Origin of the sequence: Muricoccus nepalensis (genome assembly GCF_006438825.1) — a bacterium.
In the GTDB taxonomy this organism is placed as follows: Bacteria; Pseudomonadota; Alphaproteobacteria; order Acetobacterales; family Acetobacteraceae; genus Roseomonas; species Roseomonas nepalensis.
In genome coordinates, this window is sequence record NZ_RCZP01000002.1 from 1 (window position 1) to 224,817 (window position 224,817).

Here is a 224,817-nt window from a genome sequence, read left to right on the forward strand (position 1 = left end):
GCCGCCGCGGCGCCCGCCCCCGTGCCCGCGCCCGCGCCGGCCGAGCCCCCGCCGCCGCCCATCGGCCCCGTCACGCAGCTTCCCCTGCCGCGCTTCGCCTCGCTCCGGGCCGAGGAGGTGAACCTCCGCGCCGGCCCCGGCACGCGCTACCCCATCGAGTGGACCTACCAGCGCCGCGACCTGCCCGTGCAGATCGTCCGCGAGTTCGAGCTCTGGCGCCGCATCAAGGACATGGAGGGCACCGAGGGCTGGGTGCACCAGTCCAACCTCACGGGCCGGCGCAACCTCGTCGTCACCGGGGAGGAACGCGTCCTCCGCCGCCGCCCGGAGGAATCGGGCGCCGTCGTCGCCCGCCTCCAGCCCGGCGTCCTCGGCCGCATCCGCCTCTGCGCCACCGGCGAGACCTGGTGCGAGGTCCAGGTCGGCGAGCACCGCGGCTGGCTGCGCCGGGGCGACTTCTTCGGCGCCATGCCCGGCGAGGAGGTCAAGTAGCACACGGCGAAACGATCCGGCCCCGTCTTGCCCAGCCCCGCCGCCCCGCCGTATCCCCCGGGCGGGCGGCGCCGGAAGCGCGCCGCGCCAGGAGGGACCGCATGACCACACCGCACCGGACCGGCCGCCGGCCGCTCCTCGCCCTGCCCGCCCTCGCCCTCCTCGGCGCTTCCCCGGCCCGCGCCCAGCCGGCCGGCGGCACCCCGCTCCGCCTCGTCGTGCCCTTCCCGGCGGGCACCACGCCCGACACCCTCGCCCGCCTCTACGGCGCGGCCATCACGGGCCCGCTGGCCCAGCCCGTGGTCGTGGACAACCGCGCGGGCGGCGGCGGCATGATCGCGGCCGAGTACGCGGCCCGCGCGGCGGCCGACGGCAACACCCTCTTCGTCGGCGGCAACGGCCCGATCGCCATCAACAAGCACATCACCGACCGCATGCCCTTCGACCCCGACCGCGACTTCCGCCCGGTCGCCTTCCTCGGCATCTCCATGCAGGTCCTCGTGGTGCGCCCGGGTCTCGCTACTGACCTCGCGGGCTTCCTCGCCGCGGCGCGGGAGCGGGAGGTGAACTACGGCAGCGTCGGCGCGGGATCGGCCAGCCACATGTTCATGGCGGGCCTCGTGAACCAGGCGGGGCTGAAGGGCCAGCACATCCCCTACCGCGGCGCGCCCCAGGCCCTGCTCGAGATCGCCGCCGGGCGGGTGGACGTCATGGTCGCGGCCATCGGCTCCGCGCTGCCTCTCATCCGCGAGGGCAAGGTGGTCGCCCTCGCCGTCACCGGCCCCGCCCGCGACCCGCTGCTGCCCGAGGTGCCGAGCTTCGAGGAGGCGGGCGTGCCCGGCTTCGTCCTGCCGGTCTGGAACGCCCTCTTCGCCCAGCGCGCCGTGCCCGACGCGGCGGTGGAGCGCATCGCGGCCGCCGTCGCCGAGGCCCGGCGGGACGAGGCGGTGCGCCGCGGCGTCGTGGCCGCCGGCTTCACGATCGAGGCGCGCGACCCCGCGGGCATGGCCGCCTTCATCGCGCGGGAGAGCGACCGCTGGGGCGAGATCGCGCGCGCCACGGGCGTGCGCCTGACGGACTGACCCGCGGCCCATCGGCCACAGCCCGGCCCCGCCCGCCGCGCGGCCCCCCGCGGCCGATTCCGGCGCCGCCGCGATTGCCCTAAGACAGCGCCTCCCACCCTCGTGCCACGGAGGCCGCGGCGCCTTGCCGGACCTGCTTCACCCCCAGGAGCGCGACCGCCTTCTCGCGGCCCTGCGCCGGCGGCTGCGTCGCGCGGCGCTGGACGGCCGGCCGCTCTCGGGCCTGGCGCGGACCGAGGCGCCGGGCGCGCCGCTCGCGCTCCGCGACAACGCCCTCGCGGCGGAGGCCATGGCCATCCCCGCCCTACGCGAGGCCGATCCGGGCCTCGCCGACACCCTCCTCCACTTCCTGACCGCCGTCGCCGAGGAGCCCGGCGCCCCCTCCCGCGCCGTCCGCCCCGCCGAGGCGGAGGCCGCGGCGCGCGTCGAGATCCTGCGCGACAACCCCGCCGACCTCCGCGTCCTCACCCCCTGGCACGAGTTCACCGGCGACCTCGCCCACGGCCTGCTGCGCCAGCGGATGCGCGACGAGCCCTCCGCGTCCGGCGAGGCGGCCGGACGCCGCGGCGTCCTGCACAGCGGCAACATGGCGCGCCTGCGCGCCGTCGGCGGCGTGCCCGGCCTGCTCGGCCGCCTCTCGCTCCGCGCCCGCACGCTCGACGTGGAGGACGCGATCACCGCGGCCGGCGTCCAGCCCGAGGGCGCGGGCGCCCTTCTCTGGCACGAGAGCGCGCTGCGCCTCCGCCCGCTGCCCGGCGTCTCCCTGCCCATCGGCACCCTCCGCTACGAGTACCGCGTCTCCGCCGCCGACCCCCTCCTGCGCCTCACCGTCGTGCTCCGCGCGGGCACCCGCGCCGGCCTCGCCGCGCTTCGCCTGACTACGGCGGCCGACGCCCTCTCCGAGGCCGAGCCCCCCTTCGCCCACGCCTCCCTCGGGCGCGACGGCGGGCAGGTCCCGCGCGCCGAGGGCCCCTTCGGCGAGGACGAGCTGCTGGCCCAGGGGCCGCTCGACTCCCTCCACCTCTGGCAGTCCGGACCGGCGGAGGAGGCGCTCGCCCTCCACCTCCGCCCCCGCGCGGGGGAGGCGGTGTTCAGCGCCCGCCTACGCGGGCGGGAGGGCGCCCCCCACTGGCTCGTCCTCCGCCACGCCTTGCCCGACCTCGCCCCCGGCGGCACCGCGACGCTGCGGGAGGACCGGCTCCTCGCCCGCGGCGTCGCCCACGGCACCCCGGCGGCCGCGCTCCGCCTGCTGCGCGACCCCGCGGCGCTCGCCGGCCGCGACCCCGGCCAGGCCGGGATCGGCGCGCCGCTGGCCGCCGTCGCCGCCACCCTCCTGAACGCCCCCGCCTTCGCCCACCCCATCCCGCGCGACCGCCTGGGCGCCCTGCAGGACTGGCTCGACCGCCAGGTCGCCGCCCTGCCGGAAGAGGAGGCCGCGGCGCTTCCCCTCGAGGAAACCGCCCTCCTCGTGCTGGCGCTGGACGCCGCCTGGCGCCTCGGCGGCCTGCCGGGCGACCGGCGCCGCCTGCGCGCCCTTCTCGCGCGCCTCGTGGCGGCGGCGGGGCCGGAAGGACCGGCGGGCGCGGACCTCGCCGGGCGGGGCGCCGCCATCCTCGCCCTCGCCCGCGGCGGAAGCCTCATCCCCGAGCCCTGGGTGCTCGACGCGCTCCGCCACGCCGTGCTGGCGCTCGATCCCGCCGCGCTCTCCCCCCCACCCGCGACGCGCGCCCTCGCCGCCGTGCTGCGCGGCCTGCGCGCGGTGGAGTACCTCGCCGGGACCGGCCGCATCCCGCCCGACGCCGCCGTGCTGGCGCGCGCCGCCGCCCTGCGGGAGGCCTCGCTCGCTGCCCTCTCCGGCCGCCTCCGCGCCGAGGGCGACCGGCTCGAGGTTCTGGCGGAGGAGGGGGGCGAGGCCGATGCCCCCTCCACGGCCGCCCTCCTCCTCGCCGTCCTCTCCCCGGACGAGGCGGCGCTCTCCATGGGGATGGTGACGGCTTGAGGCGCGTTCCCGCGGCCTTGGCCCTCGCCCTCGCCCTGGGCCTCGCGGCCACCGGCTGCGCCGCGCCGCCCCCGCCGCGCGAGCCCCCGATCGCCTATCCTCCCTCCGTCCGCGAGCGCGTGATGCGCATCGCCGAGGCGGAGTGGGAGGAATGGGGCCGCCTCGCCGCCGGCCTCGGCCTGCCGCGCCCGCCCGCCGGCACGGAGGGCGCGACCAGCGCCTTCCCCCGCGTCCTCGCCTATTGGCGCGCCGTGCCGGACGGGGAGGCCGAGGCCGCCATCGCCCGCAACCGCGCCCGCTGGTCCGCGACGCTGGGCGGCCTCCTCCCGCGGGAGGGCGTCTGGTCCGAGCCCGCCTGGTCCGCCGCCTTCGTCTCCTACGTCATGCGCGCGGCCGGGGTGGACGAGCGCGAGTTCCACGCCTCCGCCGCCCACGCCTTCTACGTCGACGCCATGCTGCGCGACGCCGCCGAGTTCCCGGCCCAGGCCCCCTTCGTCCCGCACGACCCCGCCCTCCGCGCGCCCGCGCCCGGCGACCTCGTCTGCGCCGACCGCTCCCGCCGCCCGCTCGCGGCCTGGCAGGACCGCCTGGCCGAGGCCGGCCGCTTCCGCCCCATGCACTGCGACATCGTGCTGCGCACCGGCCCCGGAGCGGCGGAGGCGGTGGGCGGCAACGTCGCGGACGCGGTGACGCTCACCCTCTACGCGACCGACGAGGCGGGCCGGCTGCTGCCCCGCCCGCCCGGCGAGCCCGTGGTCTTCGCCGTCATCGAGAACCGCCTCGGCCGCCTGCCGCCGTTTCAGCAGCCGTTGGTTATCTCCGCGGGCGGCGCCGGTAACGCGGGCGCAAACCGCTAAGCGCTGCCCAGGATTGTTTGCGCGAAATTTCGCAGTTATATTCCATCCAGAAGAATGCCGCGCGCCTATCGACAATATCTTCGAAGATAATCATTATCTCCCTCGACGCGCGAACCCCGGGCCGCTTTTGCCGGCCGGGGTTCACGCCGCAGGATGATCCTACTTCGAGAGGTGCATTATGGCGGATACGCCGGAACCCACGTCCAGGCGCAAGGGCGGAATCGATCTTGATTCCATGAGCGCGCAGGAACTCACCGCGCTGATCGAGGCGGCCGAGGCCAAGCGCACCGCGAAGCAGCAGGAGGCGCGGACCGCGCTCATCGAGGAATTCCGCAGCAAGGCCGCCGAAATTGGCCTCGAGCTGAATTCGCTTATTCCGGCCGCCGCCACGCCCTCCTCCCAGGGCCCCGCCCGCCGCACCCGCCGCGATGCCGGCGGCTCGGTCGCGGTGCGCTTCCGCGGCCCGAACGGCGAGACCTGGAGCGGCCGCGGCCGCATGCCCCGCTGGCTCTCGGCCATGGAAGCCTCCGGGCGGAAACGGGAAGAGTTTCGTATCTGATCGATAATTCATTTTTTGTGATAAAATGTAGCGACTGATAACTTCCAGGGGCGGCTCCCGAAAGGAGCCGCCCCTTTTTCATGCCTTACCACCGCCCAGCGTGCATAAATGCGAGAGGGTTATTTTTTTCTACAAAAGCCGGGCGCGTGGCACGGCCAAGGCGATGCAAGGGTCCGGCCACCAAACCCCCGGTTTTCACGCGCCCGGTTTGTTCAACCGCTTTTTACGAAGCCCGCTTCCCGGGCACGCCTCCGAATGGCTTTATCCAAGCGGAGCCTTTGGGGGGCATGGCTTTCAAAAACGTGTTCTTCCCGGTTGCACTCCCGGCACACGGGAACACGAAAGCGGCCGCCCCTCAGCCCGTCGCGCCCCGCAGCGCCGCCCAGACGCGCTCGGGGGTCGCGGGCATGTCGATGTGCTCCACCCTCAGCGCGTCGCAGATCGCCGAGATCACCGCCGGCAACGCGCCGACCGTCCCCGCCTCCCCCGCCCCCTTGGCGCCGAGCGGGTTGGTCGCGGTCGGCTGCGGGTTGGACAGCACCTCGAATTCCGGCAGGTCGCCCGCGCGCGGCAGGGCGTAGTCCATGAAGGAGGCGGCGAGGAGCTGCCCGCTCTCGGCGTCGAAGCGCGCCTCCTCCATCACCGCCTGGCCGAAGCCCTGGGCCACGCCGCCGTGGATCTGCCCGTGCATCAGCAGCGGGTTCACCACCGTCCCGACGTCGTCGGCCACGGTGTAGCGGTCGAGCGTCACCCGCCCCGTCTCGGGGTCGACCTCCACCTCGCAGAAGTGGCAGCCGTTGGGGAAGGTGGCGTCGCCCGGCGCCACCATGGCCTGGGCCGTCAGCCCCGCGTCCTCGCCGGGCGGGATCGGGCCGGGCGCGTGGGCGGCGGCGGCCACCTGCGCCAGCGTCACCCCGCGGTCCGTCCCCACGACGGCGAAGCGGCCGCCGGGCAGGGGGGTGAACTCGACGTCCTCCTCGCCGCATTCCAGCAGCCGCGCCGCGATCCGCCGCCCCCGCTCCACGATGCGCGCCGTCGCGGCGGAGAGCGCGGTGCCCCCGGCCACCACGCTCCGGCTGCCGAAGGAGCCGCGCCCCTGCGAGACCGCGTCCGTGTCCCCCGCGACGATCCGCACCCGGTCCGGCGCCAGGCCGAGCAGGCTCAGCGCCATCTGCCGGAACACCGTCTCGTGCCCCTGCCCGTGGTTGTGCGTGCCGAGCAGGAAGGTCGCGCTGCCGTCCGCGTTCACCCGCACCTCCGCGGATTCCGGAGCCGGCGTCCGCGGCGGCCCCGCGCTGATCTCGATGGCGTTGGCGACGCCGAGCCCGCGCCGCATCCCCCGCGCCTCGCTCGCCGCCCGCCGCGCCGCGAAGCCCGGCACGTCCGCCGCCGCCTCGGCCATCGCCATGCCGCGCGCGAAGTCGCCGCTGTCGTAGGTGAAGACGAGGCCCGTGCGGAAGGGCATCGCCTCGCGCGGGATGAGGTTGCGCCGCCGCAGCGCGACCCGGTCCATCCCCAGCCGCGCGGCCGCGACGTCGATCGCGCGCTCCACCGCGTAGGTTGCCTCCGGCCGCCCCGCGCCGCGGTAGGGCGCCAGCGGCTGGGTGTTGGTGAAGGCCCCCCGCACCGTCGCCGCGATGACGGGCGTGCGGTAGACCCCGGCCAGCCCGCCGAGGTTGTTCGTGCTCGCGTGCGGCCCCATCAGCGCGAGGTAGGCGCCGAGGTTGGCCAGCGTCTCGATCCGCAGCGCGAGGAAATGGCCCTCGGCGTCCAGCGCCAGCTCCACCCGGTTGTGGGTGTCGCGCCCGTGCGGGTCGCTCTGCATCCCCTCCGTGCGGTCGGCCGTCCAGCGGAGCGGGCGGCCGAGCGCGCGGGCGGCGAAGAGCAGCGCCGCGTGCTCCTGCGTCGGCTGCCCGCGCAGCCCGAAGGCCCCGCCCATGTCCGGCGAGATGACGCGGAGCGAGGAGGAGGGAATGCCGAGCACCGCCGCCAGCTCGTCGCGCACGGGATGCGCGCCCTGCACGCCACTGCGCAGCGTGAAGCGCCCCTCCGCCGCGTCGTGCCAGGCCACCGCCGCGCGCGGCTCCATGAAGGCGCCAACGACGCGGCTGACTCGGAAGTCGAGGGAAACGACATGCGCCGCCCCCGCGATCGCCGCGGCCGCCGCCGCGTGGTCGCCGAGCGTCCACTCGAAGGCGAGGTTCCCGGGCGCGAGCCCCGGCCAGACCTCCGGCGCGCCGGGCGCGAGGGCGGAGGCGGCGTCGACCACGGCCGGCCGGGTCTCCCACTCCACCAGGATCGCCTCCGCCGCGTCCCGCGCCGCCGCCGCCGTCTCCGCGGCCACCAGCGCCACGGGGTCGCCAACATGCGCGACGGCGTCGAGGGCGAGCGCGCGGTAGGGCGGCCGCGGCATCGGCGCGCCGCCCGGCCGGTGGCGCGGCACGGCGCAGGGCAGGGTGCCCAGCCCCGCCAGGTCGGCGCCGGTGAAGACCCCCCGCACCCCCGGCAGGGCCCGCGCCGCCGCGGCGTCGATGGACAGGATCCGCGCCGCCGCGTGCGGGCTGCGCAGGAACACCGCGTGCAGCGCGCCCGGCGGCACCTCGTCCTCGGTGTAGCGGCCGAGGCCGCGCAGCAGCCGCCGGTCCTCGTGCCGGCGGACCGGGGCGCCGATGCCGGCCCCCGCGGGTTGAACCAGGCCGTCCATCACGCCTCCCGCCGCCGCGCTGCCCGCGGTCAAGTTCCGGCCGAGACGCCGCCCGGCCCCGAGCCGGGGCGGATCATGTCGAAGCGCCCGCGCGCGATCAATGCGGCCCCCTCAGGCGAGGGCCAGCATCGCCCGGTACACCGGCCCCTCCGCCAGCGCGTAGGCCGTGGCGAAGTGGTTCGTCCCCTCCAGCACGATGGGCTCGACGCCGAGGAGCGCCGCGAAGTCCTGGGACTGCCGGATGAACTCGGGGCTCTCCGCCGTGCCGTAGGCGATCACCACCGGCGCCGCGATGCGCGCGACGTGGTGCACGGGGCTCAGCGCCAGCGCCTCCGCCGCCTCCAGCGCCACATAGGCCCCGCGCGCCGAGAGCAGCGCGGGCTCCAGGTCGTAGAGGCCGGACAGCAGCGTGACGGAACGGAGAAGCGGCCCGACGCGCGGGTCCGTCGCGACCACCGCCGCCACATGCGCGCCCGAGGAATGCCCGGACAGGTGCAGCGGCCCCCGCGCCGCCGCCCAGAGGCAGGCCGCGACCACGTCCTCCACCATGTGCGGCAGGCGGAACTCGGGCAGCAGGCGGAAGTCCGGCACCGCCACGTCCAGCCCCGCCGCGACGAGCGCCGGCGCCGCCATCCCCGCATCCGCCCGCGTCAGGCTCCGCCAGGCGCCGCCGTGGACGTGCAGGTGGATGCCGCGCGCCGGCGGCCGGGCGCGGTAGAGGTCGAGCAGCCCCGCGCCGGTGTCGTGCACCTCCGGCGGGTGCGCCGCCCGCGCGGCCGCGGTGTCGGCGGCGTAGCGGGCGATCCATTCCGCGGCGTCGGCGGCCCAAACGCGCTGGTCATAGGCCGCGTCCAGGCCGGCCTGGTCGTAGTCGCGCCAGACCTTCATTCCCTCATTCCGGCCGGATGTTGTGCTCGCGAATGATGGCGCCCCAGCGCTGCCGGTCGGCCGCGATCTGGCGCTGAAAATCTTCCCGCGTGCCGCCGAGCATCTGCAGCCCGTTCTCGGTGAAGCGCCGCTGCACCTCGGGCGCCTGCATGGCCCGGTTCAGCTCCGCGTTCCAGCGCGCCACCATGGCGTCCGGCGTGCGCCCGGGCAGCACCACCCCGAACCAGGAGGGGATGACGAAGCCCGGCAGCCCATCCTTCGAGATGACGGGAAGGTCGGGGATCAGCGGCGACGCCTCAGCCGCGCCATAGGCCACCGCGCGCAGACCGCCGTCCCGGATCTGGCCGAGGAACTCCGGCATGTTGCCGAACATCACGTCCACCCGCCCGGTCGAGATGTCGAGGATGGCCGGCGCGCCGCCGCGATAGGGCACCTGGGTGATGGTCGTGCCCGTCAGCGCCCCGAACAGGATGCAGGAGAGCTGCTGGCTCGACCCCGCGCCCACCGTCGCGCAGCTCGTGTTCCGCCCGCGCTCCTTCGCCAGCCGCGCGAGGTCCTGCCAGCTGCGGATCGGCGCGTTCGGCCCGGTGACGAGGATGTTGTAGACGGAGGCGATGTTCGTGACGGGGATGATGTCGCGGTCCACGTCATAGGGCAGCGGCTGCATCTGCGGCGTCACCGTCAAGATGCCCATGGAGGCCAGCAGGATGGTGTGCCCGTCCGGGTTGCTGCGCGTCAGCTCCTGCGTCGCCACCACGCCGCCGCCGCCGGTGCGGTTCTCCACCACCACCTGCTGGCCGACCTGCTTGCCCAGCTGCTCCGCCAGGATGCGGCCGAGCAGGTCCGAGGTGCCGCCGGGCGCGAAGGGGTTGAGGAAGCGGATGTCCCGCGTGAAGGGCGGGTCCGCCGCGCGCGACGCGACGGGGGCCAGGAACGCGGCGGCGGCCAGCAGGGCGGCGAGGCCGCGGCGGTGAGTGGTCTTCATGGGGTCCTCCTCTTGCGTCGCGCCGCCCTCGTGCCGGGACGGTCGTCAGGGATGGGGTTCAGACGTAGCCGGGGCCCTCGATCGCGGGATGGGCCCGCAGCCAGTCCTCGTCGACCTCCACGCCGAGGCCGGGCGCCTCGTTGGGCCGCACGCAGCCGTCCGCGCCGAGCGCCCAGGGCGTGCTCACCAGCGCGTCGCGGAAGAGGTTCCCGCGCGAGACGTCCGCCTCGAAATAGCCGGGGTTGTCGATCGCGCAGAGGAAATGGATCGTCGCCGCCTGGTTCAGCCCGGTCATGGAGCTGTGCGGGTGGATCGGGATCTTGTGCGCGGAGGCGATGGCCGCGATCCGCAGCGCCTCCGTGATCCCCCCGCACTTGGAGAGGTCGGGCTGCCAGACGCCGATGCTGTCGTCCTCCAGCAGCGGCGCGAACTCGAAGCGGGTGAAGTGGTTCTCCCCCACCGCCAGCGGCGTGCGGCCGTAGCCCCGCGCCTCGCGGTAGGCGCGGCGGTCGTGGGGCGGGAAGGGCTCCTCCAGCCATCCCATCGCCAGCGCGTCCATCGCCGGCATCACCCGCCGCACGTCGGAGAGCGAGTAGGCGGTGTTGGCGTCGGCCAGGATGTCGATCCCCGCCCCGAAGGCGCGCCGCACCGCCTCCATCCGCGCGATGTCGTCGGGCACCGTGTCGCCGATCCGTAGCTTCACCGCGCGGTAGCCGGCCTCGATCATCGGCCGCGCCTCCTCCACCAGCGCCTCCGGCGGCTGGTAGCCGAGCGCGACGCCGCCGGCGTAGGCGGGCACCGCCCGCGCCGCGCCGCCCAGCAGCCGGTAGAGCGGCCAGCCCACCGCCTTCGCGCGGATGTCCCAGAGCGCCATGTCCAGCCCCGACATGGCGAGCGCGCAGCCCGCCCCCATGCCGTGGCTCGCGAGCTGCCCGCGGTAGATGCGGTTCCACACCCCCGTGGTGTCCGTCGCCTCCATGCCGACCACCAGCCGCCGCAGCGTCGTCTGCAGCAGCGCCGCAACGGCGGTGTGGGCGCGCCCGTGGTGGCTCTCGCCCCACCCCACCAGCCCGCTCTCGGTGACGACCTTCACCACCACCGCGTCCCGCTTCACCGCCCGACCGACGCCGAGCGCGACGCCGCCGCCCTCCGGCACGGGGAAGGAGGTCGGGAAGGCCTCGACCGACGCGATCCTCATGCCCGCCCCCCCTGGCCGTATTCCTGCAGGAAGGATTCCCGCACCGTGATCCCGAGCCCCGGCCGGTCGGGGATGGCGACGTGCCCGTCCTCCACCGGGAAGCTCTCCTCGATGAGGTCGTGCAGCATCGGGTTGTGGCCGAGCGAGTACTCGAGGATGAAGCCCGCGCTCTGCGTCGCCGCCAGGTGCATCCCCGCGGCAAAAGCCGGCGCGCCCGACCACAGGTGCGGCGCGAGGCGCAGGTTGAAGGCCGAGGCGAGCGCCGAGATCCGCAGCCCCTCCGTCAGCCCGCCGGCGATGGCCAGGTCCGGCTGCAGCACGTCCGCCGCGCGAAGCTCGCAGATCTCGCGGAAGTCGTGCCGCGTGAACTCGCTCTCCCCCGCGCTGATCGGCACGGAGGAGGAGCGCCGCACCTCCGCCATGCCGGCCTTGTCGTCCGCGCTCACCGGCTCCTCGAACCAGAAGAGGTCGCAATCCTCCACCATCCGCGCGAAGGCCCGCGCCTCCGCGACGGTCCAGGTGCCGTGCGCGTCGGCCATCAGCCGGATGTCGGGGCCCAGCGCCTCGCGCGCCGCCCGCACCCGCGCCGCCGAGCGCGCGGGGGATCCGTCCATCACGCCCACGCGCATCTTCACCGCGCGGAACCCGGCCTGGTCGCAGTAGCCCTGCAACTGCGCGCCGATCTTCGCCGCGTCCGCCCAGCCGCCCGAGGCATAGGCCGGCATCCGCTCCACGCGCCGCCCGCCGAGCAGCCGCCAGACCGGCACGCCCAGCGACTTGCCGAGGATGTCCCAGAGCGCGACGTCCACCCCCGCGATCGCGGAAATCGACAGCCCCCGCCGCCCCACCTGCGGCAGCGCGTAGCCGCCGGCCACCGCGTATCCCTCGCGCGGCGTGTTGTACATCACGTCCCACAGGCGGGAGATGTCGCGCGGGTCCTGCCCCACCAGCAGCGGCGCGTAGTCGTCGTTGACGATGGCCGCGAGCCCGGCGCAGGCGGCGGCGCTTCCCACCCCCGCCTTGGCCTCGCCCCAGCCGGTGATGCCGCACGCCGTCTCGACGCGGACGATGACGGAATCGAAGGTCGGCACGCGGCCGAAGTCGCTCGTGTGCTGGCGCTCGTAGGGGATGGGCACGCGGCACCAGGTGGCGTGGACGCGGGCGATCCTCATGCGGGCATCCCCTCGGGCACGGGATGGCCCAGGGCCGCGCGACGCGCGCGCGACGCCTCCCAGGCCTCGGGGTTGATGAAGGAGCGCGGGCGCTCGCCCGCCAGGATGCGCACCACCTCCTCGGCGGCGCCGACGCTCATGCGCACCATCGCCTCCCCGCTCAGCCCCGCCGCGTGCGGCGTCAGGATGACGTTGGGCAGGGCGCGCAGCGGGTGGCCGGCGTCCAGCGGCTGCACGTCGAACACGTCCAGCGCCGCGCCGCCGATGCGCCCCGCGCCGAGCGCGTCCAGCAGCGCCGCCCCGTCCACCACCGGCCCGCGCGCCAGGTTCAGCAGCCAGGCGCCGGGCTTCATCCGCGCGATCCGCGCGGCCGAGACCAGCCCGCGCGTCTCGGGCGTCAGCGGGCAGGCGAGCGCGACGAAGTCGCTTTCCGCGAACAGCGCGTCCAGCTCCGCCCGCTCCACGCCCTGGGGCATGGGGGCCTCGCCGCGCCGGTGCCCCAGCACCCGCATGCGGAACCCGGCCGAGGCGATATCCGCCAGCCGCGTGCCCACCGCGCCCATGCCGACGATGCCGAGCGTCCGCCCCCGCAGCTCGAAGGCGCCGGCCGTTCGCGCGCGGGACCGCTCCCAGCCCTCCGAGAGCAGCGCCGCGTGCATCGTCTCCACGCGCCGCGCGATGGCGAGCATCTGCCCGATGGCGAATTCCGCGACCGAATCCGCGTTGGCGCCGGGCACGTTGGCGACGAGCACCGCCTGCGCCGTGCAGTCCTCCACCGGGATCATGTCCAGCCCCACGCCCTGCCGCACCGCGGCCAGCAGGCGCGGCGCGCGGGCGGAGAGGTCGTCGGGCAGCTTCCGCCGGACCACCACGGCGTCCGCCCGCGCCAGCAGCGCGTCCAGCCCGCCCGCGCCGGGCAGCTCAATCGCGTGCCCGGCGGCGCGCAGCACGGCCTCGCCGGCGGGGTCCATGGGGTCGGTGAGGGCGACCAGCATCTCAGGCCACCTTGTACTGCGCGAGGATGGCGGGATCGACCTCGATGCCCAGGCCCGGCCCGTCGGGCACGCGCACGATGCCGCCGCGCTGCACGATGGGGTCGCGCGCCAGGTGGTCGCGCAACGGGTTCGGCGTCTGCTCGAACTCCAGCATCGGCGGCATCGGGCGGAAGGCAGGGGGCGTGTCGGGCAGGGCCGCCAGGAACTGCACGGTGGCGGCGAGCCCGATCGCCGATCCCCAGGCGTGCGGCACGCACTCCACCCCGTGCGCCGAGGCCATGGCGGCGATCTTGCGGCACTCGCTGATGCCGCCGGCCGCGCAGACGTCGGGCTGCACGATGTCCATCGCCTTGCGCGCGATCACGTCGCGGAAGCCCCAGCGCGTGAAGTCGTTCTCGCCCCCGGCCACGGCCATGTCGAGCGCGCGCGTGACCTCGACGTAGCCGTCGTGGTCCTCGGGGCTCACCGGCTCCTCGAACCAGAGGATGTCGTGCTCCTCCATCGCGCGGCCGAGCCGGATGGCCTGGGGCACGGTGAAGCAGTGGTTGGCGTCCACCGCCAGCTTCACGTCGGGCCCGATCGCCTGCCGCACCGCCGCCACGCGCCGCAGGTCGAGCTTGGGGTCGCCGAGCCCGATCTTCATCTTGATCGCGCGGAAGCCCTGCGCCGCGTAGTCCCGCGCCTCCTCCACCGCCTCCTCGACCAGCCGGTCCATGTCGATGAAGTAGAGGCCCGTGGCGTAGGCCTGCACCTCCGTCCGGTGCGCGCCACCGATCAGCTTGTGGACGGGCCGCCCCACCGCGCGGCCCATGATGTCCCACAGCGCGATGTCGATGCCCGACAGCGCGGCGATGGTCATCCCCGTCAGCCCGTAGTCCTTGATGCGGTTGTAGAGGTCCTCCCAGACCACCTCGACGTCGAAGGGGTCGCGGCCGATGACGCGGGCGCGGTACTGGGTGTCGATGATGGTCTTGTTGACCATCGCCGGCCCGTAGCACTCGCCCCAGCCGGTGATCCCCTCGTCCGTGCGGATCTCCACGATGCAGGAGGCGCGCGTCGTGTAGAGCCAGCCGCGCGCCGAGGTGAAGGGCTGCTCCACCTTCGACTGCAGCACGTGGGTGATGACGTCGGTGACTTTCATGCGCTTCTTCGTTTCCTCCGTGCGGGCCCAGGCCTCAGTCGCCGCGCGCCCGCCGTTCCAGCAGCTCGATCCAGTAGCTCTCCACGCCCCGCAGGTGCCCGCCCATGGCCGCCTCTGCGCGCTCGGCGTCGCCCGCCGCCACGGCGTCGCGCATGGCCCGGTGCTGGCTCTGCGAGAGCGGCGCGCGCGTGCCGTCCGCGAAGAAGGCGCGGCGGCGGTTGCGGGACATGAGGTAGAAGGCGTTCACCACCCGCAGGAAGACGTGGTTCCCCGTGGCCTCCACCAGCGCCAGGTGGAAGGCGGCGTCGTGGTCGGCCGGGTTCTCGCCGGCGGCGATCGCGCGGTCGGTCGCCTCCAGGATCCCGTCCAGCCGGGCGATGTCCGCCGCCTGCCGGCGCTCGGCCGCGAGCCGCACGCCCTGCATCTCGAGGATGCGGCGAAGCTCCACCACCTCCCGCACCTCCGCCTCCGTCAGCGGGATGCCGAGCTCCGCCTGCAGCACGATCGCCTCGATGGAGCCCTGCTTCTCCGCCGGGCGCAGGTAGATGCCGGAATTCGGCCGCCGCTCGATCAGCCGCAGCGTCTCGAGCACGGCCAGCGCCTCGCGCACCGCGCCGCGCCCGACGCCGAAGCGCTCCGCCAGCTCCCGCTCGGAGGGCAGCCGGTCCCCCGCCTCCAGGCGGCGATGGGCGATGAAGGGAAGCAGCCGCCCGATGAGGTTCGCCCGCTCGTCGGGGACGATCCCCCTTTGACGGCCATCCAGATTGGTCATACCAAATTGGTAGGACCAAAGAGAGCGGGGCCGCAAGGGGCTTCCGCCGGGGGAGGGGACGCATGATCGTCGAGGAGCGGATCTACACGCTGCAGGCCGGGCAGGCCGCCGCCTATGTCGCGGCCTACGAGGCTGAGGGGATGGCCATCCAGAAGCCCATCCTCGGCCGGATGGTCGGCTACTACACGACGGAGTTCGGCCCCCTGAACCAGGTGGTCCATCTCTGGGCCTATGAGAGCCTTGCCGAGCGCACGGAGCGCCGCGCCCACCTCCTCGCCGATCCCGCCTGGAAAGCCTACGCGGCGAAGGTCCGCCCGATGGTGGTGACGCAGGAGAACAAGCTTCTCACCCCCGCGCCCTTCCTGCGCGTCACCTGGCAGGACTAGGCGCGCTCCGGCCGGATCCACCAGCGGAAGGCGCGGGAGGCGCCGGGCTCCAGCAGGGTGATCCCCGGCTTGCCCGCGAAGTCCCCGTCCCAGCCGAGCGGCGGCGTGGTGCCCGACCAGGGCTCCAGGCAGAGGAAGGCCGCGCCGCCCGGCTTCGACCAGAGGCCGAGGTCCCCGTAGCCCTCCCACCCCATCTCCAGCGCCGCCCCCGGTCCCTCGTAGCGGAGGCGGCGGCCCGAAAAGTCTGGCAGCACGATCGCGTCGGCGTCAAAGAGGCCCTGGTGCAGCGGCAGGCTTCCCCCGGCGAGGGGGATGGTCTCCGTGGCGTCCAGCAGCCCGCCGCTCAGCCGCCGCGCGGAAAGGGCCGGCAGGTCCAGCCCCGGGAAGCGGACCGCGTGACCCTCCGCCGAGGCCGCGCCCGGCAGCGGCCAGGCGAAGGCGGGGTGGGCGCCGAGGCTGAAGGGCAGGGGCGCCGCGCCAGGGTTGGACACCGTGGCCGTGCAGGACAGCGTCCCGTCCGCCACCGCCCACTCGAGGTCGAGCACGAAGGGGAAGGGATAGGCCGCGCGCGTCGCCTCGTCGTCCACCAGCCGCAGCGCGCAGCCCGCCTCCCCCCGCGCGCGCCAGGTGAAAGCCCGGTCCCGCGCGAAGCCGTGCTGGGTGAGGCGGTGCTCGCGCCCCCCGTGGCGCAGCACGTCGCCCGGCAGGCGGCCGACGAGGGGGAACAGCACCGGCGCGTGCCGCGGCCAGGCCGGGCCGGCCTGCCAGAGCCACTCCCCGCCCGCGCCGTCCCGCACCGAGCTCAGCTCCGCGCCGGCGGCGGAGACGGTGGCGGCGAGGCGGGAATCGCCGAAGCGGTGCGTGTCGGTCATGCCCAGGGGATGGGATGCCGGCCCGGCCGACGCAACCCAAGAGCCCCCGCGCGCGTCCCTGTCACAAAGGGCGCCGCGCGCCCGACGGAGACGCCATGCTGCACGTCCTGCCCGCCGGCTTCGGCCGCCTCCTCTCCCGGATGCGGCCGGGCATCAACGCGCTGCTCTTCGCGGGGGTGAACGTGCCGGCGGTGATCGAGGTGAGCAGCCCCGCCTTCGTGCAGGGCGGCGCCATCCCCGCCCTCTACACGGCGGACGGCGCGGGGCTGTCGCCGCCGATCGCCTGGCGCGGCCTGCCGGTGGAGGCGGCGGCGCTGATGCTGGTGGTGGAGGACGCGGACAGCCCGACGCCGCGGCCGCTGGTCCACGCCATCGCGACGCGCCTGCCGATGGCGGCGTCTGGCCTCGCCGCCGGCGACCTGCCGGGCTTGCCGGGACTGGGAATGGGGAGGAACTCGTACCTGCGGGCCGACTGGCTACCGCCGGACCCGCCACCGGGCCACGGGCCGCACCGCTACGCGTTCCAGGTCTTCGCCCTCCGCAAGCGGCCGGAAGGGCTGGGGGAGCGCCCCGGACGCGGCGCCTTGCGGGCCGCGCTGGGGCAGGGGGTGATCGCGAAAGGGTGCCTGATCGGCACCTACGCGCGACCGGCCGCGCGGAACGGGGTCCGCGCCGGCCTTCGCCCCGGTCGTTCGCTCAGCCGAGGATCTCGCTGACGATCTGGCGGATCTCCGCCTCGGTCAGGCCCAGCGGGGCGGGGTGGGGAAGGGGGGCCGGCTGGCGCTTGGCCTGACGGTCCACAGGGGTATGCATCATCACTCTACTTGCTTCTCTTCTTGGCCCGGGCGGCGTCATGGCGTCGCCGGGGCTGTTCGTGGGCCGTGCCATCATCCCTCCCGCATGGGGCAGGGATGGGTCGGTCCGGTGACACGGCCGTGACGCAGCCCGAACTTCCCGGGAGCAGCGGCCGTGGTTGAGGGAACCTTGGGGTTGCCCTCGGTGGTTCCAGTCGAAGAATAGCGCCGGGCGGGTGAACAAACCGTGTTCAACGGCCCGGCTCTCGCGAGGAAGGGGCGCCGCCGGCCTCCCGGCCCTGCCACGCCCCGTCCGAACCGGCACGGGGTGTTGCTCCCCGCGCCCCGACCCCTTGCGTCGAGCCCTGGAGGCTCAGCCCATCTGGAGGTTGGAGGCGGACATCTTGCCCTTGGGGTCCTTCTGGACCTCGAAGGAGAGCTTGTCGCCCTCGTTCAGGCCCCGCAGGCCCGCCCGGGTGACGTCCGAGATGTGGACGAACACGTCCTTGGTGCCATCATCCGGCTGGATGAAGCCGTAGCCCTTGGTCGCGTTGAACCACTTCACGGTTCCGGTCGGCATCGATCGCGTGTCTTTCGAGTGGAGGTTGCCTCGCGGGCCGGCCCCGACGAGGAGCCAGGAACCGGCGGAGAGACGGGCCCGGTCGCCCCTTGGGAGGGCGAGGAAAGCGGTCCGAACCAGCGTGGCAAGGGGAAGGTGGGGCCCGGATGAACGGATTGCAACCACTACCGCCGGGGGGCCATCTTTTGATGGCGACAGGACCGGCCCGACATGCCGCGGGCCGCGCCCGCCCGTTCCGCCGGCCGCCGCCCCATCCCGGTCTTCTCCCGAAAACCTCCTCTTTTCCCTGGCCTTTGACGGGCGAAGCCTTCATATAGCGGCCCGCCGGGTTGGGCCGAGAAGGTCCCGCCCGCCCTCCGCGTATGCGGTGGGCTGACAGGAACGGCCACGCCGCGGCGTTTCCGGCCACATGGACCCCGTTGCGTAGCGCCCTGCGCACGGACCCCATGCCGCCCGAAGCGCCGGGGACACCCAGCCCGAAGCGCGGGCGCGGGCGCGCGCAGAGACCCTTCATCCCATCCGTGTCGCAACACCGTCCCGCCAGGCAATCCGGCCCGGCGGGGCCGACAGGATGCACGCATGTTCGACAACTACTACCGCAAGGACATCGAGTGGGGCGGCAAGACGCTGACCCTCGAGACCGGCAAGGTGGCCCGCCAGGCCGACGGCGCCGTGATGGCCCGCCTCGGCGACACCATCGTCCTCTGCACCGTGGTCGGCGCCCGCAACGTCAAGCCGGGCCAGGACTTCTTCCCCCTCACCGTCAACTACCAGGAGAAGGCCTTCGCGGCCGGCAAGATCCCGGGCGGCTTCTTCAAGCGCGAGGGCCGTCCCTCCGAGAACGAGACCCTCGTCTCCCGCCTGATCGACCGCCCGATCCGCCCGCTCTTCCCGGAGGGCTTCCGCAACGAGGTCCAGGTGGTCGCGACCGTGCTGTCGCACGACCTCGAGAACAACCCGGACGTGGTGGCCATGGTCGGCTGCTCCGCGGCACTGACCATCTCGGGCATCCCCTTCTTCGGCCCGATCGCCGGCGCCCGCGTGGGCTATGCCGGGGGTGAGTACATCCTCAACCCGACGATGGAGCAGGTGAAGACGAGCGAGCTCGACCTCTTCGTCGCCGGCACCGCCGAGGGCGTGCTGATGGTGGAGTCCGAGGCCAAGGAGCTCTCCGAGGCCGTGATGCTCGGCGCCGTCGAGTTCGGCCACAAGTCCTTCCAGCCGGTCATCCAGGGCATCATCGAGCTCGCCGAGCGCGCCGCCAAGGAGCCCTGGCCGCTGACCGAGGCCTCCGACGCCGAGCGCGCGCTGAAGGCCCGCATCGCCGAGCTCGGCACCGCCGAGATGACCGAGGCCTACAAGGAGACGGTCAAGCAGTCCCGCTACGCCAAGGTCGGCGCGGTGAAGAAGGCGATTGCCGAGAAGCTGGAGGCCGAGGGCTACGACGCCGCCGCCGCCAAGGGCCTGATGAAGGGCCTCGAGGCCGACGTGGTGCGCAACACCATCCTCGACACCGGCATCCGCATCGACGGACGCGACACCAAGACCGTGCGCCCGATCGTGGCCGAGGTCGGCGTGCTGCCCCGCGCCCACGGCTCCTCGCTCTTCACCCGCGGCGAGACGCAGGCCTTCTGCGTGGCGACGCTGGGCACCGGCCAGGACGAGCAGATCATCGACGCGCTGGCGGGCGAGTACCGCGAGAGCTTCATGCTGCACTACAACTTCCCTCCCTACTCGGTGGGCGAGACGGGCCGCATGGGCTCCCCCGGCCGCCGCGAGATCGGCCACGGCAAGCTCGCCTGGCGCGCCATCCGCCCGCTGCTGCCCGAGAAGGACAAGTTCCCCTACACCATCCGCGTGGTGTCGGAGATCACCGAGAGCAACGGCTCCTCCTCCATGGCCACCGTCTGCGGCACCTCGCTGTCGCTGATGGACGCGGGCGCGCCGCTCAAGCGCCCCTGCGCCGGCATCGCCATGGGCCTCATCAAGGAGGAGAAGGGCTTCGCCGTGCTGTCCGACATCCTCGGCGACGAGGACCACCTCGGCGACATGGACTTCAAGGTCGCGGGCTCCGAGCAGGGCATCACCGCGCTGCAGATGGACATCAAGATCACGTCCATCACCTTCGAGATCATGCGGATCGCGCTCGACCAGGCGAAGGACGGCCGCATCCACATCCTCGGCGAGATGGCCAAGGGCCTCTCGGGCTCGCGCGGCGAGGTGGCGGCCACCGCCCCCCGCATCACCGTGATCCAGGTGCCCAAGGACAAGATCCGCGAGGTCATCGGGACCGGCGGCAAGGTGATCCGCGAGATCGTCGAGCAGACCGGCACGAAGATCGACATCGAGGATGACGGCACGATCAAGATCGCGTCCAGCAGCCCCGAGGCGACCCAGGCCGCCATCGACCGGATCAAGGGCATCACGGCCGAGGCCGAGGTGGGCGCGATCTACAACGGCACCGTCGTGAAGGTCGCCGACTTCGGCGCCTTCGTGAACTTCCTCGGCGCCAAGGACGGCCTCGTCCACATCTCCGAGCTCGCCCAGGACCGCGTGGCCCGCACGGGCGACATCGTCTCGGTCGGCGACAAGGTGAAGGTGAAGGTCATCGGCTTCGACGACCGCGGCAAGGTGAAGCTGTCCATGCGGACGGTGGACCAGGCCTCGGGCGCCGACATCAGCGAGCAGGTGGGCGCCAAGCGCCCGCGCGCCGACGGCGAGCCCGAGGGCGGCGACCGCGGGGGCGAGCGCGGCCCCCGCCGCGAGCGCGAGGGCTTCCGGGGCGGCGACCGCGGTCCCCGCCGCCGCGAGGACTAGGTGAAACCAGGGGGCGGAGCCGAGGGTTCTGCCCCCTGAAAAGATCGCCCGGCGCGGCCCGGAGGACTGTTCCATTCCTCCGGGCCGCGCCATATGGGCCACTCCCCTTAACCCATGTTTCTCCCCGTTCCAGGAACACCCCGGCTGTGAAGGCGATCAACACCATCCGCATGGGCGGTGCCGACGTTCTCCCCCTCGTGGAGGGTGGCAAGGGCGTTTCGGCCTCCAACGGCGCATCGGCCGGCAACTGGGCCGCCGAGGGCGGCGTGGGCACCTTCTCCGCGGTGAACGCGGACAGCTACGACGCCGAGGGGCGGATCATCCCCCAGGAGTACCACGGCCGCACGCGGCGCGAGCGGCACGAGGAGCTGGTGGCCTACGGCATCGCCGGCGGCATCGCGCAGGCGCGCGAGGCCTATGAGCGCTCGAACGGCAAGGGCCGCGTCCACGCCAACATCCTCTGGGAGATGGGCGGCGCGGAGCGCGTCGCGCGCGGGATGCTCGAGGGGGCCCGCGGCCTCATCAGCGGCATCACCTGCGGCGCCGGCATGCCCTATCGCCTCGCCGACATCGCCCGGGAGTACCGGGTCCACATCTACCCCATCGTCTCCTCCTCCCGCGCCTTCGCGGCGCTGTGGAAGCGCGCCTACTCCAAGGCCAGCGAGTGGCTGGGCGGTGTGGTCTACGAGGACCCCTGGCTGGCCGGCGGCCACAATGGCCTGTCCAACTCCGAGAACCCGCGCGTGCCGGAGGACCCCTTCCCCCGCGTGCTGAAGCTGCGCCAGCAGATGCGCGAGTTCGGCCTCGGCGACGTGCCGATCATCATGGCCGGCGGCGTCTGGTGGCTGGAGGAGTGGCAGGACTGGCTCGACAACCCCGAGCTCGGCCCCATCGCCTTCCAGTTCGGCACCCGCCCGCTGGTGACGCGCGAGAGCCCGATCCCGGACGCCTGGAAGCAGCGCCTGCTGACGCTCAAGCCCGGCGACGTGTCGCTGCAGAACTTCTCGCCCACCGGCTTCTACTCCAGCGCGGTCCGCAACGACTTCCTGCGCGAGCTGGAGGGCCGCAGCCACCGCCAAGTGGCCTACACGGCGCAGCCGATCGGCGAGCACTCCGCGACCTACGGCGTGGGGCCGCGCAAGCGCCCCGTCTACCTCGTGCCCGCCGACCTCGAGCACGTCCGCCAGTGGGAGGCCGAGGGCCACACGGAGGCGCTGCGCACGCCCGACGACACGCTCGTCTTCGTGACGCCCGAGACCAGCCGCCAGATCGTGGCCGACCAGGTCGCCTGCATGGGCTGCCTCTCCCAGTGCCGCTTCTCCAACTGGGCGCAGCACACGGACGACCACTCCAACGGCAAGAAGGCCGACCCGCGCTCCTTCTGCATCCAGAAGACGCTGCAGGACATCGGCCACGGCGGCGACCCCGAGCACAACCTCATGTTCGCCGGCCACAACGCCTTCCGCTTCGCGCAGGACCCCTTCTACTCCAACGGGTTCATCCCGACGGTGAAGGAGCTCGTCGGCCGGATCATGACCGGCCGCTGAGCTGGTTCACTGGTCTGGCGCCCGGCCGAAGGCCCGGCCCCCGGAAGGGGGCCGGGCCTTCCTCATTCCGTGATGCCGCGCGCCCGCGCCGCCCGATGACATTCCGCCGGACGGAAGCCTAGTTTCGCCGCGACAGGGGCCCTTGGCGGGCCCGGACGGGAACAGGCGATGCTCGAACTCACCATCAACGGCCAGGCGCGGCAGGTGGACGCCGAGGGCGACACCCCGCTGCTCTGGGTGCTGCGCGACACGCTCGGCATGACCGGCACGAAGTACGGCTGCGGCATCGCGCAGTGCGGCGCCTGCACGGTGCTGGTGGACGGCAACGCCACCCGCTCCTGCGTCACCCCCGCCGAGAGCGTGGTCGGCGCGCAGGTCACGACCATCGAGGCGATGGAGACCGACCCCGTCGGCACGAAGGTCGTCGAGGCCTGGCTGGCCGGCCAGGTCGCCCAGTGCGGCTACTGCCAGTCCGGCCAGGTCATGGCCGCGACCGCCCTGCTGAAGGCGACGCCGAAGCCGACCGACGAGGACATCGCGGCGGCCATGACAAATCTCTGCCGCTGCGGCACCTACAACGCCATCGCCGCCGCCGTGCGGCAGGCCGCGACGGCCTGAGCGGGGACCGCACCATGGACGGCATGATCCCCCCGACCGACGCCCGGCCCGGCACCCCCGTCTCCATCGCCGAGGGCCGCGTCGCGAACCTCTCCCGCCGCGGGCTCCTCGGCGCCGGCGCGGGCGCGCTGCTGCTCGGCACGCTGGCGAGCGCCCGCCCGGCCCGCGCGCAGGGCGAGGGCCTGGCCGCCGCCGCGCCGCGCCCCGGCACCCAGGTCGCGGCCTTCCTCGAGATCCGCGGCGACGGCACGGTGCGGCTCCTCTCGCCCTTCGTGGAGGGCGGGCAGGGCATCGCGACCGCCATGGCGCAGATCGTCGGCGAGGAGCTGGACGTCGAGCCCGCGAACTTCATCGTGGACTGCGCGCCGCCCGGCGCGGACTACCTCGTGGTGAACGGCAAGCGCCTGACCGGCGGCAGCCTCTCCGTCCGCTCGAGCTACGACACCATGCGCCAGCTCGGCGCCACCGCGCGCAACATGCTCGTGCGCGCCGCCGCCGCGCGGCTCGACGTGCCCGAGGGCGAGCTGGCGACCGAGCCCGGCCGCGTGGTCCACAAGGCCTCCGGCCGCGCCCTCGCCTATGGCGAGCTGGCCGAGGCCGCGATGAAGCTCCGCCCGAGCGAGGTCGCAGCCCTGCGCGACCCCGCCACCTTCCGCTGGATCGGCAAGCCGGTCCCGCGGTTGGACGCGCGGGACAAGTCCACGGGGCGCGCGAAGTACGGCATCGACCTGACGGTGGAGGGCATGCTCCAGGCCTCCGTCGTCCACGCCCCGCGCCTCGGCCAGGAGCCGGACGTGCTGGCGAACGAGGCCGAGGTGCGGGCCATGCCCGGCGTGCACTCCGTCCACCGCCTGCCCGGCGCCGTCGCCGTGCTGGCCGATAGCTGGTGGCGCGCGCGCAAGGCCTCCGAGGCGCTGGACGTGACCTGGAAGGAGGGGCGGCACGACCGCGCGCTGCCCGCCGACTTCTCCTCGGCCGGCATGCTCGCGGCGCTCCGGGCGGAGAAGGGGGCCGGCAGCCCGGCGGAGGAGAGCGGCGACCTCGCCGCCGCCTTCGCGGGCGCGGCCAGGACCATCGAGGCCGAGTACGACGCCCCCTACCTCGCCCACGCGCAGCTCGAGCCCCCCTCGACCATCGCGCGCTTCAACGGCGACGGCACGCTCGAGCTCTGGATGCCCAACCAGGCGCCCGAAATGTTCCAGGCGGTCATCGCCCGGATCAGCGGCCTCGACGCGGCAAAGGTGAAGATCCACTCGCCCATCCTCGGCGGCTTCTTCGGCCGCCACTTCCTCTACGACGCGGCCGCGCCCTACCCGCAGGCGATCGCGCTGGCGAAGGCCACGGGCCGCCCCGTGAAGGTGATCTGGAAGCGCGAGGAGGAGTTCCTGCGCGACGGCCTCCGCCCCATGGGCTTCGTGCGCTTCAAGGGCGCGGTGGGCGCGGACGGCATGCCCGTGGCGCTGCAGGCCGCGGCCGTGGGGGAGGGGCCCATCGGCCGCTACTTCACCCCCAACGAGGCCGTCGATTCCTCGATGGTGGAGGGCATCGCCGGCAAGCCCTACGCGATCGGCGCGAAGCGGGTGGACTGCGTGAAGGTGGCCCAGCCGCCGGTCATCGCCTTCTGGCGCTCGGTCGGCCACTCGATGAACGACTTCTTCTACGAGTCCTTCCTCGACGAGCTGGCCGCGGCCGGCGGCAAGGACCCCTACGAGATGCGCCTCGCGATGCTCAAGGACAGCCCGCGCCACGCGACGCTGCTGCGGGCGGTGGCCGAGCTCTCGGGCGGCTGGAAGCGCGGACCCTTCGAGGCCGAGGGCGTCCGTCGCGCGCGCGGCGTCGCCATGGCCTCCCCCTTCGGCTCGGAGGTGGCGACCATCGCCGAGGTCTCGATCACGGACGGCGAGATCCAGGTCCACGACCTCTGGATCGCGATCGACCCCGGCCGCGCGGTGAACCCCGCGATGATCGAGGCCCAGGTGCGCTCCGCCGCCGCCATCGGCCTCTCCTCCTCGCTGCTGGAGGAGGTGGTCTACGAGAACGGGGAGCCGCAGGCGCGGAACTTCGACGCCTACACCATCCTGCCTCATGCCCGGATGCCCCGGGTGCACGTGCGGGTGGTGGAGAGCGGGGCGGCGCTCGGCGGCGTGGGGGAGCCGGGCGTTCCCGGCGTGCCGCCGGCCGTCGCCAACGCGGTCGCGGCCCTGACGGGGCAGCGGATCCGCAGCCTGCCCATGGCCAAGACCCGGCTCGGCTCCGCTTAGCTAACGATCCGGTTATTCTTTCTAACTGCTTGCCGGCCGGGGGAGGATTACTCCCCCGGCCGGTCCGTCAGCACGGCCTCGACCGCGCGGGCGACGGCGAGCAGCCGGCGGTCCCCGCCGTGCTCGCCGGTCAGCATCAGCCCGACCGGTTCCTCGCCCTCGGCGTGGCAGGGAAGGCTGATCGAGCAGCGGTCGAGGAAGTTCGCGACCGCGGTGTTCCGCAGCAGCAGCAGGTTGACGCGGTTGAAAGCCTCCGCCGCTGCCAGCTCCGCGATGGCGGGGGGCGTGAGGGGGCAGGTGGGGGCGACGATGGCGTCGAAGGGCGCGGTGCGGGGCGCCGTCGCCGCGATGATGCGCGCGCGCTCCGCCATCAGCGCGATGAGGTCGGCCGCGGACATGGCGGCGCCACGCTCGATGCGGGCGAGGATCAGCGGGTCGTAGAGGTCGCGCGCGCGGCCGATGAGGTCGCGGTGCAGCGCCCAGGCCTCGGCCGCCGCGAAGCCGCCGGTCGCGTTGGCGGCCGGGATCTCCGCGATCTCGGGCAGCGCCACGTCGATCAGCCGCGCGCCCGCCGCCTCCAGCCGCCGCAGCGCGCGCTGGAAGGCCGCGGTGACGGGCGGCGCGACGCCGTCGAAGAGGTAGGTCGCGCTCGGCACGCCGAGGCGGAGCCCGTCCAGCGCGGCGGCGGGGGGAGGGGAGGCGTCCTCCTCGCCGGCCATCACCGCGTCGAGCACCGCGCAGCAGGCGGCGCTGGGCGCCAGCGGCCCGATGCTGTCGAGGGTGGAGGAGAGCGGGAAGGCGCCCGCCAGCGGCACGCGGCGCGCGGTGGGCTTGAAGCCCGCGATGCCGCAGAGCGCCGCCGGCACGCGGCACGACCCACCCGTGTCGGAGCCGATCGCCCCGAGCCCCATGCCATCAGCGACGGCGACGGCGGCGCCCGAGGAGGAGCCGCCGGGCGCGCGGCCCGTGGCGCGGTCGTGCGGCGCGCGCGGGGTGCCGTGGTGCGGGTTCAGCCCCGTGCCGGAGAAGGCGAACTCGACCATGTTCGTGCGGCCGAGCACGACGAAGCCCGCGCGCTCCAGCCGCGCGATGGCCGGCGCGGTGGCCGCGGCCGGCGGCGCGTCCCGGCGCGCGACCGAGCCGGCGCGGGTCGTGACGCCCGCCTGGTCGAAGAGGTCCTTGATGCTGATCGGGATGCCCGCGTAGGGCCCGGGCGCGCGGCCCACCCGGCGCAGCGCGTCCATCGCGCCCGCCGCCGCCCGCGCCGCCTCCGCCTGCACGGCGACGAAGGCGCGCGCGCCCTCCCCGGCGGGGTCGGAAATCCGCGCGAGCGCGTCCTCCACGAGGCGCGCGGCGGTGGTCGTGCCCGCCGCCAGGGCGCGGGCGGCGGCGTCGATTGTCATCATTCCCCGATGATGCGGCGTGCATGCGGGGGCCGCAATGCCGGCGGCGTTGACAGGAACGGGTTGCCCGAAGCAGGTTGGTGATAACCAGAGGGTTACCCGCGAGGAACCCGCGCGCTATCGGGAGATTGTCCATGACCATCCACACGCCGCTGCGGGTCCCCTTCGGGGCGCCGCGCCGCGCCGTCCTCCTCGGCGCGCTGGCGGCTCCCTTCCTCGGCGGCCGCGCCTCCGCGCAGACGGTCACGCTCCGCTCGGCCGACGTCCACCCGGACGGCTACCCGACCGTCGAGGCCGTGAAGTTCATGAGCAAGCAGGTCGAGGAGCGCTCGGGCGGGCGGCTGCGCATCCAGGTCTTCGGCTCGCGCCAGCTCGGCGAGGAGAAGGACACGCTGGAGCAGACGCGCTTCGGGGTGATCGACCTCAACCGCGTGAACTCGGCCAGCCTCAACTCCCTCATCCCCGAGACGGTGATCCCCGGCCTGCCCTTCCTGTTCCGGGACGAGGCGCACATGCACCGGGTGCTGGACGGCGCGATCGGCGACGACATCCTGTCCGGCGCCGCGCGGCACAACCTGATTCCGCTCGGCTACTACGACAGCGGCGCGCGCAGCTTCTACACGCGGGCGAAGGCGATCCACGAGCCCGGCGACCTGCGCGGCCAGAAGATCCGCGTCCAGGCCTCGGACATGTGGGTGGCGATGATGCGCGCCTTCGGGGCGAACCCCACCCCGCTGCCGACCGGCGAGGTCTACTCGGCGCTGCAGACGGGCGTGGTGGACGGGGCGGAGAACAACTACCCCTCCTACCAGTCCTTCCGGCACTTCGAGGTGGCGAAGTTCTACTCCGTCTCCGAGCACTCGATGGCGCCGGAGGTGCTGGTCATGGCCAAGCGCTCCTACGACCGGCTGCCGAAGGAGCTGCAGGACATCCTGCGCCAGGCCGCGAAGGACAGCGTGCCCGAGATGCGGCGGATGTGGCAGGCCCGCAGCGAGGAGGCCAAGGCGGCCGTCATCGCGGCCGGCGCCCAGATCAACACGATGGACAAGGGCCCCTTCGAGCGCGCCATGGGCCCGGTCTACGACCGCTTCGTGAGCGACGCCCGCATGAAGGGCATCGTCTCCCGCATCCGCGAGTCGGCCTGACCGTGCTCGCCAGCACGCAGCGCGGCCTCTCCGCCGCGCTGGACGCCGTCTGCCGCGTCACCCTCTTCGTCGCGGCCTTTGCCCTGCTGGCGATGGTCGCGGTGGTGGCCTACGCCGTCTTCGGGCGCTTCGTGCTGAACGACACGCCGTCCTGGGCGGAATCGGCGGCCATGATGCTCATGGCCTGGACCATCATGGGGGCGGCGGCCGTCGGCGTGCGCGAGGGCTTCCACATGGGCTTCGACACGCTCAAGGCCCTGCTGCCCGCGCCGCTCGAGCGGGCCTGCGACATCGTCTCCGACCTCTGCATCACCGCCTTCGGCGTCGGCATGGCCTGGTTCACCGGGGAGCTGGCGCTGGAGGTGTCCGACACGACGCTGCCGACGATCGGGCTGAGCGGCGCGGTGGAGTACCTGCCGCTGATCCTCGGCGGGGTGCTGATCACTCTCTTCGGCGTCGAGCGCCTTCTCGCCCACGCGGCGGGGCTGCGGGCGCCGGCGGACATGCACCCCAAACCCATCCTGACCGACGCCTGACGCCGCCCGCGGCGCGGAAGAGAGCACCCCCATGGATATCGCGGTCCTGCTCGGCAGCTTCACGCTGCTGCTGCTGATCGGCACGCCCGTCGCCTTCGCGCTCGGCATCGCCGCCTTCGTCACGGTGCTCTGGATGGACCTGCCGGCCATCGTGGTGTTCCAGCAGATCGCCTCCGGCATGAACATCTTCTCGATGCTGGCGATCCCCTTCTTCATCTTCGCCGGCGACCTGATGATGCGCGGGCAGATCGCGGACCGGCTGGTGGCGCTGGCCTCGGCCATGGTCGGGCACCTGCGGGGTGGGCTTGGCCAAGTGAACGTGGTGGCGGCGACGCTCTTCGGCGGCGTCTCGGGCTCGGCGGTGGCGGACGCCTCGGCGATCGGCGGCGTGATGATCCCGCAGATGCGCGCCCGCGGCTACGCGCCGGACTACGCGGTGAACGTGACCGCCAACGCGGCGCTGATCGACCTGCTGATCCCGCCCTCGCACAACATGATCCTCTACGTCATCGCGGCGGGCGGCGCGATCTCGGTGGCGGACCTCTTCACGGCCGGGCTCATCCCGGGCCTGCTGCTGATGCTGGCGATCATGTTCGTCGCCTGGCTGGTCGCGGTGCGCCGGGGCTACCCGCGGGAGGCCTTCCCGGGCTGGTGGGCGCTGCTGCGCCTCGCGGTCGGCGCCATCCCGGGGCTGATGCTCATCGTCATCATCTTCGCCGGCGTCCGCTCGGGCATCTTCACCGCGACCGAGAGCGCCTGCGTCGCGGTCATCTACGCCCTGCTGATCATCGGCTTCGTCTATCGCAGCCTCACCTGGGAGGCCTTCAAGGAGGCGGTGCTGGGCGCCTGCCGGACCACGGGCATGGTGCTGCTGATCATCGGCACGGCCTCCGCCTTCGGCTGGCTGATGGCGCTGATGCAGGTGCCGGTGGCCGCGGTCGCGATGATGAAGAGCATCACCTCCGACCCGCTGGCCATGCTGCTGCTGATCAACGTCGTGCTGCTCGTCCTCGGCACCTTCATGGACATGGCGCCGCTGATCATGATCGGCACGCCGGTCTTCCTGCCGGTGGCCGTCGCGGCCGGGATGGACCCGGTGCAGTTCGGGATCGTGCTCATCCTCAACCTCGGGATCGGGCTGATCACCCCGCCCGTGGGCCCGCTGCTCTTCGTCGCCTGCGCGGTGGGCAAGGTCTCGATGTGGGAGGCGACGCGGACGAGCGCCCCCTTCTACATCGCCAGCTTTGTGGTTCTGATGGCCGTGACCTACATTCCCTGGATCTCCCTCTGGCTCCCGTCCGTCTTCCACTGAGGCCCTCATGACCGACAAGACACGCCCCGTCCTGCTGACCGGGGCGTCCGGCAACCTTGGCCGCGCCCTCGCCCCCGCGCTGGCGGCGGCCGGCTACCGGCTTCGCCTGACCGACATCTCCCCCTTCCCAGACGCGCTGCCGGAGGGCGCCGCCTTCACGAAGGCCGACCTGAACGACGGCCCGACGATCCTGCGCCTGGCGGAGGGCTGCCAGGCGATCCTCCATTTCGGCGGCATCAGCACGGAGCAGCCCTTCGAGGTCGTGCTCGGCCCGAACATCCGCGGCCTCTACCACGTCTACGAGGCGGCGCGACGGGAGCGGGCGCGGGTGCTCTTCGCGAGCAGCAACCACGCGATCGGCTTCCACGAGCGGCCCGCCGGCAACGGCGAGCTCCTGGACGCCGACTGCGCCTTCCGGCCCGACAGCTTCTACGGCCTCTCCAAGGCCTATGGGGAGCTGATGGGGCGGCTCTACTGGGACAAGCACGGGGTGGAGAACCTCAACCTGCGCATCGGCTCCTCCTTCCCCGAGCCGGCCGACGCGCGGATGCTGTCCACCTGGCTGTCCTACGCGGACCTCGCTCGGCTGATGGAGCGGTTCCTGGCGGCACCGCGGATCGGCCACGCGGTGGTCTGGGGCGCCTCGAAGAACCCCGCGACCTACTGGGGCGCGGACCACCGCGACCGCATCGGCTGGGAGCCCGAGGACACGGCCGAGAGCTTCCGCGGGAAGGTCGGCGGCAAGGTCTCGGGCGACCCCGTGACCGAGCGCTACCAGGGCGGCGGCTACACGGCCATGGACTACACGCGCGACAAGCCCTCGCCGAAGGACGCCTTCTCGCTGGACTGAGGGGATGCTCGGGATCGAGGGCGGCGGCTGGCGCGCCACGCTGCTCCCGTCGCGCGGCGGGGCCCTCGCGAGCCTGAGCCACGCGGGGAGCGACGTGCTTCTCCCGCTGCCCGAGGGCGCCGATCCCAACGACACCTGGGCCGGCGCCTTCGTCATGCTGCCCTGGACGAACCGGATCGACGAGGGGCGGCTGCCGCACCCGGGCGGCGTCGCGCGCTTCCCCTGCAACCGCGTGGCCGAGCGCACCGCGCTGCACGGCCTTTCGCGCGAGCACGGCTGGGAGGTGGAGGACGCCTCGGCGGGCCGCGCGGTGCTCGTGCAGCGGCTCGACCTCGCGCCCTTCCGCTACGTCGCCCGGCTGGAGGTGCGGCTGGGGGAGGCCTTCTCCCTCGTGCTCACGGTCACGAACGACGGGGCGGAGGGCATGCCCTTCGGCACGGGGTGGCACCCCTTCTTCGTGCGGCCCGAGGGCACGCGGCTCGCCTTCCGCGCGACGGGCGCGATCGAGCGCGACGCGCGGAACCTTCCCGTCGGCCTCGCGCCCTCGGCGGGGCTGGAGGGCGGGGAGGAGGCCTTCGCCGGGCAGGACACCCACTTCACGGGCTGGGACGGGACGGTGCGGCTCGACCTCGGCGCGCGGGCCTTCGCGCTGCGCGGCGAGGGCGCCTGGTCGCGCAACCTGCAGGTCTTCGCGCCGAGGGGCGCGGGCGTGATCTGCGCGGAGCCCGTAAGCCACGTGCCGGACGTGGTGAACCGCCCCGCCTTCGCGCCGCTCGGCGACATGCGCCGCCTCGCGCGTGGCGCGGCGATCACGGGGGGCGTCGCGCTGCTGCCGCTGGTGTGATGCAACCGGCAACCTTTGGGATTCGCGCCGCGTTCGGCAGCGGATTGCGGAGAGGTGGAACATGGCTTCCGGCACGGCGCGAAAGACGGATCCGAAGCTCTGGGAGAAGGTAAAGGCGCGCGTCACGCGCGGCACCAAGGGCGGCGACGCCGGGGAATGGTCCGCGCGCAAGGCGCAGCTCGCCGTGGCCGAGTACAAGAAGGCCGGCGGCGGCTACGAGGGCGGCAAGAAGGCCGACAACCATCTCTCGCAGTGGACGAAGGAGGAGTGGGGCACGAAGTCGGGCCGCGAGAGCGGCAAGACCGGCGAGCGCTACCTTCCGAAGAAGGCGCGCGAGGGGCTGAGCGACGACGAGTACGCGCGCACGACGGCGGCGAAGCGGCGCGACACCGCGAAGGGCAAGCAGTTCTCCGCCCAGCCCGCGGACGTCGCGCGCAAGACCGCGACGGCGCGGGACACGGGCAAGCCCGCGGCGAAGCGGGCGGCGACGAAGGACGCGCCCGCCAAGGCGGCGCCGCGGCGTGCCCCGGCCGCGCGGAAGACGGCCACCAAGGCGGCGGCCAAGGCGCCTGGGCGCGCCGCCCCCGGCACGGCCGGCAAGACGGCGGCGCGCAAGCCCGCCGCCGCGAAGCGGGCCGCCCCGGCCCGCAAGGCCGCCGCGGAGAAGGCGCCCGCCCGCAAGGCGCCGGCCCGGAAGACGCCCGCCCGGAAGACGGCGGCGAAGGCCGCGCCGAAGGCGCCCGCCAAGCGCGCGCCCGCCTCCCGCGCCGCGAAGGCGCCCGCCAAGGCTCCGGCGCGCCGGGCCGCCCCCTCACCTCGTCCAGCGAAGGGAAAGACCAAGTGAGCGACGACACTCCCGATCCGCAGGAGGTCCTGCGCGCCTTCCGCGAGGCGGTGAACATGGAGCCCGGCGCGCTGCGCGACTGGCTCGGCACGGAGGAGAGCCGCGCGGTCGGCTTCGTGCACGAGGGCGAGGCTGAATCGGTCGGGCACGAGATGGGCGAGCACATCGTCCGCCTTCTCGAGAACCCGCCGGAGGATCCCTCGGAGGAGGACCTCGCGCGGATGCGGAAGGTGGTGGGCTACGTGCACCGCCACATGGCGCAGGGCCCGCAGGACGACGTCGAGCACTCGCGCTGGCGCTACAGCCTGATGAACTGGGGGCACGATCCCCTGAAGGGCGGCGCGTCCGGGAAGGCCGCGCCGCGCCGCCGGGCCGCCGCGCGCAAGCCGGCCGTGCGCAAGCCCGTCGCGCGCGAGACGGCGGCGCGGAAGACCGCTTCCCGATCGACTGCCGCGCGCCCGGCGCCCGCGCGCAAGGCCGCCGCGCCGGAACCGGCCGAGCGCCCCGCCGGCCGTGGCACGGCGCGGAAGGCGGCCAGGGCCAAGGCGACGGCTGGCAAGACGACGGCGGGCAAGGCAGCGACCGGCCGCGCCGCCGGGACCAAGGCGGCCCCCGCCAAGGCGCCGACCAGGCGGGCGACGGGCGCCAAGGCCGCGCCCGCGCGCGCCTCGGCGGCGCGGGGTTCCACGGCCAAGGCGGCGGGCACGAAGGCCCCTGCCGCGCGCGCGAAGGCGCCGGCGGGGAAGGCCGCGGCGGAGTCGCGGGCCGCGTCCTCCGCGCGCGGGGCGGCGAAGCCGGCGGCGCGCCGCGCGGCGGCCAAGCCCGCCGCGAAGACGGCGCCGCGCGGCGCCTCGGCCAAGGCGCCGGCCCGGTCCAAGGCCGCCGCGCCCAAGGCGACGGCATCCAAGGCAGCYGCGTCCAGGGCGACCGCGCCCAAGGCGCGCGGTACCGCGAAGGCGCCCGCCGCCCGGCCGCGCGCGGGGGCCGCGCCGCGCCGGACGCCGCCGCGCAAGCCGCCCACCCGCCGCTCCTGAGGCGCGCGCCCGGGTTCCAACCGGGCGCGGCGCGGCGCAGGATGGGGCGATGCAACGCGCGCTTGTCCTCGGGGCCGGGATCATGGGCCTCTCCGCCGCCTGGGCGCTGGAGGCGGCGGGCCACGCGGTGACGGTCGTCGAGGCGGAGGCGGTGCCCAACCCGCGCGGCGCCTCGGTGGACGACCACCGCCTCATCCGCCACGCCTACGGGGCCGCGGCCGGCTACACGCGCATGGTGGACGAGGCCTACGCGGTCTGGGAGGACCTCTTCGACGCCCTTGGCGAGCGGCCCTATGTCGAGACGGGGGTGCTCGCCCTCGCCGGCGGCGCCGCGGCGGAAGGGGACTGGTTCGGCGCCAGCCGGCACGCCCTGCTCGGGCGGGGGATGGCCGCCGAGGACCTCCAGCCGGGCGCGCTGGAGGTGCGGTTTCCTTGGTTGCGCGGGGAGGGGCTGGCGGAGGGCTTCCACGCCCCGCGGGGCGGCGTGCTGCTCGCGCGCCGGATCGTCGCGTCGCTGGCCCGGCACCTCGAGGGGCGCGGCGTCGCCTTCCGGCGGGCGCGGGCGACCGGCGTCGATCCCACCCGCGCGCGCCTAGCCCTCTCCGACGGCGCGGCGGTCGAGGGCGACCTCCTGGTCGTGGCCGCGGGACCCTGGGCGCCGCGGCTGCTGCCCGGCCTCGCCGGCCGCGTCACGCCCTCGCGCCAGGTGGTGGTCTACTTGGAGCCACCCCCGGCGCATCGCGAGGCCTGGGCGCGGGCGCCGATGGTGCTCGACCTTTCGGAGACCGGGGGCTTCTACGCCGTGCCGCCGGTCGCGGGCACGGGGCTCAAGATCGGCGACCACCGCTTCTCGCTCCGGGGCGACGCGGAGGACCCGCGGGAGGTCACCCCGGCGGAGCGCGACGCCATCCTCGCCCTCGCCCTGCCGCGGCTGCGCGACGCCGCCTCCTACCGGGTGACGGCGGCGCGGGCCTGCTACTACGACGTGGCGGAGGGGGAGCGCTTCGTGGTGGAGCCCTTGTCGCCGCGCTGCGTGGTGATGAGCGGCTTCTCCGGCCACGGCTTCAAGTTCGGCCCGCTGCTCGGCCGCGCCGTGGCGGCCGCGCTCGGCGACCCCGCCCGCATGGCGGCGCTGCCGGGCTGGGCGGCGGGCGGCCCCGACGAGATCCGATTCCCGCAGCGATCACAGGAGGACGTCAGCGCATGATGATGCCGCCCGCCGAGGCCCTGGCCTTCGCCCTCACCCGCCTGCACGACCTGCCGGCGCTCTCGGCCCGGCTCGGCACGCCGCTCGAGGCCGGGGACATCGCGGCGATCCTGGAGGAGGCCGCGCGCTTCGCCGAGGAGCGCATCGCGCCCGGCCGCGTCGAGGCCGACCGCACGGGCTGCGCGCTGGAGAACGGGGTGGTGCGCACGCCCCCCGGCTACGCGGCGCTGCTGGAGGAGTGGCGCGCCGCGGGCTGGCAGGGAGTGGCCGCGCCCGAGGCGCATGGCGGACAGGGCCTGCCCCACGCCATGCTGACCTCGGTCTTCGAGCTCGCGACCTCCGCCGACATGTCCTTCGCGCTGATGCCCATGCTGACCGCGGGCGCGATCGAGCTGCTGGTGCACCACGCGAGCGAGGACCAGGCGGCGCGGCTGCTGCCGCCGCTCGTCTCCGCCGCCTGGAACGGCACCATGTGCCTGACCGAGCCGCAGGCGGGGAGCGACCTCTCCTCCATCCGCACGCGCGCCGTGCCGGACGGGGCGGGCGGCTACCGGATCAGCGGGCAGAAGATCTACATCACCTGGGGCGAGAACGACCTCGCGGAGAACACGCTCCACTTCGTCCTCGCGCGGCTGCCGGACGCGCCGGCGGGGTCGCGCGGGATCTCGCTCTTTGCCTGCCCGAAGGTGCTGCCCGACGGGCGGCGCAACGCGCTCCGCTGCGGGGGGATCGAGCGCAAGCCGGGCATCCACGCCTGCCCGACCTGCACGATGATCTTCGAGGAGGCCGAGGGGGAGCTGGTGGGCGAGCCGCACCGGGGCCTGGCCGCCATGTTCTCGATGATGAACGCGGCGCGCCTCGCGGTGGGGGTCGAGGGGGTGGGCCAGTGCGCCCGCGCGACGCTGCTGGCCGAGGCCTACGCGGCGGACCGCGTGCAGGGCGGGCGGCCGATCGCGGAATACCCGGACGTGGCCCGGATGCTGTCGGAGATGCGGGCCGTGACCCACGCGGCGCGCCTCCTCTCGCTCGACGCCGCCGTCTGCATCGACCGAGCGCGGGCGGGGGAGGCGGGGGCCGAGGGGCGGCTCGCGCTGCTGACCCCTATCGTGAAGGCCTGGTGCACCGAGCGCGGCGTGGAGGTCGCGAGCCTCGGCATCCAGGTCCATGGCGGCGCCGGCTACGTCGAGGATTCCGGGGCGGCGCAGCTCTGGCGGGACGCGCGGATCGCGCCGATCTACGAGGGGACGAACGGCATCCAGGCGATGGACCTGCTGGTGCGGAAGCTGCCGCGGGCCCTGCCGGAGTTCCTCGCGCTGGTGGAGGAGGCGGGGGCCTCCGATCCAGCCCTGCGCGGCCCGGCGGAGGCGCTGGCGCGCGCGGCCCGGCACCTGGCCGCGGCCTCCCCGGAGGAGGCCGGCGCGGCGGCCGCGCCCTTCCTTGACGCCGCGGGCTGGGTGCTCGGCGGCGGCTGGCTGGCTCGCGCGGCGGCGATCGAGCCGGCGCTGGCGGCGGACGGCGCCTTCTTCCTCCGGCGCCTGCTGCCCCGGGCCGGCGCGCGGCTGGAGGAGGCGCTCGCCGGGGAGATGGCGCCCGCTTGAACGGCCCCTCCCTTCGCAACTGGCGCGCAACCTGCTCCAACGGCATCTTGCGCGCGCGCCTTCCGCGCAAACATCCCCTTTCCCAGCCCCCCTGGCTAAACGGAGTCCGATGAACGCCCTCAGCCGCCCCTCCTTGCGACCTGAGAGGCCGCACGCTGTCATCATCGGGGCCGGGCCCGGCGGCCTCGCCTCCGCCATGCTCCTCGCCGCCCGGGGGCTTCGCGTCACGGTGCTGGAGAAGGACCGCGTCGTCGGCGGCCGCAGCCGGACGCTCGAGACGGCCGAGGGCTACCGCTTCGACCTCGGCCCCACCTTCTTCCTCTACCCCCGCATCCTCGGCGAGATCTTCGCGGAATGCGGCACGAAGCTGGAGGAGGAGGTGGAGCTCATCCGCCTCGACCCGCAGTACCGGCTCGTCTTCGAGGCGGCGGCGGGGAACGTCACCGTGGACGCGACGCCCGACCTTGCCCGGATGGAGCGGGAGATCGCCAAGATCGACCCGCGGGACGCGGCGGGGGTGCGCCCCTTCATGGAGGAGAACCGCCGCAAGCTCGCGGCCTTCCGCCCCGTGCTGGAGCGCGCCTTCACCAAGGCGACCGACCTGATGGCGCCGGACATGCTGCGCGCGCTGCCGTTGCTCAAGCCCGGCCGCTCCGTCGACCAGGACCTGCGCCGGCACTTCCGCGACCCGCGCACGCGCCTCGCCTTCTCCTTCCAGTCGAAGTACCTGGGGATGAGCCCGTTCCGCTGCCCCAGCCTCTTCACCATCCTCTCCTTCCTCGAGTACGAGCACGGCGTGTTCCACCCGCGCGGCGGCTGCGGCACGGTGGCGACCGCCATGGCGCGGGTCGCGGCCGACCTCGGCGTCGAGTTCCGGCTGGGCACCTCGGCCGAGCGCATCACCTTCGACGGCGACCGCGCGACGGGCGTCGAGGCGGGAGGCGCTCATATCCCCGCCGACTCCGTGGTGCTGAACGGCGACTTCGCCCATGCCATGCCGCGCCTCGTGCCCGACGCCATCCGGCGGAAGTGGTCGGACAAGCGGATCGAGCGCGCGCGCTACTCCTGCTCCACCTTCATGCTCTACCTCGGCGTGGAGGGGGAGTTCCCGGGCCTCTCGCACCACTCGATCCTTCTCTCGGAAGGCTACCAGCGGAACATCCAGGACATCGAGGAAGGCATCATCCCGGAGACGCCCTCGCTCTACCTGCAGAACCCGAGCGCGACCGACGCGACCATGGCGCCGCCGGGGCACTCGAGCCTCTACGTCCTCGTCCCCGTGCCGAACCTGACGCACGGGCACGAGTGGACCGAGGCGGACACGGCGCGCTACCGCAAGCTGGCGCTCGACCGCCTGCGGGGCCTGGGCGTGCCCGATATCGAGGCGCGCATCCGCTACGAGCGCATCGTGACCCCCCGCGACTGGCGGGACGACTATGCCGTGGGTTATGGCGCGACCTTCAACCTCGCGCATGATCTCCGCCAGATGCTGACCTTCCGGCCCGGCAACCGGTTCGGCGACACGAAGGGGCTCTACCTCGTCGGCGGCGGCACGCATCCGGGCTCCGGGCTTCCCGTCATCTACGAGGGCGCGCGGATCAGCGCCGACCTCCTGCTGCGCGACCTCGGCCGCGCGCCCGTCTCCACGAGGATCTGACCATGGCAAAGGTTGCCGTCATCGGCGGGGGCCTGGGCGGCCTGGCCGCCGCCTGCGTGGCCCAGGCCCGCGGGCACCAGGTGACGCTGTTCGACAAGAACGAGTGGCTGGGCGGCAAGGCCGCCGTGCTGCACCTCGACGCGCCGGCCACGCCCGCCGGGCGCAACGGCGGCAGCTTCCGCTTCGACATGGGGCCGACCATCCTGACGGTGCCGCGCGTGCTGCGCCGCATCTTCGCGGAAGCGGGCCGCGACCAGGCGCGCGACCTGCCGCTGATCCGCCTCGACCCGCAGTGGCGCTGCTTCTTCGAGGACGGCACGCGGATCGACCTCTCCGAGAACGTCGACGAGATGGCGGCGAAGATGGACGCCTTCGCGCCCGGCAACGGCGAGGGCTACCGCGCCTTCCAGCGCGAGTCCGAGAACCTGCACCGCATCTCCGAGGGCTTCTTCTTCTGGAAGTCCGTCGAGGACCTGACGGACACGATGGACTTCCGGTCAAACATGCAGGCCGACACGCTCAAGGACGTGATGGCGCTGCGGATGGGCAAGACGGTGGCCAAGGTCATCCGCGGGCACGTGCCGGACGCGCGGCTGGCGCAGATGCTGGACCACTACACGCAGTATGTCGGCTCCTCGCCCTACCTCGCGCCCGCGGTCATCTGCGGCATCGGCGACATGCAGGCGAGCGAGGGGATCTGGTACCCGGTCGGCGGCACGCGCGCGGTCGCGGAGGGGCTGGCGAAGCTCGCGGAATCGCTCGGCGCGGAGCTGCGGCCCGCGACGGAGGTGACGGGGCTCGACCTCCGCGACAACGGCACGCGGGTGGCCGGCGTGGTCGCCAAGGGGGAGACGATCCCCTTCGACGCCGTGATCTCGAACATGGACGCGATCCGCACCTACAAGGAGCTGGTCGGCGGCAAGACGGGGCGCAAGTACGAGAAGAAGGGCTTCAAGCCGGCCTGCTCGGGCGTCGTGCTCTATCTCGGGCTGAACAAGCGCTACGAGCATCTCGGCCACCACGACTTCGTCTTCTCGCGCGACGCGGAGGAGGAGTTCGACGCCATCTACAAGAAGGGCATCCCCGCGCCCGACCCCACCGCCTACCTCGCGGCGCCGTCCGGCACGGATCCCTCCGTCGCGCCCGATGGCGGGGAGGCGCTCTACGTCCTCGTGCACACGCCGCATCTCCGCCCCGGGCAGGACTGGTCGAAGATGCTGCCGGAGTACCGGCAGGTGATCCTCGACAAGCTGAAGCGCACGGCCGGCATGGAGGACATCGAGGAGCGCATCGTGGTGGAGCGGGCGCTGACGCCGCAGGACATCCACGAGCGCTACAAGGTGCTCGACGGCGCCATCTACGGCCTCGCCTCGCACGGGGCCTTCCTCGGCGCCTTCAAGCCGGGCAACCGCTCGCGCCGGGTGAAGGGGCTCTACCTCGCGGGCGGGGCGGCGCATCCGGGCCCGGGGATGCCGATGGTGATGATGTCGGGCTGGATCGCGGCCGACGCGCTCGACCAGGACATGGGCGGGCCCGGCATGTCGCCGGAGGCCCGGCGCGCCGGGACGCGGGACGCGCTGCTCGCGCGGATGGAGGCCTCGATGGCCCCGGCGGCGGAATAGGGGATGCCTGGGCCGTCCCCCGTCACGCTGCGGGACGCGCGGCTCTTCGCCTTCTTCCACGTCGTCTTCTCCCGCCACTTCCGGCGCGGCATGGGGGCGCTGCGGGTGCCGGCCTGGGGCCTCCCGCAGGAGCACCGCGGGCGGCCGCTGATCGTGCTGGCGAACCACCCCTCCTGGTGGGACGGGGTGGCCTTCATGCTCCTCTCGGCCCGGCTGTTCCCGTCGCGCCATGTCTTCATCCCCATGGCGGCGGAGGCGCTGCGCAAGTACCGCTTCATGCGGCGCCTCGGCGTCTTCGGGATCGAGCCGGGGGCGCGCGGGGCGGCGGCCTTCCTCCGCACGGCGACCGAGGTGCTGGCCGCGCCGCGCGCGATGCTCTGGATGAACGTGCCCGGGCGGTTCCAGGACGTGCGGGAGCGGCCGGTGGCCATCGTGCCCGGGGTGACGCGGCTGGCCGAGATCGCGCCCGGCGCCATCGTCCTGCCGCTGGCGCTCGACTACGTCTTCTGGACCGAGAGCCGGCCGGAGATGCTGGCCGCCTTCGGCCCGCCCATCGAGGCGGCGGCGCTGCTGGCGCTGGACCGCGACGCGCGGGAGGAGGCGCTGCGGGAGGCGCTGACGGCCACGATGGACCGGCTGGCCGAGGAGGCGATCACGCGCGACGCCGCCCGCTTCGAGGTGGTGGCCGAGGGCGCGGAGGGCATGGGGGGCCTCTACGACCTCTGGCGCCGCGCCCGCGCCCTGGCCCGTGGGCAGCGCTTCGACCCCCGGCATGTGCGCGACGCCAAATCCGGCTAGACTGCGCGGCGTGACGCCAGAAGAAGCCAGTCGGGGGGATGCGCGGTGATCGACGTCCTCTCCCTCCTCATCGCGACCTTTCCCGCGAGCATGACGGCCGCGAACCTCGTCCTGCTCGGCCGCGCGGCGGGGGCGCCCGCGCCCGGGGCACTCGTCTCGGTTCTTATTCCCGCGCGCGACGAGGCCGCGAACATCGGCGCCTGCCTGGACGCCGCGCTGGCCAGCGCCGGGGTGCCGATCGAGGTGCTGGTGATGGACGACGGCTCCACCGACGGCACCGCGCGGATCGTCGAGGCACGGGCCGCGGCCGACCCGCGGCTGCGCCTCCTCCAGGCGCCGCCGCTGCCGCCGGGCTGGACGGGCAAGGTGCACGCCTGCGCCCGCCTGGCCGAGGCCGCGCGGGGCACGCATTTCCTCTTCATCGACGCCGACGTGCGCCTGGCGCCCGACGCCGCGGCGCGCATGGCGGGGCACGCGGCGGCGAACGGCCTCGCCCTCGTCTCCGGCGTGCCGCGCCAGCGGATCGGCAGCCTCGGTGAGGGGGTCACGGTGCCCGCCATCAACCTCATGATGCTCGGCTACCTTCCCGGCGCCGGGCGGGCCTTCACCAACCATCCCGCCATGGCCGCGGCCTGCGGGCAGCTCCTGATGGCGGAGCGCGGCGCCTACGAGGCCGTGGGCGGGCACGCCGCCTTCCCGCGGCGGCTGCACGACGCGCTGGCGCTGTCGCGCAACCTCCGCGAGGCCGGGCACCGGACCGAGGTGGTGGACGGCAGCCCGCTCGCCGATTGCCGGATGTATTCGGGCTTCGCCGAGGCCTGGGCCGGCTTCGCCAAGAACGCGCGGGAGGGCATGGCGACGCCGCTCGGCCTGCCGGTCTGGACGGTGCTGCTGGGCGCGCCGCACCTGCTGCCCTGGCTGCTGCTGCCGAGCCCCTGGGCGATCGCCGCCCTGATCCTCTCCTTCCTCACCCGCGCCGCCATCACGCTCCGCGTGCGCGAACCGCTCTGGACCATTCCCTTGCATCCCGTGACCGTCGCCGTGGCCCTGGCCATCCAGTGGACCGCCCTCATCCGCTCCGCCCTCGGCCGCCCCGCGGGGTGGAAGGGCCGCGCCTACCAGCCCGTGGACGTCCCGTGAGCGGCGACGTCGTGGAGGCGGGCGTCGCCGCGGGCGCGCCGACGCGCGGGCCGGATTCCGAGAACTTCCCCGTTGCCTCGCGCCTGCTGGCGCCGGCGGTGCGGGGGCGGGTTCTGGCCTTCTACCGGGTCGTGCGCCTGTCGGACGACATCGCGGACAGCCCGGACCTCGACCCCGCGGAGAAGCTGCGGCGCCTGGACGCGATCGACGCCGCGCTGGACGGGGCTCCGGGCGTGCCCGAGGCGGCGGCGCTGCGCGCGAGCGGCGCGGGGGTGGAGGAGGCGCGGGCCATGCTGACCGCCTTCCGCCGCGACGCCCGCAACGAGGGCTGCGAGGACTGGGCGGCGCTGGTGGACTACTGCGCGCATTCCGCCGTGCCCGTGGGCCGCATCCTGCTCCGCCTGCACGGCGAGGATGCCGGGCCGGTGCCGGCGGCGGACGCGCTCTGCACCGCGCTGCAGGTGCTGAACCACCTGCAGGACATGGGCGAGGACCGCGACGCCATCGGCCGGATCTACCTGCCCCGCACCTGGATGGACGAGGTGGGCGGGGAGAGGGCGGTCTTCACCGAGGCCGCGCCGCGCCGCGCGCTGCTGGACGCGCTGCTCGACCGCTGCGAGGCGCTGCTGGACGTGGCCTCCGCCCTGCCGCATCGGCTCCGCAGCCGCCGCCTGGCGCTGGAATCGGCGACGACCATCGGCTGCGCCCGCCGCCTGCTGGCGCGGCTGCGCGCGGCGGACCCGATGGCCGGGCGCGTGGCGCTGAGCAAGGCCGACACGCTGGCGGCGCTGCTGGCCTCGCCGCGCCCGGCCTCGGACGCGGCGGTCGTGCGGGCGGCGGTGGCGCGGGCGGGGTCCTCCTTCTCGCGCGGCATGGCCTCGCTGCGGGGGGAGCGGCGGCGGGCGCTCTACGCCGTCTACGCCTTCTGCCGCGCGGTGGACGACATCGCCGACGGCGCCGCGCCCTTCGGGGAGAAGCGCGGCTTCCTGGCCGAGTGGCGCGCGAAGCTGGACGCGCCGGACTGCGCCCTCTCGCGCGAGCTGGCCTGGGCGCGGGCGCGCTTCGGGCTGCCGCGCGAGGAGTGCGTCGCCATGATCGAGGGCATGGAGACCGACGCCGCGCCGCGGCTGCGCCTGCCGGACGAGGCGGCGCTGGAGCTCTACTGCCGGCGCGTGGCGGGCAGCGTCGGCGCCATGTCGGTGCGCATCTTCGGCGCGCCGGAGGCGGTGGAGTTCGGGCTCGCGCTCGGCCGCACGCTGCAGCTCGTGAACATCCTCCGCGACATCGACGAGGACGCGGCGCGGGACCGGGTCTACATCCCCCTCTCCTGGCTCGGCCCGGACGCGGAGCCGGCGGCGCTGCTGGAGCGCCCCGACCTGCACGAGGCCTGCCACCGGCTGCTGGGACGCGCGGAGGCGGGCTTCGCGGCGGCGGAGGCGGAGCTGGCGCGCGCCGGGGCCGGCGCGGGGCCGCTCCGCCCGGCGCGGGTGATGATGTGGGCCTACCGACGCATCCTGGACCGGCTCATCGCCCGCGGCTTCCACCCGCCGCGCCTCCGCCCGCGCCTGGGCACGGCCGAGCGCGCGCGGCTGGCGGCCATGGCGCTCGGCTGGGGGTAGGGCGGGGCCGTCAGGCGGCCTCGCGCAGGGCGGCGCGGATGGCGGCGGCCATGGCCTCGGATTGCTCGGCGCCGGAGACGATCACCTGCCGGCCGAGGACGACGGCCGGCACGCCCCCGAGCCCCGCGGCGCGGGCGGCGTCCTCCGCCACCTCCGCCGCGCCCTCGTCGCCCGCCAGCATCGCGGCGGCGCGGCCGGGGGGCAGGCCGGCCGCGTCCCCGATCGCCGCCAGCACCGCGGGGTCGCCGATGTCGCGGCCCTCCGCGAAGTAGGCGGCAAAGACGGCCTCGGCCACGGCGTCGGCCAGGGCCGGCCCGCCCTCCCGCGCGGCGAGGCGGATCAGGCGGTGGCTGTCGAGGGAGTTCGGCGTGCGCTCGATCCGCTCGAAGTCGAAGGGCAGGCCGTCCTTCGCCCCCTCCGCCGCCAGGCGCGCGTCCAGCGCGCGGCCGCGCTCCACGCTGCCGAACTTGCGGGCGCGGTACTCGGCGCGCGGCATGCCGCCCGGGGGCATGGCGGGGTTGAGCTGGAAGGGGTGCCACTGGCGCGCGAGGCGGGCGCCCTCGCCGGCCAGGACCGCCAGCGCCGCGTCCAACCGGCGCTTGCCGACCCAGCACCAGGGGCAGACCGTGTCCACCACGACGAGCAGCGTCGTCCCCTCTTCCGGCATGGCGCGGCCCTTCCTTTCCCGGTGCCCGGGGATGCAACCACGCGGCGCGCGCGGCGGCCACGGGGCCGGTTTCACCGCTTGGCGAGCCGCGGGCCCGCTTCACCGGTTCTTGAGAGAAAGCTCCCCCTTATTGCCGCGTTGTGGCTGCGGACGGATTTTCGGGTGGAACGACGTGTGGCGTAACGGATTGATCCTCGCCGGGCTCCTGGCGCTGGGCGGGTGCTGGGAGGAGGCCCCGCCGAAGGGCCAGGCCGCCGCGGCGCCGCGCGGGGGCGACGTGGTGGCGCAGGTGAAGGTGGCGGCGGAGGAGCGCGTGCGGGCGGTGGCGCGCGAGGCCGACACGCTCCGCTTCCGCGCCGTCGAGGCGCATCGCCAGGCCATGCCCGACACCTACGCCGTCTGCGGGCAGGCGAACGTCTCGGGCGGGGCCGTGTTCATCCCCTTCGTCTCCGTGGTGAAGACCGCGGGCGGGGTGACGGAGGTGGAGCAGCACATCGGCCGCACGAACATCGAGGCGACGCGCGTCTACGTGGAGCTCGTCAGCCGCTGCTTCGACGGCGGCGGGCCGGTGCAGCGGGCGGGCGGGGGCACGGTGTCCTCGCCGACGCCGCCGCTGCCCAACGGGCTGCCGATCCTCGAGCAGGTGGGCGAGGGACCGGCCCCTGCCACGGCCCCGGCCGTGGCCCCGCCGGGCCCGACCGCCTCGGCGCCGGCCGTGCCGGTGCAGCCGAGCGGCGGCACGCTCGTCATGCGGCAGAACGGCAACCTCCGGGCCTCGCCCGGCGGGGGCGGGGCGGTGCTGCGGGTGGCGCGCCCGGGCGCCGTGCTGACGATCTTCGGCACCGCGCCGGGCGGCTGGTACCAGGTGGGCGAGGGCGCGCCCGAGGGCTGGATCCATGGCAGCGTGGCGACCGTGCAGCCCTACGGGCCGGAAGGGGCGGCGCGGCGCCCGCTCCCGCTCGGATCCTTCGCCTCGACGCAGTAGCGGGCGCCCTTCGGGGCCATCGCCCGCCCGGGGGGCGGGGTGCCGCGGGGTGACCCTCCGCGGCCCGGGGCGCCGGCCGGGAGGCCCCTCCGGCGGCGTTTCGAAACCGGGTTAGGGGTTGCTTAGGGTCGCCGCCGGATGATGCCGACCGAGCATCTCCGGGGCCACGACCTTGCGAAACCGTCTCCCGATCCTGTCGGCCGGCCTGGCCGCCCTGCTGGCCCTGTCGGCGCTGCCGGCCCGGGCGGCCGACGTGCTGCGGGTCGGCGGGACGGGTGGGGCCACGGCCCTGCTGGCGCATCTGGGCAAGCCCTTCACCCGGCAGACCGGCATCGTCGTCGAGGTGATCCCGAGCCTGGGCAGCGGCGGGGGCATCGCCGCCACCGCGGACGGCGTGCTCGACCTTGCCGTCTCCGGCCGCCCCCTCTCCGCCGCCGAGAAGGCGCGCGGCCTGGTCCAGGCGGCCGCGGTGCGCACCCCTTACGTGCTCGCCACCTCCCACCGCGCACCGCCCGCCATGACCGAGTCGGAGGTCGTCGGCGCCTATGCGTCGGAGACGGCGAGCTGGCCGGACGGGTCGCCGATCAAGCTCGTCCTGCGGCCGCGCGCGGAGAGCGACAACCAGGTGCTGGCGGCCCTCTTCCCCGGCATGGGCGCGGCGCTGGACGGGGCGCGCCGGCGGCCCGAGCTGCCGGTCGCGGCCACGGACCAGGACAACGCCGACGCGGCCGAGGGCCTGAGGGGTTCGCTCATCGGCACGACCTACACCCAGGTCGTCATGGAGGAGCGCAACCTCCGCATGATCGCGATTGGCGGAGTCGCGCCCTCGATCGAGTCCTTCGAGAGCGGGGCCTACCGCCACACGAAGGTGTTCCACGTCATCCACGCGCAGCGGCCGGGGGGCGTGGCCGAGCGGTTCGTGCGGTTCCTGCGGAGCGAGGAGGGCGTGCGCGCGCTGCGCGAGGCCGGCTGCCTGCCGGCCGCCGACTAGGCCCCGCCCGTGCGCCTGCCCCATATCCGGAACCTCGTCAGCGGGATCGGCCTGCTCGTCGCCCTGGTGACGGCGCTCGCGGTGCCGGTGGGGTACTTCGCGGTCCGCTCCTCCGACGCCGCCGCGGCGCTCGGCTTCAAGGCAAGCCTGAGCGCGGGCCGCGCCGCGAAGTACATCTTCACCTACGAGCGCCTGTGGCAGTACCAGCAGGTGCGCCTGGCCGAGATGATCGAGCTGCCCGACGAGCGGGGCGAGCGGGTGCGCCAGCGCATCGTCGATCTCACGGGAAAGGTGGTCCTGCAGGAGGCGGGCGACCTGCCGTTCCCGGTGCAGATGGTCCGGCAGCCGATCGTGGTCCGCGGCGAGACCGTCGCCTGGCTGGAGGCGGAGACGACCCAGCGCCCCCTGCTGGTCAGCACGGGCCTCGTGGCCGTGGTCAGCTCCGTCCTGGGCCTGCTGGCCTGGCTGACGGTGCGCCTGCTGCCGCTCCGCGTGCTGGACCAGACCCTGCTCAGGCTGTCCACCGAGAGCGCGCGCTTCCAGGCCGCGCTCGACAACATGACGCAGGGGCTGTGCCTGTTCGACGCCCGGCACCGGCTGGTGGTGCACAACCGGCGCTTCGTCGCGATGTTCGGCGCGCCCGCCGCGGGCGCGGCCGCGTCCGGGCTGCTGCCGGGCCACCACCTGGGCCGGCTGTTCGTGCCGCCCGACCCGCAGCGGCCCGACGAGCAGGACGGCGGCACGCACGAGCTGGCGGACGGGCGCGTGATCCAGATCTCGCGTCAGGCCGTCGCTGGCGAGGGCTGGGTCGCCACCTTCGAGGACGTTACGGAGCGCAAGCGGTCCGGCGAGCGGCTGTCGCACATGGCGCGGCACGATGCGCTCACCGGCCTGCCCAACCGCGTGCTGTTCCGCGAGCACATGGAGCGCGTCCTGCCGCGCCTGCGCCGCGGGGAACCTCTGGCCGTGCTCTGCCTCGACCTGGACGGCTTCAAGGGGGTGAACGACACGCTCGGCCACCCCGCGGGGGACGAGCTGCTCCGCGCCGTCTCCCGGCGCCTGCGCGACAGCACGCGCGAGACCGACCTCGTCGCGCGGCTCGGGGGCGACGAGTTCGCCATCGTCCAGGTGGGGGCGGAGCAGCCGCAGAGCGCGGCGGCGCTGGCCGATCGCCTGGTGGAGGCGCTGCGGGAGCCCTTCGACCTGCAGGGCCAATGGGTCGAGATCGGCACCAGCATCGGCGTCGTGCTGGCCGACGAGGGGATGGGCACGGCGGACGAGCTGCTGCGGAACGGCGACATCGCCCTCTACCGCGCCAAGGCCGCGGGGCGGGGGACGTGGCGCCTCTTCGAGCCGGAGATGGACACCGAGATCCAGAAGCGGCGGCAGGCGGAGATCGACCTGCGCCGCGCCATCGCGGAGGAGCAGTTCGAGGTCCATTACCAGCCGCTGATCGAGGCGCGCGGGGGGGTGCTGACGGGCTTCGAGGCGTTGCTGCGCTGGCACCACCCCGAGCGCGGGATGATCTCGCCGGCCGAGTTCATCCCGCTCGCGGAGGAGATCGGCCTCATCCGGGCCATCGGCGCCTGGGTCCTGCGCAAGGCCTGCGCCGACGCGGCCGGATGGCCCGGGCACGTCCGGATCGCGATCAACCTCTCGCCCGTGCAGTTCGTCAACGGCCACCTGGTGCAGGAGGTCGAGCAGGCGCTGGCCTCGGCCGGGCTGGCGGCGAGCCGCCTCGAGCTGGAGATCACGGAGTCCGTGCTGCTGCAGGACAACGACGCGACGCTCGGCGTGCTGCACCGGCTGCACGACCTCGGCGTCCGCATCTCCATGGACGACTTCGGCACCGGCTATTCCAGCCTCAGCTACCTGCGCCGCTTCCCCTTCGACAAGATCAAGATCGACCAGAGCTTCGTGCGCAACCTCGGCGGGGAGAAGGGCAGCATCGAGATCATCCGCGCGGTGGTGGGGCTGGGGAAGGCGCTGGGCATGAACGTCCTCGCCGAAGGGGTGGAGACGGCGGAGCAGCGCGGCATCCTGGAGGTCGAGGGATGCGACGAGCTGCAGGGCTACCTGTTCAGCCAGCCCCGGCCGGTGCGGGACGTGCCGGCCATCATCGCGGCCCATCCCATGGCAAGGGACGCGGCGGCGCGCGGCCCCCTGCTGGTCGTCGACAACGCCGGGGAAGGGCGGGCCGAGGCGGCACCGTCCGGCGGGGCGGCGGCTCGCGCGTGACGCGCTTCGCCCCGGAATGGTCCCCCCTGCCGGATTCGAACCGGCACACCCCTGCGGGTGAGCGATTTTAAGTCGCCTGCGTCTACCGTTCCGCCAAGGGGGGCCGCCGCATCATAGCGCGCCCAGCCGGTCCGTCACGCCGCCGGGCGGGCCGCCACGCGCGCGGCGCCCCCGGCGCCGGAGACCGCCTCGATCAGCATCCGCTCCGTCAGGATCTGCGGCAGCACCACGGGGGCGCCGCCGCCCGCGGGGTAGAGGAGGTAGAGCGGCACCCCGTCGCGCCCGCTCTCCCGCAGGAGGGCGGAGATGGCGGGGTCGCCGCGGGTCCAGTCCCCGGTCAGCAGGGCCACGCCCTCCCGCGCGAAGGCGGCGCGGGTGGCGGCGGTGTCGAGGGCCACGCGCTCGTTCACGCGGCAGGTGATGCACCAGGCCGCCGTCAGGTTCACGAAGACCGGGCGGCCCTCCGCCCGCAGCGCCGCGACGCGCGCGGCGGACCAGGCCTCGCCGCCCGCCTCGGCCACGGGCGGCGCCCCGCGCGAGACCTGGGGAAGGAGGGCGAGCGCCGCCAGCAGCGCCAGCGCCGCCGCGCCGCGCCCGACCCGTGCCCCCTTGGCCGAGGCCGCCTGAGCGGCGCCGAGGGCCCAGGCCGCGAAGCCCACCAGCACGGCACCGGCCAGCACCCAGGCGGCGCCCTCCGGCCCCGCCTGCACCATGACCACCCAGGCGAGCCAGGCCGCCGCCGCGTACATCGGGAAGGCGAGGACGCCGCGCAGCCGCTCCATCCAGGCGCCGGGGCGGGGCAGGAGGCGGGCGAGGCTGGGGAAGGCCGCGAGCAGCGCGTGGGGCGCGGCCATGCCGAGGCCCATGGCGCCGAAGACGGCCAGCGACGCGGCCGGCGGCAGGGCCAGCGCCGCGCCCAGGGCCGCGGCCATGAAGGGGGCCGTGCAGGGCGTCGCCACCACCACGGCCAGCGCGCCGGCGCCGAAGCTGCCCGTCCGCCCGCCGCCGGAGGGGCCGCCCACCGCGAAGACGCCGGACAGGTTCAGCCCCACCGCCAGCATCAGCCAGGCGAGGCCGGCGACGAAGGCGGGCGCCGTGAACTGGAAGCCCCAGCCCGCCGCCGAGCCCGCCAGCCGCGCGGCCACGAGGGCGCCGCCGATGGCGAGGAAGGCCGCGACCACGCCCGCCACATAGGCCAGCGCCTCCGCCCGCACCGCCGCGCGCGGGGCGCCGGAGAGGCGCGCGAGGCCCATCGCCTTCATCGCCAGCACGGGGAAGACGCAGGGCATGAGGTTGAGGATGAGCCCGCCGAGCGCGGCCCAGAACACCACCCGCAGGAGGCCCGCGCCGGCCTCCGGCACCGGGCCGGGCGCGGCGGAGACCGTGTAGGCGCTACGCACCCCGGCCGCGTCGGTGAGGGCGACCACGCCCGAGACCGCCGCCGGCACCGCCGCCGCCCCGCGCTTGAGCGAGAGCACGAGCGCGCCGTCCCGCAGCGAGAGAGGCTGGGGGGCGGCGTTGTCGATCAGGCCGGGCTCGTCGGGGAAGAAGAAGGCGTTGCGCACCGAGGCCGGGGCGAGGCCGGGGCCGGAGAGCTCGACGGCGCCGCGCCCGCCGTCGAAGCCCGCGCGGACCGCGAAGGGGGAGGGGCGGGGCAGGGCGCCCTCGGCGGCGCGGAAGAGGCTCGCTGCCGCCGGGTCAGGCCGCGGCGCGGCCTCCACGGGCAGGTCGAGGCGGAAGGAGCCCTCCTCGGGGATGCAGAGGTCGGCGCAGACGAGCCAGCGCGCGGTGCCCTCGATCGTGAGGAGGCGCCCGGGCGCGATGCCCTCGGGCGGGGTGACCGTGAGAGGGAAGACGGCCTCGCCGAGGTAGCCGAAGTTCACCAGCGGACCGTAGGGAATGCGGGTGGGCGCGGGGAAGGCCAGGGGGCCGGCCGTGCCGCCGTCGGGCAGGGAGAGCTCGAGCGAGGGCGCCTCCCCGGCGTCGCCCGGGTTGGTCCAGTAGGTGTGCCAGCCCGGCGCCAGCACCTGGCGCAGCGCGAGGCGGAAGGGCTGGCCGGGCGCGACCGCCGCCGCCTCGGTCACCAGCGTCACGCGCGCGCGGGGGGAGGCCACGGCGGCGCTCTCGGCCGCGCGGGCGGCGCCGGGCAGCAGCAGGGCCGCCAGCAGCAGGAGGAGGGCGCGCATCAGCACGGCATAGGGCCGATGCGGCGCCCGCCGCAACGCCCGGCGCGGACCGGGCGGGGCATCAGCCGCTCGCCGCGTCCAGCGCCGCGATGTCCTCGGGCGGCAGGGCGAGGTGCACGGCGCGGACGAGGCTCTCGAGCTGCGGCCGGCTCGTCGCGCTCGCGATGGGGGCGGTCACGCCCTCCCGCGCGATGACCCAGGCGAGGGCTACCTCGGCCGGCTTGGCGCCGCGGCGCCCGGCCACCTCGTCCAGCGCGGCGAGGATCCGCATGCCCCGGTCGTTGAGGTACTTCTCCACCCGCCCGCCGCGGGCGCGACCCTCGATATCGGCCTTCGAGCGGTACTTTCCGGAGAGGAAGCCGGAAGCCAGGCTGAAGTAGGTGATCACGCCGATCCCCTCGCGGATCGCGAGGTCGCGGAGCGGGCCGTCGAAGCCCGCGCGGTCGTAGAGGTTGTACTGCGGCTGCAGGCTCTCGTAGCGGGGCAGGCCCTTCGCGCGCGCGGTCTCCAGCGCCTGCGAGAGCTGGGCCGCGTCGAAGTTCGAGCAGCCGATGGCGCGGACCTTGCCGGCCTGGATCAGCGCCTCGTAGGCCCGCAGCGTCTCCTCCTGCGGCGTGGCCGCGTCGAAGGCGTGGGACTGGTAAAGGTCGATGCGGTCCGTGCCGAGGCGGCGGAGCGAATCCTCCACCGCGCGCTCGATCCAGCGGGGCGAGAGGCCCTTGCGGTCTTCCCCCATGTCCATGCCGACCTTGGTGAGGAGGAGGACCTTCTCGCGCTTGCCGGGGTTAGCGCGCAGCCAGCGGCCGATGATCGCCTCGGACTCGCCGCCTTGGTGGCCCGGCGCCCAGCGGGAATAGACGTCCGCCGTGTCGATGGCGTTCAGCCCGGCGTCCACGAAGCCGTCCAGCAGGGAGAAGCTGGTCGCCTCATCCGCGGTCCAGCCGAAGACGTTGCCGCCGAAGACGAGGGGGGCGATCTCCAGGCCGGTCCGGCCGAGCGCGCGCAACTGCATGGGATGGTCCTTCGTGGTGCAGGCCCCAAGGTGGGCGGCGGGCCCCGCCCTGCCCAGGGGCGATGGGGTGGCGGGGCGGCGTTTGACAAGCCGTGCCGCTCCGCCGAGACCGCGGGCACGATGCAGCTTCCCGAACTTCCCGTCGCCGAGGCCCTTCCCGCCCTGCTCGCGGCGCTGCGGGCGGGCTCCAACGCCGTGCTCGTCGCCCCGCCCGGCGCGGGCAAGACGACCATCGTGCCGCTCACCCTGCTGGACGAGCCCTGGGCCACCGGGAAGATCCTCGTGCTCGAGCCCCGGCGCGTCGCGGCGCGGGCGGCGGCGCGGCGCATGGCGGAGCTGGCGGGGGAGGGGGCGCCGGGCGGCCTGGTCGGGCTCTCCACGCGCCTCGACCGCGCGGTGTCCGACCGCACGCGGATCGAGGTGGTGACGGAGGGGCTGCTCGTGCGGCGCCTGCAATCGGACCCGGATCTCGCGGGCGTCTCGGCCGTGCTGTTCGACGAGGCGCACGAGCGGCACATCGACACCGATCTCGGCCTCGCGCTCTGCCTCGACATGCAGCGGGCGCTGCGGCCGGAGATCCGGCTGGTCGCGATGTCCGCCACGCTCGACGCCGCGGGCTTCGGGGCGCTGCTCGACGCGCCGCTGATCGAGAGCGCGGGGCGGGCCTTCCCGGTCGTTGTCCACCACCGCCCGCGCGACATCAAGGAACCGCGCGACCTGCCCGAGGCCATGGCGGGCGCCATCCGCGAGGCGCTGCGGGCGCACCCGGGAGACGTCCTCGCCTTCCTGCCGGGCTGGGGCGAGATCCGGCGCACGGCCGAGCGGCTGTCCGGCATCGAGGCGGAGGTGCTGCCGCTGCACGGCGAGATGCCGCCGGCCGAGCAGGACCGGGCGCTGAACCCCTCCGCGCGCCGGAAGGTGGTGCTGGCGACCTCCATCGCCGAGACCTCGCTGACCGTGCCGGGGGTGCGGATCGTCGTCGACGGCGGCTTCCGGCGCGCGCCGCGGCTGGACGCGGCCACGGGGCTGACCCGGCTGGCCACCGTCCGCATCTCCCGCGCCGCCGCCGAGCAGCGGGCGGGTCGCGCGGGGCGGACCGAGCCGGGCGTCGCCATCCGCCTCTGGACGGAGGCGCTGCACCGCGGCCTGCCGATCGCGAACCGGCCGGAGATGCTGGAGGCGGAGCTCTCGGGCCTCGCCCTCGACTGCGCGGCCTGGGGCGCCGATCCCCGCGCGCTGTCCTTCCTCGACCCCCCGCCCGAGGGGGCGCTGGCGGCGGCGCGCGCCCTGCTGCACGACCTCGACGCGCTGGACGGGGAGGGGCGGATCACCGCGACCGGGCGGCGCATGGCCCGCCTCGGCGCCCATCCCCGGCTCGCCCGCGTGATGGTGGAGACCCGCACGCCCGGCGAGGGCGCGCTGGCCGCGGACCTCGCCGCGCTGCTGGAGGAGCGCGACCCCATCCGCAACCGCGAGGCGCCGACCGACCTGCACCTGCGGCTCGACCTGCTGCGCGGGGGCGACCACCCGGAGGCCGACCGCGGCGCCGTCCAGCGCATCCGCCGCACCGCGCAGCTTCATCGGCGCCGCCTCTCCGTGCCCGAGCGGACGGAGCCGGAGGGCGATCCCGCGGCGCTGCTGGCGGCGGGCTTCCCGGACCGCATCGCGGCGCGGCGGGGCACGATGGAGGGGGCCTACCGCCTCGCCTCCGGCCAGGGGGCACGGCTGGCCGCGACCGACCCGCTGCGCAAGTCCGCGCTGCTGGCCGTCGCGGCGCTCGAGCTGCAGGGAACGGAGTCCCGCATCCGCATGGCGGCGCCGCTCGACCGCGCGGTGCTGGAGGCGCGCTTCCCCGAGCGCTTCGTGCGCGAGGAGGTGACGGAGTTCGACGCGCGGGCGAACGCCGTCGTCGCCCGCCGGCGGCTGCGCTTCGGGCCGCTGGTGCTGGAGGAGGCGACGCTTCCCCACGCCGACCCCGCCCTCGTCGCGGGGGCGCTGGCCCGCGCCGCGGCGTCGCGCGGCTTCCGCGACCTCGACTGGACGAAGGCGGCGGTGGCGCTCCGCGCGCGCCTGCGCTGGGCCCGCGCGACGGAGGGCGCGCCCTGGCCGGAGGTGTCCGACGCGGCGCTGGCCGCGACGGCCGAGGAATGGCTGGCGCCGCACCTGCACGGGAAGTCCCGCCTGGCGGAGCTGCGCGGGCTGGACGCGGCGGCGGTGCTGCAATCCTTGGTGCCCTGGGAGCTGCGCCGGCGGCTGGACGCCGAGCTGCCGCCCCGGGTGGATCTGCCGGAGGGCCGCAGCGCCGCCATCGACTACGACCGCGAGGTGCCGGCGATCGAGGCGCGGGCGCAGCACCTCTTCGGCCTCGCCGCCGCGCCGCGGCTGATGGGCGGGCGCGTGCCGCTGCAGGTCTCGCTCCTCTCGCCGGCCGGGCGGCCCATCGCGGTCACCTCGGACCTGCCGGGTTTCTGGCGGGGCGGCTGGGCGGAGGTGCGGCGGGAGATGCGGGGGCGCTACCCGCGCCACGCCTGGCCGGAGGATCCCTCCGCGGGCGGGTGAGGCGCCTCGCGAGACCTTGAACACCCCCTTATCCTTCCCCCTCTATGGGAAGACCGTCCCCGCCGACTCGCCGGAGAGCCGATAGACCGCATGCCCGAGCCCACCACCACGTTCCCCGCGCCGCCGGCGATTCACTCCTCGCGCCTCGCCCGCCGCGGCGCCCTGCTCGGGCTCGCCGCCCTGGCGGCCGCGCCCGGCTGCACGCCGCTGGACGCGCGGGCCCAGTCCGTCCCCGCCACTCCGCGCATGACCGTGCTGCCGGACTTCGCCGACCTCGCCCAGGCCGTGCTGCCGGCGGTGGTGAACATCGCGGTGACGGGGGAGCAGACGACCCAGATCCCGCCGGAGCTGCGCGGCACGCCCTTCGAGCGCTACTTCCGGGAGCGGCGCGGGCGCCAGCAAGTGCAGGGCGCGGGCTCGGGCTTCGTCATCGACCCCTCCGGCTTCGTGGTGACGAACAACCACGTCGTCGGCTCGGCGGCGCGCGTCGTCGTCTCGCTGCAGGACGGAACGGAGCACCCGGCGCGCGTGGTGGGCACGGACGAGCTGACGGACCTCGCCCTGCTGCGCATCGAGACGCGGGCGCCGCTGACGGCCGTGCCCTGGGGCAGCTCGCCCGTGCGGGTCGGGCAGTGGGTGATGGCCGCCGGCAATCCCTTCGGCCTCGGCGGCACGGTCACCACGGGCATCGTCTCGGCCCGCGGGCGCGAGATCGGCGCGGGGCCCTTCGACGACTTCATCCAGACCGACGCCGCCATCAACCCCGGCAATTCCGGCGGGCCGCTGTTCAACACGGCCGGCGAGGTGATCGGCATCAACACCGCCATCTACTCCCCATCCGGCGCCAGCGCGGGCATCGGCTTCGCGACGCCGTCCGACCTCGCGCGCGGGGTGATCGACCAGCTCCGGCGGGACGGGCGGGTGGAGCGCGGCTGGCTCGGCGTCGCCGTGCAGGACGTGAACCCGGACGCGCCGCGGGGCCGGCGCGGCGTGCAGATCCAGGGGGTGGAGCGCAACTCCCCCGCCGCTCGGGCCGGGCTGCGGGCAGGCGACCTCGTCACGGGGCTGAACGGGGAGCGGATCGAGAGCTCCCGCGCCCTCATCCGCAGCATCGCGGGCGTGGCCCCCGGGCAGAGCGTGCGGCTGACGCTGACGCGCGAGGGGCGCGGGCAGGACGTGAACGTGCAGGTCGGGCGGCGCCCGCCGGGGACCGCGGCGGCGGTCCAGCCGCAGTAGGGCGGGGCGGGGCCGATGCCCCGGTGCTGGACAGTCCTGCCGCGGTCTTCCAAGAAAGGCGGGAATCTCCGGCGGGAAGCCGTCCCGGGCCGATCACGCCCGGGATAGAACAAGGACCACCATGCGTATCCTCCTCGTCGAGGACGACCCCGAGGTCGCCCGCTTCGTCCGCCGCGGCCTGACCGAGGCCGGCCACGCCGTCGAGCACCGCGACAACGGGCGCGACGGCCTCTTCGCCGCCGCCGGCGAGCCCTTCGACCTGCTGGTGATCGACCGCATGCTGCCGGGGGGCGTCGACGGGCTGCGCCTGGTGGAGACGCTGCGGGGGCAGGAGAACCGCACCCCCGTGCTGTTCCTGACGGCCCTTTCCTCGGTCGACGAGCGGGTGCGCGGGCTGAAGGCGGGGGGCGACGACTACCTCACCAAGCCCTTCGCCTTCGCCGAGCTCCTCGCCCGCGTGGAGGCGCTGGGGCGGCGCCCCGCCGCCGAGGTGCCGGCGACGCGGCTTCGGGTGGCGGACCTGGAGCTGGACCTGCTGTCGCGCTCCGTCACGCGGGGCGGCAAGCGGATCGACGTGCAGCCCCGCGAGTTCCGGCTGCTCGAGCACCTGATGCGCCACGCGGGGCAGGTGGTGACGCGCACGATGCTGCTCGAGAAGGTTTGGGACTACCACTTCGACCCACAGACGAACGTCATCGACGTGCACGTCTCGCGGCTGCGCCAGAAGCTCGACCGCGGCTTTGACAAGCCGCTCATCCACACCATCCGCAACGCCGGCTACATGATCCGGGCGGAGGACGCCGCCTAAGGGGCGCGCGGCCGTGGTCGCCGGGCAGATCCGCCGCGCTCCCGTCCCCCGCCTGGTGGACAGCGCGGGGTTCCGCTTCGCGGTCTTCTTCGCCGTCATGTTCCTCCTCGGCGGCGTCGCCTTCGCGGGCATCGTCTGGTGGAACACGGCGGGCGGGCTGGACCGGCAGACGGACGCGGCCATCCGCGCCGACGTCGCGGCCCTCGTGCAGCGCTTCCGCCAGGCCGGGCGCGAGGGGGTGGAGGAGGCGATCGCCTTCCGCCTGCTGCGCGACGGCGACGCGCAGGACCTCTACCGCCTGACTGATTCCACGGGCCGCCAGATCGCGGGCAACCTCGACGCGACGCCGGACGAGCTCGACGGGCCGCCGCCGGAGGGGGAGCCGCTGCGCTGGCTGCGCGCGCCGCTGGTGCGGGAGGGCTCGCTGACGGAGGCGCGGCTCTACCGCGCGGACCTGCCCAACGGGGACCGGCTGATCGTCGGGCGCGACGTGGAGGAGCGGCTGCGGCTGCGCGAGCTGCTCGGGCGGGGCCTCGGCTGGGCGGCCAGCGCCTCCTGCCTCATCGCCCTCATCGGCGCGCTGCTGCTGCGGCGGGCGCTGCAGTCCCGCCTCCGCCCGGCCGCCGAGACGGTGACGTCCATCGCCCAGGGCGACCTCACCCAGCGCGTGCCGCTCTCGGGCCGCGAGGACGAGTTCGACCGGCTGGGGCGGGCGCTGAACGCCATGCTGGACCGCATCGGCACGCTGATGGCCGGCGTCCGCGGCGTGTCCGACGCCATCGCGCACGACCTGCGCACCCCCGTGGCGCGGGCGCGCGGGCGCCTGGAGGAGGCGCTGGACGGCGATGCCGAGACGATGCGGCGCGCCATCGAGACGGGGCTGGCCGACCTCGACGGGATGACGCGGATCTTCCAGGCGGTGCTGCGCATCACGGAGGCCGAGGCGGGGGCGCGGCGCGCGGCCTTCGCCGCCCTCGACCTCACGCCGCTGCTGGCCGACGCCGCCGAGCTCTACGAGGTGCTCGCCGAGGCGCGCGGGGCGGCGCTGGCGGCCGAGCTGCCGGAGGCGCTGCCGATGACGGGCGACCGCGACCTGCTGCTCCAGGCGGTCGCCAACCTCCTCGACAACGCCGTGAAGTTCTCCCCGGCCGGAAGCACCATCCGGCTCCTGGCGGGCGTGTCGGAGGGGTCTCTCCGGATCACCGTGGCGGACGAGGGGCCGGGGCTCTCCCCGGCGGACCGGGCGCGGGCCGGGGAGCGGTTCTTCCGGGCCGACAGCGCGCGGGCGACGCCGGGCTACGGGCTCGGCCTCTCGCTCGTCCGCGCGGTGGCGGGGCTGCACGGGGGGGAGCTGGTGCTGGAGGACACCCATCCGGGCGCGGTGCCGCCGGGCCTCTCGGCCACCCTCGTCCTGCCGGCCGACGTCGCGCCCGCGGCCGAGGCCTGAGGGGGTGGGGAAGCGCAACCCGTCCCTTTCCGCGGCGCTGGCCGGGGCGGCCGCGCTCTGCGCCGTCATCGGCCTCGCGCGCTTCGGCTACGTGCCCCTCTTCCCCGCCCTCGTCGCTGCCGGCTGGGTGGGGGGCGGGGAGGCGGGGGCGCTGGGGGCGGTGAACTTCACGGGCTACCTCGCGGGCGCGCTGATCGGGCCGCGGGTGGGGGCGCGGCTCGGCACGCGGCGGGCGCTGGACGCGGGGATGGGGCTGGCGGCGCTGTCCTTCCTCGCCTGCGCGCTGCATCTCGGCTTCCCCTGGCTGGCCCTCTGGCGCGCGGCGGCGGGGCTGGCGGGGGGCGTCACCATGGCGCTGATCGGCCCCGCGGTGCAGGCGGTGACCGAGCCCTCCCGCCGCGGGCGCGCGGGCGGGCTGGTGCTCGGCGGGGTGGGCTCGGGGGTGATGCTGGCCTCCCTCCTCGTGCCCGTGCTGGTGGGCGCCGGGGGGCTCGCGGCGACCTGGGCGGGGCTCGGCCTCGCGGTCGCGGCGCTCTGGGCCTTCGCGCATCCGCGCTGGCCGGACCCGCCGGCCCTGCCGCGGCCCGTCGCCGGGGAGGCCCCGGTGGCGGCGCCGGCGGGGGTGGGGATGCTCGTCCTCGCCTATACCCTCTCGGCGGCCGGCATGGCGGCGCCGATGGTCTATCTCGGCGACCTCGCCGCGCGGGGGCACGGGCTCGGCGTGGCGGCGGCCGGGCTGGTCTGGGGGCTCTTCGGCCTCGGCGCCCTCGGCGGGACGCTCGCCGGCGGGCTCGCGACCGATCGGCTGGGGCCGCGGGCCATGCCGCTCTGGCTGGGGGTGCAGGTCGCGGCGCTCGCCGCGGCGCTGCTGCCGCACCCGGCGGCGGTGCCGCTGGCCTCGCTCCTCTCGGGCTTCTCGGGGGTCGGGATCTCCGCGGTCGCCCTGGCGCGGCTCCGCTCCATGACGGGGCCGGCGACGCCGCGGCACTGGTCGCGCGCGACGGCGCTCTACGCGGGCGCGCAGGCCGCCACGGGCTACGGCCTGGCCTGGCTCTTCGCCCTCGCCGGCGACGCCCACGCGCCGGTCTTCCTGGCGGGGCTGCTGCTCAGCCTCGCCGGGCTGCTCGTCGCGCTCCGGCGGGGGTGAGGGCGCGCCTCAGACCGCCGCGGAGTGCCGCTGCGGCGAGGGCGCGAGATGGGCGTCGAAGCAGGCCGCGACCTGGCGCACGAAGCGGCGGCCGGCGGGCGTCACGGTCAGGCGGCCGGGCCGGATCTCGACCAAGCCCTGCGCCTCCAGCGGCGCCATGGCCGCGATCGCCTCGCGCAGGATCGGCTCGAGCGGCACGGCCGCCGTGGCCGGGGCGGCGAGGTCGAGGGCGAAGTCGCACATCAGGCGCTCGATGAGGGCGCCGCGGGCGCGGTCCTCCGGCGTGATCGCGACGCCGCGGGCGATGGGCAGGCGGCCCTCCGCCACGGCATCGGCGTGATTGCGCTCGTCGAGGATGTTGCCCGCGAGGCCGCCGGGCAGGCTGCCGATAGCCGAGGGGCCGAGGCCGAGCAGCACGGGCGCGTCGTCCGTGGTGTAGCCCTGGAAGTTCCGCCGCAGCCGGCCCTCGGCCGCGGCGCGGGCCAGGGGGTCGCCGGGGGCGGCGAAGTGGTCGAGGCCCAGCGCCGCGTAGCCGGCGCGGGTGAGCACCCTCTCGGCGGCCTCGGCCTGCTCCATCCGCGCCTCGGCGCCCGGCAGGGCGGTGGCGTCGAGGGCGCGCTGGTTCGGCTTCATCCAGGCGACGTGCGCGTAGCCGAAGACCGCGATCCGGTCGACGCCGAGCCAGGCGGCGAAGCGCGCGCTCCGCTCCACGTGGTCCACGGTCTGGCCGGGCAGTCCGTACATGAGGTCGAGGTTCACGCCGGAGAAGCCCGCCCGGCGGAGGCGCTCCACGGCGATGGCGACCATCTCGGAGGGCTGCGTCCGGCCGATCCGCGCCTGGACCTCGGGCGAGATGTCCTGCACGCCGAGGCTCGCCCGGGTGAAGCCGAGCTCGGCCAGGGTCGTGACCATGTCGTCGTCGAGCAGGCGGGGGTCGAGCTCGATCGCCAGCTCCGCGCCGGGGCGGAGGCCGAAGCGCGCGAAGAGGCCGTTCACGAGGGTGCGCATCCGCACGGGGCCGAGGATGGAGGGGGTGCCGCCGCCGAGATGCAGGTGCGCGACGCCGCCGTGCTCGGGCAGCGCTGCCGCCAGGAGGTCCGCCTCGCCCTCCAGGGCCGCGGCGAAGGCGTCGATCCGCGCCTCGGAGCGGGTCGGCTTGGCGTGGCAGGCGCAGTACCAGCAGAGGTCCCGGCAGTAGGGGACGTGAAGGTAGATCGAGAGCGGGTCGCCGGCGCGGACGCCGTCGCGCAGCCAGCCGCGGTAGGTGGCCTCGTCCAGCGGGCCGAACTGCGCGGCCGTGGGGTAGCTCGTGTAGCGCGGCACCTTGGCCTCGGCGAGGGCGAGCAGCGCGCGGGAGGGGGCGGGGGCGGCGGTCATGGCCATGGGCGTAGCCGCGCGCGGCTCCCGCAACCTTGATCTAGCGCAAAGGGCCGGCGGGCCCCGCCGCGCGGGTCCGCGCCCGCGCCCCCTTGCCAGCGCCCCCGCGCCGGGGAACATCCCCGCCGATCAGGGAGAGACGCCGATGCCGGACGAGGCCAAGCCCGGGACGCCCCCGCCCGAGGCGCCGAGGGAGGATCCGCGCCTGCCGCTGACGGGGCTGCGGGTGGTGGAGCTCGGCCACTACATCGCGGCGCCCTTCGCGACCCGGCTGCTGGCCGATCTCGGCGCCGAGGTGATCAAGGTGGAGCCGCCGGGCGGCGACCCGCACCGCGACTGGGGCGCGCGGGTGAACGGGCACGCCGTGTGGTTCTCCATCCACGGGCGCAACAAGCTTTCGGTCACGCTCGACCTCAGGACGGCCGAGGGGAAGGAGAAGCTGCGCGCCCTGCTCGCCCGCGCCGACGCGCTGGTGGAGAACCTGCGGCCGGGCGCGATCGAGCGGATGGGGCTCGGCCCCGAAGCGCTGCACGCGATGAACCCGCGCCTCGTCATCGCGCGGGTCTCGGGCTACGGGCAGGACGGGCCCTACCGCGACAAGCCGGCCTTCGGCGCCATCGGCGAGGCGATGGGCGGCCTGCGCCACTTGACCGCCAATCCCGGCCAGGCGGACCTGCCGCCGCCCCGCTGCGGCGTCTCGATCAGCGACGACCTCGCGGGCATGTACGCGGCGATGGCGCTCGTCTCCGCCTGCTGGGGGCGGGACCGGAGCCCGGAGGGGAAGGGGACGGTGATCGACCTCGACCTCGTCTCCTCCGTCTTCTCGCTGATGGAGGGGATGCTGCCGGAATACGGGCTGCTCGGCCGCGTGCGACAGCCGATGGGGGCGGCCCTGCCGAGCGCGGCGCCGACGAACACCTATCCCTGCGCGGACGGGAAGTGGCTGGCGGTCGCGGGCAACTCCGACCCTATCTTCCGCCGGCTGATGACGCGGATCGGGCGCGAGGACTTGGCCGACGACCCGCGCATGGCCGGCAACTCCGGGCGCTGCGCCAACGCGGCCGAGCTGGACGAGGCGATCGCGGCCTGGACGCGCACCCTGCCGGCCAAGGAGGCGCAGGACGCGCTGGAGGCGGTGGAGGTGCCGTGCTCGCGCCTCTTCGACATGAAGGACTGCGTCGAGGACCCGCACTTCCAGGCGCGCGACATGCTGCTGCCGGTGGAGGACCCGCTGATCGGCGCCACGGTGCCGCACCCGGCCGCGCCCTTCCGCTTCCAGGGCATCGCGCCGCGCGACATGGTGCGCTGGCCCGGCCCCGCGGTCGGCGCGCACAACGAGCACGTCTTCGAATCGCTGCTGAAGCAGGAGGCCAAGCCATGACCAACCCGCGCGCCATCATCAGCGACGTCGCCCCGCGCGACGGGCTGCAGTCCATCGGGCCCTTCGTGCCGACGGCGACGAAGATCGCCCTCGTGCGCGCGATCTATGACGCCGGCATCCGGCGGATGGAGATCGGCTCCTTCGTCTCGCCCAAGGCCGTGCCGCAGATGGCCGACACGGCGGAGGTGCTGCGCGCGGCGCTCGCGATGCCCGGCCTCGAGTGCACGGTGCTGGTGCCCAACCGGCGCGGCTTCGACCTGGCGGCGGCCTCGGGCGCGCAGCGGCTCGGCCTCTTCATGTCGGTGACGGAGAGCCACAACAAGGCGAACCTGAACCGCACGCGCGAGGAATCCTTCGCCGACCTCGCGGCCATCGTGCGCGATGCCAAGGCCGCCGGGCTGGAGCTTCGCTTCAACCTCTCCACCGTCTTCCATTGCCCCTTCGAGGGCGTGGTGCCCGACGGCGAGGCGCTGGACTGGATCGAGCGCGTGGTCGCGCTGGACCCCGCCATGGAGGTCGCGCTGGCCGACACCACCGGCAACGCGGCCCCCGACCAGGTGCGGCGGATTTTCGAGCGCGCGCACCGCTCCTGGGGCCTGCGCTTCGCCTTCCACGGGCACGACACCTACGGGATGGGGGTGGCCAACGTCTCCGCGGCCTGGGCGGCGGGGGTGCGGATCTTCGATTCCGCGGCGGGCGGGCTGGGCGGCTGCCCCTTCGCGCCGGGCGCCACGGGCAACGTCGCGACCGAGGACGTGGCCTGGCTGTTCCGCCGCATGGGGGTGGAGACGGGCGTCGACTGGAACCGGCTGCTGGCGGCCGCCGACCTTGCCGCGCAGATCCCGGGCGGCACGCCGGGCGGGCGGCTTCGCGGCGTGCCCTCGGTGCGCCAGGCGGCCTGAGGCGCGCCGCCCGGGCCTGGACGGACGGGCGCGGAACGACGGGCGCGCGCCCTGCCCGGGGCGGCGGGGACGCCGCATAATGCGGGCCCTCGCCCCACCCAAGGAACCGCCCCGGCATGTCGTTCTTCCCCCGCTGGCCGCTCGCCCGCGGCGCCACCGTCCAGCCCGACGAGCGCCTGCCCTGGGGGACCACCGGCCTGCTCGGCGTGCAGCACTTGGTGGCCATGTCCGGCTCGACCATCCTCGGGCCGCTGCTGATGGGCTTCGACCCGAACCTCGCCATCCTGTTCTCGGGCATCGGCACGTTGATCTTCTTCGTGCTCGTCGGCGGGCGGGTGCCGAGCTACCTCGGCTCCTCCTTCTCCTTCATCGCGGTCGTCATCGCGGTGACGGGCTACGCGGGCACGGGGCCGAACCCCGACATCGGGCCGGCGCTGGGCGGCATCATCGCGGCGGGGGCGCTCTACGCCGCCATCGGGGGGCTCGTCATGGTCACGGGCTCGGGCTGGGTGGAGCGGCTGATGCCGCCGGCGGTCACCGGCGCGGTGGGGGCGGCGATCGGGCTCAACCTCGCGCCCGTGGCGGTGAAGGGGATCGAGGGGAGCGGGGCGCATGTCCTGGTGGCGCTCGGGACGCTGGTGGCGACGGCGCTGATCGCGGTCTACGCGCCGCTCGCGCTCCGCCGCGTCTCCATCCTGGCGGGGATCGCCGCCGGCTACGCGCTCTACCTTCTCGTCGGCAACGTCATGGGGCTGCTGCCGCCGGTCTCCTTCGCGGAGCTCTCGGCCGCGCCCTGGTTCGGCCTGCCCGCCTTCCGCGCGCCGCGCTTCGGGGCGGGGGCCATGGCGCTGGTCGCGCCCGTGGCCTTCATCCTCGTCGCGGAGAACCTCGGGCACATCAAGGCGATCGGTGCGATGACCGGGCGCAACCTCGACCCCTATATCGGCCGCGGCTTCCTCGGCGACGGCATCGCCACCATGGTCTCGGGCTTCGGCGGGGGCACGGGGGTGACGACCTATGTCGAGAACATGGGGGTCATGGCCGTGACCCGCGTCTTCTCGACGCTTCTCTTCATCGTGGCGGCGGTGGCGGCGATCGCCCTCGGCTTCTCGCCGAAGTTCGGGGCGCTCTTGCGGACCATCCCGGGGCCCGTGCTCGGCGGGCTTGCGGTCATCGTCTTCGGGCTGATCGCGGCGGCCATGATCCGGCTCTGGGTCGACAACCGCGTGGACTTCTCCGACCCGCGCAACCTGCTGACGGTCGGCACCGCGCTCGTGCTCGGCTCGGGCAACTTCACGGTGACGGTCGGCGGTTTCTCGGTCGCGGGGATCGGCACGGCGACGATCGCGGCGATCGGGCTCTACCAGCTTCTTGGCCTCGGGCGGCGGGAGCCGGTGGGGGTGGCGCACGGGATGCCCGGCGCGGAGGCCGAGGCCGGCCCGCCGCGGTGACCCCCGGTTGCCGCGGCGGCCCCCGGCGCGGCATGAAGCACTCCCCGACCCTGCGCAGGATACTCCCGCCATGACCCGCATCCTCCGCCTCGCCGCCGCCCAGATGGGGCCGAACCAGCGCGCCGACGCGCGGGAGGCGATCCTCGCCCGCATGATCGCCCTCCTCGAGGACGCGGCGGCGCGGGGGGCGCGCCTCGTCGTCTTCCCGGAACTGGCCTTCACCACCTTCTTCCCGCGCTGGCTGCTCGAGGGGGCGGAGCTGGACGCCTACTACGAGGAGGCGATGCCCAACCCCCGGGTGCAGCCCCTGTTCGACCGGGCGCGGGCGCTGGGGGTGGGCTTCTACGTCGGCTACGCGGAGCGCACGCCGGAGGGCCAGCGCTTCAACTCGGCCATCACCACGGCCCCGGACGGGACGATCCTCGCCAAGTACCGCAAGGTGCACCTTCCCGGCTCCGTCGAGCCGCGGGCGGGGGACCGCTTCCAGCAGCTCGAGAAGCGCTACTTCGAGTACGGCGACCTCGGCTTCCCGGCCTTCCGGGGCGCGGCCGAATGGGGGGCGCCGGTGATGGGGATGCTCGTCTGCAACGACCGGCGCTGGCCGGAGGCCTGGCGGGTCTACGCGCTGCAGGGGGTGGAGCTGATGGTCATGGGCTACAACTCCGCGGCCTACGACCCCAACGGCGGCAGCACGGAGAACGAGGAGATCCGGAGCTTCCACTCCACCCTCGCCGCGCAGTCCAACGCCTACATGAACGCGACCTGGGCGGTGAGCGTGGCCAAGGCGGGGAACGAGGACGGGTCGGGCCTCATCGGCGGCTCGGTCATCGTGGACCCCAACGGGGTGATCGTGGCCCAGGCCCGGACGCTTGGCGACGAGGTGCTGGTGGCGGACATCGACCTCGACCTCTGCCGCCAGGGGAAGGAGAAGATGTTTAACTTCGCAGCCCACCGGCGGCCGGAGCACTACCGGCGGATCGTGGAACAGGTAGGAGCCGAACCGCCGTAGTAACGAATCGCTCGGCCAAGGAATCCTCTTTGGCGGGGCTTGGTTCTTCTTGGCCGGGCTCAGCCCGCGCTCGGCCCGGCCACCTTGTCCGGGTAGTTGCAGAACTCCCGCGCGACGCAGTGCCAGCATTCCGGGCGGCGCGCCTTGCAGACGTAGCGGCCGTGCAGGATCAGCCAGTGGTGGGCGTCGCGCAGCAGGGCCGGCGGGCAGCGCTTGACCAGCCCGTCCTCCACCGCCCGCGGCGTGTCGCCGGGCGCCAGGCCGGTGCGGTTGCCGAGGCGGAAGATGTGGGTGTCCACGGCCATGGCGTCCTCGCCGAAGGCGACGTTGAGGACGACGTTCGCGGTCTTGCGGCCGACCCCTGGCAGGGCCTCCAGCGCCGCGCGCTCCCGCGGGACCTGGCCGCCGTGCCGCTCGATCAGCAGGGCCGAGAGGGCGGCGACGTTCTTCGCCTTGCCCTGCCATAGGCCGATCCGCCGGATGTGGCGGGCGATCCCCTCGGGGCCGAGGGCGACCATGGCGGCGGGGTCCGGCGCCTCCGCGAAGAGGGTGGCGGTCGCCTTGTTCACGGCGATGTCGGTCGTCTGGGCCGAGAGGACGACGGCCACGAGGAGGGTGAAGGGATCCTGGTAGAGGAGCTCCGGCTCCGGCTCCGGGTTGGAGGCGGCGAGCGCCCGGATGAAGCCCTCCGCCTGCGCCGCGGCCATGCGGCGGGCGCGGCGCGGCTTGGTCGCGGTGCCGTGCAGGGGACGGGCGGGCTTGCGGGGGGCGGTCGAGGGGGCGCGGCTCACGCGATCGTCCATAGCGCGGAACCTCTTGGGGGAGGAAATCCGCGGGAAGGCGACTATGTTGCGGGCATGACACCGAGCCCGGACGCTCCCCTCTTCGAGGCGATGACCGTTCCCCACCAGTCCGGCACGCCCGCGGGGTTGCGGGTGATCGCGGCGCTGGTGCTGATCGTGTCGGGAGGGCTGACGGCGCTGTTCTGGTCCCTCGGCGCCTGGCCCGTCGCGGGCTTCATGGGGGGCGAGGTCGTGCTCGTGATCGGGATGCTTCGGACGCACCGGCGCTGGTCGTCCCGGATCGCGGAGCGGATCACCCTCGCGGACGGGCGGTTGCGGGTGGACCGGACGGACCGGCGCGGCCGGCGCCGCGCGGTGGAGTTCGACGCTTACTGGACGCGGGTGGCGCTGACGCCCCGGCCCGGGCGGATCAGCGAGCTTCGGCTCGCCGCGCGGGGGCGCTCGACCGAGATCGGGCACTTCCTGCACGAGCCGGAGAAGGAGAGCCTCGCCGAGGCGCTGGCCCAGGCGCTGCGGCGCTACCGGGAGCCGGTCTTCGACAACCCGCAGACGCGCGACGGCCTGCCGGGCTGAGGAGGCGGCCGTCGCCCGGCGCTACTCCGTGGGGGCGAGGCTCTTGATGAGCTCGAAGACGCGCTTGCGGACGCTCGGCTCGGTGATGCGGTAGTAGGCGCGCACGAGCTCGAGGGTCTCCCGCTTGTTCATGGTGTCGTCCTCGAACCCTTCCTGGGTCTCGGCGAAGCCCGCGAGGCGGGAGCGGAAGCCGGCGGTCACGCCGCTCATGCTGTCGGGCATGTCGTCGAAGAAGAAGCCGATCGGCACGTCGAGGACGCGGCCGAGGTCGAAGAGACGGCTCGCCCCGATGCGGTTCACGCCGCGCTCGTACTTCTGGACCTGCTGGAAGGTTAGGCCGAGCGCCTCCCCGAGCTTCTCCTGGCTCATGCCCAGGAGCGTGCGCCGCAGCCGGACGCGGCTGCCGACATGCACGTCGATCGGGCTGGGACGGTGCTCGGGCTTCTCGACCCGATCAAGCGACTCCTCACCAGCCATACGCGCCACTCCTTCATTCGACGGGACCAGGGGGCGGCGCACGTCTTGCACACCATGACCAGCCACGGCACGACCACGGCCGTCATAGAACCCTGCAATGTTCGAAACGAGTCTTGAACAGATCCTAACGAATTGTCAACTCTTTCGAGAATTCCAATTAATGGGACGGGCCCACCGTATCCATTCAGGTCCTCACAACGAGCGGACCCACGGATTCGTTGCCGCGCAATCTGGTGCCCCACCACCCCGCCAGTAGGAAAATACCCACCAGAATTGCCGGGATCAGGAGACCGGCGCGCGCGAAAGGCGTCGGCGGCTCGGCGCCGGGGAGGGGCGCGAGGGCGAAGCCCGTCCGGCCCAGGCCAAGGCTCGCGAGCTCCCGGCCGCGCGAATCGAAAGCCGCGGAGATGCCGGTCTGGGCCGCGCGGGCGAGGGGAAGCCCCTCCTCCACCGCCCGCATCCGGGCCGCCGCGAGGTGCTGGTGGGGGCCGGCCGAGATGCCGAACCAGGCGTCGTTGGTGATGTTCAAGAGCCAGCCCGGACGTTCCGAACCAACAACGTCTCCAGGAAAAATCACTTCGTAACAGATGAGAGGACCTGCCGGCGGGAGTCCGGGAAGGCGCAACGCGACCGGCCCCGGACCGGCTCCGAAATCAACGCCGCCCCGGATCACGCGGATCGGCAGCAGGCCGGAGAGGGGCATGTACTCGCCGAAGGGGACGAGGTGCGCCTTGTCGTAGGTCGCGGCGATGGCCCCGTCCGGGCCGAGGGCGACGAGGCTGTTGAAGAGCTTCGTCGGCCGCCGGTCGGGTCCCCACTCCGCCCGGACGGTGCCCGCCAGGAGGAGGCCGTCGGGGGGGAGGGAGGCGGCGGCCACCCGGCGCGCCTCGGCGTCGTCGGCGAGGAGGAAGGGGCTCGCCGTCTCCGGCCAGACGATCACCGGACGCGTCCCGGGCCGGTCGCGCCGTGCGGCCTGCACGCCCTCCTCGCTCAACTCCAGGTAGCGACGAAAGATAGGAATTCGCGTCTCCTCGCGCCACTTGGCCTCCTGGGCCACGTTGCCCTGGACGAGCACCAGGGTGACGGGGAGGGGGTCGGGGCCGGCCGGGGAGAGGCGGGCGGCGCCGAAGGCGGCCAGGAGGGCGAGCAGCGCCAGCCCGCCCCCCATGGCGCGGCGGCCGAGGAGGGGCGTCGTGGCCAGGAGGACGGTGAGCAGCGAGAGGCCGTGCGTGCCGATCCAGGCCGCGCCCTGGGCGGAGAGGGCCGAGAAGGCCCAGGCGGTGCCGAGGAGGTTCCAGGGGAAGCCCGTGAAGGCCCAGCCGCGCACGAACTCCGCCAGCACCCAGCCGCCGGCCAGCACGAGGGCGCGCGGCCAGCCCGGTGCGGCGCGCCAGGCGAGGACGGCGGGGATGGCCGTGTAGAGGCCCATCCAGAGGGCGAGCAGGGGCACGGCGAGGGGCACGAGCCACCAGAGACGCTCCGCCTCGGTGAGGATCGAGTAGGTGATCCAGTAGAGGCCAGTGACGTGCATGCCCCATCCGAAGGCCCAGCCGATCGCCGCCGCCCGCTTCCAGCTCCCGGCGCGGCCGAGCAGCAGCAGGAGGCCGGGGAAGCAGACCAGCAGGACCGGGAGGGCGAAGACCGGCGGCATGGCGAGGGAGGAGAGGGCGCCGAGGCCGAAGGCGACGGCGAGGGCGCGCCAGCCGGCGCGCGATTCCAGGTAGCCGGCGAAGCGCTGCAAGGGGGTCTCTCTATTCCGCCGCCTGCGAGGGGGCCTGGGGGGCGGTCGCGCCGGATTCGATGCCGGCGCCGGGCATCTCGATGGCGGGGGTCGCGGGGGTGGGGCGGCGGACGCGCAGGCGGCGGATCCGGCGGGGGTCGCTGTCCAGCACGCGGAACTCGATGCCGGACGAGTGGGAGACGAGTTCGCCGCGGGCGGGGACACGGCCGGCGAGGGTGAAGACGAGGCCGCCGACCGTGTCGATGTCCTGGTGGCGCTCCTCGCTCGTCAGGACCTCGCCGTAATGCGCCTCGAAGGCCTCGATGGTCATGCGGCCGTCCACGTCGAGGCTGCCGTCGGGCCGCTCCACGGCCTGGGGCGGCGCCTCCTCGTCGTGCTCGTCGGAGATGTCGCCGACGATGGTCTCGACGAGGTCCTCGATGGTCACCAGCCCGTCGATGCCGCCGTACTCGTCCACGACGAGGGCCATGTGGGTCCGGGCCTCGCGCATCTGCAGCAGCAGGTCCAGGACGGGCACCTGGGGGACGACGAAGAGGAGGGGGCGGAGGGCGGCCTCGAGGGAGAAGGGACCCTCCCGGCCGACGGCGGCGAAGACGTCCTTGATGTGGACCATGCCGCGGATGTCGTCGAGGTTCTCGCTGTAGACCGGGAAGCGGCTGTGGCCCTCCCGCTGGATGAGGCGGATCGATTCCTCCAGCGTCAGGTCGCAGGGCATGCCGATGATGTCGGCCCGCGGCAGCATGACGTCGACCGCGGTCTTGTTCCGCAGCTTGAGGACGTTGCCGAGGATGACGCGCTCGTTCGCGTCCAGCGCGTCGGCCTCGGGCGCGCGGCCCTCCTCGCCCTCGCCCTCGACGAGGGCCTCCACCTGGTCGCGCACGCTCTCGGCCTCGCGCCGGCGGAGGAGGCTCTGGAAGCGCCAGAAGATGTTGTTGCGCTGGGCGCGCTCGTGCGCCCGCTCGGCCGCGCGCTCGGCATGGCCGCTCCGATCGCTCATGCCACGCCCCTCCAGGGATTGGGCAGGGCGAGGCGGCGCATGACGCGCGCCTCCGCCCGCTCCATCCGCCGCGCCTCGCCGGCGCGGAGATGGTCGTGGCCCGCGAGGTGCAGGACCCCGTGGGCGACGAGGTGGGAGAGATGCGCCATCACGCTGCGACCGGCGGCGCGCGCCTCCCGCCGCACCGTGCCCAGCGCCAGCGCCACGTCGCCGGGCATGCCGGGGTGGAGCGGGGGGAAGGAGAGGACGTTGGTGGGCTTCGCCTTGCCGCGGTGGTCGCCGTTGAGTCGCTTGACCTGCAGGTCGCCGGTCAGCAGCACGGTGACGGCGCCGTCGATGCCGGCCTCCTCAAAGGCGGCGGCGGCGGCGCGGCGCGCCACTTCCTCGACCCGCGGCACGGCGGACCGCCAGGCGGGGTCCTCCAGCACGACGTCGATATCGTGCTCCCACCCGGGGAGGGGCTCCCCGGGCGTCTCGTCATCGTCCCGGCCGGCGTCGCGACCGGGGGGGATGTTATTCGGCCCGGCGGGTGTTCCGCCGGGCGGGCGACTGCCCACCGCTGCCTTACTCCTTCAACCTCGCGCGCGCGGCGCGGCCATCGGCCGCCTCCTGCTCCGCCCGCCCATAGGCCGAGACGATGCGCCCGACCAGGGGGTGGCGCACGACATCGCCCTCGGCGAAGCGGGTGACGCCGATTCCCTCGACGCCGTCGAGGATGGAGAGCGCCTCCACCAGCCCCGACTTCTGCCCCGGCGGCAGGTCCACCTGGGAGGGGTCGCCGGTGATGACCATGCGCGTGCCCTCGCCCATGCGGGTGAGGAACATCTTCATCTGGGCCGGCGTCGTGTTCTGCGCCTCGTCGAGGATGGCGAAGGCGTGGGCCAGCGTCCGGCCGCGCATGAAGGCGAGGGGGGCAATCTCGATCTCCCCGGACACGAGGCGGCGCGCCACCTGGTCGGCCGGCATCATGTCGTGGAGCGCGTCGTAGAGGGGGCGGAGATAGGGGTCGACCTTCTCCTTCATGTCGCCGGGCAGGAAGCCCAGGCGCTCCCCGGCCTCCACCGCCGGGCGGGAGAGGATGATCTTGTCGACCTGGTTCGCCATCAGGAGCGCCACGCCCTGGGCGACCGCGAGGTAGGTCTTGCCGGTGCCGGCGGGGCCGACGCCGAAGACCATCTCGTGGCGCTGGAGCATGTCCATGTAGGCGCCCTGCGCGCGGCTGCGGGCGGCGATGGCGCCCTTGCGCGTGCGGATCGCGGGCTTGTCGGCCAGCGGCAGGCGCGGGTCCTCCGCGGGGCCGTCGGCCATGCGGAGCGCGGCCTCGACATCGGCCATTCCGGTGATCTCTCCCTTCTCCAGGCGTTGCCAGAGGGCGCGCAGGACCGATTCCGCGAGCCCCGTGCCCTCCGCGCCGCCCGAGATCGTCGCCCGGTTGCCGCGGGAGGCGATGCGAACCCCCAATCGTTGCTCGATCCGCGCGAGGTGCCGGTCGTGTTCCCCGTAGAGCAACGGCAGCAGCGCGTTGTCGTCGAAGGTCACGGTGACCGTCCGCGGCAGGTCCGGCGCGAAGGCCGGGTTGCGCGGAAGGGCGCGGGGATCGGGCCGGAGGGCGATGCCAGCGGCGGGGGCGGCGGCCTGGGTCAAGCGGCGGCGGACTCCTCAGTTTCTTGGCACGGGGACGCCATGGTTGCGGAGAGAGAGTTGGGGAGGGCGGCCCGCAATGTCATCGGAACCACCGCGCCCACCGGGGCCGCGCCTGTTGCATGAACAGGCTGGAGCCACGGGCTGCGGCCCGCCACCTGGCCGGGATGCCGCCCCGTGCCGGTGACCAGGACATCGACGACGCGCCCGACGCAGGCGCGGTTGAACCCGTCCTGCTGCGCGCGCAGCACGGACTGCAGGGCCTGGAGCCGCGCGTCCTTCTCGGCCTCCGGCACCGCGTTGGGCTGGCCGGCGGCCGGCGTGCCGGGGCGGGCGGAGTACTTGAAGGAGTAGGCGCCGGCGAAGCCGACCCGCTCCACGAGCCGCATCGTGGCGTCGAAGTCGGCGGCGGTTTCGCCGGGGTGGCCCACGATGAAGTCGGAGGTGAGCGCAAGATCGGGGCGCGCCTCCCGCAGCCGGTCCGCGAGACGGAGGTAGAGGTCGGCCTTGTGCCCCCGGTTCATCGCGGCCAGCACCCGGTCGGACCCGCTCTGCACGGGGAGGTGCAGGTAGGGCATGAGGGCCGGGATCTCCCCGTGGGCCGCAATGAGGTCGTCGTCCATGTCGCGAGGGTGGCTCGTCGTGTAGCGCAGACGGGCAACGCCGGGGATTTCCGCCAGTTCCCGCAACAAGCGCGCGAGGCGCCAGGTCCCGCCGTCCTGTGACGCGCCGGCCCAGGCGTTCACGTTCTGCCCGAGGAGGGCGATCTCGCGCGCGCCGCCGGCCGCGAGCTGCCGGGCCTCGGCGAGGACGGCCGCGGCGGGGCGGGAGAACTCGGCGCCGCGGGTGTAGGGGACGACGCAGAAGGAGCAGAACTTGTCGCAGCCCTCCTGGATGGTCAGGAAGGCGACGGGGCCCTGGGTGGCGCGGGCCTCGGGCAGGTGGTCGAACTTGTCCTCGGCGGGGAAGTCCGTCTCGATCACGGCGCCCGCCGCGCGCGAGGCGCGGGCGACCATCTCGGGCAGGCGGTGGTAGGTCTGCGGGCCGAGGACGATGTCGACCCAGGGGGCGCGGGCGGTGATCTCCGCCCCCTCCGCCTGGGCGACGCAGCCGGCGACCGCGATGACGGTCTGCCGCCCCTCGGCGGCGCGGGCCTTCTTCGTCTCGCGGAGCCGGCCGAGGTCGGAGAAGACCTTCTCGCTCGCCTTCTCGCGGATGTGGCAGGTGTTGAGGATGACCATGTCGGCCTCCTCCGCGCTCTCGGTCGGCGCGTAGCCGAGGGGGGCGAGGATGTCGGCCATGCGCCCGCTGTCGTAGACGTTCATCTGGCAGCCCCAGGTGCGGATCAGGAGCTTGCGCGCGGGCTTGCCCGCCCCGGGAAGGGCGGGGGTGGCGGCCGGGACCGGGCCGGTGGAACTGCTCATGCGGAGGAAAACCCCTTCTCCCCCGGGCCTCCCGCCATGGAGGGGGCCTCGGGACGGGGCGATGTGCGGCGCGGGGCCTTCGAGGTCAAGAAAGACCCGGGCGCGGCGGAGGGGGCGCGTCCATTTCCGGAGCCTCGCGGATGGCGCCGCGTCGCGTCAAGCGCGAAGGCGGGATCCTCAGGGACGCTCCGGGCGGAGGGGGCGCGGCTCGCGGTTCTGGCGCAGCGTCGCGGCGCCCTCGGCCACCACCGCCTCGGTCACGGCGGCGAGGGCCTTGCGGTTGGGGATGGCGCCCGGCGGCAGCGGCTCGTGCAGGACGACGGTGGCGCGCAGCCCCGCGTGGCGGACGAGGCGCCACACATGCGGGGCGATCTCCATGTTGCCGTACCAGGCGAAGAGGGGCCGGTCGCGCCGGCAGGCCGGCAGGCCGCCCAGGCGGTCGAAGACGACCGAGACGGGGCGGATCACCGCCGCCTTCTCGGCGATGGCGAGGAAGGAGGAGCGGAAGGGCAGGACGCGGGTGCCGTCGGAGCTCGTGCCCTCGGGGAAGAGGATGAGCGAATCGCCGGCGGCCAGGCGCTCGCTCATCTCGCGCGCCTCGTCGCCGGTGCGGCGGCGCGAGCGGGAGACGAAGACGGTGCGGCCGAGCCGCGCGACGAGGCCGATCAGCGGCCACTGCCCGATCTCGGCCTTGGAGACGAAGGCCGCCTCGATCGAGCCGCCGAGGACCGCGATGTCGAGCCAGGAGGAGTGGTTGGAAAGGTAGAGGGTGCGCGGCGCCGCCGTCCGCTCCCCCACCACGCGGAGCCGCATGCCGATGACGAAGCAGACGCCGCGCCAGTAGAGCCGCGCAAAGAGGATCTTCCCCCGGCCGGGCAGCAGCAGCAGCACGGCCTGGACGGGCATGCAGAGAAGGGTCCAGAGGCCGGCGACGAGCAGCCGGCGGACGGCCCGCAGGCGGCCGCCGAAGGGGCGGTCCCCCATCACGTCGAAGGCGCGGCCGCCGGGCAGGACGCGGCGGAACCGGAGGGGGGTGCGGCGGCGGAGGCGGCCCGGCGCGGCAAGCGCGAGGGCGGGGTCGCTGGGGACGGCGTCCATGCCCGCGGGGTTAGCCCGCTCCTCGGGCGGCGTCCATGCTGCCGGTTGGGCCACGGGTTGCGGCGTGGGCCGCGGTTCGGCCGGGCGGCCGGCGGGGGCGCGGCTAGAAGCCCGCATCCGCCTCCAGCTCGTCCTCGGCCTGGGGGCCGACCCGGCGCTCGTAGTGGCGGAAGTACTTGGCCGTGACCTGGTCGGTCTTCACGACGACGCAGACGTCGGTCGTGTTGAACTGCGGGTCGACCACCGCGCCGTCCCCGACATAGCCGCCGAGCCGGAGGTAGCCCTTCACGAGCGGCGGCAGGTTCGCGAGCACGCGGCGGGAATCGATCGTCGCGGGGTCTCGCCGGTCCATCGGCACGCGCCGCCCGGGCAGGGCGCGCGGGCGCAGCGCCGGGGGAGCGAGGTGGTGGGCGTGGAGGTAGGTCAGCGGCTCGGCCAGGGCGTCCGGGTCCGTCCCGGGGAGGGAGGCGCAGCCGAACATGAGGGCGATGCGGCGCTGGAAGACATAGGCCGCGATGCCCTGCCAGAGGAGCTGGAGGGTGCCGCGCGTGCGGTAGCGCGCGTCCACGCAGGAGCGCCCGAGCTCCAGCAGCCCGCCCTCCTGGGCGAGGATGGGGGAGAGGTCGTACTCGGAGGCGGAGTAGAAGCCGCCCACCCGGTTGGCGGCGGCGCGGGTGATCAGGCGATAGGTGCCGACCACGGCCCGCGCGCCCTCGCCCCGCTCGTGGTCGAGCACGAGGAGGTGGTCGGCCACGGGGTCGTAGGCGTCGACGTCAAGCCGGGAGGCGGCGGTGGAAGCGTCCGGCCGGGCGCCCATCTCCTCGTAGAAGACGCGCCAGCGGAGCGCCTGGGCCGCCTCGACCTCCGCCGCGTTCTCCGCGATGCGGACGCCGAGCCTGCCCGCGCGCAGTTCCCCCAACCCGGGGGCGAGCCCGGTCATCACCCATCCTTCTTGGGGGCGGCCGGCGCCGGGGCCGGGGCCTGCGAGGGGGAGGGCCGGGGGGCGCGGCGGCGGGCGTCGGGCGCGGGCACCGGGGCGCGCTTGCCGAACAGCTCCAGCCGCTGCTGGACGAGGGTGAAGCCGTAGCGCGCGGCGATCGACTGCACGAGGCGCTCGTGCTCGTCGTCCTCGAACTCGATGACGATGCCCGTGTCGACGTCGATGAGGTGGTGGTGGTGGCCGCGGTCCGCCGGGTCGTAGCGGGAGCGCCCGCCGCCGAAGTCGCGCCGCTCGAGGATGCCCTTCTCCTCCAGCAGCCGCACGGTGCGGTAGACGGTGGCGATGGAGACCTTGCTGTCGAGCGCGATGGCGCGCCGGTACAGCTCCTCCACGTCCGGGTGGTCCTCGGCCTCGCTGAGGACCCGCGCGATCAGCCGGCGCTGGCCGGTCATCTTCAGGCCGCGCTCGATGCACAGGCGCTCGATCCGGGTGGGATCCCCGCCCTGCGGGCCCTTGCCGTGCGGCGCCTTGGTCTGGGTCTGGGTGGCGTGGTCCATGGTCTTCCCGTTCGGGCGGAGACTACCCCGCGAGGGCCCTCGCCGCCAAACAGGGCGATGAACCGGGTGGTGCCGGCACGGGCGGCCCGGGCCGATCGGACCGCAACGATTCCGTCCGCCCGCCGCGCCCGTGGCATGGGCCCGGCCGGCGGCGCAGGGGCGGGAGGGGCCGCCCTACTCCTTGGCGCCGCGGCCCCGGCGCGCGGCGCGCGGGCGGGTGCCGAGTCCGATCTTCTTGGCGAGCGAGGAGCGGTGCTCCGCGTAGGCGGGCGCGACCATCGGGTAGTCCGGCGGAAGGTTCCAGCGCTCCCGGTACTGCTCGGGCGTCATGTTGTAGGCGGTCTTGAGGTGCCGCTTCAGCATCTTGAGCTTCTTCCCGTCCTCGAGGCAGACGAGATACTCGGGCGTCACGCTCTTCTTCACGGCGACCGCGGGCTCCGGCCGGGACGGCGCGGGCGCCTCGGGCGCGCGGCCGAGGCCGGCGAGGGTGCGGTGGACGTTCTCGATGAGGCCCGAAAGCTCGGTCAGGGGCACGGGATTGTTCGAGACATGGGCCGCCACGATCTGCGCCGTCAGGCCGAGAACGCCGGAATCCGCTGTGTCCCGGGCATTGGCCGTGCTCTCCGGCATGACAATCTCCTGCATGGCAGTGTTCAACGGATCCGGCGTGACGTGGTGAGACGTGGTGGTCGAGTGTCGTGACCAGCATGAGGCAAGGACTTGCCGGCATCCCGATTCGCATCTGATCTACATCGTCCCGGGCGGCGTTAACAGAGAAGAGTTGAGGAAAACAGCGATGGCCAAAGAAATGATCGGCGGAAATGCCGCCCTGGATATGGCCGGGACTTGGACTCCTCAGGCGACCCTCGACATCACTCGCGAATCCTGCCCGATGACCTTCGTCCGCACCCGCCTCGCCCTCGACCGGCTGGCGGCCGGGGAGGTGCTGCTCGTGCTGCTGCGGGGCGAGGAGCCGCGGCGCAACGTGCCGCGCACGGCGGCCGAGCAGGGCCACGCCGTGCTCGGGATGGAGGAGGGGCCGGACGGGTCCGCCCGGCTGCTCATCCGCAAGGGGGGGTGATGCGCAGCACCAGCGCGTCGCTGCCATCGGGGTAGTAGCGGCGCCGGAGGCCGACCTGGGCCGCGCCGGCGCGGGCGTAGAGGGCGCGGGCTGGGGCGTTGCGCTCGGAGACCTCGAGGAAGAGGGCCGAGGCGCCCCGCCGCGCGACCTCGGCGACGGCGGCCCCGAGCAGCGCCCCGCCCAGCCCGGCCCGCTGCGCGGCCGGGTCCACCGCGAGGGTGAGGACCTCCGCCTCCCCGGCCGCGGCGCGGGCGAGGACGAAGCCCGCCGGTTCCTCCCCCACCGCCAGGCCGAAGGCGCCCTCGAGCGCGAGCATGAGGCGGATCGCGGACTCGCCCCAGCGCTCCTCCGGCGGGAAGGCGGCGGCGTGCAGGGCGGCGAGCACCGGCGCCTCGGCGGCCGAGACGGGCCGTGGCGGCGGGGCGGGGGTCACGCGGCCGGTTCCCGCGGCGCGGGCGCGGGCGCGGGGCGGAGCGCGAGGGGCTCGGCGTAGACGGGCGCGGCCGGGCGCGGGCGGCCCGCCGTCAGGGCGCGGGCGGCGGCGGCGGCCAGGGCGGCGGCGTCCGGCAGGCGGCCGCCGGAAAGGAGCGCGTCCGCCCCCCGCGCGCGCAGCCGGGCCGCCGCCTGGGGTGCGGCGTCGCCCACCAGCACGACGGGGCCGCCGGGATGGGGAAGCGCGGCCTCCTCGAGCATGGCCGGCGCCTCGCCGGGGCGCTCCAGGACCAGGCCGCCGCGGCCGGCGGTGGTGACGGACCAGACCGCGCGCCCCCGGGCCTGCGCGGGCGGCAGGGCCTCGGCCAGCGCCTCGCCGGTGGTCACGCCGTGGCAGGGCACCCCCCACCCCGCCGCCAGGCCCTGGCCGAGCGCGAGGGCGGCGCGGATGCCGGTGAAGCCGCCGGGGCCGATGCCGACGGCCACCGCGTCCGGCGGGCGGTCCTGGCCGGCCAGCACCTCGGCAGCCAGCGCGGGCAGGGCGGCGGGCTGGCCGCGCGCGCCCTCCCGCCGGGCCGCGGCGAGCACCGTCCCGTCCTCCCAGAGCGCCACCGAGGCGCCCGCCAGGGCGCCGTCCAGGGCCAGCAACCGCATCGCCTCATCCTTCCTTGCCGGCCCCGCCGGCCGTCTTGCCGGCCCCAATCTGTCAACTCCGGGCCGCGCCGGCCATGCGGGCCGATTGTGCCGCCGTCACGGGCGGGACAAAATGGGCGCGCAACGAGGGGGTCGGGACGCGCGGATGACGAGGCCGGTGATGCAGCCCCCCGCGGGGCGCCGCGGGCGCCGGGCGCGGCGATGAGGGTCCTTCTCGTCCATCCGAACTTCCCGGGCCAGTACGCCCACGTGCTGCCCTTCCTGGCGGCGCGGCCGGGCACCCGGGTCGCGGGGATCGGGGCGCGCGCCTTCCCGGTGCCCGACGGCGTGGACCTCCGCGTCTACGACCCGCCGCCGCCGCCCGGCGAGGAGGTGCCGCCGCGCGCGCGCCCGGCCCAGGCGGCGCTGGCGCGGGCCGAGCGGGTCGCGCGGCTCGCGATCGACCTCCGGCGGGGCGGCTTCGTGCCCGATGTCGTGCTCGGCCATATCGGCTGGGGGGACACGCTGTTCCTGAAGGACGTCTTTCCCCAGGCGCCGCTGCTGCTCTACGCGGAGTTCTTCTACAGCGCGACGGGCGCCGATGTCGGGCACGAGCCGGGCAAGCCCGCCACCCTGCAGGACGCGGTGCGCGTCCGCACGATGAACATGCCCCTTCTCTCGGCCATGGGGGGCGCCGACTGGGGGGCGGCGCCGACGCGCTGGCAGCGCGACCGCTTCCCCGAGTGGTTCCGCAGCCGCATCAGCCTCATGCACGAGGGGGTCGACACCGAGGTCTGCCGCCCGGACCCGGAGGCGCGCTTCGCCCTGTCCGACGGCACGGTGCTGCGGCCGGGGGACGAGGTCGTGACCTATGTCGCGCGCGGGCTCGAGCCCTACCGCGGCTTCCCGACCTTCATGCGCGCGCTGCCGGCGCTGCTCGAGGCGCGGCCGGGGGCGCGGGTGGTGATCGTGGGCGCCGACGGCGCGAGCTACGGCCGCCCGCCCGAGGGCGCCGCGAGCTGGCGGGAGGCGATGCTGGCGGAGGTCGGGCCGCTCGACCCCGCGCGCGTGCACTTCCTCGGCCGCATCCCGCACCCGGCGCTGCACGCGCTGTTCCGCGTCTCGGCCGCGCATGTCTACCTGACGGTGCCCTTCGTCCTCTCCTGGAGCGTGCTGGAGGCGATGGCCTGCGGGGCGCTGGTGGTGGGCTCGGCGACGCCGCCCGTGCAGGAGGTGATCGAGGACGGCGTGAACGGCCTCCTGACCGACCTCTACGACGCGCCGGCCCTCGCGCGGCGGCTGGCGGAGGCGCTGGCCGATCCCGCGCGCCACGCGCCGTTGCGGGAGGCGGCGCGGCGGACGGTAGAGAAGCGCTTCGACCTGAAGCGCGTCTGCCTGCCGCGCCAGGTGGCGGTGATCGACGCGCTGGCCGCGCGGAAGCGGCCGCTGACCTACGCGTGAGCGGCGGGCGCTAGTCCCCCGTCGGGAAGTTCGCCCGCGCGCGCCGCAGCAGCGCGCGCAGCATTCGCGCCTCGTCCGTCGAGAGCCCGCTCGTCGCGAGCGCGTTCACCGCGTGCGCCTCGGGCACCAGCGCCTCGCGCAGGGCGCGGCCGGCGGGGGTGAGGAAGATGTGGACCTTGCGGCGGTCCGTCTCGGAGCGGATGCGGTGGATCCACCCCTCGGCCTCGATGCCGCGCAGCGCGATGACGGCGGTGGGCTCCATCATGCCGACGCGGCGGGCGAGGTCGCGCTGGGTGATGCCGTCCTCCTCCCAGAGGACGCGGAGGAAGTACCAGGCGCCCGGCGCCACCCCGTGCGCCTGCAGCCGCGCCTGGAGGTGGCGCTGGATCGCGCGGTTGAGGTCGCGGACGAGGAAGCCGACGCTCTCCTCGAAGGGCAGGGGGACGGCGCGCGGGGGCGCCGCCGCCTCAGGCGGGCTCAGGCGACGGCCGCCCGCGCCATCTCGCGCTCCTCGGGCTCCTCCTCCATGCCCGTGAGGTAGGCGGCCTCCTCGGGCGAGGCGCCGAGCGTGCGCCAGTCCTCGGTCTTGGGCACGACGCCCTGGTAGGAGCGGAGCTTCGCCTGCGGCAGGTGCGGGGCCTCGAGGCCGATGGGCGGCGCGCCGGCCTCGTGGCGGGCGACGGCGTCGAGCATGATGCGGCGGAACTGGATGACGGCGATGTCGCTCGCGCCCAGGCGCTCGCTCGTGCGGTCGGCGATGGCGCCCATCGATTCCCACATGGCGATGTCCTGGTTGGGGATGCCGGGGATGCCCGTGAAGGAATCGCCGGTCTTCATCAGCGCGCGGTCCTGGAGGTAGTCGTTGGAGGCGTGGCGCTTGATCGGGCGGAAGTCGGCGTCGACGTCCATGCCCACCTCGGTCACGCAGAACTTCCGCCAGGCCTCGGGCGAGATGTTCTCGCGCCCCTCCTCGGTCCAGGCGATGAAATGGAAGTAGCTGCTCGTGTCGTCGCGCGGCACGATGACGCTGGCGACGTTGTAGGAGGAGTTCGGCGGGATGAGCGCCGTGAAGGGCGCGACGAAGGTGGTGATGCGCACGTAGTCCTGCGTCTGCGCGTTCATGATCGGGCGGCGGATGGCCGCGTAGCGCATGCCGTAGTTGGTGACCTGCACCTGGATGCGCGGGTTCTTGTCGGTGGAGGGACGCACCCAGTGGGTGTCGAGCGCCTTTGCCTCACCCCGCGCGGGCTTCATGTCGGAGGAATGGAGCGAGGAGGAATGGGCGCTGTCGATCTGCCCCTCCATGATCTGCGCCCAGTTGCAGGGCAGCTCGATGCGGAGGGCCGAGACCTTGGCGCCAGGCGTGGGCGCCCAGGCCGGCGGCTCGAACTCCGGCATCTCCTCGGGCTTGCCCATGTAGGTCCAGACGAAGCCGCCGGCCTCGCGCACGGGGTAGGCCTTCTGCTTCACGCGCTCGGCGAAGCGGCTCTCCTTCGGCTCGGAGGGCATGTCGACTACGTTGCCCTCCACGTCGAACTTCCAGCCGTGGTAGAGGCAGCGCAGCCCGCAGTTCTCGTTGCGCCCGAAGGCGAGCGAGGCCTTGCGGTGCGCGCAGAACTCGCCGAGCACGCCGAGCCGCCCCTCGCTGTCGCGGAAGGCCACGAGCTTCTCACCGAAGAGCGTCACGCGCACGGGGCGGCCGTCGGGCTCGGCCACCTGCTCGGACAGCAGGGCGGGCACCCAGTGGCGGCGCATGAGGCGGCCCATGGGGGCCTCGCCCTCGACGCGGCAGAGGGTCTCGTTCTCGGCGGCGGTCAGCATGGGGCGCGTCCTCCGGTAGATCAGGAATTTGGTTAGGGTTCTAAGGTTATAGCACCCCTGTTGGCGGTCAAGGGGGGACATCGTGCGGGGGTGCCAGCGTCCCGTGGCGGCTCGCCGGAGCGTGATGGCACCGGATAGCCCGTTCCGTCTTGCCAGGATAAACTTAGTCTTCTAACCGTGTCCCGCCGGCGAGAGACCGGGAGACCAGAGACCGGGAGGAAAGCCAAGGATGCCCGATGCGCCCGCCGAGGGTGAGCTGATGGCGCTCCGCGTTGCCCGCGCCGAGCCCGCGGCGGAGGGGATCCACCTCTTCGAGCTGCGCCACCCCGCCGGCGGGGAGCTGCCGCCCTTCACCCCGGGCGCGCATCTGTCGGTCCGCGTGCCCGGCGGCGCCCTGCGCAACTACTCCCTCTGCAACGACCCGCACGAGCGGGACCGCTACGTCATCGCCGTGAAGCGGGACGAGGGCGGGCGGGGCGGCTCCGTCGCGCTCGTGGACGGGGTGGCCATGGGCGACGCGCTGGAGGTCTCGGCGCCGCGCAACCTCTTCGAGCTCGACCCGCGCGCCCCGGAATACCTCTTCGTCGCCGGCGGCATCGGGATCACGCCGATCCTCGCGATGATCCGCTACCTGAAGGCGACGGGCGGCAAGCCCTTCCGCCTCTTCTACCTGACGCGCCACGCGGCGGGCACGGCCTTCCTGGCCGACCCGGACCTCGCCGGGGAGGCCGTGGTGATCCACCACGACGAGGGCGACGCCGACCAGGCCTACGACCTCTGGCCGGTCTTCGAGGAGCCGACCAAGGCTCATATCTACTGCTGCGGCCCGCGCCCGCTGATGGACGCCGTGCGCGACATGACCGGCCACTGGCCGGAGAACAGCGTCCACTTCGAGGATTTCGGCTCCGACCTCGTCCGCCCGCGCGAGGACGACAAGCCCTTCCGCGTCCGCGTCGGGCGCGAGGGGGAGGCGCTGGAGGTGCCGGTCGGGGCCACCATCCTCGAGGTGCTGCGGCTCCACGGCCACAAGCTTCCCTCCTCCTGCGAGAGCGGCACCTGCGGCACCTGCCGCACGCGCTACGTCGAGGGAGAGGTGGACCACCGCGACCTCGTGCTGACGCCGGCGGAGCGGGAAACCTCGCTCATGATCTGCGTCTCCCGCGCAGCATCGGACGAGCTGGTGCTGGAGCCTTGAGCGGGCCGCGCATACGTCTCGGCGTCGCCGGGTTGGGGCGCGCCTTCATGCTCATGCTGCCGACGCTGGCGCGGGACCCGCGGGTGGCCATGGTGGCCGCCGCTGACCCGCGGCCGGAGGCGCGCGCGCGCTTCGAGAGCGACTTCGGGGCGCGCAGCTACGCGGAGGTGGAGGCGCTCTGCGCCGATCCCGCGCTCGACGCCGTCTATGTGGCGAGTCCCCACCAGTTCCACCTCGCCCATGTGCGCGCGGCCGCCGCCGCCGGGAAGCACGTCCTCGTCGAGAAGCCGATGGCGCTCTCGGTCGCGGACGGGCTGGCCATGGTGGAGGCGGCGCAAGCGGCGGGGGTGCATCTCGTCGTCGGGCACAGCCACTCCTTCGACGCGCCCTACCGCCGCGCGCAGGAGATGATCCAGGCCGGTGAGTTCGGCGCGGTCCGGATGATCACGGCGCTCAACTTCACCGACTACCTCTACCGCCCGCGCCGGCCGGAGGAGCTGGACACGGCGCAGGGGGGCGGCGCCATCTTCTCGCAGGCGCCGCATCAGGTGGAGGTGGCGCGGCTGCTGGCGGGCCGCCCGGCGCGGAGCATCCGCGCGGTGGCGACGGTCTGGGACCGGGCGCGCGGGACGGAGGGCGCCTACAACGCGCTGCTCGACTTCGGCGAGGGGCTCTCGGCCACGCTCACCTACAACGGGCACGGCCATTTCGACACGGACGAGTTCCAGGACTGGATCGGCGAGATGGGCACGCCGCGCGACGCAGCGGCCTACGGCACCGCTCGCGCCGCGCTGCGCGGCGTGGCGCCCGGCGAGGAGGCGGCGCTGAAGGAGCGTCGCGCCTACGGGCGCGGGGCCGGCGCGGAGGAGGCCCGTCGCGCCCCGCCGCCCCCCGCCTACAACCACTTCGGCCTTGTCATCGCCTCGCTCGAGCGCGCGGACCTGCGGCCGACGCCGCGGGGCGTCATGGTCTACGCCGACGACGAGCGCCGCTTTGAGCCGCTGCCGCCGCCCGACGTGCCGCGCGCCGAGGTGATCGACGAGCTGCACGCCGCGATCCTCGGCGGCGTGCCCCCGCTGCACGACGGCGCCTGGGGCCTAGCGACGGCGGAGATCTGCCTCGCGCTGCTCGAATCCGCGCGGACGGGGGCGGAGGTGGCGTTGCGGCACCAGGGCGCGGCATGATGGCCGTAACGAATCCCGGGAGGAAACCGATGACCCACGCAGCCCCCACGCGGCGCGCCGCCCTCGGCCTCGCCGCCGCCGCGGCGCTCGCCCCCGCGGCCCGCGCGCAGGCCCGCACGATCCGACTCGTCGTGCCCTACGCGCCCGGCGGCACCAACGACGTGACCGCCCGGCTGCTGCAGCAGCGCATGGGCGAGGCGCTCGGGCAGACCTGCGTGATCGAGAACCGCTCGGGCGCCAGCGGCGCGATCGGGGCGCAGGAGGTGGCGCGCTCGGCGCCGGACGGGGGGACGCTGCTCTATTCCAACGAGGTCCACCCGATCCTGCGGCTGGTGCAGCGGGGCGTGCCCTTCGACGCCATCGAGGACTTCACCCCCGTCACCCGCACCGTCAGCATTCCCTATGTCCTCGTCGGCGGCATGCGGGGCGGGGAGGCGGGCGACGCGCGCGCCCTTCTCGCGGCGGTGAAGGCGCGGCCGGCGGGCTTCACCTTCGCCTGCTCCTCGCTCGGCTCGGTCGGGCATCTCGGCGCGGCGGCGCTCGGCCAGAAGCTGGGGGTGGAGGTGACGACGGTGATCTACCGGGGCACCGGGCCGGCCATCAACGACGTCATCTCGGGCGCCGTGCCGCTGATGTTCGCGCCCGTCGGCGCCGTGCTGCCGATGATCCAGGGCGGGCAGCTCCGCGCCTTCGCCGTGACGGCGCCGGCCCGCCTCTCCAGCATGCCGACGACGCCGACCATGGGCGAGGCCGGGCAGCCCGACATGCTGTTCGAGGGATGGTGCGGCATCTGGGGCCCCAAGGGCCTGCCCGCCGCGCGCGTGGAGGCGGTGCACGCCGCGGCGCAGGCGGCGCTCGGCGACGCCGAGATCGTCCAGCGCCTCGCCGCCATCGGCTGCGCGCCGATCAGCGAGAGCCCGGCGGAGTTCGCGAAGGCGATCGTGGCGGAGCAGGCGCGCAACGGCGCCATCATCCGCGCCGCCGGCATCCAGCCGGAATAGGAGACAGGCATGGCCCTCATCCGCATCGAGCCCGTGCTGGAGGAGCGCAGCGGGCGCTACTTCCTCGAGATCTACAGCCCGCACGACGCGGGCGCGCCCCTGGTCACGACGCAGCCGCGCTACGCCTCGGCGGCGGCGGCGGAGAACGACCTCCTCGCCATCATCGCCGCCGCCGCCAGCGCGCCGCGCGGCTAAGGGAGCCAAGGCTTGCCCAACCTCCGCCTCTCGCTCGCCATCGGCGATTACGACCGCATCCGGCCGCTCGTGGACGGCAACGTGCGGATCGACGGGCTCGATCCCGTCTTCTCGATCCTCGACCCCGAGGAGATCTTCTTCCGCGCGTTCAAGCACGCCGACTTCGACATCTGCGAGCTCTCGCTCTCCTCCTACACGGTGAAGACGGCCAAGGGGGACTGCCCCTATATCGGCGTGCCCGTCTTTCCTTCGCGGGCCTTCCGCCACACCTCCGTCTACATCCGCACGGATCGGGGGATCGAGACGCCGGAGGACCTCAAGGGCCGGCGGGTGGGCGTGCCGGAGTACCAGCTGACCGCCAATGTCTGGGTGCGCGCGATCCTCGAGGAATACGGCGTGCGCCCGGCCGACATCACCTGGGTGCGGGGCGGCTACGAGCACCCGGGGCGGGAGGAGAAGATCGCGCTCAGCCTGCCCGCCGACGTGCGGCTGGAGAGCCTGCCGGCGGGGGCGACGATCTCCTCCGCGCTGGCGGACGGGACGATCGACGCGGTGATCGGGCCGCGCGCGCCCTCCTGCTTCGAGCGCGGGCACCCGCAGGTGGGGCGCCTCTGGGCGGACCCGGTCGCCGCGGCCTCGGAGTGGTACGGGCGGCACCGGATCTTCCCCATCATGCACCTGCTGGGCATCCGCAAGGACGTGGCGGAGCGGCACGGCTACCTGCCGGGCGCGCTGGTGAAGGCCTTCGAGGAGGCGAAGTCCTTCGCCCTCGCGCGGCTCTCCAACACGGCCGCCACGAAGGTGACGCTGCCCTTCGTGGAGGAGCGCCTGCAGCAGGCCCGCGCCCTGATGGGCGACGACTTCTGGTCCTACGGGCTGGAGGCGAACCGCCATGGGCTCGACGCCTTCCTCGCCGCGCACCACGCCCAGGGCCTCTCCGCGCGCCGCCTCGCGCCGGAGGAGCTGTTCCACCCGGCCTCGCTGGACGCCTTCCGCCTCTGACCCGCAGGAGAGACGACGCCATGCCCGCCATCCAGAACCGCGTCGAGGACATCATGGCCTCCGCTACCCGGCGCGGCCTGCCCCGCCGGATCCAGCACCCCGTGGCCGACACGGGCGCCTTCCTGCGCGGCATGGACAACTTCTGCCGCGTCATGGCCATCCGCCCCGGCGACCACGTGGTCATGCTGACCGACCCGCTGCTCGACCCACGGGTGGTGCAGGCAGTGCAGGGCCTGGCCCGCGGGCGCGGCGCCACCTTCATCGCCTACATGGGCGATTCCACCCGCTACGTGACCGTGCCGGAGGAGGCCAAGCCCCTGCTGGAGCGCGCGACCTTCGTGGTCTCCACCTGGTTCGCCTCCGTGCTCGATCCCTACTGCATCGGGCTCCGCCGCCAGAAGGGGCAGCGCTGGGTCAAGATCACCTTCTTCCGCGACCTCGACCTGCTGCACACGCCCCAGGCGCAGTTCCCCATCGAGCTGCTGGGCGAGATCATCCGCGCCACCGGCCGGATGTTCCCCGAGGCCGGGGACTTCACGCTGCGCGTCACCGACCCGCGCGGCACCGACTTCCGCGTGCCCTTCACGGAGGCGATGCTGACGAAGATGCGCGCCCACAACCGCTGGCGCGGCCACAACTTTGCCGACGAGGACGGCTGCTACGTGCACTACCTGCCGACCCACGGCCCGAACCTCTTCGAGCCGAACATGGTTGGCCTTCGGCCCGACGAGAAGATCGGCGTCACGGGCACCATCTGGCCGCAATGGGCCGTGGGCTTCGACGAGCCCTTCCGCGAGCCGCTCGGCGTCGAGTTCCGCGACGACGTGGTCCACGCCGTCCACGGCGAGGGATGGGAGGCGGAGGTGATGCGCGACTACCTCATCGGCGGCACGCTCGAGGAGGTCGGCTGCGGCCACAACCCCAAGGCGCCGCGCTTCGACATCTACCCCGCCGGCCCGAACTCGCCGGGCGCGCTGCATTTCGGCATCAACGCCCTCAAGCCCTCCGAGTACCTGCGGCGCGTGATGCCGAACTGGGAGGAGCCGCACATCCACATGGACCTCGTCTCCTTCGACGCGACCGTCATGGCCGGCAATCGCACGATGGTGGAGGACGGCTACCTCCTCTCGCTCCGCGACCCCGCCGTGCGGGCCCTGGCCGAGACCTACGGCGACCCCGTCGAGCTTCTCGAGGCCTATCCGGTCTAGCGCCGCCACCCCGGGAGGGAGCCACCATGAGAGCAACCCGTCGCGCGCTGCTCGGCGGCGGCGCCGCCCTGCTGGCCGCGCCCGCGCTCGCCCAGTCCTACCCCGACCGCCCGATCCGCCTGATCGTGCCCTTCCCGCCCGGCGGCGGCGGCGACACGCTGGGCCGCCTCTCCGCCCAGGCCGCGCAGGCGCACCTGGCGCAGCCCATCGTCATCGACAACCGCGCCGGCGCCGGCGGGAACATCGGCGCCGAGGCGGCCGCCCGCGCGCCCGCCGACGGCTACACCCTGCTCTACGGCACCAACGGCACGCACGCGATCAACGAGGCGCTCTACCCGCGCCTGCCCTTCCGGCCCGAGGCCGACTTCACCCCTGTGGCCGCGCTGACGCGCATCGCGCTCGTCGTCGTCGTGCGGCGCGACCTGCCGGCGGAGACGCTGCCCGACCTCGTCGCCTACCTGAAGGCCCATCCGGGGCGCGTCAGCTACGCCTCGGCCGGGAACGGCACGACGGGGCACATCGCCGCCGAGATGTTCCGCGCCGCCGCGGGGGTGGAGATCCTGCACGTTCCCTACCGCGGCAACGCCGCCGCCATGACCGACCTCGCGGGCGGGCGCGTGGACATGGCCATCGACCTCCTCCCCGCCGCCGCCCCGGTGCTGGAGGGAGGCGCCGTGCGGGCGCTCGCCGTCACCAGCGCCCGGCCGCTGCCGAGCCATCCCGCGCTGCCCACCGTCGCCGCCACCCTGCCGGGCTTCGAGGTGGCGGCCTGGGACGGCGTCTTCGCCCCCGCCGGCACGCCGCCCGCGGCGGTGGCGGCCCTCAACGCCGCCTTCCGCCAGGGCCTGCGCGATCCCGAGGCCGTGGCCCGCCTCCGCCAGCGCGGGGCCGAGGTGGTGCCGGTGGAGACCCCCGCCGAGTTCGCCGCCTTCGTCGCGGCCGAGCGCGCCAAGTGGGCGGCGGCCGTGCGCGCCAGCGGCGCCCGGATGGACTGAGCCGGCGCCCCCTCTCGCGCCGGAGGGGTGGCGGAAGGGCGGCCGTCCCGCTAAGGGCGGGGTTCCATGAACCCCCCCGGCCTCCCCGTGAGCGGCGCGCCCCTCCTCGCGCTGCGCGGCGTCACCAAGCGCTACGCGAACGGCACGGTGGCGGTGCAGGGGGTGGACCTCGGCATCGCGCGGGGGGGCTTCGTCAGCCTTCTCGGCCCCTCGGGCTGCGGCAAGAGCACCCTGCTGCGGATGATCGCGGGGCTGGTGCCGCCCACCGCCGGGGGGATCGCCTGGGAGGGCGGGCGGCGGCCGAGCCTCGGCTTCGTGTTCCAGGACCCGACGCTGATGCCCTGGCGGACCGCGCTCGACAACGTGGCGCTGCCGCTGCGCCTGGCCCATGTCCCGAAGGCCGAGCGGCAGGAGCGGGCGCGCGCCATGCTCGCCCTCGTCGGGCTCGCGGAGGCGGCCATGCGCTACCCGCGGGAGCTTTCGGGGGGGATGCGGATGCGCGTCTCCATCGCCCGGGCGCTGGTGACCGAGCCCGAGGTGCTGCTGCTCGACGAGCCCTTCGCGGCGCTCGACGAGATCACGCGCTTCCGGCTCAACAACGACCTGCTGCGGCTGTGGGAGGCGCGGCGCTTCACGGCGGTCTTCGTGACGCACTCCATCTTCGAATCCGTCTACCTGTCGGAGCGCGTGGTGGTCATGGCCGCGCATCCGGGCCGGCTGCACGCCGACATCGCGCTGGAGGCGCCCGCCGCGCGCGACGAGGCCTTCCGGACCTCCCCGGCCTACGCGGCGCTGTGCCGCACCGTCTCGGGCGCGCTGGAGGGGGCCATGGCGGCATGAGCGCGGCGTCCGAGGGAGGGCGGGGCGGCGCCTGGGCGCGCGTCCTCGCGCCGCTGCTGATGGGGGTGCTGGCGCTCGGCGCCTGGGAGATGGCCGTGCGGCACTTCGGGGTGCCCGCCTACATCCTGCCCGGCCCCGTCGACATCGCGCGCACGCTGGCGGCGGATGGCGGGTCGCTCGCGGCCTCGCTGATGGTCACGCTGCGGATCACGCTGCTGGCGCTGCTCATCGCCGTGGTCTCGGGGGTGGCGCTCTCGGTGCTGTTCAGCGGGTCGCGCTGGGTGGAGATGACCTTCCTGCCCTACGCCGTGATGCTGCAGGTGACGCCCGTGGTCTCGATCGCGCCGCTGATCATCATCTGGGTCGACAACGTGCAGGCGGCGCTGCTCGTCTGCGCCTGGATCGTCGCCTTCTTCCCGATCGTGTCGAACACGACCATTGGGCTGAACAGCACGGATCGGAACCTGCTCGACCTCTACCGGCTGCTCGGGGCCTCGCGCTGGCAGACGCTGGTGCATCTCCGCCTGCCGGCCGCGCTGCCCTTCTTCCTCGCGGGGCTGCGCGTCTCGGGCGGGCTGGCGCTGATCGGCGCCATCGTGGCCGAGTTCGTGGCGGGCACGGGGGGCGCGAGCTCGGGCCTCGCCTACCGCATCCTTGAGGCCGGGTACCAGCTGCAGATCCCCCGGATGTTCGCGGCGCTCGCGCTCATCTCGCTCTCGGGGGTCGCGATCTTCCTCGCCCTCTCGCTCGTCTCGCACCTTCTCCTGCGGCGCTGGCACGAGAGCGCGCTGCCCGGGGAGCGCTGAGCGCCCTCAGCGCCCGCGGAGGCGCAGCAGGACCGTCCGCGTGCCCTGGGCGGCGCGGCGCAGCACCCGCCAGACCTTGCGCGGCACCGGCAGGGCCGTGAGGAGCTGGTAGACGAGCACCCGCCGGTTCCCCGGCGTCAGCCGGTCGAGGTAGAGCGCGGGGGGCATGCCGCTGCCCGCCTGCAGGTCGCCGAGCAGGCGCTGCGACACGTCGAGCGCGTCGTAGCGCGCGGGGTGCAGGTCGCGGATGGCCTCGAGGTCGGGGCGCACCTCGCCGTGCATGTCGCGCTCGGCCTCGCCGCTCTCGACAAGGCCGAGGAAGAAAGGCCGGCGGCGGTCCACCGTCACGCTCGCGCGCGCGGTCGTGACGCCCTTGGCGTAGACCGCGAGCGCGGCGGTCGCGCGCAGGTCGAGGCTTTCCAGCAGGAGCTCCCGCACCGTCCCGAAGGCGCCGGCGCGGAAGAGGAAGCGCGCGAGGCCGATCGGCGCGCCGGGGTCGCCGCTCACGAGGTCGAGGGGGGGCTCGACGGAGAAATGCGGCTCGCCGGCGCCGTCGTTCAGGCAGACGATCGCCTTCGACCAGGCGTAGTCGGCCGCCGGGTGGCGCGAGAGAAGGCCGGCGAGCATGGACGCGTGGTTGCTGAACACGGTCTCGTTCGGCGCGACGAAGAGGAGGAGGGAGCCCTCCGGCGCCGTCTCGAACTCCGTCTTCAGGACTGGGCCGATGCGGTTGCGGCGGACCACCTTGCCCGCGCCGTCGCGCTGGAAGAAGGCGGCGCCGCGGAGGTCGGGCGGGGCGGTGCCTTCGGGAAGGAGCGCGGCCGCGCGCTTGCGGGCCTCGAGCAGGTCGCGCTCGTCGACGAGGAGGGCGGCCTCGAAGCCCTGTTCGCGGTGAGCGAGCGCGGCCGCGACCTGGCGCCCGAAGGCCTCGGTCGCGGGGTCGGGGGCGAGGAAGACCATGCGCAGCGGCGCCGCGCCCTCGGCCGGGCGCTGGAGGGCGGCGAGCTCGGCCTTGCGGGCCTGCAGCCCGCCGTAGATCGTGGCGAGCGAGGCGTCCATCGTGTAGCCGCGCTTGAAGATCGCCTGCGCGCGGGCGGCGAGCGCGAGCGCCTCCTCCGGGTTCGCGCGCGCCCACTTCACGTGCTCCATGATCCGCCGCGCGACGGCCTCGGCGCCGTTGCGCAGGTCGACGTAGAGGAGCGTGTCGCCGAAATGCGTGCGGGCCCAGGGGTTCTCGTCGCAGATGACGAGCGCGCCGGCGGCCAGGCCCTCGAAGAGGCGGTTCGACATCAGCGCCGCGTCCTTGTGCGGCTCCGACGAGAGGGCGAGGCAGATGCCGGCCTTGTGGATCTCCTCGATGACGGAGGTGCCGTCGAAGGGAAGCGGGCGCTGGTAGCTGCCGAAGCCCTCCCACACGCGCACGCCGCGCAGCGTCTCCGGCCCGAAGATCCGCAGCACCGAGGACTTGTCGAGGATGTTCAGCACGGTCTGGTGGCGCGACCCGCCGCGGCCGAGGCGCTCCCAGTTGATGCCCATGTAGAAGATCTTGAGGTCGCCGAGGCTGGGTGGCAGGACCGGGGTCGAGAGGGCGTGGAAGAGGTTGAAGGCGGGCGGGAGGTGCGTGCTGCCGTCGTGGATGAGGCGCTTGAGGTGGAGATCCGCCACCGGCGACTGGCAGCTCAGGAAGTCGTCGTGGGTGAGGAGGTTCTCGGTGGTGGAGCGGTAGCCGAAGTCGTGCAGGAACTGGACCGGGTTCCAGAGAGTCACGAAGGAGAAGATGTCGTAGGCCTTGGGCGTGCTGAAGTGCAGGTGGATGACGAAGTCGAGGTCGGCCGCGGTCAGCGGCTCGCCCTTGCTCCCGAGCACGCGGCCCATGTGGTCGAGCACGACGCATTCGAGGCCGAGCAGCCTCGCGGTGTTCTCGAGCCGCGCGATGACCTCGTCCTCGGCCACCTGGATGTCGGGCCAGAGCTTCACGACGCCGAAGCGCCCGAGCAGCCCCGCGGGAAGCGTGAAGTCCGGGGCGGTCTGGGTCGGGGTCATGGTGTCTTCCAGCGCGCCCGCGCGCTTGGACGGACGCCCGGCGTGGCGGGCGGCCGCCGGGCGCGAATCACCCCCGCCGCGGCGCGGGCGGCCGCGCCGGGGAGGGCGGTCAGCGGCGGGCGACGGCGGCGTGCGCCGCCAGCCACTCGTAGGTCTCGAGAAGCGCGTCGCGCAGCGTGTAGCGCGGCTTGAAGCCGAGCGACTGGAGCTTGCTGACGTCGTACTGCCGCAGCTTCTGGCCGTCGGGCTTCGTGCGGTCCCACTCGACCGGGCCCTTGAAGCCGGAGACCTCGGTGATGAGCTTGACGGTGTCGGCGATGGAGATGGCCGTGCCGGTCGCCATGTTGATCGGCCCGGTGAAGCCCTCGGCGATCATGCGGAGCGCGAGCGCCGCGTCCTTGGCGTAGAGGAAGTCGCGCTGGGGCGTGCCGGTGCCCCAGATGGTCACGGCCTCGCCGGTCTGGTTGGCGCGCAGGAACTTCGACATCAGCGAGGGGATGACGTGGCCGTGCTGCTCGTCGAACTTGTCGTGCGGGCCGAAGAGGTTGGTCGAGATGCAGTAGGCGTAGTCGAGCCCGTACTGGTCCTTGTAGGCCTCGAGATGGGCCAGCATGCCGCGCTTGGCGTGGGCGTAGCCGGACTCGGAGTAGTGCGGCGGGCCGTTCCAGATCTGGTCCTCGGTCATCGGCAGGCGGACGGCGTCGGAGTAGATGGCGGTCGAGCCCATGGCGACGACCTTGGTGGTCCCGGCCAGGCGCGCGGCCTCGACGACGTTCGAGTTCATGCGGGTGTTGTCGAGATAGGCCTGGCCCTGGGCCCGCATGTTGCCCATCAGCCCCGCGACGCGGGCGGCCAGGTGGAAGACCACGGCGGGGCGGTGGCGCTCGAAGGCGGCGCGGGTGGCCTCGAAGTCGGTGAGGTCCACGTCGCGGCTGGTCAGCCCCACCACCTCCCCCTTGGAGGCGGTGCGAAGCTCGTCCACCAGGGCATGCCCCAGGAGGCCGGAGGCCCCCGTCACCAAAAACTCGGCTCTTTGCACCTGGCGCAACCCTCTGGGATGGCAGCGGAAATGCCCGTGGGACACCCGGCTCCAACGTCAATCCTGGCGCTGTGTCGCAGATGAGGCCGGGGCTGTGAAGCGGTTATGTGACGGAACAAGCCGCGGCCGGGCGGCCCGGGGGCGCGTTTCGGAATGGAATCGACCACCCGCGCGGCGCCCGGCTCCGACGCGGCGGCGGCCTCCCGGCGAAGGGGCGAGGGGCCCGGCGGAGGGGCGGGGGCGAGCGTCTCAGGCCACCACCAGGCGGGTCGGGCGCGCCTCGCCCTCCGGCAGGAGGGCGACCTCGGCGATGACCGGCCGGTGGTCCGAGGCCGCCCGGGCTCCCCGGTCCGTCCAGCTCCGGACGAGGGAGGCGCGGGGGCGGGCGTAGATGCGGTCGAGCGCGAAGAGGGGGCGGCCCGCGGGGAAGGTCCGGGCGCGGGTGCGGGAGGGAAGGGTGCCCAGGAAGGCGCGGTCCACCGGGCCGTGCGGCTCCCAGTCGTTGAAGTCGCCCAGGGCCAGCAGCGGGTCCGCGGTGGCGCGCGCCAGGGCGGCGAGGCGGGCCGCCTGGGCGCGTCGCTCCCCCCAGCCGAGGCCGAGATGGGCGGCCAGCAGGCGCAGCGCCCCGCCCGGCGTCTCCACCCGCGCCGTGATGGCCGTGCGCGGCTCCCGCCCGGGGACGGAGAGGTCGTGCAGCGCGCCCTCCTCCAGCGGCCAGCGGCTGACGAGCATGTGGCCGTAGCAGCCGTCGGCGGCGCGGAGCGTCGGCGCCTCCACCGCGTGGCCGCCCAGCGCCTCGCGCAGCGCGGTGAAGGGAAGGCTGCCCGGCCGGTTTCGGCCCTCCACCTCCTGGATCGCCACGACGTCGGGCGCGTGGCGGAGGATGAGGTCGATGGCGCGCTGCAGGTCGTGCCGGCCGGCCGGGCAGACGGCGCTGTGGATGTTCCAGGTCATGGCCCGGAGGGTGAAGCCGGGGATCACGCGGGGCCTTATTCCTCGTGGCGCAGGCGGCGGAAGAGCTTCTGCAGGCCCCAGGTGATGCCCGCCCAGGCCGTGAGGACGAGGACCAGCAGGCCGATGTTGCGCGGCGTCGGGTGCTCCAGGATGCGGGAGAGGCCCTCGCCGACGAGGGAGAGGAGGGCGATGCCCGGCAGCAGGCCGAGGGCGGTGCCCAGCATGTAGTCGAGGAAGCGGATCCGCATCGCCCCGGCCACGAGGTTCACGAGGGTGAAGGGGGCGACCGGCAGCAGGCGGATGGTGGTGACGGCTAGGATGCCGTTGCGGTTCACCGACTGGCTGACTCGGTTGATCCGCGGGCCCAGCATCCGGCGGAGCAGGTTGGGGCCGAGCTTCCGCCCCGCCCCGTAGGTGGCCGCCGCCGAGACCAGGGCGCCGACCGCGGCGTAGAGCAGCCCGGGCCAGGTGCCGAAGGCCGCGGCCGTGCCGAGGATGAGGACGTTGACCGGGAAGGCCACGAAGCCGAGCAGCAGGAAGAGCCCGACCGAGGCCGCCGGGCCCCAGGAGCCGCCGGCGGTGAGCGCCGCCTTCATCGCCTCCGGCGTCATGTACTGGGCGACGGGCGTCGCCTTCCACAGCAGCAGGAGGAGGGCGACCGGCAGCAGCATGAGCGCCGCGCGGGCGAGCAGCGGCCAGGGCTCCCCGGAGGAGGGGGCGACGTCGGGGTGGCCGAGGTAGTCGGCCAGGAACTCGCCGGACTCGATGGGGCGGCGGGGGTCGGCCGCGCGCTCGATGCCCGGCAGCAGGCTGCGGGCGGGGGCGTCGCCGTCCTCGACGTCGCGCAGGCTGTGGCCGTCGCGCGAGAGGCCCTTCACGGCCTTCAGGATCGAGCCCGTCTCGCGCAGCCGCGCCGCGACCTCGCCAGCGGTCGCCCCCGTGTGCTCGGCGATGAGGCGGTCCCGGATGCCGGCCACCGCCGCGCGCTGGGCCTCGTCCGCGGCCTCGACCATGAGGTCGCACTCGGTGTCCGTGCCCATGGAGCGGTTGCAGAGGTTGGAGGAGGCGACGCGGAGCAGGCGATCGTCCACCACCATGACCTTCGCGTGGACCATCACCTCCGATTCCGCCGCCCCGCGCGCGACGTGCGGGAAGGTGAGCCGCACCCGGTCGCCCACCCCCGCCCGGCGCAGCGCCCGCATGAAGCGGATGCGGCCGGCGAGCATCGTGCGGTGCTCGAGCCAGGTCTGGTGGGTCTTGGGGGCGACGATCAAGGCCTCGAGCGCCGGGCGCTCCTTGAGGCGGCGGATGAGGGCGCGGGCGATGCGGCCGCAGGTGAGGAACTGGTTCTCGATGTAGAGGCTGCGCTCCGCCGCGCCGATCATGTCGAGGTAGAGGGCCTCCACCTCCCGCACCTCGGGGGCGCCGTCGTGCTTCGGATGGGTGCGGGCGATGCCGAGGGTGACGTCGCGCAGGTCCGGCGCCACCGAGGCCGGCCAGGGGTCGCGGCCGGCGGGCGGGGTGGGGTCGGCGGGCATGCACTCCTCGCAGGCGCGCGCCCAGCGGTCGGCGACGAGCTCCGCCAGCGCCGCCGCGGCCTCGCCGTCGACCACCATCTGCACGTCGTGGAAGGGCGGGTAAGGCTTGCCCCCGGGGTCGGTGCGGCCGGGGTCCTCGGGCTCGTGCGCGTTGCGGTCCCAGCGGCGGATGGTCAGGTCCAGCCCGCCGGAGAAGGCGACGAGGCCGTCGACCACGACCACCTTCTGGTGGTGGGAGGCGCCGAAGGGGGTCCGGTCGTCGAGGCAGAGCTCCACCCCCTCCGGCACGCCCCAGCGAAGGGTGATCGCCGGCAGGAGCTGGCGCTCGAGCGCGTAGAGGACGGAGTAGTCCCAGAGGAGGAGCTTCACCGAGAGGCCTGGGCGGCGCTCGACCAGGGCGGTGAGGAAGGCGCCCAGCTCCTCCGGCAGGCCGTCCTCCGGCGGGTGCTCGCCCACGAGCCGGGTGCGGCTGTCGATGTCCCAGCCCACGATGTGGATGCTGCGCTCGGCCGCGAGCATCGCCTCGCGCAGCGCGGCGAAGTAGGTGGCGCCGTCCGACAGCACCGCCGCCCGGGGCGCGCGGGCCACGCGCCAGGCGTTGCGGCCGGGGTCGAGCAGGGAGGCGGGGGCGGGGGCCGCGCGCGGGGGCAGGGTCCGGGGGCGCGGGGGAGCGTCGGTGAGCATCCGTCGGCTAACGCCGCAGGCTCCGTTTCGTTCGCGGGTGCGGGATGGGCGGCCCGGCTCTTGCTAAATCACATCCTCATGGGGCCAGGTGCCTGTTTTGCTGGGGGGAACGCGATGCTGTGGGACGTGGCGAGGGACAGGGGCCCCGAGGCGGCGGCGCGCGCCGCGCTGGACCGGATCGAGGCCTGGGCCGACCCCGCCCTCTTCCTCCATCGCGTCCCCGAGGCGGCGGTGATGGCCGAGGCCGCGCGCCTGGCCGCGGAGGGCCCGATGGGGCGGCCCCTCTACGGCATCCCCTATGTCGTGAAGGACAACATCGACGCGGCCGGCCTGCCGACCACCGCGGCCTGCCCCGACTTCGCCCGCGTGGCGGAGGCCGACGCGCCCACGGTCGCCCGGCTGCGCGCGGCGGGGGCGATCCTGCTCGGCAAGGTGAACCTCGACCAGTTCGCGACGGGTCTCGTCGGCGTGCGCAGCCCCTATGGCACGCCGCGCAACGCGGTGGACGCGGCCTGCGTGCCCGGGGGCTCCTCCTCGGGCTCGGCCAGCGCCGTCGCGGCGGGCATCGCGGCCTTCTCGCTGGGCACGGACACGGCGGGATCGGGGCGGGTGCCGGCGGCGTTCCAGAACATCGTCGGGCTGAAGCCGAGCCTCGGCCTCGTGCCGACGCGGGGCGTGGTGCCGGCCTGCCGCTCGCTCGACGCCGTCTCGGTCTTCGCGCTGACGGCCGCGCAGGCGGGGGCGGTGCTGGCGGTGCTGGCCGGGCCGGACGCGGCCGATCCCTACTCCCGCGCGGCGCCCGCGGGCTGGCGGGCCACGGGCGGCGCGGTGCCCCCCGCGCTCCGCGTCGCGGTGCCGGAGGAGGCGGAGCTTCTCTTCGACACGCCGGACGACGCCGCGCTGTTCCGCGCCGCCCTCGCGCGGCTGGAGGGGATGGGGGCGGTGCTGGAGCGCGTCTCCATCGCGCCCTTCCTGGCGCTCGCCCGCCGCCTCTACGACGGCGCCTGGGTGGCCGAGCGGACGGCGGCGCTGCGGGACTGGGTGGAGAACCGCCCGGCCTCGCTGCACCCGGTCACCCGGACCATCCTGGAGGGCGGCCTCGCCCGTCGCACGGTGGACGCCTTCGACGACTTCCACGCGGTGGCGGAGGCGCGGCTCCTCTCGCGGGCGCTGTTCGCGCGCGCCGACCTGCTGGCGGTGCCGACCGCGCCGGGCATCCCGACGCTGGCGGACCTGGCCGCCGAGCCGGTGGCCGCCAACAGCCGCTGCGGCACCTACACGAACTTCGTGAACCTGCTGGACCTCTCGGCGCTGGCGCTGCCCGCGGGATTCCGGGGCGACGGGCGGCCGGCGGGGGTCACCCTCATCGGCCCCGCCTTCGCCGAGGCGCGGCTGCTCGCGGTGGGGGGCGCCCTGCACCACGCGGCCGGGCTGCCGCTCGGCGCCACCGGCGAGCCGACGCCGCCGCCCGAGGCGGGGGCCGGCGCGGGGGCGGGGGAGATCCCGCTCTTCTGCATCGGCGCGCACATGGCGGGCCTGCCGCTGAACGGGCAGGTCACCGCGCTCGGCGGGCGCTTCCTGCGGCGGGACCGGGCGGCGCCGGGCTACCGGCTCTACGCGCTGGGCAACCGGCCCGGGCTGATCCGGGGCGAGGGCGAGGCGGCGATCGAGGGGGAGGTCTGGGCCCTGCCGGCCGCGGGGATCGGCCCCCTGCTGGCCCAGGTGCCGCCGCCGCTCGGCTTCGGGACGGTGGCGCTGGAAAGCGGGCCCTGCCTCGGCTTCCTGGCGGAGCCCGCCGGCCTGGTGGGGGCGCCCGAGATCACGGCGCTTGGAGGATGGCGGGCCTACCTGGCATCGCGCTGACGGGGGGCGCGGCGGGAGGCGGTGCCAGCTCCGCCCGGGCCGCCGCCACGGCCTCGGCGAGGCTGGCCCGGAAGCGGACGGCGGGCGGGCGCACCCCGTGGGTGCGCAGAACCCGCCGGATCGGCGGGCTCGCGCCGGCGAGGAGGACGAGCGCGCCCGCGCGCCGCGCCTTGCGGGCGAAGCCCTCGATCGTCGCGGCCGCCGTGGAATCGAGCACGGGCACGGCCGAGACGTCGATCACGTAGGCCCGGGGCGGCGCGCCCACCCCGTCCAGCGCGGCTCCCACCCCGGCCGCCGCGCCGAAGAAGAAGGCGCCGGCGATGCGGATGACCGCGATGTCGGGATCGGCGGGGAGGGCGTCGCCCTCCTCCGCGGCGTCGGCCTGGTCGGCCTCCACCACGGGGCGGCCGGTCTCCACCCGCACGGCCTGGGCCATGCGGTGCAGGAAGAGCAGCGCGCCGATGCCGAAGCCGATGACGATGCCCTCGATCAGGTCGCGGAAGACGACGAGGAGGAGGGTGGCGAAGAGCACCACGCCGTCCCCACGCGAGCCGCGCAGGAGGGCGGCCATGGCGTGCCGCTCCACCATGTTCCAGGCGACCACCGCCAGCAGCCCGGCCAGCGCCGCCAGCGGGATATAGGCCGCGAGCGGCGCGGCCAGCAGCATGAAGAGAAGCAGGAAGACCGCGTGCAGCATGCCCGAGACTGGGCCGCGGGCGCCGGCGCGCACGTTCGTCGCGGTGCGGGCGATGGTGCCGGTGACGCAGAAGCCGCCGAAGAGGGCGGAGCCGATGTTGGCGACTCCCTGCGCCACCAGCTCGGCGTTGGAGCGGTGCCGGCGACCGCTCATGCTGTCCGCCACCACGGCCGAGAGAAGGCTCTCGATGCCGCCCAGCAGCGCGAAGGAGAGCGCGGCCGGGAGCACCGCGAGGACGGCCTCGGGGCTCATGTCCGGCAGGGCGGGCGCGGGCAGGGATTGCGGGATGCCGCCGAAGCGGGTGCCGATGGTCTCCACGGGCAGGCCGAGGCCCGTGGCGAGGGCCGCCGCGGCGGCGACCGCGATGAGGAAGCCCGGCCAGGTCGGGCGCCACCGCCGCAGCACCAGGATGATCGCGACCGACAGCGCGGCCACGCCCATCGCCGCCGGGCTGGCCGTCGGCAGCGCCCCCCAGAGCGCCGCGAGCTTCGGCAGGAAGGGGCCGGGCTCGCGCGCCAGCGTGAGGCCCAGCAGGTCCTTCATCTGGCTGGCGAGGATGATCACGCCGATGCCGGCGGTGAAGCCGACGGTCACGGGGTAGGGGATGTACTTGATGAAGGTGCCGAGGCGCAGCAGGCCGATGGCCATCAGGATGAGCCCCGACAGCAGCGTCGCCAGCACCAGCCCCTCGATCCCGTGCACGGCGACGGTGGAGGCGACGAGCACGATGAAGGCGCCCGCCGGCCCCCCGATCTGGAAGCGGCTGCCGCCGAGGAGCGAGACGAGGAAGCCGCCCACGATAGCCGTGTAGAGCCCCCGGTCCGGGCCCATGCCGGAGGCGATGGCGATGGCCATGGAAAGGGGGAGGGCGACGATGGCCACGGTGAGCCCCGCCACCGCGTCCGCCCGCAGCGCCCCGAGCCCATAGCCCTCCCGCAGGACGGTCACGAGCTTGGGGGTGAACATCTCCGCGAAGCCCGGGCCCTTCGGCGCGGGCGCCCGCCTCAGATCACGCGCACGGGCTTTCCCGCCATCCATGCCTTCAGCGCCTCCAGCGCGCCGCCGTAGAAATGCTCATAGTTCTGGCGCGTGACATAGCCGAGATGCGGCGTCAGCACCGTGTTCGGCAGGGACGCGAGGGCGGTGCCGGCCGGCAGGGGCTCCTCGTCGTAGACGTCGAGGGCGGCGCCGGCGAGGCGGCGCGCGCGCAGCGCCTCCTCCAGCGCCGCCGTGTCCACGAGCGGCCCGCGCGAGGTGTTCACGAGGTAGGCGCCGGGCTTCATCAGGCCGAGCTCGGCCGCGCCGATCGTGTGGCGGGAGCGCTCCGAGAGGACGAGGTGGAGCGTCACGACGTCGGCTTCCCGCAGCAGCTCCTCCTTGCTCACCCGCGTGGCGTCGGCGGCGCGCGCGGCCTCGTCGGTCAGGTTCGTGCTCCAGGCGAGCACCCGCATGTCGAAGGCGCGCGCCACCCGCGCCACCCGCTGGCCCTGCTTGCCCAGCCCGATGACGCCGAGGGTGCGCCCCTCCAGCCCCTCGCCGAGCACCGTCTGCCAGCGGCCCTCGCGCAGCGCGCGGTCCTGGGCGGGGATGTCGCGGAGGAGGGCAAGGATGAGGCCCCAGGTGAGCTCCGAGGTCGGGGAGGTGGTGCCGGGCGTGCCGCAGAAGGTGATCCCGCGCTCCTTCAGCGCCGCCGCGTCCACCGAGTTGTTCCGCCCGGCCGTGGTGACCAGCAGCCGGAGGTTCGGCAGTCGCTCGATCAGCGAGCGCGGGAAGGGGGTGCGCTCGCGCATGAGGACGATGGCGTCGTAAGGGGCGAGGCGGGCCGCCAGCGCGTCCGGGTCCTTGATCGTGTCGCGGAAGACGTCCACGGGCACGCCGAGCGAGCCCCAGTCGCCGAAGGAGAGGGCGACGCCCTGGTAGTCGTCCAGCACCGCGATGCGGCTCAGCGTGTTCATGCGCGCTTCTTCCTCCGGTGGGCGCGCCGGTGGCGAGTCCCTTGCCCCCAGGCTAGGCCAGAACCCCGCCCCCGTCAGGGGTGCCGAGAAGCCGCTCCACGGGGTCGCCCAGGCGCAGCGCGCCGCCCTCGATCACGCGGGCGGTGATGCCGCCGTGGCCGCGCACGGCGTTGTAGCCGCCGGGGCCGAGCTCCTCGTCCATGCGCGAGCAGGGGTGGCAGTCGCCCGACCATTCCAGCAGCACCTCGCCGACCCGGAAGCGACGGTTGCGGAGCGCCGAGAGGTTGATGCCCTCCACCACGAGGTTCCGCCGCAGCCGCGCCGGTTCCACCGCCTCGCGCGCGAGGTAGCCGGCGATGGCGCGGAGCTGCTCGGCCGCGATGAGCGTCACCTGCCGCGCGCCGTCGCGGGTGCTGGCGAAGCGGTCGCCGGACAGGCCTTGGCCGCGCTCGGCGCGGGCGGCCTCCACCGCCCGCACCGGCGCGCGGCGGGCCGGGCGGAGCCCGATCCAGGCGAGGCGGCCGGGGGCCACCGGCCCGTCGATCAGCCGCGCGAGCATGGAGCCGGGGGCGGGCGAGGCGGGGCGCGGGGGCTCGCCGAAGAGGTCGCGGGTCAGGGCGCGTAGCCCGTGGGAAGGGCGGTCGTGTACTTGATCTGCTCCATCGAGAAGCTCGAGCTGACGTCGAAGAGGTCCGCCATCTCGATGAGGCGCTTGTAGACGCCGTCATAGGCCGCGATGTCCGGCACGACGACGCGGAGAAGGTAGTCGACGCTGCCGCTCATGCGGTGGAACTCCAGCACCTCGGGGATCTCGCTGACCGCGCGGCAGAAGCGCTCGGCCCAGTCCATGCTGTGGCGGTTGGTGCGGATGGTGACGAAGACGGTGACGCCGACGCGCATCTTCGCGGGGTCCAGCAGGGCCACGCGGCGGCGGATCACGCCCTCCTCCTCCAGCCGCCGGATGCGGCGCCAGCAGGGGGAGGGGGAGAGGCCGGCGCGCTGGGCGACCTCGGCCACCGAGAGGGTGGCGTCCTCCTGCAGGCATTCGAGGATCTTGCGGTCGAACCCGTCGAGCGGGGATGGATTTTGCGCCAATTCGGCCAATCCAGGTATGGAATGGCGGCATTGTCGGGTGATGCGGCATGGAACGCAATCCCATGCCCCGCGACGACCACTAGGATCGGCGCCACGCCCGAGGAGCCGACGCGCATGCCGACCCCGTCCTTCACCGACCACCCGGCCTCGGTGGGCGAGACCTACACCGAGCACCTGCACACGGCCGCCTGGTTCGGCTGGCGGATGCTGCTGGGCTCGCTCGCCTGCTTCGTGCACGCGGTGCTGCCCTTCCTGTTCACGCGCACGGGGTCGGCGACCATCACCCAGCTGCACGACCGGATGGTGCTGAACCGGGTGCGGGCGGCCCGCGCCCCGGACGCCGCCGGGGACGCCGCGCGCCAGCCTCTCTAGCCGAAGGTCGCGCTGAACAGCGACAGGCCGGGTGCGGGCGCCTCGACCTCCACGAGGTGCTCGCCGTAGGTCTCGCCGTCGAGCAGCGTGTAGAGGGTCGGCCGGCCGACCTCGACCACGCGCCAGGCGCCGCCATCGGCCCGCACGCGCAGGGGGATGCCCTCGGCCATCCCCTCCGCCACCCCGGCCACGAGGTGGAGCCGGGCCGCCGAGAAGCGCATCCGCAGGCCGCCGCGCGCGGAGCGGAGCACCAGCTCCTCCTCGCCCCGCGCCCAGGTGCCGTCGAGGTCGTAGCGGTTCAGGCCCGGCCCCGCGCCCGCGAAGGCGTAGGTGGCCTCGCCGCGCCGGGGCGACTGCGCGCGCTCCTGCGGGGTCGGGTGCAGGGCGCCGAAATAGACCTCGGGCGAGCGGACATGGGACAGGTCCGGGTCCTCGCCCGGGCGCGCCGGGAAGGGGCCGGAGAGGCCGAGAAGCCCGCGGATCGCCCCCTCCATCTCCCGCGCGTGGCCCTCCCCCTCCCGCAGGAGGACCACCCGGCCCTCGCGGTCGAGCAGGTAGAAGGCGGGCCAAGCCTGGTTGCTCCAGGCGCGCCAGGTCCGGCGGTCGTTGTCCTGGCCCACGGGGTAGAGGATGCCGAACTCCCGCACCGCGGCCTCGACGTTGCGGCGCATCCGCTCGAAGCCGAATTCCGGCGTGTGGATGCCGACCACCTGCAGCCCGCGCGGCCCGTACTCGGCCTGCCAGCGGTTGAGGTAGGGGACGGTGCGGCGGCAGTTGATGCAGGAGTAGGTCCAGAAGTCGACCAGCGCGACCTTGCCGCGCAGCCCGGCGACCGAGAGCGGCGCCGGCGCGTTGATCCAGCCGTCGATCCCCACGAAGTCGGGCGCCTGGGGGGCGAAGGAGCGGGCCGGGGAGGGGGCCAGGGCCGGCACCAGGCCGGCCAGGAGCCCCGGGGCGAGGAGGCGGCGTCCGGGCAAGGGGGTCACTCCATCAGGCCTGGTGGAGCTGACGACGCGGCGGGCGGGATTCAAGGCCGCCGCGCCGGGGCGGTCAGGCCGCCTCCAGCTTCTCCGACAGCTCCAGCCATTCCTCCTCGAGCTTGCCGAGGGTGGCGGCGATGGCGGCGCGGCGGGTGTTCGCCCAGGCGATGTCGGCGGGCTTGAAGCGCGCGTAGGTCTCGGTGTTGGAGAGCTTCTTCTCCAGCAGCCGGTCCTCGAGCCGCAGCTTCTCCATCCGCGCCTCGACCTCGCGCACGCGCTCCTTGATGGGGGCGAGCGCGGCGCGGGCGGCGGCGCGGCTGGCGGCGGTGGGCTTCGGCGCCGCCTCGGCCTCGCCGCGGTTGGCGGCGCGCGCCTCGCTCCGGGCCTCCCGGGCGCGGCCGGCCAGCCAGGCGCGGTAGTCCGCGAGGTCGCCGTCGAAGGGCTTCACCTGCCCGTCCGCGACCAGCCAGAGCTGGTCGGCGGCCAGCTCCACCATGTGCGGGTCGTGGGTGATGATGACGACGGCGCCCTTGTACTCGGCGAGCGCGCGGACCATCGCCTCGCGCGCGTCGATGTCGAGGTGGTTGGTGGGCTCGTCGAGGATGAGGAGCTGGGGCGCGTCGCGCGTGGTGAGCGCCAGCAGCAGCCGCGCCTTCTCGCCGCCCGAGCAGTCGCTGATCTTCGTCGTGGCGCGGTCGACGTCGAGGCCGAAGCGCGCGAGCTGGCCGCGCACCTGGGTGATGGTGGCCTTGGGCATCACGGCCTGCATGTGCGACAGCGGCGTGCCCTGCGGGTCCAGCGCCTCCGCCTGGTGCTGGTCGAAGTAGCCGATCTTGAGCCGCGGCGTGCGCCGCACCTCCCCGGAACTGGCCTCCAGCTTGCCGGCGATGAGCTTGGCGAGGGTGGACTTGCCGTTGCCGTTGGCGCCGAGCAGGGCCACGCGGTCCTCCTGGTCGAGGCGCAGGCCGAGGCCGCTGAGGATGGTGCGGTTCCCGTAGCCGACGGAGGCGCCGTACATCGTCAGGATGGGCGGCGCGACCTCCACGGGGTCGGGGAACTCGAAGCGGGTCGGGCCGTCCTCCACCGTCGCGATCACGGGCGGCAGCTTCTCGAGCGCCTTGATGCGGGACTGGGCCTGGCGCGCCTTGCTCGCCTTGGCGCGGAAGCGGTCCACGAAGGCCTGCATGTGCGCGCGCTCGGCCATGATCTTCACGTTGGCCGCGGCCTGCTGGGCCATGCGCTCCGTGCGGATGCGCACGAACTCGGAGTAGCCGCCCGGGTAGGTCGTGATCTTGCCGCGGTCGAGGTGCGCGATGCTGTCCACGCACTCGTCCAGCACCTCCCGGTCGTGGGAGATGATGATGGCGGCGCCGGAGAAGCGCTTAATCCAGCCCTCCAGCCAGATCGTCGCCTCGAGGTCGAGGTGGTTGGTGGGCTCGTCGAGCAGCAGCAGGTCGGGCTCGAGCGAGAGGGCGCAGGCGAGCGCGACGCGCATCCGCCAGCCGCCCGAGTACTCCCGCACGGGGCGGAGCTGGGCCGCGCCGTCGAAGCCGAGGCCGGCGAGCACCGCGCCGGCCCGCGCCGGGGCGGCGTCGGCGCCGATGGCGATCAGCCGCTCCTGGACCTCGGCCACGCGGGCGGGGTCGCCGTGCTCCATCTCGGCCAGGAGCGCCGCGCGCTCGGTGTCGGCGGCCAGCACGGTGTCGATGAGGGAGACGTCCGTGCCCGGCTGCTCCTGCGCCACATGGGCCATGCGGGCGCGGGCGGCGACGCGGATCTCGCCGCCATCCGGGGAGAGGGCGCCGGTGAGGGCCCGGAACAGGGTGGACTTCCCGGCGCCGTTCCGCCCCACGAGGCCCAGCTTCCGGCCGGGGTCGAGCTGCAGGTTGGCGCCGTCCAGCAGGGTGCGCCCGGCCATGCGGATGGTCAGGTCGCGAAGGGCGAGGACGGTCATGGCGCCCCTTCTAGACCGCGGGGAGGGCGGGACGGAACGCCGCATTGCGCATCCCCGTCGCGCGCCGGCCGAGGGGGGCTCCCCCTCCGCCCTTGCAGCGGGCGCGCCGCGTGCTAGGCCCGTCCCCTCGAGACCGAGGGGGAGCGAGGCGGCCGATGGACAGGACCCACCACCACCCGCCGCCGAGCGCCCTGCGCCGCTTCCTCGATTCGGAGTCCTCGGGCGGGCTGGTGCTGATGGGGGCGGCCGCCCTGGCGCTGGTCATCGCCAACACGCCGCTGAACGCCGCCTACCAGGGGGTGCTGCACGCCCATCTCGGCCCGCTTTCGGTCGAGGAATGGATCAACGACGGGCTGATGGCCCTGTTCTTCCTGTTCGTCGGCCTGGAGATCAAGCGCGAGGCGGTCGACGGGCAGCTCGCCACCTGGCCCCGCCGCGCGCTGCCCGGGCTCGCGGCCGCGGGGGGGATGCTGGTGCCCGCCCTCATCTACCTGATGGTCAACCCCAGCCGCACCGCGCATGGCTGGGCCATCCCGACCGCGACCGACATCGCCTTCGCCCTCGGCGTCCTCTCGCTGCTCGGCCGGCGCGTGCCGGCCTCGCTCCGGGTCTTCCTGGCAGCGCTGGCCATCATCGACGACCTCGGGGCGGTGGCCATCATCGCGGTCTTCTACACGGGGGGCCTCTCCCTGCCCGACCTCGCGGCCGCGGCGGCCGTGATCGCGGTGCTGGCGGCGATGAACCGGCTGGGCGTGCTCCGGCTCCTGCCCTACCTCCTGCTCGGCGCCGTGCTCTGGGTGCTGATGCTGCGCTCGGGGGTCCACGCGACGCTGGCGGGGGTCTTCCTCTCCCTCACCATTCCCCTGCGCCACCGGCCCGGCGCGGTCGACGACGAGCGCGCGAGCCCGCTGCACCGGCTGGAGCACCGCCTGGCCGTGCCCGTGGGCTTCGTCATCGTGCCCGTCTTCGGGCTGGCCAACGCGGGGGTGCCCTTCCTGAACCTGCCGGGGGAGGCCCTGGTCGCCCCGGTCACGCTGGGCGTCGGCCTCGGGCTGCTCCTGGGCAAGGCGATCGGCGTCTTCGGGGCGGCCAGCCTCGCGATCCGCCTCGGCCTCGCGGACATGCCCGCCCATGCCAGCCGCCTCCAGCTCTTCGGCGTGGCCCTCCTCTGCGGGATCGGCTTCACGATGAGCCTCTTCGTCACCCTGCTCGCCTTCCCCGGCGACCCGCTGCTCCAGGCGGAGGCGAAGATCGGCATCCTCGGCGGCTCCCTTCTCTCGGGGCTGCTCGGCTACGCCCTGTTGCGCGTGGCGCCGCGGGACGTCCCGGCGACGCCCTCGCGGTGAGGGGGCGGGGCGGGTCCCCCTTGCCGAACGCCCCCGGCGCCGCTACCGGCGCCCACACCAACAGAGGGAAACCGCCACCATGGCCACCGAGCGCACCTTTTCGATCCTCAAGCCCGACGCGACCCGCCGGAACCTGACCGGCAAGATCAACGCCGTCTTCGAGGAGAAGGGCCTGCGCATCGTCGCCCAGCGCCGCATCCAGATGACCCAGTCGATGGCCGAGACCTTCTACGGCGTCCACAAGGAGCGGCCTTTCTTCAAGGACCTCGTCTCCTTCATGACCTCTGGCCCCGTGGTCGTGCAGGTGCTCGAGGGCGAGGACGCGGTGGCCAGGAACCGCGAGATCATGGGCGCCACCAACCCCGCCAACGCGGCCGAGGGCACCATCCGCAAGCTCTTCGCCGAGAGCATCGAGGCGAACTCGGTCCACGGCTCCGACAGCCCGGAGAACGCGGCGACCGAGATCGCCTTCTTCTTCGCCGGCCACGAGATCGTCGGCTGAGGCGGCCGGGCCGGGAGGGTCCCTCCCGGCCCTTTTTGCCCCGTCTCGGAAATGAGTGCTTCGCCGGGGGCGGCGCCCGTGCGATCAACCCGGCCTAACCGCCACGCACTGGAACACCGCCTTGCCGAGGATCATGGCCACGAGCCCGGGGCCGCGCCGCCCATGACCGCCGCCCAGGCCGAGGCCCCCGCGGCCGTCGCGGCGCCAATCGAGCTCAGCCCGGTCGAGAACCGGACCGAGGTCCGGAACCATTTCCGCCGCTGGCGCAAGGCCCTGGCCGCCGACGCCCGCTTCCCCGCCGCCCGCCGGCCGGAGCCCGAGGACGAGGCGGAGGCGGTGAAGGACGGCTTCCAGTGGAAGCTCACCCTCCGCCCGGCCGGGCAGGCCGCGGCGCTGGACTTCAGCATCCGGCTGCTCGAGAAGTCCGCTTCCTACACGCCGCTCGACCGGAACAACCAGGCGGCGATCGGCCGCGACCGGGCCGACGGGCGCTTCTACATCCTGCGCCAGTGGTACGACACGAAGCGGATCGGCAGCCGGGCGCTGAACGCCGAGGCCCTGGCCGGCTACGACGCGCCGCGCCCGGCCGACCTGCTCCACGCGGAGTCCAAGCCCAACGCGGGCCGCGGCCGGCTCTACCTGGTGGTGGCCTGCCTGGACGACACGGACGAGGCGATCGCCGAGCAGACCCACGCGGCGCTGGGCGCCTTCCACCGCGTGGCCAAGGCGGCGCGCGCCGACTTCATCTGACGGGCTTGTCTGACCGGCCGGGCGCCGCCCCGCGAGGGGGCGGGCCCTAGCCGAAGCTGATGCCGGTGTCCCGCATCAGCCCCTGCACCAGGACCCGCTCGCTCACCAGGCGACGGGCCAGCCCCTCGGCGTCCGGCGGCACCGCCGTGGCTCCCATGGCCGCCAGGCGCCGGCGCACCTCCTCGTCCCTCGTCGCGAACTCCACGGCCTGCTCCAGCTGCCGCAGGACCGGCTCGGGCGTGCCGGCGCGGCAGAACATCGCGTTCCAGCTGGTGAGGTCGAAGTCCGGGAAGCCGGATTCGGCGATCGTCGGCACCCCCTCGATGCCGCCGCGCCGCTGGCCCGAGGTCAGGGCGATGGGCCGCGCCCGCCCGCCCTCCATCACCGGGTGGAGCGAGTTGGCCGAGAGATAACCGGACGGCAGGGTGCCCCCCGCCAGGTCGCGCGCGACCTCGGCGCCCCCGCGGTAGGGGATGTGCTCCATCTTCACCCCCGCGCGGTGCGCCAGCAGCGCCCCGGCGAGGTGCCCGGTGTTGCCCACCCCCGGCGTGCCGTAGGGCATGCCGTCCGGCATGGCCCGCGCCGCGTCGAGGTAGCCCTTGAGGTCCCGCACCGGCGAGGAGCCCGGGACGGCCAGGATGTAGGGGACCTCCGCCACCATCCCGACCGGGGTGAAGTCGCGCTCGTAGTCGAAGGGCAGGTTGCGGTTGATGAACTGGGCGATGATGAAGGAGGCGGCGTCGAAGAGCAGCGTGTGGCCGTCCGCCGGCGCCTGGAAGACCTGCCCGGCTGCGAGCGCCCCCCCGGCGCCGGTGCGGTTCTCCACCACCACCGTCTGCCCGAGGAACTCCGCCATCCTCGGCTGGATGAGCCGGGACATGGTGTCGGAGTTGCCGCCCGCCGCGAAGGCGATCACCACCCGGATGGGGCGGCTGGGGAAGCCCGCCTGCGCCCGCACCGCCGGGGCGGCCAGCAGCCCGCCCGCCAGGAGGCCCCCCACCAGGGCGCCGAGGCCGCGCCGGCCCGGCCGCGGCGGGGACGGGGGGGCGGGAAATCGGCTCATCGGGCGCGCTCCTTCACGGCGCCGGCCCTTGGCGGGCCCGTCGCGTCGCCCGATCCTGCGCCGGCCCGCCCGTTGGGTCGAGTTCAGGAGACCGCGATGACCCCCCCGATCCTCCGGCCGCTGCAGGAGGGCGAGATGCCCGCGCTGGTGGCGATGCAGTCCGCCTCCTTCGCGGCCCTCGCCACCGCCTACCCGGCCGCTCTGACCCCGGCCTACGACGCCATGCTGCGGGAGCCGGGCTACGCGGCGGAGGTGGCGGAGAGTGACGTCTGGGTCGCGGAGGCGGGGGGCGCGATCCTCGGCAGCGCGGGGTGGCTCGGGCAGGGGGACGGGGTGGGGCGGATCCGCAAGGTCTTCGTCCACCCCGACGCCGCCCGGCGGGGCCTGGCGACGCGGCTGGTGCGCGCGGCGGAGGAGCGGGGGCGGGGGGCCGGCTGCACCCGCTTCGTGCTGCGCGCCTACCTCAACGCCGTGCCGTTCTACGAGAGCCTCGGCTACGCCGCGGACCGGCCGGGCGAGCGGCCTCTGCCGGGCGGTCTCTCCATGCCCGTGCTGTTCATGCGGCGCGGCTGAGCCCCGGCCGCGCCGCGTAGGACACGCCCGCGAAGTCCCGCAGCCGCTGCTCGACATCGGCGAAGGCGACCCGCGCGGCCTCGGGCACCGGGGCGTCCGGGGTGCGGGTGCGGTGCTCCAGCCAGCGGGCCACCGCGCCCGCGCCGCGGCGATGGGCGGCGGCGACCAGCCCGGCCTCGGTCAGCGGGACGGTTCCCCCGTCGGTCGCGGTCACCGTCTGCCCGGCGGCGCGAAGGGAGCCGTTGGCCGCGAGCTGCTGCTCCGCCCGCAGGAGATAGTCGCTCATCGCCGTCTCCTGGGCGGCGGGATTGCTGAGGAAGTCGGCCTCGCTCCGCACGCCGGCCGCCGCGGCGCGCTCGGTCCAGGCGCCGGCGCCGTCCTGCCAGCCGATATCGCGGAGTGCGATCGGCATGAATTGGTAACGGCCGAGCGCGCCGGAGGTGGGGTTGCGGGCGGCCCAGCCCGCCCCCGCGCTCTCGAGCGCCGCGATCCGGTTGCGGAAGGTGGCATCGGTGCCAGCAGCGGGGGGGCTGCCGGGGGTGCCGGCGCCCGCCAGCGCGCGCTCGGCCGGCGCCGCCGCGGGGGGGCGCGGCGGGGTGAAGGGCGCCTGGGCCCGCGCAAGCGCGCCCTTGAAGTCCGCCGTCTTGGCGACCGTCTTCACGGCGCGGCCGGGCCGCAGGGCGGGGGCCTGCACTGCCTGTGTGCTCATGCCACGGAACCTGCCACAGGGGCCTCAGCGGAGGGTTAACGGGCAGGCGTTCTGTCTGGCGCAACTTGGCGGGGAGAGTTCCGTTCTCCGGGCCAGCCCAGAAGGACCCCGCGCATGCCCGACGACCAGACGACGCCCCAGCCGCCGCAGCACCAGGACCGCCAGCCCGGCATCGAAGCGGCGATGACGCCCCGGCCGCAGTCGTCGATGGAGAACTGGCGCCCCTCGGGCAAGCTGGAGGGCAAGACGGCGCTCGTCACCGGCGGGGATTCCGGCATCGGGCGCGCGGTCGCCATCGGCTTCGCGAAGGAGGGGGCCGACGTCGTCGTCCTCTACAAGGACGAGCACGAGGACGCCGCCGAGACGAAGCGCCTGGTGGAGGCGGCCGGGCGGCGCTGCGAGACGATCGCGGGCGATGTCGGCGACGCGTCGTTCGTGCGCGAGGCCGTCGCGCGCGCGGCCGGGTTCCTCGGCGGGCGCATCGACGTGCTCGTGAACAACGCGGCCGAGCAGCACGAGAACAAGGATTTCGCGACGATCGACGAGGCGCAGGTGGAGCGCACCTTCCGCACGAACATCCTCGGCTACTTCTGGGTGGCGAAGAACGCGCTGGCGCACATGCCCGAGGGCGGCACGATCATCAACACGACCTCCGTGACCGCCTACAAGGGCAGCCCGCAGCTCATCGACTACTCGAGCACGAAGGGCGCCATCCTCGCCTTCACGCGGAGCCTCTCGCAGCAGCTTTTCGAGAACCGGAAGATCCGCGTGAACGCGGTCGCGCCCGGGCCGATCTGGACGCCGCTGATCCCCGCGAGCTTCACGGACGAGGAGTCGGCCAAGCACGGCTCCTCCGCGAAGATGGGCCGCGCGGGGCAGCCGGACGAGGTGGCGCCGAGCTACATCTTCCTCGCCTCCGAGGCGGACAGCTCCTACATCAACGGGCAGGTGCTGCACCCCAACGGGGGCGACGTGGTGAACGCCTAGGTCGCCAGCCGCCACCCCGCCGCCGCGCGGCTCAGGCGGAGGGCGAGGGGGGCGGCGGGGTCCTCGACGGCGAAGGGGATCGCCTCGCCGTCGGCGACGACCGTGTAGCGGCCGATGCGCATCGTCTCCCCCGCCAGCAGGGGGCCGGCGCGGCCTTCGGCGTCCGTCGTCCACTCCCCAGCCGGGGCGCCCTCGATGCGGAGCGCCAGCGCCAGCCCGGCGAACGGGGTGCCGTCAGCGCCGGCCGCTGCGAGGACAATGCGGCCGCGCGGCGGCTCCGCGTCCGGCGCCGCCACCCGCGCCGCGAGGCGGAGGCGCGAGACATGGGCGACCTCCTCCAGCGCGGCCGCGCGCTCCACGGCGACGGGGTTGCCGAGCCGCGCCCGGAAGCGCCGGAGCACGTCCGGCCCCGTGTGCCGGCGAAGGCAGATCATGAAGGGGATGCCGTGCCGCGCGCGGTAGGCCGCGTTCAGCCGCCGGAGCTCCCCCGCATCCTCGAGCCCCGCGCCGCCCTGCTCCTCGCGGGAGGCGGCGGTCATGTCGGGGGGCAGGGCGCCGGCGGTGAGCTCGGGGTGGAGGTTGAGGAAACGAACGCGCCCCGCCTCGTCCTCGCCGCGGACCACGGCCATCAGCGCGGCGTGCAGGGCGGCGGTGCTGGCGAAGGGGCGGGAGGCGGCCGCGCGCCGGGCGACCCAGGGGGCGTGCTCGAAGACGCCGTCGAGCGCGGCGGCGAAGCCCTCCGCCGGCAGCGCGTTCAGCGCCGCGAGGTCCGGCCGGGGCACGGGGCCCGCTGCCTGTCCATCGCCCATGCCGCGTCCTTTCGCCCTGCCGCCGGGATGATCCCAGCCCGGGGCAGGGCGGGCAACGGGGGGCGGGGCGTTTCACGGTGCAGCATTTACCGCCCTGGCGCGTTCATCGAGCTCGGTCCGGGCTGTCCCGGGCGGCGAGACCCCATCCCCGAGGAGCGCGGCGCATGAGAGCGATCACCTGGCACGGCAAGAACGACATGCGCTGCGACACCGTGCCCGACCCCAAGATCGAGGACGGGCGCGACGCCATCATCAAGGTGTCCTCCTGCGCCATCTGCGGGTCCGACCTGCACATCATGGACGGCATGATCCCCGGCATGGAGCGCGGCGACATCGTCGGGCACGAGTGCATGGGCGAGGTGGTTGAGGTCGGCAAGGACAACAAGAAGCTGAAGGTTGGCGACCGCGTCGTCGTGCCCTTCACCATCTCCTGCGGCGAGTGCTTCTTCTGCCAGAAGGGGTTCTTCTCGGGCTGCGAGCGGTCCAACCGCAATGCCAAGACCGCGGAGAAGCTCTGGGGCCACTCGCCCGCAGGGCTCTTCGGCTACTCGCACATCCTCGGCGGCTACGCGGGCGGGCAGGCGGAGTACGTGCGCGTGCCCTACGCGGACGTCGGCCCGATCAAGGTGCCGGACGGCATGACGGACGAGCAGGTGCTGTTCCTGTCCGACATCTTCCCGACGGGCTACATGGGCGCCGATTTCTGCAACATCCAGGGCGGCGAGACGATCGCGGTCTGGGGCTGCGGCCCCGTGGGGCAGATGGCGATCCGCAGCGCCTTCATCCTCGGCGCCGAGCGCGTGATCGCGATCGACACGGTGCCCGAGCGCCTCGCCATGGCGCGCGCGGCGGGCGCCATCACGCTCGATTTTCACGACGTGGACGTCTACGACGCGATCCAGGAGCTGACGAAGGGCCGCGGCGCGGACGCCTGCATCGACGCGGTCGGCACCGAGGCGGACGGCACGGCGAGCTTCGATTCCGTGATCGACCGCATCAAGGTCGCGACCTTCATGGGCACGGACCGCCCGCACGTGCTGCGCCAGGCGATCCACTGCTGCCGCAACTTCGGCACCGTTTCGATCATCGGCGTCTACGGCGGGCTGCTCGACAAGATCCCGTTCGGATCGGCGATCAACCGCGGCCTGACCTTCCGCATGGCCCAGACGCCCGTGCAGCGCTACCTACCGATCCTGCTGGAGCGCATCCAGAAGGGCGAGATCGACCCCTCCTTCGTCATCACCCACACGGCCTCGCTCGAGGAAGGCCCCGATCTCTACAAGACCTTCCGCGACAAGAAGGACGGCTGCATCAAGGTCGTCCTGAAGCCCTGATCCCAGACATCCGGAGAAGCATCATGGCCCAGGCCATCCGTCCGCTCGCCCTCGTCACGGGCGCCTCCACCGGCATCGGCCTCGAACTCGCGAAGCAGGCGGCGCAGCACGGCTACGACCTGCTGATCGCGGCCGACGAGCCGGCGATCGAGGCCGCCGCCACCGAGTTGCGCGCGATGGGCGTCAACGTCGACGCCGTGCAGGCCGACCTTTCCACCACGGAAGGCGTCGACCGGATGCTCGAGGCGCTGCGCGGGCGCGACGTGGAGGCGCTGCTCGCCAACGCCGGGCGCGGCCTCGGCAAGGGGTTCCTCGACGAGGACTTCGACCGCGCGCGCCAGGTGGTGGACACGAACGTCACCGGCACGATCTACCTCATCCACCGCGTCGGCCGTGCCATGCGGGCGCGCAACGCGGGGAAGATCCTCATCACGGGGTCGATCGCGGGCTTCATGCCCGGCAGCTTCCAGGCCGTCTACAACGGCACGAAGTCCTTCCTGAACTCCTTCTCCTTCGCCATCCGCGACGAGCTGAAGGAGACGAACATCACCGTCACCTGCCTCATGCCCGGCCCGACCGAGACGGAGTTCTTCGAGCGGGCCGACCTGATGGACACCTCCGTCGGCCAGGGAAAGAAGGACGACGCCGGGATGGTCGCGCGCGTCGGCTTCGAGGCCATGCTGAAGGGCGAGGGCGACGTCGTCGCGGGCTGGAAGAACAAGGTCCAGTCGGCCATCGCCAACGTGCTCCCGGCCGGGGTCACGGCGGCGCTCCACCGCGGCATGGCGGAGCCGGGCAGCGGCAAGCAGTAGCGCCAGCGGAGGGGCCGCGCGGCCCCTCCCTCAGCGCGCCTTCGGCAACGGCCGGGCCGCCGCCTCGAAGCCGGCCCAGGGGTCGGGCGCCGCGATGCGGGCGGGGGCGGTGCGGAGGGTGAAGGCGCGGGGATCGAGGTCCGGTCCCACCTCCGTCCAGTCGAGCGGCAGGGAGACACCGGCGCCGGGCCGCGCCCGCGGCGATCAGGCGGCCACGGCCGAGGCGCCGCGCGCGTTGCGCTGGTAGTCGAGGAAGATGCGGCCGGCGCGCGCCTCCTTGGCGCTCGCGGTCGTGAAGCGGGCGGGCTCCTCCGCCTCCAGCGCCTTGCACAGCCTCTCGGCCGTGTCGTGCAGGCCCTTCCAGCTCGCGCCCGAGACGGGGACGACGACGTGCAGTCCCTTGCCGCCCGTGGTCTTGCAGAAGGGGGCGAGGCCGAGGGCCGCGACGCGCTCGCGCAGGGCCAGCGCGGCCTCGACGACGCGGTCGAAGGGGAGGCCCTCCGCGGGGTCTAGGTCGAGGATCATCCGGTCGGGCCGCGTGATGGCGGTGCTCTTCGCCGGCCAGGGGTGGATCTCCGGCGCGCCGAACTGCGCGAGGGCGACCAGCCCCTCCACCCCGTCCACCTGCAGCAGCGGGGACGCCTCCCCGCGCGGCGTCACGGGCGTGAGGCGCGCGGGGGTGCCGCGGCCGGCGTGGCGCTGGAAGAAGGTCTCCGCCCCGATGCCGTCCGGCGCCCGCAGCAGCGAGAGCGGGCGGCCGGCGATCCAGGGCAGGAGGCGCGGCGACACGGCCTCGAAGTAGCGGGCGAGGTCGCGCTTGGTGAGGCCGTCCGCGGGCCAGTAGAGGCGGTCCGGGTGGGTGAGCGGCACGCCCGCGACCGTCTCCGCGGGGGCGGCGGACCGGCTACGGGGCGGGGCGGGCGTGCGGGCCATGGCAAGGCCTGAACGCGCGCCTGGCCGCGGCGGTTTAGGCGAGCATGTCCTTGACCATCGGCACCACCTTGCCGCCGTAGAGCTCGATGCTGCGCATCATGCGCGCGTGCGGCAGGGTGCCTGCGCTGTACTTCATCTCGAAGCGGGACAGGCCGAGGGCGCCCACGGTCGAGGCGATGCGCCGCGCGACGGTCTCGGGCGCGCCGAGGTAGAGCGAGCCGCCGGCGATTTCGCGCTCAAAGTCCTCCGGGCGCGCGGCGGGCCAGCCGCGCTCGGCGCCGATGCGGTCGCGGGAGGCCTTCCAGTGCGGCCAGAGCTCCTCGCGCGCCGCCTCGTCCGTCTCGGCGACGTAGCCGTGGGAATGCACGCCGACGGGCTGCGTCCCGATGCCGAACTGCGCCAGCGCCTGGTGGTAGAGGTCGACATAGGGGCGGAAGCGCGCGGGGTCACCGCCGATGATGGCGAGCATCATCGGCAGCCCGTAGCGGGCCGCGCGGATCACCGATTTCGGGCTGCCGCCGACGCCGATCCAGGCTTTCAGCGATCCCTCCACGGGCGGGAAGACGCGCTGCGCCTCGAGCGGCGGGCGCGTCTTCCCCTGCCAGGTCACGGGCTCGCCGGAGAGGAGGGCGGCGAAGAGGTCGAGCTTCTCCTCGAACAGCGTCTCGTAGTCCTCGAGGTCGTAGCCGAAGAGAGGGAAGGATTCCGTGAAGGAGCCGCGCCCGAGGACCACCTCGGCCCGCCCGGAGGAGACGGCGTCCAGCGTCGAGAAGCGCTGGAAGATGCGGATCGGGTCGTCCGAGCTGAGGACCGTCACGGCGGAGCCGAGGCGGATGCGGCGGGTGCGCGCGGCGATGGCGGCCAGCACCACCTCGGGGGAGGAGACGGCGAAGTCGTCGCGGTGGTGCTCGCCGATGCCGAAGAAGTCGATGCCGAGCTCGTCCGCCAGCACCGCCTCGTCGACAAGCTCGCGGATGACTTGCGCCGGGTGGACCGGCCGGCCGTCGGGGCCGGTCGTCACGTCGCCGAAGGTGTCGAGGGCGAATTCCATGCCTAGCTCCCCGCCGGTGCCAGGGCGGAGAGGCTGGCCGCGACCGCCTCCGCCGCGCGAATGCCATCCACCCCCGCCGAGAGGATGCCGCCCGCGTAGCCCGCGCCCTCGCCGGCCGGGAAGAGGCCGGGGGTGTTCAGGCTCTGCCCGGTCTCGTCGCGCTTGATGCGCAGCGGCGAGGAGGTGCGCGTCTCCACCCCCGTCATCACGGCGTCGGCCATGGCGAAACCCTTGATCTGACGGTCGAAGGCCGGCAGCGCCTCGCGGATGGCGGCCACCGCGAAGGCGGGGAGGCAGAGGGCGAGGTCGGTCGGCGTGACGCCCGGGCGGTAGGAGGGGACGACGCTGCCGAGCGCCGTGGAGGGCCGCCCGGCGAGGAAGTCCCCCACCCGCTGGGCGGGCGCGCGGTAGTCGCCTCCGCCGGCGATGAAGGCGCGCTCCTCCAGCTCCCGCTGGAGCGCGATGCCGGCGAGCGGGGAGCCCGGGTAGTCGCGCTCGGGCGTGATGCTGACCACGATGCCCGCGTTCGCGTTGCGCTCGTTGCGGGAATACTGGCTCATCCCGTTCGTGACCAGGCGCCCGGGCTCGGAGGCGGCGGCCACGACAGTGCCGCCCGGGCACATGCAGAAGGAGTAGACGGCGCGGCCCTCGGCCTCCGGCGTGCGGCAGTGGTGCACGAGCTTGTAGTCGGCGGCGCCGAGGATCGGATGGCCAGCCTGCGGGCCGAAGCGGCAGCGGTCGATGAGGCCCTGCGGGTGCTCGATGCGCACGCCGATCGAGAAGGGCTTCGCCTCCATGTAGACGCCGCGGTCGTGCAGCATCTCGAAGGTGTCGCGCGCGGAGTGGCCGACGGCGAGGACGGCGTGGTCCGCCTCCAGGAAGGAGCCGTCGGAGAGGTGCAGGCCGCGCAGGCGCCGGCCGGCGTCGGTCTCGATGCCCTCCACCCGCGTGCCGAAGCGGTACTCGCCGCCCAGCGCCTCGATCGTCGCGCGCATGTGCTCGACCATGGAGACGAGGCGGAAGGTGCCGATATGCGGCTTGGAGACGTAGAGGATCTCCTCCGGCGCGCCGGCGCGGACGAATTCCTCCAGCACCTTGCGGATGCGGTTCGCGCTGTCGCCGATGCCGCTCCAGAGCTTGCCGTCCGAGAAGGTGCCGGCGCCGCCCTCGCCGAACTGGACGTTCGATTCCGGCGTCAGCACCGAGCGGCGCCAGAGGCCCCAGGTGTCCTGCGTGCGCTGGCGCACCACCTGCCCGCGCTCGATCAGGATCGGGCGGAGGCCCATCTGCGCGAGGATGAGCATGGCGAAGAGGCCGCAGGGCCCGGCGCCGATCACCACGGGGCGATGGCGCGGCGGCACGGCGGGGGCGGGGGGCAGGCGGTAGCGCGTCTCGGGCGTGACGGAGACCTGGCGGTGACCCTCGAGCCGCGCCAGCACCGCCGCCTCGTCCCGCAACGCGACGTCGAGCGTGTAGATGAGCGCGATGGCCCCGCGGCGCCGGGCATCGTGGCCGCGGCGGAAGACGGTGATGTCCAGCACCTCCCCGGGCGGCACGCCCAGGCGCGCGGCGGCGGCGTCGCGCAGCGCGTCGTCCGCGTGGTCGAGGGGGAGCTTGATCTCGGTGAGGCGAAGCATGGCGGCGGGGATATAGGGTGCTCGCCCGTGGAATGATACACGGCGGGGTGCCCCGCGCCCGCCGGCCTGCCTTGCCCCGGGCGCGGCCTTCCCTAGGATGCCCGCCGGCCCCCGGGCGGTCCCTGCCGGCCCGGGCCGGGCCGCGGGGGAATGGGCCATGCGCCGCTGGATCGTGCTTCTCGGAGTGGCCGCCCTCTGCTCCGCGGCGGACCCGCTGGCCGCCCAGGCGCCCGCCGCCCCGGGGCAGTCCCAGGCCCGGCCGGCGCCGCGGCGGGACGCCTTCTACTGGCTCGGCGAGATCAACAAGGCCAGCGCCGTCATCAATTCCGAGGAGGGGCTGCTGGACCCCGCGCTGGCGCCGCGGATCGCGGCGGGGCTGAACCGCGTGCTTCAGGCCGGCGATCGGCCCGGGGGGCCGCGCCCGAGCCTCGTCATCACCTTCGAGCCGCTGCTGATCGAGGCCGCGGGGGTGGAGGCCACGCTGCTGCACGCGGGGCGGTCGAGCCAGGACATGCTGGCCACCGTGCGCGCCGCCATCCTGCGCGACGAGCTGCTGCGCCTGTCGGAGGCGCTCGGCCGCACCACGGCGACGATGCTGCGCCTGGCGGAGGCCCAGGCGGCGACGGTCGTGCCGAACTACACCAACGGCGTGGCGGCCCAGCCCAACAGCTACGGCCACTACCTCCTCGGCCACGTCGCGGGGCTGGAGCGGGACGCGCAGCGGCTGCGGGAGGCCTTCGCGCGGCTCGACCTCTCGCCCATGGGCACCACCGTGCTGAACGGCACGAGCTGGCCGCTGAACCGGGACCGCATGGCGCGCTACCTCGGCTTCCCCGGCACGGTGGAGAACGCCTACGACGCCGCGCAGATCGTGGCGGCCGAGATGCCCGCGGAGATCGGTGCGGTCGCGACCGGCATCGCGCTGCACGCCGGCGCCTTCGTCGAGGACGTCATGACGCAGTACGCTCAGCCACGGCCCTGGATCCTGCTGCGGGAGGGCGACGGCAACACCTACGTCTCCTCGGCCATGCCGCAGAAGCGCAACCCCGGCCTGCTGAACGACACGCGCGCCCAGGCCTCGCGGGTCGTGACGCTGGGGATCGGGCGCGCGATCCAGGCGCACAACATCCCGCCGGGGATGAGCGACGCGAAGGGGGTGGCCGACAACGTCGCCGTCACCGCCGGCGCCGTCGCGCTGCTGGACGCCTGGGACCGGGTGCTGAAGGCCCTCGTCATCAGCCCCGAGCGCGCGCTGGAGGAGCTGAACAGCGACTGGACGGCCTCCCAGGAGATCGCGGACGTGCTGATGCGGAAATACCGCCTCCCCTTCCGCGCCGGGCACCACTTCGCCTCCGAGGTGGTGGACCACGCCAAGGCCCACGATATCCGCCCGACCGACTTTCCCTACGCGGAGGCGCGGCGGATCTACGGGGAGACGCTGCGCGAGATGGGCCTTTCCCCCGCGGAGCTGCCGATGGGCGAGGCGGAATTCCGCGAGACGCTGGACCCCGTGGCCATCGTCCGCAACCGCGCGACGGCCGGCGGCCCGCAGCCGGCGGAGATGGCGCGGATGCTGGCCGGCGCGGGCGAGCGCCTGGCCGAGGGCGCGCGCTGGACCGGGGAGCGGCGCGGCCGGATCGACGCCGCGCTGGGCGCGCTGGACGGGGATTTCGGCCGCCTCCTCGCCCGCGCGCCGTGACGTTGCGGGGCGACGCCCCCGCCACCCTTTCCCGCCCGCCGCGTTACGCCCGGGACTTCGGACGGAGACGGTGATGAAGGCCATGGTGCTGCGGGCCCCCGGCGGGCTGGATCGGATCGAGCGCGCCGAGCGCCCCGACCCCGGACCGCCCGGTGCGGGCGAGATCCGGGTCGCGCTGCACGCCTCCTCCCTCAACTTCCACGACCTCGGCGTCGCCACGGGGCGGATGCCCTCGGCGGACGGCCGCGTGCTGATGGCCGACGGCGCCGGGGTGGTCGAAGCTGTGGGCGAGGGCGTGGCGGGGTTCGCGGTGGGCGATCACGTCGTCTCCTGCTTCTTCCCGGACTGGCAGGACGGCGGCCCGACCGTCGCCGACTTCTCCCGCACCCCCGGCGACGGCATTGACGGCTTCGCGCAGGAGGTGGTGACCCTTCCCGCCACCGCCTTCACCCGCGCGCCCTGCGGCTTCAGCCACCTGGAGGCCGCGACCCTCACCACGGCGGGGCTCACCGCCTGGCGCGCGCTGGTGGTGGATGGCGGGCTGAAGCCGGGCGACACGGTGCTGGCGCTGGGCACGGGGGGCGTCTCGATCTTCGCGCTGCAACTCGCGAAGAGGACGGGGGCGCGGGTGATCATCACCTCCTCCTCCGACGAGAAGCTCGAGCGCGCCCGCGCGCTCGGCGCCGACGAGACCGTGAACTACCGCGCCACCCCCGAATGGGGCGCCCGCGTGCGCGAGCTGACGGGCGGGCGCGGCGTGGACCACGTCGTGGAGGTCGGCGGGCCCGGCACGCTGCCGCAGTCCATCCAGGCCGTGCGGATCGGCGGGCACATCTCCCTCATCGGCGTGCTGACGGGGCGGGGCGGGGAGGTGCCGACGGCGCTGCTGATGGCCAAGCAGGCGCGGTTGCAGGGGCTGATCGTCGGCAGCCGGCGCCACCAGGAGGACTTCGTGCGCGCCCTCGACGGTGGCGGGCTGCGCCCGGTGATCGACCGCGCCTTCCCGCTGGAGGGGCTGGCGGAGGCCTTCCGCTACGAGGAGGGCGCCGGGCACTTCGGCAAGATCGGGGTGGAGTGGTAGGCCCTCAGACCGAGAGGCCCGCGCACCAGCCCGACGCCCAGGCCCACTGGAAGTTGTAGCCGCCGAGCCAGCCCGTGACGTCCACGGCCTCGCCGACGACGTGCAGGCCGGGGACCTCCTTCGCGGCCATCGTGCGGGAGGAGAGCGCCGCGGTGTCGACGCCGCCGGCCATGACCTCCGCCTTCGCGTAGCCCTCGGTGCCGGCGGGCGTCAGCGCCATGGACTTCAGCATCGCCGCCACGGCGCCGAGCGCCTTGTTGCCGAGCTCCCCCACCGGGCGCGTGTGCTCGGCCAGGCGCACCGTGCTGAGCGCCGCCGCCAGGCGCTGCGGCAGCTTCTCCGCGAGCACGGTGTGCAGCGCGGCGCGTGGCCGCTCGTCGCGCCGGGCGCGGAGCCAGGCGAGCGCGTCCACGTCCGGCAGCAGGTCCACCGTCACCGCGCCGCCCGGCCGCCAGGGGGTGGAGACCTGGAGGATGGCGGGGCCGGAGAGGCCGCGATGGGTGAAGAGCATCGCCTCCCGGAAGGTCGATCCCCCCGCCCGCGCCTCTACCGGCAGGGAGACGCCGGAGATGGGGCGCATGAGCGCCAGCGCCTCCTCGCCGAAGGTCAGGGGCACGAGGCCGGGGCGTGGCTCCACGACCGGCAGGCCGAAGCGGCGCGCGATGTCGAGGGAGAGGCCCGTGGCCCCCATCTTCGGGATGGAGAGCCCGCCGGTGGCCAGCACGAGCGCGGGCGCGGTGAAGGCGCCGCGGTCGGTCTCCACGCGGAAGTCGTCGGCGCGCGAGACGTCGACGACGCGGTGGCGCAGGCGAAGGTCCACCCCCGCCGCCTCGCATTCCGCGAGCAGCATATCCACGATCGCGCGCGCCGAGCCGTCGCAGAAGAGCTGGCCGAGCGTCTTCTCGTGGTAGGCGATGTGGTGCTTCTCGACGAGGGCGATGAAGTCGCCGGCCGTGTAGCGGCTGAGGGCGGAGCGCGCGAATTGCGGGTTGGCGGAGAAGAAGCGCGCGGGCTCCGTGCCCGTGTTCGTGAAGTTGCAGCGCCCGCCGCCGGAGATGAGGATCTTCGCGCCCGGCGCGTCCGCGTGGTCGAGCAGCAGCACGCGCCGGCCGCGCTGCCCCGCCGCCATGGCGCACATCAGCCCGGCCGCGCCGGCGCCGAGCACGATCGCGTCGAAGTGGCTCATCCCATCAGCCGCCGGATGATCGAGAGCGGGGTCTTGTAGGGCGGGTAGCGCATGGGCGGATCGATGCCCGCGGGCTGGCGGAACAGGGCGCGCGCGTTGGAGAAGGCCTCGAAGCCCGACCGCCCGTGGTAGCGCCCCTGGCCGCTCGGCCCCACGCCGCCGAAGGGAAGGTCGGGCACGGTGCAGTGGACGATCGCCTCGTTCACGCAGAACCCGCCGGACGGCAGGGCCGCCGCCACGGCCTCGGCGAAACCCGCGTCCCGCGTATGGACGTAGAGGGCGAGCGGCCGCGGCTGGCGGGACAGGCCCGCGAGCATCGCCCCCCGGTCGCGCCAGGTGGCGATCGGCAAGATGGGGCCGAAGATCTCCTCCCCCAGCAGCGCGGGATCGGGGTCGAGGAGGACGGCCGGCTGCAGGCGCAGCGCCGCCTCGTCCACGCCGCCGCCGATGACGGCGCGGCCGAGCGGCAGCAGGCGGCGGAGGCGGTCGAGGTGGCGGGCGTTGACCACCCGCTGCATCCCGCGCCCGTCCTCGCCGTAGAAGCGCGCCAGCGTGGCCCGCAGCGCCTCCACCAGCGGCGCCGCCACGTCCTCCCGCACGAGGAGGTGGTTGGGGGCGAGGCAGGTCTGGCCGGCGTTGAGGAACTTCGACCAGGCGATGCGCCGCGCGGTCAGCGCGAGGTCGGTGCCGCCGTCCACCACGCAGGGGTTGGCGCCGCCGAGCTCCAGCGTCGTCGTCGCGAGGTTGCGGGCCGCGGCCTCGGCCACCTTGCGGCCGGTCTCGGTGCCGCCGGTGAAGAAGACGTGGTCGAAGGGAAGCGCGGTCAGCGCCGCCGCCACCTCCGGGCCGCCCTCCGCCACCTGCACGTGGCCGGGGGCGAAGCAGCGGGCCGCGAGGCGCGCGATGGCCGCCGCCGTGGCGGGCGCGGCCTCGGAGGGCTTGAGCACCACGGCGTTGCCGGCGGCGACCGCGCTGACCAGCGGCACGAGGAGGAGCTGCACGGGGTAGTTCCAGGGGCCGAGGATCAGCACGGCGCCCTTGGGCTCCATCCGCAGCGCGGCGCGGCCGGGCAGGTGGAACCAGCGCCCGCCCACCCGCCGCTCCGCGGCCCAGCGGGGCAGGCGCTTGAGGGCGAGGGCGATCTCCTGCCGCACGAGCATGATCTCGGAGGTCCAGGCCTCGAAGGCGGACTTGCCGAGGTCGGCCGCAAGCGCGTCGAGCAGCTCCGGCTCCATCGCCTCCAGCCCGTTGCGGAGCGCCTCGAGCGCGGCGCGGCGGGCGGGGAGGGGAAGGGCGGCGCCGCCCGCGGCGAAGGCGCGGGCCGCGTCGAGCAGGGCGGGGGCGTCGAGCATGCGCCCGTCTAGCAGCCTTCGTCCCCGCTGGCATCCGGCCGCCCTGGTGGCGCGCCCCGTGTCGCCGGTGCGCTCTGCGTCGTCGGCGCGCGCGGCGTCGCTAGCGCGCGCGCGTCGCCTGGCCGAGGAGGGGAAGGTCCGCGGCCTCGGCGGCGGGGGAGGCCATGATGAGGCGGTTGACGTAGGGGTCCAGGCCCGCGGGCAGGGGGGCCGCGACGGGCGCGTAGCGGAAGGCGAAGATCGGCAGGATCGAGTACTGGACCTGCAGGATGAGGCGCGGCGCCCCGGCCGGGGGCAGGCCCATGTGGATGCCGTGGGTGTCGGCGACGAAGGTCGTGCCGGCCGGCCCGGTGACGGTGCGGATGCTCCGCGGCCCGTATTCCCGCTCCAACGCGGCCCGCTGGTAGGGCCGCGCGCGCAGCTGGGCGGCCGTGTTGTGGGAGCCGCGCACGTAGACATGCGGCCCGTCCTCGGCCCCGACGTCGGTCAGGTAGACGAAGAGCTTGAGGAAGCGCCAGTCGTCGGGGTCGCGGTGGAAGAGCTGCGTCGCCTCGGGCCGGGCGGCCGCCGGCAGGGACCAGCGCACGCCGAGGCTGGAGATGGTGGGCTTGCAGCCGAGGTAGCCGGCGACGAGGCGGAGGAGGCCGGGCGCGTTGATCGCCTCCATCAGCCCGGGGCAGGCGACGACGGTGGAGAGGGGATAGGAGGCCATGGAGGTGCCCGGCTCTACCTCCTCCAGGCGCATCAGCCGGCGGCCGGGGCCGACGACCCGCTGGGCGCGGAAATAGGCGAGCATCTCGCCCGGATCGGCCGGGGGCGGCGGGCCGTCGAGCATCGCCAGCCCGTCCTGCCGCAGCCCGGCGAGGGCGGGGTGGGGCGGCTCGCCCGCGGGGAGGGCGGTCCCGGCGCCCTGCCGCAGGCGGATCGCCGCCGCCAGGCAGCGCGAGACGGAGCCCCGCAGCCGGCGGCCGGTGACCAGGCGCTGCGCGTAGTAGGCGGCCGCGCGCCCGGGCTCGAAGCCGCGTCCCGGTCGAAGCCGTGCATAGTCGATCATGCGTGCCAAGCCCCAGCAAGGCGAAGGGTCCCGGCGCCGGGCGGCGGCCGGTTCGTTCCTTCTTGAGATCGTTATAGACCCGGCGTCCAGGTGGCGTGGCGGCCTCGTGGGGCGCAGCGGCGGCGCTCTCAAAATCGTGCGCGGCGTAATGAAACGAAAGGTTAACAGAAGGTTAACGGGACATGAAGGGCGGGCCGTCAGCGCCGGAGCAGCCATTCCACCAGCTTGCCCCGAAGCCAGATCTCGCTCGGGTCCTGGTCCACGGCGGTGCGCCAAGCCATGTGGGTCAGCGCCTCCGGGCAGGGGAAGGGCGGGGGGTCGTGCGCCAGGCCCTCCAGCATGCCGAGCGCCGCCATGGCGGAGAGCGCGCCCTCGGGGATGAGGCAGAGCATGTCGGAGCCGGGCAGGGTGCGCGGCATGAGGGCGAAGTCGGGGATGCCCATGACGACGTGGCGGCGGCGGCCGAGTCGCGCCAGGGCCTCGTCCGCGAAGCCCGTGAGGTCGCCGCGTGGGGTCACCAGCAGGTGCGGGCGCTCGCAGTAGCTGTCGAGGTCGACCGGGCCGGGGGAGGCCGCGTCGCGGAGCACGCGCCAGCCGTCCCGCCGCAGCACGCGCTGCTTGGAGGCCGCGGGCAGGTCGATGACGAGGCCGATCGCCGTGTTCACCTCCCGCGAATCGAGCAGGTGCGGGATGTTCCGGTAGTTGGCCGTGCGGATGATGAACTGGCACTGCGGCGCGGCGCGGCGGAGCTGCGGCAGGACGGGGATCATCGCCATCCCGATGTCCGCGCTCATGCCCAGGCGGAAGGTGCGGGTGTCCGTCGCGGGGTCGAAGGGGATGGCGCCGGCGACGGCGCCGGCCACCCCGGTCAGCGCGGGGGCGAGCTGCTCCATCAGCGCCTCGGCCCGCGGCGTCGGCTCGAGCACCCGGCCGTTCCGCACGAAGAGCTCGTCGTGGAAGAAGGCGCGCAGCCGGGCCAGGGCCGAGGAGGTGGCGGGCTGGGAGAGGAAGAGGCTCTCGCCGGCCCGCGTCACGCTCCGCTCCCGCATGAGGGCGGCGAAGACGGGGAGGAGGTTCAGGTCGAACTGCCGCAGCCCCACCTCGTCCGGGCGTCGTTGCATGAGGGGGCTCCTGAAAGTTCCATCCACCGGACGAATAGCAGGCATCCATGCCATCGAGTGGAAAGGGCCCGCACCGGGCTCATATGGGGTGGTGAGGCGACGATATGCTTCGGCGCCATCTACTTGGGATATAGAATATGTCTTCCGTTAACCTGACCAAGACCCTCCGCGCGCTCGGCTTGGCCGCCGCGGTCATGGGGTCCTTCGTCGCGCAGGGCGCCAGCGCCCGCACCCTCTACACCGTCGACGGCCCGATCTCCGTGCCCGAGACCACCATCCAGCAGAGCCGTACCCCGCTGGCGAGCCCGGCCCAGGCACCGGCCCTCGTCTTCCTCGAGCGCAGCGGCGCCACGGGCGGCGGCGGCCAGCACTCCTGATTGGACAAGGCGGGGCCTCGCGCCCCGCCCGCGTGCCGAGAAGGGCCGCCGGGATCCCCGGCGGCCTTTCCTGCGTTTGCGCCCCGGCTCAAGACCGGCGCAGGTTCCACAGGTAGGGGTTGGGCCCCTGCAGCACGCCCGAGAGATCCGCGCGGAAGGCGGTTTTGAGGACGAAGAGGCCGCTCGGCGCGAAGCCGACGCTCTCCCAGGCCGTGCGCTGGACCGCGGCGAAGGCCTCCGCCTGCGCCGCCGGGTCGGGGGCGTAGAGCCAGCGCTCGATGCCGGCCTCGGTCGCGGGGTCGGTGGGCCAGCCGAACCAGGCGGTCGGGCCGTCGCCCCGGATGCCCGAGTTCACGGCGGGGTTGGCGATGGAGGCCGCGGGGAAGTTGGTGGGGTAGATGCTCCAGCCGCCATGCGCCACGTCCTCCCGCGAGTTGCGGCGGGAGAGCATGGCGGCCCAGTCCATCTCCTGCAGGTCCACCTGGAAGCCGAGTTGCCGGCAGAGATCCGCCGCCAGCCGGCCCTGGGGGGCGACGGCCGCGAAGTCGGTCGGGTTGATCACCACCACCTTCGCGCCCTCGGCCCCCGCGGCACGGATCGCGGCGCGCGCGCGGGCGAGGTCGCGCGGCGGGGCTGGGAACTCCTCCACCCCCGGCAGGGTGCAGGGAAAGAGGGCGTGGCACTCCCGCCAATCGCCGGGCGCGGCGACGGAGGCCATGTGGTCGGGCTGGCTGAGGCAGTCGCGCAGGGCGCGGCGCACCTCCACGCGGTCGAAGGGCGGGTGGAGGTGGTTGAAGCGGATGACGCCGAGGAACCCCGTGGGGTCGTAGACCTGGGTGCGGATGCCTCGGTCGCGCGCCATCAGCGGTAGCAGGTCGGGCAGGGGGTATTCCACCCAGTCCACCTCCCCCCGCTGGAGGGCGGCGCCCGCGGTCGCGCCGTCGGGGATGATGTGCCACTCCAGCCGGTCGAAGGTCACGCGCTTGCCGCCCGAGGCGCCCTCGGCGGGCTCGTCGCGGGGGACGTAGGCCTCGTTGCGGGCGTAGGCGACGAAGCTGCCCGGGTTGAACTCGGGGGCGAGGAACTTCCAGGGGCCGCTGCCGACCATCTCGGGCACGGGACGGTCGGGCGGGGTGGCGGCTAGGCGCTCGGGCATGATGAAGGGCGGCACGCTCGCGGGCTTGCCCAGCGCGTAGAGAAGGGCCGGGAAGGGCCGGCTGAGCCGGATGGTGAGCGTCCGGTCGTCCGGCGTGCCCCACTCGGCCACGGCGCGGGCCAGGATTTGCCCGAAGAGGTCGCGCACGCACCAGCGCTTGAGGCTGGCCACGCAGTCGCGGGCGAGCACGGGCGCGCCGTCGTGGAAGCGGAGGCCGTCGCGCAGGCGGATGGTCCAGAGGAGGCCGTCCGCGCTCGCCTCGTGGCCGGCGGCCATCTGCGGGTGGATGGCCAGCTTCGCGTCGGTCGCGAAGAGGGTGTCGAAGACGCAGAAGCCGTGGGTGGTGCTGATCGTCGCGTTCTGCACGATCGGGTCGAGCGCCGTCAGCGCCGCCTGGGGCACGAAGCGGAGCGTCCGCGCCCGGTTTGGCGCGGCCACGGAGGGCTGCGCGAGCGCGGGCAGCGGGAGGGCCGCGAGGGCGGCCCCCGTCAGAAGGGATCGGCGTTGCATCCTGCTCTCCTCCTCCGGCGGGCGGCGGTGGGGAGTGGGGCATGAGGGCGCGCGTCCCCGTGCCGCCCGGCGGGGCGGGGATGGGGCGGTTCCGCCGGGGGCGGGCGCGTGGCCGTCATGGTGCACCGATCCCTACGCCGGTCCGAACCGGGTCAGGTTCCAGGGGTCGCGGGTCTCCCCGCCTCTCAGCCCGAAATGGGCTCCCCCCGGTGTCCGCGGGCGGTATCGGGGAAGGCCGGGCGCGAAGCAAGGGCCGAGTGGCGGCGCGCCGTCCCGCGACGCGGACGCGTCCCGGCTAGTTGGGACGCTGGCTGGGGGAAGGGCCGTTCATCAGCCGCGCCAGGTCGCGCCGGCGGGGCCGGGCCGCCGCCGGGGCGGCGTGGTGGCCCATCGCGGGCAGCACCGGGCGGATCATGCCGGAGAAGGAGGGGCGCCCGGAGGCGTCCACCAGCCGCGTGACATAGGCCTGGGCCCAGACCACGCTGCCGTCGCGCCGCAGGTAGCGCTTGGCGATGGTGAAGGGCTCGCCGTGGAGGTGCAACCGTTCCAGCAGCCCCTCGCAGACCGGCCAGTCCTCGGGATGGGTCAGGGCCTTGATGCTCAGCCCGACGAGCGTGGGCGCCTCGTAGCCGAGCAGCTCGCAGACGGTGCGGTCCACCTGGGTCAGGCGTCCTGCCTCGTTGCTGACGGCAAAGCCAAGGGATTGGTCGATCAAGCCGAAGGTCCTGCTGAGAACGCGTCCCATGTCATCCGCTCCGCTCCAGCGCAGCAACGCGCGCCGGGCCGCGAAGTCACGGGTCGGGTCCCGCGAGGGAGCCGTCCCGGGCGATACATGGGGCCGCCCGGCCGGGCGTAAACCGGGCCGGGGCGCGCCGCCGGGCCGGCCGGAGGGAACCCGCGCGCCGCGGCCCGGTTATGGCCGCGAGGCCCGGCCCGTCGCCGACCCCGTCCGGCCCGCGACCGCGCGGCCCATCCCTCTCCAGGAGCACCCCATGCCCCGCATCTCCGGCGCCGTCGTCGTCATCGCCGGCGCGTCCAGCGGCATCGGCCGCGCGACCGCCCAGCTTCTGGCACGGCGCGGGGCGCATCTCGTCCTCGCCTCCCGCCGCGCCGACACGCTCGAGACCGTGCGCGCGGAGTGCGAGCGGCTGGGGGCCGAGGCCATCGCCTTCCCGACCGACGTGACCGACGCGGGCGCCGTGCAGCAGCTGGCCGAGGCCGCGCGCATCCGCTTCGGGCGGATCGACGTCTGGATCAACAACGCGGGCATCGACGCCATCGGCCCCTTCGAGGAGGTGCCGGTCGAGGCCCACGCGCAGACGATCCGCACGAACCTCCTGGGCGGCATCCACGGCGCCCACGCCGTGCTGCCCGTGTTCAAGCGGCAGCGGCAGGGGGTGCTGATCAACACCCTCTCGATCGGCTCCTGGGTGCCGACCCCCTTCGCGGCCTCCTACGCGGCCTCGAAGGCGGGGGCGCTGGCCTTCGCGGAATCGCTGCGGGCGGAGCTGCAGGACCACGCGGACATCCATGTCTGCGACGTCTTCCCCGCGGTGGTGGACACGCCGGGCCTTCGCCACGGGGCGAACCACACGGGCCACCGGATCGAGGTCGGCGGCCCCGTGACCTCGCCCTTTGCGGTGGCCGAGGCCATCGCCTCCCTCATCGAGGAGCCGCGCGCGGCGGCGGTGGTCGGGCCGGCGGCCTGGGCGCTGCGCCTGGCCTCCACCGTTGCGCCGGGGCCGCTGCGCTGGGCGATGGGCAAGGTGATGCGGCGCGGCCTGGGGCGGGCGCCGAAGGCCGGTGTGTCGGACGGCAACCTCTTCGAGGCGCCGGCGGACCACGAGGTCTATGGCGGCTTCCGGAAGGAGGCGGGCCTCAAGCTGCCGCCCAAGGCCTGGCTGACGGTGGCGGGGATCGCCGGCTTCCTCCTCCTCCGCCGGCGCTGAGGGCGGCGGCTGCGCCGGGCGCCGCCGGAGCGGCAACTTTGCCAGGCGCCGCCGGAGCGGCGGTTTTGCCAGGCGCCGCCGGAGCGGCGACGATGGGGCCCGCAACAGGCAAGGAATACCCCCGCGTGGAGATCGACATCCCCGAGGTGCGCGCCGAGGTCGAGGCCGCCTTCGCCCGCTACGAGCAGGCCCTGGTCACCAACGACGTGCCGGTGCTGGAGGAGCTGTTCCGCGATGCCCCGCAGACCATCCGCTACGGCGTGGGCGAGAACCTCTACGGCATGGAGGCGATCCGCGCCTTCCGCCGCGCGCGCCCCTCGGTCGGGCTGATGCGGCACCTCTTCCGCACGGAGATCACCACCTACGGGCGCGACCTGGCCACGGCCAACACGATGTTCCGCCGGGACGCCATGGTCGGAAAGGTGGGGCGCCAGAGCCAGACCTGGGTGCGCTTCCCCGAGGGGTGGCGGGTGGTCTCGGCGCATGTGAGCGTCATCGCCGAGGTCTGAGCGGGCCGGCCCGTCCCCTTGCGGGGGACGGGCCGGACCCGCGCGTCAGTGCCCGGGGCCCTTCCAGACGCCGCCCGGCCGGTCGGCGAAGCCGATGCCGGTCCAGGCGCGCTGCGCGTCGCCCGCGAAGCCCGGGTGCGCGTCGCGCTCCAGCCGCTGGAAGCGGCGCTCCAGCAGCGTGGCCCCGCCCTTGGCGTAGAGGCGCCACCCGACGATCCGCAGCTGCGCCACGATCGCCGCCTGGGCCGGATCGGCCGCCGCCTCGCGCAGCGCCACCACGTCAGGGGGCTCGGGGTTTGCCATCTCGGCCTCCACCTGGCGATGGAGGTCGTGCAGCAGCCGCTCCATCTCCTCCCAGGAGGGCGGCGGCGGGGGCGCCGGCTGCGCGTCGCGCCACCGCCGGTGCGCCGCCGCCAGCCGGGCGAGGATCGCCTCCTCCTCCCCCGTCTCGCTCATGCCGTGCCCTCCCGGCGCCGGGCTAGGCCGCGGCCACGGTGCGCTGGGTCTGCACGCCCAGCCCCTCGATGCCGACCCGCATCACCTGGCCCGGCCGGAGATAGACCGGCGGCTTCATGCCGAGGCCGACGCCGGGCGGCGTGCCCGTGGTGATGATGTCGCCGGGGTGGAGGGTGACGAAGCGCGAGACGTAGGCGACGAGGGTGCGCACGTCGAAGATCATCGTGCGCGTGGAGCCGTCCTGCATCCGCTTGCCGTCGAGCTCGAGCCACATGGGCAGGTCCTGCGGGTCGGCCACCTCGTCCGCGGTGACGAGCCAGGGGCCGACGGGGCCGTAGCCGTCCGCGCTCTTGCCCTTGTCCCAGGTGCCGCCGCGCTCGAGCTGCCATTCCCGCTCGGAGACGTCGTTGCAGACCGCGTAGCCCGCGACGTGGCCGAGCGCGGCCTCCTCCGTCACGCGCTTGGCGGTGGTGCCGATGACGATGGCCAGCTCCACCTCCCAGTCGCTCTTCTGGCTGTCGGGCGGGATCTCGATGTCGTCGTCCGGGCCGGCGAGGGTGTTGAGCGACTTGAGGAAGATGATCGGCTCCTTCGGCACCGCGGCGCCGCTCTCGGCGGCGTGGTCGGCGTAGTTGAGGCCGATGGCGACGAAGTTGCGCGTGCCGGCCACGGGCGGGCCGAGCCGCACCCCGGCCTCCACCACCGGCAGCGTGGCCGGGTCGAGGGCGGCGAGCCTTGCCAGCCCCTCCGGCGAGAGCGCCGCGCCGCCGAGGTCGGGCACCACGCCCGAGAGGTCGCGGATCGTGCCGGTCGCGTCCAGCATCCCCGGTTTCTCGGCGCCGGGCGCGCCGTATCGCAGAAGCTTCATTCCTGGTTCCCCCTGGTCATCCGCCGCGCTTAGCACGGCGCCCGCCGCGCGCCGATGCCGCGCGGGCCGCGTGGATCGGCCTCAGCCGAAGGATTCCTCGAGGAAGACCTGCACCGCCTGGAACAGGGCGCCCCGGTTTCGCTCCAGCATCATCGCGTGCGTGCCCTCCGCGAGGATCGTCAGCCGCTTGCCCGGGGCGTTCACCATCAGCGGGAAGAGCGTGTTGGCCATCGAGGGCGGCGTGTCCCGGTCCCATTCGCCGAGCACCAGCAGGGCCGGCACCGTGACCTTGGCGGGGTCGTAGAAGGGCTTCCCAGCGTCCCAGTAGTCGCGGAGGTCCTGGAGCACGCCGTTCGGCGCGCGCAGCGCGGAGGGCACCTGGCGGGAGCCCTCGGGGTCGGTCGCGAAGGTGGTGTCCGCCCAGTGCTCGAACCAGCCGGGCGGAAGGAGGGCGGCGCGCTTGGCGTCGGGCACCCCGGTCAGCCAGCGCTCCCGCGCCTGGGCGCGGGTGACGGTGCGGTAGGCGGAGAGCGGCCCGTCCGGCACCGGCACCGCGCCGCGGTTGCTCGGGTCGCGCAGCCAGACGGGGGCGTAGAGCACCACCCGGTCCACGAGCGAGGGGTTGTCGGCCGCGAAGCGCGCGACGAGCGTCGTGCCCCAGGACCAGCCGACCAGCCCCGTCTTGGCCACGCCGCGCGTCTCGCGGATGTGCTTCAGCGCCGCGCCGATGTCGGCCACCGCCGCCTCGCCGCGGCTGGGCGGGGGGGTGGTGTCCGCGGGCGGGCGGGTGGAGCGGCCGTAGCCGACGAGGTCGACGCTCCAGACGTCGAAGCCGCGCCCGGCCATGTAGTCCATCCAGGAGACGCCGGAGAGGGGCAGGTCGAAGGCGGTGCTCGCGGGGTAGGTGGCGCCGTGGACGCAGAGGATGGTGCGGTCCGGCCGCGCGGCCCCGCCCGCTGGGTTGCCCGCCTGGCCCCGCTTGTTCCGCAGGTAGAGCTGCGTGCCGGGCAGGGCGCCGGGGATCAGCACCTCGTCGAAGGCGACCCCGGCCGGCTGCGCCGCGGCCGGGTCCGCCGCGGCGGCGAGGGCGAGGGCGGCGCCCCCGGCGAGGGGGGCAGCAAGGGCGGTGCGGCGCTGCATGCGGATGGTTCCTCCTGGGCGTGGGCCCGGGCGATCGGGCACCCCGCGTTTCCTGGACCCTGCCACCGGCGCCCGCGCCTGCCAACGCCCTGCCCGCGCCGTGGGGCCGCTTCCGGCGGCGCAGCGGGGAGCCCTGCGCGGCGCGCGGCGGTGCCTTCCGCCGCCACGCCTGCATCCCCGGCGCGCGCGCCCCACATGGGGGTCGATGACCGAAAACGACGGGGAAGCGGCCGGGGCGCGGCGCGAGCGGGCGGGGTGGTGGGCGGAGGCGCGGGCGACGCTCCTCCTCGCCTGGCCGATGGCGCTCACCAACCTCTCGCAGATGGCGCTGCTGGCGACGGACGCGGCCTATCTCGGGCACCTTTCGACGGAGGCGCTGGCCGCCGTCACCCTCTCCGGCACCCTCTTCTGGACGATGCTCTCCCCGGGCTTCGGCCTCTCCTTCGCCAGCGCGGCGCTCCTCGCGCAGGAGCGGGGGCGGCGGGTGGGGCACGTGCGGGCCATGCGGCGCACGCTGCGCGCGGGCTTCTGGGGGGCGGTGCTGGCGGCGCTGCCGGGCATGGTCCTGCTGTGGAACGGGGGCGCGGTCCTGCGGCTGCTCGGGCAGGACCCGGCGCTGGCCGGCCAGGCGCAGGAGTTCATGCGCGCCGTGCTTTGGGGGATCATCCCCTTCGGCCTCTTCCTCACCCTGCGCGGGCTGATGGCGGCGATGGAGCGGCCCTGGGCGCCGCTGGTGATCGGCGTGCTGGCCGTGCCGCTGAACGCGCTCATCGGCTGGGTGCTGATCTTCGGCAACCTCGGCGCCCCGGCGCTGGGGGTGCAGGGCGCGGGCATCGCGGGGGCGGCCGCCGACACCTTCATGTTCGCGGCCCTCGCCCTCGTGGTGGCGCGCGACCGGCGGCTGCGGCGCTACCGCTTCTTCGGGCGTCTCTGGCGGCTGGACCTCTCGCGGCTGGGCAAGGTGCTGTGGCTCGGCCTGCCGATCTCGGCGCAGATGCTGCTCGAGATCGGGCTGTTCAGCGCGGTGGGGCTCGTCATGGGGGCCTTCGGGGCGGTCGCGGTCGCGGCCCACGCGATCGCGCTGCAGATCGCGAGCACGACCTTCGCCATCCCCCTCGGCCTCGCCCAGGCCGCGACCACGCGGGTGGGGCTGGCGGTCGGCGCCGCCCGGCCGCGGGCGGCCTGGCGGGCGGGGTGGACGGCGATCCTTCTCTCGGTGGCCTTCATGGGGCCGATGGCCGCGGTCATGCTGCTCGCGCCCGGCGCCCTCGTCGCGCTCTTCCTCGACCCCGCCGCGCCCGGCGCGACCGAGACCGCGGCGCTGGCCGCGACCCTGCTGTTCCTCGCGGGGCTGTTCCAGCTTAGCGACGGCGTGCAGGTGGTGGGGGCGGGGGCGCTGCGCGGGCTGCAGGACACGCGGGTGCCGATGCTGATCGCGGCGGCCGGCTACTGGGCGCTGGGCTTCACCGCGGCGGTGGCGCTCGCCTTCCCGGCCGGGCTGGGCCCGCCCGGCATCTGGGCGGGGCTCGTCGTCGGGTTGCTGGGGGTGGCCGGCGCCATGGGGTGGCGCTGGGCGCGGCTCTCGGCGCGGGGCGGGTTGACGGCCGGGCGCGGCCTTGCCCCCATCGCGCCATGAGCACGCCGCCCGACCCCCGCCCCGCCATCTGGAAGAAGCTCCTCACGCTGGAGGCGCTGTCGGCGCGGCTGGGGGAGAGCGCGCCGAGCTTCCTCGGCTTCCGCATCACGGAGATGGGGCCGGACTACCTGCGCGGCGCCATGCGGCTCGACCACCGGCACGTCCAGCCCTGGCGGGTGCTGCACGGGGGGATCTCGGTGGTCGTCTCGGAGACGCTCGGCAGCGTCGCCTCCTACCTCGCGGTGCCCGAGGGCTTCCACTGCGTGGGGATCGAGATCAACGCGAACCACCTCGCGCCCGTGCCCGAGGGGCAGGAGATCACGGCCGAGTGCCGTCCGCTGCACACCGGCCGCTCCATCCAGGTCTGGCAGACCGAGATCCGGCGGCCGGACGGGCGGCTGGCCTGCGTCTCGCGCCTCACCTGCAGCGTCCTGCCGGACTGACGGGGCGCCGTTACGTTCCGTCGCCGGTCGGCGCGGACGGGAAACGGCGGCCGCGGCATCATGGTGCCGGTCCTTCACCGCCGACGGAGACGAGTCCATGCGCAAACCCTTCCTCCTGGCCGCGGCCCTCGCCCTCGCGGCCGGCCCGGCCCTCGCCCAGGTCGGGGCACCTCCCGGGCCGCCCCCCGGCGCCGCGCCGCCGCCGCAGGCCGCGGCCCCGGTGCCGCCTCCCCCGCCGCCCGGGCCGCGCGGCCCCGGGATGGAGGGGCCGGGGATGATGGGCGGGCGGATGATGCCGGGCGAGCCCCCGGGGCCGATGCGCGGCTGGCACCGCGGCCCGCCGCCCTCCCGCGCGGCGAGCTTCCACTTCCAGCGCGAGGACGGGGAGATCCACATCCACTGCGCCGAGGGGGAGTCGACCCGCGCCTGCGTCGACGCCGCGGCGGTCCTCCTCGACCGGCTCGTGGGCGCCCCGCCGGCGCGCTGAGGGTCGGGGAGGGCGATCACAAGCCCTTCAGACCCCTCCCCGCGGGGAGGGCGCGCCGCGCGAAGGGGGCTAGAGGGCTCCGGAGCGGTTCGGAGGGTAGGGCTTGTCGTCTCGTCACCGGTTTGCGCTTACCCTCGCGCTCGCCCTCTCGTCTGCCGTCCCGGCCGCCCGGGCCGAGGAGGCGGACGGGGTCCGCTGGAACGGGGCGGTGCCGACGCTGCGGCTCGCCGAGGGCGGCTTCACCCTTCGCCCCACGCTCCGCCTCGACGCCGACGCCGGCTCCTTCTTCGGCCAGGAGGAGCCGGGCGGCTACCGCAGCGGGGTGAACATCCGGCGCGGCCGGCTGGGCGCGCGCGGCACGATCCTGCGGGACTTCTCCTACACCTTCACCTGGGAGTTCGGCGGGTCCACGCCGAACGACTACGGCAACCTCTTCGAGGCCCAGATTGCCTATGCGGGGATCGAGGGGGCGACGATCCGGGCCGGCGCCTTCACCCTCCAGCACCTGCCGGACTTCGCCGGCCCCTCCTTCGACCTGCCCTTCCTCGAGCGCGCGCTGATCAGCAACGTCGCGGGCTCGCTCGCCTCCGGCACCTCGCGCGCGGCGATCGGGGTGGAGGGGAACGGGGCGGTTGGCGGGGCGGGGGCGCGGTGGAACGCGAGCGCCTACGCCACCGGCGGCGTGGCCTCGACGCCCGACGACGAGCGCCAGCGGGGCTTCGCGGGGCGGGCCGTGCTGCTCGCGGTCGACCGGCCGGGGGTGCAGCTCCAGTTCGGCCTGGACGGCGCGGTCCAGCTCCATCCGGGCACGAGCCCGGGGCCGGAATCCGTGCGCCTTCGCGACTACCCCGAGCTTCGCGTGGACAGCCGCCGCTTCCTCGACAGCGCCTCGATCCGCGCCGGCAGCGCCTGGGCGGCGGGGCCGGAGGCCTCGGCGCGGCTCGGGCCGGTCACCCTGGAGGGGGTCTGGCAGCGCGTGGCGGTGGACGCCGCCAGCGGTCCGGACCCGCGCTTCGAGGGCTGGTATGTGCAGGCCCTGGTGCCCCTGGTGGGGGCGCCGCGGGAACGCTCGGCGGAGAGCGGCACCTGGAAGCGCCCCGCGCCGAGGGGGGAGGGCGGCTTTCCGGGGGCGCTCGAGCTCGGCGCCCGCTACAGCACCGTGGACCTGCGCCAGGGGGCGCAGGGCTCGCGGCAGTCGATCCTGACCGCGGTGCTGAACTGGTACCCGACGGAGCGGCTGCGCCTGGCCGCCCAGTACGAGAACGGCCGCACGGCGGTGGCCGGGGGCGGCCCGGACCAGGACTTCCAGGCCGTCGGGCTGCGCGCCGCCTTCAACCTCTAGGGCGCGGCCTCAGCAGCCGCCGGGCACGGCCTCCAGGGTCTCCAGGCGGCCATTCACGGAGAACTCCCCGAAGTCCATGTTCAGGTCGTCCGCGACGCCGTTCGCGTAGTAGCGCAGGCCCACCTCGTAGTCCGGGGAGGAGGCGCCGCCGCCGCTGCTGTCCTTGCCGAAGAAGGCGATGCGCATGCGCCCGCTCTCCTGGCCGTTGAGCAGGGGGAAGCGGGGCTGGCCGTCGGCCTCGCGCCGCCAGGGGGAGATGACGGTGGTGCTCTCCTGCGCGCCGTCCTCGCTCGTGCCGTCCATGAGGGGCACGTTGAGGATGCGCTCCGCCGCCCGCGCCGCGCCGATCGCGCGGATGGTGTGGGCCATGGGCAGCAGGGTGCCGGGGGGCAGCCTCTCCTGGCGGGCGGCGGGCTGGTCGTAGTTGGCGACGCCGGAGCCGTCGGGCTGGAGGGTGGCCTCGCCGGTGATGCGGTTGCTCACCGCCCCGCCGGTCATCTGGGTCATGGAGAAGCGGAGGCGCTTGCCGTCCTTGCTCTCGAAGGTCGCGTAGTCGGAGGCGGTCTCGATCGTCTGCCCGTCGCGGTCCTGCAGGCGCATGGTCAGGCGCTGGCGGCTCGCCCAGCCGTCGCAGGCGTCCAGCACCTCGAAGAGCATGACGCCCTCGGCGCGGGCGATGTCGGAGCTGTCGCGCGACTTGTCGAAGGAGAGGCGGTAGGCGCCGCGATGGGCCACCATCTCCTCCGACCCCGGCAGGGCGGCCGGGGCCTGGGCCGCCCCGGGCGCGGCCGCCGCCTGCTGGGCCGGGGCGGGCGCCGGGAGGGCGAGGAGCGCCCCCAGCGCGAGGGCGGGGAGGGCGGTGGCGGCGAGAAGAGAGCGCAGGCGCATCGAGGTGCCTTTCCGGTTCGCCCCTGACTTAGGTGTTCTTCGCCGCCGTTGCACCCTGCGGGCCTACGGCGCCCTCGCCGGGGGCGGCGGGAGCCTTGGGGGGCACCTTGGCCGGGGGGAGGTCCGGCTTCAGGAACAGCTCCTTCCAGCGGGAGGGCTCGACGGGGGCGGGGGCGCCCATCATCAGGTCCTCGGCCTGCTGGTTGAGGGGGAAGAGGGTGATCTCGCGGATGTTCGGCTCGTCGGCCAGCAGCATGACCATGCGGTCGATGCCCGGGGCCGAGCCTCCGTGCGGGGGGGCGCCGTAGCGGAAGGCGTTCAGCATGCCCCCGAAGCGCGCCTCCACCTCGTCGGCCGAGTAGCCGGCGATCTCGAAGGCGCGGATCATGATGTCCGGGCGGTGGTTGCGGATGGCGCCCGAGGACAGCTCGATGCCGTTGCAGACGATGTCGTACTGGAAGGCCTTGATGTCGAGCGGGTTCATGGAGTTCAGCGCCTCCAGCCCGCCCTGGGGCATGGAGAAGGGGTTGTGGCTGAAGTCGATGCCGCCCGGCTTCTCCTCGCTCGCCTCGTACATCGGGAAGTCGACGATCCAGCAGAAGCGGAAGGCGTTCTCCTCGATGAGGCCGAGCTCGTTGCCGAGGCGCGTGCGGACGGCGCCGGCGAACTTCTGGGCGTCCTCCTTCGCGCCGGCGGCGAAGAAGACGGCGTCGCCGGGCTGCAGGCCGCAGGCGGCGCGGATGGCCTCCACGCGGTCCGCCTCGAGGTTCTTGGCGATGGGGCCCTTCGCGCCGTCGGCGGCGAACTGGATGTAGCCGAGCCCGCCCGCGCCCTCGGCGCGCGCCCACTCGTTCAGCTTGTCGAAGAAGCCGCGGGGCTTGTCGGCCGCACCCGGCGCCGGGATGGCGCGGACGATGCCGCCCGAGGCCGCGATCTTCGAGAAGAGGCCGAAGCCCGAGTTCGCGAAGTGCTGCGTGACGTCCGTGATCTTCAGCGGGTTGCGGAGGTCGGGCTTGTCCGAGCCGTATTCCAGCATCGCGGTGTCGTAGGCGATGCGCGGGAAGGGGGCGGGCGTGACCGTGCGGCCGCCGCCGAACTCCTCGAAGACGCCGTGCATCACGGGCTCGATCGCCGCGAAGACGTCCTCCTGCGTCACGAAGCTCATCTCGAAGTCGAGCTGGTAGAACTCGCCGGGGGAGCGGTCGGCGCGGGCGGCCTCGTCGCGGAAGCAGGGGGCGATCTGGAAGTAGCGGTCGAAGCCCGCGACCATGGCGAGCTGCTTGAACATCTGCGGCGCCTGGGGCAGCGCGTAGAACTTGCCGGGGTGCAGGCGTGAGGGGACGAGGAAGTCGCGCGCGCCCTCGGGGCTGGACGCGGTCAGCAGCGGCGTCTGGAACTCGGTGAAGCCCTGCTCGATCATCCGGCGGCGGATGGAGGCGATGACGCCGGCGCGCAGCATGAGGTTGCGGTGCTGCTTCTCGCGCCGGAGGTCGAGGAAGCGGTAGCGGAGGCGCAGCTCCTCCGGAAATTCCTGGTCGCCGGCGACCTGGATCGGCAGGACCTCGGCCGCGGACTGGACCTCGAGGGCGGTGACGCGAAGCTCCACCTCGCCGGTCGGCAGCCGGGGGTTCACCGTGCCGCCCTCCCGCGCCACGACCTGGCCGGTGACGGTGATCACGCTCTCGGGGCGCAGGTTGTCGGCCGCCTCGAAGACGGGGGAGCCGGCGGGGACCACGCACTGGGTGAGGCCGTAGTGGTCCCGCAGGTCGAGGAAGAGCAGCCCGCCGTGGTCGCGCTTGCGGTGCACCCAGCCGGAGAGCCGGACGGTGCTGCCGGCGTCCGACGCGCGGAGCGCGCCGCAGGTGTGGGTGCGGTAGGCATGCATGGGAGGGGGCCTGATGCTGGTCGTGGTGCCGGTGGTCGTGGTGCCGGCGTCAGGCCCGCAAGAGCGGCAGGGCGGCCCGGGTGTCAACCCCGGAGGCCCTGAGGGGGCCGCGGGGGCCCCCTCCCTGGGGTCAGCGCGGCAGGGAGTCGTGCGCCGCTAGGCAGGCCATGTCGAGGATGCCGTTCACCCCCGCCGCGATGGAGAGGATCTGCGCGGGCTTGGAGAGGCCCATCAGCAGGGGGCCGATGGTGGTGGCACTGGTGAGCCGCGGGGCGGCCTTGCTGAGGATGTTGGCGGCGTGCAGCCCCGGCATCACGAGGACGTTGGCGGCGCCCGTCAGGCGGCAGAAGGGGTAGAGGGAGCGGAGCGAGGGGTCGAGGGCCACGTCCGCGGCCATTTCGCCCTCGTACTCGAAGCCGACCTCGCCGCGGGCGTCCAGCAGCTCCACCGCGTGGCGCACCGTCTCGGGGATGACGCTGCCGCGGGGGTCGCCGAAGGTGGAGAAGGAGAGGAAGGCGACCCGCGGCTCCAGCCCGAGGCGCCGGGCCTGGGCGGCGGACTGGACGGCGATCTCGGCCAGGGTTTCGGAGTCCGGGCGCTCGTGGATGGTGGTGTCGGCGATCAGCACCGTGCCGGCGCGGCGCGTCAGCATCAGCGTGAGGCCGAAGAGCACGCCGGTGCCGCCGTGGGAGGCGGGCGCGGGGTCGATGGCCAGCGTGATCTGCTTCAGGGCCGCGGAATAGGAGCGGGTGGTGCCCGTCACCATGGCGTCGGCGTCGCCCTGCGCCACCATGCAGGCGGCGAAGACGTTGCGGTCGAGGTTCACCGCGCGCTGGCCGTCCCGGAAGAGGAAGCCGCGGCGCTGCATGCGGGAGTAGATGTACTCGGCGTAGCGGTGGTTGCTGTCCGAGCGGGCGGCGTTGTGGATCTCGATGCCGTCGGGCAGCGGGATGCCGAGCGAGGCCACCGTCGCCATCACGCGCTCCTCGCGGCCGACGAGGATCGGCGTGCCGTAGCCCGCGTTGCGGAAGGCGATGGCGGCGCGGATCGTCTTCTCCTCCTCGCCCTCGGCGAAGACGACGCGGCGCGGGTTCTGCCGCACGCGCTCGGTGATCGCCTCCAGCGCGCCGCCGACGACGTCGAGCTTCTGCGCGAGGTCGCGCGCGTAGCGCTGCATGTCGAGGATCGGCTTGCGGGCGACGCCGCTGTCCATCGCGGCCTTGGCGACGGCCGGCGAGACGCGGGAGATGAGGCGGGGGTCGAAGGCGTGGGGGATGATGTAGTCGGGGCCGAAGCGGAGCCCGAGGCCGCCGCCGGCGCCCGCCACCTCCTCCGGCACGTCCTCGCGCGCCAGCATCGCGAGCGCCTCGGCGGCTGCGATCTTCATGGATTCGTTGATCGTGCTGGCGCGCACGTCCAGCGCGCCCCGGAAGATGAAGGGGAAGCCGAGGACGTTGTTCACCTGGTTCGGGTAGTCGGACCGCCCGGTGGCCACGATGCAGTCGGGGCGGACGGCCTTGGCCTCGTCGGGCGTGATCTCGGGGTCGGGGTTGGCCATCGCGAAGATGATGGGCTTGTCGGCCATGGCGCGGACCATGTCGGGCGTCACCGCGCCCTTCTTGGAGAGGCCGAAGAAGGCGTCGGCGCCCGCCAGCGCCTCGGTCAGGGTGCGGGCGCTGGTGTCGGTCGCGTGCGCCGACTTCCACTGGTTCATGCCCTCGGTGCGGCCGCGCCAGAGGACGCCCTTCGTGTCGCACATGACGATGTTCTGCGGGCGCATCCCCATGGCGCGCAGCAGCTCCGCGCAGGCGATGGCGGCCGAGCCCGCGCCGTTGATCACGAGGCTCGTCTCGCGGAGGTCGCGGCCCGTCAGGTGGCAGGCGTTGATCAGCCCGGCGGCGGCGACGATGGCGGTGCCGTGCTGGTCGTCGTGGAAGACGGGGATGTCCATGATCTCGCGCAGGCGCTGCTCGATCACGAAGCACTCGGGCGCCTTGATGTCCTCGAGGTTGATGCCGCCGAAGGAGGGCGCGAGGAAGCGGACGCAGTTGACGAACTCGTCGACATCCGAGGTGTCGACGCAGAGGTCGATGGAATCCACCTCGGCGAAGCGCTTGAAGAGCGCCGCCTTGCCCTCCATCACGGGCTTGCTGGCGACCGCGCCGAGGTCGCCGAGGCCGAGCACCGCGGTGCCGTTCGAGATGACGGCGACCATGTTACCCTTGGCCGTGTAGTCGTAGGCGAGGGACTTGTCGCGGTGGATCTCGAGGCAGGGCTCGGCGACGCCCGGCGAGTAGGCGAGCGATAGGTCGCGCGCGGTGGAGAGCGGCTTGGTGAGGCGGATCTCGAGCTTGCCGGGCTTGCCCTCGGCGTGCATCGCCAGGGCCTCCTCCCGGGTGATGCGGGCGGTGCGGGAATCCCCGCTCCCGGCTCGGCGCGCGTCGTCCATGGTCATTCCTCCCGCTCAGGCTTGCCGCCCGGCTCCCCGCTCTGGCCGCCTTATGCCCCGCGGGGCGGGCGGCGTGAAGCGCCGCGCGTGGTCAGGTCCGGCGGATGTTCCAGGGATAGGGCGTGCTGCCCTCCAGGAAGTCCGTCAGGTTGCGCCGGAAGGCGGTGCGGACGGTGAACTGGCCGAGCGGGATGGTCGCCACCTCGTCCAGCGCGAGGCGGCCCAGCGCCTCCGCGGCGCGGGCGCGGGCCGCGTCGTCGGGCGCGTCGATCCATTCCGTCGTCAGCGCCTCGGCGCGGTCGCTCTTCCACCAGCCGAACCACCCGGCCTCGCCCTGGCCCCGGATGAGGGGGGACATGGCGGGGCTGGAATAGGTGTTGGAGGAGCCGGTGGTGTGGAAGATGCTCCAGCCGCCGCGCTCCACGGGCTCGCGCGAGGTGCGGCGCTGGATGACCGTGCCCCAGTCGCTCTCGGCGAGCTCCACGTTCACGCTGATCCGGCGCAGCGCGTCCGCGGTCACCTGGCCGAGCGGGCCGATGTCCGGGTAGTCGGTCGGGTTGATGACGACGACCTTGCCGTTGCCGTAGCCGGCCTCGCGCAGCGCCGCGCGCGCGGCCTCGAGGCTGCCGGGCATGAGGTCGGGGTTGTCGCGGTAATAGGCGGTGCGCTTGGGGAAGAGGCTCCGCGAATCCGTCCAGAGGGCGGTGTCGTCGCCCTGGGCGGCCCGCATGTAGTTCTCCTGGATGACGGAGAGGCGCACGGCGCGGCGCATCCGCACGTCGTCGAAGGGCGGCTGGAGGCAGTTCAGCCGCATCAGGGCCAGCCGCCCCTCGACGTCGAGGATCTCCTGGCGGATCTCGCGGTTGCGGGCGAGCACGGGCCGGAGGTCGGACAGCGGGCGCTCCCACCAGTCCACCTCGCCGTTCGTCAGCGCGGCCGCGGCGGTGGAGGGGTCGGAGATGACGTTCCACTCGACCCGCGCCATCCGCGCGATCTTGGCGCCCGAGGCGCGCTGCGGCGGCTCCTGGCGGGGGACGTAGCCGTCGAACCGTTCGTAGACCACGCGCGAGCCCGAGTTGTACTCGCTGGCCACGAAGCGATAGGGGCCGGAGCCCGTCATCTCCGTGATGGCGCGGTTCGCGTCCTGGCTCGCCAGCCGCTCGGGCATGATGAAGCAGACGCTCGCGTCGGGCTTGGCCAGGGCGTCGAGGATGAGCGGGAAGGGGCGGCGGAGGCGGGCCTCGAAGGTCCGGTCGTCGATCGCGCGCCACTCCGCGACCGCGCGGGCGAGGAGCTGGCCGAAGGGGTCGCGCACGCACCAGCGCTGGACGCTGGCGATGCAGTCGGCGGCGCGCACGGGCTCGCCGTCGTGGAAGCGGAGGCCGTCGCGCAGGCGGAAGCGCCAGCGGAGGCCGTCGTCCAGCACCTCGTGCCCCTCGGCCATCTGCGGCCGGGGCCGGTTCGCGGCGTCGACCGCGTAGAGGGTGTCGAAGACGTAGTAGCCGTGGTTCGTGGTGACGGTCGCCGTCGTCCAGATGGGGTCGAGGCTGCTGAGATTGGCTTGGGGCACGAAGCGGAGCGGGGCGGCGCGCGCCCCTTGGGAGAGGGCCGGCGACGCCAGGGCCGGGCCCGCGGCCAGCGCCGCGCCGCCTCGGAGCAGGGTTCGACGATCCATCCCGTTCTCTCCCGCGTGGTCCGGCCGGGCGGTCCCGGCTCCTCCGCTAAAAGCCTGCGCCCGGGCCGCCACCCCTGGCAAGCGCCGGGGCCGGCGCGGGGCGCGCAAGCGCTGGACCGATCCCCTCGCCGCACTTACGACTGGGCGCCATGAACGCCGCGCCGCCCCTCCCGCACGACCTGCCCCGGGCCGAGGGCGCCACCCCCGCCATGGCGCAGTGGTTCGCCGCCAAGGCCGCCCATCCCGACGCCCTGGTCTTCTTCCGCATGGGCGACTTCTTCGAGCTCTTCTTCGCCGACGCCGTGACCGCCGGCGAGGCGCTGGGCCTGGCCGTCTCGCACCGGGGCGAGCACGGGGGGCGGCCCGTCCCCATGGCCGGCGTGCCCGTGCACGCGATGGAGGCCTATCTCGCCCGCCTCATCCGCCGGGGCTTCCGGGTCGCGATCTGCGAGCAGATGGAGACGCCCGAGGCCGCCAAGGCGCGTAAGGCCCCGGCCGTCCGGCGGGAGGTGGTGCGGGTCGTCACCCCGGCGACGGTGACCGAGGAATCGCTGCTCGAGGGCGCGCGCCCGTCCTGGCTGCTGGCGCTCGCGCCCGAGGGCGGGGAGCGGGTGGGGGCCGCCTGGCTCGACGTCTCGACCGGCCAGGTCTGCACCGAGAGCCTTGCCGCCGCGGAGCTCGGCGCCCTCCTCGCGCGCCTGGAGCCGGCCGAGGTGCTGGCGCCCGAGGCGCTGGCCGCCGGCGACGCCCTGACGCCGCTCGGCGGCACGGTGCGCGAGGTGGCGCCGCCGCGGGACGGCGGGCGCGTCGCGGCCGAGGCCTGGGGGGTGGCGAGCCTGGCCGCCTTCGGCGCCTTCACCGAGGGCGAGGCGGCGGCGCTGGCCATGGCGCTCGACTACGTCCGCGCCACCTCCGGCGGCACCCTGCCGCGCCTCGCCCCGCCGGAGTGCCGGGGCGGGGAGGGGACCCTGCGGATGGACGCGGCGACGCGCCGGAGCCTTGAGATCCTCAAGGCCGAGCGCGGCGGCAAGGACTGCCTCCTCGGCGCCGTGGACCGCACCCTGACGGCGGCCGGCGCCCGCGAGCTGGCGGCCCGGCTGGCCATGCCGCTCGCCGAGGCGGAGCCGGTCGCGGCCCGGCACGACGCCGTCGCCTTCCTGCTGGCCGCCGACGCCGTGCGGGGGGCGCTGCGGGAGGCGCTGCGGGGCGCGCCCGACATGGCCCGCGCCCTCGGCCGCCTCTCGGTGGAGCGCTTCTTTCCCCGCGACCTGGCCGCGCTGCGGGACGGCCTCGCCCGCGCCGAGGCGATGCGGGACGCGATCGCGGGCGCGGAGGGGGTGCCGCCCGTGCCCCCGCTGCTGTCGCACGCCGCCGAGGCGCTGGTGCCGCAGGGCTCGCCGCGGGCGGAGCTCGCCCGGGCGCTCGCCGCTGAGCTGCCGGCCCGGCTGGAGGAGGGCGGGGTGGTCGGCCCCGGCTACGACGGGGAGCTGGACGCGCTGCGGCGCCTCCGGGACGACGCGCGCGGGGCCATCCTCGCGCTCCAGATGGACCTCGCCCAGGCCTGGGGGGTGGCCAGCCTCAAGATCCGCCACCACCAGCAGCTCGGCTTCCTGGCCGAGGTGCCCTCGGCCGCGGGCGAGACCCTGCTGCGCGCCAAGCCCGCGCCGGGGCCGATGGCGCCGGTCCACCGCCAGAGCATGGCCAGCGCCCACCGCTTCACCTGCGGGGCGCTGTCCGACCTCGACCGCAAGCTCTCCCAGGCGCGGGACGAGGCGGCGCGGCGGGAGGCGGCGGTGGTGCGGCACCTGCGGAAGCTTTGCCTGGAGGCCGCGCCCGGCATCGCCGCCGCGGCGCGGGCGATGGCGGAGCTCGACGTCCATGCGGCCTCGGCGGAGCTCGCGGCCGGGGGCGGCTGGTGCCGGCCCGAGATGACGGAGCGGCCGGACTTCTGCGTCGCGCAGGGGCGGCACCCCGTGGTGGAGGCGGCGCTGCGGCGGAGCCGGGGGCCGGCCTTCGTGCCGAACGACGCCGACCTCTCCCCCGGGCGGCGCCTCTGCCTGCTGACCGGGCCGAACATGGCCGGCAAGTCCACCTATCTCCGCCAGAACGCGCTGATGGTGGTGCTGGCCCAGGCCGGGCTCTACGTGCCCGCCGAATCCGCGCGGATCGGGCTCGTGGACCGGCTCTTCTCCCGCGTCGGCACGGCGGACGACATCGCGGGCGGGCGCTCCACCTTCATGGTGGAGATGAGCGAGACGGCGGCGGTGCTGAACCAAGCGGGGCCGCGGAGCTTCGTGGTGCTGGACGAGGTCGGGCGCGGCACGGCCACCTGGGACGGGCTGGCCATCGCCTGGGCGGTGCTGGAGGCGCTGCACGACCGGCTGCGGTCCCGCACCCTGTTCGCGACGCATTTCCACGAGCTGACGGCGCTGGCCGGGAAGCTGCCGGAGCTGGCGCCCGCCGCCATGAAGGTGCGGGAGCACCGGGGGCAGGTGGTGTTCCAGCACCTCGTGGGGCCGGGCGCCTCGGAGCGTTCCTGGGGCCTGCACGTCGCGCGGCTGGCGGGCGTGCCGCGCGAGGTGGTGGGGCGGGCCGAGGTGGTGCTGGCCTCGCTGGAGGAGCGCGCGCGGGGGCTGGACCCCCTCTCGGGCGAGCTGCCCCTCTTTGCCGCCGCCCCGGCGCCGCGGCCGCAACCGCCGGTAGAAGAGGATCCGCTGCGGGCCGCGCTGGAGGGGCTGGATCCTGATGCGATGGCGCCACGGGAGGCCCTGGAGGCGCTGTACCGGCTGAAATCCTTGCTGCCGGGCCACAGGGTGGCTGTTGCGCCGCAGGAGGACTCCTTATCTTCGGTCGGATGAACACCGCTGCCCTCGGCGAAGCCGAAGCACCCTTCGCGCCGCAGATCGGGTTTGGCGGGGCGGGGCTGGAAGGGCTCGCCGCCTCGCCGCCGCCCGCGCGCGACGAGGCGCTGGCGCTGCTGCGGCGGCACCTCAGCCGCATCCAGGGCGGCATGCAGGAGCGCTTTGAGCGGGAGAGCCTGGCGGGGCTGGTGGCCGCGCGGGCGCTGGCCGCCGAGATGGACGGGCTGATCGCGGGCATCCTGCGCTACAGCCTCGTGGCCACCGGCGTGCCGGCGGGCTCCTCCCCTTTCGCGCTCGCCGCCACGGGCGGCTACGGGCGCGGGACGCTGGCGCCCTATTCCGACATCGACCTCCTCTTCGTCTCCGACGCGCCGCTGGAGGCCCAGGGGCGGCGGGCGGTCGAGTTCATGCTCTACCTCCTGTGGGACCTCGGCGTGAAGGTCGGGCACGCGACCCGCTCGGTCGCCGAGTGCCTGGTGGACGCGCGGGCCGACACGACCGTGCAGACGGCGCTGCTCGACGCGCGCTTCCTGGAGGGGGACCAGGCGGTCTACGAGCGCTTCCACGAGGCCTACGCGGCGGCGCGGGCGGAATGGGGCCTCGCGCAGTTCCTCCACGCGAAGCAGATCGAGCGCGGCCTGCGCCACGCCCGCTACGGCGACAGCCCCTACCTCGTGGAGCCCCACATCAAGGAGGGGCGCGGCGGGCTGCGCGACCTCCAGACGATGTACTGGATCGCGCGCTACGCCTTCGACGTCGAGAAGATGTGGCAGCTCGTCGGGCCCGACAGCCCGGGCGGCGGGCTGCTGACGGCGCAGGAGGCGCGGGCCTTCCGCCGCGCCTGGTCCTTCCTCTGGACCGTGCGCTTCCACCTCCACTACGTCACCGGGCGCGCCGAGGAGCGGCTGACCTTCGACCTGCAGCCCGTGGTCGGCGCCCGCATGGGCTACACCCGCCACGGCAAGCAGGACGGGGTGGAGCGCTTCATGAAGCACCTCTTCCTCACCGCGCGCGAGGTGGTGCGGCTCAAGCGGCTGCTCGAGCCCGCGGTGGAGCGGGCGGCGCTGGGGATGCCGGCGCTGCAGCCCGCCCCCGACAGCGCGATGAAGCGCGACGGGCTGACGCTCGCCGACGGCAAGATCCTCTTCGCGCCGAGCCACGACATCGCGGCCGACCCCGCGGTGATGCTGCGCCTCGTGCGCACCGCGCGCGACCGGGGGCTCGAGATCCACCCGCTGGGGCTGCGCGCCCTCATCCGCAACGCGCGCTACGCGGCGCGGCTGCGCGGCCAGGAGGCGGCCAGCACCCTCTTCCTCGACATCCTCACGGGGAAGAACAGCGCGCACTGGCTGCGCGCGCTGAACGAGGCCGGCGTGCTGTCCCGCCTGGTGCCGGAATGGGCGCGCATTGTCGGGCTGATGCAGTTCGACACCTACCACGTCTTCACCGTGGAGGAGCACACGATCGAGGCGGTCGGCGTGATGAACGCCCTCGAGCGCGGGGAGCTGGACACGATCGCGCCGGTGGCGTCCGAGCTGGTCGGGCAGCTCCAGTCCCGCCGCGCGCTCTACGCGGCCATCCTGCTGCACGACATCGCCAAGGGGCGCGGCGGCGACCACTCCGAGCTCGGCGCCGGCATCGCGCAGGAGCTCTGCCCGCGCCTGGGCCTCTCGCCCGAGGAGACGGAGACGGTCTCCTGGCTCGTGCTGAACCACCTGCTGGTGAGCCAGACGGCCTTCAAGCGCGACATCGACGACCCCAAGACCATCCTCGACCTCGCCGAGGTCGTGCAGTCGCCGGAGCGGCTGCGGCTGCTGCTCGTGCTGACGGTCTGCGACATGCGGGCGGTCGGGCCGAAGGTCTGGAACGGCTGGAAGGCGACCCTGCTGCGGGAGCTCTACTGGCGCGTGGCGGAGGTGCTGGCGGGCGGCCTCTCGGTGCCCGAGCGCGACGTGCGCGTGGCGCGGGCGAAGGAGGCGGCCGCCGCGGCCCTCTCCTTCCGCCCGGCGGCGGAGGTGGAGCGCTTCCTCTCGCTCGGCTATCCCGGCTACTGGCTCTCCTTCGACCCCGAGACGCACGCGCGCCACGCGGCGCTGATCCGCGACTCCGAGAGCACGGGCGCGCCGCTGACGGTGCGGACCGAGGTGCTGGAGGACCGCGCGGTCACGGAGGTCACGGTCCACACCGCCGACCATCCCGGCCTGTTCAGCCAGATCGCGGGCGCGCTGGCGGTGGGCGGCGCCTCCATCGTGGACGCGCGGATCCACACCATGACCAACGGCATGGCGCTCGACACCTTCTGGGTGCAGGACGCGGGGGGCGGCGCGCTGGACGCGCCGCACCGCCTCGCGCGGCTCTCGGTAATGATCGAGCAGGCGCTGTCGGGCCGGATGCGGATCAACGACGAGATCAAGAAGGTCAAGCGCGAGCCCGCGCGGCTCCGGGCCGTGACGGTGCCGCCGCGCGTGGTCATCGACAACCACGCGAGCAACACGCACACGGTGGTCGAGGTGAACGGGCGCGACCGGCCGGGGCTGCTGCACGACGTGACCGCCGCCCTCTCCGCCCAGGGCGTGCAGATCGCCTCCGCCCATGTCACGACCTACGGCGTGCGGGCGGTGGACGTCTTCTACGTGAAGGACCTCTTCGGCCTCAAGATCGAGAACGAGCGGAAGCTGGAGGGGCTGCGGCGGGCGGTCCTGGCCGCGCTGGGGACGGAGGCGGCGCCGGCCGCCTGAGGCGCGGCCCGCCCTAGCGCCGCGCGCGGAGGAGCGCCGCGGCGGAGAGAAGGATGGCCGCGATGAGGACGCCCGCGGCGACGAGGCCGGCGGGCGTCGCGCGCGCCGTGGCCCGGAGGGTGCCGGCCGGGCCGAGGCGGAGCTCCAGCTCGGCGCGCATCTCCTCGGGGTGGGATGGCGGGCTGCCCATCGGCTGGTTCTCCATGGCGGCGGGAGGGTCCTTCCGTCGGCGGGTCAGCCGAGCATGCGGCCGATCACCTGCGCGGTGTAGTCCACCACCGGGATGACGCGCCCGTAGTTGATCCGCGTCGGCCCGATCACGCCGATGGCGCCGACGATCCGCTCCTGCCCGTTGCGGAAGGGGGCGACGACCATGGAGAGCCCGGCCGTGTCGAAGACGCCGCTCTCGGCCCCGATGAAAATCTGCACGCCCTGGCCGCGCTGGGCGAGCTCCAGCAGGCGCAGCATCGTCTCCTGCGCCTCCAGCCGGTCGAACAGCGACTGGATCTCGGCGACGCGGGCGGCCTGGTCAATGTTCTGCAGCAGCCGGGACTGGCCGCGCAGGATGAGCGAGCCGCCCCCGCCGCCCGCCCAGGTCGCGAGGCCGGACTGGACCACCTGGTTCGTCAGGGCATCCAGCGCCGTGCGGTTCGCCGCGATCTCGGAGGAGACGAGGTGGCGGGTGTCCTCCAGCGTGCGGCCGTTGAGGCGGGCGTTGAGGTAGTTGCCGGCCTGGGCCAGGGCGCCGGCGGGAAGGCCGGGGGGCACCTCGATGATGCGGTTCTCGACCTGCCCGCGCTCGCCCACCAGCACCACCAGGGCGCGGCCGGGGCCCAGCGCCACGAACTCGATGTGGCGCACGGCCGATTCGGCGCTCGGCGCGACGACGAGGCCGGCGGCGCCGGCGAGGCCCGAGAGCATCTGCCCGGCCTCGGCCAGCGTGTCCTGCATGGAGCGGCCGGAGGCGGCGCAGCGGGCCGAGATCGCCTCGCGCTCCTCGTCCGTCAGGTCGCCGAACTCGAGCAGCCCGTCCACGAAGAGGCGCAGCCCGCGCTCGGTGGGCAGGCGGCCGGCGGAGGTATGGGGGGCGTAGAGGAGCCCCGCCTCCTCGAGGTCGGCCATGGCGTTGCGGATGGTCGCGGGCGAGAGGGAGAGGGGGAGGCGGCGCGACAGGGTGCGGCTTCCCACGGGCTCCCCGGTCTCGACATAGAGTTCCACCACCTGGCGGAGGATCGAGGCGCTGCGCGTGTCGAGGCCCGGCAGATGGCCCGCCGCGGAGATGCTGCGCGCGGCGGTGAGGCCGGGTCGCTGGTTGGGCTGGGCGCCCATTCGTTCGCGGGTCTCCTGTGACCGTGGGTGAATCCGTAAGCTAGGTAGAGGGGCGAGGGGCGTCAACGCGGCGCGGCCGGGAGGGGCACCCCCCTGGAACGCGCGACGGGCCGCGGCGCCCGCGCTTTCCAGCCCCACCAACGCTTTGTTCGGGGTTTGTGATGTTCTGTTAAGTCTTCCGCAAGCCGTCCCTGCCACAATACGTCACACCCGCGACATTGTTCCGTCGCGAGACCCATGCCCAATGAGGTGGCAATGCGGAGGCCGCCATGGGCGACACACGCGACGGACACGGACGCAAGCGGGGACTGCCCTCGGTCGGGGCCTGGGCCGCGATGCTGACCCTGTGGCTCCCCCCGCCCGAGGCAGGGGCCGCCGCGCAGGGCGCCGCCCGCCCGGTCGCGGTCCTGCCCGCCCCGGCGGGGCCCGGCTGCCTCGCGCCCTCGGCCCCGGCCGGCGGGCTGGCCGCCCCGGCCTGCGGCGGAAGCGGGACGGAGCGGCCGCCGGCGGGGTGACGCCCGCGGCGCGACCGCCGCCCGGGCCGGACCCTTCTCGTTGACAGGGGTGGGGCCGGGCGTGTTCCTCCCGCCTCCGTCGCGAGAGAGAGCCGCCGCATGTCCCACTCCCCGCCCGGCCGGAACGCCGGCAAGGCCACCGGAACCGCCTTCGGCGCCGCCCTCGGCCAGGCGCTCGGGATCGAGCCCGGCGCCCGGCTGCCCGGCCGCCCCTCCGGCCGCGCGCCCGACCAGCTTCGCGCCCTGACGCTCGAGCCCGGCTTCGCCCGCCACGCGGAGGGGTCCTGCCTCGTCCGGATGGGGGTGACGGAGGTGCTCTGCACCGCCAGCGTCGAGGGGCGGGTGCCGGGCTTCATGCGCGGCAAGGGCCAGGGCTGGGTGACCGCCGAGTACGGCATGCTCCCGCGCGCGACCCACACGCGGGGCGAGCGGGAGGCGGCGCGCGGCAAGCAGTCCGGCCGCACGCAGGAGATCCAGCGCCTGATCGGCCGCAGCCTGCGCGCCGTGACGGACCGCGCGGCCATGGGCGAGATGACCATCACCCTCGACTGCGACGTGCTGACGGCCGATGGCGGCACGCGCTGCGCCGCCATCACCGGGGCCTGGGTGGCGCTGCACCTCGCCTTCCAGCACCTCCGCCGCAACAACATCCTCGCGCGCGACCCGCTGGTGGACCAGGTGGCGGCCGTCTCCTGCGGGATCCACGACGGCGTGCCGGTGCTCGACCTCGACTACGCCGAGGACAGCGCGGCGGGCACGGACGGCAACTTCGTCCTCACGGGCAAGGGCGGCCTCGTGGAGGTGCAGGCGACGGCCGAGGGCGCCCCCTTCTCCGAGGCGGAGCTGACGGGGCTGCTGGGGCTGGCGCGGAAGGGGGCGGCGGAGCTCTTCGCGGCGCAGCGCGCGGCGGTGGGGCTGTGAGCGGGGCGCGCCGCCCGCTTCGCGAGAAGCGGCTCCTCCTGGCCACGCACAACGCCGGCAAGGCGCGCGAAGTGGCGGCGCTGCTGGCCGAGCACGGGATCGACGTGGTCACGGCGGGCGCGCTCGGCCTGCCCGTGCCGGAGGAGACCGAGACGAGCTTCATCGGCAACGCCACGCTCAAGGCCCTGGCCGCGGCGCGGGCGGGGGGGATGGTCGCGCTGGCCGACGATTCGGGCTTCTCCGTCGCCGCCCTGGACGGGGCGCCGGGAGTCTACACCGCGGACTGGGCGGAGCGGCCGGACGGCACGCGGGACTACGCCGCGGCCATGGCGAAGGTCGAGCGGCTCGCCCGGCACTCCCCGAATCGCCGCGCCTGGTTCTCCTGCGCGCTGGCGATCGCCTGGCCAGACGGGCATGTCGAGGCCTTCCTCGGCGAGGCGCCCGGCGGGTGGGTCTGGCCGCCGCGCGGCGAGACCGGCTTCGGCTACGACCCGATGTTCGTGCCGGAGGGGGAGACCCTGACCTTCGCGGAGATGGAGCCCGCGCGGAAGCACGCCATCAGCCACCGCGCGGCGGCCTTCCGGCTTCTCTCGACGGCCTGCCTGCCGGCGGGCTGAGCGGGGCCGGGGCGCCCGGCGGGGGCGGTTAACCCGGCCTTGATGGTCATCGGCGATCTTGCACCCGAATAGCGGGTGCGGAGCCGTGGCAAAAGGCAAGGGCGAAGGCGTCACCATCGTCATCAAGAAGGAGGAGGGGGGCGAGGGCGGCCACCACGGCGGCGCGTGGAAGGTCGCCTACGCCGACTTCGTCACGGCCATGATGGCCTTCTTCCTCCTCATGTGGCTGCTGAACGCGACCACGGAGGAGCAGCGGCGGGGCCTGGCCGACTACTTCAACCCGACCAACGTCATGGGCCAGCGCCCCAGCGGCTCGGGCCAGCCCTTCGGCGGGCGCACCCCGAACGAGACGGGGCAAATGGCCTCCAACGCCTCCTCCGTGCGGGTCGAGACCGGCCCGCGCCCCGTGGTCTTCGACCTCGAGGAGGACGACAGCAACACGCCCGCCAGCGCGGTGGAGCGGCGCGAGGGGCCCAAGGGCGACGACGAGACCGCGACGCCCGCGCGGCTGCTGGCCGAGCGCTCCGCCGCCATCCGCGCCTCGGCCTCGGCCGCCCCGCCCGGGGAGCGCGAGGCGGGGGACCGCGAGACGGGCACGGGCTCCGCCGACGTCACCAAGGCCACCAGCGAGGCGCTGCGCGAGGAGCACGAGAAGCGCGAGCGCGAGGTTCTGGACCGGTTGGCCGACCAGGTGCGGGCCGCCGTGCGCGACGACCCGGCGCTGGCCGACCTCGCGAAGCAGCTCCAGGTGGAGCAGACGCCGGAAGGCCTGCGCATCCAGATCCTCGACGCCGAGCGCCAGCCGATGTTCGCCCTCGGCGGCAGCGTGCCGGCGGACAAGGCGCGGGCGCTGCTGGCGAAGGTGGCGGCGGTGATCAACCGGGTGCCCAACGCCGTCTCCATCAGCGGCCACACGGACGCCACGCCCTTCCGGCCCGGCGCCCGCTCCAACTGGGACCTCTCGACGGAGCGCGCTAATGCGACGCGCCGTCTGCTGGTTGAGGGAGGCATCCCCGAGAGCCGGATCCGCAGCGTGGCGGGCCTGGCCGAGCGCGAGCCGCTGATGGCCAACGACCCCGGCAACCCCGCCAACCGGCGGGTCTCCATCCTTCTGCTGCGCGAGAACACGAGGAACGCCGCACCGTGACGACGATCATCGGCTTCGTGGTGATGATGATCACCGTCTTCGGCGGCTACACGCTGTCGGGCGGCAAGTTCGACATCATCCTGCACGCCCTGCCGCTCGAGGGGATGATGATCGGGGGGGCTGCGATCGGCGCCTTCGTCATGTCGAACTCGATGCACGACGTGAAGCACACGCTGGGCGGCTTCGGGAAGCTGCTGAAGGGCGCGCGCTTCCACAAGTCCGACTACGTGGAGATGCTGTCGCTGCTCTACTACTTCGTGCGACTCGTGCAGACGAAGGGCGCCATGGCGCTGGAGGCGCATATAGAGAAGCCCGACGAGAGCCCGGCCTTCGCGAAGTTCCCCAAGATCAAGGCGAACCACCACGTTGTCGCGATCATCTGCGACTACCTGCGGATGGTCGGGATGAACGCCGACGACCCGCACCAGATCGAGGACGTGATGGCGCGCGAGCTGAAGAAGATCAAGGAGGAGGAGCTGCACCCCTCCCACGCCATGCAGAACATGGCGGACGCGCTGCCGGCGCTCGGGATCGTGGCCGCGGTGCTCGGCGTCATCAAGACCATGGCCTCGATCGACCAGCCGCCGACGGTGCTGGGCGGCATGATCGGCGGCGCGCTGGTGGGGACCTTCCTCGGCGTGCTGCTCGCCTACGGCGTCATGGGCCCCATGGCCGCGCGGCTGAAGGGCGTGGTGGACGAGGAGCAGAAGTACTTCGAGGTGATCCGCGCGGTGCTGGTGGCCCACCTGCACGGCAACGCGCCCCAGGTTTCCGTGGAGACGGGGCGGAAGATGGCGCCCTCCAGCCACATGCCCACCTTCCAGGAGCTGGAAACGGCGCTGCAGGAATTGCAGATCGCCTGATCCCCGGGCTACGCGGCGGGGATGGACGACACAGCCCCCTTCCACGACCTCATCGGCATCACCCTCGACGAGTGGCGCGACGGCTTCGCCCGCCTCGCCCTCGTGGTGGAGCCCCGGCACCACAACCGCAGCGGGGTGCTCCACGGCGGCGTGCTCCTCTCCATGCTCGACCAAGCCGGGGGTTATGCCGGGCTGTTCTGCACGGTGCCGGGGAACGTCCGGCGGGCGGTGACGGTCGACCTCGACTGCCGCTTCACCGGGCAGGTGACGGAGGGCCGGATCGTGGCGGAGGGGCGGGTGGTCACCGCCGGGCGAAACATCTTCTTCACCCGCACCGAGGTGCTCGGGCCGGACGGGACGATCGTGGCCTTCGGGGCCGGCACGCATCGCTGGCGGGGCGGGAGCAACCTGCCCGAGGGCGTGCCGGCCGATTCGCCCCTTCGGTGAGGCGGGGCGTCAGGCCCCGCCCCAGTTCATCGTCAGCCCGCCGTCCATCACGATCGTCTGCCCCGTGATGTAGTCGGCGTCCGGGCCGGCGAGGAAGAGGGCGAGCTTGGCAATCTCCTCGGGCTGGCCGGCGCGGTGCCAGGGGATCTCCTTGAAGGAGGCCTCGCGCTTGGCGGGGTCGTCCAGGCGCTCCTGGGTCATCGGCGTCTGGATCAGGCCGGGGGCGATGCCGACCACGTTGATGCGGTGGGGGGCGAGCTCGACCGAGAGGCTGCGGGTGAGGGAGCCGAGCCCGGCCTTGGACATGCCGTAGGGCGCGCTGCCGTCCGTCGGCAGGTGCTGGGCGACCGAGGAAACGTTGATGATCTTGCCGCCCCCGCCGGCGGGGAGGCGGTGCTGGAGAAAGGCGCGGGCGCACCAGAGCGGGCCGAGGAGGTTCGTGCGGATCACCACCTCGGCGTCCTCGTCGCTGATCTCGGCCACGGGCTTCTTGCCGCCCATGCCCTTGCCCGCGTTGTTGACGAGGATGTCGGGAATGCCGAGCGCGTCGCGCGCCGCCTTGAAGGCGGCGGTGACGGAAGCGGAGTCCATGACCTCCATCCGGGTGACGAAGGCCTGGCGCCCCGCGGATTCGACCCGGCCGGCCGTCTCCCGCGCGCCGGCCTCGTCGGTGTGCCAGGTGACGGCGATGTCGGCGCCGGCGCGGGCCAGGGCGACGGCGATCTCCGCCCCGATGCCCGAGTCCGACCCGGTGACGAAGGCCACCTTGCCCTGAAGAATCATCCCGCGCCTCCGTTCGTCCGAGCCGTCTCAAGCGCGGGAACGAGGGCGCGGTTGCCCGTCAGCTCTTGCGGAGGCCGCGGAGATTGGCGCTGACGCGGCGGCGGGCCGGGCTGGCGGCGGCGGCCATGACGGCCGCCGGGTTCTCGCCCCGCAGGGCCGCGCGGCCGGCGGCGAACCAGCCCTCGGTGAAGGCGCGCTGCTTCTCCAGCGCCATGCGGGTGAGCTCGGCGGCCGCGCTGTCGGGCTTGGCCATGAGGTCGGCGCTGCGGAGCGCGAAGACCCAGCCGGCCTGCCAGGCGAAGAGGGGCCAGTTGCCCCCCGCGCCGGCGGCGGCCTTGCGGGCGCGGCTCACAGCTTGGCCATGACGGCTTCGGCGCTGCTCACGTCGAAGGCGCCGGGCTCCTCGACGCCGACATAGGTTGCCTTGCCGTCCTTGGCGACGAGGGCGAAGCGCTGGGCGCGGACGCCGAGGCCGCGGGCCGTCAGGTCCTGCTCGAGGCCGAGCGCCTTGGTGAAGGCGGCGCCGCCGTCGGCGAGCATGACCACCTTGTCCTCCACGCCCTGGTCGCGGGCCCAGGCCTGCATGACGAAGGCGTCGTTCACGGCCACGCAGGCGACGGTGGCGACGCCCTTGGCCTTCAGCGCCTCGGCCTGCTGCACGAAGCCGGGCAGGTGGCGCGCCGAGCAGGTCGGGGTGAAGGCGCCGGGGACGCCGAAGAGGACGACGGTGCCGCTGCCGAGGAGGGCGGCGGTGTCGACCTCCTTCGGGCCCTCGGCGCTCGCCTGCATGATCTTGACGGAGGGAATGGCGTCGCCGGTCTGGATGGCCATGGGGGGTCCTTGAAGGGGATGGGCCCGGGGAGTTTCGGCGCCCCTTCGGCCGGGCTGTCAACCGGCAAGCGGCGCGCGGAATGCGTTCGGGCGGGTTGCAGTGCCCGGGTTGCAGTGCCCGGGTTGCAGTGCCCGGGTTGCAGTGACTGGGGGGCGCCGCCATCTTCGCGGAATGACGCGGCGCCCGAAGGACAAGGCCTCCCCCCCTCCCGTTCCCGACGAGGACATGCCCGACGAGGGCATGGAGGGCGAGGCCGAGTCCCCCCCGATTCAGCTCTCCCGCATGAAGCGCTCCCCCGCCGAGGAGGGGTGGCTCGGCGGGCAGTTGCTGATCGCCATGCCCAGCATGGAGGACCCGCGCTTCGCGCGCGCGGTCATCTGCCTCTGCGCCCACTCGGCGGAGGGGGCGATGGGCATCGTGCTGAACCGCGCGATCGAGAACCTCACCTTCGACGACCTGCTCAAGCAGCTCGACGTCACGCCGGTGCCGCCGGCGCGGCGCATCCGGCTGCACGCGGGCGGGCCGGTGGAGGGCGGGCGCGGCTTCGTGCTGCACACCCAGGACTGGTCGAGCGAGAGCAGCCTGACGGTGGACGGCGGCTTCGCCCTGACCGCGAGCGTGGACATCCTCAAGGCCATCGCCGGCGGCGGCGGGCCGCGGCAGGGGTTGCTGGCGCTCGGCTACGCCGGCTGGGGCCCGGGGCAGCTCGAGAGCGAGATCCAGCACAACGCCTGGCTGAACGTGACCCCGGACGAGGCCATCCTCTTTACCGAGGAGGACCAGGACGCGAAGTGGCGCCGGGCGCTGGCGAAGCTGAAGGTGGATCCGCTGCTGCTGGTGGGGACGGCCGGGCGGGCCTGAGCCGCCGGGCGCCCCCGCGCCCTAGTCCGCGAAGCGCCCGACCGGCGTGCCGGCCACGCCCACGTCGAGGACGACGAGGCGCCCGTCATGCGGGCCCGTCTCCTTCTGCAGGCTTGTCACGAACAGCGTGCGCAGGCCCGGCCCGCCGAAGCAGGGCATGGTGGGGGAGCGCACGGGCAGCTCCACGAAGCGGTCCAGCGTGCCGTCGGGCAGCCAGCGGTTGAGGCGTCCGGCCGAGACGCCGGCGCTCCAGTAGGCGCCCTCCGCGTCCACCGCGCCGCCGTCGGGGCGGCCGATCGCGTCGGTGGGGCGGGCGATCTCGCGCCGGTTCGAGATGGCGCCCGTCGCGGGGTCGTAGTCCCAGTTCCAGATGACCGAGGCGCGGCTGTCCGAGTGCCAGAGCGTCCGCCCGTCCGGGCTCCAGGCGAGGCCGTTGGAGATGACGAGGCCGTCCGCCAGGCGCACGCAGCTCCGCTCCCCCGGCGAGAGGCTCCAAAGGGCGGCATGGGGTCCCTTCTCGGGCACGTCGTGCATCGAGCCCACGAGGAAGCGGCCCTCGGGCGAGACCTTGCCGTCGTTGAGGCGGTTCTCCGGCCGGTCCGGCTCCGGCGCGGCCACGCGGTAGAGCGAGCCGTCCTTGGGGTCGAAGCGGTGGATGCCCGAGCGCAGGCCGAGCAGCAGCGTGCCCGAGCGGCAGAGGCCGAGGCAGCCGACCGGCTCGGGCATGCCCCAGGTCTCGGTCTCCCCGGTCTCGGGGTCGGTGCGGTGCACGGCGGGGCGGGGGATGTCCACCCACCAGAGGCGGCCGAGCTCCTCGTCCCAGACCGGGCTCTCCCCCGTGCCGGCGGCGGGGGCGACGTCGAGGATGCGGATGGGCGCTGTCATCGGGCGGAGCCTTGCTGCTGGGAGGGGCGCGGTGACCGGGCGGGCCTAGCCCGGCGGCAGGGCCTCGGCCAGGAGGTCCCCGGTCTCGGGATGGCGGGCCATGTAGGCGGCGACGAAGGAGCAGCGGGGCACGACGCGCAGCCCCTCCGCCCGGATGAGGTCGAGCGCACCGCGGACGAGGCGGGAGCCGACGCCCTGGCCGGACAGCGCCTCCGGCACCTCGGTGTGGACGAGGATGATGCGCCCCTCCCCGCGGCGGTAGGCGATGAGGGCGAGCTGCCCGTCCACCCTCATCTCGAAGCGCTCCGCCGCGCGGTTGTCGGTGACCTCGCCGGGCATCCCTGTTCCCTCCTTCTCGCCGGACACGAGCGCTGAACGCCCCATCGCTGAACGCCGGGCGGCGGCGGGCGTTCAGCCCTTCTCGACGATGAAGCCGATGGAGGTCGCGACCAGCCCCATGATCGAGAGGCGGAGATGCGGCGCCTCCGGGAGGGAGAGGGGGCTGTCGTTGCCGGGGTAGGGCGGCAGGTCCACGAAGCCGTCGAGCACGCCGGTGCCGGTGCCGAAGTCCACCGGCAGCATCCGGTGGCCGGCGCGCGCGAGGCGGGCGCCCAGTTCCTCGATGTGGCGGCGCTGGAAGAGGACGGTGGAGCCCTCCTCGATGGTCGGGCCCTCGGGGTTGATGTTGAACTCCGTGGTGTGGACGGCAACGCCGCCCGGCCGGAGGCAGCGCATCGCCTCCACCACGAAGTCGAGCCCCTGCGCGATCGAGCCGCAATGCTCCAGCGAGCAGACGGACCAGAGGAAGTCGAAGCCCCCGTGCAGGTCGGCGGGGATGCGGTTCATGTCGACGGGGCGGAGGGAGACGCGCGCGTTGAAGGCGTCGAGGTCGATCAGGCCCGGCTTGAAGATCGTGTCCACCCGGCCGCCGTGCTGGTCCGTCTCGATCCAGTTGCGGGCGCGCAGGTCCCGGGGGTCGAGGTCGGTCGCGACCACCTCCGTGCCGCGGGCGGCGAAGAAGCTCGGCAGCCATTCCGCGCCGACCGCAAAGCCGAGGCCGCGCTTGCCCGGCGCCATCATGCCGCGCTCGTGCAGGGCCTGGAGGGCGTAGCAGTCCTCCCAGACCTTGCGGTGGTACATCGGCACGAAGCCGATCCGGCCGCACCAGTGGCGGAGCCAGTCGCCCTCGATGTCCTCCTGCCGGCAGAGGCGGCCTCCGAAGCCCATGGTGACGGGCTCCGGGGGGAGGGGGGCGGCCCGGCCGGCCAGCCCCGCCTCGTAGAAGCGGCTCGCGATGGCCGAGCCCATGACCTTCGTGTTCCAGGCCGCCAGCTCCGCGTTGCGGGCGGTGGCGCCGGCGGAGACCTCCAGCGAGTGGATCTTCCGGAGGAGGTTGCCCGCCCCAAGGCGCTGGGCCCCGCGGGCCAGGGAACGGAGGCGGCGGAGCAAGGCGGGTCTTCCCTTCCCGGGCGATACGACCCTCTCTAGCCGCCGCCGGATCGGCTGACCACCCTCGCCTAGCTGTCCAGCCGGATGCCGAGCTCGCGGATGAGCGGGCGCCACTCCGCGTTCTCGCGCGCGACGAAGGCGGCGAAGTCGGCGGGGGAGGGGTTGGCGCGCTCGATGCCGAGCGTGGTGAAGCGGGCCTGCACCTCCTCCGAGCCGATGGCGCGGGAGAGCTCCGCGGCCAGGCGCGCGACCACCGGGGCGGGCGTCGCGGCGGGGACCGAGATTCCCTGCCAGCCATAGGCGATGGCGCCGGCGTGGCCGAGCTCGCGCGCGGTGGGCACGGCGGCGCTGGTGGGGGAGCGCGCCTCGCTCAGCACGCAGAGGGCGCGCACCCGGCCGTCGGCGATGAAGGCGGTGCCGGTCGCGCAGTCGATCATCACGCTGTCCACCGTGCCCGCCAGCAGGTCCTGCATGGCCGCAGGGCCGCCGCGGTAGGGGACGTGGGTGGCCTCGAAGCCGGCGCGGCGCTTGAACATCTCCATCGCCAGGTGGTGCGGCGAGGCGACGGCGGGGGTGCCGTAGGTCGGCGCGCGCCCGGCCGCGGCCGTGATGTAGCCCGCGAGGTCCCGGATCGGGCTGTCCGCCCGCACGACGAGGAAGAGCGGGAAGCGCCCGATGAAGCCAACGCCCGCGAGGTCCCGGTCGGGATCGTAGGGCAGGCGGGCGTAGAGGGCGGGGTTGTAGACGAGGATGCCGTTGTCGACGTGCAGCAGCGTGTTGCCGTCGGGCGCGCTGCGGGTGACGGTCTCGCTCGCCACCACGGCGCCGCCGCCGGGCCGGTTCTCCACCACCACGTTCTGGCCGAGGCGCGGCCCCATCTGCCCCGCGATCATGCGCCCGAAGAGGTCCGAGGCGCCGCCGGGCGGGTAGCCGATGATCAGGCGCAGCGGCCGGTCGAGCCAGGCGGCCTGGGCGTGGCCGGCGTTGGGCAGGAGGGAGGCGGTGCCGAGGCCGAGGGCCCCGCGCGCGAGGCCGCGTCGCGTCAGCATGAGGGTGGATCCCGTCCGGGGGTTGCGGCGGGCATCATGCGGCAGGGCCCCGGCCCCGCCAATCCGGGAGCGGGACGGTTTCGGCGGGGGCGGGCGGCGATCCGCCCGCGCGCGGGTCAGGCCAGGGGCAGGACTGCCCAGAGAATCGCCAGCCAGAGCGGCAGCGTCGCGACGGCCACGAGGTGCTGGAGCGTGGTCATGGCCGCCATCAGCGGCGCGTCGCCCCCCATCATCCGCGCCATGACATAGGCGGTCGTCGCGGTGGGCTGGGCCATGAAGACGGTGGCGATGCTCGCGGGCAGCGGGTCGAGCCGAAGGGCGAGGCAGAGGAGGAGGGTGAGCGCGGGCATGGCGAGGAGCTTCCAGGCCGTCGTCGCGCCCTGCAGCACCAGGCGGTCCCGGAGCGCCTCGGCGCCGAGCGCCGCGCCGACCGCGAGGAGGCCGAGCGAGACGGTGGCCTGGCCGAGGCTGCGCGCCAGCGGGCCGATGCCCGGCAGCAGCCCGCCGAGCGCCGCCAGCGCGAAGCCGGCCGCGCAGCCGAGGATGAGCGGGTTCAGCGCCACCTGACGCAGCAGCGCCCCCGGCCGCGGCCGCACCCCGCCGCCGAGGGCGAAGGCCACCGTGAGGATGAGCTGCACGCAGGGCACGATCAGCCCCACCGTGACCGCGGCGAGCGCCGTGCCCGGGGCCCCGAAGACCGCGCCGGTGATGGCGAAGCCGAGGAGGTTGTTGAAGCGGATGCCGCCCTGCAGCACCGAGGTGGTGCCCGGGTGCGCCTGCCCGAAGGCGCGGGCGAGGAGCAGCGAGGCGGCGGTGCCGAGCAGGAGGGCGAGCCAGAGCGACGCCGCCATGCCCGCGACCGGCAGCGCGCCCAGGTCCACCGAGGAGAGGGAGCTGGCCAGCAGGCAGGGGAGCATCACCCAGAAGACGAGCTTCTCGATCCCCGCCCAGACGGCGTCCTCTCGCAACAGGCGGCGCTTCAGGAAGGCGCCGAGGCCGATCAGCCCGAAGGCGGGCAGGAAGGCGTCGAGCCAGGACTCCATCCCGGCTCAGCCATGGTCCTGGGCGGGGGCGTTGCGGGCGAGGCCGCCAAAGGCGTCGAGCAGCCGGCCGCGCCAGGCGTGCACGGGGTCGTCGGGCGTGAGAAGGGGGAAGGCGGAGACGCAGCGGGCCCATTGCAGGGGGCCGAAGACGATGTAGTCCGCCGCCCCGGCCGTGGGGCCGGAGAGCCAGGGCCGCTCGCGCAGCACCATGCGCAGCGGGTGGAGGTCGCGCCGCAGGGCCTCCACGTCCGCCTCGCGGTTGGCCGTCACCTCGGCGAGCGGCTTGCCGAAGCGGGCCTCCCGCGTGCGGGTGAAGTAGGCGGCGTCCTCCGGGGCGAGGTGGGCGGGGATGTCCGAGACGACGAGCCGGACCACGGCGGGCATGAGCACCGCGTCCGCCCAGGTGTTGACGAAGCGGGCGAGCGCCCGCCCGCCCTCGCCGCCGAAGAGGGTGGGGGCGCCGGGCCAGTGGTCCTCGAGGTAGCCGAGGATGTTCCAGCTCTCGGACACCGTCTGCCCGCCGTGGCGGAGCACGGGCACCTTGTCGGTGCCGGCGTCCGCGATGGCGTCCTTCTCAGTGAAGCGCCAGGGCCGCGCCTCGTGCGCGATGCCCTTGTGGGCGAGGGCCATGCGGACGCGCCAACAATAGGGGGAGAAGCGGTGCGCGGGGTCGGCGCCGCAGAGGTCATGGAGGATCACGGACATGGCGCTATGCTGCGCCCGGAAAGGGATGGGGGGAAGCGGATGGCGGAGGAGGCCTTGCTGGCGCTCGACCAGGGCACGACCTCGACGCGGGCGATCCTGTTCGACGCCGCGCTGCACCCGAGGGCCACGCACCAGGTGGAGCTGCCGCAGCACTTCCCGAGCCCGGGGCGGGTGGAGCACGCGCCGGAGGACCTGGTCGCCCATTCCGTCGCCTGCCTGCGCGGCGCGCTGGAGCGGGGCGGCGTCGCGGCCGGGCGGGTGGCCGGCATCGGCATCACCAACCAGCGGGAGACGACGATCCTCTGGGACCGGGCCACGGGGCGCGCGGTCCACCCCGCCATCGTCTGGCAGGACCGCCGCAGCGCCGGCATCTGCGAGAGGCTGCGGGCGGCGGGGCTGGAGGAGCTGCTGACCGAGCGCACGGGGCTGCTGGCCGACCCCTACTTCTCCGCGACGAAGCTCGTCTGGCTACTGGAGGAAATCCCCGGCCTCCGCGCGCGGGCGGCAAAGGGGGACCTCGCCTTCGGCACGGTGGACAGCTTCCTGCTGTGGCACCTGACGGGCGGGCGCGTGCACGCGACGGACGCGACCAACGCCGCGCGCACGATGCTGTACGACATCCGGCGCGGGGAATGGGACGACGACATCCTCCGCGCGCTGGACATCCCCCGCGCCCTGCTGCCGGAGGTGCGGGACTGCGCGGCGGAGTTCGGGAGCACCGACCCCGCCCTGCTCGGCGCCGCCGTGCCGATCCGGGGCATGGCCGGGGACCAGCAGGCGGCGACGCTCGGCCAGGCCTGCTTCGCGCCGGGCATGGCGAAGTCCACCTACGGCACGGGCTGCTTCATGCTGCTGAACACGGGGGAGGCGGCCGTGCGCTCCTCCCACCGGCTGCTGACGACCGTGGCCTGGCAGATCGGGGGGCGGCGCACCTACGCGCTGGAGGGCGCGATCTTCGTCGCCGGCGCCGCCGTGCAGTGGCTGCGCGACGGCCTGGGCATCATCCGCACCGCAGCGGAGGCGGGGGAGCTGGCGGCGCGGGCGGACCCGGATTCGGGCGTGGTGATGGTGCCGGCCTTCACCGGCCTCGGCGCCCCGCACTGGGACGCCGCGGCGCGCGGGGCCATCCTCGGGCTGACGCGGGGGGCGGGGGCGGCCGAGATCGCGCGGGCCGCGCTGGAGAGCGTCGCCTGGCAGACGCGCGACCTGCTCGACGCCATGCGCGCGGACTGGCCGGAGATGGGCACGACCGTGCTGCGCGTCGACGGCGGCATGACCGCCAGCGACTGGACAATGCGCTTCCTGGCCGATGCCCTGCAATGCCCGGTGGACGTGCCGGCGGTGGCGGAGACGACGGCGCTGGGGGCCGCCTACCTCGCGGGGGTGCAGGCGGGGCTCCTCCCGCCGCCCGGGGACGGCACGGCGCCCGGCGCCACCCACTGGCAGCGGCGGGTCCGCTTCGAGCCCGCCATGCCCGCGGAGGAGGCGGCGCGGCGGCACGGGGCGTGGAAGGTGGCCGTGGGGCGGGTCGCGCGGGCCTGAGCCGGTTTTCCGGCGGCGTCCCGGAAGCCTTCGGCGCGGGCGCCCGTTCCGTCGGCGAAGCCGGGAGAGCGCGATGCAGCCGATGAAGCCCATGGAACCGATGAAGCCGATGGAGACGGGCCCCGCCTGGTGGCCGGAGGGGCTGGGCGCGCCCTCCTCCAGCGGCGGGCAGGACGGGATGCGCTACGCCTTCTTCCCGGAGGCGAGGCGCCTCGCGGTCGAGCGGGACGGGAAGGTCGAGGTCTACGACAGCGGCGAGCACCGCATCACCGGCGTCTCGCAGGACGGCGGCGCCCCCGTGTTCCAGGGGGAGGGCGGGGCGGTCCGCGTCGAGGACCTGCGCCGCGCCGACTGACCCCGCGGCTCAGGCGCCGCGCGTGTTGACGTAGACGGAATAGAGCGAGCGCGCGCCGGTGATGAACAGGCGGTTCCGGTGCGCGCCGCCGAAGCAGAGATTGGCCGCGCGCTCCGGCAGGTCGATGTGGCCGATCGGGGCGCCCGCGCTGTTGAACACGCGCACGCCGTCCTGCTCCGCCGTGCCCATGCCCCAGCCGCACCAGAGGTTGCCGTCCTCGTCCAGGCGGAAGCCGTCCGGCGTGCCGCCGGGCTCGGCCACGATGAAGTCGCGGCGGCCGGAGAGGCGGGCGCCGTCCACGGCGAAGGAGAGGATCTTGCGCGGGTTGGTGCGGCTCTCGACGACGTAGAGGAGGGACTCGTCGGGGCTGAAGGCGAGGCCGTTCGGGCCCTCGATGCCCTCGGCCACCACCTCCAGCGTGCCGCGCGCGGGATCGCAGCGGTAGACGTTCTGGGGAAGCTCGGGCTCGGCGCGCTCGCCCTCGTTGTCGGAGAGGATGCCGAAGGGCGGGTCGGTGAACCAGACCGTGCCGTCGGACTTCACGACGACGTCGTTCGGCGAGTTGAGGCGCTTGCCCTCGAAGCGGTCGGCCAGGACGGTGATGCGGCCGTCGTGCTCCGTGCGCGTCACGCGCCGCGTCAAGTGCTCGCAGGTGACCAACCGCCCCTCGCGGTCGCGCGTGTTGCCGTTGGCGAAGTTCGACGGCGCGCGGAAGGTGGTCGTGGCGCCGGTCGCCTCGTCCCAGCGGAGCATGCGGTCGCCGGGCACGTCGGACCAGAGGAGGCAGCGGTGGTCGCCGAACCAGACGGGGCCCTCGCCCCAGCGCGTGCCGCCCGCCAGCTTCGCGACGGGCGCGTTCATCAGGCGGTAGCGGGCGAAGGAGGGATCGAGGTCGCGCAGGCGCGGGTCGGGATAGCGGGCCGAGGGAACCCAGGGGGCCTCGTTGTCGAAGGGGCGTTCCATGCGCGCAGGCTGCGCGGGGCCGCAACCCGCCGCAAGCCCCCCACGTTGCCTCCCCGTGCACTGACAAGGGAGAAACAAGCGATGCGCGGCATCCTGCTCTGGCTCATCGGGATTCCCATTCCCGTCATCCTGCTGCTCTGGCTCTTCGGCGTCCTGCACTAGGGCACGGCCTCCCGCGGGCGGGCCACTCAACGGCGCTCTCGCCTCCGCGCCGCATCGCGGACAGGATGCGGCGCATGGACGCCCCCGCCCGCACCATCCCGCAGAGCCCGCGCGCCGAGGCGACGCGCCGCCGGATCCTCGACGCCGCGCTCGAGGAATTCGCCGCCCGCGGCCTGGCCGGCGCCCGGGTGGACGACATCGCCGCCCGCGCCGGCGCCAACAAGCGCATGCTCTACGCCTATTTCGGCAACAAGGAGGACCTCTGGGTCGCCGTGCTCGAGGCGGCCTACGCGCACAAGCGCGAGGAGGAACGGGCGCTGCGGGTGGACGATCTGCCGCCCGCCGAGGCCATGGCGAAGCTGGTGCGCTTCAACCTTCGCTACACCGCGCGCCACCCCGAGTTCGTCGCCCTGCTGAACCAGGAGAACCTGCACCGCGCGGCCTATCTCGGGCGAAGCGAGCGGGTGCCGGCCCTCTACTTCCCGCTGTTGGACACGCTGCGCGCCGTGCTGCGCCGCGGCGTGGCGGAGGGGGTGTTCCGGGGCGGCGTGGACCCGATGCAGGCCTATGTGACGATCGTGGCGCTGGGTCATTTCTACGTGTCCAACCTGCACACGCTCTCGGCCATCTTCGGCACCGGCCTCGGCTCCGAGGCCGCGATCGAGGCGCGGGAGGCGCACTCGGTGGAGGTGGTGCTGGGCTGGCTCCGGCCTTGACGCAGGCCTCTCGCCGGCCTTAGGTAACCGCACGGTTACTTAAGAAGTGCGGGGAGGAAGCGCGAATGGCGCAGCGGCGTATCGGCCTGGTCATGCACGGCGTGACGGGGCGCATGGGCATGAACCAGCACCTCATCCGCTCCATCGCGGTCATCCGCAAGGACGGCGGCGTCCGCCTGCCCAGCGGCGACCGCCTGATGCCGGACCCCATCATCGTCGGCCGCAACCGGGAGAAGCTGGAGGCGCTGGCCCGCGCGCACGGCATCGACCGCGTGGGCACGGACCTCGACGCCGCGCTCGCCAACCCCGACGACACGATCTTCTTCGACGCGGCCACCACGCAGATGCGCGCCGAGCTGATCCGGCGCGCGATCGGCGCGGGCAAGCACATCTATTGCGAGAAGCCGACGGCCGATAACCTCGCGGACGCGCTGGACCTCGTGCGCGTGGCGAAGGCGGCCGGCATCAAGCACGGCGTGGTGCAGGACAAACTCTTCCTGCCGGGCCTGCGCAAGATGAAGATGGTGATCGACAGCGGCTTCCTCGGCCGGATCCTCTCGGTGCGCGGCGAGTTCGGCTACTGGGTCTTCGAGGGCGACCTGCAGCCGACGCAGCGCCCGAGCTGGAACTACAAGAAGAACGAGGGCGGCGGCATCATCCTCGACATGCTCTGCCACTGGCGCTACGTGCTCGACAACACCTTCGGCGCCACGAAGGCCGTCTCCTGCCTGGGCGCGACGCATATTCCCGTCCGCTACGACGAGAGCGGCAAGCCCTACGACGCCGACACGGACGACGCCGCCTACGCCACCTTCCAGCTCGAGGGCGGGATCGTCGCGCAGATCAACTCCTCCTGGACCACGCGCGTGCGGCGGGACGACCTCGTCACCTTCCACGTCGACGGCACGCACGGCTCGGCGGTCTGCGGGTTGACGGATTGCTGGACGCAGGCGCGGGTGAGCACCCCCAAGCCCGTCTGGAACCCCGACGAGCCGCAGACGATCGACTTCTTCGAGGGATGGGGGAAGGTGCCGGACACCCAGCCCTACCCGAACGGCTTCCGCGTGCAGTGGGAGGAGTTCCTGAAGCACGTTGCCGGCGAGCGCGCGGACTATCCCTGGGACCTCATGGCCGGCGCCAAGGGCGTGCAGCTCGCCGAGGCCGGGCTGCGGTCCTGGGCGGAGCGCCGCTGGATCGACCTGCCCGCGCTGGAGGCGTGACATGGCCACCCTGACCCTGCCCACCGCCGCCGGCGCGCTGGAGGCCTACACCACCGGCGCGCCCGGGGATTTCGCGGTGGCGAAGCCGCCCTACCCGCGTGTGGCCTACGCGGCCGCGCACGTCGTCGCCGACCCGCTGGCCGAGCAGGACCCCTGGCTGGACGCCAAGGTCGACTGGGACCGCACCATCGCCTTCCGCCGGCACCTCTGGTCGCTCGGCCTCGGCGTCGCGGAGGCGATGGACACGGCGCAGCGCGGCATGGGGCTCGACTGGGCGGGCGCGCAGGAGCTCATCCGCCGCTCCCTCGACGCCGCGAAGGACTATCCGGAGGCGGTGATCGCGAGCGGCGCCGGGACGGACCACCTGGCGCCCGGCCCGGACGTGACGGTGGACGACGTCATCCGCGCCTACGAGGAGCAGTGCGCGGCGGTGGAGGGCATGGGCGGGCGCATCATCCTCATGGCGTCCCGCGCGCTGGCGAAGGCGGCGCGGTCGCCGGAGGACTACGTGCGCGTCTACGACCGCGTGCTCTCCTCGGTGCGCCAGCCCGTCATCATCCACTGGCTCGGCGAGATGTTCGACCCGGCGCTGGAGGGCTACTGGGGGCACCACGACCACATGGCGGCCATGGAGGTGGCGCTCGAGGTCATCGCCGCCCACGCGGACAAGGTGGACGGCGTGAAGATCTCGCTGCTGGACGACCGGAAGGAGGTGTCCATGCGCCGGCGCCTTCCGAAGGGCGTGCGCATGTACACGGGGGACGACTTCAACTACGCGGAGCTGATTGCGGGCGATGCCGAGGGGCATTCGGACGCGCTGCTCGGCATCTTCGACCCCATCGCACCGGCCGTCGGCGGTGCGCTGGCCGCGCTGTCGCGGAACGACATCTCGACCTTCCACGGCATCCTGGCGCCGACGGTCCCGCTGTCCCGCCACATCTTCAAGGCGCCGACCCGCTTCTACAAGACGGGCGTGGTGTTCATGGCCTGGCTGAACGGGCACCAGGACCACTTCGTCATGGTCGGCGGGCAGCAGTCCACGCGCTCCATCGGGCACTTCGCCGAGCTGTTCCGCCTCGCCGACAAGGCGGGGCTGCTGTCGGACTCCGAGCGTGCGGCGGCGCGGATGCGGACGCTGCTCGCGCTGCACGGGGTGGCGTGATGGAGGCGCCGCGCTCCCCGCCGGGGCCGCTCTCCCTCAACACCGTCACGGTGAAGGAGCGCTGGGGCCTTGCGGACTGCATCGAGGGCTGCGCGCGCCACGGCATCCCCGGCATCTCCCCCTGGCGCGACGTGCTGCAGGCCATGGGGGTGGAGCGGGCCGCGCGCGCCATCCGCGACGCCGGGCTCTCGGTCTCCGGCCTCTGCCGCGGCGGGATGTTCCCGGCGTCGGACGCGGCGGGTCGGGCGGCCGCGATCGAGGACAACCGCCGCGCCATCGCCGAGGCCCAGGCCATCGGCGCCCCCTGCCTGGTCATGGTCTGCGGCGGGCTGCCGCCGGGGTCGAAGGACATCGACGGCGCCCGCGCGATGGTGCGCGACGGGCTGCACGCCATCATGGACGAGGCCCGCGCGGCCGGCGTGACCGTCGCGCTGGAGCCGCTGCACCCCATGACCTGCGCCGACCGCAGCGTGCTGTCCACGCTTGCCCAGGCGCTGGACCTCTGCGACGAACTCGGCGCGGGCAGCGGCGTCGCGCTCGACGTCTACCATGTCTGGTGGGACCCGGCGCTGCGCGCGCAGGTCGCGCGGGCGGGCTCGCGCGTCGCGGCCTTCCATGTCTGCGACTGGCTGGTGCCGACGACGGACACGGTCTTCGACCGCGGCCTGCCGGGGGAGGGGGTGATCGACATCCCCGGCATCCGCGCCCTGGTCGAGGCCGGCGGCTACCGCGGGCACACGGAGGTCGAGATCCTCTCGCGCCGCTGGTGGGCGGCCGACCCCGACGAGGTGCTTCGCGAGATGAAGCGGCGGCACGGCACCGCCTGCTAGGCTGCCCGGCCACGACCTGGAGGAACGACCAAGAATGAGCACCCCCCGCCGCGCCCTCTTCGGCGCCGCCGCCGGCCTCGTCGCGTTGCCGGCCTGGGCCCAGGCGCAAGCCCCGACCCCGACCCCGACCCCGGCCCCCGCTTTGGGCGCGGCCGAGGCGTGGACGCCCAGCCGCCCCATCCGCTTCGTCGTGCCCTTCGCCGCCGGGGGCGCGACCGACGTCGTCGCGCGCGTGCTCGCGGACCGGATGGGCGAGAGGCTGGGCCAGCCCGTGGTCGTGGAGAACCGCGCGGGATCGGGCGGCAACATTGGCGTCGAGAACGCCGTCCGCGCCCCCGCCGACGGCACCGTGATCCTCATGGGCACCACGGGCACGCTGACGATCAACCAGCACCTCTACGCCAACATGGGCTTCGACCCCGTGCGCGACCTAGCGCCGGTCTCGATGGCCTTCGCGACCGACCACGTGCTGATCGTGAACCCGGCGCACCCCGCCCGCACCGTGCAGGAATTCGTCGCCTGGCTGCGCGCGAATCCGGGCAAGGCGAGCTTCGGCTCGGCGGGCTCGGGCTCCTCCACGCACATGGTGGCCGAGCTGTTCCGGGCGGCGGCGAAGGTGGAGGTCACGCATGTTCCCTACCGCGGCAGCGCGCCCGCGCTGAACGACACGGTCGCGGGCAACGTGCAGTTCATGCTCGACCAGCTTCCCTCCGCCATCGGGCAGATCCAGGGCGGGCGCGTGCGGGCGCTGGCGACGACGGGGCCGAAGCGCACCTCCCAGTTGCCGGACGTGCCGACCATGGCCGAGAGCGGCCTGCCCGACGCGGAGGCGACCTCCTGGGGCGCGGTCATGGCGCCGCACGGCACGCCCGCCCCGGTGATCGCGCGGCTGAACGCGGTGCTGCGCGAGGCGCTGGCCGACCCGGCGATCCAGGCGCGCCTGGTGGCGGCCGGGGCCGACGCGGTCTCCTCCACCCCCGCGGAGCTGTCCCAGAAGATGACGCAGGAGGCCGCGACCTGGGGGCGCGTGGTGCGGGAGGCCCGGATCACGGTGAACTGAGCCCGCTGGCGTCGGGGCGCCGCGGTCAGGCCCGGCGGCTCACCCCTTTGTTAATGGAGTTTATCACGGTATCGCATCTAATATTCGCGTGCTCCCGCGTTGTGCCGATGAGGGGCGGTCAGGAGAGGCGTTCTCCTGGACGCGGTCGTCGGGATGCCGGTCACAAGCATTTCGGCGCCCAAAAACGGGACGCGAGGGGAACGACGAATGGTGGAACAGGACAGCGTGGCGTGCCAGATCCGGCGCGAGCTACGGCGCGCCGGGCGGGACTTGGCGAGCCTCGCCCATGTGGCCGACTACGCTGACTTTCCCCAGGTCGCCGACATGCTGTGGTCCATGGCCGGCCTCCTCGACGAGTGCCGGCCCGGCGAGGCGCCGCGGGCCGAGGGCACCGTGACGCTGCGCGAGGCTCAGCGCGCGTAGTCGGCCACCCCGCGCCGCGCGGCCTCGGCCCGGCCGGCGCGGGTGACCTCCCAGATCGGGTTGTCCACGGCCAGCCGCTGCCCGCCGTCGCGCTGCACGGGGCGGATCACCGCCGTCCCGCTGCCGCGCGACTCGGCGCCGAAGAGTGACAGCGGGACGCGGACGTAGATCCCCTTGTCGAAGGACCCCTCCCCGAAGCGGGAGAAGGGCACGTTGGTAAAGGTGGCGAATCCGCCCACCTCCACGCCGCTGTCGAAGCGCCGCCCCATCTCGATCGTGCCGCCCCAGTCCCCCGCCAGGTAGCGCCCGGCGCGCAGCACGCCGTAGAGGTTCCAGAAGGGCAGGTCGGCGTAGAGCGAGACGTGGCCCGTCGCCACGCCGTAGTTCCGGAAGCCGAAGAGCCCGTCCGTCGCGCGCTGCTGCACGAGGTTGAGGTCGAGGCCGAGGGCGAAGCCGCGGCTGACCGGGCGCCAGAGCACCTCCGACGAGACGCCGCCGAACATCGGCTCGAGCAGCCCGGCGGTCGCGCGCGCGAAGACGTCGGGCGCGATGTTCCAGACGCCCTCGGCGTAGAGGCCGGGGATCGAGGTCTTCCCGTCCCGCGCGTAGAGGGCGTAGTCGCTGCGCACGCGCGGCAGCTTGCTGTCCGACGGCAGTCCGCCCGCGAGGTTGCCGAACACCGCCTGCTGGAGCGCGCCCGAGAGGCTGAGGGCGCCGTATTCCACCCGCGCCCCGGCCGCGGCGGCGCCCTGGTAGCGGACGGTGCTCGTGGGGTCGCCGAGCTGGAGGTTCAGGCGGGGCTCCAGCACCCAATCAAAGCGCGGGCCGGACTCGGTGAAGGCCTCGGGCCCGACGACGCCCTCGGCGGGAAAGAGGGTGGTGGCGGACCAGGCCTCCTCGGGGCTGCCGAGGCCGCTGCGGGGCGCGGCGGCCTCGATCGCGCGGCGGGGCACCAGCAGCGACCCCATCTCCGCCCCCGCCTGCCACCAGGAGAGGCGCAGCGCCTCGACGGCGGGGGGGAGGATGCCGTTGACGGCGCGCAGCACGCGGGAGGCGACCTGGGGGAGGGTGCGGAAACGGCCCTCGCCGATGGCGATCCGCGCCTCGGCGCCGCGCTCCTGGTAGGCGAGGGGACGGAAGCCGGCGGCGCGGAGCGCCTCGAAGGCGGCGGCGGCGCGGCTGTCCTCGTCACCTTGGCTGGCGCGGGCTGGCAGGGCGGGCATGGGGCGGAGCGGCGGGGCGGCGGGCGGGTTCGCCGGGTCCATGCGCAGCGAGATCCGGGCCATGAGGTCCGTGCCGTGCACGAAGGAGAGGCCGGCGTCGACGTGCTCGCCCGACCATTGCAGGCCGAGGTTCACGGGGCTGCGGGCGAGACCCCGAAGTGGGCCGCGCGCGACGGGATAGCCGCCGCGCTCGTCGCGGAGCGCGTCGCCGGACCACTCGACCTTCGCGCGCAGCCCGTCGAGCGCGCCCCAGGGGGTCTCGAAGGTCGGCAGGCTGTACTCGGCGCCGCCGAAGGGGGCGACCTGCTCGCCGCGGAAGAAGTTCAGCCGGAGCGTGCCGCCGCGGCCGACGTCGCGCGGGCGGGCGCGGAAGGCATCGGAGAACTCCGTCAGCGGGTTGGTCAGGTCGCCCCGCGTGCCCAGGCGCCCGAAGCCGAGGCCGGCCGAGAGGTCGAGCGCCCCCCAGCGGCGGGAGGCCACCACGTATTCCCCGCCGTAGATGCCGGTGCCGATGAGGTCCTGCAGCCCGACCGCGACGGCGGGGGTCCAGGGCCCCTCCTCCAGCAGCCGCAGCTTCACGTCGAAGGAGCGGTCAGTCGTGTTGCCGCGGCCGGTGGTGGCGTTCAGCCGGTCGGTGAGGCGGAAGGTGGTCTCCAGGAAGGGCAGGGCCTGGAAGTTGAAGAAGACGAAGCGCCGCTGGTGGCGCTGGGCGACGCCGCCCTCCAGCGTGCCGTCCTCGCGGAAGCGGGCGTTGCGGGTCTCGATGAGGCCCGCGCCGCCGAAGTCGCCGCCGGTCGCCGGCACCTCCTCGGCCCGTCCCGTCGTGGCCGCCAGGGGGAGCAGCGGGAAGGCGAGCAGCGGCAGGAGGGCGAGCCGGGCGGCGCGCGGCATGGGTGGCGTGGATGCTCCCGATTTCGTGATCCAATGGCCATGGCGGGGGCGCGAAGGCAAGCGGCAACCGCCGGTTGAGCGAGGAAAGCGCGGGGATGGACACCGGCCGGACACGCTCCCAGGATCGCGGGCATGACCTTCTCCCTCCTGGGCCGCTGCGCCCGGACCGGCCAGATCGGCGCGGCCGGCGCCACCTCGGACATCGGGGTGGGGGCGCGCATCCAGCACGTCGCGGGCGGGGTGGGGGGCGTGCTCACCCAGCACCGCACCGACCCCCGGCTCGGCCCGCGCGGGGTCGCGCTGCTGCGGAGCGGCTGCGGGGCGGCCGAGACGGTGGCGGCGCTGGTCGCCTCCACCCCGCACGAGGCCTGGCGGCAGCTCGCGGCGCTCGACGCGCGCGGCGGCACCGCCCACCACCACGGCGCCCGCGTGAAGCGGGAGCGGGGCGAGGCGCACGGGCGGGACTGCGTGGCCATCGGCAACATCCTCTCGAGCGAGGCGGTGCCCGCCGCCATGGTCCGCGCCTTCGAGGCCGACCCAGCGGCGCCGCTGGGCGACCGGCTGGTCGCGGCGCTGGCCGCGGGCGAGGCGGCGGGCGGCGAGCACGGCCCGGTCGTCTCCGCCGCGCTGGAGGTGCACGGGGAGCACAGCTTCGCCTTGGCCGACCTGCGCGTGGACCGGGCGGCGGACCCCATCGCGGAACTGGCGGCGCTCTGGCGCGACTACGCCCCGAAGATCGACGAGTTCGTCCTCCGCGCGACCGACCCGGACCGGGCGCGCGGCGGCGCCTCCGGGGGCGTTCCGGGGGGCGTTCCGGGTCCGGGGGAGGCCGCCGCGTGAGGCGCCGCGACATCGCCGCCGGGATCGGCGCCGCCACCACCCTCCTCGGGGGAACCGCCATGGCCCAGACCGCCCCTCCTTCCGCGATCGGCGGCGCCATCACGGCGGTGCCGGGCATCAAGGTCGGCCACTTCACCGAGGCGCGCCGGCCGACCGGCTGCACCGTCATCCTGACTGAGGAGGGCGCGACCGCCGGCGTGGACGTGCGCGGCGCGGCCCCCGGCACGCGCGAGACCGACCTGCTGAACCCCGCCAACCTCGTGGAGAAGGTGCACGCCATCCTTCTCTCCGGCGGCTCCGCCTTCGGGCTGGAGGCGGCGACCGGGGTGGTGCGCTGGCTGGAGGAGCGGGGCATCGGCTACCCCGCCGGCCCCGCGCGGGTGCCGATCGTGCCCGCCGCGATCCTGTTCGACCTCACGGTGGGCGACCACCGCATCCGCCCCGACGCCGCCGCGGGCTACGCCGCCTGCGAGGCCGCGCGGGCGGAGGCGCCGGCCGAGGGCAGCGTCGGCGCGGGCACGGGGGCGACGGTGGGCAAGCTCTTCGGCATGGCGCGGGCCATGAAGGGCGGCATCGGCACCGCGAGCCTCAAGGTGGGCGCGATCACTGTCGGCGCCATCGTCGCGGTGAACGCGGTGGGGGACGTGATCGACCCCGCGACGGGCACGGTGGTGGCGGGCGCGCGGGACGCGGAGGGCCGCCGCCCTGTCGGCGCCACCGCCGCGGTCCTGCGGGGGGAGCTGCCGGCCGCGATGCAGGCGGGCATGGCGACGACGATCGGCGTGGTGGCGACGGATGCGGCGCTGACCAAGGCGCAGTGCCAGCGTCTCGCGGGCGCAGCGCATGACGGGCTCGCGCGCAGCATCGACCCCATCCACACGATGTCGGACGGGGACACGGTCTTCGCGCTCTCGACGGGGAAGGCGGGGCTGCCCGGGAACATGATGGCGCTCGGCGCCATCGTGCCGCATGTCATGGCGGCGGCGGTGCTGCGGGCGGTGCGGGCGGCCCGGGGGATCGAGCCCAGCCCGCCGGGGGTGTCGGAACTCGGGTAGGCCGGGAGCCCGGGGCAATCGCCCGGGCTCCCGCGCCGGCTACATCTTCTTCGTCAGCTTCGCGGCGATCTCGAACATCTCCTCCGGCGCGTAGTCCGGCGAGAAGGCGGAGGGGATGCCCGTGAGCTGGTGGATCTTCCCGCCCTCGGGCATGCCGTCCACGACGCTCAGCTCGCCCGGTGGGTCGCCCGGCAGCGCCTGCTCGCCGTTGCCCCAGATGCCCGCCATGTCCTTGTAGTCGGCGGGGCTGAACGTATAGAGCCGGCGGTGCGAGCCCTCGTCGAGGTACTTCTGGCACTCCGGGATCTTGGAGAGGTTGATGTTCGGCGTCGGCAGGAACTTCTCGAGCTCGACGCCCGTGATGTTCTTCAGCGCCAGCGCGTAGGCGTGCGCGTGGACCGAGCCGCGGACGAGCAGGTAGCCGCAGACCTCGCGGCCCGTCGGGTCGGACAGGGTCTCGTAGACGCGCAGCTTGTGCAGGCGCGCGCCGCATTCGAGGTGGAAGTTGTGCAGCAGGTCCACGACGACGTTGCCCGTCGTGGTCACCATGTCGGCGTTCCAGGACATGGAGTTGCTGTTCACCGGCAGCGAGCCGCCGCCGTTGGACGCGAAGGAGGCGAAGGAGCGGATGTCCTTCATCGCCTCGAAGGGCGCGCCCGAAATGTCGCCGCCGTCGCCCGCGTCGCCGCCGGGCTTGTCCGGGCCGTTGTTCAGCATGGCGACGCCGTTGGAGACGAGCTCCACATGGCCCAGCTCCTCCGCCGTAATGGCGGCGACGAGGCTGTAGAAGGGCTTCAGCTTGTCCTTCGACTTGAAGTTGAAGCTCTGGAACATGTAGTTCCCGAGCGTCGACATTTCGCCGTACTTGCCGCCGAGCAGTTCCTGCAGGGCGGCGGCGGCGTTCGGGTCCTTGCGCTTCGGGGCGGGAAGCTCGGCCTGCAGCTTGTCGACGCGCATAAACATGGATCAGTCTCCTGGGGTATCGCCTGACGGAACGGGCTCGCCCCGGGATGGTTCGGCGCGATGACGGCTTCGTGTGGCCCTGGTCACCGGCGAAGGCGCCCTAGCCCGCTGCCTGCGTCAGCAGGTCAGCCCACCGCGTGCGTCAGCAGGTCAGCCCGCGACCGAGCCGGGGTCGCAGTTGCCGCCGCAGACGAGCACGCCGACGCGGGCCCCCGGGGGCGGCGTCCAGGCGCCGGAGAGGAGGGCGGCCAGGGCCGTCGCCCCGCCCGGCTCGGCCACCACGCGGGCGGCGGACCAGAGGCGGCGCTGGGCCTCGCGGATGGCGTCGTCCGTCACGAGGACGCTCGCCTCCACGGCCTCGCGCGCGAGGCCGAACATGAGGCCGCCCACGCGGCGCGCGCCGAGGCTGTCCGCGGCCAGGCCGCCGACGGGCGCGTCCACGGGAGCGCCGGCGCGGCGCGCCTCGTGGAAGGTGGGGCAGCCCTCGGGCTCCACTGCGACGAGGCGCACCGGCCCGCCCGCGAACCAGGCGGCCATGCCGCCGATCAGCCCGCCGCCGCCGACCGCGACGAGGACGTGGGTGAGGCCCGGCGAATCGGCCTCGAACTCCCGCGCGACGGTGCCCTGCCCGGCGAGGACCTCGGGCTGGTCGTAGGCGTGGACGGAGGCGGCGCCGGTCTCGGCGCGCCGGGCCTCGCTGGCGGCGAAGGCCTCGGCGTAGGTGGCGCCGCCCTGGACGACGGTCGCGCCGGCCTCGCGGATGCGCGCGACCTTCGAGGCGGCGGCGATGGCGGGGACGTAGATCTCCGCCCGCAGGCCCAGCGCGCCGGCGGCGTGGGCGACCGCCGCCCCGTGGTTTCCGCCGGAAGCGGCGATGACCTCCCGCGCGCCGGACTGGAGAAGGGCGTTGAAGGCGCCGCGCGCCTTGAACGATCCGCTAACCTGCATCTGCTCCAATTTGAGGGCCACGGCGCAGGACGCGCCGAGGGACGCGGCCGGCAGGTCCAGGATGGGGGTGCGGCGGATATGGGGCAGGATGCGCGCGGCGGCGGTCTCGATGTCGCGGCGGGCGATGGCCGGCGCGGCGGGAAGATGGCTGGTCATGCGGCGCTGGATGGGGCAGGTGGGCGCCCCTGTCCACCGCGGCCGCCGGCCCACCGGCATGTCGCGCTTCCGTCATCCCCGGATTCCTGCCAGGGTCCGCACGCCAGATCGGGAACATGACCAAGCCTCCATGCTGCAACACGGCAGTTGCGCGGCGCGCCATGGCGCCGGCGTGCTCCTCCTGGGGCCGCCCGGTGCCGGCAAGTCCGACCTCCTCCTGCGCCTGATGGGGGAGGGCTGGAGCCTCGTGGCCGACGACCAGGTCCTGCTCCGGGCGGAAGGGGAGGGGTTGCGCGCCTCGGCGCCCGAGCGCCTGCGCGGCCTGATCGAGGTGCGCGGGCTCGGGCTCATCGCCGGCCTGGAGTCGGCGCCGGAGGCGGCGCTCGCGCTGGCGGTGGACTGCCGGCCGCGCGCGGAGGTGCCGCGCCTGCCGGAGCCCGCGCGCTTCGAGGCCCTGGGGCGCGGGCTGCCGCGCTTCCCCGTCCACGCGGCCGACGCCTCCGCGCCGCGCCGGCTGGCCCTGGCGCTGGAGGTCCTGGCGGGGCGCCTCTCCTGCCGGGCGGGCGCGCTGGAGTCGGTCTCCTGAACGCCACGACGCCCCATTCCCCACCGGGTCCGGCGCCGGCGATGCACCGGCCGGTGGTGGTGGTCACGGGCATGTCGGGGGCGGGCAAGCTCTCCGCGCTGCGCGTGCTGGAGGACCTCGGCCACGAGACCGTCGACAACCCGCCGCTGACCGTCCTGGCCGAGCTGATGGCCGGCCCGCGGGAGCGGCCGCTGGCGATCGGGATGGACACGCGGACGCGCGGCTTCGACGCGGCGGCGCTGCTGGCGGGGCTGGGCGCGCTGCGGGCCCGAGGCGGCAGCCTGCCCGACCTCGTCTTCATGGACGCGGAGGAGGACGTGCTGCTCCGCCGCTACTCCGAGACGCGGCGCCGCCACCCGCTGGCCCCCGCGGGCTCCGGCGTCGCGGACGGCATCGCGCGGGAGGCGGAGCTGCTCGCTCCGCTGCGGGACGCGGCGGACTGGGTGATCGACACCTCCGGCCTGCCGCTGCCCGAGCTCCGCCGGATGATCGAGCACCGCTACGGCCGGGCGGGGCGCTCGCGGATGTCGGTGGCGGTGATGTCCTTCGGCTACCCGCGCGGCCTGCCGCGGGAGGCGGACCTGGTGCTGGACCTCCGCTTCCTGCGCAATCCGCACTACGACCCCGCGCTGCGCCCCCTGACCGGGAGGGACGCGGCGGTGGCCGCCTATATCGAGGAGGACGCCGAGTGGGCCCCATTCTGGCGGCGCATGACGGCGCTGCTGGACCCGCTCTTGCCGGCCTATGAGGCGGGGGGCAAGAAGTACCTGACGGTGGCGCTGGGCTGCACGGGCGGCAAGCACCGCTCGGTCCTGGCGGCGGAGCGGCTCTCGGCCCGCTTCGCCAAGGCCGGCTGGCCGGTGGAGCTCTTCCACCGCGAACTCTCGATCCGGGAAGCCTTCCCGGAAGACGACTCACAACGGCCCCCGCCGCACCCCATATCGATCCAGCGAGCATGAACCAGACCCATCCCGCCGCGCGCGCCGCGGCCGCCGGAGCGGCGCCCCGCCGGTGCGAGCCGGCCCGGGCCCACCCGGCCGACGTCCTGTCCAACCAATTCCCGCCCCCGGGGCACGCCGGCCTGCCGCCGGGCGTCCTGCGGGCGCGGCCTCCGGAGCGCCCATGATCGGCGTCGTTCTCGTCACCCATGGGCGCCTGGCCGAGGAGCTTCGCCTCGCCATGGAGCACGTCATGGGACCCCAGAAGGCGATCTCCACGATCTGCATCGGCCCCGAGGACGACCTCGAGGGGCGGCGCGGCGACATCCGGGCGGCGGTCGAGTTCGTGGACCAGGGCGACGGGGTGGTGGTGCTGACCGACATGTTCGGCGGCACGCCCTCCAACCTCGCGGCCTCCATCAAGGAGCGCTGCGCGCCCTCCGGCTGCTGCGGCCGGCAGGTCGAGGTGGTGGCGGGGGTGAACCTGCCGCTGCTGGTGAAGCTCGCGAAGCTGCGCGGCAGCGAGCCGCTGGCCCAGGCCGTGGACCACGCGGTCAACGCCGGGCGGAAGTACATGGCGACCGCGGGGGAACTCCGCGGCGACGGGAACGGAGGGGCGAAGCGATGAGCAACGATGCCGCGCAGGCGGTCGAGCCGAAGGGCGCCAAGCCCGAGGGGGCCCCGGTGGTGCTGCGCCGCAGCGTGACCATCCGCAACCAGCGCGGGCTGCACGCGCGCGCCGCCGCCAAGCTGGTGACGATCGCGGAGAAGCACTGCTCCTGCCTCAACGTGACGCATGATGGCCAGACGGTGCCGGCCTGCTCCATCATGGGGCTGATGATGCTCGGCGCCGGCCGCGGCGCGACCGTGCTGCTGGAGGCCGAGGGCTGGGACGCCCGCGAGGCCCTGGACGAGGTGGCGGCCCTGATCGAGGCCGGCTTCAACGAAGAGTAAGGCTGTGGCGCCCGGCCCGGGCGCGGCTCGCCGGCAGGAGGCCGGACGGAGGATCGGATGAAGACGGAGGCGCCGCCCGGCCCTCGCGGCGGGGACGGCAAGCCCGCCGAGGGGCGGGATGGCAAGGGCGCCGAGGGGCGCGGGAAGTTGGCCGAGGCGCGCGACGGCAAGGCTGCCGGCGGCAAGGCCGCGGAGGCGCGCGGGAGCAAGGCCGCGCGGCGGACCCGCGAGCTGTCGATCAAGGGCATTCCCATCTCCCCGGGGGTGGCCATCGGCACCGTCTACGACACGGCCGAGACGCCGGCGGCGGCCCCGCGCCGGTCGATCGTGGCCTCCCAGGTGGAGGCGGAGCGGGCGCGGCTGAACGCGGCCATCGCGGCGTCCCGCAAGCAGGTCTCGAAGCTGAAGGCCCGGCTCGCCATCCTGCCCGAGGAGGCGCAGGAGGAGCTCGAGCCGCTGCTCGACGCCTATTCCATGATGCTCGGCGAGAGCCGCCTCATCCGCGGCGCCCGCAAGCGGATCGAGGCCGAGCTCCTTGCCGCCGAGACGGCGGTGGACGACGAGGCCGGCGCGATCGCGGCCGCCATCCTGCAGGCGCGGGACGACGACAAGGCGGGCCTCCGTCGCCGCGCGGGCGAGGTGCACGAGATCGCGCGGCGGCTGACGCGCAACCTCACCCAGTCCGGATTCCGCTCCTTCAAGGACGTGCCGGAGGGCTCCATCCTCATCGCCGAGGAACTGACCCCGGCCGACGCCGCGCTGCTCGACCCGTCGCGCATCGCGGGGGTCGCGGCGGAGGAGGGCGGCGCGGACGGGCACACCGCCATCATGCTGCGCGCGCTCGGCATCCCGAGCGTTCTGGGCCTGCCGGGGCTGAGCAACGCGCTCTCCCGCGGGGACCAGGCGGTGCTCGACGGCGGCGCCGGCACCATCGTGCTCCGCCCCGGGCGCGAGGCGCTGGCGGCGGGGCGCGAGGCCTCGGTCGCCTATTCGAAGGAGCGCACGCGCCTCGGCAAGCTGCGCCGCCTTCCCGCCGTGACCACGGACGGGGAGGAGATGGAGCTCCAGGCGAACCTGGAGATTCCGGCGGAGCTGCCGCTGATCGCGCAGTCCGGCGCGCAGGGCGTCGGCCTCGTGCGGACCGAGTTCCTTTTCATGAACCGCCAGGGCCTGCCGGACGAGGAGGCGCATTACGAGGCCTACCGCCAGATCGTCGAGGGCACGGACGGCGCGGGCGTCACCATCCGCGTGCTCGACTGGGGCGGCGAGAAGGACATGGAGGCGCTGGCCGAGGGGATCGAGCCCTTCCATTCCGGGCCCAACCCCGCGCTCGGGCTGCGTGGCATCCGCATGCTGCTCCGCCGGCCGGAGCTGCTGGAGGTGCAGTTCGCGGCCATCCTGCGCGTGGCGACCTTGGGCAAGGTGCGGGTGCTGCTGCCCATGGTCACCATCCCCGAGGAGGTGCGGACGGCGCGCGAGATCTACGACCGCGTGGTCAAGCGCGTGCGCCGGCGCGGCGTGGCCCTGCCCGAGAAGCTGCCGCCGCTCGGCGTGATGATCGAGACGCCGGGCGCGGCGCTGGCCGCCGATGCCATCGCGCTCGAGGCCGACTTCTTCGCGATCGGCACGAACGACCTCGCCATGTACACGCTCGCCGTCGACCGGGCGGAGGTGGAGGTCTCGCACCTCTACGACCCGCTCCACCCCGCGGTGCTGCGGCTGATCCAGTTCGCCACCGAGGCGGCGCTGCGGCTGCGCATGCCCGTCTCGGTCTGCGGGGAGATGGCGGGCAACCCGCGGCTCGTGCCGCTGCTGATGGGGCTCGGCCTGCGGAGCCTCTCGATGAACGCGAGCGCGATCCCGCGGGTGAAGCAGATGGTGCGCGCGCTGAACGTGGACGATTGCGCCCGCTTCGCCCGGCGGGTGATGGAGCAGTCCGACCCCGAGCGCATCCAGGAACTGGTGATGAACTTCGTGCCCGGCGAGGGCCGGGGATAGGATCGCCCGGCGAGCGAAGGGGGGCGGGCGCGCCCCCTGACGCGGCGTCCCGTCCGTGCCAGTCTGCGCCCCGCAGGGCCGCCTGGGGCGGCAGGTGGGGAGGCGAGGGCGAATGGATCAGGCGATGCCGGCGGTGGAGGCCCGCCACGGGCGCGACCCGGGCCGCGACCTGCGCCGCGTGGGCGCGAACCCGAACCACTGGTACCCGCTGGCCTGGTCGCGGGAGCTGAAGCCCGGCAAGCCGCTCGCCGTGCGCTTCGCGGGCGACCCGATCGTGCTCGTGCGCCCGAAGGAGGGGCCGGTCTTCGCGCTGGAGGACCGCTGCGCGCATCGCCAGGTGCCGCTGAGCAACGGGCTGGTGGAGGGCTGCGCGATCCGCTGCGGCTACCACGGCTGGGCCTACAACGATGCCGGCCAGTGCGTGGACGTGCCCTATCTCGGCAAGGACAAGCTGCCCAACGGCGTGCGCGCCTATCCCTGCCGCGAGGTCGAAGGGCTGGTGCTGGTCTTCCCGGGCGATCCCGCGCTGGCCGCGAGCGTGCCGCTGCCCTTGCTCGGCTCCGTCGCCGATCCCCGCTACAAGACGCGGCGCTTCGGGCGCGAGGTGGGCTGCCACTACAGCTTCATGCACGAGAACCTGATGGACATGAACCATCAGTTCCTGCACCGAAAGCAGATGGGCAACATGGTCCCCCGCTACCGCGGCGGCGACCAGGGCGAGGGCTTCGTGGAGGCGCGCTACACCTTCTCGCGCGTGGGCGGGAAGCAGCCGCTCGGCGAGGCCGCCATCTTCGGCCAGCGTCGCCCGGTCGGGAAGCCGTCCTCCTCCGCCGAGAAGGACCTGATGACGATCCGGACCGAGTATCCCTACCAGACGCTCCGCATCCGGACGGGCGAGGACGCGCCGGTGATGGACCTCTGGATCGCCTACGTGCCCGTGGACGCGGCGCAGCGGCGCAACCGCACCTTCGGGCTGCTGTCGATCAAGCGCCCGAAAATCCCGGGCCTGCTCGAGGCCGGCTGGCCGCTGCTGGTCCTGTTCACCGAGCGCATCTTCCGCGAAGACCGCGAGATCGTGGAGATGGAGCAGGCCGCGCACGACGCGCAGGGCGAGGACTGGAACCAGGAGGTCTTCCCGGTGATCCGAAACCTGCGGAACCTGCTGCGGGAGCGGGGCGGCGCGACGGTGGCCTGACGCTTGCGCCCGCCGCGCCGTGTGAACCGGGCCACCCCTCGCGGGAAATCGTGCTGTCGTCGCGGGTAAATGGCTGCACGGCCGTAAAGTCCCCTTTTTCTGTTGATCCCGTCCGCTGGTCTCAATTTTGCTGATCGGCGTATAAAGGAGCGATCAGCGGATGCGGGCCGTCGCCGGCCCGAGGGGAAAAGAAGTCTCATGAGCGCCATTGCCAACCGGGTTCTTCTCGCCGCCCTCGCGGCCGGGTTGTCCGCTTGCCTCGCCGTGGCCGCTCGCGCCGACGTCGTCTACACCTTCGAGCAGACGGGACCGACCGTCTCGGCCGGCGGCCTTTACTCCCAGCCCGGACCGGTCCCGAACGTGGTGACGACCGGCAGCTTCACGCTGGACCAGTCGATCGTGCGCTCCCCGTACAGCATCCGCAGCGGGAACCAGGGGGGCGTCGGCATGGCGGGGCTGGAGGCGATCTCCTTCGCCACGACCGGTCCCGGGAGCCTTCTCACCGTCAACCTCGCGAGCTTCACGACGCTGCCGCCGCCCGGCAGCGGCCGGTTCTACACGATCAGCCTGACGGGCATCGCGGGATCGCTGATCCCCACCGGCACGATCTCCTACAACAACTCGGAGTCCGATGCCCGGCTGACTATCGAGGCCGACACGGACCGCGACGGCGTGGCGACGGTTCGCGGCACCTTCAACACGGACGCGGGCGGGGGCTGCTTCAGCTCCGGCGCCTGCTCCTTCTCCGGCACCCTCACGGCGACGATGGTGCCCAACGGGCTGGTGCCGGTCCCGGTGCCCGAGCCTTCCAGCGCGGCCCTGTTCGGCCTAGCCCTGCTGGGAATGGGGCTGGCGCGCCGGCGTCGCTGAGCGCGCGAGGGGGGGCACCAGGGCTGGGTGCCCGGCTCCGAGGCGCAGCCAAGGGTCACATAAAGATATCCTGATATCGTTTAATCGCTTGGCCACACCCGCCGGGCCATGATAGGCGACGCCCAAACCAGAGAGCGACGCCCCATGCCCGATACCCTTCCCCCCAAGGCCGACTACGTCGTCGCCGACCTCTCCCTCGCCCAGTGGGGCCGCAAGGAGATCGAGATGGCCGAGGACGAGATGCCCGGCCTGATGGCGACCCGGCGCGAGTACGGCCCCTCCCAGGTGCTGAAGGGCGCCCGCATCGCCGGCTGCCTGCACATGACCATCCAGACGGCGGTGCTGATCGAGACGCTGAAGGCGCTCGGCGCCGACGTGCGCTGGTCGTCCTGCAACATCTTCTCCACCCAGGACCACGCGGCCGCCGCCATCGCGGCCACCGGCACGCCGGTCTTCGCCGTGAAGGGCGAGAGCCTGGAGGACTACTGGCGCTACGTTCAGCGCACGCTCGAGTGGGCGGATGGCGGCGAGCCGAACCTGCTGCTCGACGACGGCGGCGACATGACGCTGCTGGTGCACTACGGCCTGCGCGCCGAGCAGGGCGACACGAAGTTCCTCGACGGCGCCACGAACGACGAGGAGACCGTCTTCTTCGGCCTCATCAAGAAGCTGCTGACCGAGAAGCCCGGCTGGTTCGCCAAGCTCGCGGCCTCGCTGAAGGGCGTCTCCGAGGAGACGACGACGGGCGTGCACCGCCTCTACACCATGGCGAAGGAGGGCAAGCTCCTCTTCCCCGCCATCAACGTGAACGACAGCGTCACCAAGTCGAAGTTCGACAACCTCTACGGCTGCCGCGAGTCCCTGGTGGACGCGCTGCGCCGCGGCACGGACCTGATGATGGCCGGCAAGGTCGCCTGCGTCGCGGGCTTCGGCGACGTGGGCAAGGGCTCCGCCGCCTCGCTCCGCAACGCCGGCTGCCGCGTCATGGTGACCGAGGTCGACCCGATCTGCGCGCTGCAGGCGGCGATGGAGGGCTACGAGGTCGTGACGATGGAGGACGCGGCGCCGCGGGCCGACATCTTCGTCACGGCCACCGGCAACGTCGACGTCATCACCATCGAGCACATGCGCGCCATGAAGAACCGCGCGGTGGTCTCCAACATCGGCCACTTCGACAGCGAGATCCAGGTCTCGGCGCTGCGCAACCTCAAGTGGACGAACATCAAGCCGCAGGTGGACGAGATTGAGTTCCCCGACGGCAAGCGCATCACGCTGCTCTCCGAGGGGCGCCTGGTGAACCTCGGCAACGCGACGGGGCACCCCTCCTTCGTGATGTCGGCCTCCTTCACCAACCAGACGCTCGCGCAGATCGAGCTCTGGACGAACGGCGCGGCCTACGGGAACAAGGTCTACACCCTGCCCAAGCACCTCGACGAGAAGGTGGCCTTCCTGCACCTCGAGAAGGTCGGCGCGAGGCTGACGAAGCTCACGCCGACGCAGGCCGGCTACATCGGCGTGCCCGAGGCCGGCCCCTTCAAGGCCGAGCAGTACCGCTACTGAGGCTTTCGCCGTGGGCGGGGGCGCTTCGGCCATCGGGCCGGGGCGCCCCCGCCCTTTTTCATGCCCGTCGCCTTCCAGGCGGAGCGGTCGAAGAATCCGCACGAAGCATGTCGCCCAACCAAGGGTTTAGCGTGTAGTCTTTTCCCGCTGCATCAATTGCATACGGGACGACCATGCCGCGCGCCTCCGACCGATCCGCCAGCGCCGCGGGCAGCGCGCCGCCGGCCCTGACCTCCTTCGGCGCCCAGGCCGGCCTGCGCCGCTTCGCTTCGCCCGCCGTGAAGGCCGCGCTGAAGCGGCGGGGCGGCCAGTTGCTCGGCATGATCTCGGGCCTGCTGGGGCTGGCGGTGCTGGTGGCGCTGGCCAGCCACAACCCGGCCGATCCCTCCCTTTCCACCGCGACCTCCCAGGCGCCGACCAACCTGGCCGGTCCCTTCGGCGCGCTGGTGTCGGACGTGCTGCTGCAGGGCTTCGGCTGGGCGGGGCTGCTGCCCGCGCTCTGCCTCATGACCTGGGCGATGCGGCTCTCCACCCATCGCGGCCTCTCGCCCTTCGCCGGGCGGGTGGCGGCGCTGCTGGCGGGGCTGCCGCTGCTGGCCGCCGCCTTCTCGGCCAGCCCGCTGCCGGCGCCCTTCCCGGGCGGCATGCCCGGCGGCGCCATGGGGCCGCTCGTCCACAAGGCCGTGGAGGACACGGTCGGCGCCCTCTTCGGGCCGCTCGGCTCCGCGCTTGGCCACACCGGCATCGTGGCGCTGGCGGTCGCGGCGACGGTGCTGGCGCTCGCCATCCCGCTCTCCTCCTGGCGCCGGGCGGGCGGGGCCGCGGCGCGGCGGGGCTCGGGGCTGGCGGGGAACATCCTGCGCCGCCGGAACATCGCCCGCGCGCGCGCCGCCGAGGCCCGGCAGACGCGCGACCGCCTCGTCCAGCGCCGGGAGCGGGCGGAGGAGCGGCCCGGGTTGGTCGCCCGCCTGCTGGGCGCCCCCCGGTCGCTCGCCGGAATGCTCGGTCGTATGCTCGGCCGGCGGCCGGAGGCCGCGCCGCCGCTCTCGGCCATCCTGCGCGCGGCCGACGCCGCGGCGGCCGAGGCGCCGCGCCTGCCCCCCCGCCGCGCGCCCCGGCCCGCGCCGGAGCGCCCGACCGCGGCGGAGGCGCCGGAGGAGGCCGCGGGTCCGCCGGCCGCGGAGGCGCCGCGCATCGCCGAGCGCGTGGTGGCGCCCCGCCGCCTGCCGATCTCGGAAACCGTGAAGGGGGGCGACGACGGCCGCTTCCGCCTGCCGCCCCTCTCCCTGCTCAGGCCCGCGCCGCCGCGGCGCGAGAGCGGCCCCTCGCAGGACACGCTCGAGGAGAACGCGCGCACGCTCGAATCCGTCCTCGACGACTACGGCGTGCGCGGGCGGATCGTCGACATCCGACCGGGCCCGGTGGTCACGCTCTACGAGCTGGAGCCGGCGCCGGGCACGAAGTCGGCCCGCGTCATCGGCTTGGCCGACGACATCGCGCGCAGCATGTGCGTGCTGGCGGTCCGCATCGCGACCGTGCCCGGGCGGAACGTCATCGGCATCGAGCTGCCGAACGCCAAGCGGGAGACGGTCTACTTCTCCGAGATGATGGAGGCCGAGGACTGGGGGCGGAACCCGGGCAAGCTGCCGCTCGCGCTCGGCAAGGACATCGGCGGCGCGCCGGTGGTGGCCGACCTCGCGCGGATGCCGCACCTGCTGATCGCGGGCACCACCGGCTCGGGCAAGTCGGTCGGGATCAACACGATGATCCTCTCGCTGCTCTACCGCTTCGGTCCCAGCGAGTGCCGCTTCATCATGATCGACCCGAAGATGCTGGAGCTCTCGGTCTACGACCGCATCCCGCACCTCCTCGCCCCCGTGGTGACGGAGCCGCCCAAGGCGATCGGCGCGCTGAAGTGGACGGTCCGCGAGATGGAGCGGCGCTACAAGGCGATGAGCCAGCTCGGCGTCCGCAACATCGGCGGCTACAACGAGAAGGTGGCGGCGGCGAGCGGGCGGGGCGAGCAGCTCACGCGGCGCGTGCAGACGGGCTTCGACCCCGAGACGGGCAAGCCGGTCTTCGAGGAGCAGCCGCTGGCGCTCGAGACCCTGCCGATGATCGTCGTCGTCATCGACGAGATGGCGGACCTCATGATCGTCGCCGGCAAGGAGATCGAGGGCGCGGTGCAGCGCCTCGCGCAGATGGCGCGCGCGGCGGGCATCCACGTCATCATGGCGACGCAGCGCCCCTCGGTGGACGTCATCACCGGCACGATCAAGGCGAACTTCCCGACCCGCATCTCCTTCTCCGTCACCTCCAAGATCGACAGCCGCACCATCCTCGGCGAGCAGGGGGCGGAGCAGCTTCTCGGCCAGGGCGACATGCTGCACATGGCCGGCGGCGGCCGCGTGAACCGCGTGCACGGCCCCTTCGTCTCGGACGAGGAGGTGGAGCGCGTGGTGGAGTTCCTCCGCGAGCAGGGCGAGCCCGCCTATGTCGAGGAGGTCACGGAGACCGACGACGAGGACGATGGCGGCGGCTCCATGGCCGCGCTCGACGCCGGCGGCGGCGAGAAGGGACTCTACGAGCAGGCGGTCGCGCTCGTCTCGCGCGAGGGCAAGGCGAGCACGAGCTTCGTCCAGCGCCACCTTAACATCGGCTACAACCGCGCGGCCAAGCTCATCGAGCAGATGGAGCGGGACGGCGTCGTCGGCCCCGCCAACCACGTCGGCAAGCGCGAGGTGCTGGCGCGCGCCGGCGCCGATGACTGACGCGGCGCCGGAGGCGCACCGCTTCGCGCCCTCCGGCGGCCTGCCCAACTCGGCGCTGCCGCTGCTCGTCTGGCGCGGCGCGCTGCCGGCGGGGGCGGGGGCGGTCACGGCGTGCTTCGCGGCGAACGGCTGGTCCAACGCCTGGACGAACGGCGTCTTCGGCTACCACCACTTCCACAGCAACGCGCACGAGGCGCTCGGCGTGTCGCGTGGGGAGGCGCGGGTGCGCTTCGGCGGGCCGGGGGGCGAGGCCCTCGCGCTCCGGGCGGGCGATGCCGTGGTGATCCCGGCCGGCGTCGGCCACTGCCGGGAATGGGCGAGCGGGGATTTCGAGGTGGTCGGCGCCTATCCCGGCGGGACCAACTGCGACATCCGCTGCGGCGATCCCGCCGAGGCCGCGCGGGTGGCGGCCAACCTGGCCGCGGTCCCCCTGCCGGCGGGCGATCCGGTGGCGGGCCGCCCGCTGCCGGGCTGGGCGCGCGACACCAAGGCTTGATCCGCCCTTGCGCGGCCCCGCCGCCAGGGCCTTCTCTGCGTCCCCCAACCTCAGGCCGACCGATGCGCGCGCTGCTCCCCTTCCTGGCCCTGGCCGTGCTCGCGACCGGTGCCCAGGCGCAATCCCCGTCCCCCTCCCCGGCGCGGCCGCCGAGCTTCCCCACGCGCGACGTGGTGGTGAGCTACCGCGTGCTCGGCAACGCCTCGCCCCAGACGCCCCGCGAGTTCACGGTGGCCGCGCTGGCGGCGGAGGGGCGGCTGCGGGTGGAATCCCCCTCCATGCCCGCCTGGGCGCTCGCGGACCGGCGCACCGGGCGGACGGAGATGGTGATGGATTCGATGCGCGTCGTGACCCCGAGCCCGGTGCGGCAGGACGAGGCGATGCGCTACCTGCGCATGGTCGAATCGGCCCGGCTGACGGGGGCCGGCACGGCGACCCAGGCCGGGCACCGCTGCACGAACTACCGCTTCGACGAGGGGGGGCAGCGCGGCACCGCCTGCCTCACCGCGGACGGCGTGCTGCTGCGCGGCGTGAACGAGCGCGGCGAGGGGCTGGAGGCGACGCGGGTGGAGTACGCCCGCCAGGACCCCTCCCGCTTCCGGGTGCCGGAGGGCTACCGCCGCGTCGACCTCGGCGACATGGGCCGCAGCCTCGGGCTGGGGATGCCGCGCCACTAGGGGCGCGGCGGCCCGTCAGCCGAAGAGGAACTTCAGCGCGACCAGCAGCAGGACGATGATGACGACCGCCCAGCTGGCGGCGCGGGTGAACTGGGCCCAGCCGGTCTGGCGGTCGGCGATGATGTCCTTCGACTTCACTTCCTCGAAATCGATCGTCTGCTTGGCCTCGGCCATGGTCGGTGCCCCGTTCTGGGCCGCCCGCCGGGGATCGGGAGGGGCGGCGTTCATGGCATTTCTGTAGGGAGGGCGGCGCTGCCAAGCAAGGGGCCGGGCAAGGGGTTCGCGAGCGCGCCCGCGGCCATCGGCGCCCCGATCGCGACCCGCCCGCCCTCCAGCCGCGCGAGGCCGGAGGCGGCCCAGGCGAGGGCGGCGGGGTAGAGGCGGTGCTCCTGCGCGAGCACGCGCGCGGCCAGGGCGTCCTCGTCGTCCCCGGGCAGGACGGGCACGGCGGCCTGGGCGATGATCGGCCCCTCGTCCACGCCCGGCGTCACGAAGTGCACGGTGCAGCCGTGCAGGCGCACGCCGGCGGCAATCGCCCGGGCGTGGGTGTCGAGGCCGGGGAAGGCGGGAAGGAGGCTCGGGTGGATGTTGAGCATCTGGCCCGACCAGGCCGTGACGAAGCCCTCCGTCAGCACGCGCAGGAAGCCGGCCAGCGCGATGAGGTCGATGCCCGCCCCCGCGAGGCGCTCGCCCATCGCGGCCTCGAAGCCCGCGCGGTCGCGGCCGAAGGGGCGGCTCTCCACCACGGCGGTCGGGATGCCGGCCTCGCGCGCCCGCTCCAGCCCCGCGGCGTCCGCGCGGTTCGACAGCACGAGGGCGAGCTCGGCGGGGTAGGCGGGGTCGCGCGCGGCGGCGATCAGGGCGCCGAGGTTGCTGCCGCGGCCGGAGATGAGGACCGCGACGCGGGGACGCACCGCCCCCCTCAGTTCGGCCAGGCCGCGGAGAGCCCCTCCATCCGGACCTCGGCCTCGCCCTCGCCCGCCTCGACGCGGCCGATGCGGTGCGCGGTCTCGCCGTGTCCGGCGAGCATCGCGACGGCGGCCTCGGCCTTGCCGGGCTCCACCACCAGCGCCATGCCGATCCCGCAATTGAACACCCGGAGCATCTCCTCGGGCGCGACGCCGCCGGTGCGGGCCAGCCAGGCGAAGACCGGCGGCACGGGCCAGGACCCGGCCTCGACCACCGCCACCGTGCCATCCGGCAGGACGCGCGGCAGGTTGCCGGGCAGGCCGCCGCCCGTGATGTGCGCGGCCGCCTTGATCAGCCCCGCGCGGTGAAGGGCAAGCACCGGCTTCACGTAGATCCGGGTCGGCTCCAGCAACGCCTCGCCGAGCGTCCGGCCGGCGGCGAAGGGGGCGGGGTCGGCGAGCCCGGCGTTGCCGGCCTCGAGGACGCGGCGGACGAGGGAGAAGCCGTTGGAGTGGACGCCCGAGGCGCCGAGGCCGAGCACGAGGTCGCCCGGCCCCACGTCGCCGGCCGGCAGCAGCGCGCCGCGCTCCGCCGCGCCCACCGAGAAGCCCGCGAGGTCGTAGTCGCCGCGGTGGTACATGCCGGGCATCTCCGCGGTCTCGCCGCCGACCAGCGCGCAGCCCGCCTGGCGGCAGCCCTCGGCGATGCCGGAGACGACCTCGGCCGCCTGCGCCACGTCCAGCGCGCCGGTCGCGAAGTAGTCGAGGAAGAACAGCGGCTCCGCGCCCTGCACGACGAGGTCGTTCACGCACATGGCCACGAGGTCGATGCCCACCGTGCCGTGGCGGCGCGCGTCGATCGCGAGGCGCAGCTTCGTGCCCACGCCGTCGGTCGAGGAGACGAGGACGGGGTCCTGGAAGCCGGCGGCGCGAAGGTCGAACAGGGCGCCGAAGCCGCCGAGCCCGCCCATGGTGCCGGTGCGGTCCGTGGAACGGGCCAGGGGCTTGATCCGGTCGACCAGCGCGTCGCCGGCCTCGATGTCCACGCCGGCGTCGCGGTAGGTCAGTCTGGTCATGGCGGTCCTTGATCGGCTATCCCCGGCGGGGAACCTGCATGCGGCTCACGGGAGGCGGCTTATGCCCAAATCAGACGGTCGCGCTACCCATCATGTCCGGCGCGGCGGCGCAATCCGCGGCCCGCGCAAGGGGGGCATGCGGGGCCTCGCGCGGCTGGCCGGGGCGGGACTCGTCCTCGCCGCCCTGCTCGCGCCCGCGGCGCCGGCGCGGGCGCAGGACGACCCGGCGGTGCAGCGCGGCGTGCCGGCGGAGGCGACGGCCGCCAACGCCGTCCTGGCGCGCGAGCGGGCCATCGCGAACGCCCAGCGCCTGGCCTACCAGCGCTACGCGGCGGCGACCGGGGCCAACCCCAACGCCTCGCCCGCGCAGATCGAGTCGCTGGTGACGAGCATGGTCGTGGAGCAGGAGCGCTCCACCCTGAACGGCTATTCGGGCCGCTACACCATCCGGTTCCGGGGGGCGGGGTCCTCCTCCTCCGGCGGGGCGGTGGCCGCGGCGCCCGGCGCGGGCGTGCCCAACGGCGCGGTGGCGGGCGGGATGGCCGGGGCGGTGCCGCCGCTCGGCGGGCCGGTGGCGCCCGCGCCCGGTGCCGCGCCCAGCGCCTCGCCCCTGCCGCCCGGCGTGCCGCCGGTCATGCCGCTGACGGCCTATCTCGACGCCGGCGCGCGCTTCTACTCCTTCGCGGAGTACCTCGCGCTCCGCCAGCGCCTGCTGGCCCAGCCGTCGGTGGGAAGCCTGGACGTCCTCGCGCTGTCGGTGGACGGCGCCCGTCTGCGGATCGGGCTGCGCAGCCCGCCGGCCGTGGCCGCGCCGGAGCTGGCCCAGGGGGGCATCCTGCTGCAGCCGGCCCAGCCGCCCGCCGCCAACGGCCTGCCGGTCCCCACGACGGGCCCGGGCTGGCGAGTCGGCCTTGCCGGAGGAGCATGAACGCGGGCCCGCCGGGCCTTCCGAGCGGCCGGCGGCCGCCGGGGAGGCGGGGCGCGCCGCCTCGCCCGCCGAGAGCGCGCTCTTCACCCTGCCCAACGTCATCACGCTCGCCCGGCTCTGCGCCGTGCCGGCGGTGGTGTGGCTGGTGATTCAGCACCGCCTGGACCTCGCCTTCCTCGTCTTCGTCGGCGCGGGGGTGTCGGACGCGGTGGACGGCTGGCTGGCGCGGGTCAGCAACGCGCGGTCGCATCTCGGCGCCATCCTAGACCCGCTGGCGGACAAGGCGCTGCTCGTCTCGGTCTACGTCACCCTCGCGATCATCGGCGTGCTGCCGGACTGGCTTGCCATCCTCGTCGTGTTCCGCGACCTGCTGATCGTGGGCGGGCTGCTGGTGCTGGCGCTGATGGGCGTCCGGCCGGCGATCCGGCCGCTGCTGGTCTCGAAGCTGAACACGCTGATGCAGATCACCCTGGCCGCCGCGGCGCTGCTGCTGCGCGGTTTCGATCTCGACGGCGACTGGCTGCTGCCCCTTCTCATCGGCTGCGTGACGGCGACCACCATCGCCTCCGGGGCCGCCTACGTGCGCGACGCCTCGCGCTCCCTGCCCGCATGATGCCGCTCGACGAGGGCAAGGGGGGCGGCCCCCCCGCCGCCGCGGCCCCGCCGCTCACCCGGCCCCTGCGGGCGCCGCTGCCGCCCTCGCCCGGGCCGCGCAACGCGACGCGGGCGCAGCGGCTCGGGCTTGTCTTCGGGCTGCTCGCGGCGGGGGTGTTCTCGCTCTGGTTCTTCTCGGCGATCCTCACGCCCTTCGTGCTGGCGGTCTGCGTCGCCTACTTCCTCGATCCCCTGGCCGCGCGGCTGGCGCGGATCGGGGTGCCGCGCTGGCTGGGGGCCGGGCTGCTGATCACGGGGCTGATGGCGCTGGCGCTGCTCGCGCTGCTGCTGCTCTACCCGCTGCTGATCTCCCAGATCGGCGTGCTGCTCGCGCGGCTGCCCTCCTACGTCGCGCGGATCGGCGTGCTGGTGCAGGACCTGCTGGCCGCGACCGAGAAGGCGATCGCGCCGATGGAGCTCGACCCGCGGCTGCAGGACCTCGCGGTCACCCAGGTGGGGTCCATCCTCGTCTGGCTCGGCACCTCGGCCACGCGCCTCATCGGCGGCGGCTACGCGCTGTTCAGCGTCTTCACCTTCGCGGTCGTGACGCCGGTGGTGGGCTTCTACCTCCTGCGCGACTGGCCGCGGCTGATCGCGCGGGTCGAGACCTGGCTGCCCCGGCGCAACGCGGCGGTCCTGCGGCAGCTCGCGCGGGACACGGACCGGGTGCTCTCGGCCTGGCTGCGCGGGCAGCTCCTCTGCTGCGCGCTGCTCGCGGTCTACTACGCCCTCGCGCTCTCGGCCGTCGGGCTGGAGCTCGGGCTGCTGGTGGGGCTGCTGGCGGGGATGTTCACCTTCATCCCCTATGTCGGGTCGCTGACCGGCATGGTCACCGCGGTGCTGCTGGCCATCGGCCAGTTCGGCACGCTGCGCGGGGTGGGGATGGTGGTCGGCATCTTCCTGGCCGGCCAGATCGTGGAGGGCTACATCATCTACCCCCGCTTGCTCGGGGACCGGGTGGACCTGCACGCGGTCTGGGTGATCTTCGCGCTCTTCGCCGGCGGCGTCGCCTTCGGCTTCCTCGGCGTGCTTCTCGCGGTGCCGATCGCGGCCATGATCGGGGTCCTCGCCCGCTACTGGCTGCGCCGCTACCTCGAGAGCCCGCTCTACCTCGACCCGCCCCGGACCGGGGGCTGAACGCCCGACCCATGGCCTCCCTCTCCACCGCCCGGCAGCTTCCTCTGCCGCTGCTTCCGCGCGCCGAGGTCGAGATCGACCCGGTGCCCGATTCCTCGAACGCCGTCGCCCGCACCTGGCTCGGCGATCCCATGAGCTGGCCGGCCGGGCGGCTCGTGCTGCACGGGCCGGAGGGGAGCGGGAAGTCCGCCCTCCTGGCCCAGGCCTCCCGCCGGCTGGGGCTCCGGCGCCTCTCGGGGCCGCTGCTGCGGGGCGTGCCGCAGGGGGCGCCCACCGCGCTCGATGACGCCGACTGCGCGGCGGAGGAGGCGGCGCTGTTCCACCTCATCAACGCCTGCGCGGCGGGCGGGCACCTGCTGCTGATGGCCGGGCGGGAGCCGCCGGGGCGCTGGCCGGTGGCCCTGCCGGACCTCGCCAGCCGGCTGCGCGCCACCGCCTCGGCCGCGCTCGGCCAGCCGACGGACGCGCTGCTCCGCGCCCTGCTGGCCCGGCATTTCGAGCGCCGGCAGCTCCGGGTAGAGCCGGCGGTGCAGGACTGGCTCCTCGCCCGCCTCCCACGGGAGGCGGCGGCGCTGGCCGAGGCGGCCGCCCGGCTGGACCGCGCGGCCCTGGCGGGCGGCGGGGGGATCACCCGCGGCCTCGCGCGCGAGGTCCTGGCCGGGCTGCTCGACGGCAGCGGGGAAGGGGGCGAGGACGGGGCCTTCGACGGGGCCGGTGACGATTTTGTGGCAACCCCGGGCGCGCCCTCCGCTTCCATGGGCACCTTGCTGTAACCTTGGGGCCATGGACGCCAACCCGGACACCGCCAAGACCGAGCCAGCCCGCCCCGAGGCCCCGCGAAGCGAGGCGCCCCGGCCGGCGGCGCCGCGCCCGGCGCGCCCCGACCAGCCGGCCTCGCTGCGCGGCACCCCCGCGGCGGCCGCGCTGCCGGCCGAGCCGCCGCCGGCCGAGGCACCCGAGCCGGCGCTGACCGACCCGGGCCGCTTCATCAACCGCGAGTTGTCCTGGCTGGCCTTCAACGAGCGCGTGCTGGAGGAGGCGGCCAACCCCGCCCATCCCCTGCTGGAGCGGCTGCGTTTCGTCGCGATCTCCTCCTCCAACCTCGACGAGTTCTACTCCGTCCGCGTCGCGGGGCTGGCGGGGCAGGAGCGGGCGGCGGTGGCCGCGGTCTCGCCGGACGGGCTGACCCCGGCGCAGCAGCTCTCGGCCATCCACGAGCGCGCCGGGCGGCTCCTCTCCCGCCAGCAGGACGGGTGGCTGAGCCTGCGCGGGCAGCTCGCCGAGGCCGGCATCCTGCTGAGCGACCCCGCGGACCTCTCCACCGCCGACCGGGAATGGCTGGCGAGCTGGTTCATGGAGCGGGTCTTCCCGGTGGTGACGCCGCTGGCGATCGACCCCGCGCACCCCTTCCCCTTCCTCGCCAACCTCGCCCTCTGCCTCATCATGAAGCTCGTGCGGGAGGAGGACGGCGGCACCATGCGCGCCATCCTGCCGCTGCCGCCGCAGCTCGAGCGCTTCATCCGGCTTCCCCCGGGCGGCCCGCGCACGGAGGGGGGGCGGGAGCCCGCGCGCTTCGTGCTGCTGGAGGAGGTGATCCTCCTCAATCTCCGCCGCCTCTTCCCCGGCTTCATCCTCGCCGAGCGCGGGCTGTTCCGCCTCATCCGCGACACCGACGTCGAGTTCGAGGAGGAGGCGGAGGACCTCGTCCGCTCCTACGAGAGCGCGCTGAAGCGCCGGCGGCGGGGGCGCGCGATCCGCCTCTCCGTCACCGCCGACACGCCGTCGGACCTCGTGGACCTCGTCGCCGAGGAGCTGGACGCGCCGCAGGGGGAGATCTTCGCGCTGCAGGGGCTGCTGGGCCTGTCCGACCTCACGCAGATCATCCTCGACGACCGGCCGGACCTGCTCTTCAAGCCCTACACGCCGCGCTTCCCCGAGCGCATCCTCGACTTCGGGGGCGACTGCTTCGCGGCCATCCGGGCGAAGGACATCGTCGTCCACCATCCCTACGAATCCTTCGACGTGGTCGTGCAGTTCCTGCGCCAGGCGGCGCGCGACCCCGCGGTCATCGCGATCAAGCAGACGCTCTACCGCACCTCGCGCGACAGCCCGATCGCGCGCGCCCTCATCGAGGCCGCGGAGTCCGGCAAGTCCGTCACCGCCATGGTCGAGCTGAAGGCGCGCTTCGACGAGGAGCGCAACATCGCGCTCGCGCGCGAGCTGGAATCGGCGGGCGTGCAGGTCGTCTACGGCTTCGTCGACCTCAAGACCCACGCCAAGGTGAGCCTCGTCGTGCGTCGCGAGGCGGGGTCGCTGCGCTCCTACGCGCATTTCGGGACGGGCAACTACCACCCGGTCACGGCCCGCATCTACACGGACCTGTCCTTCTTCACCGCCGATCCCGGCCTCACGCGCGACGCGGCGCGGCTGTTCAACTACATGACGGGCTACGCGCGCCCCGAGACGATGGAGAGCCTCGCCTTCGCGCCGCTGACGCTGCGGCCGACGCTGATGGGGCTGATCGAGCAGGAGATCGTCAACGCGCGCGAGGGGCGGCCGGCCGGCATCTGGCTGAAGCTGAACTCGCTCGTGGACGAGGGCCTGATCGACGCGCTCTACCGCGCGGGACGGGCGGGAGTGAAGGTGGACTGCGTCATCCGCGGCATCTGCTGCCTGCGGCCGGGCGTCGTCGGGCTGTCCGAGAACATCCGGGTGAAGTCCATCGTCGGCCGCTTCCTCGAGCACTCCCGCATCTGCGTCTTCGCCAACGGCCACCGCCTGCCGAGCCGGCGGGCGCGGGTCTTCATCAGCAGCGCCGACTGGATGGGCCGCAACATGGACTGGCGCGTGGAGACGATGGTGCCGGTGGAGAACCCGACCGTGCACGCCCAGGTGCTCGACCAGATCATGGTCGTGAACCTGAAGGACCGCGACCAGTCCTGGGAGCTGCACCCGGACGGCGTCTATCGCCGCGTCGCGGGGCTGGTGGGCGCGCCGGGGGCGCAGCCGCTCTCCGCGCACGAGTACTTCATGACCAACCCGTCCCTCTCCGGCCGCGGCAGCGCGCTGCACCGGGCGCCCCGCCCGCGCGCGCCCACCCGGCGCCGGCCGGACCGCGTGGCGCAGGACTGACGGGCGTGGGAGAGAGCGAAGCAACCGCCCGGCCCCACCGGCCGGGCGACGGGGCGCCGGCTCGCGCCGACGAGGTTGTCCTTCGTCCCGGGGGCGAGACCTCGCCTCGCGTGAGGGGCGGCGGGACACCGGTGAGAACCGGGAGCGACGAGGCCTCGCCTCGCAACGGCGACGAGGCTCCGGTTCGCGCTGGCGACGAAGCTTCGCTTCGCGCCGGGGGCGACGAGGCGCCGCCTCGCGGGGGCGACGAGGCCCCGCCTCGCGCGGGGGTGGTTGATCTCGGGTCGAACTCGGTCCGTCTCGTCGTCTTCGAGGGGCTGGGGCGGAACCCCTCCACGATCTTCAACGAGAAGGCGGTGCTCGGGCTCGGGCGCGGGCTGCAATCGACGGGGCGGCTGAACGCGGCGGCGGTCGAAGGCGCGCTCACGATCATGGGCCGCTACCTCGCCATCGCGCGCGCCATGGGGGCGGAGCCGGTCGAGGTGCTGGCCACCGCGGCCATGCGCGACGCCGCCAACGGCCCGGCCTTCGCCGAGGCGCTGCGCGCGCGCATGCCCGGCGTGCCGCTGCGCATCCTCTCCGGCATGGAGGAGGCGGCCATGTCGGCGGACGGCGTGCTGCTCGGCGTGCCCGGCGCCGACGGCATCCTCGGCGACATCGGCGGCGGCAGCCTCGAGCTCGTGGACCTCGCGGCCGGCCGGCCCGCGGCCTCGGTCAGCCTGCCGCTCGGCGTGATCCGCCTGGCCGAGCAGTCCGGCAGCGATCCCTCCCGCGCCCGCGCCATCGCCGAGGGCGCGCTCTCGGCCGTGCCCTGGCTGGCGCGGGGGCAGGGACGGGACCTCTACCTCGTCGGCGGCGCCTGGCGGGCGCTGGCGAAGATCCACATCGTCCAGACCGGCTACCCGCTCTCGATCGTGCATCACTACGTCCTCCGCCGGGAGGAGGCGCGCGACCTCTGCGCGGCCGTGATTGCGGCCGGCGAGCGGCCGGGGCGGATGCCCGGCGCGCCGGCCAAGCGGGCGGCCGACCTTCCCTACGCCGCCGTGGTCCTGCGCCGCCTTCTCCGCCTCACCGGCGCGCGGCGCGTGGTCTTCTCGGCCAACGGGCTGCGGGAGGGCTGGTACTCCCGCCTGCTGAGCGACGAGGTGCGGGCGCAGGACCCGCTGCTCGCCGTCGGCACGGAGCTCGCCGCGCGCTTCGGGCGCGACCCCGCCCTGCCGGCAGCCCTCGCGGCCTGGACCGCGCCCCTCTTTCCCGGCGAGGGGCCCGCCGAGGCGGCGCTGCGCCGCACCGCCTGCCAGCTCTCGGACGTGGGCAGCCACGACCACCCGGACTACCGGGCAGAGCAGGCCTTCCTCCGCGTCCTGCGCCAGCCCGGCGTGGGGCTGGACCACCACGCCCGCGCCTTCCTCGCCCTCGTCACCGCGCTTCGCTACGACGCGGCCGACCCCGCGGTGGTGGCGCCGGCGCGCGCCCTGCTGGGGCCCCAGGTGCAGCAGCGGGCGGAGCGGCTCGCGGCCGCCCTGCGGCTCGCCTACACCCTGTCCGGCGGCACGCTGGCGCTGCTGTCCGGCACCGCCCTCGTCCCGCGCGGCGACCGGCTGGTGCTGCGTCTGGTCGAGGGAAGCGGCGTCTTCGCCGGCGAGGGGGTGCAGCGGCGGGTGGAGGCGCTGGCCGCCGCGATGGGGCTCGAGGCGGTGGTGGAGCTCGCGCCGCGGCCCGAGGCCGCCTGACCGGGGCCGGATGACGCCGCCCTTCGCGAGGGCGCCCCAGTGCGGGGGCGGCGCTGGCGCGGCGGGCGAGGCCGGTGCAGGGTCGGGGAAATGCCCGAGGCACGTCACAGGACCGCGGAGGCGTCCGGCCCGGTCGAGCGCATCGCCGTGACGGGGGCGGCACGGCGCGGCCCGGCGCTCGGCCTGCGCGCGCGGCTCCTGCTCCTCGTGCTCGCGGCGGTCCTGCCGGTGCTGCTCTTCGCGGGCCTGGTGCTCTGGCGCTTCGCCGGCGCGCAGCGCGACGGCGTCGAGCGCTCGGTGCTGGCCCGGGCGGAGGCGCTGGCGCGCGTGGTCGACGCTGAGTTCGAGGCGCTCTCCCTCACCCTGCGCGCCGTCTCCGGCACGCCGGCCTTCGCGGCGGGGGACCGGGAGGCGGTGCGCCAGCACATGGTCTCGGTCGGGCGGGACATCGGCTCGAACCTCGTGCTGCGCGCCGCGGACGGGCGGCTTCTCCTCCACACCGCGGTCCCGCGCGCGGAGGAGGCGGGCGCGCCGCTCGCGCGGCCGCCCTGGCTGGGGGGAGCGGAGGCGCCGGACGGCCGCTTCACCGTGTCGGACCTCTTCACCAGCCCCATGACCGGCGCGCCCACCTACGCCGTGGTCCTTCCCGTGAGCGACGCGCAGGGCCATCGCCTGCTGCTCGGCGCCGCCTTCCGCGCCGCCCGGCTGGCGGAGCGCCTGCGGCTCGCCCTGCCGGAGGAGGGCTGGGGCTTCGTGGTGGCGGACCGGGCGCACCGCGTGGTCGCGCAGAGCCGCGCGCCCGAGGCCGCCCTGCCTGAATCCGCCCTGGGCGCCGATGCCGGCCCGGGCTTCCACGGCGCGCTGAACGGCGTCCAGCGGGGGCGGGGGGCGGATGGCGTGCCGATCGTCTTCGCCCACGCGCGCACGGAGGCGGGCTGGGACGTCGGCGCCAGCCTCGTCGCGGAGCGGGTGAACGCGCCGGTGCGCGGCGCCGTGCAGGCGCTGGCCGGCTTGGGGGCGGTGCTGCTGTCCTGCGCGCTGCTGCTGGCGCTGGCCGTCGCGTCGCGGATCGCGGGGGCGGCGGAGGCGCTGGCCGGGGCCGCGACGGTGCTGGGGCAGGGCCGGCCGGTGCCGCCCGTCCGCACCCCCGTGCCGGAGATGAACACGGTCGGCGCCGCCCTCTCCCGCGCCGGGGAGACCATCGCGGCCCGCGACCGGGCGCTGCGCGAGCGCGAGGCGCAGCTGGCGCGGACGCAGCGCCTGGCGCGGGTCGGCGGCTTCGAGCTGCTGGTCGAGCACGACGTTGAGGGCGGGCCGCGCTTCCGCAACCTCCGCTCCCCCGAGTACCTCGCCCTGCACGGCCTGCCGCCGGACGCCGAAGAGGAGCCGCACGCGGACTGGGTGTCGCGCCTCCATCCCGGGGACCGGGAGCGCGTCTCGGCCGCCTTCCTCGCCGCGGTGGCCGCGGGCGGCCCCGACTACGTCGCGGAGTACCGCGTCCTGACCCCCGAGGGCGAGACGCGCTGGATCTCGGCCCTCGCCGAGGTCGAGCGGGACGGGCAGGGGCGCGCCATCCGCTTCCGGGGCGTGCACGTCGACCTCTCCAGCCTCCGGCGCACGGAGGCGCGGCTGGCCGAGAACCGCGCCGCCCTGGCCGCCGCCGAGGAGCGCCTGCGCCTGGCCATGGACGCGAGCGGCCTCGTCGCCTTCGACGTGGACCTCGGCACCCGACGGGGGGTCTTCTCGCCGGGGCACTTCGCCCTCATCGGCCGGCCCGCGCCGCCCGACGGCGTCGGCGACCTCGCGGCCTGGGAGGCGCTGATCCACCCGGAGGACCGGGCCGGGGTGCGCGCCGCCTGGCGGCGCATGCTGGTGGGCGGCGCGGCGGTGACGGTCGAGCACCGCGTCCTCGCCCCCGCCGGGGAGCGCTGGATCGCGGCCACGGGGCGCCTGCTTCCCGGCCCTCCCGCGCCCGGCGGCGGGCGGGGGGAGCGCTGCGTCGGCGTCTACGCCGACGTCACCGGCCGCCGCGCCGCCCAGGCGGTGCTGGAGGCGCGGGTGGGGGAGGCGGTGGCCGCCGCCGAGGCCGCCCAGGCGCAGCTCGCCCAGGCGCAGAAGATGGAGGCGCTCGGCCAGCTCACGGGGGGCGTGGCGCACGACTTCAACAACCTTCTCCAGGTCGTGGCCTCCGGCGCGGCGCTGCTGGGCAAGCGCCCCTCCCTTCTGGCCGATCCCGCCGCGCTCCGGCTGCTGGAGGGCATGGCCGGCGCCGCCGAGCGGGGCGGCGCGCTCACCCGCCGGATGCTCGCCTTCGCCCGGCGGCAGGAGCTGCGCATGGGGGCGGTGGACACCGCGGCCCTCATCCTCGCGCTGCGCGACATCCTCGCCCGCAGCCTCGGCCCCGCGACGCCGCTCGAGATCGAGGTGCCGGACGGCCTCTGGTGGGTGCACGCCGACCCGAACCAGCTCGAGCTCGCGCTGCTGAACCTCTGCGTCAACGCGCGCGACGCCATGCCGCCCGAGCGCTTCCCCGGCGGGCGGGTGCGGCTGGCCGCGCGCAACGCCCCCGCCGCGCCCCGCCGCGGCCTGCCCGGCGCGGGCGACCCGCCGCCGTCCGGGGACTGCCTCGTCATCCTCGTCTCGGACGAAGGGGCGGGGATGGACGCCGAGACGCTGGCGCGGGCGACCGAGCCCTTCTTCACCACCAAGGGCGTGGGGCGCGGCACCGGCCTCGGCCTGTCGATGGTGCACGGGCTCTGCGCCCAGTCGGGGGGCGCGCTGCGCCTGTCCAGCGTGCCCGGGCGGGGCACCACCGCCGAGATCTGGCTGCCCCGCGCCGAGCCGGGGTCGGAGGCCGCGCCGCCGCCGCTGGCCGTCCCCACCGCGCCCCCGGCCGCCCGCCGCCTCTCGGTCCTCCTCGTGGACGACGACCCGCTGGTGCTGTCCAGCAGCGCGGCGCTGCTGGCCGATCTCGGCCACGCCGTGTGCGAGGCGGGCTCGGCCGCCGCGGCGCTGGAGGCGCTGCGCGCCGGGCCGGTGCCGGACGCCGTCGTGACGGACCATGCCATGCCCGGCATGACCGGGGCGGAGCTGGCCGGGCGGATCGCGGCGCGGCACCCGGGCCTGCCCGTGATCCTCGCCACCGGCTACGCCGACCTGCCGGCGGGCGAGGCGCCGGAGGTGCCGCGGCTGGACAAGCCCTTCGGGCGCGACGCCCTGGCCGCCGCGCTCGCGGCCGCGACGGGGGGCGCGCCCCCCGCCTGAGGCCGCGCCCCGGCCCCCGAGCGGGCAACCGCGCCGGGTGGCCGACGCCTCCGCAACAACCGGGCGCCTCACGGCTTGTTGCCCCGCAGCATGCTTGGCCGGGTGGCCCCTTGCTGCGATCCCCGACCGAGCAATCAGCGATGCCGGAACCGGGAACCATGACCGCCAACGACCGTTGCTCGGCGATGCGCTCCATCGCCCTGTACCACGTGAACCCGCTCCTGCTCGGCCCGCTTTCCGGCTGGAAGCCCGAGCTGGAGAGGGTGGCCGGCCTGGGATTCGGGGCGGTCTGCATGCCGCCGCCGCTCTCGCCGGGGCGCTCGGGCCACCTGATGGAGGTGGCGGACCACGACCGCGCGCACCCGCTGCTGGAGGCCGGCACGGGCGGCACCGCGGCCATCGCCGCCATCGCCGAGGCCTGCCGCGCGGCGGGGCTCGGCCTCTGGCTCGACCTCGAGCCGCAGCACGTCGCGAGCGAGGGCGCGCTCGTCGCCGCCCATTCCGACTGGTTCCACCGGGCCGACGCCGCGCTGCCCGACCCGCGCGGCGGCGCGCTCCGCCCCGGCCTCGCGCGGCTGGACCTCGCGTCGGAGGGGGCGCTCGCCTTCTGGGAGGCGCGGCTGCAGGACTGGGCGGCGGCGGGGGTCGCGGGCTTCCGCGCGGTGCGGCCCGGCGAGGTGCCGGCGGCGGCCTGGGCGCGGCTGACCCGCGCCACCCCGGCCGGCTTCATCGCCTGGAACACCGGCCTGCCCTGGCCAGAGGCCGCGGCGCTGCGGCGCGCGGGCTTCGACGCGCTCGCCTCCTCCGTGGCCTGGTGGAACGGGCGCGACGCCTGGTTCATGGCGGAACGGGAGGCGGTGGGCGGACCCCTGGTCGGCTTCCCCGAGGCGCCCTTCGAGACCCGCGCCGCGGTGGAGGAGGGCGACGAGGCGGCCCGCGGCCGCGCCGCCGCCCTCTCCCTCCGGCTCGCGGCCACGCTCTGCGACGCGCTGCTCGTGCCCCAGGGCTTCGAGTACGGCGCGCGCCGGCCTTCCAACCCCGCCCAGGACCGGCCGGGCGACTGGGCCTGGCTGCGCGAGAACGCGCCCTACGACCTCTCGGCCGAGATCCGCGAGGCGACCGCCCTCGTCGCCGCCCTCGCGCCCCTCTCGGGCGCGCCGCTCCGCGCGCTGACCGGGCCGGGCGCGCCCGTGCAGGTGGTGATGCGAGCGGCGGAGGACCCGCGGGTCGCCTCCTCGGCCACGCTCGTCGTCGCCAACCCCGACCGCCGGGCGGCCGCGACGCTGCTGCCCGAGACGGTGCTGCCCGGCCTCGCCGGCGGCCCCGCGCCCTTCCTCGACGCCGACGGCGAGGCGCTGGTGCCGGGCCGGCCCGTCACGCTGCCGCCGGGCGCGGTGCGGGTTCTGCAGGCCGGGCGCGCGAACCCCGTGGTCCGCCTGCCGGCCTCCCGCATGCCGCCCGAGCAGGGCGTCGCCCTCCCCCGGATCGGCATCGAGGCGGTGACGCCGCTGGTCGACGGCGGCCGCTTCCCCGTGAAGCGCACGGTGGGCGAGGTGGTGACGGTGGAGGCCGACATTGTCGCCGACACCCACGCAACCTTCGGCGTCGCGCTGCTCTGGCGCACGGCGGACGAGAAGGGCTGGCGCGAGGTGCGCATGGCGCCGCTCGGCAACGACCGCTGGACGGCGAGCTTCCCGCTCGAGCGCCTGGGCCGCTACGTCTTCGCGGTGGAGGCCTGGCTCGACGTCTTCGCGGGCTACCGGGACGAGCTTTCCAAGAAGCACGCGGCGGGCGTGAACGTCTCGCTGGAGCTGGAGGAGGGGCGCCGCCTCGTCGTGAAGGCCGCCGGCCGGATCGGCGCGACGAAGCGGCCGCTGAACCTGCTGGCCAAGGCGCTGGAGGGTGCGGCCGATTCCGAGCGCCTCGCGCTGCTGCTCTCGCCGGAGACCGCGGGGCTGATGGCGCTGGCCGACGACCGCCCGCACCGCGTGCGCCAGAACCCCGCCGGCGGGGTCGAGGCCGAGCGCATCGCGGCGCGCTTCGCGAGCTGGTACGAGGTCTTCCCCCGCAGCCAGTCCGGCAGCGAGGAGCGCCACGGCACGCTCGACGACGTCATTCGCCAGCTTCCGCGCGTGAAGGCGATGGGCTTCGACGTGCTCTACTTCCCGCCGGTCCACCCGATTGGGCGGAAGAACCGCAAGGGCCGCAACAACACGCTGACGCCCGGGCCCGACGACGTGGGCAGCCCCTACGCCATCGGCTCCGAGGAGGGCGGGCACGACGCGCTGCACCCCGCGCTCGGCACCATCGAGGACTTCCACCGCCTGCGTGACGCCGCCTACGCGCACGGGCTGGAGCTCGCCCTCGACTTCGCCATCCAGTGCGCCCCGGACCATCCCTGGCTGAGGGAGCACCCGGAGTGGTTCGACTGGCGCCCTGACGGCACCATTAAGTACGCCGAGAACCCGCCCAAGAAGTACGAGGACATCGTCAACGTCGACTTCTACGCCGCCGGCGCCAAGCCCTCGCTCTGGGTCGCCCTGTATGAGGCCGTGAAGTTCTGGGTGGACCAGGGCGTGAAGATCTTCCGCGTGGACAACCCCCACACCAAGCCGCTCCCCTTCTGGGAGTGGATGATCGGGGAGATCCGCGCCGACCACCCGGACGTACTGTTCCTCTCCGAGGCCTTCACGCGGCCGAAGGTGATGTACCGCCTGGCGAAGAGCGGCTTCACGCAGTCCTACACCTACTTCACCTGGCGCGAGACGAAGGAGGAGATGGCGGAGTACCTGACGGAGCTGACGACGACCGCCCCGCGCGACTTCTTCCGCCCGAACTTCTTCGTCAACACGCCCGACATCAACCCGCGCCACCTGCAGACCGGCGGGCGGCCGATGCACCTCTCCCGCGCGGCGCTGGCCGCGACGCTGTCGGGCCTCTGGGGCGTCTACCAGGGCTTCGAGCTCTGCGAGGCGACGCCGGTGCCGGGCAAGGAGGAGTACCTCGACAGCGAGAAGTACCAGATCCGCGCCTGGCCGGACCGCCGCCCCGGCGACATCGTGGACGAGGTGACGCGCCTGAACCACATCCGCCGCGCGAACCCGGCGCTGCAGACCCATCTCGGCGTCACCTTCCTGCCGGCCTACAACGACAACGTCCTCTTCTACGAGAAGGCGACGCCGGACCGTTCCAACGTCGTGCTCGTGGCCGTCTCCATGGATACCTCTGCGGCGCAGGAGGCGGGTTACGAGCTGCCGCTCTGGCGCTTCGGCCTGCCCGACCACGAGGGGCTGGAGGTGGAGGACCTGATGCGCGGGAACCGCTTCGCGCTGCACGGCAAGTTCCAGCGGATGCGCCTCGACCCCGCCGACCTGCCCTTCGCCATCTGGCGCGTGCGCCCCTTTGGCGCCTGAGAGAACCACCATGCCCGACGATGCCGCCTCCAAGACCGACGTCGCGACGACCGGCGCCATGCCCAACCACCAGGCCGACCCGCGCGACCCGCAGTGGTACCGCGACGCGGTGATCTACCAGCTCCACGTGAAGTCCTTCTTCGACGCGAACGACGACGGCGTCGGCGACTTCCCGGGGCTGATGGCGAAGCTCGACTACATCGCGGAGCTCGGCGTCGACACGCTCTGGCTGCTGCCCTTCTACCCGAGCCCGCGCCGGGACGACGGCTACGACATCGCCGAGTACACCGGCGTGCACCCGGACTACGGCAGCGTGGAGGACGCACAGCGCTTCATCGAGGAGGCGCATCGCCGGGGCCTGCGCGTCATCACCGAGCTCGTCATCAACCACACGAGCAACGAGCACCCCTGGTTCCAGGCCGCGCGCAACGCGCCCAAGGGATCGCCCGAGCGGAACCTCTACGTCTGGTCCGACACGGACGAGATCTACCAGGGCACGCGGATCATCTTCCTCGACACCGAGAAGTCGAACTGGACCTGGGACCCGGTGGCTGGCCAGTACTTCTGGCACCGCTTCTTCTCCCACCAGCCTGACCTTAACTTCGACAACCCGGAGGTGGTGGAGCGCGTGCTCGGCGTCATGCGCTTCTGGCTCGATGCCGGCGTGGACGGGCTGCGCCTGGACGCCGTGCCCTACCTGATCGAGCGCGACGGCACCACCAACGAGAACCTGCCCGAGACGCACGACGTCCTGAAGCTCATCCGCAAGGAGCTCGAGCGCGGCTACGCCGGCGTCGGCAAGATGCTGCTCGCCGAGGCCAACATGTGGCCCGAGGACACGCAGCAGTACTTCGGCGAGGGCGACGAGTGCCACATGGCATTCCACTTCCCGCTCATGCCCCGCATGTACATGGCGATCGCCCAGGAGGACCGCTTCCCGATCACCGACATCCTGCGCCAGACCCCGGACATCCCCGAGGGCTGCCAGTGGGCGATCTTCCTCCGCAACCACGACGAGCTGACGCTCGAGATGGTGACGGACAAGGAGCGCGACTACCTCTGGAACACCTACGCCGCCGACCGGCGCGCGCGCATCAACCTCGGCATCCGCCGCCGCCTCGCGCCCCTGCTGGAGCGCGACCGCCGCCGCATCGAGCTGATGAACGGCCTGCTGATGTCCATGCCCGGCACGCCCGTGATCTACTACGGCGACGAGATCGGGATGGGCGACAACATCTACCTCGGCGACCGCGACGGCGTGCGCACGCCCATGCAGTGGTCGCCCGACCGCAACGGCGGCTTCTCGCGCGCCGATCCCGCGGGGCTCGTGCTGCCCGTCATCCAAGACCCGCTCTACGGCTTCCAGGCCGTGAACGTCGAGGCGCAGACGCGCGACGCGCACAGCCTGCTCAACTGGATGCGGCGCATGCTCGCCACCCGCAAGCGCAGCCAGGCCTTCGGCCGCGGCTCCATGCGGCTGCTCTATCCCGGCAACCGCAAGGTGCTGGCCTACCTGCGGGAGATGGAGAACGGGGAATCCATCCTCTGCGTCTTCAATCTCTCCCGCTCCGCCCAGGCGGTGGAGCTGGACCTCGCGCAGCACGCGGGGCGGGTGCCGGTCGAGATGCTCGGCGGCACCGCCTTCCCGGCGATCGGCCAGCTCACCTATCTCCTCACCCTGCCGCCCTATGGCTTCTACTGGTTCGTCCTCGCGACGGAGCAGGCCCTGCCGCCCTGGCATGTGAAGGCGCCCGAACCCTTGCCCGACCTCCGCACCATCGTCTTCCCCACCACGGCCACCGCCATGGGCCCCGCCCAGCGCGGCGAGATCGAGCGCGAGGTGCTGCCGGCCTGGCTGCCCAAGCGGCGCTGGTTCGCCTCCAAGGGCGAGGCCATGCAGTCCGCGAAGCTGCGGGCGCTGGCGCCCATCCCCGGCGGCATCCACACGCTGCTCGCCGAGATCGAGGTGACGCTGCCCGGCCGCACGGAGCGCTACGCCGTGCCGCTCGCGGCCATGGAGGAGGACGAGACACCCGGCCCGCTCGCCTACCAGCTCGCGCTGTCCCGCGTGCGCCAGGGGCGGCGCGTGGGCTACCTCACCGACGCCTTCGCCTCCGACTACTTCGTCCACCGCGTCCTCGGCGCGCTCCGCCAGGGCGCTGTGGCCGAGACCGAGGACGGCACCGTGCGCTTCGTCGGCAGCGAGCGCCTGGGCGCGATGGACCTCGGCGAGCAGCCGGAGGTCCGCCGCCTGCCGGGCGAGCAGTCGAACTCCTCTATCATCGTCGGCGAGCAGGCGGTGCTGAAGATCCTGCGCAAGCTGGTGAACGGCATCCACCCCGAGGCCGAGGTCACGCGCCACCTGACAGAGGCCGGCTTCGAGAACATCGCGCCGCTGCTGGGCGAGGTCGTGCGCACCGGGCCGGATGGCGTGCCCGTCACCCTCATGCTGCTGCAAGGGTTTGTGCGCAACCAGGGCGACGGCTGGGGCTGGACCCTCGACTGGCTCGCCCGCGCCGCGGACCAGAGCGTGGCCGGCAGCGGCACCGGTGCCGACGACGAGACCGACGCGCTCGCGGGCTACCTCTCCTTCATCGCGGCGCTCGGCAAGCGCCTGGGCGAGCTGCACGCGGCGCTCGCCGCCCCGAGCGACGACCCGGCCTTCTCGCCGGAGGTGGCGGGCGAGGCCTCCCGCACGGCCTGGGCGGAGGGCGCGATCGCGCAGCTCGATCCCGCGCTGGACCTGCTGGAGGGGGCGGATCTCGCCGGGGAGGACAAGGCGCTCGCCGAGGGCCTCCTCGCCCGCCGCGAGGCGTTGAAGGAGGCCGCGCGCAAGCTCGCGCAATCGGCCGATGGCGCGCTGATGACGCGCGTGCACGGCGACTTCCACCTCGGCCAGGTGCTGGTGGCGCAGGGCGACGCGGTGATCGTCGACTTCGAGGGCGAGCCCGCGCGCACGCTCGAGGAGCGCCGCGCCAAGGGCAGCCCGCTGCGCGACGTGGCGGGGCTGCTGCGCTCCCTCGACTACGCGGCGGCCGCGGCGTCCTCGGCGCTCAGCACCGCTCTGCCGGAGCGCCGCGAGACGCTGCTCGCGCGCTTCCGCGCCGAGGCCGGCGCGGCCTTCCAGGCGGCCTATCACGAGGCGGAGGCGGCATCGCCCGTGCAGTGGGCGCCCGCCGCCACGCGCGACGCGCTGCTCGACCTCTTCCTGCTCGAGAAGGCCGCCTACGAGCTGCGCTACGAGGTCGCGAACCGGCCGGCCTGGCTCCCCATCCCGCTGCGCGGCCTCGCCGCGCTGGCCGACCGACTGGTGACGGCATGAACGACGTGATGCAAGCGGCCCTCGACCCGGCCCTCCAGGCCATCGCGGAGGGCCGCCACGGCGACCCTTTCGCGGTGCTCGGCCGGCACGGCGGCGTGGTCCGCACCTTCCAGCCCGGCGCGCTCGGCGTGGAGGCCGTGCCCGGAGGCGGCGCGCCCGTCGCGCTCCGGCAGGTCCATGACAGCGGCCTCTTCGAGGGCGATGTGCCGCCCGGCCCCTACACGCTCCGCGTCACCTGGCTCGGCGGCGTGCAGGAGACGGAGGACCCCTACGCCTTCGGCCCTCTCCTCGGCGACATGGACATCTACCTCTTCGGCGAGGGGCGGCACCACGAGATGGGCCGCGTCTTCGGCGCGCGGGCGATGGCGGTGGACGGCGTTCCCGGCGTGCGCTTCGCGGTCTGGGCGCCCAACGCCCGGCGCGTCTCGGTCGTCGGCGGCTTCAACTCCTGGGACGGCCGGCGCCATCCCATGCGGCTGCGCGGCGCCTCCGGCATCTGGGAGATCTTCGTGCCGCGCCTCGCGCCCGGCGAGCACTACAAGTACGAGATCCTCGGCCCCCACGGCGGCGTGCTGCCGCTCAAGGCGGACCCCGTCGCGGCCGCGGCCGAGCTCGCGCCCGGCACCGCCTCCATCGTCGGCAACCCGTCTCCCTACGCCTGGCGCGACGGCGCCTGGATGGAGGACCGCGGCGCCACGCAGGCGGTCAGCGCGCCCATCTCCATCTACGAGGTGCACCCGGGGTCCTGGTGGCGCGCCGACGACGGCCATGCCGGCGACTGGGACAACCTCGCCTCCCGCCTCGTGCCCTACGTGAAGGGGATGGGCTTCACCCATGTCGAGCTGCTGCCGATCATGGAGCACCCCTTCGGGGGCTCCTGGGGCTACCAGCCGCTCGGCCTCTTCGCGCCCACCGCCCGCTTCGGCACGCCCGAGGGCTTCGCGCGCTTCGTCGAGGCCTGCCACGAGGCCGGGATCGGCGTCATCCTCGACTGGGTGCCCGCGCATTTCCCGTCCGACGCCTTCGGGCTCGCCCAGTTCGACGGCACGGCGCTCTACGAGCACGCGGACCCGCGGGAGGGATTCCACAAGGACTGGAACACCCTCATCTACAACTTCGGCCGCACGGAGGTGCGCGGCTTCCTCATCGCCTCCGCGCTGCACTGGCTGGAATACTACCACGTCGACGGCCTGCGCGTGGACGCGGTGGCGTCGATGCTCTACCGCGACTACTCCCGCAACGCCGGCGAGTGGGTGCCCAACGTCTTCGGGGGGCGCGAGAACCTCGAGGCCGTGGCCTTCCTCAAGGAGTTGAACGAGGCCGTGCGCCAGCGCTGCCCCGGCGCCGTGATGATCGCCGAGGAGAGCACCGCCTGGCCCGGCGTCTCCAAGCCCGTCTCCGACGGGGGCCTCGGCTTCCACTACAAGTGGAACATGGGCTGGATGCACGACACCCTCCACTACATGGAGGAGGACCCGATCAACCGCCGCTGGCACCACGGCGAGATGACCTTCGGCCTCGTCTATGCCTTCTCGGAGAACTTCGTGCTGCCCCTCTCCCATGACGAGGTCGTGCATGGGAAGGGATCGCTGCTCGGCAAGATGCGGGGCGACGACTGGCAGAAGCGCGCCAATCTCCGCGCCTACCTCGCCTTCATGTGGACCCATCCCGGCAAGAAGCTCCTCTTCATGGGCATCGAACTCGCCCAGCCGACGGAGTGGAACCACGACGGCCAGCTGCCCTGGCACCTGCTGGACGATCCCCGCCACCGCGGCGTGCAGGAGCTGGTGCGCGACCTGAACCGGAGCTACCGCGCGCTGCCCGCGCTCCACCAGCGCGACGCGGACCCGCAGGGCTTCGCCTGGGTGGTCGGCGACGACAACACGAACAGCGTCTTCGCCTTCCTGCGCCTCGGCGCGGACGGCAGCCCGGCCCTTGTCGTCTGCAACATGACGCCGGTGCCGCGCCTCAACTACCGCATCGGCGTTCCCCGCGGCGGCTACTGGCGGGAGGTCCTCAACACCGATGCGGGCCATTACGGCGGTTCCGGCGTCGGGAACTTCGGCGGGGTGGAAGCGACCGGCGAGGCCTCGCACGGGCAGCCCGCATCGCTCATGCTGTCCCTGCCCCCGTTGGCGACCCTTATTCTCGCGCCCTGAGGACCAGCACGCCCATGCCGATAGAGCCGACCCGCCTCGAGACCGGGAGGCCCTATCCCCTGGGTGCCAGCTGGGACGGGCTGGGCGTGAACTTCGCGGTCTTCTCGGCCCACGCGGAGCGGGTCGAGCTCTGCCTCTTCAACGCCAACGGCCGGCGGGAGGTGGCGCGCCACGACCTGCCGGACTGCACGGACGAGATCTGGCACGGCTATCTGCCCGACGCCGGCCCGGGCACCGTCTACGGCTACCGCGCGCACGGCCCCTACGAGCCCACGCGCGGCCACCGCTTCAACCCGACGAAGCTGCTGCTCGACCCCTACGCGAAGCAGATCGTCGGCAACGTCACCTGGTCGGACGCGCTGTTCGGCTACCGCGTCGGCAACCAGCGCGCGGACCTGACGATCGACCGCCGCGACAGCGCCGCCGCCATGCCCAAGGGCGTGGTGGTGGACGACCGCGCCTATGAGTGGGGCCGCGACCGCCCACTCGAGCGCCCCTGGGCTGACACCATCATCTACGAGGCGCACCTCAAGGGCCTGACGCGTCTGCACGAGGAGATCGAAGGGCCGGTGCGCGGCACCTTCCAGGCGCTCGGCCACCCCGCTGTCATCGACCACCTGCTGAAGCTCGGCGTGACGGCGGTGGAGCTGCTGCCCGTGCACGCCTTCCTGCAGGACCGCTTCCTGGTGGAGAAGGGCCTGACGAACTACTGGGGCTACTCGACCCTCTCCTTCTTCGCGCCCGAGCCGGCCTATCTCGCGACCGGCGCGCTGAACGAGGTGCGCGCCGCCGTCCGCCGCCTGCACGAGGCGGGGATCGAGGTCATCCTCGACGTCGTCTACAACCACACCTGCGAGGGGTCGGAGATGGGCCCGACCCTCTCCTGGCGCGGCCTCGACAACGCCTCCTACTACCGGCTGCTGCCCGACAACCCCCGCGTCTGCATCAACGACACCGGCACCGGGAACACCGTGAACCTGTCGCACCCGCGCGTGCTGCAGATGGTCATGGACAGCCTGCGCTATTACGTCGAGAGCTTCCACGTCGACGGCTTCCGCTTCGACCTGGGCAGCGTCCTCGGGCGCGAGCACACGGGCTTCGACCCGGGCGCGGGCTTCTTCGACGCAATCCGCCAGGACCCCGTCCTCTCCCGCGTGAAGCTCATCTCCGAGCCCTGGGACATCGGGCCGGGCGGCTACCAGCTCGGCAACCACCCGCCGGGCTTCGCCGAGTGGAACGACAAGTTCCGCGACGGCGTGCGCCGCTTCTGGAAGGGCGACGAAGGCATGCGCTCCGACCTGGCCGCGCGGCTGACGGGATCGGCGGAGCTGTTCGACCGGCGGCGGCGTAAGCCCTGGGCGAGCGTGAACTACATCGCCTCCCACGACGGCAGCACGTTGGAGGACCTCGTCTCCTACGACCACCGCCACAACGAGGCGAACGGCGAGGACAACCGCGACGGCCATGGCGACAACCACTCCCACAACTGGGGCGTGGAGGGGCCGACCGACGACCCGGAGATCCTCAAGCTGCGCGGCCGGCTCAAGCGCGCGATGCTTGCGACCGTCCTCTTCTCCGCGGGCACGCCGATGCTGCTCGCGGGCGACGAGATCGACCGCACGCAGCGCGGCAACAACAACGCCTACTGCCAGGACAACGAGGTCTCCTGGGTAGACTGGTCGCGCGGCGAGAGCGAATCCGCCCGCGTCATGGCCCGCTTCACCGCGCGGCTGACGCGGCTGCGCCACCGGCTGCCCGCGCTGCGCCCCGCGCATTTCCCGCACGGCCGGTCCGAGCCGCTGCCCGGCCTCTCCGACACCCAGTGGTTCGGCCAGGACGGCCAGCCCCTGACCTCCGAGGCCTGGGGCGACCCCGTCTCCAAGACCTTCGCCATGCTCCGGGCGGACGGCGTGGAGGAGGGGGGCGCGGACACGGTGCTTCTGCTGATGAACGCCGACAGCGCCGACCAGCCCTTCACCCTGCCCGGGGTGGCGCGGAGCTGGCGCCTTCTCCTCGACAGCGCCGACCCCGAGGCCGAAGAGCGAACGCTAGAGGAACGAGAGGAAACCGTGCAGGTCTGCGCGCGCTCCGTGGTCCTGTTGTGGAGCCGCCTGGACCAGACATGACGACCCCCGCCCCCGCTGCCGCCCCCGCAACAACCCTGTGGGGGCCGGTCCTGCACGACGGGGGCGCGACCTTCCGCCTCTGGGCGCCCTCCAGCGAGGGGGTGACGCTGGAGGTCGAGGGGAGGGAGCCCGTCCCGATGCGGCCGGCGCCCGGCGGCTGGTTCACCGCCGAGGCCCCGGCCCGCCCCGGCGACCGCTACCGCTTCCGCACCGCGCCCGACCTTCTGGTGCCCGACCCCGCGGCCCGCGCGCAGGCGGGGAGCGTCCACGGCGCCTCCGTTCTCGTGGACCACGACGCCTACCGCTGGCGCCACGCGGAATGGCGCGGGCGCCCCTGGCACGAGACGGTCCTCTACGAGCTCCACGCCGGCGCCTGCGGCGGCTACGCCGGCATCCGCGCCATGCTGCCCCGCCTGCGCGACCTCGGCGTGACCGCGGTGGAGCTGATGCCCCTCGCGGCCTTCTCCGGCGACCGCAACTGGGGCTACGACGGCGTGCAGCCCTTCACGCCCGATCCCTCCTACGGCACGCCGGAGGAGCTGAAGGCGATGGTGGACGAGGCGCACGGCCTCGGGCTCTCGGTCTGCCTCGACTGCGTCTTCAACCATTTCGGCCCGGACGGCGCCTACCTGCACGCCTACGCGAAGGAGTTCTTCGACGAGGACATCCACACGCCCTGGGGCGCCTCGATCGACTTCGCCCGCCCCGAGGTGCGCGCCTTCTTCGAGGAATGCGCGCTGCTGTGGCTGCGCGACTACCGCATCGACGGGCTGCGGCTCGACGCCGTGCACGCCATCGCCGACCAACCCTGGCTCGACGTGCTGGCGCGGCGCATCCGCGCGGAGATCACGGGGCGGGAGGTCCACCTCGTGCTCGAGAACGAGGGCAACACCGCCTCCAAGCTCGTGCCCGGCCTCTACGACGCGCAGTGGAACGACGACGGGCACAACACCCTCCACCCGCTGCTGACCGGCGAGAGCGAGGGCTACTACGAGGACTTTGCCCCCGAGGGCGCGACGAAGCTCGCCCGCGTCCTGGCGGAGGGATTCCTCTTCCAGGGCGAGAGCATGCCCCATCTCGGGCGCCCCCGCGGCGAGCCCTCGGCGCACCTGCCGCCGACCGCCTTCGTGCTGTTCCTCCAGAACCACGACCAGGTCGGCAACCGCGCGATGGGCGAGCGGCTGGACGCGCTGGCCGATCCCGCCGCGCTCCGCGCCGCGACCGCCCTGCTGCTGCTCTGCCCGCAGATCCCGATGCTCTTCATGGGCGAGGAATGGGGGGCGACCGCCCCCTTCCTCTTCTTCACGGGCTTCGAGGACCCCGAGCTGGCCAAGGCGGTGAAGGAGGGGCGGCGCAAGGAGTTCGCGCATTTCTCCGCCTTCCGCGACGAGGCCGCCCGCGCCCGCATTCCTGACCCCAACGACCCCCGCACCTTCGAGGCCTCCCGCCCCGACCCGGCGGAGGCCGCGCGGCCGCCGCACGACGCCATCCTCGCCCACCACAAGGCGCTGCTGGCCCTCCGCCACGCGGAGATCATTCCCCGCCTGGCCGGCGCGAAGGCGGAGGGCGCGGAGCCGGTTGGCAAGGCGGCGGTGGTCGCCCGCTGGCGCCTGGGGGACGGCGCACGGCTCACCCTCGCGGCGAATCTTGGCCCCGATGCAGCCCATGTTAGCGCGGCCGGCGCCCGAACCGTGTTCGAGAGCGCGCCCGGCGCCGCCGCCTCGCTGGCCGCCGGCACGCTTCCCCCGCACACGACCATTGCCCTGCTGGACCCCCCTGAATGAACGACCATGACCTCCGCGATCTCGCCCGCGACGCCGGGATCGCGGTGGAATGGCGCGACGTGAACGGCCGCGACCACGAGGTCGGGCCGGCGCCGATGCGCGCCATCCTCGCCGCCCTCGGCCTGCCCGCGGGCAGCGAGGCCGAGATCCGCGACAGCCGCGCGCGGCTGCACGAGAGCCGCCGCGGCCTGCCGCCGCTCTGCACGGCGCTGGTCGGCGAGACCGTCCTCCTCGGCCTGCCCGGCGAGCCCGACTACCGCCTCCGGATGGAGAGCGGCGAGGTGCGCGAGGGCCGCGCCGCGCAGCGGGACGGCCTCTGCACCCTGCCGGCCGTGGCGGAGCCCGGCTACCACCGGCTGGAGATCGCCGGCCACCGCACGATCCTCGCGGTCTGCCCGCGCCGCGGCCACGCGGTCGCGCCGGGCGCGCGGCCCTGGGGGCTCGCGCTGCAGCTCTACTCGCCGCGCCGCACGGGGGATGCCGGCATCGGTGACTTCACCGGCCTCGCGCAGCTCGCCGCCAGCGCCGCGCGGCGGGGGGCGGACGCGATCGCCATCTCGCCGGTCCACGCCCAGTTCTCGGCCGACCCGCACCGCTTCTCGCCCTACTCGCCCTCGTCTCGCCTGTTCCTGAACGTCCTGCACGCGGACCCCGCCTGCCTCGGCGCGGAGGCGCTGCGCGCGGCGCTCGCCACGACCGGGCAGGCGGAGGAGTTCGCCCGGCTCGAGGCGCTGGACCTCGTGGACTGGCCCGCCGCCGCGCGCCTCCGCCTCTCGCTCTTCCGCGCAATCTTCGACGATTTCGCGGGCGACCCCGCCTTCGACCGCTTCCGGGAGGAGGGCGGCGAGGCGCTGGAGAGCCACGCGCGCTTCGAGGCGCTGCACGCCCATCTCTACGGCCGGGATCCCGCCCTCTGGCACTGGAAGGACTGGCCAGAGGAGTACCGCCGCCCGCAGGCCCCGGGGGTCGAGGCCTTCGCCGCCGCGCACCCGCGGGAGGTCGCCTTCCACGCCTTCCTGCAATGGATCGCCGACCGCGGCCTCGGCGGGGCCCAGGCGGCCTTCCTGGAGGCGGGGGCGGGCATCGGCCTTATCGCGGACCTCGCGGTGGGCACCGACGGCGGCGGCAGCCACGGCTGGTCGCGGCAGGACCAGATCCTGTCGGGGGTGGGCGTCGGCGCGCCGCCCGACATCTTCTCGCCGCTCGGCCAGTCCTGGGGCATCTCCGCCTTCTCCCCGCGCGGGCTGCGGGACAACGGCTACGCCGCCTTCCTCGAGATGCTCCGCGCCGCCATGCGCCACGCGGGCGGGGTGCGCATCGACCACGCCATGGGCCTCGCGCGCCTCTGGCTCGTGCCGCAGGGCCAGGACGCGACCGAGGGCGCCTACCTCCACTTTCCCGTGGACGACATGATGCGCCTCGTCGCGCTCGAATCCGCGCGCCATCGCTCCATCGTCGTCGGCGAGGACCTCGGCACCCTGCCGGACGGCTTCCTGGAGCGCCTGGACGCGAACGGCGTGATGGGGCTCCGCGTCCTCTACTTCGAGCAGGAGAAGGACCGGAGCTTCAAGCCGCCCGCGGCCTGGTCACCCGGCGCCGTCGCCGTCACCACCACCCACGACCTGCCGACCGTGGCCGGCTGGTGGCGCGGGCGCGACATCGACTGGCGCGTGCAGCTCGGCCTGCTCGGCGAGGGGGCGGACGGCACGCCCCAGCGCGAGGAGCGCGCCGGCGACCGCGTCCGCCTCTGGGACGCCATGCGCGCGAGCGGCGCGGCCGAGGGGCCGATGCCCGGCGAGGACGAGGGCGCGGAGGTCGCGACCGCGGCCGCCCGCCACGTCGCCTCCGCCGCCTGCGCCCTCGCCCTCCTGCCGCTGGAGGACGCGCTGGCGCTGGATGAGGCGCCGAACCTGCCGGGCACCACCGGCGCCCACCCGAATTGGCAGCGCCGCCTGCCGGGCGAGGCCGCGACCCTCCTCGACGGCCACGACACGGCCGCCCGCCTCGACGCCTTCGCCCGGGCCCGGTGATCGCGCCCCGCCACGGGGCGCCCCGGCCGCCTGGGTCGCCCCGCGGAACGACCGGTGACGCGCCCGGCAGGGCCGCGTTGACGAACCCAGCAGCACGCCCGCTGAACAGCCCGACCAAGGTGGCCCCCTGATGCCCGCTCCCGCCACGCCGCGCGCCACCGCCCGGCTGCAGTTCCACAAGGACTTCCCGCTCGACGCCGCCGTGCCGCTGGTGCCCTACTTCGCGAAGCTCGGGATCAGCCATCTCTACGCCTCGCCCATCCTCAAGGCGCGCCCCGGCTCCACCCACGGCTACGACATCGTCGACCCCAACCGGATCAACCCGGAGCTCGGCGGGGAGGAGGCGCTGCACCGGCTCGTGGAGGCGCTGCGCGCGCACGACATGGGCCTCATCCTCGACATCGTGCCGAACCACATGGGCGTCGGCGGCGCCGACAACGGCTGGTGGCTCGACGTGCTCGAATGGGGTCCGGGGACGCCCCACGCGCGCTTCTTCGACATTGACTGGAACCCGCCCGACCCCGACCTGACGGACCGGATGCTGGCGCCCTTCCTCGGCGCGCCCTACGGCACCGTCCTCGAATCCGGCGACCTCGCGCTGCACTTCGAGCCCGAGAGCGGCAAGATCTACGCCGAGTACTTCGAGCACCGCTTTCCCCTCGCGCCGCCGACCTACGCGATGCTCCTCGACGCGATCGAGGAGCCGGCGCTGACCGGCCTCGCCCAGACCTTCCGCGCGCTCGCCGCGGGGGGCGACCCCGCGGCCACGCGCGCCGCGGCGAGCCTCGCCCTCGACATGCTGGCCCGCCACGCCGGCACGCCCGAGGGACGCGCGCAGGTCGACGCGGCGATCGCGGCGCACGACCCGAAGGACGAGGCCGGCCGCGCGCGCCTGCACGCGCTGCTGGAGGCGCAGCACTACCGCCTCGCCTGGTGGCGGGCGGCGACGGACGAGATCAACTGGCGCCGCTTCTTCGACGTCACCTCCCTCGGCGGGCTGCAGGTGGAGCGGCCGGAGGTCTTCGAGGCGACCCACGCCCTCATCCTCAAGCTCTACGAGGACGGGCTGATCGACGGCGTGCGCCTCGACCACGTGGACGGCCTGGCCGACCCGCGCGGTTACTGCCGCAAGCTCCGCCGCCGCCTCCAGGCGCTGGAGTCGAGGCGTCCCGAGGGCGCGCCGCGGGGCGAGCCGCTGCTGCTCGTCGAGAAGATCCTCGCGCCGCACGAGAAGCTTCGCCGCGACTGGATGGTGGACGGCACCACCGGCTACAACTTCATGGACGAGGTCTCGGCCGTCCTGCACGACCCCGAGGGCGCGGAGCCGCTCGCCGCGCTCTGGCACGCCCAGACCGGCCGCCCCGCCGATTTCGGCGAGGAGGCGCGCGAGGCGCGGCGGCAGATCCTGCGTTACAACCTCGCCTCCGAGCTGAACGGCACGGCGGCGGCGCTGCGGCGCATCGCGGCGCACGACCTCACGACGCGCGACTTCACCCTCACCGCCATCCGGCGCGCGCTGACGGAGGTGCTCGTCCACTTCCCCGCCTACCGCTCCTATCTCGGCATCGCCGGGCGCAACGAGGCCGACCGGCGGCTGCTGGACTGGGCGATGGCCGGGGCGCGGCGCACGGTGCGCGCGACGGAGCGCCCGCTGCTCGACCTTCTGGACTCCTGGCTTGGTGGCGACCCGCCGCGGAACCTGCCGCACGCCCAGCGGCGCGAGCGGCTGCGGGCAGCCGTGCGCTTCCAGCAGCTCTCCGCCCCCGTCGCCGCGAAGTCGGTGGAGGACACGGCCTTCTACCGCTACGGCCGTCTTCTCTCGCGCAACGAGGTGGGCTCCGAGCCCTCGCACTTCGCGATCACCCCCGCCGCCTTCCACGCGACCGCGCGCGAGCGGGCGAAGTACTTCCCGCGGGAGATGCTGGCCACCGCCACGCACGACCACAAGCGCGGCGAGGACACCCGCGCGCGCCTGGCCGTGCTGTCGGAGATGCCGGAGGAGTGGTCGGGCATCCTCACGCGCTGGACGCGGCTGAACGCGGTGCTGAAGAAGGAGGTCGACGGCGAGCCCGCGCCGGACGCGACCGACGAGATCATGCTCTACCAGTCCCTCATCGGCGCCTGGCCGCTCGACCTCGAGCCGGGGGACGAGGAGGGGGTCGCCGCCCTCGTCGCGCGCCTCGCCGCCTGGCAGGAGAAGGCGCTGCGCGAGGGCAAGCGGCGCTCCGAGTGGGCCGTGCCGAACGAGCCCTACGAGGCCGCCTGCCGGGACTTCATCACGGCCATGCTGGCGATGGACCGCCCGTCCCGCCTGCGGGAGGAGGTGGCGGCCCTCGTCGCGCGCCTGTCGCCGGCCGGCGCCGTGAACGGCCTCGCCCAGACCCTCATCCGCTGCACCGCGCCGGGCATCCCCGACCTCTACCAGGGCACGGAGTTCTGGGACTTCTCCCTCGTCGACCCCGACAACCGCCGCCCCGTGGACTTCCCCGCCCGCGAGGCCGCGCTCGAGGCCGGGGAGGCGCCGGCCGACCTTCTCGCCCACTGGAAGGACGGGCGGGTGAAGGCGGCCGTGCTCGCCCGCGCCCTCGCGCTCCGCGCCCGCCTGCCGGCCCTCTTCGCGGAGGGCGACTACCTCCCGCTCGAGGCCGAGGGGCCGATGGCCGCCCATGTCCTGGCCTTCGCCCGCCGCCAGGGCGACACCGCCGCCGTCACCGTGGTCACGCGCCTGCCGGCGCGGATGCTGGGCGAGGACGGGCGGCCGCTGGTCCCCGCCGCCGCCTGGGAGGGGACCGTCCTGACCCTGCCGGCGCCGCTCGCCGGGATGGCCTTCCGCGACGCGCTCGGCGATGCGCCGGTGGAGGGGGGCGCCGGCCTTCCGATCGGCGCGCTCCTCGGGCGCCTGCCGGTCGCCCTGCTGGCGGCCGGGTAGGGGAGGGCGCGCCGCGGCGGTGGCGCCGGCCGGGGATGCGTGGCACTAGACTCGGTCTGGTGACGATCCGGAATCCCCGTGCTGACGCAACCGCCGCCTGAGCGCCCGAACTGGGCGGAGCAGAGACTGGCCCTGGCGCTCGAGGCCTCCGGCATCGCCGGCGCCTGGGACTGGGACGCCGGCTCCGACCTGATCCGCGCCGACGCCCGGGCCTGCCTGCTGCACGGGATGAGCCCGGCGGTGGGGGAGCGCGGGGCGACGGCGGCGGAGTTGCTCGCCCATGTCGTGCCCGAGGACCGGCCGGCGCTCGACCGGGCGCTGGTGGCGGCGCTGGCCGGCCGCGCGCCGCTCAACATCGCCTACCGCACCTGGCCGCCGGGCGGGGACGTCACCTGGGTGCAGCTCCGCGGCCGGGTGCTGCGCGACCGCGGCCGGCGCGCGAGCCGGCTGGCGGGGGTCGCGCTCGACATCTCCGAGGGCAAGGACACCGAGGCGGCGCTGCGCGACAGCGACGCCCGCTTCCGCGCCATTGCGGACACCATGCCGCAGATCGTCTGGTCCACCCTGCCCAGCGGCAGCCACGACTACTTCAACCGCCGCTGGTACGAGCTGACCGGCCTCTCCCCGGAGGAGAGCGTCGGCGAGGGCTGGGCGGTCGCGGTCCACCCGGACGACCAGGCCCAGGCCTGGGAGCGCTGGCGCCACTCGCTGGCCACCGGGGACGCCTACGAGGTGGAGTACCGCCTGCGCGTGGCCGAGGGCGGCTGGCGCTGGTTCCTCGGCCGCGCCCTGCCGGTGCGGGACGCGCGCGGGCGCATCACCCGCTGGTTCGGCACCTGCACGGACATCCAGGAGATGCGCCGCGCCGCCGAGGAGCGCGAGGTGCTCAGCCACGAGCTGAGCCACCGCATCAAGAACATCTTCGCCGTGGTCGCCTCGCTCATCTCCCTCTCGGCCCGGGGCCATCCGGAGGCCGGCCCCTTCGCGGAGGAGCTGCGCGGGCGGATCAGCGCGCTGGCGCGGGCGCACGAGTTCGCGCGCCCGCACAGCGTCGGCAGCCGGATGGTCATCGGCCGCACGACCCTCTTCGGCTTCCTGCGCGACCTGCTCTCCCCCTACGACATCTCCCCCGGCGACCCCCTGGGCGGGGCGGGGAAGCGCATCCGGATCGAGGGCGAGGACCGCAGCTTCGACGACGCCGCCGCGACGCCGCTGGCGCTGCTCTTCCACGAGCTGGCGACGAACGCGGCGAAGTACGGCGCGCTCTCCGCTCCCGGCGGGCGGGTGCTCATCCGGCTGGAGGCGGAAGCGGGGGCGGACGGGGTGGAACGAATCCTGCTGCGCTGGACCGAGGAGGGCGGCCCGCCGGTGCCCGGCCCGCCCGGCCGGGAGGGCTTCGGGAGCCGCCTGGCCATGGTCAGCGTGGAGGGGCAGCTCGGCGGCAAGGTGGAGCGGCGCTGGCTGCCCGGGGGGCTCGAGCTAGAGGCGCGGCTCCCGGCCGCCGCACTCCACCGGCGCCCGCCGCCCCAGCAGGCGTAGGTCCGCCGGCGGCCGGGCCGCCTGTCCCTCCCGCAGGGAGACGGCGAAGCGCAGCGTCGCGGCCAGGGCGTCGTCCGTAAAGGGTTTGGGAAGGATCCCGACCGGGCCGCTGCTATCGCGCGAGACCTGCCCGGGGTTGGCGGTCAGGTAGATCACCGTCGCGCCGCAGTCGCGGGCCAGCGTCTCGCCGAGAAGGGGGCCAGTCGGGCCGTCGCGCAGGTTGAGGTCCACCAGCGCGATGTCCACCCCCTCCCGCGCGTAGGCCAGGGCCTCGCGGGAATCGGCGGCGGTGGCGATGACCTCGTGGCCCATGTCCTCCAGCGCGTAGGCGAGGTCGAGGGCGATCAGGATCTCGTCCTCCACGATCAGGACGCGCTGGGACATGGTCAGGCCGTTTGCTGGAAGGGGGCGTCGGAAGGCATCCGAGAGGGAACCCGGGGGGCGGTGCCTCGGTTGCACTCCGTCATCGTTTTCGCCGCCCTGTGACCGCGGCCAAGGGTCCGCCCGGCCGCTAGGGGCGGAGCCGCTGGAGAAGGACCTCCTGCTCGTCCCGGTCCTCCAGCTCGCGGGTGACGGGCACGCGGTAGCGCGCGATCGTCTCCAGCCCGTCCCGCGGGGCGTAGGCGCGGCCCGGATCGGCCACCACGACGGCCGCGCCCGCCGCGGCGAGGCCCCGCAGCCAGGGCAGGATGTGGCGCGTCATCGGCGCCTCGTAGCAGACGTCCCCGGCGAGGATGAGGTCCCAGCGGCCGGGGCCGCCCACCACGTCGCCCGGCGCCTCGGTCACCGCCACGCCGTTCAGCCGGGCGTTGAGGCGGGTGGCGGCGTGGGCGAGGGGGTCGATCTCCGCGACCTCCACCAGGGCCGCGCCGGAGAGGGCGGCGGCGATGGCGGCCAGCCCGCCGCCGGCCGCGAAGTCGAGCACGCGGAGCCCCGCGACGCGGGAAGGGTCGTCGAGCACCCAGCGCGCCAGGGCCTGGCTGCCGGGCCAGGCGAAGGCCCAGAAGGGCGGCTCGATCCCGGCCTCGCCCAGCCAGGCCTCGGTCGCCTGCCAGATGGGCGTGATCTCGGTGGCGAGGTGGAGCGGGATCTCCGGCACCAGGGGCGCGCGGGCGACCACCGTGTGGGCGGCGACGAAGGCCTCGGGGTTCACGCGGCGCCGCGCCGGGGGGCGGGGGGCGCCACGGCCCTCACGCCCGCCCGATGAGAAGGGCGAGGGCGATCAGCAGCCCCGCGTCCCGGTTCGACTTGAACAGCCGGAGGCAGAGCGCGGGGTCGTGGATGTCGAGCCGCCACCACTGCCAGGCGAAATGCGCGGCCGGCAGCAGGAGGCCGACGAGGAAGGCCGGCCCCAGCCCCGCCCGCAGCCCGGCGGTCGCGACGAGGGCGATGCAGCCGGTGAAGGCCACCGCCAGGAAGGGCCGCGTCCGGTCGCCGAGGGCGAGGGCGGAGGAGCGGATGCCGACCAGCGCGTCGTCCTCGCGGTCCTGGTGGGCGTAGATCGTGTCGTAGGCCAGCGTCCAGCCGAAGCCCGCGGCCCAGAGCAGCAGGGCCGGGGGCGACAGCGCGCCGGTGGCCGCCGCCCAGCCCGTGGGCGCCGCCCAGGTGAAGACGACGCCGAGCACCGCCTGCGGCCAGTCCGTCACCCGCTTGGCCAGGGGGTAGAGGGCGATGGGGACGAGGGAGGCGATGCCGAGCAGGATGGCCGCGCGCGGAAGCTGGAGGAGGATGACGAGCCCCACCACCAGCAGCCCCGCCAGGAAGGCGAGCGCCTGCCGCGACGAGACGGCGCCCGAGGCCAGCGGCCGCCCCGCCGTGCGCTCCACCTGCCGGTCGAGGTCGCGGTCCCAGAGGTCGTTCACGACGCAGCCCGCGCCGCGCATGACGACGGCGCCGAGGCCGAAGAGGAAGGTGAGCCAGAGGCCGCGTCCCCAGGAGGGCGCCGCGGCCGCGAAGGCCCAGAGACCCGGCAGGAAGAGCAGCCAGGAGCCGATGGGGCGGTCGAGCCGCATGAGCAGCGCGTAGGGCACCAGCGGGGCGGGCAGCCAGGCGGACAGGCCCTCGCGGCGGATGTCGGTATGGGGTGCCACCGGCCCTCCTTCCGACGGATCGGCGCGGGTGTCCATCCCCGCAACATCCGGCCCAGGGCCCGGCGCACGCAGGGTTCAGCGGGCGGGAACTTGACGCCCCCCCGCCGCATCCCTTTGTTGCGGGTAACAGCCCCGGCTCCCGAATCCCGACGGGCGGAGCGGCGGCGGTCTCGGCGCTGGGATGGTCCAGGCGATCCGTGGCGACCTGGCCCACACCCAATGGACGAGCAAGAGACACGATGTCGAATCCTGGCGAGGCCGATCTCACGCCCATCGGGTCCGCGCGCGACCTGGCGGGCTGGTTCGCGGCGGGCAGCAAGCCGCGCGCGGCCTGGCGGGTGGGGACCGAGCACGAGAAGTTCGGCTTCCACCGCAAGACCCTCCTTCCCCCCGCCTACGAGCCCGCCGGCATCGCCGCCCTGCTGGAGGGGCTGACGGCCAAGGGCTGGGAGCGGATCGAGGACAGCGGCAAGATCATCGGCCTCAAGCGCGGCGAGGCGAGCGTCAGCCTCGAGCCGGGCGGGCAGTTCGAGCTCTCCGGCGCCCCCGTCGCCACCATCGGCGAGACCGAGGCGGAGCTGGAGGATCACCTGCGTGACCTGCACGAGGTGGCGGAGCCGCTCGGCATCGGCTTCGCGGGGCTGGGCTTCCACCCGCTGGCCACGCGCGACGCCGTGCCCTGGATGCCCAAGACCCGCTACGCGATCATGCGGAACTACATGCCGCGCGTCGGCGACATGGGCCTCGACATGATGCTCCGCACCTGCACCGTGCAGGCGAACCTCGATTTCGGGGACGAGGCGGACATGGTGGAGAAGCTGCGCGTCTCCCTCTCGCTTCAGCCGCTGGCCACCGCCCTCTTCGCCAATTCCCCCTTCCGCGAGGGCGAGGCGACCGAGTACCGCACGCTGCGCGGCCAGGTCTGGACCCGCACCGACCCCGACCGCACGGGCATCCCCGCCGTCGCCTTCGAGGACGGCTTCGGCTTCGAGCGCTTCGCCGACCACGTGCTGGACGTGCCCATGTACTTCGTCATGCGCGAGGGGAGCTTCGTGGACGCGACGGGCACGACCTTCCGCGACTTCATGGCGAAGGGGCTGCCCTCCGATCCCTCCGTGCGCGCCACCATGGGCGACTGGGCGGACCACGTGACGACGGTCTTCACCGACGTGCGCCTGAAGCGCTTCCTCGAGATGCGCGGGGCCGACATGGGCTCGGCCGCCATGGTCTCGGCGCTGCCGGCCTTCTGGGTCGGGCTTCTCTACGACGACGCCGCGCTGAAGGCCGCCGCCAGTCTCGTGCGCCCCTGGTCGGTCGCCCAGCTCCAGGCGCTGCGCGCCGACGTGCCGACCCGCGCGCTCGACGCCGTCATCGGGGGCGTGCCGCTGAGCGAGGTGGCGCGGGACGTGCTGACCATCGCGCGCGAGGGGCTGCGCGCCCGCGGCCAGGGCGAGGAGCGCTTCCTCGAGCCGCTGGAGCGCATCGCCGCCTCCGGCGAGACCCAGGCGGATGTCTGGCTGCGCCGCAACGCCGGCGACTGGGGCGGCGACGTCTCCCGCGTCTTCGAGGAGGCGGCGCTCTAGCGCCCCCTATCCCTCCAGCCGCCGCACCATGTGGACGCGGCGGAACCCGTCCTCCTCGCGCAGCGCCGTCTCGGTGAAGCCGGCGCGCGCGTAGATCGCCCGGTTGCGCGTCATCCGCTCGTTCGTCAGAAGGCGCAGCTCCGGCAGGCCCAGGCGCCGCGCCTCCGCCTCGGCGAAGGCCAGCAGCGCGCGGCCGATCCCCTGGCCGTGCCGCCCGGGCTCCACCGCGAGGTCCTCGATCCAGAGGTGGTCGCCCCGCGCCTCGATCACCGCCAGCGCCACGAGGGCGCCGTCCCGCTCCAGCACATGGGCCTGGCCCCGCGCGATGCGGGCGGCGAAGTCGTCGTCCATTGGCGCGGGGCGGCGGCCGAGCAGCGGCACGTAGGGCGCGTAGGCCCGCTGCACGAGCGCGCGGACGGCCTCCGCCTCCTCCGGCCGGGCGGGGCGAAGCGCGCTCATCCCGCGATCACCAGCAGGGCGCCCGCGGTGGTCGCCAGCGCCAGGATGCCCGCCCGCAGCCGCGGCCCGGTCAGCCAGCGCCGCGCCGGGCCCGACAGCGCGGCGCCGACCGCCACCCCGGGCAGCAGTTCCAGCGCGAGCAGCGGCGTGTTCCAGTCCGCCCGCCCCGCCGGCACCGCGAGGAGGAGGAGCGTGCCCTGGGCGATCAGCCAGAAGAGGCCGAGGAAGCCCCGGGCCGCGGCGGCCGGCAGGTGCGACACGGCGAGGCCGATCAGCGGCCCGTGCACCGCCGCCAGCCCGCCCATCACCCCCGAGACGAGCCCCACCCCCGCCAGCACCGGCGGCCGCGGCGCCACCGGGGGCGAGAGGAGGGTGAGTGCCGCCGCCACGAGGATCACGACGCCGCAGCCCCGGCGCGAGGCGAGCTCCGGCCAGGCGGCCCCCAGCGCCAGGCCGATCGCGGTGCCGGCCACGACGCCGGCCACCGCCGGCCGCAGCAGCCCCGCCGGCACCGCGCCCGCGTTCGCCCGCCATTGCCCGAGCAGCAGCACCATGGCCGCCGCCGAGAAGGCCACCGGCACCAGCCGCGGCTCGATCACCAGCAGCAGCGGCGCCCCGACGAGGGCGGCGCCCACCCCGGCCGCGAGCTGCACGACGCTCGCCGCCGCCATGACGAGGGTGGCAAGGAGGAACTGGGTGAGGTCCAGCCCCGCCATCCGACGCGGCCGCGGATCAGACGGCGGTGCCGCCGATCGTCAGGCCCCGCATCTTGAGCGTCGGCTGGCCCACGCCCACCGGCACGCCCTGGCCCTGCTTGCCGCAGGTGCCGATGCCGGCGTCGAGCGCCATGTCGTTGCCGATCATGGAGACCTGGGTCAGCGCGCTCGGCCCGTCGCCGATCAGCGTCGCGCCCTTCACGGGGGCGCCGATCTTCCCGTCCTCGATCATGTAAGCCTCGGAGGCGGAGAAGACGAACTTGCCGGAGGTGATGTCCACCTGCCCGCCGCCGAAGTTCACGGCGTAGAGGCCGCGCTTCACGCTGCGGATGATCTCCTCCGGGGCATGGTCGCCGCCGAGCATCACCGTGTTGGTCATGCGCGGCATCGGCGCGTGGGCGTGGCTCTGGCGGCGGCCGTTGCCGGTGGGGGCGACCCCCATGAGGCGGGCGTTCTGCCGGTCCTGGATGAAGCCGGTGAGGATGCCGTCCTCGATCATCACGGTGCGGCCGGACGGCGTGCCCTCGTCGTCCACGGTCAGCGATCCGCGCCGGTCGGGGATGGTGCCGTCGTCCACCACCGTCACGCCCTTGGAGGCCACGCGCTGGCCCATCAGCCCCGCGAAGGCCGAGGTACCCTTGCGGTTGAAGTCGCCCTCGAGGCCGTGGCCGATCGCCTCGTGCAGGAGGATGCCCGGCCAGCCCGGGCCGAGCACGACCTCCATCTCCCCGGCCGGCGCCGGCACGCTGCCGAGGTTCAGCAAGGCCTGGCGCAGCGCCTCGTCCACCGCGGCCTTCCAGGAGGCCTCGCCGAGGACGCGGTCGTAGCCGAAGCGGCCGCCCATGCCGTGGCTGCCCGTCTCGCGCCGCCCGTTCGCCTCCACGACGACCGAGACGTTCAGCCGCACGAGGGGGCGGAGGTCCGCCACCTCGCGCCCGTCGCCGCGCAGGATCCGCACGGCCTGCCACTCGCCGTAGAGCGAGGCCATCACCTGCACCACGCGCGGGTCGCGGGCGCGGGCGAAGGCGTCGATCTCGGCGAGGAGGGAGGACTTGGCCGGGAAGTCCATCGCGTGCAGCGGGTTGGCGGCGTCGTAGAGCCGGGCGTTGGTCGCGCGCGGCGGCTCGGCCACGCGGATCGCCCCCTCGCCGGGCAGGCCGCGCACGGCGGCGGCGGCGCGCCGGAGCGCGGGCGCGCTGACCTCGCCGGCATGGGCGTAGGCGGCGGCCGCGCCCCGCACCGCGCGCAGGCCGAAGCCGCGCTGGGTGTCGAAGGTGGCGGAGCGGATGCGGCCGTCCTCCAGGCTCAGCATCTCGCTCTCCCGGTACTCCAGGAACAGCTCCCCGTCCTCCGCGCCCGAGAGGGCGTCGGCGGTGATGCGGGCGGCCTCGCCGCTGTCGAGCTCGCGGAAGAAGAGCCGGGCGGTGGCGTCGAGCGGGGTGTCGTGGTGGGTCGCGGAGCTCA

At 74.4% G+C, this 224,817-nt stretch carries 196 protein-coding genes, 1 tRNA gene, 1 pseudogene and 1 riboswitch (2 of these 199 cut by a window edge); of the genes and pseudogenes, 113 read left to right on the forward strand and 85 right to left on the reverse strand.

The window, feature by feature from the left end; genetic code table 11:
- The 5 genes from EAH89_RS02280 to EAH89_RS02300 form a co-directional block, all read left to right on the forward strand.
- A partial coding sequence (locus EAH89_RS02280) for an SH3 domain-containing protein (RefSeq protein ID WP_338325515.1) occupies window positions 1-492 on the forward strand: 492 nt, incomplete at its 5' end.
- Between the two features lie 101 nt (window positions 493-593).
- Window positions 594-1,574 (forward strand): Bug family tripartite tricarboxylate transporter substrate binding protein, encoded by a 981-nt coding sequence (locus EAH89_RS02285; RefSeq protein WP_140881170.1) that lies wholly within the window; start codon window positions 594-596, stop codon window positions 1,572-1,574.
- Between the two features lie 124 nt (window positions 1,575-1,698).
- Complete coding sequence (locus EAH89_RS02290) at window positions 1,699-3,573, forward strand: hypothetical protein (RefSeq protein WP_140881171.1); 1,875 nt, start codon at window positions 1,699-1,701, stop codon at window positions 3,571-3,573.
- Window positions 3,570-4,430 (forward strand): DUF2272 domain-containing protein, encoded by an 861-nt coding sequence (locus tag EAH89_RS02295; protein WP_241666822.1) that lies wholly within the window; start codon window positions 3,570-3,572, stop codon window positions 4,428-4,430. The genes EAH89_RS02290 and EAH89_RS02295 overlap by 4 nt, the downstream gene beginning before the upstream one ends.
- 178 nt (window positions 4,431-4,608) lie before the next feature.
- The gene (locus tag EAH89_RS02300) at window positions 4,609-4,989 is read left to right on the forward strand and encodes an H-NS histone family protein (RefSeq protein ID WP_140881172.1); all 381 of its coding nucleotides are present in this window, start codon (window positions 4,609-4,611) and stop codon (window positions 4,987-4,989) included.
- A 355-nt stretch (window positions 4,990-5,344) separates the two neighbouring features.
- On the opposite strand, the gene EAH89_RS02305 is transcribed toward EAH89_RS02300, so the two are convergent.
- The 8 genes from EAH89_RS02305 to EAH89_RS02340 form a co-directional block, all read right to left on the reverse strand.
- The gene (locus tag EAH89_RS02305) at window positions 5,345-7,693 is read right to left on the reverse strand and encodes a xanthine dehydrogenase family protein molybdopterin-binding subunit (protein ID WP_140881173.1); all 2,349 of its coding nucleotides are present in this window, start codon (window positions 7,691-7,693) and stop codon (window positions 5,345-5,347) included.
- Between the two features lie 111 nt (window positions 7,694-7,804).
- Entirely contained in the window at window positions 7,805-8,581 is a 777-nt protein-coding gene (locus EAH89_RS02310) for an alpha/beta hydrolase (RefSeq protein WP_140881174.1), read from the reverse strand.
- Window positions 8,582-8,585: 4 nt separating this feature from the next.
- Window positions 8,586-9,566, reverse strand: a complete 981-nt coding sequence (locus EAH89_RS02315) for a Bug family tripartite tricarboxylate transporter substrate binding protein (protein ID WP_140881175.1) — start codon at window positions 9,564-9,566, stop codon at window positions 8,586-8,588.
- Between the two features lie 58 nt (window positions 9,567-9,624).
- Window positions 9,625-10,764 carry a mandelate racemase/muconate lactonizing enzyme family protein gene (locus EAH89_RS02320; RefSeq protein WP_140881176.1) on the reverse strand — a complete coding sequence of 380 codons (1,140 nt, stop codon included), beginning with the start codon at window positions 10,762-10,764 and terminating at the stop codon, window positions 9,625-9,627.
- The gene (locus EAH89_RS02325; RefSeq protein ID WP_140881177.1) at window positions 10,761-11,936 is read right to left on the reverse strand and encodes a mandelate racemase/muconate lactonizing enzyme family protein; all 1,176 of its coding nucleotides are present in this window, start codon (window positions 11,934-11,936) and stop codon (window positions 10,761-10,763) included. Before EAH89_RS02325 ends, EAH89_RS02320 begins: the two co-directional genes overlap by 4 nt.
- Entirely contained in the window at window positions 11,933-12,931 is a 999-nt protein-coding gene (locus tag EAH89_RS02330; RefSeq protein ID WP_140881178.1) for a hydroxyacid dehydrogenase, read from the reverse strand. The genes EAH89_RS02325 and EAH89_RS02330 overlap by 4 nt, the downstream gene beginning before the upstream one ends.
- Before the next feature lies 1 nt (window position 12,932).
- Complete coding sequence (locus tag EAH89_RS02335) at window positions 12,933-14,072, reverse strand: mandelate racemase/muconate lactonizing enzyme family protein (RefSeq protein WP_140881179.1); 1,140 nt, start codon at window positions 14,070-14,072, stop codon at window positions 12,933-12,935.
- Window positions 14,073-14,106: 34 nt separating this feature from the next.
- The gene (locus EAH89_RS02340) at window positions 14,107-14,844 is read right to left on the reverse strand and encodes a FadR/GntR family transcriptional regulator (RefSeq protein ID WP_140881180.1); all 738 of its coding nucleotides are present in this window, start codon (window positions 14,842-14,844) and stop codon (window positions 14,107-14,109) included.
- 62 nt (window positions 14,845-14,906) lie between these two features.
- Here EAH89_RS02340 and EAH89_RS02345 point away from each other — a divergent pair, with 62 nt between their 5' ends.
- On the forward strand, window positions 14,907-15,230 hold the full coding sequence (locus EAH89_RS02345) for an NIPSNAP family protein (RefSeq protein WP_140881181.1): 324 nt from the start codon (window positions 14,907-14,909) through the stop codon (window positions 15,228-15,230).
- Here the strand turns inward: EAH89_RS02345 and EAH89_RS02350 are convergent.
- A complete protein-coding gene (locus EAH89_RS02350) occupies window positions 15,227-16,102 on the reverse strand; it encodes an aldose 1-epimerase family protein (RefSeq protein WP_140881182.1) in 876 nt (291 codons plus the stop codon). The two genes, EAH89_RS02345 and EAH89_RS02350, sit on opposite strands and share 4 nt — an antisense overlap.
- 95 nt (window positions 16,103-16,197) lie before the next feature.
- Here EAH89_RS02350 and EAH89_RS02355 point away from each other — a divergent pair, with 95 nt between their 5' ends.
- Window positions 16,198-16,818, forward strand: a complete 621-nt coding sequence (locus EAH89_RS02355) for a YbhB/YbcL family Raf kinase inhibitor-like protein (RefSeq protein WP_140881183.1) — start codon at window positions 16,198-16,200, stop codon at window positions 16,816-16,818.
- A 451-nt stretch (window positions 16,819-17,269) separates the two neighbouring features.
- Here the strand turns inward: EAH89_RS02355 and EAH89_RS02360 are convergent, their stop codons facing one another.
- Window positions 17,270-17,476, reverse strand: a complete 207-nt coding sequence (locus EAH89_RS02360) for a cold-shock protein (RefSeq protein ID WP_140881184.1) — start codon at window positions 17,474-17,476, stop codon at window positions 17,270-17,272.
- A gap of 579 nt (window positions 17,477-18,055) precedes the next feature.
- On the opposite strand from EAH89_RS02360, the gene pnp reads away from it, so the two are divergent.
- The 4 genes from pnp to EAH89_RS02380 all read left to right on the forward strand — a co-directional run bounded on the left by pnp (window position 18,056) and on the right by EAH89_RS02380 (window position 24,719).
- Window positions 18,056-20,293: a polyribonucleotide nucleotidyltransferase gene (pnp, locus tag EAH89_RS02365; RefSeq protein ID WP_140881185.1), complete on the forward strand. Its 2,238-nt coding sequence runs from the start codon at window positions 18,056-18,058 to the stop codon at window positions 20,291-20,293.
- 146 nt (window positions 20,294-20,439) lie between these two features.
- On the forward strand, window positions 20,440-21,840 hold the full coding sequence (locus EAH89_RS02370) for an NAD(P)H-dependent flavin oxidoreductase (RefSeq protein ID WP_140881186.1): 1,401 nt from the start codon (window positions 20,440-20,442) through the stop codon (window positions 21,838-21,840).
- Between the two features lie 168 nt (window positions 21,841-22,008).
- A complete protein-coding gene (locus EAH89_RS02375) occupies window positions 22,009-22,458 on the forward strand; it encodes a (2Fe-2S)-binding protein (protein ID WP_140881187.1) in 450 nt (149 codons plus the stop codon).
- 14 nt (window positions 22,459-22,472) lie between these two features.
- On the forward strand, window positions 22,473-24,719 hold the full coding sequence (locus EAH89_RS02380) for a xanthine dehydrogenase family protein molybdopterin-binding subunit (protein ID WP_140881188.1): 2,247 nt from the start codon (window positions 22,473-22,475) through the stop codon (window positions 24,717-24,719).
- A gap of 47 nt (window positions 24,720-24,766) precedes the next feature.
- On the opposite strand, the gene EAH89_RS02385 is transcribed toward EAH89_RS02380, so the two are convergent.
- On the reverse strand, window positions 24,767-26,125 hold the full coding sequence (locus EAH89_RS02385) for an amidase (RefSeq protein WP_140881189.1): 1,359 nt from the start codon (window positions 26,123-26,125) through the stop codon (window positions 24,767-24,769).
- A gap of 131 nt (window positions 26,126-26,256) precedes the next feature.
- Here EAH89_RS02385 and EAH89_RS02390 point away from each other — a divergent pair, with 131 nt between their 5' ends.
- The 14 genes from EAH89_RS02390 to EAH89_RS02450 all read left to right on the forward strand — a co-directional run bounded on the left by EAH89_RS02390 (window position 26,257) and on the right by EAH89_RS02450 (window position 42,328).
- On the forward strand, window positions 26,257-27,267 hold the full coding sequence (locus tag EAH89_RS02390) for a TRAP transporter substrate-binding protein (RefSeq protein ID WP_140881190.1): 1,011 nt from the start codon (window positions 26,257-26,259) through the stop codon (window positions 27,265-27,267).
- Window positions 27,268-27,269: 2 nt separating this feature from the next.
- The gene (locus EAH89_RS02395) at window positions 27,270-27,803 is read left to right on the forward strand and encodes a TRAP transporter small permease (RefSeq protein WP_206667428.1); all 534 of its coding nucleotides are present in this window, start codon (window positions 27,270-27,272) and stop codon (window positions 27,801-27,803) included.
- Between the two features lie 31 nt (window positions 27,804-27,834).
- Window positions 27,835-29,115 carry a TRAP transporter large permease gene (locus EAH89_RS02400; protein WP_140881191.1) on the forward strand — a complete coding sequence of 427 codons (1,281 nt, stop codon included), beginning with the start codon at window positions 27,835-27,837 and terminating at the stop codon, window positions 29,113-29,115.
- A gap of 7 nt (window positions 29,116-29,122) precedes the next feature.
- Window positions 29,123-29,965: an NAD-dependent epimerase/dehydratase family protein gene (locus EAH89_RS02405; protein ID WP_140881192.1), complete on the forward strand. Its 843-nt coding sequence runs from the start codon at window positions 29,123-29,125 to the stop codon at window positions 29,963-29,965.
- 4 nt (window positions 29,966-29,969) lie between these two features.
- A complete protein-coding gene (locus tag EAH89_RS02410) occupies window positions 29,970-30,809 on the forward strand; it encodes an aldose epimerase family protein (protein WP_140881193.1) in 840 nt (279 codons plus the stop codon).
- Between the two features lie 61 nt (window positions 30,810-30,870).
- The gene (locus EAH89_RS32105; RefSeq protein ID WP_206667429.1) at window positions 30,871-31,653 is read left to right on the forward strand and encodes a hypothetical protein; all 783 of its coding nucleotides are present in this window, start codon (window positions 30,871-30,873) and stop codon (window positions 31,651-31,653) included.
- Entirely contained in the window at window positions 31,650-32,687 is a 1,038-nt protein-coding gene (locus EAH89_RS32415; protein ID WP_241666823.1) for a DUF3140 domain-containing protein, read from the forward strand. Before EAH89_RS32105 ends, EAH89_RS32415 begins: the two co-directional genes overlap by 4 nt.
- A 49-nt stretch (window positions 32,688-32,736) precedes the next feature.
- A complete protein-coding gene (locus EAH89_RS02420) occupies window positions 32,737-33,894 on the forward strand; it encodes an FAD-dependent oxidoreductase (RefSeq protein ID WP_140881194.1) in 1,158 nt (385 codons plus the stop codon).
- Window positions 33,891-35,492, forward strand: coding sequence for an acyl-CoA dehydrogenase family protein (locus tag EAH89_RS02425; protein WP_140881195.1), 1,602 nt, complete (start codon window positions 33,891-33,893; stop codon window positions 35,490-35,492). The genes EAH89_RS02420 and EAH89_RS02425 overlap by 4 nt, the downstream gene beginning before the upstream one ends.
- A gap of 109 nt (window positions 35,493-35,601) precedes the next feature.
- The gene (locus EAH89_RS02430) at window positions 35,602-37,149 is read left to right on the forward strand and encodes a phytoene desaturase family protein (RefSeq protein ID WP_140881196.1); all 1,548 of its coding nucleotides are present in this window, start codon (window positions 35,602-35,604) and stop codon (window positions 37,147-37,149) included.
- A gap of 2 nt (window positions 37,150-37,151) precedes the next feature.
- Window positions 37,152-38,771, forward strand: coding sequence for a phytoene desaturase family protein (locus EAH89_RS02435; RefSeq protein ID WP_140881197.1), 1,620 nt, complete (start codon window positions 37,152-37,154; stop codon window positions 38,769-38,771).
- A 3-nt stretch (window positions 38,772-38,774) separates the two neighbouring features.
- Complete coding sequence (locus tag EAH89_RS02440) at window positions 38,775-39,569, forward strand: lysophospholipid acyltransferase family protein (protein WP_140881198.1); 795 nt, start codon at window positions 38,775-38,777, stop codon at window positions 39,567-39,569.
- Between the two features lie 45 nt (window positions 39,570-39,614).
- Entirely contained in the window at window positions 39,615-40,709 is a 1,095-nt protein-coding gene (locus EAH89_RS02445) for a glycosyltransferase (protein WP_241666824.1), read from the forward strand.
- Window positions 40,706-42,328 (forward strand): squalene/phytoene synthase family protein, encoded by a 1,623-nt coding sequence (locus tag EAH89_RS02450; protein WP_161993455.1) that lies wholly within the window; start codon window positions 40,706-40,708, stop codon window positions 42,326-42,328. The genes EAH89_RS02445 and EAH89_RS02450 overlap by 4 nt, the downstream gene beginning before the upstream one ends.
- A gap of 10 nt (window positions 42,329-42,338) precedes the next feature.
- Here the strand turns inward: EAH89_RS02450 and EAH89_RS02455 are convergent, their stop codons facing one another.
- On the reverse strand, window positions 42,339-42,995 hold the full coding sequence (locus EAH89_RS02455) for a DsbA family oxidoreductase (RefSeq protein ID WP_140881200.1): 657 nt from the start codon (window positions 42,993-42,995) through the stop codon (window positions 42,339-42,341).
- Window positions 42,996-43,167: 172 nt separating this feature from the next.
- Between EAH89_RS02455 and EAH89_RS02460 the strand changes: the two genes are divergently transcribed.
- The 3 genes from EAH89_RS02460 (at window position 43,168) to EAH89_RS02470 (ending at window position 47,209) form a co-directional block, all read left to right on the forward strand.
- Window positions 43,168-43,980, forward strand: a complete 813-nt coding sequence (locus tag EAH89_RS02460; RefSeq protein WP_140881201.1) for an SH3 domain-containing protein — start codon at window positions 43,168-43,170, stop codon at window positions 43,978-43,980.
- Window positions 43,981-44,152: 172 nt separating this feature from the next.
- Window positions 44,153-44,971 (forward strand): PstS family phosphate ABC transporter substrate-binding protein, encoded by an 819-nt coding sequence (locus EAH89_RS02465; RefSeq protein ID WP_140881202.1) that lies wholly within the window; start codon window positions 44,153-44,155, stop codon window positions 44,969-44,971.
- Between the two features lie 9 nt (window positions 44,972-44,980).
- Window positions 44,981-47,209, forward strand: coding sequence for a putative bifunctional diguanylate cyclase/phosphodiesterase (locus EAH89_RS02470; RefSeq protein ID WP_206667430.1), 2,229 nt, complete (start codon window positions 44,981-44,983; stop codon window positions 47,207-47,209).
- 17 nt (window positions 47,210-47,226) lie between these two features.
- On the opposite strand, the gene EAH89_RS02475 is transcribed toward EAH89_RS02470, so the two are convergent.
- The 3 genes from EAH89_RS02475 to EAH89_RS02485 form a co-directional block, all read right to left on the reverse strand.
- Window positions 47,227-47,312: transfer RNA gene (locus EAH89_RS02475), tRNA-Leu, on the reverse strand.
- A 31-nt stretch (window positions 47,313-47,343) separates the two neighbouring features.
- Window positions 47,344-49,395 (reverse strand): protein-disulfide reductase DsbD family protein, encoded by a 2,052-nt coding sequence (locus EAH89_RS02480; RefSeq protein ID WP_140881203.1) that lies wholly within the window; start codon window positions 49,393-49,395, stop codon window positions 47,344-47,346.
- Window positions 49,396-49,456: 61 nt separating this feature from the next.
- Complete coding sequence (locus EAH89_RS02485; RefSeq protein WP_140881204.1) at window positions 49,457-50,407, reverse strand: aldo/keto reductase; 951 nt, start codon at window positions 50,405-50,407, stop codon at window positions 49,457-49,459.
- A gap of 120 nt (window positions 50,408-50,527) precedes the next feature.
- Between EAH89_RS02485 and hrpB the strand changes: the two genes are divergently transcribed.
- The 5 genes from hrpB to EAH89_RS02510 all read left to right on the forward strand — a co-directional run bounded on the left by hrpB (window position 50,528) and on the right by EAH89_RS02510 (window position 57,604).
- Entirely contained in the window at window positions 50,528-52,966 is a 2,439-nt protein-coding gene (gene hrpB / locus EAH89_RS02490; RefSeq protein ID WP_140881205.1) for an ATP-dependent helicase HrpB, read from the forward strand.
- 90 nt (window positions 52,967-53,056) lie between these two features.
- Window positions 53,057-54,202 carry a trypsin-like peptidase domain-containing protein gene (locus tag EAH89_RS02495; protein ID WP_140881206.1) on the forward strand — a complete coding sequence of 382 codons (1,146 nt, stop codon included), beginning with the start codon at window positions 53,057-53,059 and terminating at the stop codon, window positions 54,200-54,202.
- Between the two features lie 121 nt (window positions 54,203-54,323).
- A complete protein-coding gene (locus EAH89_RS02500; protein ID WP_140881207.1) occupies window positions 54,324-55,010 on the forward strand; it encodes a winged helix-turn-helix domain-containing protein in 687 nt (228 codons plus the stop codon).
- Between the two features lie 13 nt (window positions 55,011-55,023).
- Entirely contained in the window at window positions 55,024-56,457 is a 1,434-nt protein-coding gene (locus EAH89_RS02505) for a sensor histidine kinase (protein WP_241666825.1), read from the forward strand.
- 4 nt (window positions 56,458-56,461) lie between these two features.
- Window positions 56,462-57,604: a YbfB/YjiJ family MFS transporter gene (locus EAH89_RS02510; protein ID WP_161993456.1), complete on the forward strand. Its 1,143-nt coding sequence runs from the start codon at window positions 56,462-56,464 to the stop codon at window positions 57,602-57,604.
- 9 nt (window positions 57,605-57,613) lie between these two features.
- On the opposite strand, the gene hemN is transcribed toward EAH89_RS02510, so the two are convergent.
- Window positions 57,614-58,987 (reverse strand): oxygen-independent coproporphyrinogen III oxidase, encoded by a 1,374-nt coding sequence (hemN, locus tag EAH89_RS02515; protein WP_241666826.1) that lies wholly within the window; start codon window positions 58,985-58,987, stop codon window positions 57,614-57,616.
- A 139-nt stretch (window positions 58,988-59,126) separates the two neighbouring features.
- Here hemN and EAH89_RS02520 point away from each other — a divergent pair, with 139 nt between their 5' ends.
- The 4 genes from EAH89_RS02520 (at window position 59,127) to EAH89_RS02535 (ending at window position 63,724) form a co-directional block, all read left to right on the forward strand.
- A complete protein-coding gene (locus tag EAH89_RS02520; RefSeq protein WP_140881209.1) occupies window positions 59,127-60,362 on the forward strand; it encodes a CaiB/BaiF CoA transferase family protein in 1,236 nt (411 codons plus the stop codon).
- Window positions 60,359-61,264 carry a hydroxymethylglutaryl-CoA lyase gene (locus tag EAH89_RS02525; RefSeq protein WP_140881210.1) on the forward strand — a complete coding sequence of 302 codons (906 nt, stop codon included), beginning with the start codon at window positions 60,359-60,361 and terminating at the stop codon, window positions 61,262-61,264. Before EAH89_RS02520 ends, EAH89_RS02525 begins: the two co-directional genes overlap by 4 nt.
- A gap of 116 nt (window positions 61,265-61,380) precedes the next feature.
- Window positions 61,381-62,715 (forward strand): uracil-xanthine permease family protein, encoded by a 1,335-nt coding sequence (locus EAH89_RS02530; RefSeq protein WP_140881211.1) that lies wholly within the window; start codon window positions 61,381-61,383, stop codon window positions 62,713-62,715.
- Between the two features lie 70 nt (window positions 62,716-62,785).
- Complete coding sequence (locus EAH89_RS02535) at window positions 62,786-63,724, forward strand: N-carbamoyl-D-amino-acid hydrolase (RefSeq protein WP_140881212.1); 939 nt, start codon at window positions 62,786-62,788, stop codon at window positions 63,722-63,724.
- Between the two features lie 59 nt (window positions 63,725-63,783).
- Here EAH89_RS02535 and nth read toward each other — a convergent pair whose 3' ends face one another.
- Window positions 63,784-64,431 carry an endonuclease III gene (gene nth / locus EAH89_RS02540; protein WP_140881554.1) on the reverse strand — a complete coding sequence of 216 codons (648 nt, stop codon included), beginning with the start codon at window positions 64,429-64,431 and terminating at the stop codon, window positions 63,784-63,786.
- Between the two features lie 150 nt (window positions 64,432-64,581).
- On the opposite strand from nth, the gene EAH89_RS02545 reads away from it, so the two are divergent.
- A complete protein-coding gene (locus EAH89_RS02545) occupies window positions 64,582-65,100 on the forward strand; it encodes a DUF2244 domain-containing protein (protein WP_140881213.1) in 519 nt (172 codons plus the stop codon).
- Between the two features lie 21 nt (window positions 65,101-65,121).
- On the opposite strand, the gene EAH89_RS02550 is transcribed toward EAH89_RS02545, so the two are convergent.
- The 10 genes from EAH89_RS02550 to EAH89_RS02595 all read right to left on the reverse strand — a co-directional run bounded on the left by EAH89_RS02550 (window position 65,122) and on the right by EAH89_RS02595 (window position 74,605).
- On the reverse strand, window positions 65,122-65,577 hold the full coding sequence (locus EAH89_RS02550) for a helix-turn-helix domain-containing protein (protein ID WP_140881214.1): 456 nt from the start codon (window positions 65,575-65,577) through the stop codon (window positions 65,122-65,124).
- A gap of 184 nt (window positions 65,578-65,761) precedes the next feature.
- The gene (gene lnt, locus EAH89_RS02555) at window positions 65,762-67,318 is read right to left on the reverse strand and encodes an apolipoprotein N-acyltransferase (RefSeq protein ID WP_241666827.1); all 1,557 of its coding nucleotides are present in this window, start codon (window positions 67,316-67,318) and stop codon (window positions 65,762-65,764) included.
- Between the two features lie 10 nt (window positions 67,319-67,328).
- Window positions 67,329-68,315: a hemolysin family protein gene (locus tag EAH89_RS02560; RefSeq protein ID WP_140881215.1), complete on the reverse strand. Its 987-nt coding sequence runs from the start codon at window positions 68,313-68,315 to the stop codon at window positions 67,329-67,331.
- Window positions 68,312-68,872: an rRNA maturation RNase YbeY gene (gene ybeY / locus EAH89_RS02565; RefSeq protein ID WP_338325516.1), complete on the reverse strand. Its 561-nt coding sequence runs from the start codon at window positions 68,870-68,872 to the stop codon at window positions 68,312-68,314. The genes EAH89_RS02560 and ybeY overlap by 4 nt, the downstream gene beginning before the upstream one ends.
- Before the next feature lie 7 nt (window positions 68,873-68,879).
- Window positions 68,880-69,872: a PhoH family protein gene (locus EAH89_RS02570; RefSeq protein WP_241666856.1), complete on the reverse strand. Its 993-nt coding sequence runs from the start codon at window positions 69,870-69,872 to the stop codon at window positions 68,880-68,882.
- An 83-nt stretch (window positions 69,873-69,955) separates the two neighbouring features.
- On the reverse strand, window positions 69,956-71,380 hold the full coding sequence (miaB, locus tag EAH89_RS02575) for a tRNA (N6-isopentenyl adenosine(37)-C2)-methylthiotransferase MiaB (protein WP_140881216.1): 1,425 nt from the start codon (window positions 71,378-71,380) through the stop codon (window positions 69,956-69,958).
- A 177-nt stretch (window positions 71,381-71,557) separates the two neighbouring features.
- A complete protein-coding gene (locus EAH89_RS02580) occupies window positions 71,558-72,478 on the reverse strand; it encodes a lysophospholipid acyltransferase family protein (protein WP_140881217.1) in 921 nt (306 codons plus the stop codon).
- A 103-nt stretch (window positions 72,479-72,581) separates the two neighbouring features.
- Window positions 72,582-73,418, reverse strand: a complete 837-nt coding sequence (locus EAH89_RS02585; RefSeq protein ID WP_140881218.1) for a GNAT family N-acetyltransferase — start codon at window positions 73,416-73,418, stop codon at window positions 72,582-72,584.
- Complete coding sequence (locus EAH89_RS02590) at window positions 73,418-73,975, reverse strand: Fur family transcriptional regulator (RefSeq protein ID WP_140881219.1); 558 nt, start codon at window positions 73,973-73,975, stop codon at window positions 73,418-73,420. Before EAH89_RS02590 ends, EAH89_RS02585 begins: the two co-directional genes overlap by 1 nt.
- 174 nt (window positions 73,976-74,149) lie before the next feature.
- Window positions 74,150-74,605, reverse strand: a complete 456-nt coding sequence (locus EAH89_RS02595) for a MucR family transcriptional regulator (protein WP_140881220.1) — start codon at window positions 74,603-74,605, stop codon at window positions 74,150-74,152.
- Window positions 74,606-74,810: 205 nt separating this feature from the next.
- On the opposite strand from EAH89_RS02595, the gene EAH89_RS02600 reads away from it, so the two are divergent.
- Window positions 74,811-75,056 carry a sulfurtransferase TusA family protein gene (locus EAH89_RS02600; RefSeq protein WP_140881558.1) on the forward strand — a complete coding sequence of 82 codons (246 nt, stop codon included), beginning with the start codon at window positions 74,811-74,813 and terminating at the stop codon, window positions 75,054-75,056.
- Here the strand turns inward: EAH89_RS02600 and EAH89_RS02605 are convergent.
- Both EAH89_RS02605 and tsaB read right to left on the reverse strand, forming a co-directional pair.
- Window positions 75,037-75,489 (reverse strand): GNAT family N-acetyltransferase, encoded by a 453-nt coding sequence (locus EAH89_RS02605; RefSeq protein WP_241666828.1) that lies wholly within the window; start codon window positions 75,487-75,489, stop codon window positions 75,037-75,039. The genes EAH89_RS02600 and EAH89_RS02605 overlap by 20 nt on opposite strands.
- Entirely contained in the window at window positions 75,486-76,142 is a 657-nt protein-coding gene (tsaB, locus tag EAH89_RS02610; RefSeq protein ID WP_140881221.1) for a tRNA (adenosine(37)-N6)-threonylcarbamoyltransferase complex dimerization subunit type 1 TsaB, read from the reverse strand. The genes EAH89_RS02605 and tsaB overlap by 4 nt, the downstream gene beginning before the upstream one ends.
- A gap of 201 nt (window positions 76,143-76,343) precedes the next feature.
- On the opposite strand from tsaB, the gene EAH89_RS02615 reads away from it, so the two are divergent.
- Window positions 76,344-77,582, forward strand: a complete 1,239-nt coding sequence (locus tag EAH89_RS02615; protein WP_140881222.1) for a glycosyltransferase — start codon at window positions 76,344-76,346, stop codon at window positions 77,580-77,582.
- A gap of 10 nt (window positions 77,583-77,592) precedes the next feature.
- On the opposite strand, the gene EAH89_RS31105 is transcribed toward EAH89_RS02615, so the two are convergent.
- Both EAH89_RS31105 and EAH89_RS02625 read right to left on the reverse strand, forming a co-directional pair.
- Window positions 77,593-77,931: a MarR family winged helix-turn-helix transcriptional regulator gene (locus EAH89_RS31105; RefSeq protein WP_161993457.1), complete on the reverse strand. Its 339-nt coding sequence runs from the start codon at window positions 77,929-77,931 to the stop codon at window positions 77,593-77,595.
- Between the two features lie 128 nt (window positions 77,932-78,059).
- Entirely contained in the window at window positions 78,060-79,403 is a 1,344-nt protein-coding gene (locus tag EAH89_RS02625; RefSeq protein ID WP_140881224.1) for a Rieske 2Fe-2S domain-containing protein, read from the reverse strand.
- Between the two features lie 229 nt (window positions 79,404-79,632).
- Between EAH89_RS02625 and EAH89_RS02630 the strand changes: the two genes are divergently transcribed.
- The 9 genes from EAH89_RS02630 to EAH89_RS02670 all read left to right on the forward strand — a co-directional run bounded on the left by EAH89_RS02630 (window position 79,633) and on the right by EAH89_RS02670 (window position 87,829).
- Complete coding sequence (locus EAH89_RS02630) at window positions 79,633-80,598, forward strand: PDR/VanB family oxidoreductase (RefSeq protein WP_140881225.1); 966 nt, start codon at window positions 79,633-79,635, stop codon at window positions 80,596-80,598.
- Window positions 80,595-81,782 carry a Gfo/Idh/MocA family oxidoreductase gene (locus EAH89_RS02635; protein WP_140881226.1) on the forward strand — a complete coding sequence of 396 codons (1,188 nt, stop codon included), beginning with the start codon at window positions 80,595-80,597 and terminating at the stop codon, window positions 81,780-81,782. Before EAH89_RS02630 ends, EAH89_RS02635 begins: the two co-directional genes overlap by 4 nt.
- Window positions 81,783-81,811: 29 nt before the next feature.
- Complete coding sequence (locus EAH89_RS02640) at window positions 81,812-82,783, forward strand: Bug family tripartite tricarboxylate transporter substrate binding protein (protein ID WP_140881227.1); 972 nt, start codon at window positions 81,812-81,814, stop codon at window positions 82,781-82,783.
- Window positions 82,784-82,792: 9 nt separating this feature from the next.
- Window positions 82,793-82,978: a hypothetical protein gene (locus EAH89_RS02645; RefSeq protein WP_140881228.1), complete on the forward strand. Its 186-nt coding sequence runs from the start codon at window positions 82,793-82,795 to the stop codon at window positions 82,976-82,978.
- A 12-nt stretch (window positions 82,979-82,990) separates the two neighbouring features.
- Window positions 82,991-83,980: an ABC transporter substrate-binding protein gene (locus tag EAH89_RS02650; protein ID WP_140881229.1), complete on the forward strand. Its 990-nt coding sequence runs from the start codon at window positions 82,991-82,993 to the stop codon at window positions 83,978-83,980.
- A 20-nt stretch (window positions 83,981-84,000) separates the two neighbouring features.
- Window positions 84,001-85,188, forward strand: a complete 1,188-nt coding sequence (locus EAH89_RS02655) for a hypothetical protein (RefSeq protein WP_140881230.1) — start codon at window positions 84,001-84,003, stop codon at window positions 85,186-85,188.
- Between the two features lie 26 nt (window positions 85,189-85,214).
- Window positions 85,215-86,183 (forward strand): Bug family tripartite tricarboxylate transporter substrate binding protein, encoded by a 969-nt coding sequence (locus tag EAH89_RS02660; RefSeq protein WP_140881231.1) that lies wholly within the window; start codon window positions 85,215-85,217, stop codon window positions 86,181-86,183.
- A gap of 66 nt (window positions 86,184-86,249) precedes the next feature.
- On the forward strand, window positions 86,250-87,023 hold the full coding sequence (locus tag EAH89_RS02665; protein WP_140881232.1) for an ABC transporter ATP-binding protein: 774 nt from the start codon (window positions 86,250-86,252) through the stop codon (window positions 87,021-87,023).
- Entirely contained in the window at window positions 87,020-87,829 is an 810-nt protein-coding gene (locus tag EAH89_RS02670; RefSeq protein ID WP_140881233.1) for an ABC transporter permease, read from the forward strand. The genes EAH89_RS02665 and EAH89_RS02670 overlap by 4 nt, the downstream gene beginning before the upstream one ends.
- 6 nt (window positions 87,830-87,835) lie before the next feature.
- Here EAH89_RS02670 and EAH89_RS02675 read toward each other — a convergent pair whose 3' ends face one another.
- The 4 genes from EAH89_RS02675 to EAH89_RS02690 all read right to left on the reverse strand — a co-directional run bounded on the left by EAH89_RS02675 (window position 87,836) and on the right by EAH89_RS02690 (window position 94,087).
- Window positions 87,836-89,872, reverse strand: a complete 2,037-nt coding sequence (locus EAH89_RS02675) for a glycosyltransferase family protein (protein WP_140881234.1) — start codon at window positions 89,870-89,872, stop codon at window positions 87,836-87,838.
- Between the two features lie 109 nt (window positions 89,873-89,981).
- Window positions 89,982-90,890, reverse strand: a complete 909-nt coding sequence (locus tag EAH89_RS02680; RefSeq protein WP_206667431.1) for a GDP-L-fucose synthase family protein — start codon at window positions 90,888-90,890, stop codon at window positions 89,982-89,984.
- Between the two features lie 270 nt (window positions 90,891-91,160).
- Complete coding sequence (locus tag EAH89_RS02685; RefSeq protein WP_241666829.1) at window positions 91,161-91,892, reverse strand: endonuclease/exonuclease/phosphatase family protein; 732 nt, start codon at window positions 91,890-91,892, stop codon at window positions 91,161-91,163.
- 8 nt (window positions 91,893-91,900) lie between these two features.
- On the reverse strand, window positions 91,901-94,087 hold the full coding sequence (locus EAH89_RS02690) for a VTT domain-containing protein (RefSeq protein WP_140881236.1): 2,187 nt from the start codon (window positions 94,085-94,087) through the stop codon (window positions 91,901-91,903).
- 126 nt (window positions 94,088-94,213) lie between these two features.
- On the opposite strand from EAH89_RS02690, the gene atzF reads away from it, so the two are divergent.
- Window positions 94,214-95,950: an allophanate hydrolase gene (atzF, locus tag EAH89_RS02695; protein ID WP_161993458.1), complete on the forward strand. Its 1,737-nt coding sequence runs from the start codon at window positions 94,214-94,216 to the stop codon at window positions 95,948-95,950.
- On the opposite strand, the gene EAH89_RS02700 is transcribed toward atzF, so the two are convergent.
- Genes EAH89_RS02700 through EAH89_RS02715 form a run of 4 tightly spaced genes read right to left on the reverse strand, consistent with a single transcriptional unit; the run spans window position 95,907 to window position 99,697 of the window.
- Window positions 95,907-97,613, reverse strand: a complete 1,707-nt coding sequence (locus tag EAH89_RS02700) for a SulP family inorganic anion transporter (RefSeq protein WP_241666830.1) — start codon at window positions 97,611-97,613, stop codon at window positions 95,907-95,909. The two genes, atzF and EAH89_RS02700, sit on opposite strands and share 44 nt — an antisense overlap.
- A 38-nt stretch (window positions 97,614-97,651) precedes the next feature.
- Window positions 97,652-98,602, reverse strand: coding sequence for a D-2-hydroxyacid dehydrogenase family protein (locus EAH89_RS02705; RefSeq protein ID WP_140881239.1), 951 nt, complete (start codon window positions 98,600-98,602; stop codon window positions 97,652-97,654).
- A gap of 52 nt (window positions 98,603-98,654) precedes the next feature.
- Window positions 98,655-99,161 (reverse strand): MOSC domain-containing protein, encoded by a 507-nt coding sequence (locus EAH89_RS02710; protein ID WP_140881240.1) that lies wholly within the window; start codon window positions 99,159-99,161, stop codon window positions 98,655-98,657.
- A gap of 53 nt (window positions 99,162-99,214) precedes the next feature.
- A complete protein-coding gene (locus EAH89_RS02715) occupies window positions 99,215-99,697 on the reverse strand; it encodes an Lrp/AsnC family transcriptional regulator (RefSeq protein ID WP_140881241.1) in 483 nt (160 codons plus the stop codon).
- Between the two features lie 114 nt (window positions 99,698-99,811).
- Here EAH89_RS02715 and EAH89_RS02720 point away from each other — a divergent pair, with 114 nt between their 5' ends.
- Window positions 99,812-100,069 carry a DUF6356 family protein gene (locus EAH89_RS02720; RefSeq protein WP_140881242.1) on the forward strand — a complete coding sequence of 86 codons (258 nt, stop codon included), beginning with the start codon at window positions 99,812-99,814 and terminating at the stop codon, window positions 100,067-100,069.
- On the opposite strand, the gene EAH89_RS02725 is transcribed toward EAH89_RS02720, so the two are convergent.
- Window positions 100,066-101,046 carry a redoxin family protein gene (locus EAH89_RS02725; protein ID WP_161993459.1) on the reverse strand — a complete coding sequence of 327 codons (981 nt, stop codon included), beginning with the start codon at window positions 101,044-101,046 and terminating at the stop codon, window positions 100,066-100,068. The two genes, EAH89_RS02720 and EAH89_RS02725, sit on opposite strands and share 4 nt — an antisense overlap.
- A 73-nt stretch (window positions 101,047-101,119) precedes the next feature.
- Entirely contained in the window at window positions 101,120-103,003 is a 1,884-nt protein-coding gene (locus EAH89_RS02730) for an ABC-F family ATP-binding cassette domain-containing protein (RefSeq protein WP_140881244.1), read from the reverse strand.
- A 155-nt stretch (window positions 103,004-103,158) separates the two neighbouring features.
- On the opposite strand from EAH89_RS02730, the gene nhaA reads away from it, so the two are divergent.
- The 3 genes from nhaA to EAH89_RS02745 all read left to right on the forward strand — a co-directional run bounded on the left by nhaA (window position 103,159) and on the right by EAH89_RS02745 (window position 105,601).
- Window positions 103,159-104,349 (forward strand): Na+/H+ antiporter NhaA, encoded by a 1,191-nt coding sequence (gene nhaA, locus EAH89_RS02735; RefSeq protein WP_140881245.1) that lies wholly within the window; start codon window positions 103,159-103,161, stop codon window positions 104,347-104,349.
- A gap of 79 nt (window positions 104,350-104,428) precedes the next feature.
- Entirely contained in the window at window positions 104,429-104,851 is a 423-nt protein-coding gene (gene ndk, locus EAH89_RS02740; protein WP_140881246.1) for a nucleoside-diphosphate kinase, read from the forward strand.
- Between the two features lie 162 nt (window positions 104,852-105,013).
- Window positions 105,014-105,601: a hypothetical protein gene (locus EAH89_RS02745; RefSeq protein ID WP_140881247.1), complete on the forward strand. Its 588-nt coding sequence runs from the start codon at window positions 105,014-105,016 to the stop codon at window positions 105,599-105,601.
- Between the two features lie 46 nt (window positions 105,602-105,647).
- Here EAH89_RS02745 and EAH89_RS02750 read toward each other — a convergent pair whose 3' ends face one another.
- Window positions 105,648-106,664, reverse strand: coding sequence for a Bug family tripartite tricarboxylate transporter substrate binding protein (locus EAH89_RS02750; protein ID WP_140881248.1), 1,017 nt, complete (start codon window positions 106,662-106,664; stop codon window positions 105,648-105,650).
- A 96-nt stretch (window positions 106,665-106,760) separates the two neighbouring features.
- Here EAH89_RS02750 and EAH89_RS02755 point away from each other — a divergent pair, with 96 nt between their 5' ends.
- Window positions 106,761-107,237 carry a GNAT family N-acetyltransferase gene (locus EAH89_RS02755; protein WP_140881249.1) on the forward strand — a complete coding sequence of 159 codons (477 nt, stop codon included), beginning with the start codon at window positions 106,761-106,763 and terminating at the stop codon, window positions 107,235-107,237.
- On the opposite strand, the gene EAH89_RS02760 is transcribed toward EAH89_RS02755, so the two are convergent.
- Window positions 107,221-107,946 (reverse strand): hypothetical protein, encoded by a 726-nt coding sequence (locus EAH89_RS02760; protein WP_140881250.1) that lies wholly within the window; start codon window positions 107,944-107,946, stop codon window positions 107,221-107,223. The two genes, EAH89_RS02755 and EAH89_RS02760, sit on opposite strands and share 17 nt — an antisense overlap.
- Window positions 107,947-108,060: 114 nt before the next feature.
- Here EAH89_RS02760 and EAH89_RS02765 point away from each other — a divergent pair, with 114 nt between their 5' ends.
- On the forward strand, window positions 108,061-108,933 hold the full coding sequence (locus EAH89_RS02765) for an SDR family oxidoreductase (RefSeq protein WP_140881251.1): 873 nt from the start codon (window positions 108,061-108,063) through the stop codon (window positions 108,931-108,933).
- On the opposite strand, the gene uraD is transcribed toward EAH89_RS02765, so the two are convergent.
- Window positions 108,930-109,742 carry a 2-oxo-4-hydroxy-4-carboxy-5-ureidoimidazoline decarboxylase gene (gene uraD / locus EAH89_RS02770; protein ID WP_140881252.1) on the reverse strand — a complete coding sequence of 271 codons (813 nt, stop codon included), beginning with the start codon at window positions 109,740-109,742 and terminating at the stop codon, window positions 108,930-108,932. The two genes, EAH89_RS02765 and uraD, sit on opposite strands and share 4 nt — an antisense overlap.
- 164 nt (window positions 109,743-109,906) lie before the next feature.
- Between uraD and EAH89_RS02775 the strand changes: the two genes are divergently transcribed.
- Both EAH89_RS02775 and EAH89_RS02780 read left to right on the forward strand, forming a co-directional pair.
- On the forward strand, window positions 109,907-111,076 hold the full coding sequence (locus EAH89_RS02775; protein WP_140881253.1) for a zinc-dependent alcohol dehydrogenase: 1,170 nt from the start codon (window positions 109,907-109,909) through the stop codon (window positions 111,074-111,076).
- Window positions 111,077-111,099: 23 nt separating this feature from the next.
- Window positions 111,100-111,888, forward strand: a complete 789-nt coding sequence (locus EAH89_RS02780) for an SDR family NAD(P)-dependent oxidoreductase (RefSeq protein ID WP_140881254.1) — start codon at window positions 111,100-111,102, stop codon at window positions 111,886-111,888.
- 30 nt (window positions 111,889-111,918) lie between these two features.
- On the opposite strand, the pseudogene ligD reads toward EAH89_RS02780, so the two are convergent.
- The 3 genes and pseudogenes from ligD to EAH89_RS02795 all read right to left on the reverse strand — a co-directional run bounded on the left by ligD (window position 111,919) and on the right by EAH89_RS02795 (window position 115,509).
- A pseudogene (gene ligD / locus EAH89_RS02785) lies at window positions 111,919-112,821 on the reverse strand (non-homologous end-joining DNA ligase).
- 34 nt (window positions 112,822-112,855) lie between these two features.
- Window positions 112,856-113,872, reverse strand: a complete 1,017-nt coding sequence (locus tag EAH89_RS02790; protein ID WP_140881256.1) for an LLM class flavin-dependent oxidoreductase — start codon at window positions 113,870-113,872, stop codon at window positions 112,856-112,858.
- Between the two features lie 2 nt (window positions 113,873-113,874).
- Window positions 113,875-115,509, reverse strand: coding sequence for an NAD(P)/FAD-dependent oxidoreductase (locus EAH89_RS02795; RefSeq protein ID WP_140881257.1), 1,635 nt, complete (start codon window positions 115,507-115,509; stop codon window positions 113,875-113,877).
- 157 nt (window positions 115,510-115,666) lie between these two features.
- Between EAH89_RS02795 and EAH89_RS02800 the strand changes: the two genes are divergently transcribed.
- Window positions 115,667-117,208 (forward strand): argininosuccinate lyase, encoded by a 1,542-nt coding sequence (locus tag EAH89_RS02800; RefSeq protein ID WP_140881258.1) that lies wholly within the window; start codon window positions 115,667-115,669, stop codon window positions 117,206-117,208.
- A 73-nt stretch (window positions 117,209-117,281) separates the two neighbouring features.
- The gene (locus EAH89_RS02805; RefSeq protein WP_140881259.1) at window positions 117,282-118,289 is read left to right on the forward strand and encodes a zinc-dependent alcohol dehydrogenase family protein; all 1,008 of its coding nucleotides are present in this window, start codon (window positions 117,282-117,284) and stop codon (window positions 118,287-118,289) included.
- Window positions 118,290-118,293: 4 nt separating this feature from the next.
- Here EAH89_RS02805 and EAH89_RS02810 read toward each other — a convergent pair whose 3' ends face one another.
- From EAH89_RS02810 to EAH89_RS02825, 4 genes are all read right to left on the reverse strand, one after another.
- A complete protein-coding gene (locus tag EAH89_RS02810; RefSeq protein WP_140881260.1) occupies window positions 118,294-119,475 on the reverse strand; it encodes a BaiN/RdsA family NAD(P)/FAD-dependent oxidoreductase in 1,182 nt (393 codons plus the stop codon).
- Window positions 119,472-120,827, reverse strand: coding sequence for an aldehyde dehydrogenase family protein (locus EAH89_RS02815; protein WP_140881261.1), 1,356 nt, complete (start codon window positions 120,825-120,827; stop codon window positions 119,472-119,474). Before EAH89_RS02815 ends, EAH89_RS02810 begins: the two co-directional genes overlap by 4 nt.
- A gap of 100 nt (window positions 120,828-120,927) precedes the next feature.
- Window positions 120,928-121,881 carry a phytanoyl-CoA dioxygenase family protein gene (locus EAH89_RS02820; protein ID WP_194152294.1) on the reverse strand — a complete coding sequence of 318 codons (954 nt, stop codon included), beginning with the start codon at window positions 121,879-121,881 and terminating at the stop codon, window positions 120,928-120,930.
- 197 nt (window positions 121,882-122,078) lie between these two features.
- Window positions 122,079-123,002, reverse strand: a complete 924-nt coding sequence (locus tag EAH89_RS02825) for a LysR family transcriptional regulator (protein ID WP_140881262.1) — start codon at window positions 123,000-123,002, stop codon at window positions 122,079-122,081.
- 137 nt (window positions 123,003-123,139) lie between these two features.
- On the opposite strand from EAH89_RS02825, the gene EAH89_RS02830 reads away from it, so the two are divergent.
- Window positions 123,140-123,379 carry a hypothetical protein gene (locus tag EAH89_RS02830; RefSeq protein ID WP_140881263.1) on the forward strand — a complete coding sequence of 80 codons (240 nt, stop codon included), beginning with the start codon at window positions 123,140-123,142 and terminating at the stop codon, window positions 123,377-123,379.
- Between the two features lie 88 nt (window positions 123,380-123,467).
- Here the strand turns inward: EAH89_RS02830 and EAH89_RS02835 are convergent, their stop codons facing one another.
- Window positions 123,468-125,045: an ABC transporter substrate-binding protein gene (locus tag EAH89_RS02835; RefSeq protein WP_140881264.1), complete on the reverse strand. Its 1,578-nt coding sequence runs from the start codon at window positions 125,043-125,045 to the stop codon at window positions 123,468-123,470.
- A gap of 111 nt (window positions 125,046-125,156) precedes the next feature.
- Window positions 125,157-125,262, reverse strand: a riboswitch (TPP riboswitch).
- A 78-nt stretch (window positions 125,263-125,340) separates the two neighbouring features.
- Window positions 125,341-125,760, reverse strand: a complete 420-nt coding sequence (locus EAH89_RS02840) for a PAS domain S-box protein (protein WP_161993460.1) — start codon at window positions 125,758-125,760, stop codon at window positions 125,341-125,343.
- 277 nt (window positions 125,761-126,037) lie between these two features.
- On the opposite strand from EAH89_RS02840, the gene EAH89_RS02845 reads away from it, so the two are divergent.
- Window positions 126,038-126,994 (forward strand): SDR family oxidoreductase, encoded by a 957-nt coding sequence (locus EAH89_RS02845; RefSeq protein ID WP_140881266.1) that lies wholly within the window; start codon window positions 126,038-126,040, stop codon window positions 126,992-126,994.
- Window positions 126,995-127,086: 92 nt separating this feature from the next.
- Entirely contained in the window at window positions 127,087-127,503 is a 417-nt protein-coding gene (gene hpxZ / locus EAH89_RS02855) for an oxalurate catabolism protein HpxZ (protein ID WP_206667432.1), read from the forward strand.
- Between the two features lie 45 nt (window positions 127,504-127,548).
- On the opposite strand, the gene EAH89_RS02860 is transcribed toward hpxZ, so the two are convergent.
- The 3 genes from EAH89_RS02860 to EAH89_RS02870 all read right to left on the reverse strand — a co-directional run bounded on the left by EAH89_RS02860 (window position 127,549) and on the right by EAH89_RS02870 (window position 129,967).
- Window positions 127,549-127,959: a hypothetical protein gene (locus tag EAH89_RS02860; RefSeq protein WP_140881269.1), complete on the reverse strand. Its 411-nt coding sequence runs from the start codon at window positions 127,957-127,959 to the stop codon at window positions 127,549-127,551.
- A 22-nt stretch (window positions 127,960-127,981) separates the two neighbouring features.
- Window positions 127,982-128,827 carry a fumarylacetoacetate hydrolase family protein gene (locus EAH89_RS02865; RefSeq protein ID WP_140881270.1) on the reverse strand — a complete coding sequence of 282 codons (846 nt, stop codon included), beginning with the start codon at window positions 128,825-128,827 and terminating at the stop codon, window positions 127,982-127,984.
- Window positions 128,828-128,908: 81 nt separating this feature from the next.
- On the reverse strand, window positions 128,909-129,967 hold the full coding sequence (locus tag EAH89_RS02870; RefSeq protein ID WP_140881271.1) for an alpha/beta hydrolase: 1,059 nt from the start codon (window positions 129,965-129,967) through the stop codon (window positions 128,909-128,911).
- Window positions 129,968-130,172: 205 nt separating this feature from the next.
- Between EAH89_RS02870 and EAH89_RS02875 the strand changes: the two genes are divergently transcribed.
- The 4 genes from EAH89_RS02875 (at window position 130,173) to EAH89_RS02890 (ending at window position 133,875) form a co-directional block, all read left to right on the forward strand.
- The gene (locus EAH89_RS02875; protein WP_140881272.1) at window positions 130,173-131,603 is read left to right on the forward strand and encodes an MATE family efflux transporter; all 1,431 of its coding nucleotides are present in this window, start codon (window positions 130,173-130,175) and stop codon (window positions 131,601-131,603) included.
- A complete protein-coding gene (locus EAH89_RS02880; protein ID WP_140881273.1) occupies window positions 131,600-132,046 on the forward strand; it encodes a PaaI family thioesterase in 447 nt (148 codons plus the stop codon). Before EAH89_RS02875 ends, EAH89_RS02880 begins: the two co-directional genes overlap by 4 nt.
- A gap of 97 nt (window positions 132,047-132,143) precedes the next feature.
- Window positions 132,144-132,533, forward strand: a complete 390-nt coding sequence (locus EAH89_RS02885; RefSeq protein WP_140881274.1) for a hypothetical protein — start codon at window positions 132,144-132,146, stop codon at window positions 132,531-132,533.
- Window positions 132,534-132,636: 103 nt separating this feature from the next.
- Window positions 132,637-133,875, forward strand: coding sequence for an OprO/OprP family phosphate-selective porin (locus tag EAH89_RS02890; protein WP_140881275.1), 1,239 nt, complete (start codon window positions 132,637-132,639; stop codon window positions 133,873-133,875).
- 9 nt (window positions 133,876-133,884) lie between these two features.
- Here the strand turns inward: EAH89_RS02890 and EAH89_RS02895 are convergent, their stop codons facing one another.
- The 4 genes from EAH89_RS02895 to EAH89_RS02910 form a co-directional block, all read right to left on the reverse strand.
- Entirely contained in the window at window positions 133,885-134,763 is an 879-nt protein-coding gene (locus EAH89_RS02895) for an EipB family protein (protein ID WP_140881276.1), read from the reverse strand.
- 28 nt (window positions 134,764-134,791) lie between these two features.
- Window positions 134,792-136,648 (reverse strand): aspartate--tRNA ligase, encoded by a 1,857-nt coding sequence (aspS, locus tag EAH89_RS02900; RefSeq protein ID WP_140881277.1) that lies wholly within the window; start codon window positions 136,646-136,648, stop codon window positions 134,792-134,794.
- Window positions 136,649-136,778: 130 nt separating this feature from the next.
- Entirely contained in the window at window positions 136,779-139,097 is a 2,319-nt protein-coding gene (locus tag EAH89_RS02905) for an NADP-dependent malic enzyme (protein WP_140881278.1), read from the reverse strand.
- 91 nt (window positions 139,098-139,188) lie between these two features.
- The gene (locus EAH89_RS02910) at window positions 139,189-140,772 is read right to left on the reverse strand and encodes an ABC transporter substrate-binding protein (RefSeq protein ID WP_140881279.1); all 1,584 of its coding nucleotides are present in this window, start codon (window positions 140,770-140,772) and stop codon (window positions 139,189-139,191) included.
- Between the two features lie 149 nt (window positions 140,773-140,921).
- Between EAH89_RS02910 and mutS the strand changes: the two genes are divergently transcribed.
- The gene (gene mutS / locus EAH89_RS02915; RefSeq protein ID WP_140881280.1) at window positions 140,922-143,630 is read left to right on the forward strand and encodes a DNA mismatch repair protein MutS; all 2,709 of its coding nucleotides are present in this window, start codon (window positions 140,922-140,924) and stop codon (window positions 143,628-143,630) included.
- Window positions 143,627-146,371 carry a [protein-PII] uridylyltransferase gene (locus EAH89_RS02920; protein WP_140881281.1) on the forward strand — a complete coding sequence of 915 codons (2,745 nt, stop codon included), beginning with the start codon at window positions 143,627-143,629 and terminating at the stop codon, window positions 146,369-146,371. The genes mutS and EAH89_RS02920 overlap by 4 nt, the downstream gene beginning before the upstream one ends.
- Window positions 146,372-146,384: 13 nt before the next feature.
- Here the strand turns inward: EAH89_RS02920 and EAH89_RS02925 are convergent, their stop codons facing one another.
- The gene (locus EAH89_RS02925) at window positions 146,385-146,576 is read right to left on the reverse strand and encodes a hypothetical protein (RefSeq protein WP_140881282.1); all 192 of its coding nucleotides are present in this window, start codon (window positions 146,574-146,576) and stop codon (window positions 146,385-146,387) included.
- 29 nt (window positions 146,577-146,605) lie between these two features.
- Window positions 146,606-147,700: a heat-inducible transcriptional repressor HrcA gene (gene hrcA / locus EAH89_RS02930; RefSeq protein ID WP_140881283.1), complete on the reverse strand. Its 1,095-nt coding sequence runs from the start codon at window positions 147,698-147,700 to the stop codon at window positions 146,606-146,608.
- 269 nt (window positions 147,701-147,969) lie between these two features.
- Here hrcA and EAH89_RS02935 point away from each other — a divergent pair, with 269 nt between their 5' ends.
- The 6 genes from EAH89_RS02935 (at window position 147,970) to EAH89_RS02960 (ending at window position 152,210) form a co-directional block, all read left to right on the forward strand.
- On the forward strand, window positions 147,970-148,215 hold the full coding sequence (locus EAH89_RS02935; RefSeq protein ID WP_140881284.1) for a hypothetical protein: 246 nt from the start codon (window positions 147,970-147,972) through the stop codon (window positions 148,213-148,215).
- A 99-nt stretch (window positions 148,216-148,314) separates the two neighbouring features.
- Window positions 148,315-149,136 (forward strand): ribonuclease PH, encoded by an 822-nt coding sequence (gene rph / locus EAH89_RS02940; RefSeq protein ID WP_140881285.1) that lies wholly within the window; start codon window positions 148,315-148,317, stop codon window positions 149,134-149,136.
- Window positions 149,133-149,753, forward strand: a complete 621-nt coding sequence (locus tag EAH89_RS02945; RefSeq protein ID WP_140881286.1) for a non-canonical purine NTP pyrophosphatase — start codon at window positions 149,133-149,135, stop codon at window positions 149,751-149,753. Before rph ends, EAH89_RS02945 begins: the two co-directional genes overlap by 4 nt.
- Window positions 149,754-149,838: 85 nt before the next feature.
- Window positions 149,839-150,900 (forward strand): flagellar motor protein MotB, encoded by a 1,062-nt coding sequence (locus EAH89_RS02950; RefSeq protein WP_140881287.1) that lies wholly within the window; start codon window positions 149,839-149,841, stop codon window positions 150,898-150,900.
- On the forward strand, window positions 150,897-151,763 hold the full coding sequence (motA, locus tag EAH89_RS02955; RefSeq protein ID WP_140881288.1) for a flagellar motor stator protein MotA: 867 nt from the start codon (window positions 150,897-150,899) through the stop codon (window positions 151,761-151,763). Before EAH89_RS02950 ends, motA begins: the two co-directional genes overlap by 4 nt.
- A gap of 21 nt (window positions 151,764-151,784) precedes the next feature.
- Window positions 151,785-152,210 carry a PaaI family thioesterase gene (locus EAH89_RS02960; RefSeq protein ID WP_140881289.1) on the forward strand — a complete coding sequence of 142 codons (426 nt, stop codon included), beginning with the start codon at window positions 151,785-151,787 and terminating at the stop codon, window positions 152,208-152,210.
- A 9-nt stretch (window positions 152,211-152,219) separates the two neighbouring features.
- Here EAH89_RS02960 and EAH89_RS02965 read toward each other — a convergent pair whose 3' ends face one another.
- Genes EAH89_RS02965 through EAH89_RS02975 form a run of 3 tightly spaced genes read right to left on the reverse strand, consistent with a single transcriptional unit; the run spans window position 152,220 to window position 153,824 of the window.
- Window positions 152,220-152,993, reverse strand: coding sequence for an SDR family NAD(P)-dependent oxidoreductase (locus tag EAH89_RS02965; protein ID WP_140881290.1), 774 nt, complete (start codon window positions 152,991-152,993; stop codon window positions 152,220-152,222).
- A 58-nt stretch (window positions 152,994-153,051) separates the two neighbouring features.
- Window positions 153,052-153,345 carry a hypothetical protein gene (locus EAH89_RS02970; protein ID WP_140881291.1) on the reverse strand — a complete coding sequence of 98 codons (294 nt, stop codon included), beginning with the start codon at window positions 153,343-153,345 and terminating at the stop codon, window positions 153,052-153,054.
- Window positions 153,342-153,824, reverse strand: a complete 483-nt coding sequence (locus EAH89_RS02975) for a peroxiredoxin (RefSeq protein WP_140881292.1) — start codon at window positions 153,822-153,824, stop codon at window positions 153,342-153,344. Before EAH89_RS02975 ends, EAH89_RS02970 begins: the two co-directional genes overlap by 4 nt.
- A 283-nt stretch (window positions 153,825-154,107) precedes the next feature.
- Between EAH89_RS02975 and EAH89_RS02980 the strand changes: the two genes are divergently transcribed.
- Window positions 154,108-154,686: a YqgE/AlgH family protein gene (locus EAH89_RS02980; RefSeq protein WP_140881561.1), complete on the forward strand. Its 579-nt coding sequence runs from the start codon at window positions 154,108-154,110 to the stop codon at window positions 154,684-154,686.
- A 21-nt stretch (window positions 154,687-154,707) separates the two neighbouring features.
- Here the strand turns inward: EAH89_RS02980 and EAH89_RS02985 are convergent, their stop codons facing one another.
- The 6 genes from EAH89_RS02985 to EAH89_RS03010 all read right to left on the reverse strand — a co-directional run bounded on the left by EAH89_RS02985 (window position 154,708) and on the right by EAH89_RS03010 (window position 159,817).
- Entirely contained in the window at window positions 154,708-155,571 is an 864-nt protein-coding gene (locus EAH89_RS02985) for an SMP-30/gluconolactonase/LRE family protein (protein ID WP_140881293.1), read from the reverse strand.
- Window positions 155,572-155,616: 45 nt separating this feature from the next.
- Entirely contained in the window at window positions 155,617-155,910 is a 294-nt protein-coding gene (locus tag EAH89_RS02990) for a GNAT family N-acetyltransferase (RefSeq protein ID WP_140881294.1), read from the reverse strand.
- 72 nt (window positions 155,911-155,982) lie between these two features.
- Window positions 155,983-157,020, reverse strand: a complete 1,038-nt coding sequence (locus EAH89_RS02995) for an SAM-dependent methyltransferase (RefSeq protein ID WP_241666831.1) — start codon at window positions 157,018-157,020, stop codon at window positions 155,983-155,985.
- A 68-nt stretch (window positions 157,021-157,088) separates the two neighbouring features.
- A complete protein-coding gene (locus EAH89_RS03000) occupies window positions 157,089-158,069 on the reverse strand; it encodes a Bug family tripartite tricarboxylate transporter substrate binding protein (RefSeq protein WP_140881295.1) in 981 nt (326 codons plus the stop codon).
- Between the two features lie 116 nt (window positions 158,070-158,185).
- Window positions 158,186-159,112 (reverse strand): AEC family transporter, encoded by a 927-nt coding sequence (locus tag EAH89_RS03005; protein ID WP_140881296.1) that lies wholly within the window; start codon window positions 159,110-159,112, stop codon window positions 158,186-158,188.
- A 6-nt stretch (window positions 159,113-159,118) separates the two neighbouring features.
- Window positions 159,119-159,817: a glutathione S-transferase family protein gene (locus EAH89_RS03010; RefSeq protein ID WP_140881297.1), complete on the reverse strand. Its 699-nt coding sequence runs from the start codon at window positions 159,815-159,817 to the stop codon at window positions 159,119-159,121.
- 39 nt (window positions 159,818-159,856) lie between these two features.
- Here EAH89_RS03010 and glpK point away from each other — a divergent pair, with 39 nt between their 5' ends.
- Window positions 159,857-161,359, forward strand: coding sequence for a glycerol kinase GlpK (gene glpK, locus EAH89_RS03015; RefSeq protein WP_140881298.1), 1,503 nt, complete (start codon window positions 159,857-159,859; stop codon window positions 161,357-161,359).
- Window positions 161,360-161,432: 73 nt separating this feature from the next.
- Window positions 161,433-161,714 (forward strand): hypothetical protein, encoded by a 282-nt coding sequence (locus EAH89_RS03020; protein ID WP_140881299.1) that lies wholly within the window; start codon window positions 161,433-161,435, stop codon window positions 161,712-161,714.
- Window positions 161,715-161,723: 9 nt separating this feature from the next.
- Here EAH89_RS03020 and EAH89_RS03025 read toward each other — a convergent pair whose 3' ends face one another.
- Window positions 161,724-162,677, reverse strand: a complete 954-nt coding sequence (locus EAH89_RS03025) for an SMP-30/gluconolactonase/LRE family protein (protein ID WP_140881300.1) — start codon at window positions 162,675-162,677, stop codon at window positions 161,724-161,726.
- Window positions 162,678-162,913: 236 nt separating this feature from the next.
- On the opposite strand from EAH89_RS03025, the gene EAH89_RS03030 reads away from it, so the two are divergent.
- From EAH89_RS03030 to EAH89_RS03055, 6 genes are all read left to right on the forward strand, one after another.
- Complete coding sequence (locus EAH89_RS03030) at window positions 162,914-163,555, forward strand: TetR/AcrR family transcriptional regulator (RefSeq protein WP_140881301.1); 642 nt, start codon at window positions 162,914-162,916, stop codon at window positions 163,553-163,555.
- Window positions 163,556-163,620: 65 nt separating this feature from the next.
- The gene (locus EAH89_RS03035) at window positions 163,621-164,775 is read left to right on the forward strand and encodes a Gfo/Idh/MocA family protein (RefSeq protein WP_140881302.1); all 1,155 of its coding nucleotides are present in this window, start codon (window positions 163,621-163,623) and stop codon (window positions 164,773-164,775) included.
- A gap of 1 nt (window position 164,776) precedes the next feature.
- Window positions 164,777-165,937 (forward strand): dihydrodipicolinate synthase family protein, encoded by a 1,161-nt coding sequence (locus tag EAH89_RS03040; protein ID WP_140881303.1) that lies wholly within the window; start codon window positions 164,777-164,779, stop codon window positions 165,935-165,937.
- Complete coding sequence (locus EAH89_RS03045; RefSeq protein WP_140881304.1) at window positions 165,937-166,767, forward strand: sugar phosphate isomerase/epimerase family protein; 831 nt, start codon at window positions 165,937-165,939, stop codon at window positions 166,765-166,767. Before EAH89_RS03040 ends, EAH89_RS03045 begins: the two co-directional genes overlap by 1 nt.
- Window positions 166,768-166,801: 34 nt before the next feature.
- On the forward strand, window positions 166,802-167,827 hold the full coding sequence (locus EAH89_RS03050; RefSeq protein WP_140881305.1) for a Bug family tripartite tricarboxylate transporter substrate binding protein: 1,026 nt from the start codon (window positions 166,802-166,804) through the stop codon (window positions 167,825-167,827).
- 207 nt (window positions 167,828-168,034) lie between these two features.
- On the forward strand, window positions 168,035-168,250 hold the full coding sequence (locus EAH89_RS03055; RefSeq protein WP_140881306.1) for a hypothetical protein: 216 nt from the start codon (window positions 168,035-168,037) through the stop codon (window positions 168,248-168,250).
- On the opposite strand, the gene EAH89_RS03060 is transcribed toward EAH89_RS03055, so the two are convergent.
- Window positions 168,238-170,364: a YjbH domain-containing protein gene (locus EAH89_RS03060; protein ID WP_140881307.1), complete on the reverse strand. Its 2,127-nt coding sequence runs from the start codon at window positions 170,362-170,364 to the stop codon at window positions 168,238-168,240. The genes EAH89_RS03055 and EAH89_RS03060 overlap by 13 nt on opposite strands.
- A gap of 132 nt (window positions 170,365-170,496) precedes the next feature.
- Between EAH89_RS03060 and EAH89_RS03065 the strand changes: the two genes are divergently transcribed.
- Together EAH89_RS03065 and EAH89_RS03070 are read left to right on the forward strand one after the other, a co-directional pair.
- Complete coding sequence (locus EAH89_RS03065) at window positions 170,497-171,204, forward strand: DUF1028 domain-containing protein (protein ID WP_140881308.1); 708 nt, start codon at window positions 170,497-170,499, stop codon at window positions 171,202-171,204.
- Window positions 171,201-172,259: a P1 family peptidase gene (locus EAH89_RS03070; protein WP_206667433.1), complete on the forward strand. Its 1,059-nt coding sequence runs from the start codon at window positions 171,201-171,203 to the stop codon at window positions 172,257-172,259. Before EAH89_RS03065 ends, EAH89_RS03070 begins: the two co-directional genes overlap by 4 nt.
- A gap of 39 nt (window positions 172,260-172,298) precedes the next feature.
- Here the strand turns inward: EAH89_RS03070 and EAH89_RS03075 are convergent, their stop codons facing one another.
- A complete protein-coding gene (locus tag EAH89_RS03075; RefSeq protein WP_140881309.1) occupies window positions 172,299-173,222 on the reverse strand; it encodes a manganese catalase family protein in 924 nt (307 codons plus the stop codon).
- 150 nt (window positions 173,223-173,372) lie between these two features.
- Window positions 173,373-174,326 (reverse strand): serine/threonine dehydratase, encoded by a 954-nt coding sequence (locus EAH89_RS03080; protein WP_140881564.1) that lies wholly within the window; start codon window positions 174,324-174,326, stop codon window positions 173,373-173,375.
- A gap of 130 nt (window positions 174,327-174,456) precedes the next feature.
- On the opposite strand from EAH89_RS03080, the gene EAH89_RS03085 reads away from it, so the two are divergent.
- The 11 genes from EAH89_RS03085 (at window position 174,457) to EAH89_RS03135 (ending at window position 186,371) form a co-directional block, all read left to right on the forward strand.
- Window positions 174,457-174,912, forward strand: coding sequence for an HPr kinase/phosphorylase (locus EAH89_RS03085; protein ID WP_140881310.1), 456 nt, complete (start codon window positions 174,457-174,459; stop codon window positions 174,910-174,912).
- Between the two features lie 41 nt (window positions 174,913-174,953).
- Entirely contained in the window at window positions 174,954-175,871 is a 918-nt protein-coding gene (rapZ, locus tag EAH89_RS03090) for an RNase adapter RapZ (RefSeq protein ID WP_140881311.1), read from the forward strand.
- Between the two features lie 163 nt (window positions 175,872-176,034).
- The gene (locus EAH89_RS03095; RefSeq protein WP_140881312.1) at window positions 176,035-176,478 is read left to right on the forward strand and encodes a PTS sugar transporter subunit IIA; all 444 of its coding nucleotides are present in this window, start codon (window positions 176,035-176,037) and stop codon (window positions 176,476-176,478) included.
- Window positions 176,475-176,804, forward strand: a complete 330-nt coding sequence (locus tag EAH89_RS03100; RefSeq protein WP_140881313.1) for an HPr family phosphocarrier protein — start codon at window positions 176,475-176,477, stop codon at window positions 176,802-176,804. Before EAH89_RS03095 ends, EAH89_RS03100 begins: the two co-directional genes overlap by 4 nt.
- Before the next feature lie 57 nt (window positions 176,805-176,861).
- Complete coding sequence (gene ptsP / locus EAH89_RS03105) at window positions 176,862-178,802, forward strand: phosphoenolpyruvate--protein phosphotransferase (protein ID WP_140881314.1); 1,941 nt, start codon at window positions 176,862-176,864, stop codon at window positions 178,800-178,802.
- Between the two features lie 112 nt (window positions 178,803-178,914).
- Window positions 178,915-179,997 (forward strand): aromatic ring-hydroxylating oxygenase subunit alpha, encoded by a 1,083-nt coding sequence (locus tag EAH89_RS03110; protein ID WP_140881315.1) that lies wholly within the window; start codon window positions 178,915-178,917, stop codon window positions 179,995-179,997.
- 198 nt (window positions 179,998-180,195) lie between these two features.
- A complete protein-coding gene (locus EAH89_RS03115) occupies window positions 180,196-180,867 on the forward strand; it encodes a PEP-CTERM sorting domain-containing protein (RefSeq protein ID WP_140881316.1) in 672 nt (223 codons plus the stop codon).
- A 144-nt stretch (window positions 180,868-181,011) separates the two neighbouring features.
- A complete protein-coding gene (gene ahcY, locus EAH89_RS03120) occupies window positions 181,012-182,427 on the forward strand; it encodes an adenosylhomocysteinase (RefSeq protein ID WP_140881317.1) in 1,416 nt (471 codons plus the stop codon).
- Window positions 182,428-182,600: 173 nt separating this feature from the next.
- Window positions 182,601-185,198, forward strand: coding sequence for an FtsK/SpoIIIE family DNA translocase (locus EAH89_RS03125; RefSeq protein WP_140881318.1), 2,598 nt, complete (start codon window positions 182,601-182,603; stop codon window positions 185,196-185,198).
- A complete protein-coding gene (locus tag EAH89_RS03130) occupies window positions 185,191-185,694 on the forward strand; it encodes a cupin domain-containing protein (RefSeq protein ID WP_140881319.1) in 504 nt (167 codons plus the stop codon). Before EAH89_RS03125 ends, EAH89_RS03130 begins: the two co-directional genes overlap by 8 nt.
- A 62-nt stretch (window positions 185,695-185,756) precedes the next feature.
- Complete coding sequence (locus tag EAH89_RS03135) at window positions 185,757-186,371, forward strand: hypothetical protein (RefSeq protein ID WP_140881320.1); 615 nt, start codon at window positions 185,757-185,759, stop codon at window positions 186,369-186,371.
- Between the two features lie 15 nt (window positions 186,372-186,386).
- Here EAH89_RS03135 and EAH89_RS03140 read toward each other — a convergent pair whose 3' ends face one another.
- From EAH89_RS03140 to purM, 3 genes are read right to left on the reverse strand one after another with little or no spacing between them, the layout of a single operon-like run.
- Window positions 186,387-186,599: a preprotein translocase subunit SecE gene (locus EAH89_RS03140; RefSeq protein ID WP_140881321.1), complete on the reverse strand. Its 213-nt coding sequence runs from the start codon at window positions 186,597-186,599 to the stop codon at window positions 186,387-186,389.
- Window positions 186,596-187,285 (reverse strand): phosphoribosylglycinamide formyltransferase, encoded by a 690-nt coding sequence (gene purN / locus EAH89_RS03145; protein ID WP_206667434.1) that lies wholly within the window; start codon window positions 187,283-187,285, stop codon window positions 186,596-186,598. The genes EAH89_RS03140 and purN overlap by 4 nt, the downstream gene beginning before the upstream one ends.
- An 8-nt stretch (window positions 187,286-187,293) precedes the next feature.
- Window positions 187,294-188,355 (reverse strand): phosphoribosylformylglycinamidine cyclo-ligase, encoded by a 1,062-nt coding sequence (gene purM, locus EAH89_RS03150; protein WP_140881322.1) that lies wholly within the window; start codon window positions 188,353-188,355, stop codon window positions 187,294-187,296.
- Between the two features lie 136 nt (window positions 188,356-188,491).
- Here purM and EAH89_RS03155 point away from each other — a divergent pair, with 136 nt between their 5' ends.
- The 15 genes from EAH89_RS03155 (at window position 188,492) to EAH89_RS03225 (ending at window position 218,505) form a co-directional block, all read left to right on the forward strand.
- Window positions 188,492-189,283 carry a hypothetical protein gene (locus tag EAH89_RS03155; RefSeq protein ID WP_140881323.1) on the forward strand — a complete coding sequence of 264 codons (792 nt, stop codon included), beginning with the start codon at window positions 188,492-188,494 and terminating at the stop codon, window positions 189,281-189,283.
- Complete coding sequence (locus tag EAH89_RS03160; RefSeq protein ID WP_140881324.1) at window positions 189,267-189,896, forward strand: CDP-alcohol phosphatidyltransferase family protein; 630 nt, start codon at window positions 189,267-189,269, stop codon at window positions 189,894-189,896. The genes EAH89_RS03155 and EAH89_RS03160 overlap by 17 nt, the downstream gene beginning before the upstream one ends.
- Window positions 189,896-191,074, forward strand: a complete 1,179-nt coding sequence (locus EAH89_RS03165; RefSeq protein WP_140881566.1) for an AI-2E family transporter — start codon at window positions 189,896-189,898, stop codon at window positions 191,072-191,074. The genes EAH89_RS03160 and EAH89_RS03165 overlap by 1 nt, the downstream gene beginning before the upstream one ends.
- An 11-nt stretch (window positions 191,075-191,085) precedes the next feature.
- A complete protein-coding gene (locus EAH89_RS03170; protein ID WP_140881325.1) occupies window positions 191,086-191,847 on the forward strand; it encodes an HdaA/DnaA family protein in 762 nt (253 codons plus the stop codon).
- A 10-nt stretch (window positions 191,848-191,857) separates the two neighbouring features.
- The gene (locus EAH89_RS03175) at window positions 191,858-194,206 is read left to right on the forward strand and encodes an RNA degradosome polyphosphate kinase (RefSeq protein WP_241666832.1); all 2,349 of its coding nucleotides are present in this window, start codon (window positions 191,858-191,860) and stop codon (window positions 194,204-194,206) included.
- A 269-nt stretch (window positions 194,207-194,475) separates the two neighbouring features.
- Window positions 194,476-195,939, forward strand: coding sequence for a Ppx/GppA phosphatase family protein (locus EAH89_RS03180; protein ID WP_140881568.1), 1,464 nt, complete (start codon window positions 194,476-194,478; stop codon window positions 195,937-195,939).
- 90 nt (window positions 195,940-196,029) lie between these two features.
- Window positions 196,030-199,203: a PAS domain-containing protein gene (locus EAH89_RS03185; RefSeq protein WP_140881326.1), complete on the forward strand. Its 3,174-nt coding sequence runs from the start codon at window positions 196,030-196,032 to the stop codon at window positions 199,201-199,203.
- Between the two features lie 158 nt (window positions 199,204-199,361).
- Window positions 199,362-202,616: an alpha-1,4-glucan--maltose-1-phosphate maltosyltransferase gene (locus EAH89_RS03190; RefSeq protein WP_140881327.1), complete on the forward strand. Its 3,255-nt coding sequence runs from the start codon at window positions 199,362-199,364 to the stop codon at window positions 202,614-202,616.
- Between the two features lie 58 nt (window positions 202,617-202,674).
- Window positions 202,675-205,938 carry a maltose alpha-D-glucosyltransferase gene (gene treS, locus EAH89_RS03195; protein ID WP_206667448.1) on the forward strand — a complete coding sequence of 1,088 codons (3,264 nt, stop codon included), beginning with the start codon at window positions 202,675-202,677 and terminating at the stop codon, window positions 205,936-205,938.
- Window positions 205,935-208,097, forward strand: a complete 2,163-nt coding sequence (gene glgB, locus EAH89_RS03200) for a 1,4-alpha-glucan branching protein GlgB (RefSeq protein ID WP_170182832.1) — start codon at window positions 205,935-205,937, stop codon at window positions 208,095-208,097. The genes treS and glgB overlap by 4 nt, the downstream gene beginning before the upstream one ends.
- Before the next feature lie 14 nt (window positions 208,098-208,111).
- Window positions 208,112-210,223, forward strand: a complete 2,112-nt coding sequence (gene glgX, locus EAH89_RS03205; RefSeq protein ID WP_140881329.1) for a glycogen debranching protein GlgX — start codon at window positions 208,112-208,114, stop codon at window positions 210,221-210,223.
- On the forward strand, window positions 210,220-212,007 hold the full coding sequence (gene treZ, locus EAH89_RS03210) for a malto-oligosyltrehalose trehalohydrolase (RefSeq protein WP_140881330.1): 1,788 nt from the start codon (window positions 210,220-210,222) through the stop codon (window positions 212,005-212,007). Before glgX ends, treZ begins: the two co-directional genes overlap by 4 nt.
- Window positions 212,004-214,037 (forward strand): 4-alpha-glucanotransferase, encoded by a 2,034-nt coding sequence (malQ, locus tag EAH89_RS03215; RefSeq protein ID WP_140881331.1) that lies wholly within the window; start codon window positions 212,004-212,006, stop codon window positions 214,035-214,037. Before treZ ends, malQ begins: the two co-directional genes overlap by 4 nt.
- A 130-nt stretch (window positions 214,038-214,167) precedes the next feature.
- Window positions 214,168-216,966 (forward strand): malto-oligosyltrehalose synthase, encoded by a 2,799-nt coding sequence (gene treY, locus EAH89_RS03220; protein WP_140881332.1) that lies wholly within the window; start codon window positions 214,168-214,170, stop codon window positions 216,964-216,966.
- Window positions 216,967-217,044: 78 nt separating this feature from the next.
- The gene (locus EAH89_RS03225) at window positions 217,045-218,505 is read left to right on the forward strand and encodes a sensor histidine kinase (RefSeq protein WP_206667435.1); all 1,461 of its coding nucleotides are present in this window, start codon (window positions 217,045-217,047) and stop codon (window positions 218,503-218,505) included.
- On the opposite strand, the gene EAH89_RS03230 is transcribed toward EAH89_RS03225, so the two are convergent.
- The 3 genes from EAH89_RS03230 to ubiA form a co-directional block, all read right to left on the reverse strand.
- Entirely contained in the window at window positions 218,446-218,889 is a 444-nt protein-coding gene (locus tag EAH89_RS03230; protein WP_140881333.1) for a response regulator, read from the reverse strand. The genes EAH89_RS03225 and EAH89_RS03230 overlap by 60 nt on opposite strands.
- A gap of 127 nt (window positions 218,890-219,016) precedes the next feature.
- Window positions 219,017-219,658 carry a class I SAM-dependent methyltransferase gene (locus EAH89_RS03235; protein ID WP_140881334.1) on the reverse strand — a complete coding sequence of 214 codons (642 nt, stop codon included), beginning with the start codon at window positions 219,656-219,658 and terminating at the stop codon, window positions 219,017-219,019.
- A 37-nt stretch (window positions 219,659-219,695) separates the two neighbouring features.
- The gene (gene ubiA, locus EAH89_RS03240; protein ID WP_140881335.1) at window positions 219,696-220,631 is read right to left on the reverse strand and encodes a 4-hydroxybenzoate octaprenyltransferase; all 936 of its coding nucleotides are present in this window, start codon (window positions 220,629-220,631) and stop codon (window positions 219,696-219,698) included.
- 203 nt (window positions 220,632-220,834) lie between these two features.
- On the opposite strand from ubiA, the gene EAH89_RS03245 reads away from it, so the two are divergent.
- Window positions 220,835-222,178, forward strand: coding sequence for a glutamate--cysteine ligase (locus tag EAH89_RS03245; RefSeq protein WP_140881336.1), 1,344 nt, complete (start codon window positions 220,835-220,837; stop codon window positions 222,176-222,178).
- 6 nt (window positions 222,179-222,184) lie between these two features.
- On the opposite strand, the gene EAH89_RS03250 is transcribed toward EAH89_RS03245, so the two are convergent.
- Window positions 222,185-222,637, reverse strand: coding sequence for a GNAT family N-acetyltransferase (locus tag EAH89_RS03250; protein ID WP_140881337.1), 453 nt, complete (start codon window positions 222,635-222,637; stop codon window positions 222,185-222,187).
- Entirely contained in the window at window positions 222,634-223,353 is a 720-nt protein-coding gene (locus tag EAH89_RS03255; RefSeq protein ID WP_140881338.1) for a sulfite exporter TauE/SafE family protein, read from the reverse strand. Before EAH89_RS03255 ends, EAH89_RS03250 begins: the two co-directional genes overlap by 4 nt.
- Before the next feature lie 16 nt (window positions 223,354-223,369).
- Window positions 223,370-224,817 carry the 3' portion of a metalloprotease TldD gene (gene tldD / locus EAH89_RS03260; RefSeq protein WP_140881339.1) on the reverse strand. Its footprint extends 1 nt past the window's final position, so 1,448 of the gene's 1,449 nt are visible here — the last part of the coding sequence; the start codon is cut by the window's right edge — 2 of its three bases fall inside, at window positions 224,816-224,817; its stop codon occupies window positions 223,370-223,372.
- On the reverse strand, window positions 224,815-224,817 hold the 3' portion of the coding sequence (locus EAH89_RS03265; RefSeq protein ID WP_161993461.1) for a sensor histidine kinase. 2,244 nt of this gene lie beyond the right edge of the window; 3 of the gene's 2,247 nt are visible here — the last part of the coding sequence; its start codon lies beyond the right edge, outside the window — the gene reads right to left on this strand; the stop codon is at window positions 224,815-224,817. The genes tldD and EAH89_RS03265 overlap by 4 nt, the downstream gene beginning before the upstream one ends.

Coding starts and splice junctions, on each gene's coding strand:
- EAH89_RS02390 (WP_140881190.1), top strand. CDS start 26,257: ATGACCATCCACACGCCGCTGCGGGTCCCCTTCGGGGCGCCGCGCCGC.
- EAH89_RS02775 (WP_140881253.1), top strand. CDS start 109,907: ATGAGAGCGATCACCTGGCACGGCAAGAACGACATGCGCTGCGACACC.
- EAH89_RS03255 (WP_140881338.1), bottom strand. CDS start 223,353: ATGGCGGGGCTGGACCTCACCCAGTTCCTCCTTGCCACCCTCGTCATG.
- EAH89_RS02885 (WP_140881274.1), top strand. CDS start 132,144: ATGCGCAAACCCTTCCTCCTGGCCGCGGCCCTCGCCCTCGCGGCCGGC.
- EAH89_RS02805 (WP_140881259.1), top strand. CDS start 117,282: ATGAAGGCCATGGTGCTGCGGGCCCCCGGCGGGCTGGATCGGATCGAG.
- EAH89_RS02670 (WP_140881233.1), top strand. CDS start 87,020: ATGAGCGCGGCGTCCGAGGGAGGGCGGGGCGGCGCCTGGGCGCGCGTC.
- EAH89_RS02550 (WP_140881214.1), bottom strand. CDS start 65,577: ATGGCTGGTGAGGAGTCGCTTGATCGGGTCGAGAAGCCCGAGCACCGT.
- EAH89_RS02880 (WP_140881273.1), top strand. CDS start 131,600: ATGAGCACGCCGCCCGACCCCCGCCCCGCCATCTGGAAGAAGCTCCTC.
- EAH89_RS02780 (WP_140881254.1), top strand. CDS start 111,100: ATGGCCCAGGCCATCCGTCCGCTCGCCCTCGTCACGGGCGCCTCCACC.
- uraD (WP_140881252.1), bottom strand. CDS start 109,742: ATGGGCGATGGACAGGCAGCGGGCCCCGTGCCCCGGCCGGACCTCGCG.
- EAH89_RS02925 (WP_140881282.1), bottom strand. CDS start 146,576: ATGGAGAACCAGCCGATGGGCAGCCCGCCATCCCACCCCGAGGAGATG.
- glgX (WP_140881329.1), top strand. CDS start 208,112: ATGCCGATAGAGCCGACCCGCCTCGAGACCGGGAGGCCCTATCCCCTG.
- hemN (WP_241666826.1), bottom strand. CDS start 58,987: ATGGCCATGACCGCCGCCCCCGCCCCCTCCCGCGCGCTGCTCGCCCTC.
- EAH89_RS03190 (WP_140881327.1), top strand. CDS start 199,362: ATGACCGCCAACGACCGTTGCTCGGCGATGCGCTCCATCGCCCTGTAC.
- EAH89_RS02990 (WP_140881294.1), bottom strand. CDS start 155,910: ATGCCCGGCGAGGTCACCGACAACCGCGCGGCGGAGCGCTTCGAGATG.
- EAH89_RS02710 (WP_140881240.1), bottom strand. CDS start 99,161: ATGCTCGCGCGGCTGATCGACGGGCCGGTGGCCCCCGGCCGCCTCGCC.
- EAH89_RS02800 (WP_140881258.1), top strand. CDS start 115,667: ATGCGCCGCTGGATCGTGCTTCTCGGAGTGGCCGCCCTCTGCTCCGCG.
- EAH89_RS02730 (WP_140881244.1), bottom strand. CDS start 103,003: ATGACCGTCCTCGCCCTTCGCGACCTGACCATCCGCATGGCCGGGCGC.
- EAH89_RS03080 (WP_140881564.1), bottom strand. CDS start 174,326: ATGACCAGCCATCTTCCCGCCGCGCCGGCCATCGCCCGCCGCGACATC.
- EAH89_RS02405 (WP_140881192.1), top strand. CDS start 29,123: ATGACCGACAAGACACGCCCCGTCCTGCTGACCGGGGCGTCCGGCAAC.
- EAH89_RS02985 (WP_140881293.1), bottom strand. CDS start 155,571: ATGACAGCGCCCATCCGCATCCTCGACGTCGCCCCCGCCGCCGGCACG.
- EAH89_RS02380 (WP_140881188.1), top strand. CDS start 22,473: ATGGACGGCATGATCCCCCCGACCGACGCCCGGCCCGGCACCCCCGTC.
- EAH89_RS03050 (WP_140881305.1), top strand. CDS start 166,802: ATGAGCACCCCCCGCCGCGCCCTCTTCGGCGCCGCCGCCGGCCTCGTC.
- EAH89_RS03045 (WP_140881304.1), top strand. CDS start 165,937: ATGGAGGCGCCGCGCTCCCCGCCGGGGCCGCTCTCCCTCAACACCGTC.
- EAH89_RS03020 (WP_140881299.1), top strand. CDS start 161,433: ATGCAGCCGATGAAGCCCATGGAACCGATGAAGCCGATGGAGACGGGC.
- rapZ (WP_140881311.1), top strand. CDS start 174,954: ATGCACCGGCCGGTGGTGGTGGTCACGGGCATGTCGGGGGCGGGCAAG.
- EAH89_RS03110 (WP_140881315.1), top strand. CDS start 178,915: ATGGATCAGGCGATGCCGGCGGTGGAGGCCCGCCACGGGCGCGACCCG.
- EAH89_RS02975 (WP_140881292.1), bottom strand. CDS start 153,824: ATGGCCATCCAGACCGGCGACGCCATTCCCTCCGTCAAGATCATGCAG.
- pnp (WP_140881185.1), top strand. CDS start 18,056: ATGTTCGACAACTACTACCGCAAGGACATCGAGTGGGGCGGCAAGACG.
- EAH89_RS03170 (WP_140881325.1), top strand. CDS start 191,086: ATGGCCTCCCTCTCCACCGCCCGGCAGCTTCCTCTGCCGCTGCTTCCG.
- EAH89_RS02355 (WP_140881183.1), top strand. CDS start 16,198: ATGCTGCACGTCCTGCCCGCCGGCTTCGGCCGCCTCCTCTCCCGGATG.
- EAH89_RS02675 (WP_140881234.1), bottom strand. CDS start 89,872: ATGACCCCGACCCAGACCGCCCCGGACTTCACGCTTCCCGCGGGGCTG.
- EAH89_RS02745 (WP_140881247.1), top strand. CDS start 105,014: ATGACCGCCGCCCAGGCCGAGGCCCCCGCGGCCGTCGCGGCGCCAATC.
- nhaA (WP_140881245.1), top strand. CDS start 103,159: ATGGACAGGACCCACCACCACCCGCCGCCGAGCGCCCTGCGCCGCTTC.
- EAH89_RS02875 (WP_140881272.1), top strand. CDS start 130,173: ATGACCGAAAACGACGGGGAAGCGGCCGGGGCGCGGCGCGAGCGGGCG.
- EAH89_RS02865 (WP_140881270.1), bottom strand. CDS start 128,827: ATGAAGCTTCTGCGATACGGCGCGCCCGGCGCCGAGAAACCGGGGATG.
- EAH89_RS03095 (WP_140881312.1), top strand. CDS start 176,035: ATGATCGGCGTCGTTCTCGTCACCCATGGGCGCCTGGCCGAGGAGCTT.
- EAH89_RS02615 (WP_140881222.1), top strand. CDS start 76,344: ATGAGGGTCCTTCTCGTCCATCCGAACTTCCCGGGCCAGTACGCCCAC.
- EAH89_RS03130 (WP_140881319.1), top strand. CDS start 185,191: ATGACTGACGCGGCGCCGGAGGCGCACCGCTTCGCGCCCTCCGGCGGC.
- EAH89_RS02835 (WP_140881264.1), bottom strand. CDS start 125,045: ATGCAACGCCGATCCCTTCTGACGGGGGCCGCCCTCGCGGCCCTCCCG.
- EAH89_RS02285 (WP_140881170.1), top strand. CDS start 594: ATGACCACACCGCACCGGACCGGCCGCCGGCCGCTCCTCGCCCTGCCC.
- EAH89_RS32105 (WP_206667429.1), top strand. CDS start 30,871: ATGGCTTCCGGCACGGCGCGAAAGACGGATCCGAAGCTCTGGGAGAAG.
- hrpB (WP_140881205.1), top strand. CDS start 50,528: ATGCAGCTTCCCGAACTTCCCGTCGCCGAGGCCCTTCCCGCCCTGCTC.
- EAH89_RS03085 (WP_140881310.1), top strand. CDS start 174,457: ATGCTGCAACACGGCAGTTGCGCGGCGCGCCATGGCGCCGGCGTGCTC.
- EAH89_RS03185 (WP_140881326.1), top strand. CDS start 196,030: ATGCCCGAGGCACGTCACAGGACCGCGGAGGCGTCCGGCCCGGTCGAG.
- EAH89_RS02600 (WP_140881558.1), top strand. CDS start 74,811: ATGGCCGGGACTTGGACTCCTCAGGCGACCCTCGACATCACTCGCGAA.
- EAH89_RS02845 (WP_140881266.1), top strand. CDS start 126,038: ATGCCCCGCATCTCCGGCGCCGTCGTCGTCATCGCCGGCGCGTCCAGC.
- ubiA (WP_140881335.1), bottom strand. CDS start 220,631: ATGGACACCCGCGCCGATCCGTCGGAAGGAGGGCCGGTGGCACCCCAT.
- EAH89_RS03055 (WP_140881306.1), top strand. CDS start 168,035: ATGGTGGAACAGGACAGCGTGGCGTGCCAGATCCGGCGCGAGCTACGG.
- EAH89_RS03060 (WP_140881307.1), bottom strand. CDS start 170,364: ATGCCGCGCGCCGCCCGGCTCGCCCTCCTGCCGCTGCTCGCCTTCCCG.
- EAH89_RS03100 (WP_140881313.1), top strand. CDS start 176,475: ATGAGCAACGATGCCGCGCAGGCGGTCGAGCCGAAGGGCGCCAAGCCC.
- EAH89_RS02520 (WP_140881209.1), top strand. CDS start 59,127: ATGCCGGACGAGGCCAAGCCCGGGACGCCCCCGCCCGAGGCGCCGAGG.
- EAH89_RS02810 (WP_140881260.1), bottom strand. CDS start 119,475: ATGAGCCACTTCGACGCGATCGTGCTCGGCGCCGGCGCGGCCGGGCTG.
- EAH89_RS02350 (WP_140881182.1), bottom strand. CDS start 16,102: ATGACCGACACGCACCGCTTCGGCGATTCCCGCCTCGCCGCCACCGTC.
- EAH89_RS03135 (WP_140881320.1), top strand. CDS start 185,757: ATGCGCGCGCTGCTCCCCTTCCTGGCCCTGGCCGTGCTCGCGACCGGT.
- EAH89_RS02345 (WP_140881181.1), top strand. CDS start 14,907: ATGATCGTCGAGGAGCGGATCTACACGCTGCAGGCCGGGCAGGCCGCC.
- EAH89_RS02690 (WP_140881236.1), bottom strand. CDS start 94,087: ATGCTCACCGACGCTCCCCCGCGCCCCCGGACCCTGCCCCCGCGCGCG.
- EAH89_RS03025 (WP_140881300.1), bottom strand. CDS start 162,677: ATGGAACGCCCCTTCGACAACGAGGCCCCCTGGGTTCCCTCGGCCCGC.
- EAH89_RS02530 (WP_140881211.1), top strand. CDS start 61,381: ATGTCGTTCTTCCCCCGCTGGCCGCTCGCCCGCGGCGCCACCGTCCAG.
- EAH89_RS03000 (WP_140881295.1), bottom strand. CDS start 158,069: ATGCTGACGCGACGCGGCCTCGCGCGCGGGGCCCTCGGCCTCGGCACC.
- EAH89_RS02480 (WP_140881203.1), bottom strand. CDS start 49,395: ATGCGCGCCCTCCTCCTGCTGCTGGCGGCCCTGCTGCTGCCCGGCGCC.
- EAH89_RS02360 (WP_140881184.1), bottom strand. CDS start 17,476: ATGCCGACCGGAACCGTGAAGTGGTTCAACGCGACCAAGGGCTACGGC.
- EAH89_RS02630 (WP_140881225.1), top strand. CDS start 79,633: ATGCCCGATGCGCCCGCCGAGGGTGAGCTGATGGCGCTCCGCGTTGCC.
- EAH89_RS02420 (WP_140881194.1), top strand. CDS start 32,737: ATGCAACGCGCGCTTGTCCTCGGGGCCGGGATCATGGGCCTCTCCGCC.
- ahcY (WP_140881317.1), top strand. CDS start 181,012: ATGCCCGATACCCTTCCCCCCAAGGCCGACTACGTCGTCGCCGACCTC.
- EAH89_RS02645 (WP_140881228.1), top strand. CDS start 82,793: ATGGCCCTCATCCGCATCGAGCCCGTGCTGGAGGAGCGCAGCGGGCGC.
- EAH89_RS03075 (WP_140881309.1), bottom strand. CDS start 173,222: ATGTTTATGCGCGTCGACAAGCTGCAGGCCGAGCTTCCCGCCCCGAAG.
- EAH89_RS02340 (WP_140881180.1), bottom strand. CDS start 14,844: ATGACCAATCTGGATGGCCGTCAAAGGGGGATCGTCCCCGACGAGCGG.
- mutS (WP_140881280.1), top strand. CDS start 140,922: ATGAACGCCGCGCCGCCCCTCCCGCACGACCTGCCCCGGGCCGAGGGC.
- EAH89_RS02430 (WP_140881196.1), top strand. CDS start 35,602: ATGAACGCCCTCAGCCGCCCCTCCTTGCGACCTGAGAGGCCGCACGCT.
- EAH89_RS02315 (WP_140881175.1), bottom strand. CDS start 9,566: ATGAAGACCACTCACCGCCGCGGCCTCGCCGCCCTGCTGGCCGCCGCC.
- EAH89_RS02435 (WP_140881197.1), top strand. CDS start 37,152: ATGGCAAAGGTTGCCGTCATCGGCGGGGGCCTGGGCGGCCTGGCCGCC.
- EAH89_RS02755 (WP_140881249.1), top strand. CDS start 106,761: ATGACCCCCCCGATCCTCCGGCCGCTGCAGGAGGGCGAGATGCCCGCG.
- EAH89_RS02585 (WP_140881218.1), bottom strand. CDS start 73,418: ATGACCGGGCTCGCCCCCGGGTTGGGGGAACTGCGCGCGGGCAGGCTC.
- EAH89_RS02790 (WP_140881256.1), bottom strand. CDS start 113,872: ATGGAATTCGCCCTCGACACCTTCGGCGACGTGACGACCGGCCCCGAC.
- EAH89_RS03005 (WP_140881296.1), bottom strand. CDS start 159,112: ATGGAGTCCTGGCTCGACGCCTTCCTGCCCGCCTTCGGGCTGATCGGC.
- glpK (WP_140881298.1), top strand. CDS start 159,857: ATGGCGGAGGAGGCCTTGCTGGCGCTCGACCAGGGCACGACCTCGACG.
- miaB (WP_140881216.1), bottom strand. CDS start 71,380: ATGAGCAGTTCCACCGGCCCGGTCCCGGCCGCCACCCCCGCCCTTCCC.
- EAH89_RS02920 (WP_140881281.1), top strand. CDS start 143,627: ATGAACACCGCTGCCCTCGGCGAAGCCGAAGCACCCTTCGCGCCGCAG.
- aspS (WP_140881277.1), bottom strand. CDS start 136,648: ATGCATGCCTACCGCACCCACACCTGCGGCGCGCTCCGCGCGTCGGAC.
- EAH89_RS03140 (WP_140881321.1), bottom strand. CDS start 186,599: ATGAACGCCGCCCCTCCCGATCCCCGGCGGGCGGCCCAGAACGGGGCA.
- EAH89_RS02820 (WP_194152294.1), bottom strand. CDS start 121,881: ATGATCGACTATGCACGGCTTCGACCGGGACGCGGCTTCGAGCCCGGG.
- EAH89_RS03125 (WP_140881318.1), top strand. CDS start 182,601: ATGCCGCGCGCCTCCGACCGATCCGCCAGCGCCGCGGGCAGCGCGCCG.
- EAH89_RS02385 (WP_140881189.1), bottom strand. CDS start 26,125: ATGATGACAATCGACGCCGCCGCCCGCGCCCTGGCGGCGGGCACGACC.
- ptsP (WP_140881314.1), top strand. CDS start 176,862: ATGAAGACGGAGGCGCCGCCCGGCCCTCGCGGCGGGGACGGCAAGCCC.
- treY (WP_140881332.1), top strand. CDS start 214,168: ATGCCCGCTCCCGCCACGCCGCGCGCCACCGCCCGGCTGCAGTTCCAC.
- EAH89_RS02625 (WP_140881224.1), bottom strand. CDS start 79,403: ATGCTGACCGCCGCCGAGAACGAGACCCTCTGCCGCGTCGAGGGCGAG.
- EAH89_RS02455 (WP_140881200.1), bottom strand. CDS start 42,995: ATGCCGGAAGAGGGGACGACGCTGCTCGTCGTGGTGGACACGGTCTGC.
- EAH89_RS03230 (WP_140881333.1), bottom strand. CDS start 218,889: ATGTCCCAGCGCGTCCTGATCGTGGAGGACGAGATCCTGATCGCCCTC.
- EAH89_RS02660 (WP_140881231.1), top strand. CDS start 85,215: ATGAGAGCAACCCGTCGCGCGCTGCTCGGCGGCGGCGCCGCCCTGCTG.
- EAH89_RS02665 (WP_140881232.1), top strand. CDS start 86,250: ATGAACCCCCCCGGCCTCCCCGTGAGCGGCGCGCCCCTCCTCGCGCTG.
- EAH89_RS02300 (WP_140881172.1), top strand. CDS start 4,609: ATGGCGGATACGCCGGAACCCACGTCCAGGCGCAAGGGCGGAATCGAT.
- EAH89_RS02830 (WP_140881263.1), top strand. CDS start 123,140: ATGTCTTCCGTTAACCTGACCAAGACCCTCCGCGCGCTCGGCTTGGCC.
- EAH89_RS02440 (WP_140881198.1), top strand. CDS start 38,775: ATGCCTGGGCCGTCCCCCGTCACGCTGCGGGACGCGCGGCTCTTCGCC.
- EAH89_RS03175 (WP_241666832.1), top strand. CDS start 191,858: ATGGACGCCAACCCGGACACCGCCAAGACCGAGCCAGCCCGCCCCGAG.
- EAH89_RS03040 (WP_140881303.1), top strand. CDS start 164,777: ATGGCCACCCTGACCCTGCCCACCGCCGCCGGCGCGCTGGAGGCCTAC.
- EAH89_RS02825 (WP_140881262.1), bottom strand. CDS start 123,002: ATGCAACGACGCCCGGACGAGGTGGGGCTGCGGCAGTTCGACCTGAAC.
- EAH89_RS02700 (WP_241666830.1), bottom strand. CDS start 97,613: ATGTTCACCCCCAAGCTCGTGACCGTCCTGCGGGAGGGCTATGGGCTC.
- EAH89_RS02980 (WP_140881561.1), top strand. CDS start 154,108: ATGAAGCGCTCCCCCGCCGAGGAGGGGTGGCTCGGCGGGCAGTTGCTG.
- EAH89_RS03065 (WP_140881308.1), top strand. CDS start 170,497: ATGACCTTCTCCCTCCTGGGCCGCTGCGCCCGGACCGGCCAGATCGGC.
- EAH89_RS02935 (WP_140881284.1), top strand. CDS start 147,970: ATGGGCGACACACGCGACGGACACGGACGCAAGCGGGGACTGCCCTCG.
- EAH89_RS02705 (WP_140881239.1), bottom strand. CDS start 98,602: ATGAACACGCTGAGCCGCATCGCGGTGCTGGACGACTACCAGGGCGTC.
- EAH89_RS02580 (WP_140881217.1), bottom strand. CDS start 72,478: ATGGACGCCGTCCCCAGCGACCCCGCCCTCGCGCTTGCCGCGCCGGGC.
- EAH89_RS02485 (WP_140881204.1), bottom strand. CDS start 50,407: ATGCAGTTGCGCGCGCTCGGCCGGACCGGCCTGGAGATCGCCCCCCTC.
- EAH89_RS02960 (WP_140881289.1), top strand. CDS start 151,785: ATGGACGACACAGCCCCCTTCCACGACCTCATCGGCATCACCCTCGAC.
- EAH89_RS02860 (WP_140881269.1), bottom strand. CDS start 127,959: ATGAGCGAGACGGGGGAGGAGGAGGCGATCCTCGCCCGGCTGGCGGCG.
- EAH89_RS02335 (WP_140881179.1), bottom strand. CDS start 14,072: ATGAAAGTCACCGACGTCATCACCCACGTGCTGCAGTCGAAGGTGGAG.
- EAH89_RS02815 (WP_140881261.1), bottom strand. CDS start 120,827: ATGCTCGACGCCCCCGCCCTGCTCGACGCGGCCCGCGCCTTCGCCGCG.
- EAH89_RS02720 (WP_140881242.1), top strand. CDS start 99,812: ATGCCGACCCCGTCCTTCACCGACCACCCGGCCTCGGTGGGCGAGACC.
- EAH89_RS02765 (WP_140881251.1), top strand. CDS start 108,061: ATGCCCGACGACCAGACGACGCCCCAGCCGCCGCAGCACCAGGACCGC.
- tsaB (WP_140881221.1), bottom strand. CDS start 76,142: ATGCGGTTGCTGGCCCTGGACGGCGCCCTGGCGGGCGCCTCGGTGGCG.
- EAH89_RS03165 (WP_140881566.1), top strand. CDS start 189,896: ATGCCGCTCGACGAGGGCAAGGGGGGCGGCCCCCCCGCCGCCGCGGCC.
- EAH89_RS02640 (WP_140881227.1), top strand. CDS start 81,812: ATGACCCACGCAGCCCCCACGCGGCGCGCCGCCCTCGGCCTCGCCGCC.
- EAH89_RS03010 (WP_140881297.1), bottom strand. CDS start 159,817: ATGTCCGTGATCCTCCATGACCTCTGCGGCGCCGACCCCGCGCACCGC.
- EAH89_RS03115 (WP_140881316.1), top strand. CDS start 180,196: ATGAGCGCCATTGCCAACCGGGTTCTTCTCGCCGCCCTCGCGGCCGGG.
- EAH89_RS02400 (WP_140881191.1), top strand. CDS start 27,835: ATGGATATCGCGGTCCTGCTCGGCAGCTTCACGCTGCTGCTGCTGATC.
- EAH89_RS02910 (WP_140881279.1), bottom strand. CDS start 140,772: ATGGATCGTCGAACCCTGCTCCGAGGCGGCGCGGCGCTGGCCGCGGGC.
- EAH89_RS02410 (WP_140881193.1), top strand. CDS start 29,970: ATGCTCGGGATCGAGGGCGGCGGCTGGCGCGCCACGCTGCTCCCGTCG.
- EAH89_RS02905 (WP_140881278.1), bottom strand. CDS start 139,097: ATGGACGACGCGCGCCGAGCCGGGAGCGGGGATTCCCGCACCGCCCGC.
- EAH89_RS02595 (WP_140881220.1), bottom strand. CDS start 74,605: ATGCCGGAGAGCACGGCCAATGCCCGGGACACAGCGGATTCCGGCGTT.
- EAH89_RS02305 (WP_140881173.1), bottom strand. CDS start 7,693: ATGGACGGCCTGGTTCAACCCGCGGGGGCCGGCATCGGCGCCCCGGTC.
- EAH89_RS02500 (WP_140881207.1), top strand. CDS start 54,324: ATGCGTATCCTCCTCGTCGAGGACGACCCCGAGGTCGCCCGCTTCGTC.
- EAH89_RS02795 (WP_140881257.1), bottom strand. CDS start 115,509: ATGCTTCGCCTCACCGAGATCAAGCTCCCCCTCGACCACGCGGACGAC.
- EAH89_RS02895 (WP_140881276.1), bottom strand. CDS start 134,763: ATGCGCCTGCGCTCTCTTCTCGCCGCCACCGCCCTCCCCGCCCTCGCG.
- EAH89_RS02495 (WP_140881206.1), top strand. CDS start 53,057: ATGCCCGAGCCCACCACCACGTTCCCCGCGCCGCCGGCGATTCACTCC.
- treS (WP_206667448.1), top strand. CDS start 202,675: ATGCCCAACCACCAGGCCGACCCGCGCGACCCGCAGTGGTACCGCGAC.
- EAH89_RS02525 (WP_140881210.1), top strand. CDS start 60,359: ATGACCAACCCGCGCGCCATCATCAGCGACGTCGCCCCGCGCGACGGG.
- hpxZ (WP_206667432.1), top strand. CDS start 127,087: ATGGGGCCCGCAACAGGCAAGGAATACCCCCGCGTGGAGATCGACATC.
- EAH89_RS02320 (WP_140881176.1), bottom strand. CDS start 10,764: ATGAGGATCGCGTCGGTCGAGGCCTTCCCGACCTCCTTCCCCGTGCCG.
- EAH89_RS03030 (WP_140881301.1), top strand. CDS start 162,914: ATGGACGCCCCCGCCCGCACCATCCCGCAGAGCCCGCGCGCCGAGGCG.
- EAH89_RS02760 (WP_140881250.1), bottom strand. CDS start 107,946: ATGAGCACACAGGCAGTGCAGGCCCCCGCCCTGCGGCCCGGCCGCGCC.
- rph (WP_140881285.1), top strand. CDS start 148,315: ATGTCCCACTCCCCGCCCGGCCGGAACGCCGGCAAGGCCACCGGAACC.
- EAH89_RS02375 (WP_140881187.1), top strand. CDS start 22,009: ATGCTCGAACTCACCATCAACGGCCAGGCGCGGCAGGTGGACGCCGAG.
- EAH89_RS03155 (WP_140881323.1), top strand. CDS start 188,492: ATGCGGGGCCTCGCGCGGCTGGCCGGGGCGGGACTCGTCCTCGCCGCC.
- EAH89_RS02310 (WP_140881174.1), bottom strand. CDS start 8,581: ATGAAGGTCTGGCGCGACTACGACCAGGCCGGCCTGGACGCGGCCTAT.
- EAH89_RS02325 (WP_140881177.1), bottom strand. CDS start 11,936: ATGAGGATCGCCCGCGTCCACGCCACCTGGTGCCGCGTGCCCATCCCC.
- EAH89_RS03250 (WP_140881337.1), bottom strand. CDS start 222,637: ATGAGCGCGCTTCGCCCCGCCCGGCCGGAGGAGGCGGAGGCCGTCCGC.
- EAH89_RS03035 (WP_140881302.1), top strand. CDS start 163,621: ATGGCGCAGCGGCGTATCGGCCTGGTCATGCACGGCGTGACGGGGCGC.
- EAH89_RS02535 (WP_140881212.1), top strand. CDS start 62,786: ATGACCCGCATCCTCCGCCTCGCCGCCGCCCAGATGGGGCCGAACCAG.
- ndk (WP_140881246.1), top strand. CDS start 104,429: ATGGCCACCGAGCGCACCTTTTCGATCCTCAAGCCCGACGCGACCCGC.
- hrcA (WP_140881283.1), bottom strand. CDS start 147,700: ATGGGCGCCCAGCCCAACCAGCGACCCGGCCTCACCGCCGCGCGCAGC.
- purM (WP_140881322.1), bottom strand. CDS start 188,355: ATGACCAGACTGACCTACCGCGACGCCGGCGTGGACATCGAGGCCGGC.
- glgB (WP_170182832.1), top strand. CDS start 205,935: ATGAACGACGTGATGCAAGCGGCCCTCGACCCGGCCCTCCAGGCCATC.
- malQ (WP_140881331.1), top strand. CDS start 212,004: ATGAACGACCATGACCTCCGCGATCTCGCCCGCGACGCCGGGATCGCG.
- nth (WP_140881554.1), bottom strand. CDS start 64,431: ATGGCCGCGGCGCAGGCGGAGGGCTTCATCCGGGCGCTCGCCGCCTCC.
- EAH89_RS02965 (WP_140881290.1), bottom strand. CDS start 152,993: ATGATTCTTCAGGGCAAGGTGGCCTTCGTCACCGGGTCGGACTCGGGC.
- EAH89_RS02560 (WP_140881215.1), bottom strand. CDS start 68,315: ATGAGCGATCGGAGCGGCCATGCCGAGCGCGCGGCCGAGCGGGCGCAC.
- EAH89_RS02590 (WP_140881219.1), bottom strand. CDS start 73,975: ATGGACCACGCCACCCAGACCCAGACCAAGGCGCCGCACGGCAAGGGC.
- EAH89_RS02870 (WP_140881271.1), bottom strand. CDS start 129,967: ATGCAGCGCCGCACCGCCCTTGCTGCCCCCCTCGCCGGGGGCGCCGCC.
- EAH89_RS02655 (WP_140881230.1), top strand. CDS start 84,001: ATGCCCGCCATCCAGAACCGCGTCGAGGACATCATGGCCTCCGCTACC.
- EAH89_RS03245 (WP_140881336.1), top strand. CDS start 220,835: ATGTCGAATCCTGGCGAGGCCGATCTCACGCCCATCGGGTCCGCGCGC.
- EAH89_RS02750 (WP_140881248.1), bottom strand. CDS start 106,664: ATGAGCCGATTTCCCGCCCCCCCGTCCCCGCCGCGGCCGGGCCGGCGC.
- EAH89_RS02330 (WP_140881178.1), bottom strand. CDS start 12,931: ATGCTGGTCGCCCTCACCGACCCCATGGACCCCGCCGGCGAGGCCGTG.
- treZ (WP_140881330.1), top strand. CDS start 210,220: ATGACGACCCCCGCCCCCGCTGCCGCCCCCGCAACAACCCTGTGGGGG.
- EAH89_RS02425 (WP_140881195.1), top strand. CDS start 33,891: ATGATGATGCCGCCCGCCGAGGCCCTGGCCTTCGCCCTCACCCGCCTG.
- EAH89_RS02545 (WP_140881213.1), top strand. CDS start 64,582: ATGACACCGAGCCCGGACGCTCCCCTCTTCGAGGCGATGACCGTTCCC.